Source organism: Bacillus sp. WMMC1349 (assembly GCF_013155385.1).
Lineage (GTDB): Bacteria > Bacillota > Bacilli > Bacillales > Bacillaceae > Bacillus.
The window spans coordinates 1,369,044-1,599,729 of sequence record NZ_JABJUQ010000007.1; the positions used below are offsets into that span (position 1 = coordinate 1,369,044).

Consider the following 230,686-nt stretch of genomic DNA (forward strand, 5'->3'; position numbering starts at 1 on the left):
AGCATCATAATAAGTAACTTCCCGTTCAATATGATCATCATCAGAAAAAAACAGGAGCCTAATGTTCTGTTGATTGGTATCTTTGCTATTTTGTTCTGTCATGGAACAGCCGCTCATTAGAAAAAAGATACAACTGACGGTGAAAATAGCACGGAATAACATGAAAACTCTTCACCTCTCTATAAAAATGCAACTCCTGTGGCATAAAAAGTGTCTTCATTTAGTAAGCTATTCCTATTTTATCATGAGAAAAGTAAAAACTTTCGTTTGTTACCCATTTGTTACATAAATGATAACATTCGTCAAATTTCTCAATATTTTATAGGGTTATAGGTAAGTATTTTTAGAAACGTTCCCCAGTTGCTCTCCTTATTTGTTCAAATCTTTAGTACAAAATAAAAAACTAAACTGAAAAGTAGGAGCTGTACGCTCCCCTCATTTACACAGTTTAGTTTTACACTTCCAAAAGATGTGGACAAATGGTACAGGTTAACTCTGTACTGAATACAAAGGTGCACCATTCTAAGCCTCATTAAAGCCCCCTGCGGGGAGTTTGTTGTAAATCAAATGTAATGAAATAGAACATGTAAAGTGACTTCGGCCATAAGTAAATAAATCATATACCTGCCATACTTTAAATCTGTACCTTCATGTTCTTTGCCAGTAAAAGTCCATGCAAATAAACCGAGTATAGTTAATAAAGTGATGACTTCAATGATTGTTAATAAAGACATCCTCACCAGCCCCTCTGTTATAATATGATAACTCAATCGCATAAACCATTTTACATTTGCTCTATTCCGAAAACTCATATCAGAAAAAGAATTCTTAGAGTCATAAGGTCCTAAACAGGGTTTAAAGTTTCACGTTAATTATGTATTTAACAATTAATAGATTACCATAAATGATAAGTGAAATGACCTAATGTGTAAAAAAGATTCAACTCGTTTTTTCTCTGCAATTGAGACTGTTTACATGATGAGCAGCGGAAAAACTATGCCAGTAAAATTTTTTACGATAGTTGTTGATTAATGAATGAACCCAACTCTTGTCATCTATTCCAGCGGCAAGTTGTCTTTTTGAGACCTGAGAATTTTCTGATCTGCTTAATCAAGCAAGAAATATTCAGTTTTACATTTGTCATCATCACTTTTATTATTTTAATGATTCAGTCAATCATTCATATAAAAAAATAATTGTGTCATACAATTTGCCGTTGACAACACAAATGTGACATCATATTATAATAGTAGTTAAATAAAACGCTTCCATTTTGAAAAGAAAAGGGGAATGTGAGATGGGAACGATTGTTTGCCAAGATTGTAACGAACCAATTCATCATTTTGAAGATGAAAAAGTGACAATCCTTTATGGTACATGTGGGCAATGTCAATGTGAGCTCGAGGATGAAGCATAATAGTGAAAAAAGCATGCGGTCGTTTTACAGACCGCATGCTTTTTTACTGAATCGCCTGCTGTTCTTTGATGACCCTGATCATGTGAAGTGTATCATCTTCAGGACCCTTAACTGGCAGACCAGCTTCCAGATTTTTTTCAATGTAATGAATGTTATCTTCGGTAATAATCTCACCGGGGATAAAGATTGGAATACCTGGTGGATAGACCATAACAAATTCAGCAATGATTCGCCCGGCTGCCTTTTTAAATGGAATGATTTCTGTATTTGCATAAAATGCATCACGCGGTGTCATCGCAAGTGCCGGTATATTTGGAAGCAACACCTCAGTTTTGTCCTGATCTATATCAGATAAAACGACCTGGTGGGCGATGTCTGCTAAGGCTTCGACCAAGATCTCGGCATCTTCTTTACGATCTCCTGGTGTAAAAATACAAAGGATGTTATATAAGTCAGAAAGCTCTACTTCAATTTGATAAGACTCACGAAGCCATTTTTCAACATCATGTCCTGTTAACCCAAGATTTTTCACAGAAATAATTAATTTAGTTGGATCATAATCAAAGGCGGCTTTTGACCCAAGTATATCTACACCAGCACAGGAAAGCCCATTGATTTCGTTAATACGTTCCCGTGTTTGATTGGCGAGTCGTATCGTTCCTTCAATTAAATCATGTCCTTTTGTTGCCAAGTGTTTTCTGGCGACATCAAGGGAAGCGAGCAGTAAGTATGAAGTTGATGTTGTCGTTAGCATACTAAAAATCGATTGAACTCTCTCTTTAGAAACGAGGCCTTCTTTCATATTAAGGACTGAGCTTTGTGTTAGCGAGCTGCCAAGTTTGTGTACACTCGTTGCTGCCAAATCTGCTCCAGCTTGCATAGCTGAAAGAGGTAACTCTTCGTGAAAATGAATATGAACACCGTGCGCCTCATCGACCAATACAGGGACATCAAATGAATGGGCAAGCTCAACAATACTTTTTAAGTCAGCTGCAATGCCGAAGTAAGTTGGATTAATGACGAGCAGCCCTTTTGCATCAGGGTGTTTTTCCAGTGCTTTTTTAACTGACTCAGGTGTAATACCATGGGAAATTCCCAATTCATTGTCGATCTCCGGATGAATAAAAACGGGAACAGCTCCAGAAAAAACAATCGCTGTCATGACTGATTTATGTACATTTCTCGGCACCAGAATCTTGTCTCCAGGTCCACAAACAGCCATCACCATCGTCATAATGGCGCCGCTTGTTCCTTGTACAGAAAAAAATGTATGATCGGCTCCAAATGCTTTTGCCGCCAAGTCTTGTGCTTCTTTAATCATTCCTTTTGGTGCATGTAAATCATCGAGCGGTTCAATGTTAATTAAATCAATACTTAAGGCATTCTCACCAATAAATGTTCTAAATTCTTCTTCCATTCCAGATCCTTTCTTATGACCAGGGATATGAAATTGAATCGGGTTTTTAGCGGCGTGTTTTTTTAGTCCAGTAAATAAGGGTGTTTCGTGCTGCTGCAATTGATTTCCCACCTTCATGAAATGGTTTTTTCTTTACTCTATTGTTTATCAAAAATCATCTCGTTATTTGACGTTTTTCTTGATGGCATAAAACAAATGAATTATATTATGTTCTAGAAGGAATGTAAAGAAAATCGGTTCGGATAGATGCTTAGTCAAACACAAATACTAACAAAACGAATGACAGAAGGAGTTGTCTGAATGGAAGAATATCAATATCCGATGAATGAAGATTGGAGTACAGAAGAAGCGATAGAGGTTATCGCATTTTTCCAAACGATTGAACGTGCCTATGAAAAAGGAGTAGAACGTGATGTGCTGATGAGTGCGTACCGTCGCTTTAAAGAGATCGTTCCTGGTAAGGCAGAGGAAAAAAAACTTTGCAACCAGTTTGAAGAAGCGAGTGAATATTCTCCTTATCAAGCAGTAAAAAAAGCGAAAGAACAAACTGAAGACGATAAAATTAAATTATAAAAAGGGATGGTTTTTTCATCCCTTTTTTATATCAGCCGTTTTGATTAATTGATAAAGGTAAGAGAGTTTTTCGAAAGCTGCCTCGATCTGAGAAAGAAAATCGTCTGAACTCATTTGCAATACTTGATCTCTTGAAAGCTGAATCCCGCAAAGCACCTCCGCTTTTTTTACCTTTTCAAGTCGTTCAAATAATTGTATCAGTTCCTCTGGCTTCATATCGGACTGCTTGTGTGCTTCCGGTTTTGTGTGGTCGGCTGACCAGACAAATGTATCTGGAATCAAGTTTTTAATATCTTGTAAATGTTCTTGCAACCGTTTCCCATATTCTTCTTTAAGTGGAGCTTCATAAATAAGTGCAAACCAAACAAACACATGAGTTTTCCAAAGCCCGATTTGAAAATGCGGAAGCTTTTTATAGCCTCTCTTATTGTTTGCAAAAGCAACCCAACTATCATCAGGCGGGTTGACAGAACGCCGTGCATGTTTTGCAACATGAACGAACATTTCGTCTCCAGTAAGGACGGAAAGAACAGGGGCAAAATGTTCGCCTAATGCTTGGAGCTTTGGGCGAACGGTTTCTTTTAAAACACTCATCCGCGCATCCAGACCTTCTATTGTAAATGTATGGAAATCGTCTTCGGTGAAACGCAAATTGTTCATTTTTTTCCTCCTTGTCCCATCAATCTTCATCATTTTATCATAGCACCATAACAAATTAAAAAATAATGTTTCTTTTTCACTTTTCTGAGGTAAACAATAGGTAAATCACACAATTTTTATAATGGTGTTGCGAATGTTTTTATGATTCATACGATATGAATAAGAAATAATGAAGGATATGCCGGAGGGAATTATGATCTGTTAAATATCAATTTCTCTGGAAGGGGCTAGATGTAATGAGACCACTTGTCAAACAAGGGATAAAGGCAGAAAAAAATAATCGTGTGGCAGTTTTAAGGCTTGAGGTTGATTATGAATTAGCAATCCTTTTCGAAGCTTTGAAACAAAATGATGAAACCAAAATTGAATTAAGTAAACGCAAACTGGAACAACTCAGAAAAGAATGGATCAGATTTCTAGAGAAAAACCATACTAAAAACGAACCTGGCTGATGGTTCGTTTTTATCTAAGTGCCAGACTTTTTTCATTTCTCTTGCTTTTTTTCGGCCAATATCATTATGCTATCAATAAATCAGTATACATAGAAAAGAGGTTGTATGATGACAAACTGGAAGGAAATTGACCGACTTGCAAAAACATGGGTGAAAGAAGCTGGGCAAAAAATAAAAGAAGCGATGAGAGAAGAAGTGACGATCGAAACAAAATCAAATCCTAATGATCTAGTCACAAATATTGATAAGGAAACCGAGCGATATTTGATTGATAACATTCAGTCGGTTTTTCCCGATCATCACATTCTTGGTGAAGAAGGACAAGGGGACAAGCTCACTTCATTAGATGGAATCGTCTGGATGATTGATCCAATCGATGGAACGATGAATTTCGTTCATCAAAAACGTAATTTTGCAATTTCAATTGGTATTTTTGAAAATGGCATCGGTAAAATCGGTCTTATTTATGATGTCATCCATGATGAATTGTATCACGCGTTTCAGGGAGAGGGCGCATATATGAATGATACAGAGCTGGGGAAAATGAAAAGGGTACCACTTGAAAAAGCAATTCTTGGGATTAATGCAACTTGGATAACAGAAAATAGTCGAATTGATCAAAATGTTTTGTCTCCGCTTGTTAAACGGGTCAGGGGGACGCGTTCTTACGGATCAGCAGCTTTAGAACTCGCTTATGTTGCAGCAGGAAGACTTGATGTTTATGTAACGATGCGACTTGCTCCCTGGGATTATGCTGCGGGATGTATCCTTCTGAATGAAGTCGGTGGAATATATACAGCCATAGATGGGAAATCGGTAAATTTCTTGGAAAACACCAGTGTTTTGGCGGGTAATCCTAACTGTCATCAAACGATTTTAAGCAATTACCTATCTGAGCAATAATCTCGCGAGAAATTGAATATTTAAATGCTCAAAAACGAAAAATAGGGTCAAAAAGACTGTCCAACTCACTCGTTTATGACTTTGTTGGAGGTCTTTTATTATATGTCTCCAGTCTTCTAACCAAAGAAGAACTATGATATCATAGCTTTAAAATAGCATTGGTGGGGGATGTTGGTGGAGATTGTTTTCATTGCTGTTATCATTTACATCGTTATATTTGTCATGATGAGTAAAAGAATTGAGAACAAACTTGATTTTTCATTGATATCTATAGGGGCATTAGCCATCTTATTAATTGATCAGCCATATATTTGGATTCTAATATGGGGACTTATCGTTTTATATTTTTGGTTAAAAGATTAGTCAATCTGAAACAAACCTATATGGAGATGGTCAGCCCCTTTATTTGTAAAGGAGCTTTTTTCTAATCCAGTAAACCTTTATCACGCATTCGTTTTTTTAAGCTGAAACCGATCCCCATCATGATGATGAACATCATCACGGCTCCGATCACACCGGGAAGATTTTTCTCAGCAATGGCAACTCCAATTAGCATCATGCTGATTGCTGCTGCTAAAGCCACTAGTAAGAAGATCCATTTAATTTGTTTCATTGTCTTTCCAACCCCTTTTTCACATCCTACTGTAAGTTTACAGAAGATCATGCAAAATGGAAAGGCGGCACTAAATATTTTTGTCAAATTGAAATCACTTCAATTCTCAGTTATAATATGAAAGATTATCTAAATTTTTAGGAGATGAAAATGTGAAACTTCGAGAAGATCTTCGCAATATCGCTATTATCGCCCACGTTGACCACGGAAAAACAACGCTTGTTGATCAACTTCTTCATCAGGCTGGTACATTCCGTGCGAATGAACATGTGGCTGAGCGTGCCATGGATTCCAATGATTTGGAAAGAGAGCGCGGAATTACGATTTTGGCGAAAAATACGGCGATTCAGTATAAAGATACACGTATTAATATTTTGGATACACCAGGACACGCCGATTTTGGCGGTGAAGTTGAGCGGATTATGAAAATGGTTGATGGTGTTCTGCTTGTCGTTGACGCGTATGAAGGTTGTATGCCGCAAACTCGTTTTGTTTTGAAAAAAGCGCTAGAGCAAAACTTAACGCCGATTGTTGTCGTCAATAAAATTGACCGTGATTTTGCTCGTCCGGAGGAAGTTATTGATGAAGTACTTGATTTATTCATTGAGCTTGATGCTTCTGAGGACCAGCTTGAATTCCCTGTTGTCTACGCTTCAGCAATTAATGGTACTGCATCAACAGATCCAGAACACCAGGATGAGAACATGGAAGCTTTATTTGAGGCGATTGTCGGTCATATTCCAAGCCCGGTTGATAACCATGAAGACCCACTTCAATTTCAGGTAGCACTTTTGGATTACAACGATTATGTCGGCCGGATTGGGATTGGTCGTGTCTTTAGAGGAACGATGAAAGTTGGCCAACAGGTTGCATTAATGAAACTGGATGGTTCTGTTAAACCGTTCCGTGTTACAAAAATCTTTGGGTTCCAAGGACTGAAACGGGTTGAAATTGAAGAAGCCAAAGCCGGTGATCTTGTTGCGGTCTCAGGGATGGAAGACATCAATGTTGGTGAAACGGTCTGTCCGATCGAGCATCAGGAACCACTGCCAGTTCTTCGGATTGATGAGCCGACACTGCAGATGACATTTGTCGTCAATAATAGTCCTTTTGCTGGTCGAGAAGGCAAATATGTCACAGCTCGTAAAATTGAAGAACGTCTTGAACAACAGTTGCAAACAGACGTCAGTCTTCGAGTTGATCCGACACCATCACCAGATGCATGGGTCGTATCAGGACGCGGTGAGCTTCATTTATCAATTTTAATTGAAAACATGCGCCGTGAAGGTTTTGAATTACAAGTATCAAAACCTGAGGTCATTATTAAAGAAATTGATGGTGTTCGCTGTGAACCAGTTGAGCGTGTTCAAATTGATATTCCTGAAGAACATACTGGTTCTGTTATGGAATCAATGGGTGCCCGTAAAGGTGAAATGATCGATATGATTAATAATGGAAACGCGCAAGTTCGTTTGATTTTTAATGTACCTTCACGCGGTCTAATTGGTTATTCAACAGAGTTCCTTTCGTTGACAAGAGGTTTCGGAATTTTAAACCATACCTTTGACAGCTATCAGCCGATCGAGCCAGGTCAAGTGGGTGGCCGCAGACAAGGTGTTCTCGTTTCGATGGATACGGGCAAAGCTTCGGCTTATGGAATTCAGGGCGTTGAAGAACGCGGTGTTATTTTTGTTGAGCCGGGTACAGAAGTGTATGAAGGTATGATTGTTGGTGAGCATAACCGCGAAAATGATTTAGTAGTCAACATTAATAAAATGAAGCAGCAAACAAACGTACGTTCAGCAACGAAAGATCAAACAGTAAGCATGAAAAAACCGCGAACTATGTCTCTTGAAGAATCACTGGAATATTTGAATGATGATGAATACTGTGAAGTAACACCTGAGTCTATCAGATTAAGAAAGAAAATTCTTGATAAAAATGAACGCGAAAAAGCTGCGAAGAAGAAAAAGCTAGCAGGATTGTCTTAAACTTTGCAGAAATTGAAAAAAGAACGACCCATCTAGCAAAGGGGAGGGGGATTCTTTTTGAATGATGTAAGTGAACAGCTGTCATTTTTTGCCGCGCTTTATCAAGTTGATCAAAATCCTGGAGCAGGCATGTGGCAGCTTTACGTGACGATCTTCATCCTGTCAGCCATTGTCTATAAACTAGGGTTTGCCAAACGGCTGCCGTTGTTGAAAAATGTGATCATTTATTTTTTTCTAGCTCTAGGATGTACATTGTTAACGTTTTTCGGCGTCTTTTTACCAGTTGGAGAAGGGCTGGTTGTGGCTATCCTCATCTTAGCGATTTATAAAATTCGCCTGTGGCGCTCGAAAAAGGCGCAACAAATCAAAAAAGCATAGACTCTAAGTCTGTGCTTTTTTATTTCTTAATAAATCCTTTATCAACATGAATAGAGCGGATTGGGAGACTCCTGCGGGAATAGCCAACCAGGAGAGACTCCACAGGAGTAAGGAACGAGCTCTGGCTCGCGGAAGCGCGCAAATTCTCGGAATCCATCCTATTATGATTTTACCCGTTCCTTTTCTTTTCTGTGTGGATATAATTGAAAACGGCCGGTTTTCATCCTGTTCTCCGTTTTGATTTTGATCCGTTCGTGACATTCATTGCACAAATAGGTGTGAATGGGGCGGTTACGAAGACGTTTAGCAATTTGTGTGTCATCATCAAGTTGATCAATTTTGTCACACAATGAACACTTGACCCTCACTTTTTTCACCTCGCTTCAATTATTTCAGTATACCATATCAGTGAAAAGCGGGAAAAGAAAAGCTTATGCTGTCGCACAAGCTTTTCTAGTTAGGGCTGTCTGTTTTTCATATGTTTATTTGACTGTTTATTTTGTTGTTTTTCAAGCTTTTTTTGTCGATTATGATTCAACTGGTCATTGTTTGTTTTTGATGGTGTCGTGTTTTGATTATCTGTCATGTCAGTAGGGACTTCCGGAATGACGCGACCGACAATCGCAGCCAATTCATCAAGAATACCTTTTACAGGTCTGCCCTGCTGAATTTGTCTGCCCATCCCTCTCAACCGATTAAATGTGTCTGGATCGGCTACAACGGCGGCATTTGCTCCGTAACGATCTTCTTGAAGCGCTTCTGCAACGGAATATTTAATTGATTCCACTTTACTCCTTTCTAAATTGTCCTTTACATCGATCCCAACGACAGCAAGTCTTCCAAGCACAACTGCCGTAGCATCATTTACACCAGGGACTCTTTCGGTTATTTTGACGAGCCGTTTTGAAATGGTTTGCCCATTTTCTCGGTTTACAGGGTCTTGAGCAACGTTTTTCACATGAATGGGTCTGTTCCCCGGTAATTCGTTTGCTTCATTTTCAATACCGCAAGCTGTAAGCAACACAAGGGAATAAATGAGAAATAGAGAGATGATTCGCACTTAATGTGACCTCCTTAAAAATGCATTCGATATTTTTTATTGTTGAATTAACCTTCTATCTTTATTCAGAAAAACATATATTTTAGCGGGCGCTCCATCAGCTTTTACCAAAGGCTAAAAATCCTGATCAGGAGGCGAAGGATTGAGTAAAATTTATGTGTTAGATACCAATGTGTTGTTGCAGGACCCGAATTCAATCTTTTCTTTCGAGGATAATGAAGTTGTCATCCCGGCTGTTGTATTAGAGGAAGTTGATTCGAAAAAACGCAATTTAGATGAGGTGGGAAGAAATGCCAGATTGGTATCGAAATTAATAGATGATTTACGTTTAAAAGGGAAATTATATGAAAGTGTTCCTCTCTGTAATGGGGGAAAGATCAGAATTGAACTGAATCACCGCTCATTTCATCAACTTCAAGAAATTTTTGTGGAAAAAACAAATGACAACCGGATTTTAGCAGTTGCAAAAAATTTAAGTCTTGAAGAAGACACAAAAAACGGGGGTCGTCCAGTCATACTTGTCAGTAAAGATATGCTTGTTAGGGTCAAAGCGGATGCGATCGGATTAATGTCTGAAGATTTTTTGCATGACCGAGTGATTGACAATCATGATATATATAGTGGTTTTTCCGACATGTATATTGATACTGAGCAGATGAACTCATTTTATGAAGTTCACAAATTACCGATTGAAGGCAAGATGAGTGAACCATATCACCCAAATCAGTTTGTTGTGATGAGGGATGCACTTAATAGTTCATCATCAGCGATTGGGATAGTCAATCAAACTGGGACAGCTATTCAAAAACTGATTTTTGATCAGGAACAGGTTTGGGGGATTCGCTCGCGAAATGTTCAGCAAACGATGGCGATTGAGCTTTTATTAAGACAAGATATACCACTTGTTACATTGATCGGGAAGGCCGGAACAGGAAAAACGCTGCTTGCATTAGCTGCCGGTTTATTGCAAACGGAAGATATGGGATGCTATCAGAAGCTTGTTGTCACAAGACCAATTGTTCCGGTTGGGAAGGATATTGGTTATCTTCCTGGGGAAAAAGAAGAAAAATTAAGGCCGTGGATTCAGCCGATTTTTGATAACCTTGAATATTTGTTTAATACAAAAAAGCCTGGAGAACTCGATGATATTTTGGCGGGGATGGGATCGATTCAAGTAGAAGCACTCACATATATACGTGGCAGAAGCATTCCTGATCAATTTATTATTATTGATGAAGCTCAAAATCTGACCAAGCATGAGGTGAAGACACTTTTAACACGAGTAGGAGAAGGTAGTAAAATCGTCTTGATGGGGGATACCGAACAGATTGATCATCCATATTTGGATGCCATGAATAATGGCCTAGCATATGTTGTTGAACGTTTCAAAGAACAAAAAATTTCCGGAAATGTAAAACTTTTAAAAGGGGAGCGTTCAGGGCTTGCCAGACTTGCTGCCGATTTGTTATAGAAAATCTATTCGGCTCACCGGGCAAGCCGTCACTGCTTAAGTTTTAGCGATGCTGGTTGAATGTCCCCGTTCTTTTTTAAATCACTTCAATCTCTTTAAGGTGTTTGATCGGATTGTTTCGGTTGGAGCCGTCTGTAAAATAAACATGTACAGGTCCATCCTCTGTCAGCGGTTTTCCGTTTTTACTAAAACAGAGGATCGCATCTTTAGCTTTTGAAAATGGAACAGTCAATATTTCATCTTTCATTTTAAAAAGGCATTTTACAGCTGAATCAGCTACTTCTGCATTTTTTAAAAATGGCTCAAGTCTAATAGCGAATGTTCCATCAAGTAATTTTTGTTTTTCATATTGTTTTTCTGATCTTAAGGTCGGAGGCGATACTGTACCTTCTCTAATCAGCCGCTCCCGATCTATCTCAAGATCACTAGGCTTGTTTTGCACATCTCTGATATTTGAAAAGAAATGATCCAACTCAAATTTTCGATCATCAAAAATCCACACGCTTGGATCAAGTGTAATCACATGTTTTACATTTCCCGTAATGGTTATAATCTTCATTTTTATCCACTCCCTCACAAAAATTATAAGCGCTTTCTTTCGAGTTGTCACTTCTCATAACATTGGTTACAATGGGGAAGATAACGGAAATGACGTTTATGATGGAGGGGACATCGTGAATTGCCGCTGTAATGAAGAACTCGAATATTTTGTCAAGGAAGCGAAAAAGGTCACCAAAAAGGGAAAAGTGGCTTCTTACATACCGGCTTTAGCGGAAGCATCAGGAGATGATTTATCAGCTGCAGTCTACTATGGAGATGGGACATGTCTGTATGCTGGAGATGTTAAGAAGGTTTTTACACTTCAAAGTATATCAAAAGTGCTTTCACTTGCACTTGTACTCATGGATCATGGACCAAATAAAGTGTTTCAATATGTAGGAAAAGAACCGACCGGTGATCCGTTCAATTCCATCATCAAACTTGAAACCGATAATCCGGGAAAACCGCTTAATCCAATGATTAATGCCGGTGCATTAGTCGTCACCAGTATGATCAAGGGAACATCATCAGCTGATAAAATTGAATATTTATTAAATTTCGTTAGAACGCTGGCTAATAACCAAAGTATTTCTATATGTCAAAGGGTTTCACAATCTGAATATGAAACATCTATGATCAATCGGTCCATGTGCTATTACATGAAAGAGTACGAAATTTTTCGCGGTGAAGTGGAAGAAGTTATCGATATTTACACAAAACAGTGTGCTATTCAAATGAATAGTCTGGATCTGGCGAAAATCGGCTCAGTTTTTGCACTAAATGGCAAACACCCAGAAACAGGAAAGCAAATCATCCCAACAGACATTGCAAGAATATGCAAAACATTCATGGTTACTTGCGGTATGTACAATGCCAGTGGTGAATTTGCGATTAAAATTGGAATTCCCGCAAAGAGCGGGGTTTCAGGTGGAATTATGGGGCTATCTCCAAACCAGTTTGGTATCGGGATATTCGGTCCTGCTCTGAATGAAAAAGGAAACAGTATAGCCGGAATCCGCCTCTTGGAACTCTTATCTGCAAACTATAATCTGAGTATTTTTTAGCGGTTTAATCAGTAGAAATAACTTGCAATTTTAGCGGTTAGGCTTTATTATGAATAGAAGAATTAGGTACTCGCTTGGGGAACGGAGGGATATTTTTGGTGTCTGAAACTGTAGTCGATCATCGTGAAAAAGCACTTAGTTTGTTAAAACGTGATGCTGATAAAATTTTAAAGCTGATTCAAGTGCAAATGGACAACTTAACGATGCCTCAATGTCCTCTTTATGAAGAGGTTTTAGATACACAAATGTTCGGACTTTCTAGGGAAATTGACTTTGCAGTCCGCCTTGGATTAATAGAAGAACACGAGGGGAAAGAATTGCTCTATACGCTCGAATGTGAATTGTCTGCATTGCATGATGCATTTACAAAAAAATAAAAGAATACTCAGGGACTCCTTTATAGTCTGAGTCAGCTTGTCGGGCGACGTGTATAAGTACACAGACTGCCGGCAGGCTTTTTTGTTATTGAAGGAACAGACGGTAGGAGTGACGAATAAAACGAATAAACGATGGATGAATTCCGCCGATAAAAAGAGCAATCAAGACGGCTAATGATATTCTTCGTTCTTTTGGTAAAAGTGTAGTAAAATAACGAAAAGCTCATATAAAAAATGTTCAAGGGCAAAGTAAGGAAGAGGATAAATATGATAAAAAGAATGCTCAAATCGTATGATTATTCACTCATCTTTGCTGTATTTCTCATCTGCGGGTTCGGGCTCGTGATGGTGTACAGTTCAAGTGTAATCACAGCGGTTACAAAATATGGAAAAGACAGTGACTATTTTTTTAACAAACAGACTACGGCTTTAATGGTTGGTTTACTGATATTTTTATTTACGGCATTTTTTCCGTATAAAGCATTTGCCAATCGGAAATTTCAAAAGCTGCTGTTGCTCGGCTCGCTCTTTGCTTTAATTGCTTTATTTGGTGTTGGCCATATAGCTGGAAACGCTCAAAGCTGGTATAAGATTTCGAATTACAGCATTCAGCCTGGTGAATTTGTCAAGCTGACAGTCATCTTGTATCTTTCTTCTGTTTATGCTAAAAAGCAAAGTTATATTAATAATCTAGGAACGGGAATTGCTCCACCAGCTCTCCTTACTGTGGTAATCTGTGTGTTAGTTGCTGTTCAGCCTGATTTTGGGACAGCATTCATCATTGGATTGATCGCTTTGTGCATCATTCTCTGCTCAGGGTTCAGCGGAAAGACATTGCTAAAGTTGTTAACGTTGGTTGGCATCGTTTTTGTCCTTATCAGTCCACTTATCCTTTTCAATGCGGACGATATTTTAACGAAGGAGCGTTTGAGTCGTTTTGAAAGTTATCAAAACCCATTTGAAGATCAGACAGGTAAAGGTTTTCAAGTGTCAAACTCCTTGATTGCAATTGGTACAGGTGGAATTTTTGGTCTTGGCCTTGGTGAAAGTATTCAAAAATACAATTATCTTCCTGAAGCCCATACGGATTTTATTATGTCCGTTATTGCAGAAGAACTTGGTGTTTTCGGTGTTTTATTTGTGATCCTGTTACTCAGCTTTATTGTTATAAAAGGTTTTTATATTGCAAGAAAATGTGAGGATCCATTCGGTAGTCTGCTTGCTATTGGAATCTCAAGTATGATCGCTCTCCAAACATTTATTAATTTAGGGGGTATTTCAGGGTTGATTCCTTTAACAGGTGTAACTCTTCCATTTATTAGTTATGGGGGATCCTCACTTGTTGTCCTTTTAGCGAGCGTGGGAATTTTAGTGAATATTAGTATGTTCAACGAATATTTCAATCGTTATAAACGAAAACAGTCTATTAATACTACAAAATTCAAAGAAAATCAATATCAAAAAAGTATTAATTATTAAAAAACTTAGCGTGTACAGGTGTTTTAGATTGATTTAGAATAGATACATACTAAGATTTGGTTAGGGGGAACGACATTGTTACTGCAGTCTATCCAAAAAGTTCTTGTTGCAAACAGGGGGGAAATCGCAATCCGTGTTTTTCGTGCTTGTGCAGAGCTGCATATTCGCACGGTAGCGATTTACTCAAAAGAAGACAGCAAATCTTATCACAGATATAAAGCTGATGAAGCTTACTTGGTAGGTGAAGGAAAAAAACCGATCGATGCTTACCTTGATATTGAAGGAATCATAGAGATAGCGAAGCGGAATCATGTTGACGCAATTCATCCGGGCTATGGTTTTTTATCAGAAAATATCCAATTTGCCAAACGTTGTGAAGAGGAAGGGATTATTTTCATCGGTCCGACATCAGAACATTTAGATATGTTCGGTGATAAAGTAAAAGCGCGTGAGCAGGCAGAAAAAGCAGGGATTCCTGTTATTCCGGGGAGTAATGGTTCGGTTGACAGTTTGCATGATGTTGAACACTTTGTTAAACAACACGGCTATCCAATTATCATTAAGGCATCCCTTGGCGGGGGAGGCCGTGGCATGCGGATCGTCAGGGAAGCTTCAGAACTTGCGGAGGCATATAATCGAGCAAAATCAGAAGCGAAAGCTGCATTTGGAAATGATGAAGTATATGTTGAAAAGCTGATCGAAAAACCGAAACATATTGAAGTTCAGATATTCGGAGATAAAGACGGAAATATGGTTCATCTGTTTGATCGTGATTGCTCTGTGCAAAGAAGACATCAAAAAGTGATTGAAATTGCGCCAAGTGTCGGACTATCTGATTCGCTTAGAAATAGAATTTGTGATGCGGCAGTGGCTCTGGCGAAAAACGTTCATTATATAAATGCTGGAACAGTTGAATTTTTAGTTGCTGATGAAGAGTTTTACTTTATTGAAGTCAATCCTCGCGTTCAAGTTGAGCACACCATTACAGAAATGGTAACGGGTATTGATATAGTTCAGACGCAAATTATGATTGCCGGCGGGCTCAGCCTGAAGAGTAAAGAAATCAATATACCTCATCAGGAAGCCGTCATTCTTCATGGCTATGCGATTCAATCAAGGGTAACGACAGAGGACCCTGCAAACAATTTTATGCCTGATACAGGTAAAATTATGGCATATAGATCAGGTGGAGGGTTTGGTGTTCGTCTCGATACAGGAAATAGTTTTCAAGGTGCGGTTATTACACCTTATTACGATTCTCTGCTTGTCAAACTTTCAACATGGGCACTGACATTTGAACAGGCTGCTGCGAAAATGGTGCGAAACCTTCGCGAATTCCGGGTAAGAGGGATTAAAACAAACATTCCGTTTCTCGAGAATGTAGCAAAGCATGAGAAATTTTTAACAGGGCAATATGACACATCTTTTATCGATTCAACACCAGAGCTGTTTGTATTTCCGAAACAAAGAGACCGCGGCACAAAAATGTTAACATATATCGGGAATGTTACAGTCAATGGTTTTCCTGGTATACAACAAAAGAAAAAACCGGAATTTGATCATCCGCCGATCATTAAAACAGATATTGATCAGCCAATTGCGAACGGAACGAAACAGATCCTTGATGAACGGGGAGCGGACGGACTTGTCAAGTGGGTGAAAGATCAAAAAAATGTTTTGCTGACTGACACAACATTTCGCGATGCTCACCAATCATTGCTTGCAACAAGATTCCGCACTCGTGATTTGAAGAAGATTGCGGCTCCGACAGCTGCTGTTTGGTCTGAACTGTTCAGTCTTGAAATGTGGGGGGGAGCTACCTTTGATGTAGCATACCGTTTCTTAAAAGAGGACCCTTGGAAAAGACTTGAAGAATTGCGGAAAGAGATTCCAAATACGATGTTTCAAATGCTGTTAAGATCGTCAAATGCTGTTGGTTATAAAAACTATCCTGACAACTTGATCGAAAAGTTTGTTAGCGAGTCTGCGGCAGCCGGAATTGATGTGTTCCGCATTTTTGATAGCTTAAACTGGGTCAAGGGGATGACGCTTGCTATCGATGCGGTCCGCTCTTCAGGAAAAATTGCAGAGGCAGCGATTTGCTATACCGGTGACATTCTTGATCCGGCAAGAACGAAGTATAATCTTGACTACTATACATCAATGGCCAAAGAGCTTGAGGCTGCAGGAGCCCATATTCTTGGGATCAAAGATATGGCAGGGCTGTTAAGACCGCAAGCTGCATATGAATTAGTGTCTGCTTTGAAAGAGACAATCGATATCCCGATCCACCTTCATACCCATGATACAAGCGGTAATGGTATATTTATGTATGCCAAAGCAATCGAAGCTGGGGTTGATATTGTTGATGTAGCAGTCAGCTCAATGGCGGGGTTAACATCCCAGCCGAGTGCCAGCTCGCTTTATCATGCTCTTGAAGGAAATAAACGCCGTCCGCAATTAAATGTTGATGCCGTTGACTCGCTTTCGCAATATTGGGAATCTGCGAGAAAATATTACAGTGAATTTGAAAGTGGGATGAATGCGCCCCATACTGAAATTTATAATCATGAGATGCCTGGCGGTCAGTACAGTAACTTGCAGCAACAGGCGAAAGGCGTCGGACTTGGTGACCGCTGGAATGAGGTCAAGGACATGTATCGGCGAGTCAATGATATGTTTGGTGATATTGTAAAGGTAACACCATCTTCTAAAGTTGTTGGAGATATGGCGCTCTATATGGTGCAAAATCAATTGACAGAAGAGGATATTTATGAAAGAGGAGAATCGCTTGACTTCCCGGATTCGGTTGTTGAGCTCTTTAAAGGATACCTTGGTCAACCGCATGGCGGCTTCCCTGAAAAGCTGCAAAAGTTGATTTTAAAAGGAGAAAAACCGATTACCGTCCGTCCTGGGGAGTTGCTTGAGAAAGTCTGTTTTGATGAAATCAAAGCCGAATTTTTAGAAGCGCATGACATGGTGTTAACCGATCAGGATGCTGTCTCATATGCTCTTTATCCAAAAGTGTTTACCGAGTATGTCAAAACCGCAGAGACGTATGGAAATATTTCTGTTTTAGACACACCGACCTTTTTCTATGGTATGACACTTGGGGAAGAAATCGAAGTTGAAATTGAAAGAGGAAAAACGCTTTTCGTCAAACTAGTCTCAATTGGTGAACCTCGTGCCGATGCGACAAGAGTTGTTTATTTTGAATTGAACGGACAGCCTCGTGAAGTGATCATCAGAGATGAAAGCATTAAATCTTCCATTCACCAAAATATGAAGGCAGATCGTTCAAACCCGAATCATATCGCAGCTTCTATGCCAGGCACAGTCATGAAGTTGTTGGTTGAAAAAGGTGATCAAGTGAAAAAAGGTGATCATTTGATGGTCAATGAAGCGATGAAAATGGAAACAACAGTTCAAGCTCCGTTTTCAGGAACGATTGAAAACATTTATGTTAAAAACGGGGAAGCAATTGAAACAGGCGACTTACTCATTGAAATGAAAAAATAAACGATGAAGACCTGCCGACGATGTCGGCAGTCTTTTTTTGTGAAAAAGAAAGGGGTGTGGATGAATAAAAATTGGGGAATTTGCTCGCTTTCCGCGGGCGATCCGCGAGCCTCCTCGGAGCTCGTTCCTTGCTCCTCTTGGGTCTCGCCATTCCCCCTGATTCAAGTTGATAAAGGACTTTTTAGACAGCTCCTCTTAATAAGCTTTCAGCGTTGTATTAAAAGAACTCCCCAGAGAGGTGCATTCGCCAACCAAAATATCAACAGACATGTCAAAAGACAGCACACAACATGGAGATGTCCGAAGTATAGAACATTTATGGGAAAATCAAAAAAGATATTTGAGAAATTATGTGAAAGGAAAGGCGTCGAAATGATCGAAGCAACAGCGTGTGAAGATCATATGCATATGTTAGTGAGCATACTGCCAAAGATAAGTGTATCAGCATTTGATTGTCACGCAAATTTGGAAAACGGAAATTTTGGTGTACTGGATATGACGTAGACACAGTAGGAAGAAACAAAAAGGTAGTAGAAAATATATACGAAATCAGATACAGTGCGGAACAATTAACGATGATGGAATATATCGATCCATTCACAGGTGAAGAGGTCAAGAAAAAGAAACGAAAATAAGGAGAAGACCTTTGAGGGCTGGCCAGAAGAAGTAGTACATAAGGTGAACCATTGAGAAGCCTTTTAGGGTTTGGTTAGTAACAACGGCTTTCAACCGCAGAGCAAACCGCCAATTCATACGGGATATGATGGCCGGTTGCCGCAACCAAAAATAAAACCCGCCAGTGCAAGCTGGTGGGTTTGGTTTTTGATTTGCCTAATTTAGAATCTATTGTCGATAACGGACCATCAATAATAAGAAATAACTGAGAATCCCGAATAGACAAGAAATAAATAAGGCATGGGCAAGTGCGAAGCCCAGATCTAATCTAGTCAAGACAACGAGAATTCCTGAAACTGCTTGAAGAACAATCAAGATTAGGGAAATGATCCAGCCCCAATACATTCTCTTCTGATGTTGGTAATGTCTCACGGCATGAAGGGTAGCAATCACAATCCATAAGAAAAGCAAGGTGGCAGCGATTCTGTGACCCATCTGGACCCATTCGTGAAACTGAGCCGGAATTCCGCTATTTAGTCTGCTGCAGAGCGGAAAATCTGGACAAGCTAGACTTGAATTTGTGTGGCGTACATAGGCTCCTGTATAAACAACGATATAGGTATATATCATAAGACCTACAATATGAAACCGCATGGTTTTTCCTATAGAAAATGAGTCCACTTTCTTTTGAGAAACAGCTTCAAAAATGAGAAGTGTTAAAAGTAAAACCGATGCGAATGAGACTAAAGAAATTCCAAAATGAAGAGCCATCACTAGTGCAGATGATCCAAATACAACCGCAGCTGCTCCTAACAGAGCTTGGAGAATGAGAAAAACAACCGACATAATCGCGAGAAATTTTGTTTCCCTTATATGACCGATTTTTTTCCAGCTCCAAATGGCAAGAGCTAACACTAAAATTCCGCAAGTGCCGCTTACAAATCGGTGACTCCATTCGATGATCGATTCCAATGTTAATGCCGGAAATATGCTGCCATTACAAAGCGGCCATGATCTCCCACACCCCATCCCAGACCCTGTTTTTGTAACGAGTGCCCCGCCGATGAGTACGAATAACATGGCGATTGTTGTGATGATACCCAAACCTTTTAATGCTTTATTCATAAATTCAATTCCCCTTTTTATGAAAGAAAATAAGTACTAGTCCTTTACAAGTTTAAGCAAATTGAGGTTCTGGTGCAATTCATTAGCATTGGTGTTCACAAAAATGCAATACAATATGTTCACATTTTTCTTTCGTTTAGAGACTTGATAAATCCGGTTTCGTTTGATAGAACTATATTAGAATGACGTTGCTCTCTATGGTTGTTCACGACTTTTCCTGCATTTGTATCAGAAGTCATAAAAAGTTCACAAATAATAAGCGGTTTGTCGATTAATATTTAATAGGATGTTTTTTTCCATTCGGTAATCTAGTATGATAGAGTTGTAGGTTTTTATGAATATATCATTTCTCTTCAAGTCATAGAGGTTTGGGTAAGGGGGGTTTTATGTTATGGCTGAATCAAGAATGACAGCTGATCCAACAATGAATGCACAAATAGAAGAAACAACACCATGGAAAGATTTCCTCGCTCTTATTAAAGTCGGGATTGTATACTCAAACCTGATCACAACGTTTACAGGGATGTGGCTCGCTTTTTATTTATCAAATATGAGCTTTTTAGGAAATCTCGATATTGTCTTGTATACTTTAGCCGGATCTTCGCTCATTATAGCGGGATCATGTGTGATCAACAATTATTATGATCGTGATATTGACCAGCTGATGCAACGGACAAAAACAAGACCAACTGTGACAGGCAAAATTCAACCTTCACATGCATTATGGTTTGGTATTTTGTTGATTGCATTCGGCTTTATGCTGTTGCTTATGACAACAATGACAGCTGTTGCTGTCGGTTTTGTCGGTGTTTTCACATATGTTTTTCTATATACAATGTGGACGAAACGCCGTTACACCATCAATACGATTATCGGCAGTATCTCAGGAGCCGTTCCTCCTCTGATCGGATGGACTGCTGTTCAAAGTACGATTAGTGTTGAAGCATGGATATTGTTTTTGATTATGTTTATCTGGCAGATTCCACACTTTTTGGCACTTGCGATTAAAAAAACGGAGGAATATCGGGCTGCCGACATCCCAATGTTACCGGTTGTCCACGGTTTTGAGATTACGAAAAGACAGATTATGGTCTGGATTGTCTGTTTAATGCCGCTGCCTTTTTTTCTTAGTGAGCTTGGCTTACCGATCGTTATTCTCGGTACACTGCTGAATATTGGCTGGCTCATTTGTGGCCTTGTTGGATACAAAAACAACAATATCATGAAGTGGGCAACACTTATGTTTGTATATTCATTGAATTACTTGACGATTTTCTTTGTTGCTGTTGTTGTCTTTACACTTTTTAAAATTGGATAAAGTACATCTTGAAGGCTGTCACTTAAACTAGGGACAACAATCATGTAAAAGCCGCCTTATCGATTTTTTTCGATCATGTTTATAAAGGCGGCTTTACATTTATACATAGATGGTATTTTGAGTAAAAAACATCATGATTTAAGAAAAAAGGAAATGTAAGTGCTTTAATTAACGAAGGGTTAGATGTGTGAAGAGGTGTTTATATAGTTTTTGTCGTGCAAGTTCCAAAAGGATTGATTAAAAAGGGGTTGGGATGAAATGTTTAAAAAATGGCGTCTGATGTCATTGTTCGCTATTTTGGCGCTCGTTCTAACAGGGTGCGGAGGAAAACCGTTTTTGTCAACGCTTAAACCGGCGGGAGAAGTGGCTGAGAAGCAATATTATTTAATGATTCTCAGTACGCTGATCATGGTGGTTGTTGTCTTGGTCGTGAGTTTTATTTTTATCTTTGTCATTTTGAAATACAGAAGGTCTAGACTCGGTGATGATCACATGCCGAAACAGATTGAAGGAAGTCATAAATTGGAGATCTTATGGACTGTTATTCCGATTATTTTGCTTCTGATCTTAGCTGTTCCTGTTGTTTCAGATACGTTTGATTTAGGGAAAACAAAAGCGATGGATAAGAAAAACAGAGACCCTGAGAAAACGCTTGTCGTCAATGTCAGAGCGAGCCTTTATTGGTGGGAATTCGAATACCCTGATTATGGTATTGTTACAAGTCAAGAATTAATTGTTCCTACCGATAAACGCGTTTATTTTAAGTTGAAAGCTTCTGATATTAAACACTCCTTCTGGATACCTGCGGTTGGTGGAAAAATCGATACAAATACAGAAAACGAAAATAAATTTTATTTAACATTCGATGATGAGAAGAGCAAGGATGCCGGCGGCTATTTTTACGGGAAATGTGCTGAACTTTGCGGACCTTCCCATGCGTTAATGGACTTTAAAGTTAAAACTGTTTCTAAAGATCAATTTCAAAAATGGGTAAATGATATGAAACATTATAAATCTAAACCGAAGACAGATTTGGCGGTGCAAGGAGAAAAGCTTTTTAAAGAAAAGAACTGTTTAAGCTGCCATGCGACAGACCCTAAGGATAAGAGGGCAGAAGCGGCACGGACAGCGCCAAATTTAGCTACTTTCGGGGAACGAACTAGAGTAGCAGGGGTAAAGGATTTTAGTGATCAAAATATTAAAGATTGGTTAAAAGACCCTGAAAGCATCAAACCGGGTAATAAAATGACGGGAACCTATCCAGCTTTAAATGAACAGGAAATTGATGCATTAACAGAATATTTAAAGGGGTTAAAAACCAAAAAATAACGCTTCAAAGGGACAATGAGGGAGGTTTGCATTGTGAGTACGCTTACAAAAAAGCAAAGTTTTGGGGCTGTTTTATGGGACTATTTGACAACGGTTGATCATAAGAAAATTGCCGTACTGTATTTGATCGGAGGGGGCATCTTCTTTGTACTTGGCGGGCTTGAAGCGATGCTGGTCAGGATTCAGCTGGCAATACCTGAGAATAATATCGTCAGTGCAGGAATCTACAATGAAGTCATGACGATGCATGGGACAACAATGATCTTCCTAGCAGCGATGCCGCTTTTGTTTGCGCTGATGAATGCCGTTGTTCCTCTTCAAATCGGAGCAAGGGATGTGGCATTTCCATTTCTCAATTCTTTAGGATTTTGGTTGTTTCTTTTCGGTGGACTGTTTCTCAATTTAAGTTGGTTCTTAGGTGGGGCTCCAGATGCTGGTTGGACGTCATATGCTTCGCTTTCACTGAATTCGGAAGGCCATGGAATTGACTTCTTTGTTCTTGGTCTGCAAATATCCGGACTTGGTACATTGATTGCGGGAATTAATTTTCTGGCTACAATTATCAACATGAGAGCTCCGGGAATGACTTATATGAGAATGCCTCTTTTTACATGGACGACATTTGTTTCTTCTGCACTGATATTATTCGCTTTTCCTCCATTAACAATTGGTTTGGCACTTTTGATGTTTGACCGACTGTTTGGTACTAGTTTCTTTAACAATGAACTGGGTGGAAATACGATTATTTATGAACATTTATTTTGGATTTTCGGTCACCCGGAAGTTTATCTCTTAATATTGCCTGCTTTCGGAATTTTTTCTGAAATCATTCCTGTTTTTTCACGGAAAAGGTTATTTGGTTATTCTTCAATGGTATTTGCTACGGTATTAATCGGGTTCTTAGGTTATATGGTATGGGCTCACCATATGTTTACAACTGGACTAGGACCTGTGGCAAACGCTATTTTTGCGGTAGCAACTATGGCGATCGCGGTTCCGACCGGAATTAAAATCTTCAATTGGTTGTTCACCATTTGGGGCGGCAGCATCAAATTTACAACACCGATGCTTTATGCTGTATCATTTATCCCGTCATTTGTATTGGGTGGGGTAACAGGAGTGATGCTTGCAGCTGCTCCGGCGGATTATCAGTTCCATGATACTTATTTTGTTGTTGCACATTTCCATTACGTTATTATCGGCGGGGTCGTATTTGGTATATTGGCAGGGGCTCATTATTGGTGGCCAAAAATGTTTGGAAAAATGCTCAGTGAGTCTTTAGGAAAAGTTTCTTTTGTGCTATTTTTTATCGGTTTCCACCTGACGTTTTTTATCCAGCACTGGCTTGGATTGTGGGGGATGCCGCGGCGTGTGTTTACGTATTTGCCTAATCAAGGGCTTGATACAGCGAATTTGGTCAGTACGATTGGCACGTTTTTAATGGGAGCGGGAGTTATTATTTTACTGATTAATGTCATTGTAACGACAGCAAAAGGCAAAAAAGTTGGCAGTGATCCTTGGCAAGATGGCAGAACATTGGAATGGGCGGTGTCATCTCCACCTCCTGAATATAATTTTAAACAGCTGCCACTTGTCAGAGGACTTGATGCTCTATGGATTGAAAAAAGCGCAGGCAAACGGGAAATGACTGCTGCAGAACCAGTTCAAGATATTCACATGCCGAACAGTTCCATTTTACCTTTCTTCATTTCATTGGGTCTGTTTGTAGCGGCATTCGGTCTCATGTATCGTACAGATTCTGCTTGGGGATTACCGGTCATTTTTATCGGCTTCGGAATTACTTTCTTTTCGATGCTTCTACGGTCAGTTATCGATGACCATGGCTACCATATTCATAAAGAAGAACTTCCGGATGACGATGACAAAGGGGTGAAAGCTTAATGCATACAGAAGAGAAATTAACAGCAGAAACTTTTCCGGCTGCTCCTGAACGGGCAACTTTGGAAGGGAAAAATAAGTTTCTTGGGTTTTGGCTGTTTTTAGCAGGTGAAACGATTCTTTTTGCATCGCTTTTCGCAACGTTTTTAGCTCTTCGGGATTCAACTGCCGGAGGTCCGAAGACCAGTGAGATATTTGGTATGGGTCTTGTCTTTTTTGCAACAATGCTCCTTTTGACAAGCAGTTTGACAAGTGTTTATGCCATGTACCATATGAGAAACTTCGCTTTTAAAAAAATGCAGCTTTGGCTCTTGATCACCGTATTGCTCGGTGCCGGATTCCTTGTGCTCGAAATTTATGAATTTAATCACTATGTTCATGAGTTTGGATTTACAATTAAAAGCTCTGCTCTTGGTTCGGCTTTTTATACACTTGTCGGTACACACGGTGCCCATGTCACTTTTGGATTATTCTGGATTTTAACATTGATGATCAGGAACTCTAGACGTGGATTAAACCTTTATAATGCTCCGAAATTTTATGTAGCTAGTCTATATTGGCATTTTATCGATGTTGTTTGGGTGTTTATCTTTACGGTCGTATATTTGATGGGGATGGTGGAATAACATGGTGAATAATGGGAACGGAAAAAACCCAAAAACTGACCTCGTCTACCGGAGAAAGAAAAATAAGGAAGAAATGAAGCATCAGCTTGTTTCTTTCGGTTTGATGATCGGATTGACCATTGTTGCATTCGTAACAGTTGCTACAGATGCAGGTATTTGGTTTACGATTCCATTTATTCTTTTGCTTGCGATCATACAGGTAGTCTTTCAATTGTATTATTTTATGCATATGAGCCAAAGAGGCCATGAGGCACCATCACTATTCCTGTATTCGGGAATTTTCACAGCATTTATCACGGTCTTAGCTTTAATGACGCTTGTTTGGCTCTAGTTTAGATGATCGAAAAAGGAGGTGGTCTTTTTGGGGAATCTCATCATTTTTGGATTTCGGGCACTTTGGAGCCCTTACTTTTTCGGAGGTGTCCTCTTGATCATTGGCTTGTATTTTTTGTTGATCAAGCGTTTACGATCTGAGGGTGATCAGACATCTATTAAACAAATCAGTTTGTTTTTAACAGCGATGGTTCTGCTTTATGTGTCAAAAGGAAGCCCGTTGGATCTCGCCGGACATATTTTTTTCAGCGCACATATGGCACAGATGGCCATTTTGTACTTGGTTGTACCGCCGCTTCTCATCCTAGGGGTGCCAGCTTGGCTTTGGAAGAAAATCTTTTTACGTCCTGTTATTCAACCGCTTTTCCGGTGTTTATCAAAGCCATTAATCGCAATTATTGTGTTTAATGGTTTGTTTTCAATGTATCATGTTCCACTCATTTTTGATTTTGTGAAAACAGATCCTGTTTACCATGCGATGACAACGATTGTTATTTTTATCGCTGCGTTTTTGATGTGGTGGCCGCTTCTTCATTCGGTTAACGAGCTCCCGCAAATGAGCAGTCTTTTGAAGATGGGCTATATTATGGCTAACGGAATGCTTTTGACACCTGCATGTGCTTTAATTATGTTCAGTAAAGCCACTTTATATTTAACATATTCAGATCCGGGCGCATGGGTGGATGCCATGAAATTGTGTGTACCTCTTGATATGCTGAGTGGTATGTCCTTAACAGGACCAGAAATGTTTAGCTCGATGCCTGTCTTACAAGATCAACAATTAGGGGCAATTGTTATGAAAATCATTCAAGAAATTGTCTATGGAACGTGTTTAGCGTTTATTTTCTTTAAATGGGCGAAAAATGAAAGAGCCAAAGATCAAGCAGAGCTGGAACAACATTGTTCTCCTTCGACCGTCCATTAATAAAAAAATGGTACAGTGCTTCTCTGCACTGTGCCATTTTTATGTAAAAGACTATACTTCAAGCGTTGCTAATTTCTCTTTTACCTTTTTTAACACCGATTCACATGATTGAAGGAGCTGAGTGGGAAAATGCTCATCTTCTCCGTATTCCACCCCGTGGGGATAATAATATTTTCCTAAAAGTGGTGTCATCAATTTAATAACGGCATGTCTTGCGCCAACATCACCTTCGATTGCATAGCCGAACACTCGCAGATAGTATCTGCCTTCAACCATATCGAATTTTCGGTCATATGTAACCCTTTCATAGTCCCATTGTCCAGCTCTGACAAAACCTTCACTTTCCATACAATAGTCTAACCGATTAAGCTCAGCATTCAGTCCTTCAATTCCGGATTCTTCAAATCGCATTTATCAGGAACCCCCTTTGTTTTAAAATATTACCTTTACTGACAATCATAGTATGAAAGTGTTGAACTTTCAATGCTGCTTTTATCCATTTGTGAATGTTTTCATGAAAAGTATGAATCAAGGAAGGCTTGACGACAATATGAACAAAGTTTGAATATATGATAGGGAGGTATTCGTTTGACAAGAGTGAAAGATATCATGACAAAAGATTTGTTATATTGCACAGTTCTCGATAATGTTTACGAAACCGCGGTAAAAATGAAGGACGGCAATGTCGGTGCAATTCCAGTTGTAACCGATGACCGTCTTGAGCTTGTCGGTATCGTAACAGATCGTGATTTGGTTTTACGAGGGATAGCCGCCAAAAAACCAAATTCTCAGAAAGTAACAAATGTCATGACAACAAATGTTGTGACAGTGCATGAAGAAGAGCCGTTTGAAAAAGCGATTGATCTGATGGGGGAACATCAAATCAGGAGAATCGTGGTGACAAACGGACCTATATTAACGGGAATCATCACCCTTAAAGATATATCAATTTATGAACAATCAAACCGCCGAGTGCGGGATCTATTAACATTTATATCAGAAAATGAATCAGAGGATTTCCTTCATTAAAAACATATTTGATAATAAAGGCAAATAGGCTGTATTGTAATTGAAAATTTGTGAGTGTTCTGTTTAAATGTCACTAAGGCGTTTGTGATAACCAAGCCATTTGCTGGAGGTGGAAGTTTGAAAAGCATATTAAGAGCATTGATGATCCTTCTGATTGTTGCAGTATCATACACTCTTTTTATTCAATATGGATCAACACCTGAGAAAATTGCCAATGATGATAAACCACAAGTATCTAACAATGAGACGAAACAGAATAAGCCTTTGAATATCCCATCATCAGGATTGCTTTCATTTATCGGAAAATCTCCTGAAACACTTGTAAAAAAGCTAGGAAAACCTGATAGAATCGATTCTTCAGCTTATGATTACAAATGGTGGGTTTACAATAAGGGGAAACAACAATATGTCCAAATCGGTGTTCTTGACGATAAAATCGTCACCCTTTTTGCAACAGGCGACAAGGTTAACACGAAACCATTTAAAATTGGACAACCGGCTAGAGAAGTTTTTAAAACAGCAAAAATTGCACCACATGTTAATGTGGAATACGGTGGTAATTCATATCGCTTTGAGTTTTCAGAGGATGATATGAATACAAGGCCGACTGTTAAGGTTGGCGATTTCTATGTGCAGCTGTATATTGATAAATTTGAAGGGGAATTATCAAGTATTAGAGTAATTGATGCGGAAACTTTGATTAAGCAAAGACCCTATGAGGTTGTATACAGAGGGAAACTCATCGAACCAAAAGCATTAAAAGAGGCTGAGTGGCAACAAGTTGAAAAAGCAAATGAAAATCAAATTTTCGATTTAACAAATGTCATACGTGAAAGATATGGACTATCAAAGCTAGAATGGGATGAGACCGTTTCAAAAGTAGCTGAAGGGCACAGCCGCGATATGAAAGATCATGATTATTTCTCGCATGTTTCAGAGCATGAGGGAACATTAAAGGATCGTCTTGAAAAAGGGAAAGTAAATTATGAACAAGCTGGAGAAAATATTGCTTTAAACTATGTAGATGGACCGGCAGCGATTGAAGGTTGGCTCAATAGTGAAGGGCACAGAAAAGCTCTGCTTAACAAAGATTATACGAACTTGGGAGTTGGTGTTGATCAGAAATATTATACACAAAATTTTATCAAAAAATGGAATTAAGGTTTGTAGAGATGAATAATTAGGCGAACACATTTTACATCATCGGATACATTATAAGTAGGCACTGGTTTTTCGGAGGGGGTGTAGACGTTGACGACCAAAAAAAATGCACACTCATCAATTGATGAGTTTAAGTGGTTTATTAAACGGCATCCTAAGCTCATATCAGAGGTTCGAAAAGGAGAAAACAGCTGGCAGGAAGTGTATGAAAACTGGGTTTTGCTTGGAGAAGATGATGCCATATGGAAACCTTACAAAGAACAAGTAGAAACAAAAGAAACGTCATCTGATGAAAACGGGAAAAACGATTTTATCTCTAAAATGGTCATGGCATTCAGAAAAATGGACGTCGACCAAATGAATGAACAAATGAATAAAATGAGCCAGTCCATTTCTTCATTACAAAGCCTACTCAACCAGTTTTCAAGCGGCGGCACTAAGCAAGGCAACCATCAGAACGGTCAGCAGCCACCATTTTCATTCCGAAAAGATTGATAAAGGAGTTTAACATGCGACAAGAAGTGCAGGAATATGTGTTTAGTGATGAGGAGCGCCGCCGTTTCATCCGTCAGCAACCAGTCTGGTATCGTAAGCTTTCACGTAGTCCACGTGATTTGTCCGCTTTTCAGCTCGACATGATGAATTTTTACGAAAAAACGATTCCTCACCGTGTAAACCAGTTTTCAAACAGTATTCAGATGGCCCAGATGATGATGCAAATGTTCCAAGCGATGCGCACTCAGGATTAAAACCTGGGTGTTTTTTGTATTGATAAAAACTTAGAATTTGTAAAAACTATTGCTTGAGGGAGTTGATCGAGATGAAGAAAAGCTGTTTAATCATCTGCTTATGTTTTTTACTAGCGGGGTGTACAACGTATAAACCGAAACCTAAAGGTGTAATAAGTGATTCTGTCGATAAATTCCAGCAAATAAGCTATGCCTAAAACTTAAAATACATAGACATTTTGAAAAAGATTATTTTATGATACACTATTGTTGGAGGTGCATGTCTATGTATGCCACACTAGAATCTGTAAAGCTTCAGAATGAAGCTTATCAATTGGCCAACATGATCCTTCAATCAGAGGCGGCAGAATATTACCGGCAATCCCGGAAGCGTCTCCAAGAAGATAAAGAGGCCGAACGAATTATCGCTTCGTTTACCAAAATAAAGCAACAATATGAGGACGTACAGCGTTTTGGAAAGTACCATCCTGATCATAAAGAGATTTCAAAAAAAATGAGGGATATTAAAAGACAACTTGACCTTCATGAGACTGTGGCGGAGTTTAGAAAGGCCGAAACAGATCTTCAAACCATCCTAGATGAGGTCAGTGTGGAAATCGGTCAAGCGGTGTCAAAACATATTAAAGTTCCGACTGGAAACCCTTACTTTGATCATCTTTCATCATGCAGTGGTGGCTGCGGATCAGGTGGTAGTTGTGGATGTAAAGTTTCCTGACGAGACGTTTTGTCTCGTCTTTTTCATAGATTGAAGCAGATAAACGACAGGCAGGTGAAAAGCTTGAAAGAAAGACGTCAAGGATTGATCGTTTGGCTTCATTCCTTAAAACATGCAAAAGCACTGAGAAAATTTGGGAATGTTCACTATGTTTCAAAACGGTTAAAATATGCGGTTGTCTATTGTAATATGGATGAGGTTGAAAAAATCATGGCCAAAATACGTTCGTATTCTTATGTCAAAAAGGTTGCTCCCTCGTATAAGCCTTTTTTAAAAATAGAATTTGAATCAAAGCTTGATAAAGCCAAAGAATACGATTATAAAACAGACATATAATCGCTTAAAAAATCCCCGCAAGAATACCCTGCGGGGTCCTTCTATACCTTAAATTAAGGAGAAGGCAAAGGGAGAGGAGAAACCGGAGGAAGAACTTATGGGGAAACGTAAGTCTTCTCCGCGGTTGGCAACAACATCAATTGATGCTGTTACTCTTATTATCACCAAGCATGTTGGTCACTATACATAAAAATTTAGGTTGGTGGTTTGTGCCAAAAAACACTTTATGTTAAGATAATGATGATTTTTTTGAGTTTAAGAAAAAGTGGTGGAAATATGAGAGTAATATCTGGAGTGTACAAAGGGCGCGCCATCAAAGCAGTACCTGGCACATCGACAAGACCAACAACAGATAAAGTAAAAGAGTCGATCTTTAATATGGTCGGTCCATATTTTGAAGGGGGAATCGGTCTTGATTTATTTGCGGGAAGTGGGGGATTAGGTATTGAAGCACTTTCCAGAGGCTTTGACCGCCTCGTTTTTGTGGACCGAGATTTTAAAGCCATTCAAACCGTGAAAGCCAATTTGAAAACTTTAGGTTTGGAAAAGTGTGCAGAAGTCTACAGAAATGACGCTGAAAGGGCACTCTATGCGGTAAGTAAAAGGGGACTTCGTTTTGATGCCATCTTTTTAGATCCTCCATATCAAGAACAAAAACTGAAAGCGCTTTTAATTATGATTGAAAAAACAAACTTGTTGAATGATAATGGATTTATCCTTGCTGAGCATGCGAAAGAAGTGGTACTTCCTCAAGAAACGGGGGAGCTCCGCATTTCGAGACAAGAAATATACGGCTTAACAGGGGTAAGCATTTATAGAAAGAGGGGAAATAGGGATGGCTAGCATTGCCGTTTGTCCCGGAAGTTTTGATCCGGTGACATTTGGACATTTGGATATTATTAAAAGAGGGGCAAAAATATTTGATCAAGTATATGTATGCGTTCTAAACAATTCTTCAAAACAACCGTTGTTTACGGTTGAGGAGCGCTGTGAATTACTAAAAGAAGTAACGAAAGAGATTGATAATGTCCATGTTGAATCTTTTCAGGGTCTGTTGATTCATTATGCTAAAAACAAACAAGCGAACGTTATTTTACGCGGGCTCCGAGCTGTCTCTGATTTTGAATATGAGATGCAAGGGACCTCGATGAATAAAGTGCTTGATGAAAACATTGAGACATTTTTTATGATGACGAATAATCAATACTCATTTTTAAGTTCGAGCATTGTAAAAGAGGTGGCTAAATATAATGGATCTGTAGCAGAACTTGTCCCTGAATTAGTTGAAGCTGCACTTCAACATAAGTTTGCAAAAAAATGAGCGCCCGAATATGGCTGCTCATTTTTTTTCTAGTGATAATGTCTTTGTATAAAGGATCAGATAAATAAAAAGTGTCCCAATCGTAACAAGAGGTCCTATTTGCACTAAAGAATTCCATACTTGTACAACAAGTGATTCGGTTTTTCCATCGCGAAAAAATAAAAAAACTGGTTCATTTAGTTGAGTGAAAGATGTGTAAAGAGGTTTCCAAAGGATCGGTACAAATAGAGCCGCATAAATACCTTGTAAAAACCGAGCGATAAAAAATGGTTTGAAACGAATATCTGTTTCTGCAAGTATTCCGGCGACCTGAGCTTGGACACAGAAACCGCTAAATCCTAATATAAAACTTACGATAATCGCTTTTGCTAATAAAGGAGCATTCGCAGCGCTGACAAGTTGACTACCTAGTGTTATTTCAAAAACACCGGATAGTAATGGTTTATCAAGATGAATAGGGAAATGGAGTACACTCAACATCATGCGCATACCTTGTGAGAGAATATCTGTTATGTGAACAACAGACAGAATATTGTTAAAGACAGAAAAAAGGATGATAAAACCGCCTACCATAAGCAGTGTTTGCACGGAAGAGATGACGGCATCACTTAACAATTTTCCCAACGGTCTTTTTTCTTCAAGTCTTGCCTGATGGAGCGCTTTTAAAGCTTCTTTAATCGAAGGGATGCGACGCGTTCTTTTGTTTCGATCTGGATCGACTTCTTCTTTTTTTCCGTAAGAACGCATCGTCACTCCTACGGCTACATTACCTAAATAATGTGCTGCTGCAAGAACAATACCGAGAGCAGGATTATGAAAAAAGCCAACCGCTACAGCTCCGAAGATAAACAACGGGTTAGATGAATTGGTGAATGATGCAAGCCGTTCAGCTTCTACTCGGGATATTTGTCGTTCTTGTCTAAGTCTTGAAGTAAGTTTGGCCCCTGATGGAAATCCGGAAGCCATGCCCATAGCAAGCACAAATCCTCCGACACCTGGGACGCGGAAGACTGGTCTCATAAAAGGTTCGAGGAGTAGTCCAACAAATGTGACGATGCCAAAACCGATCAATAGTTCTGATAAAATAAAAAAAGGCAGTAAGGAAGGGAATACCACCTCCCACCACATCGCTAGTCCATTTTTGGACGCATCAAATGATGCCTGTGGGTGGGTTATAATGGCGGCTGTAAACAGAAGAAGCAAAACGGTTATGATAAAAGTATTTACTTTTTTCATATCGATTCCAAATCCCCCTTAAGACTGTAAATACACATTGTCAGCTGGAACATGATAAAATAAATTGGAGTTGATTTCCACCCGATGCTTCTTTATCATTATACGAAGCTTGGTCCACATTTTAGACCAATAGAATGTCAATTGTCATCAACATCATTCTGCTAGTTAAATTAAAGATGGAGGGTTATATTTTCATGCAAAAAAGAAGATTTGTCCGCATTGCACTCTTGATCGCCATCATCGGAGTCGTTCTATCATTTGTGAGACTCCCTGTTTATATTACTGAGCCGGGGGAGGCGACAGAGCTGAATCCCTTAATTAAGGTAAGGGATGGATACAAGGAAAAAGGCAGTTTTTCTTTAATGACCGTTAAGGTAGGGCCTGCGAATCCTTATACATACATATGGGCAAAGCTTCGTCCTTATCATGAAGTCCTTCCTGAAGAGAACTTTAAACAAGAAGGAGAAACGGATGAGGAATATATGAAAAGGCAGTTGCAAATGATGAGAGACTCCCAAGAAAATGCCATGATAGCAGCTTACAAAAAAGCTGGAAAAAAGGTCAGCTATACGTTTAACGGAGTTTATGTCATGTCTGTTGTTCCCGGTATGCCAGCGGAAGGGAAACTAAAAGTTGGTGACAAAGTCAAAAAAGTGGATGGAAAGACATTTCAATCAGCGGAAAGTTTAGTTCGTTATATTGAAACAAAGGAAGCTAACGATATTGTAAAAGTGTTGATAGAAAGGGATAAAAAACAACAGACCATCACATTGAAGCTGAAAACGTTTAAGGAAGAACCGAACAGAGCAGGGCTAGGCATATCTCTGATAACAGACCGGAATGTGAAGGTGAAGCCAACTGTAAAAGTAAATATTGAAGACATTGGCGGTCCATCAGCAGGTCTGATGATGTCGATGGAAATCTATAATCAATTGACGAAAGCGGATGAAACAAAAGGCCACCATATCGCTGGAACAGGAACAATTGATGAAAAAGGTAGAGTTGGACCAATTGGGGGAATCAGTCAAAAAATTGTTGCAGCAGACAGGGCAGGAGCTGATGTCTTTTTCGCTCCAAATGAAGGGGGTAAAAAAGGCTCGAATTATGAGGAAGCTGTCAAAACAGCGAAAGATATCAAGACCAACATGAAAATTGTCCCTGTTGATGATATGGATGATGCGATCAATTACTTGGAAAAAAAAGTTAAATGATTTTGAGATGGTCATATGAACCGCACTTCTGGCTTAGAGGTGCGGTTTTTTGACTGAAAGGTATTTTAATGTCGTAAAAATAAGCCGTTGTCTTCATCATACCTAAGTGGTGAAAGTGAATACTCCGCTTCAGTCAGTCTTGTTCGTGCAGGTTCATGAAGTGGTGCGCTATAAACTTGTCCAGCTTTTATATCCAGATGAAGAGACGGATTAGAGAGAGACCCAATTTTCGTGATCAGCGGAATCCCCAACTCTTTTTTCTTTTTTGCCAAATATGCCTGGCCTTTTTTGGTCATTCCGAGAAGCCTGATGTAACGAGGGTGTGTTTCCGTAAGAATCTGATGAACAACGGCTTTTTTTGTTCGTGTCAAGATGTGTGTATTCATTCTTTGTAACCTTGTCCATGTATAACGTTTTGTTTTTAGCAATTCCATATATTCTAAGAAAGAACCGGCTTTCTGAATCACTTTCTTGACGCGGTGTTCAAGCCCTTCTTCAACCTCGTAGATTTGCTGAAGTTCTTCTAAATCCATCGTCTGAAGATTGTACTTTAAAAAAGAGAAATAATGTTCTGGAGAATGCCAAAGACCAAAAGTCCTCATATAGTCATTTAATTCCTTAACAGAGCTTTCAGGTAGAAAAAAGCTGCTATCCGATAAAACTCCTTTTTCAATCATCGATTTGCGAATACTTGTCGCACTTGCGATGTTTCCTGACATTTCTGGCAGAAGAGCATCGTGATATTCAGAAGATAAGCGTTTAACAGTCACAGGTTTCATCTGAAAATCGTTCTCTAAAATGGCTTTGACATAGTGGAAACCGAGGATGTTGTTCGGTTTAGAAAGGTCTAAGGTATGTTCACCATTTGTGATCACAGAAAACGCTTTTGTCATAGCGGACGGATAACTCATCCCTGAGGAGACCTGTTTTTTCACTTCCTGATGAAGTGCCTGTTGATGTTCAAGCATATATGTGGCTGTTTGAACAAATGCGTCAGGATCACCATTTTCACTGCCAAAGAATATAGAACTGCAACCTAATTCGTTCAAAAGCGCCACAGCACCTGTAGCAAATATTTCGGCTTTTTGCACGGCGAATACATATGGTAGCTCGACAATGATATCAACATGAGATGTAAGCGCCATTTTCGTTCTTGACCATTTAGAAACGATCGCAGGTTCACCACGTTGCAAAAAAAAGCCACTCATGACAGCGATCGCCACATCACTTCTCGTTTGTGACAATGCTTGTTTGATATGGAACAAGTGACCGTTATGGAAAGGATTATATTCGACAACCACACCTACTGCTTTCATTTTTCCACCTCTCTTGCATCTCTTGAAATAATTATGATACATTTACACAAGGAATCTGTTGGTTTTAAGTGTATGAATTGTAATGTAAGATGTCAACGAATGAAAGATTCAAACATTGATCTGTAAAGAAAAAATATTGACAAAAAACATGATGAAAGCTATAATCATGTTTGTTGCTCTCTTAGAGGTGATACAATGAAATGGACGATACATCAGCTGAATCAAATGGCGAAGAAGAGCTTTGAATTTGATGAAACAGTTGATCTAAACGAACTATCTCAAAACTCAGATATACGTAGTATTTCACCAGTCAATGTCAAAGGAAAAGCGATGATTGAGTCAAAGCAGGTTGCATTTGACATTTCTATTTCAGGTGAAATGATCTTGCCTTGTTCAAGAACACTTGTTGATGTTCGTTATCCATTTAGTATTTCAACAAAAGAACTGTTTTTATTTCATAAGATGGATGAAATCGAAGATGAAGATGTCCATATTGTTGAGGATGATCTGATCGACTTGACTCCGATTGTCAAAGAAGAGATCCTTCTCGAAATACCTATGCAAATCTTTTGTGAATCAGTTCAAAAAGAAGAAGGTGCTCCCCAAGAAGGCAAGGATTGGCAGGTCATTACAGAAGATGACCGGAAACATCAAATTGATCCAAGGCTTGCTGGTCTTGAGAAGCTCTTAAAACAAGAAGATGAATCTTAACACTCTTTAAGGAGGTGGGAATAATGGCTGTACCTTTTAGAAGAACTTCTAAAATGAAAAAAAGACTTCGTCGTACACACTTTAAATTGCAAGTGCCTGGTATGGTAGAATGCCCAAACTGTGGTGAGATGAAACTTTCACACCGCGTCTGCAAAGCATGTGGATCATACAAAGGAAAAGACGTAAAAAGCAACTAATAAAAAAACACAAGACACTCAGTCTTGTGTTTTTTTATTCTTTAAAACAGGAAAATAGTCTATCTACTCTATTAGCTGCATATGTATGAGATAAATTCATAAAGCTATGGAGGCGAATTCATGTGACTATTACAAGGCAAGATGCCTGGACACAGGATGAAGATGTGTTGCTTGCTGAGGTTGTTTTAAGGCATATTAGAGAGGGGGGGACACAGCTATCAGCGTTTGAAGAAGTTGGTAAAGCTTTAAGCAGGACAGCGGCAGCTTGTGGTTTCCGTTGGAATTCATGTGTGAGAAAACAGTACCAATCAGGAATCGAATTAGCCAAAAAACAGCGTAAACAATTGCGAAAAAAGATTGGTGTTCACGCAGCCGCTTTGCCAAACTCAGTCAAAACCCTTTCTGAAGACAGAAATGATAACTTGACACTTGAAGATGTTATTTGCTTTTTGGAAAACTTAAAAGATACTATGTCTCACAAAGTTGATCATGACGAAAAAAGTCGATTATACGAAGAGGTCAATCAATTAAAAAGTGAGATTGAAAAATTGCAAAATGAAAATGAATCACTTAAAAAACAGCTTAAATTGACAGAGGGCGATTATAAAGCGTTAATTGAGATTATGGAACGGGCAAGAAAGATGGTCGTTCTTCAAGAAGATGAAAGAAGTAAAAATGTAAAATTTCAAATGGAGACAAATGGTAATCTGGAAAGAATGGAAAAATAGTTAACCGGCCTGACAGTTTCGGCCGGTTTTTGTCTAAGCTGATTCTGAATTTTGATTGTCTTCACTTTCAGGAAGCCAGATGAGTGGATTTTCTCCCTTATCACGGGCCAAATCATATTTAACTGGCTTAAACCCCATTTTTCCCCAAAAATCGGATGATTTTACACGAGGGCTGGTGCGGATCGGCAATCCGAATGATTTAGCAAACTCAACAAGCATTGTCCCATAACCTTTGCGCTGATATCCCGGTAGCACTTCGAGCTTCCACAGCTCAAGATATTCTCTGTCTTCCTCAAAATATTGATTAAATTTACGATCCACTTTATATAGACTCATTCTTGCTATTAGCCGATGTCCATAATATATACCGTAAAATGGTGAGTTGCTGTCATTTTCAATCATATTACTCTCAAGATCTTCCAACATGGAAAGTTCTTGAATCCCATATTCCCTGAATTTTTTAAATTCTTCCAGTGTTTTATAATTGATCAACAAACGCTCCACTTTGACCATCTTGTTACCCCCTTTGATTGTGTTATATCTATATTGTAAACGCTTTTTTATAAAAATCCAAATGATAAAAATATTCATAAAACGGTTAACAAGTCAATGGACGTTATTTCTGCTATGATATACAGTATATAAAAAAATCAGGATGTGAGAATTTGAGAATCGGAGTGATTGGTGGAGGCTCAATCGGCCTTTTATTTGCATACTATTTTTCATTTCATCATCATGTAACTGTAGTGGTCAGAAGAGAAGAACAGGCAAAGTCCATCAGGCAAAACGGAATTTCTCTTTTAGTAGATGGAAAGCAATATTCGGCTAAACCTGAGGTGAGTGTTGGGCTTGAATCGGATTTTGATCTTCTGTTTGTTGCAGTCAAACAACATCAGATAGCCACAGTTCTGTCTGAACTGGAAAATAAGGCACCTGTTCAGATCATGTTCTTGCAAAATGGGATGGCACATACCTCTCTTCTTGAAGATTGGAATGTTAACCATCATCTATATGTCGGAGCTGTAGAACATGGTGCTATCAAAGAAAACGACTATACAGTTCAGCACACAGGGAAAGGCATCGTAAAATGGAGCGCATTCCGTGCAGACCGAGCCGAGAGGTTGAAAAAAGATCTGGAGGCGGTACATCAGTCCTTTCCTTTCTTATGGCAGGACGACTGGTATCAAATGTTAGCTGGCAAATTGATCATTAATGCATGCATCAATCCGTTGACAGCTCTTCTAAAGGTGAAAAACGGAAAGCTTATTGAAGAGCCGATGTATTTAGCGTTTATGAAGTTTGTGTTTGCAGAAACGAGCCGAATTTTAGCAATTGAAAACCCGCAAAAGGCATGGGAAAATGTTTTGTCCGTGTGCCGAAAAACAAGAAGCAACACATCTTCAATGTTAGTGGATATACAGGCTGAAAGAACAACGGAAGCTGATGCGATTATGGGTTATTTGTTAAACCAGGCAAAAAAATCGGGGCATTCTACTCCGCATCTCACTTTTCTATACGACAGTATTAAGTCGCTAGAAAAGGTGTCAAGCTAAATCATTTGACCATCACGCTGAACGTGCTATACTCATTTCGGGAAACTAACTATTTACTGGAGAAAGGAAGTTCGAAAGATGCAGCTTAATGAACTTTCCATTGAAAGTCAAAACCCTTTTGTACGAGACTACATAGAAGAGAGAAAGGAATTGAAGCTGTTTTTTGATTACGGCTTAAACAAAGAAGATTGGGAAGCGCGGTTGCACGACCTTTCCTCCCGGACATATGATCGTGATGCCTTAGCCGACTATTTACTTAAGTATCACCGTAAGTTTAAATCAAAAAAGATCAATGAGGTCATTGAGCTTCTGCGTGATCCAACTAGTGTTGCAGTCGTTGGCGGACAACAGGCCGGTCTTTTGACAGGACCGCTATATACGATCCATAAAATCCTCTCAATTCTTCTGCTAGCAAAACAAAAGCAGCAAGAGTTAAATGTTCCGGTCATTCCAGTGTTTTGGGTGGCAGGTGAAGATCATGATATAGAAGAAATTAATCATCTTTATATATCAGATAACGGGAAAGTGAAGAAATATAAGCTGACCCAGTCTTATTGGAAGAAAAGTGCGGCTGCTAAAACGCCTCTTGAACTTGATAAAGCCGAAAAATGGCTGAAAGGCGTTTTTGCTTCTTTCGAAGAAACAGAATATACGAATGAGCTTCTGGCTAATGTACAACGATGTTTGCGGCAGTCAGAGTCTTTCACTGATTTTTTTGAATATATCATTGTTGAATTGTTCGAAAAAGATGGGCTTGTCCTGCTTAATTCAGGAGATCCTGAATTAAGAGCGTTAGAGTCTGGCTTTTTACAAGCGCTCATCAAGAAAAATGATCAACTCGGCGAATCTGTTACACGTCAGCAGGCGTTCATGAAGGAGATGAATTATTCTCCAATTATTGAAACAACTACCCGTCATGCACATCTTTTTTATGAATATGACGGAGAACGCTTTTTAATTGAAAAAGAGGATACGAATTTTTTTGTAAAAGAACTTCGTCTGAAATGGTCTGAGGCAGAGCTTTATAACTTGATCCAAGAAAAACCGCAAGCTTTTAGCAACAATGTTGTGACAAGACCATTAATGCAGGAATTTCTTCTCCCGACATTGGCATTTATTGCAGGACCGGGGGAAATCAATTATTGGGGAGAGTTAAAAAGCGCTTTTCATATGATGGGTTTCAACATGCCGCCAGTCGTGCCGAGACTCAATATCACCTTTTTGGAACGGCATATTGAAAAGAAGCTAGCTGAACGAGGTGTGGGTCTCAAAGAGTCTCTTGAAAAAGGGAGTTTGACCAAGAAGGAGCAGTTTTTTGCAAATCAAGTGCCAAGCACTTTCACAAATGTAATCGAACAGGCAAAACAAGAGATTGAAACGATTCATTCTTCCGTCCGAGCTGAAGCGCTTGAAGTTGATCAAAGTCTGATGCCATTTCTGGAAAAAAACGCTCGCTTTATTCAAGATCAGCTATCACTTTTGGAAAAAACAGTCATTAAACGAATTGAAGACAAAGAAAACAATATTTTAAATGATTTCGACAAAATTCAAACGAGTATCAGACCTTTACATGCTCCACAAGAAAGAATTTGGAATATCATGTATTATTTAAATAAATACGGTCCAAATTTCTTGGAAAAATACAAGGATTTGCCATATTCTTTTCGAAATCAGCATCAAGTTGTCAAACTTTGAAATATTTTTTTAAAAAACCCTTGATAGTTCAGGGTTTTTTTTTATTCTAAAACAGTGTAAAATATAATTGTGGAGAGAAGTGGTGGATAGTGGTGAGTTAAGGAAGGAAAGTGGGGTCCAAGATCATGTTTATGGGTGAATACCAGCATACGATTGATACAAAAGGCCGCATGATCGTTCCGGCAAAGTTCAGAGAGGGTCTTGGTGAACAGTTTGTACTGACAAGAGGACTTGACCAATGCCTTTTTGGATACCCGATGTCCGAATGGAAACTCATCGAGGAAAAACTGAAAGCTCTTCCTCTTACAAAGAAAGATGCACGCGCATTTACCCGCTTTTTTTTCTCCGGTGCCACAGAGTGTGAATTGGACAAACAAGGGAGAATTAACATCGCATCTTCACTCTTAAGTTATGCAAAGCTTGAGAAGGAGTGTGTGGTTATTGGAGTTTCAAATCGAATTGAATTGTGGAGTAAAGAGATTTGGGAACAATATGTAGATGAGCAGGAAGATTCATTTGCTGAAATAGCGGAAAACATGATTGGGTTTGATATTTAATGAATCTTTGCGCGAAACAAGCATTCTGCAATCAGTTCATTTGGAATAAGGTGGGATAAAAAGGAAATGTTTCAACATCAAACAGTATTGCTAAAAGAAACAGTCGATGGTTTAAATGTAAAAAAAGACGGTACATATGTAGACTGCACATTAGGTGGTGCAGGTCACAGTTCATATTTACTTACACAGCTCTCAAAAGAAGGCAAATTAATTGCATTTGATCAGGATGATACGGCACTTCGTCATGCAAAAGAAACACTAGCAGATTTTGAAGGACAAGTTATTTTGGTGAAAAGTAATTTTCGTTATTTAAAAGATCGTCTAAATGAAATTGGAATTTCTAAAGTGGACGGTGTTTTATTTGACTTAGGTGTGTCATCTCCTCAGCTTGATACACCTGAACGGGGTTTCAGTTATCATCATGATGCCCCGCTTGATATGCGGATGGATCAATCGGCAAATCTTTCAGCGAAAGAGATTGTCAATGAATGGCGTTATGAAGAACTAGTCCGTATTTTCTTTAAGTATGGCGAAGAGAAGTTTAGTAAACAAATCGCCAGAAAAATTGAAGAAGCACGAGAAAAAGCAGCTATTGAAACAACAGGTCAACTTGTCGATATCATCAAAGAAGCCATCCCCGCTCCAGCAAGACGAAGCGGCGGGCATCCTGCTAAACGGATCTTTCAAGCGATCCGAATTGCAGTAAATGATGAATTGAAAGTATTTGAAGAAGCGCTCTTACAGGCGATTGATGTGCTGAAGCCGGGGGGAAGAGTATCTGTTATTACCTTTCATTCATTGGAAGACAGAATCTGCAAATCAACATTTAAAGAGTTGGCTTCATTACCTGAATTACCTCACGGATTACCTGTCATCCCTAAGGAATTTGAACCAAAATTAAAGCTCGTTCATAAAAAGCCAATCACAGCTTCAAAAGAGGAGCTTGAAAACAATAACCGAGCGCGTTCAGCGAAACTGCGGATTGCGGAAAAGGCACGAGAGTAAGCTGTGCAAATTAAAAAGGAGGTCATCAGTCTATGAGCAATTTAGCCTATAAAGTGGAAAGACAACAAAGACAAACTGCAAAAACGGAGCCTTCCGTTATCATCAGAAGAAGAGCATCCATTACATTAGGGGAAAAGGTGCTGATCGTCCTCTTAGCCGTTGCTCTATTCAGTGCTTCACTTTTTCTGATTTCACAGATTTATGTCTCTTATCAGAAAAATATTGAAATTCAACAGCTGAACAACAAGTATGAAGCAGAAAAAAATAGAGTTAGTGATCTTGAAAAGAGGGCGAATGAGCTAAAAGCACCTGATCGAATTATCAGAACAGCTAAAGGAAAAGGGCTTAAATTTGGTGACAAAAAAGTGAAGAATGTACAGGAATGATGAAAATGCCGAAAAAGAATAAATTTATGAACAGAGGAGCGGCAATACTTAGTATTTGTTTTGCTCTCTTTTTCTTTGTGATCTTAGGAAGATTTTTGTTTATTCAAGTGACAGGAAGAGCCAGTGGAGAAGTGTTAGCAGTTAAAGCAAATGAACAATTTGAAAAAAAACGGTCCATTAAAGCGCACAGAGGAGCGATTCTTGATCAAAATGGTAAAGTGCTTGCAGAGGATACTTCAACCTATAAACTAGTCGCCATATTGGATAAAAAAATGAAGCCTAAATATGTTTCAAATAAGGATTTTACTGCAAGACAACTTGCACCAATTATTGGAATGAAAAAAGAGAAAATTCTTGAAATTCTTAATAAAAACAAAGATCAAGTTGAGTTCGGTGCTGTTGGTCATCTCACTTATGATCAAAAAGAAAAAATTGAACAACTCAATTTGACTGGTATCGGTTTTATTCGTGATACAAAGCGCTTCTATCCTAATGGTGTCTTTGCCTCTAATTTGATCGGCTATTCCCGGTTAAATGAAAAAACCGGTGAAATGCATGGTGCAATGGGGCTAGAGCAAAGCATGAATCAATATTTGAAAGAAACAGACGGATATATGACGTATGATACTGATAAAACAGGATGGCGTCTCCTTCATGACAATGAACAAATAAAAGCCCCTAATAATGGTGATAACGTCTATTTAACAATCGATCAAAAAATTCAAACATTTTTGGAAGACAGTATGACAACAGTCCAAAAGAAATACAAACCGAAAAAGATTATGGCTGCGGTCGTTGATCCGAAAACAGGGAAAGTACTCGCCATGGCGCAAAGACCAAGCTTTAATCCAAATAAACGGACAAATGTTGCAAACTATTATAATGATTTAATCTCTTACAGGTTTGAACCGGGTTCAACGATGAAGATCTTTACCTTGTCAGCTGCCATAGAAGAGGGGGTCTTCAATGGAGAGGAAGCTTACCGATCAGGGACTTATTCTGTATCCAAAAGAGATAAACCGATTAAAGACCATAACAATGGAAACGGTTGGGGACCGATTTCCTTTAGAGAAGGTGTTGTGCGTTCATCTAACGTTGCATTTGCGATTCTTGCCAACGAAAAGCTAGGGACAGACCGTTTCAATCAGTATTTAAGAAAATTTCATTTCTATGAGAAAACGGGTATTGATCTCCCAGATGAGGCAAATAGTAAAATGAACTTTAAATATCTTCGTGATAAAGTATCAACAGCGTTTGGACAGAGTTCAGCGATTACCCCGATTCAACAGCTTCAAGCTGCAACGGCGATTGCTAATGATGGGAAGATGATGAAACCTTATGTGATCGATCATATCGTCGATCCAGATGACAAAAAAACCGTTTTGCAAAATCAACCGAAAATTGTCGATCAACCAATTTCAGAAAACACAGCAAAGAAAGTACGCGAGCTTTTGGGAGAAGTTGTGACTTCAGAAAAAGGTACAGGTCGTGCATATCAGATCGAAGGATACGATATTGCCGGAAAAACCGGAACGGCTCAAATTACTGGTAAAAATGGAAAAATTTTAAGTGGTCGAGAGAACTATGTATTTTCTTTCATGGGTATGGCGCCGAAAGATGATCCAAAGCTTCTCATCTATGTAGCTGTTCAACAACCGAAATTAGAAGGTAGTCAGACTGGTGCTATGCCGGTTTCGGAAGTTTTCAATCCGGTCATGAAAACAAGTCTCCACTATTTGGGTATTGAACCGAGTCAAAGTCAAAAAGAAGCTGAAAAAACGGAAGAAAAACAAATGGAAATGCCTGACTTTATTGAGAAACGTACAGAAGATGCCATTAAAGAAGCGGAGGAAAATCATCTTGTCGCAGTGCCTACTGGTGATGGGGAAACCATTCAAGACCAGTATCCCAAAGCTGGTGAAGAAGTACTGCCAAATGAACGGGTCTTTCTGAAAACAGAAGGGAAAATCGTGATGCCTGATATGACAGGCTGGTCGAAACGAGATGTCTTCCGTTTTGGTTCAATGGTCGGTATTCATATTGAGACAAGCGGTCAAGGTTTTGTAACAAGCCAAACGATCCAAAAAGGTACAGAACTCAAAACGAAAACCGTTCTTAAAGTAAGATTAAAAGGGTCTTGAAATGATAGAAGGTTGTCGGTGCATCCGATAACCTTCTATTTTAAATGAATAGCAACAAACGAAAACCGTTCTACCCAATCATTCTAAGACATAAAATGAAACAAGCTTAAATAAGGAGTGAACGGTCTCTTGCGTGTTTCTAATGTAACAGTCAGAAAACGTTTAATTTTAGTTCTACTTTTCGGCGTTTCGATCTTTTTGATTATTGATACAAGACTTGGATATGTTCAGTTTGTCTTGGGTGATCAATTGACATCATTAGCAAAAGATTCATGGAGCAGAAACCTTCCCTTTGAACCGGAAAGAGGTGAAATCCTTGACCGAAATGGAGTCAAGCTTGCGACAAATCAAAGCGCACCATCTGTTTTAGTCGTGCCAAAACAAATTGAAAACCCAGTTGAAACGAGCGAAAAATTGGCCAATGTGCTCAATATGTCGAAAGAAAAAGCCTACAAACACGTGACCAAAAAAACGTCCATTGAAAGAATAAATCCAGAAGGTCGAAAAATTTCTCACCAGAAAGCAAAAGAAGTGAGAGACCTCAATTTGAAAGGTGTCTATATCGCAGAAGATAGCATTCGTCATTATCCGTTCGGCAGCTATCTATCTCATGTACTTGGATTTGCTGGAATTGATAATCAAGGTCTACTAGGGCTTGAAGCTTTTTATAATGAAGAGCTCAAAGGTGAAAAAGGATATGTTAAATTTTACTCTGATGCAAAAGGGAAGAGAATGCCTGAAGAGGCTGATGATTATACACCCCCAAAAGATGGCTTAGATATGAAACTGACCATTGACTCCAGAGTGCAAACGATCATGGAGCGAGAGTTTGATATTGCGGAATCGAAATACCAACCTGATGGAATGGTTGGGGTGGCAATGAATCCGAAAACCGGTGAAGTCCTTGCGATGGTCAGCAGACCAGACTTTGATCCGGCAAACTACCAATCAATCGATCCAAAAGTCTATAACCGCAATTTACCGGTGTGGAGTACGTATGAGCCGGGATCAACATTTAAAATCATTACACTTGCAGCTGCATTAGAAGAGAAACAAGTTCATTTACAAAAAGACCGGTTTCATGATAAAGGATCTGTTGAAGTTGATGGCGCACGACTAAAATGCTGGAAACGTGGCGGACATGGCTCCCAGTCTTTTCTTGAAGTTGTCCAAAATTCCTGTAACCCTGGTTTTGTTGAACTCGGTCAGCGACTCGGGAAAGAGAAGTTGTTCAGTTATATTAAAGACTTCGGGTTTGGAAAGAAAACAGGAATCGATCTTCAAGGAGAGGGAACGGGTATCTTGTTTCCGCTTGATCGAGTTGGTCCTGTAGAGCAAGCGACAACCGCTTTTGGACAGGGTGTATCAGTGACTCCGATTCAACAAGTAGCAGCTGTTTCCGCAGCGGTTAATGGCGGAACACTATATACACCTTATATTGCAAAAGAGTGGATAGATCCTGTTACAAAACAAGTCGTTAAAAAAAATGGGCCGATCGCCAAGAAGAAAGTGATTTCTGAAGAAACATCGAAAAAGATCCGCTATGCACTTGAAAGTGTAGTTGCCCAAGGAACGGGCCGGAATGCATTTGTTGATGGGTACCGGGTAGGCGGGAAAACAGGAACAGCACAAAAAGTGCAAGACGGAAAATATTTAAAAAACAACCATATTGTCTCATTTATTGGAACCGCTCCTTCTGATGACCCAAGCATTGTTGTTTATGTCGCTATTGACAATCCAAAGGGAACGATTCAGTTTGGAGGGACTGTTGCTGCACCAATTGTCGGCAACATTATGAGAGATAGTCTTCCACAGCTCGGGGTTGACAAAAGAAAGAACCAAATTAAGCGTGAATACAAATGGATGGACAAAAAATTGATTGAGGTCCCGAATCTTATTGGGTTGTCTGTAACAGAACTTGAACCTTTGCTCGTCAATTTGAAACTGAAAGCTTCAGGGGAGGGCAATGTCGTTGTTCAGCAATCCCCAAAAGCAGGAGAAAAGGTCAAAGAAGGTTCAACAATTCGTATTTATCTTGATGACCCAGAAGATGATCAGGAAGATTGACTTGATCATAACGGCAGCCAATTGTATCGGCAAGCTTATTTCTGCTAGTTTTTTTAAGTTTTTCAGGTGATTAGCTGGAAGTATCCTCTTTTTTACGCTAAAATATGAACTGTATGTCTAACAACTACTAATATTCATTTAAAGAAACTGATTTTGAACTCGGAGAGGTTTGATATGATGAAATTAACTAAGCTTCTTACATACTTAAGAAATGAACCTTCCTTTACCGGCCAAGAAGACCCTGATATAACCTCAATCGAGATGGACTCCAGGGAAGTCAAAACAGGGAGTCTTTTTGTTTGTATAAAAGGTTATACAGTCGATGGTCACAAATACGCTCGACAGGCTGTTGATCAAGGAGCGGTAGCCATTATAGCGGAAAAGCAAGTTGATGCAGACGTTCCCGTTATCATTGTCAAACATTCCAAGCGTGCGCTTGCTGTTTTATCAGATGCTTTCTATGGTCAGCCCACAAAACAATTAAGACTAATTGGCATTACCGGCACAAATGGCAAGACCTCAACTTCTCATATAGCGGAGGAGATTTTTAAGCATGCCGGCAGCCGAACAGGTTTAATCGGCACGATGTATATGAAAATCAATGACCAGATACTTGATGTGAAAAATACGACACCAGAAAGTGTGACACTTCAAAAAACGTTTCGAAAAATGGTTGATCAACAAGTAGATACAGCGATAATGGAAGTTTCTTCACACGCTCTTCATATGGGCAGAGTCCATGGTTGTGATTACGATATCGCTGTATTTACTAATCTGACGCAGGATCATCTTGATTATCACGAGACGATGCAGGAATATCAGCATGCCAAAAGTCTGCTTTTTTCTCAGCTTGGCGGAGCATTTCACCATGAAAAACCGAAGTGGGCTGTTTTAAATGCGGATGATCCCGTTTCTGAATCTTTTGCCCAAGTGACTGCCGCACATCTTCTCACATATGGCATCACAAATGAAGCTGATATCAAGGCGGTACAGATCAAGATCACACCAAGAGGAACAAGCTTTGATCTTGTCACACCAAAGGGAACAAAACAAGTGACAATCCCGCTTGTTGGCGAATTTAATGTTTATAATGTGTTAGCAGCGGTAGCAATCGCTATTGCGGCGGATCTTCCGTTTGAGACCATCACAAAAGCAATTGAAGGGTTAAGTGGTGTCAAAGGGAGATTTGAATTGGTCAATGCCGGTCAGAATTTTCCAGTGGTCATTGATTATGCGCATACACCTGACAGCCTTAAAAATGTTCTTAATACGTCTCGAGCGATGACAGAAGGCAAGCTATTTGTAGTGATCGGCTGTGGAGGGGACCGTGATAAGACGAAGCGACCGCAAATGGCGAAGATCGCTACTGAGTTGGCAGATGAGCCGATTTTCACGTCAGATAACCCAAGAAGTGAAGAGCCTCTTGCCATTATAAAAGATATGGAAGAAGGTGTAAGAGGGGCTTATTATCACAGTATTGTCAATCGAGAACAGGCCATCTTTTTTGCCATTACCAATGCCAAAAAAGGTGATGTCGTCCTGATCGCTGGCAAAGGCCATGAAACATATCAGCAAATCGGTGATCAAATATTTGATTTTGATGATGCTGAAGTAGCGAAAAAAGCCATTCTAGAGTTGAAATAAATTGAAAAAGAAATACAGGAAAGAGTTGTTAATGTAATGGATGTGTTCAAAATAAATCAACATATGAAAAAAAACAGTGAATATGATAAATGCGTATGCTGTTTTCTAAAAAATTACCAAACGGGAAGGGGGGAGAACAATGATTGAACAAGTCATTTTGTTTACGATTTTAATGGGCTTTTTAATCAGTGTTCTGTTATCTCCGGTATTTATCCCGTTCCTAAGAAAACTGAAATTTGGGCAAAGCATTCGTGAAGAAGGTCCAAAATCCCATCAGAAAAAGTCGGGTACACCAACAATGGGTGGTGTCATGATTATATTATCGATTATTGTCACGACGATCGTGATGACAATAAAATTTTCCGAAGTCAGTACCAACATGTTCCTCCTGTTGTTTGTCACTGTTGGCTACGGTCTGCTCGGCTTTTTAGATGACTATATCAAAGTCGTCATGAAGCGGAACCTTGGACTTACCTCAAAGCAAAAGCTGATCGGTCAGATTGTGATCGCTGTGGCATTCTATATCGTATATTGTATTCAAGGCAAACCAACTGATATTAGTATCCCAGGGACAACGATATCACTTGAACTTAGTTGGGCTTATTTGATCGTTGTTATATTTATGCTTGTTGGCGGTTCTAATGCTGTTAATTTGACTGATGGGCTTGATGGGCTTTTATCTGGGACAGCCGCGATCGCATTTGGTGCATTTGCTATTTTGGCATGGAATCAATCACAGCAGGATGTTGCGATTTTTTCGGTAGCCATAGTTGGAGCGGTTTTAGGGTTTTTAGTCTTTAATGCTCATCCAGCAAAGGTTTTTATGGGTGATACGGGATCGCTCGCTCTTGGTGGCGCGATTGTGACGATTGCGATTTTAACAAAGTTAGAAATTCTCCTAGTCATAATCGGCGGGGTTTTTGTGATTGAAACCCTTTCTGTTATTTTGCAAGTCATTTCTTTTAAAACAACAGGTAAGCGAATCTTTAAAATGAGCCCGCTCCATCATCATTATGAGCTTGTAGGCTGGTCGGAGTGGAGAGTTGTTGTTACATTTTGGACAGCAGGACTTCTGTTTGCCGTCTTAGGAATATACATCGAGGTGTGGTTATAGTGGGTACTGAAGGTTTATTACAAAATCAAAACGTCCTTGTACTAGGACTGGCAAAAAGCGGATATGCAGCTGCTTCCATTTTACATGAGAAAGGCGTATATGTTGTGGTCAATGATCAATTGCCTTTTGAAAAAAACGAATCTGCGCAAATTCTAGCCAAAAAAGGGGTCGAAGTCATCTGTGGATCACATCCGGTTGAGCTGTTCGATCTTCATTCAATTGATATTTTGATTAAGAACCCGGGCATTCGCTATGAAAATGTAATGGTTAAAGAAGCGCTTAAAAGAGGCATTCCTGTCTGGACGGAGGTAGAACTAGCCTATCATCTGACAGATGCGCCGTTTATCGGTATTACAGGTTCAAATGGAAAAACGACAACGACAACGCTTGTTTATGAAATGATGAAAGCAGATGCTAAAAAAGCGCTTGTTGCTGGAAATATTGGAACAGCAGCAAGTGAAGTAGCATATCAAGCCACCGAAGACGAATGGATCGTCACAGAGCTTTCTTCTTTTCAGCTCATGGGGACATATGCATTTAGACCGAAAATCGGTTTACTATTAAACGTATTTGATGCCCATCTTGATTATCACCATACTCGAGAAAATTATGAGCTAGCAAAACAACAAATCTACCGAAATCAATCGGAAACAGACGTTGCTGTTGTCAATTTGGATGATGATGTCGTCACTCGGCTCGCGACATGTTCAAAAGCAGAGAAAGTTTATTTTTCGGTTAAACAAGAGCTAGAACATGGAGCATGTATAAAAGACGGGATGATCTTGTTTCATAATGAACCAGTCATGCCGCTCAAAGATGTTGTGTTACCAGGGGAACATAATTTGGAGAACATTTTGGCAACGATTTGTATTGTGAAAACCGCTGGGGTTGCCAATCAGGCTATCCAAAAGGTGCTGTCAAGTTTTAAAGGTGTAAGACACAGAATGCAATATGTAACAACGATTAAAGACAGAATGTTCTACAATGACAGTAAAGCAACAAATATCCTCGCAACGAAAAAAGCCCTATCATCCTTCGATAAACCGGTGATTCTACTTGCCGGAGGACTTGACCGTGGCAATGGATTTGATGAATTAAAGCCACACATGAATTCAGTCAAAGCGATCATTACTTTCGGAGAAACAGCCCCGAAATTTGAGAAGTTGGGCAAAGAGGTGGGAATACAACAAGTCAAACGTGTCGATAATGTTGAACAAGCAGCATCTGCGGCTTTCAACTTGTCAGATATGGGAGATGTCATTCTCTTGTCACCAGCTTGTGCAAGCTGGGATCAGTACAAAACATTTGAAGAACGTGGTGACATGTTTGTAAATGCCGTGCATATGCTTAAATAGGGGCTTGTCTGCTTGAGAAAGCCCTAAGAAAAGAAGCTTGGGGTGTTCGGCCTTTGCATACTAAAAAAACGTCACCAGACTTTTTATTGGTTATCATTACGTTATTATTGTTAACAATCGGACTGATCATGGTCTACAGTGCCAGTGCGGTATGGGCAACATACAAATATGACGATTCGTTTTTCTTTGCTAAACGGCAGCTCTTATTTGCCGGAGTCGGAGTTATCGCAATGTTTTTCATCATGAATGTTGATTATTGGACATGGAGAACTTGGGCAAAAATGCTAATGATTATCTGCTTTTTTCTCTTGGTCATTGTTCTGATTCCCGGTATTGGGATGGAACGGAACGGCTCAAGAAGCTGGATCGGTGTAGGAGCTTTTAGTATTCAGCCTTCTGAATTTATGAAACTCGCGATGATTGCATTTTTAGCAAAATTTTTGTCTGAAAAACAAAAAAATATTACCTCATTTAGAAAAGGGTTTATACCCGCCCTAGGTATCGTTTTTTCTGCTTTTTTGATCATCATGATGCAGCCCGACCTTGGGACTGGGACGGTGATGGTCACAACATGTATTATCATGATATTTGTGGCTGGGGCGAGAATTTCACACTTTGTGTTTCTCGGTCTGATCGGGCTTAGTGGATTTATCGGTCTTGTCCTGTCAGCACCATATCGAATAAAAAGAATTACGTCTTATTTAAACCCTTGGGAAGACCCTTTAGGAAGCGGATTTCAAATCATTCAATCACTCTATGCAGTCGGACCAGGCGGACTATTTGGACTGGGACTCGGTCAGAGCAGACAGAAGTTTTTTTATTTGCCTGAGCCGCAAACAGATTTTATTTTTGCTATTTTATCAGAAGAGCTTGGATTTATTGGCGGGTCACTGATTTTATTGCTTTTCTGTGTCTTATTATGGAGAGGTGTTAGAATAGCCTTAGGTGCACCTGACTTATACGGCAGTTTTATTGCTGTCGGTGTTATTTCAATGATCGCCATTCAGGTGATGATTAATATTGGTGTTGTGACCGGTTTAATTCCAGTCACCGGCATTACATTACCGTTTTTAAGTTATGGAGGTTCATCATTAACATTAATGCTGATGGCAGTTGGTGTACTTCTCAATGTCAGTCGGTATTCAAGATATTAATGTGATCAGAGATAACCCTGTTCAAAAGCAGGGTTATCGTCATGTGCAAAAGAGATAAGGGGGAAAACAGATGCGGATCGTGGTAAGTGGAGGCGGAACGGGAGGTCATATTTATCCCGCCCTAGCATTTATTAAAGAAGTGAAACAACACCACCCAGATGTAAGTTTTTTATATATCGGGACAGATAAAGGTCTTGAGAAAAAAATCGTCGAACGAGAAAATATTCCTTTTAAAGCCATTGATATTACCGGTTTTAAAAGAAAACTATCATTTGAAAATGTCAAAACGGTTATCCGATTTTTAAAAGGTGTCAGCGAATGCAAAAAAGAGTTAAAGAAATTTCAACCGGATGCGGTGATTGGAACGGGTGGTTATGTGTGCGGACCAGTAGTTTATGCTGCCTCAAAATTAGGAATTCCGACGATTATCCACGAACAAAACAGCCTTCCTGGACTCACAAATAAATTTTTATCCAAATATGTTGACAAAGTAGCGATTTGTTTTGAAGAAGCTCAAACACATTTTCCTGCAGAAAAAGTTGTTTTTACCGGAAACCCAAGGGCATCTGAAGTCGTATCTATAAAAGAGGTGAAATCTTTAAGCGCTCTAGGGCTACAGGAGAACAAGAAAACAGTCTTGATTTTCGGAGGAAGCCGCGGTGCCGCTCCAATAAATGAGGCTGTAATTGCGATGCAACAATCTTTAAAAACTAGAGACTATCAAGTTCTTTATGTGACAGGAGAAGTTCATTATGAAAAAGTAATGGCAGCACTCACTCATGAAGGTGTCGCTGAGAATATGGTTGTTATTCCATTTTTACATCAAATGCCTGAATACTTGAAGGCATTCGATTGTATCGTCGCACGGGCAGGTGCGACAACAATTGCGGAAATCACCGCACTTGGCATTCCCAGTGTTTTGATCCCGAGTCCATACGTTACGGCGAATCATCAGGAAGTCAATGCAAATTCGCTTGGCAAGCATAACGCCGCAGTCGTTTTAAAAGAATCAGAGCTTGATGGCGGTCGTTTAGTTCAAGCAGTCGATCATATTTTACAAGATGAAAAAACGTTACATGAGATGAGTGAGCGCGCAAAATCTCTTGGTGTTCCTGATGCAGCCCAGCGGCTGTATCATGTATTAAGTGAATTGCAACAACTAAAAAAAAGATAAGACATAAGGATTTTGGAGGTTTTCGATGGATAAAGTCATACAGGAATTAAAAGAACTTGAAGTTGGTAAAGTGCTTGAGAAAGAACCGTTGGCAAACCACACAACAATAAAAATTGGCGGTCCCGCTGATATTTTGGTGATTCCAAAAAACATTCAGGCGATTCGCGACACAATGAAGGTCATCAAAAAACATCATGTCAAATGGACTGCGATTGGCAGAGGCTCAAATTTACTTGTCCTTGATGAAGGGATAAGGGGTGTCGTGATTAAGTTAGGTACAGGTATTGACCATATCGAAATCGATGGTGAGACTGTAAGAGCAGGTGGTGGGTGCTCTGTTGTTCGGCTCGCTACCGGTATCAGCAAAAAAGGACTTTCCGGCTTAGAGTTTGCCGCTGGTATTCCGGGATCAGTCGGTGGGGCAGTTTATATGAATGCAGGAGCTCATGGCTCTGATATAAGCCGAATTTTAGTGAAGGCTTTGATTCTATTTGAAGATGGATCGTTTGAGTGGCTATCAAATGAAGAAATGATGTTTAGTTACCGTACATCTATTTTACAAAACAAGCGACCAGGAATTTGTCTTGAAGCTGTTTTCCAACTGGAACAAAAAGAGCGCGATATCATCATTGAACAAATGCAAAAAAATAAAGATTATCGCAAAGAAACGCAGCCGATTTCAAACCCATGTGCAGGTAGCATCTTTAGGAATCCTCTGCCAGACCATGCAGGTAAGCTTATTGAACAGGCTGGATTGAAAGGTTATCAAATCGGAGGCGCAAAGGTTTCCGAGATGCATGGAAATTTTATTATTAATGCTGGGGGAGCTACAGCCAAAGATGTTTTAGATCTCATCACATTTATTCAAAAAACGATTAAAGAAAAGTATGGTGTTGATATGCATACTGAGGTTGAAATGATCGGTGAAAAACGATAAATCTTTTCAGAAATCATACTACCTTATGGTATAATGTACGAGAAATCAAACGGCATCTTTGTATGTCGTTTGTTTCGCTAACGGCAGTTTTTTCTTTTGAATAAACACCGTGGTTCCATTTTAGGAGGCGCGTTTTTTCAAATAAAATAAGCAATTGTCGTCATCTTTAACCTTGAGGTGAACCATCCCGTGAAACCCGATCAAGATAAAATCGTCGATATAGAAGAACGGATTCCGAAAATTAAAGAACAGAGAAAACAAAAGACAAACCGCAGGCTGATTACATTTATTATTTTGTTTTTTTTCATGATGCTTGTCATTATTTACTTACAGACACCGATCAGCAAAGTGTCAACAGTAGAAATTACAGGTAATCAAAACGTATCTAAGGATAAAATTATTTCACTGTCTTCGATTGAAACAGGAGAGACAGAATACTGGAGTCTAAATGAGCGACAAACCGAGCAAATAATTGAAAAACACAATTTAATAAAAAAAGCGCAAGTTTTTAAAAGTTTGCCTAACAAAGTGTCGATTTCCGTTGAAGAATACAAAAACATTGCTTTTTTACAAAAACATAATGCGTATTATTCTGTGCTAGAAAATGGGCAGGTTCTCTCTAATGAAGTGACACCGACTGATCAAGCTCCCATCTTAAATGGCTGGAAGAAAGATGATAAACTCGTTCAAATGGCTAAACAATTAGACACACTTCCTGAGACAGTCAAAAAAATGATTTCAGAAATTAATTATTCACCTCAGAAGTCGAAATCTTGGAATATCAAGTTATATATGAATGATGGACATATTGTGACAGCTTCAATTAAAACGTTTGCCAAGAAAATGTCTAAATACCCTAAAATTGTAAAAGAGTTGCCGGAAAATCAAAAAGGAATTGTTCATTTGGAAGTCGGGACTTATTTTGAACCATTGCAAAAAAAGTCTAAGAAGGAAGAAAAACGTTGAAAAAACATACGGCCATTCTTTCGCTAGTCATGCTTGTATTAGGGTTTCTCTTGTCTTTTTCATATCAATTCACAAAAGAGATGAAAGATAAGAAGGGAACTTCGAAAAGCTGGGAAGAGGAATATTCACTGAGAGATCGGCTGATATCACAAGAAAAACAAACCAATGCACTGAAAAATGAATTAATGAGCAAACAGAAAGAAGTGCAGCAAACAGAAGAATCTCTCAAAGGTGAGAAAGAAGAATATGATAACATTCTCGAAGATGTTGAGAGATACAGAATGTTTGTCGGTGAAATTGGAGTTCAAGGTCAAGGAATTCAAGTCACATTAAAAGATGCATCTTATATACCTGAAGGGGAGAATGTTAATCAGTATATCATACATGAAAGCCACATCTTCCGTTTATTGAACGAACTATGGATCTCCGGTGCTGCCGCTGTATCGATCAATGGCCAGCGTGTAACACATCATTCCTATATTTCCTGTAATGGACCTGTCATTACTGTTGATGGAAACCAGTATCCAGCCCCATTTGTTGTTTCCGCTATTGGGAAAGTGGATGTACTGTTACCAGCACTAAATATTGCGGGAGGTCTAGTTGACCAATTGACCCGTGATCACATCTCAGTCCATATTGAAGAACAAGCTAAAGTTATGATGAATCCTCTTTTAAAACAAGGGGAATGAAAGAGTTGATGACAGACGTGAAGAAAAACAATCGTTTTCTTAGTATCGCTGTGCTGATGCTTATATTCGGTTTCATGCTCTCTGTGCAGTTTAATTCACTAAAGAAGCCCAAAGTTCGCGATACAAGAGATATTTGGGAGTTAAGGGAAGACTTAAAAGCAGAACAAACAAAGCAACTTCATCTTTTAGCTGAAATCGATAAATATGAAAAGATGCTGGTAACATACCGGAAAACAGAAGGGAATTCGAAAACGAAAGGATTGAATGAAACACTTCAGAGTTTAAAGAAACAAGCAGGTTTGACTGATATCACTGACCATGGAATAAAGATTAAAATATCACAGCTGTTTTCGGAGGAATTAACTGGACAATCACTTGAAAATCCGCCGCCAGATCTTCTGAAAAAATTAATCAATGAGTTAAATAAGTATGAAGCAACGGAAATGTCGATTAATGATAGAAGAGTGATCCATACGACTGTGATTAGGGATATTAATGGAATAACCAAAATAGACGGATTTCCTTTGGATGACTATCCGATAACAGTAAAAGTTATCGGGGAAAATGCCGATAAACTATATAGTGGGATGATTGCTTCAAACATGCAAGACCTCTTTGCTGGAGAAAATCTCGATTTACATATAGAGAGACCTAAAAAACAAATCAAGATCAAAGCATATGATGGTTCAATACAAGTCAATCCATTGAAACCGCTCGAAAAATCAAAAGGAGAAAATTCCTAATGTGGCTTCCAGTTCTAGGGCTTTTGCTTGGAATTGCAATCGGTTTTAGCACAAACTTTACAATACCAAGTGAGTACTCGAGTTACTTGTCTTTAGCAATCCTTGCAGCACTCGATACGATGATTGGAGGAATAAGGGCCCATTTACAAAGTGTGTATGATGAACTGGTTTTTGTGACAGGTTTTTTTTTCAATATTGTCATTGCAATAGGTTTGGCTTTTCTGGGCGTTCATCTTGGTGTAGACTTGTATTTAGTCGGCATGTTTGCATTTGGCATCAGACTGTTTCAAAACATTGCGGTTATTAGAAGAATATTGCTTGTCAAATGGACAGCATTGCGTAGAAAAAATAAAAAAAATGAGATTTAAAAGAGGATATACATAGGATGTAACGAATATTCACAGTAATCCTAAAACTAAAGAAACGTGATAACTGTGTCTTTTTGTTACACACTTGTAACCCTTCATTCATTGTATTGTTGTTCGGCAAATAATAGAATAGAATTGACTGAAATGTGAGGAGGTGCCTTTAGAATGAACAACAATGAACTTTACGTCAGTCTAGACATCGGTACGTCCAATATTAAAGTGATCGTCGGTGAAATCTCAGATGATTCTCTCAACATTATCGGAGTCGGAAATGTTCCTTCAAGGGGACTGAAAAAAGGGTCAATCGTTGATATAGATGAAACTGTTCATTCTATAAAAAAAGCGTTTGAACAAGCGGAAAGGATGATAGGATTTCCGCTGACTCATGCTATTGTTGGCGTGAATGGGAATTACATCCATATTCAAGATACGAGCGGTGTGGTCGCAGTTTCAAATGAAAATAAAGAAATTCAAGTAGAAGATGTACGGCGAGTGATGGAGGCAGCTGAAGTTGTATCGATTCCTCCGGAACAGCTAATCGTTGATGTTATTCCGAGGCAATTTATCGTTGATGGACGTGGAGATATAACAGATCCGAAAAAGATGCTCGGGGTTCGCCTTGAGGTGGAAGGATCGCTTATTACCGGTTCAAAAACAATTATTCATAATTTGCTTCGCTGTGTTGAACGGGCGGGAATTGAGATTACAGATATATGTTTGCAGCCTTTGGCTGCCGGCTCTGTCGCTCTTTCTAAAGATGAAAAGAATCTCGGTGTGGCTTTAATCGATATTGGAGGCGGCTCGACAACCGTTGCGGTCTTTGAAAATGGCCAGCTTCTCTCGACAAGTGTCGTCCCTTTAGGCGGAGAAAACATTACCAAAGATTTATCAATCGGTCTTCGCACTTCTACAGAGGAAGCTGAAAGAGTGAAAAAGCAGTTTGGACATGCCTTCTATGAAGAAGCATCAGAAGAGGAAGTATTTGATGTTGCCGTCATTGGAACGGATCAACAACAAACTTTCACTCAGCGGGAAGTGGCCAATATCATTGAAGCCAGGTTAGAGGAAATCTTTTTGTTTGTGGTGGAGGAACTCCATAACATGAACATTAAAGAATTGCCGGGAGGATTTGTACTCACCGGAGGACAGGTAGGAATGCCAGGAGTCCTCAGCCTTGCACAAGATGTTCTTCGAAATAATGTCAGAGTGGCTAGCCCGAATTATATCGGTGTCAGAGAACCCCAGTACATGACGGGAGTCGGTCTCATTCAATTCGCCTATCAAAACGCCAAAATTCAAGGCAGGAAAATAGGATTTCAAATGCCGGCAGAAGCGGTTCAGGAAGTCGCAGCTTCCCATCAGAAACAAATACAGCATCGTTCAAAATCAAAGTCTAAGCAACAAGCTGAGCAGAGAAAACCAAGCAAAATGAAAAAACTATTTAACATCTTTTGGGAATAGACATTAGTCATTCGACGATTAGGAGGATTTAGCATGTTAGAGTTTGAAACAAATATAGATGGCTTAGCATCGATTAAGGTAATAGGAGTAGGTGGCGGTGGAAACAATGCTGTCAATCGAATGATTGAAAATGGAGTTCAGGGTGTCGAGTTTATTGCCGTTAACACAGATGCTCAGGCTCTTAATCTTTCAAAAGCAGAAACGAAGATGCAAATTGGTGCAAAGTTGACGCGCGGACTTGGTGCAGGGGCCAATCCAGAAGTCGGCAAAAAAGCGGCTGAGGAAAGCAAGGAACAAATTGAAGAAGCACTAAGAGGCGCTGACATGGTATTTGTTACGGCAGGAATGGGTGGAGGAACTGGTACGGGGGCTGCACCTGTTATTGCTCAAATTGCCAAAGACTTAGGAGCATTAACAGTCGGTGTTGTCACAAGACCATTTACCTTTGAAGGCAGAAAAAGACAGCTTCAAGCAGCCGGTGGAATTTCAGCGATGAAGGATTCTGTTGATACTTTAATCGTGATTCCAAATGATCGTCTTCTTGAAATCGTTGATAAAAACACCCCAATGCTTGAAGCATTCCGTGAAGCGGATAATGTTCTCCGTCAAGGTGTTCAAGGAATTTCAGATCTAATTGCTACACCTGGTCTGATTAACCTTGATTTTGCTGATGTGAAAACAATTATGTCAAATAAAGGATCTGCATTAATGGGAATCGGTGTTGCAACAGGTGAAAACCGTGCAGCTGAAGCAGCTAAAAAAGCTGTCTCAAGTCCGCTACTTGAAACGGCGATCGATGGTGCCCAAGGTGTTCTTATGAACATTACAGGCGGTACAAATTTAAGCTTGTATGAAGTTCAGGAAGCGGCTGATATTGTCGCTGCTGCATCAGATCAAGATGTCAACATGATCTTCGGTTCTGTTATTAATGAAAGTTTAAAAGACGAAATTGTTGTGACAGTCATTGCAACTGGTTTTATTGAACAGGATCAAGATCCGACAAAACCGCAAAGACCTTTAAATCAAGGCTTAAAACAGCATCAGCACGTTCAGCAAAAACGTGAGCCGAAGCGAGAAGAACAGCCAAATATGTCTCAGCGCAATTTATCACAACCTGCTGAAGATACACTTGATATTCCAACTTTCTTAAGAAACCGTAATAAACGCTAATCAAGTCACAGAGAGCTGCCGTTAACAAAGACGGCAGCTCTTTTTTAAATGATGTGGAAAGGAGCTGTTTAAAAAGTCCTTTATCAACATAAACCAGCAAGCAAATTCCCTAATTTTTATTCATCGATACTACTTCACGACACCCCCGATGATTTCATCTACCTTAACTCCTAAAATTTATTTAATGAAAATTTACAAATAACGACAAAAAAATAAACTTTTTTTTACTATATTTAATATAACACCATGGTTTGACAGGAAAAACAATAACAAGGAGGTGACGAAAAAACACTAGCTTTTCTCAATTGAAAAAGGGGGACTTTCTTTGAAACGAATGCTGAAAACGAAAGCACTATGCTCCATTTTAAGCGGACTTCTCATTGGATTGTTAATGATGCCTGTTGCATCTGTTGGAGAGTCGACACCGCTATTGTCTTCTAGCAAAGATCAGGTGAAACACCACATTTCAAGCAAAGCAAAAATCTCGAAATCACTTGTGAAACGATTCAAAAAAGCAGATAAAGTCACTTTTTTGATTAAATTAAAAGATCAGATTAATCCTCAAAAAGTTGCAAAACAAGCAGAAAAGAAAGCAAAAAAGCAATCTTTAAGCCCAGCTAAATTAGAATATCAAAAGCACTCGGCAGTGGTTTCTTCTTTAAGAATCCAAGCGGATAACACACAAAGCAATCTAAAAAACTATCTTAAAAAACAAGCGAAAAAGGGAAATGCTAATCAAATTCGCTCATTTTATATTGTCAACGGTATGGCGGTCCATGCGACAAAAGAAGTGATGGAACAAGTAGCTACCTTTCCTGAAGTAGAAAAGGTGTTACCAAATGAAACAAGACAACTTATCAAATCCTCCAAAAAATTGAACAAACAAAAATCAGTCCCGGCTCAAGAAGGGATTGAATGGAACATCTCCAAAATTAACGCACCAGAAGCATGGAAAATAGGGTATGACGGTGCTGGTACAGTTGTAGCCACAATTGACACTGGTGTGCAGTGGGATCATCCTGCACTCAAAGAAAAATATCGCGGATATAATCCTAAGCATCCTGATCAATCAAATCATGAGTTCAACTGGTTTGATGCGACTGCTGGACAACCTGAACCATATGATGACCTTGAACATGGAACACATGTGACAGGTACAATGGTCGGATCAGAGCCTAATAAGAAAAATCAAATTGGAGTTGCACCGGGCGCAAAATGGATTGCGGTCAAAGCTTTTACAAATGACGGAGCTACAGATGTTGACTTACTGGAAGCAGGTGAATGGATCTTAGCGCCTAAAGACAAAGAAGGAAATCCTCATCCAGAAATGGCGCCGGATGTTGTCAATAATTCTTGGACAGGCAAAGCCGGTCTTGATGAATGGTATCGTGATATGGTGAAGGCTTGGCGGGCTGCTGGTATTTTTCCTGAATTTTCAGCAGGGAATGTTGATGAAACAACCCCGGGTGGTCCAGCTTCAATTGCAATTCCAGCAAATTATCCTGAAAGCTTTGCAACAGGTGCGACAGATACTAACAATCATTTGGCTGATTTTTCTTTACTTGGTCCATCACCATATGATGAAGTAAAACCCGAGATTACCGCACCTGGTGTTAATATTCGCTCTTCTGTCCCAGGAGGTGGATATCAAGATGGGTGGAATGGTACATCAATGGCGGGACCGCATGTTGCCGGAGTAGCCGCCCTGCTTAAACAAGCAAATTCATCGCTTTCAGTTGATGAAATCGAAAAAATACTAATAAATACAGCAACACCTCTTACTGATCACAAATTTAGTGATATACCTAACAACGGGTTTGGACATGGACTTGTTAATGCATTTGATGCCGTATCATCTGTCACAAAAGGACTGGGGACAGTAGAAGGCAAAGTTGGAAAAGAAGGTGAAGATCGTCAAGCGCCGACGTTAACCCATGAAGGGGTGAAAGAAGTATTTTCTGGTGCCGATCTACCGCTTGTCGCTGAAGTTGAAGATGATATTAGCATTTCATCAGTCAAATTGAGCTATAAAACAGATTCTTCCGATTGGCAAACAATAGCTGCCAAACAAACAGAGGGAGACTACAAAAAAGGAACATTTGAAGCGACCATTCCTTCTGTTAAAGGAAAAGCACTTTCCTATAAATGGATTGTTACAGATTATGGTGGAAATCAAATAGAATCAAAAGTTTATGAACTCTCAGTGTCTCCGGCAATTACAACAGGTTATAAAACAGATTTTGAAACACCTGTTAAAGGATGGATCAGCTCAGGAGTGAAAAATTCATGGGAACAGGGTGTTCCACAATCAGGGCCGAAATCAGCCGCATCTGGAAAACAAGTATATGGGACAAATCTGACTGGACCATATGATGATGGAGCAAATATGAACTTGATCATGCCTCCTATAAAAGTGCCTGAGAAAGAAAAACTCTTTCTACAATTTAAATATTGGCATCAAATAGAGGCGGACTTTGACTACGGATTCGTTTATATCCAACCTGAAGATAAAGAAGAGTGGGTAAAAGCCGCTGAGTACAATGGTTTGACTTCAAAATGGATGGACGAAAAAATTGATTTGTCAGCCTATCAAGGTCAAAAAATTAAGGTCATGTTTAACCTTCAGTCTGATGACAGTCTTCCAGAAGACGGTTTTTATATTGATGATGTCGAGCTTGTCAAAGATTCAAAAATGACTGGAAAGAAAAACCGGCTTGGTGTAGAAAAACGTTCAGTAAAAAGGAAACATTCACCAAAAAAACAAACGATTGATCCGAAAAAAACAAAACCAGCAAAGATGATACAGCAAAAAGTTCAAACAGAAAAAGCATTACCAACAATGCTCCCATTGAAAGCTAAAGTCAGCGTTCTTGAAACTGGAAAATCAACTTATTCAAGTGCGGCAACTGGAAAATATAACCTCTCTCATTTGGCTGGTACTTATACAATGCAAGCCGAAACATACGGGTATGAATCTGAGAAGCAAACTGTCAAAATTGAGGCTGATCAAACAACGAACATTCATTTTGTAATGAAAGAACTTGAGAAAGGGACACTGTCAGGAATCGTTAAAAATAAAAAAACAGGTGAACCTATAGAAAATGCTAAACTATATCTGATTGAAGATGCCGCCGTAAAACCAGTGGCGACTGATAAACATGGACGATATTCATTGACTGCCTATCAAAACTCATATACAGTCAAAGTCATCGCAAAAGGCTATTACAGCAGTGAATTTACAGTTAATTTAAAAGGCGATATGACCAAGAATGTTGAGCTTGAACCATTTATCGGCTATCCTGGAGAAATTGGTTATGATGATGGAACAAGTGAAAATGGTTGGGTTTTTGATCAAACAGGCAACGCATCCGCTGTAAAAATGTCTTTAGATAAAGGTAAGGAAAAAGCGATGTTAAAAGGTGGTTTATTTAAATTCTGGGATGAAGTATTTCCAAATCCGGGCGGAACGAAATTTGCAGTTGAGGTTTATGATGCCTCAGGAGAAAAAGGGGCTCCGGGCAAAAAAATTGCTGGCCCGTTTACTGGGGAAGCGATTCGCGATGGTTCAGTATGGACCAACATTGATTTGAGTGATAAAGGAATCATGGTTGGAAAAGATTTTTACCTTGTCTGTGTTCAAACACAAGATGCAGATCATTCTCCAGCTCTTGGTGCAGATGAAGATGGCGTTTATTCTGGTCGAAGCTGGGAATATACTAATGGATCTTGGTCAAAAGTATCATCAGAACAAGGGAATATGATGATTCGTGCTTTAGTTGATTATGAGGTTGCTGTACCGGTTATTACATCACCAAAAGACGGGTTGATCACAAACAAGAAGAAAACGATGATCAAAGGGACATCATCACCAACAACAACCGTACATCTATTTAATGGCAACAAAGAAATTGGTAGAACAGAAACTGACAAAGACGGTAAATTTACAAAAGAGATTCAATTAAATAAAGAAGAAAACATCATCACTGCTAAGGCATCTGTCGCTTCGGGAACAACCGATGCTTCAGCTCCTGTTCGGATTGTACTTGATCAAACAAAACCAAAGCTTACCATCACTTCACCACATCACGGAGCAAAATTCAATAAAGAGGCAGTGACAGTAAGAGGTACTGTCTCGGATAAACATTTAAAATCGGTTAAAGTAAACGGCAAAAAAGCAACCGTTAAAAATGGTAAATATTCAGTTCGGATTCTGCTTGATCATGGTAAAAATGATATTGGTGTTACAGCGGCTGATGCTGCAGGTAATCAAACAACTAAAAAAGTGATGCTTGATGTTAACTTTAAAACACCACAAATTAAACATTTAAAACCGACTAAAAATAAAAGATTAAAAACAGGTGAAACTGTCAAAATAGAGTTTGAAAGTGATCCGCATTTAGATGCTGTTTTTGTCATTAGAATGCCGCTGACAAACTTTAATATCACCTCGAAGAACGTGACTGAACTGCCAATGAGAGAGGTTTCTAAAGGCAAGTATGAAGGATACTGGACTGCCACTAAAGGCTCAAAAGCAAAAGGTGCGCAAATTGAAGTCATTGTCCGCGACAACTATGGTAATATCGCAAGAAAAACGGCAAAAGGAAAATTGTATATTCATTAAACAGAAAACGCTGTCTGAATTCAGGCAGCGTTTTTTTAAATCGACAAATTCAGTATGAATTTCCTAAAAAATGTACCTCTTGTGCAACACTAACTGACAGACTTTACCTTTGGGCTTGATTTATACTTATGAAAAACAGTCTACAGGTGCGAGATCATGAGAGGGGACGGATGTGGAAATATATTTAGATGTCATTTGGTTATTAAACTTTTGTTTTGATTTGCTTCTACTAATGATGACCGCCTTTATTTTGAAACGAAGGGTAAAAAAGTCGAGATTTATCCTGGGGGCGTTTGTCGCATCGAGCATCATTTTGTTCATGTTTACCCCTTTCTCACCATATGTCCTTCATCCAGTGGGTAAGCTTTCTTTTTCTGTTTTAATTGTGATTGTAACATTTGGCTTTAAACGGTTCCGTTTTTTTCTGCAAAACTTATTTGCTTTCTATTTCGCTACCTTTCTTATCGGAGGAGGGATCATTGGAGCACATTCATTGCTTGAAACAAACTCAATCATGAACAACGGTGTCATCATGACAAGTTGGTCCGGTTTTGGTGATCCTGTCAGTTGGTTGTTTGTCGCTGTTGGATTCCCCGCAATATGGCTGTTTTCAAAAAAGCGTTTTGAGGATGTTGAGATGAAAAAACTTCAATATGAAGAACGGGTGCGTCTGCAAGTGGAGTTTGCTGACCAAACACTATTTTTCACGGGACTGATTGATTCAGGAAACCAGCTTTATGATCCGATTACAAAAACACCTGTGATGATTGTCAATATTGAAAAGTTAAACAATATTCTTGGGGAAGAGGGGATTTCCGTTATCAAGGAAAACAGTCCTCTTGATGCAATTGAACAGCTTGATCATATCAAGCGGGTTCGGTTAATTCCGTATCGGGGGGTCGGTCATCAACACCAATTTTTAATCTGCTTAAAACCGGATCATGTGCAGATTTTTACGAAAAAGGAGGCGCTTGAATCGCCTAGTTGTTTGGTTGGTATTAGTCCATCACCGTTATCTGTTGATGGTGAGTTTGATGCGATTGTTCATCCAAAGATGGTGTCAGCGGGAACTGTTGTTCAACACGTGTCATAAAATACTTTCAGTTTAATAGGGGGAGGAAGATGAAAAAACTAAAACTAAGATTTACCTATCTCTGGTACAAACTATTGACAAAACTAGGCTTGAAAAGTGATGAGATTTACTATATTGGAGGAAGTGAGGCACTACCGCCTCCATTATCCAAAGATGAAGAACAGGTACTTCTTCACAAACTTCCAAATGGGGATCAGGCTGCACGAGCTATTTTAATTGAAAGAAATTTAAGGCTTGTTGTGTATATCGCGAGAAAGTTTGAGAATACAGGCATCAATATCGAAGATTTAATCAGCATTGGGACGATCGGTCTGATTAAGGCAGTCAACACATTTAATCCTGAGAAAAAAATCAAACTCGCTACATATGCATCTAGATGTATTGAAAATGAAATTTTGATGTATTTAAGACGTAACAATAAAATCCGCTCAGAAGTATCTTTTGATGAGCCGCTTAATATTGATTGGGATGGAAATGAGCTTCTCCTATCAGATGTACTTGGAACAGAAAATGACATTATTACAAAAGATATAGAAGCAAGTGTTGATAAAAAACTATTAAAAAAAGCACTTGAACAGCTGAATGCTAGAGAAAAACAAATCATGGAACTCCGATTCGGGCTCGTAGGAGAAGAAGAAAAAACGCAAAAAGACGTTGCGGATATGCTCGGGATTTCTCAATCATACATATCCCGGCTTGAAAAAAGAATTATCAAAAGGCTGAGAAAAGAATTCAATAAAATGGTGTAATTTTTTTAGCGAAATTGAAGCGTTGCTAGCCTAGGGTTTTAGCATCTGCTTTCTTATTTTTGGAAATCGGCAATGCATATTTTTCCTACCCAAGGAGATACTGTTCCTTGTACAGCAGCTCCTGTAGGGAGGGAAAAAGATGTCGAGAAATAAAGTGGAAATCTGCGGAGTTGATACATCAAAGTTACCCGTACTCAAGAATGAAGAGATGAGAAAGTTATTCAAGCAAATGCAGGATGAAGGAGACCGCTCAGCAAGAGAAAAGCTTGTTAACGGCAATTTACGCCTTGTCTTAAGTGTCATTCAAAGATTTAACAACAGAGGAGAATATGTTGATGACTTATTCCAAGTTGGCTGTATCGGACTAATGAAATCAATTGATAATTTTGACCTGAGCCACAATGTTAAGTTTTCAACATATGCTGTACCAATGATCATCGGAGAAATTCGTCGATACTTGCGAGATAATAATCCCATCCGGGTATCGCGGTCATTGCGAGATACTGCGTACAAAGCGTTGCAAGTAAGAGAGCGTCTTATTAGTGAGACAAGCAGGGAGCCGACAGCAGAAGAAATTGCCAAAGTCCTTGAAGTGTCCCATGAAGAAATTGTCTTTGCTCTTGATGCCATCCAAGATCCTGTATCATTGTTTGAACCTATTTACAACGACGGAGGAGACCCAATCTATGTCATGGACCAAATCAGCGATGAGCGCAACAAAGATTCACAATGGATAGAAGAACTTGCTTTAAAAGAAGGAATGAGACGATTAAACGAACGGGAAAAGATGATTCTACGCAAACGTTTCTTCCAAGGAAAGACACAAATGGAAGTGGCTGATGAAATTGGTATTTCCCAAGCGCAAGTATCACGTCTAGAAAAAGCCGCTATTAAACAAATGAATAAGAATATCCATTAAAACCGCAGATCAACTGCGGTTTTAATTATGGCCAAATCCATCATATCTCTACATATTATAACCCTGCAAAGACTCGCTAGAAAAACAGTCTAAATAAGGGACTGCCATTCATATAATCATACAAGGATAAGAAACATAGGGGGCTAACTAAATATGATGACCATTTCCACTTTTCAGTTGAAAGATGTTGTGAATGTATCAAATGGAAAAAAACTCGGCTCTATCGGTGATATTGACATCAATGTCACATCAGGAAAAATTCAGGCAGTTGTCATCGGGGGAACAGGAAAAGTTTTCGGATTTTTTGGAAAAGAAGAGGAAATTGTTATTCCGTGGCGAAATATAGTTAAAATTGGTGAAGATGTCATTTTAGTACGTTTGAATTGAAAAATAAAACCAATCATCGCAATGTTAAGCCTCAATATTCCGCCTTAAATATGACTAAACGTCATATATTAACAAAAATTATTTCAAAAAATACATTTCGTTTAGTTTTTTGAGACGAAACTAAACGAAACCAAGAAGATGTGTTAAAATAGGAGCGATATCATGAAAAAAATTGTGTCGAAAGGTTGATCAGCATGAGTACATATAAACCCTTTCGTCTTCAGGCTCCGTCTATGCTTGTTATTGAGGATTGGAAGGAAATCGGAAGAGCGGACGGAGAACTTATTGCCGGATTTACTACAAAAAACGGCGGTGAAAGCGAACCGCCTTTTCAATCATTAAATACAGGGCTGCACGTACTCGATCATCAGCAGCATGTCACAAATAACAGACAAAAGATTGCGGGCATTCTTCAAACCGATTTAAATGATTGGGTTTTTGCCGATCAAACTCATGAAAACCACATTCATAAAGTGATTTCAGAGGATCGCGGGAAAGGTGCTTTCCGATATGAAACAGCGTTACAAGCGACAGATGGGCTTTATACGAGTGAAAAGAATCTTTTTTTGGCCCTCTGTTTTGCGGATTGTGTTCCTGTTTATTTTTACGACTCTGTTCGCTCGTTAATAGGGATTGCACATGCCGGATGGAAAGGAACAACCATGGAGATTGTCAGCAAAATGGTTGAAACATGGGTCAGCAGGGAAGGCTCAAACCCTCAGGATATTCATGTTATCATCGGCCCTGCAATCGGTGAATGTTGTTATACAGTTGACGATCATGTCATATCAAAACTAAGAAATCTTCCGTTTCTGCATGAAAAAAAAGCTTTTTTGCCGATAAAAGAAGGGAAGTACCGTTTAAACCTGAAAGAGGTGAATCGACAGCTTCTTTTACATACGGGAATCCCGAATGGGCAGATTCAAGTGAGTTCATTATGTACGAGCTGTGAACATACTTTGTTTTTCTCCCACCGCAGAGACCAGGGGAAAACGGGACGAATGATGTCTTTCATCGGACTAAAGGAGGTTTAGCTACAGGTGGATGTGAAAACTAATTTACAATATATACATGACAGAATAACCGAAGCCTGTAAAAAAACGGACAGAACTGCTAAGGATGTATCTGTCATCGCTGTGACAAAGTATGTCTCACCTGAAAGAGCGCGGGAAGCGCTCGATGCTGGGATCAAGCATTTAGGAGAAAATCGGGAGACAGGATTGCTTCACAAGTTGGAGATATTAAAAGATAAACAACCTGTGTGGCATTTTATCGGTACACTGCAAACAAGAAAGGTAAAAACGATCATTGATCATGTTTCATATATCCATTCTTTAGACAGACTCTCATTAGCTGATGAAATACAAAAAAGAGCCAAAAAACCGGTCAGCTGTTTTGTACAGGTCAATACATCTTTAGAAACTTCAAAACACGGTATGACAAAAGAAGAAGTTCTTCCTTTTGTTAAAGCACTGACTGCTCATGAAAATATTCGAATCATTGGATTAATGACCATGGCTCCTTTTACAGATAACGAGACAGAGCTTAGAAATTGTTTTCGTTTATTAAGGGAGCTGCGTGATGATGTTCAACAACTGGAACAATGGAATGCTCCATGTCGTGAATTGTCAATGGGGATGTCAAATGACTTTACAATCGCGGTTGAGGAAGGTGCGACATTTATCAGAATCGGATCTTCCCTAGTCGGTAATGAAATTGGAGGTGGACAAAGATGAGTATTAAAAATAAGTTTAAAAACTTTTTTTCCTTAGAAGATGAGGAATATGAATACGAATATATTGAAACAGACAGGGAAGACATTCCTGAAGAGCACGAATATAAAGACAACACCGCCCACCAGTCAAAAGCTTCCGGGAAGCAGAATGTCGTCAGTTTGCAAAGTGTGCAAAAATCTTCTAAAGTAGTATTATGTGAGCCTCGGGTGTATGCGGAAGCTCAAGAGATTGCTGATCACCTGAAAAATCGTCGCGCTGTTGTCGTCAATTTGCAGCGAATTCAGCATGACCAGGCGAAAAGGATCGTTGATTTCTTAAGCGGTACGGTTTATGCCATCGGCGGAGATATTCAGCGGATCGGCGCTGATATCTTTTTATGCACACCTGATAATGTTGATGTCTCAGGCACGATATCCGAGCTTATGGAAGAAGAACACCAGAGGTGGTAAATGACAAATGGATCTAATATTTCTAATTTTAAGCAAGCTGTTAAACATTTACTTTTTCGCCCTTATCATTTACATTTTCATGTCTTGGGTCCCAAATGCGAGAGAATCATCGATCGGAAGGTTGCTGGAAGCAGTTTGTGAGCCATATCTGGAACCATTCAGAAAGATTATTCCCCCGCTTGGAATGTTTGATATCTCCCCGGTTGTCGCCATTTTCCTGCTAAGATTTGCAGATCAGGGTTTATGGATGGTGCACAATTTGTTAACTTCGATGTAAAGTAGGAGATAATCTTCGTTGGCGGCGATTTTGAACATTTGTGTGCTTTTCATGATCGCCCCCCAATGATCCTTTACATAGAAAGGACAGATGATGAACGATATTTATCAGCATTTTAGAAAAGATGAAGAGCCCTTTATCGATCAAGCTCTCGAATGGAAACGAGTTGTAACGGAACAATATAGAATAAAACTGACCGATTTTTTGGATCCGCGGGAACAGGTGATACTAACTTCTGTTATCGGTCATTCTGATGAAGTGAAGCTCGGCTTGTTCGGTGGTTTTCAAGAATCTGAAAGAAAGCGGGCCATTCTTTATCCTGAATATGCCGAACCATTGATAAATGACTATCAAATTCAAGCTTTTCAGGTCATTTATCCGCATAAGTTTGCTTCGATCGAACACCGCGAACTTCTTGGTTCTTTAATGGGAATTGGACTCAAACGGAAAAAATTTGGAGATTTTATATTTGCGGGGGATATACGGCAATTCGTTTGTTCTGAAGAAATTGCTGATTATGTTTCTTCCCACCTCACTCATATCGGAAGGATGAAAATCGGACTTGAAAAAATTCCGCTTTCAGAGCTCCATATCGCTGAACAACATGTCGAAATAAGGGAAGACACGGTCTCATCTTTAAGGCTTGATACAGTTTGTTCACAAGTAACTAGACAATCCCGGCAAAAAGCACAGGCTTTAGTGAAAAACGGACTTGTAAAAGTGAACTGGAAGGTTGTCGAAGACACTTCTTACTTACTGCTTGAAGGGGATATGCTGTCTGTTCGAGGATTTGGTCGCTTTAAACTGACAAATATTGACGGAAAAACAAAAAAAGGAAGATGGAGATTGACAATTGCAAAACAAAAATAAATCGTTTTGCCGATTCTTCTTGTTCATTTGTACATAAAAGAAAATAATGGAGGTGGCTGGTATGCCTTTGACCCCAAATGATATTCATAATAAAACATTTACAAAAGCGTTTCGCGGCTATGAAGAAGATGAAGTAAATGAATTTCTCGCTCAAGTCAGGAAGGATTATGAGATTGTTCTTCGTAAAAAAAGTGAGCTTGAAGAGAAAGTAAATGAATTGGACGAGCGTCTTGGTCATTTTTCAACAATTGAAGAAACATTAAATAAGTCGATTCTTATCGCGCAGGAAGCGGCAGAAGATGTAAAACGAAACTCTGAAAAAGAAGCGAAACTGATTGTCCGTGAAGCGGAGAAAAATGCCGATCGAATCATCAATGAAGCTCTCTCCAAGTCAAGAAAGATTGCCATGGAAATTGAAGAGCTAAAGAAACAGTCTAAAGTGTTTAGAACTCGCTTCCAAATGTTGATTGAAGCACAGCTTGATTTGCTGAAAAACGATGATTGGGATCATTTACTTGAGTATGAAGTGGATGCCGTTTTTGATGAAAGAGACTAACATTTCTTTTCAATGTTGACAATCTTACATCTGTTCGCATATAATACGTTCATAAATTGAGATGAAAAACGTTTGAGAGGGACAGACTTTGATTCGCCAAGACAATGAAAGCGACCCGGGGATGGTGTAAGCCCGGGATTGTTGAATTCATGTCGATCAACCCTCAAGTTTTCTTTCTGAAACATGCAGTAGGAGAGAACGTTACATCACGTTACGATGGTTGAGTGGATAAGCATGCTTATAGCTTATCTAAAAGGGTGGTACCGCGAGAGCAAAGCCTTCTCGTCCCTTATGGGATGAGAAGGTTTTTTTATTTTATAAAAAGTTCTGGAGGAATGAAGATGGATTACAAAGATACACTCTTAATGCCGAAAACTGATTTTCCAATGAGAGGTAACCTGCCGAAGCGAGAACCTGAAATTCAGCAGAAATGGGAAGACATGGACATTTACCGTCTTGTTCAGGAACGGACAAAAGGTAGACCGATGTATGTATTGCATGACGGACCGCCATATGCAAATGGGGATATTCATATGGGGCATGCGCTGAACAAAATTTTAAAAGACTTTATTGTCCGTTGGAAATCAATGAACGGCTATCACGCACCATATGTTCCTGGCTGGGATACTCATGGCTTACCAATTGAAACCGCCTTAACGAAAAATAAAAAGGTAAAACGCAAAGAAATGACAGTTGCCGAATTCCGCAAGCTTTGTGAAAAATATGCATGGGAACAAATTGAAGGTCAAAAAGGGCAGTTTAAACGGCTTGGTGTAAGAGGAGACTGGAAAAATCCATATGTTACTTTAAAACCTGAATTTGAAGCGGAACAAATTAAAGTGTTTGGGGAAATGGCGAAAAAAGGCTATATTTACAAAGGTTTAAAACCAGTTTACTGGTCACCTTCTAGTGAGTCCGCTTTAGCCGAAGCGGAAATCGAGTACCATGATAAACGCTCGCCATCTATTTATGTAGCGTTTGATGTTAAAGACGGAAAAGGCGTTTTAACAAATGGCGATAAAATTGTGATTTGGACAACAACACCATGGACGATCCCTGCCAACTTGGGGATTTGTGTTCACCCTGAGCTTGAATATAGCATTGTTGCTGTAGGTAGTTCACGCTATGTGATCGCCAGTGCACTTGTTGAAGCCGTTTCAAAAACAATCGGTTTTGAAAATCCGCAAGTTGCTCAGACTGTCAAAGGGAAAGATTTAGAACATATTTTAGCGGCACATCCGTTATATGATCGAGATTCACTCGTTATGCTTGGAGAACACGTAACAACTGACGCAGGTACAGGCTGTGTACATACAGCTCCTGGTCATGGTGAAGATGATTTTAGAGTCGGTCAACAATACGGACTTGATGTTCTTTGCCCAGTAGATGAAAAAGGAAATATGACTAGTGAAGCACCTGGTTTTGAAGGGCTGTTTTACGATGAGGCCAACAAACCGATTACAGAAAAACTTGAACAAAAAGGCACTCTCCTGAAATTGGAGTTCATTACCCACTCATATCCACATGACTGGAGAACGAAAAAACCAACGATTTTTCGAGCAACTGCCCAGTGGTTTGCATCTATTAAAGACTTTAGAGGAGATTTGCTTAAGGCAGTTACAGAAACAAATTGGGTACCTGAATGGGGAGAAACTCGTCTTCATAACATGATTCGCGACCGCGGTGACTGGTGTATTTCAAGACAGCGCGCTTGGGGTGTGCCAATTCCGGTATTTTATGCGGAAAACGGTGAACCAATCATTACGGATGGAACGATTGAACATGTGTCAAAACTATTTAGAGAACATGGATCAAACATTTGGTTTGAAAAGGAAGCAAACGAATTACTTCCTGAAGGTTTCACACATCATGGAAGTCCGAACGGACACTTTACAAAAGAGCAGGATATTATGGATGTATGGTTTGATTCAGGTTCATCACATCAAGCAGTCTTAGAAGAGCGTGAAGATTTGCAAAGACCGGCAGATTTATATCTTGAAGGATCTGATCAATATCGGGGCTGGTTTAACTCGTCGTTATCAACAGCTGTAGCTGTCACAGGAAAAGCCCCATATAAAAGTGTCTTGAGCCATGGTTTTACACTTGATGCGAACGGGCGTAAAATGAGTAAATCTCTTGGGAATACGATAGATCCGACGAAAGTAGCTCAACAGCTAGGGGCTGAAATTTTACGGTTATGGGTTTCATCAGTCAATTATCAAGCTGATCACCCGGTATCAGATGATATTTTAAAGCAAGTTGCAGAAGTTTATCGTAAAATCCGGAACACGTTCCGTTTCCTTCATGGAAACATTGCTGATTTTAACCCAACAAAAGATGCGGTCGCAATCACAGAACTTCGTGAAGTTGATCAGTATATTTTAATCAAACTGAACAACATCATTGAAAAAGTAAAAAAAGCTTATGATGATTATGATTTCTCAACTGTCTATCATACCATTCATAATTTTTGTGCGATCGAACTCAGCTCATTTTATATGGATTTTGCAAAAGATGTTGTCTATATTGAACATGCTGATCATAAAGATCGCCGCAGCATGCAGACTGTTTTTTACCGTACATTGCTTGCACTCGTTAAGTTAGTTGCACCGATCTTGCCGCATACAGCAGATGAAATGTGGAGCCACTTCACATTTGTTACAGAAAAAAGCGTGCAGCTTAGCGATATGCCAGAAACTGAAGACATTCCAAATGTAAAAGAAACAGAAGAAAAATTTGATCGCTTTATGCAGGTTCGCGATGATGTCTTAAAGGCACTGGAAACGGCTCGAAACGAAAAGATCATCGGAAAATCTTCAGTTGCTAGCTTGACGCTTTATCCAAACGAGCAATCAAAAACATTGCTGTCTTCCATCAAAGAAGATATCAAACAGCTTTTCATTGTTTCTGAAGTGAAAATCGGTGGATCTGACACAGAAGCTCCGGAAGATGCTCAATCATTTGAAACGGGCAAAGTGATCGTTGCTCAGGCTGAAGGAGAGACTTGTGAAAGATGCCGGATGGTTTCTAAAGAAGTCGGCCAAGATTCAGATCACCCTGACTTGTGTCCTCGCTGTGCAGGGATTGTAAAAACATATTATTAAAATGAAAGGGAAAGCGGTTCGGATATCCGAACCGCTTTTTTGATATGCTGACATCGTTTTGAACGTCAGGAAAAATCTTTTGTGCTTGGAGATCAAATTGTCGGTAACACTAAAAGGACAAAAGATCAGAGAGCAGGAGTTGATGTTAATAATGAATGAACAACTGGCAAACATTCAAATCGAACTCCTTCAAATGAAGGAAGAACTGGAATTAAGATTATTTGAGTATTCCTTTTTCCAACAAGATTGTCAGGCAACAAATTCAAATCAGCAGACGACTCTAATATACCATGTGAAAAAAGAACTTCAGGATGTACTTTTAGCTCTTTCTAAAATTGAGAATGGAACATATGGCATTTGCGAAGAAACAGGACAGATCATTCCGATCTCAAAGCTTGCTGTTTTGCCGACCGCAAGAACAGTAGATGATTTTTTATATCCAACCCAATTCGAAAAAAAGACTTTGCCTATTTGGGCTGAAACCGATGAGACATATCATGAGGCGCTTTATTAATGTACCTTAAGAAGGCAGTATCCTGCCTTCTTAAGGGATGTCAACGAATATTCCTTTACTCTGCTTCTTTTTCTTGTTAAAATGCTTTAATGAAGAGAAACAGATACTGGAGGAACGGTTTGTGCCTTATTACATAATTGCCCTGTTTATCATTGGAATTGATCAATTAACGAAATGGCTTGTTGTCAGTAAGATGGAATATGGAGAAAGCATTCCGGTTTTAGATCACTTTTTCTTTATTACTTCCCATCGAAATACGGGTGCTGCATGGGGAATTCTTGCCGGACAGATGTGGTTTTTTTATATCATTACAACAGCAGTGGTCATCGGTCTCATGTACTACATCCAAAAGCATGTCAAAGGACAAATTCTTCTTGGAATAGCTCTTGGTCTTATGCTCGGCGGAGCTCTTGGTAATTTTATCGACCGGATTTTCAGACATGAAGTTGTTGATTTTATCCATGTTGTGATCGTTGATTATCATTACCCGATCTTTAATATCGCTGATTCTTCTTTATGTGTCGGCGTGTTGCTTTTGTTTATCCATATGATATTAGACGGAAAGAAAAAGAAGGAGCTGTAAAATGGAGCATTATGAAATGACGGTTCATGAAGAACATCGAAGTGAACGCATTGATAAATACTTAACCAGTATAGAATTAAATTGGTCAAGAACACAGGTTCAACAGTGGATTAAAGAAGATCTCGTGCATGTAAACAAAAAAGTTGTAAAAGCTAATTATAAAGTACAGCCGGGGGATGTCGTGACTGTTGATGTTCCCGAACCAGAACCGCTCGATGTTGTGGCAGAACAGATGAATCTTGATATTTATTATGAGGATCAGGATGTTCTCGTTGTCAATAAACCGCGCGGAATGGTTGTCCATCCCGCTCCAGGTCATTTGACAGGAACGCTTGTCAATGGTTTGATGGCACATTGTGATGATCTCTCAGGCATTAATGGTGTCATGCGACCTGGAATTGTGCATCGGATTGATAAAGACACGTCAGGCCTTTTAATGGTGGCGAAAAATGATCTGGCTCATGAATCGCTTGTTACACAGCTTGTCAATAAAACGGTAACAAGAAAATATACTGCACTTGTCCATGGCACGATTTCTCATGATCATGGGACGATTGACGCACCGATCGGAAGAGATAAAAAAGATCGGCAAAGTATGACTGTTACAAGAGATGGAAAGCATGCGGTGACACACTTTGAAGTGAAAGAGCGATTTGATGAGTTTACAGTTGTTGAGTGCCGGCTTGAAACAGGGAGAACCCATCAAATTCGCGTACATATGAAATATATCGGTTTCCCGCTTGCTGGCGATCCGAAATACGGACCGAAAAAAACGATTGATTTTAATGGACAAGCTCTTCATGCGGGTATATTAGGTTTTGATCATCCACGCTCAGGTGAATATATTGAATTTGAAGCACCATTGCCAAAAGATATGGACATTTTGCTTGATAAACTTCGAAAATAAGCATTGACAGATGATTTCTTTTTTGAAATAATAAATGAAGTTAAAACAGATTCTTTAACGCAGTCCAGAGAGGCTGGGAAGGATATCGGACAGGTGAATGATTCATTCGCTTTAAAGAGAACCCCTCTCTGCCTTTTGCAGAAGGGGTTTTTGTTTGATCCTGATAGAGATATGAGGGGGTCTTTAAACCATGGTGGAGAAGGAAAAAGCAGTTATACTCGACGAACAGGCGATCAGAAGGGCGCTGACACGAATCGCTCATGAGATGATTGAGCGAAACAAGGGAATGAACAATTGCATCCTTGTCGGAATCAAGACGAGAGGCATTTATTTAGCTAAACGTCTTGCTGAGCGGATTGAGCAAATTGAAGGAAATCAGGTGATTGTAGGAGAACTCGACATTACACTGTACAGAGACGATCTTACTAAAAAAACACCGAATGAAGAACCGCTTGTCAAAGGTGCAGATATCCCGACTGACATCACAGATCAAAAAGTAATTGTTATCGATGATGTTCTTTATACTGGGCGCACAGTGAGAGCGGCAATGGATGCACTTGTTGATGTTGGCCGGCCTTCTTCAATTCAGCTTGCTGTACTGGTTGATCGCGGTCATAGAGAGCTGCCGATCAGGGCTGATTATATCGGCAAAAACATTCCAACTTCAAAGGCTGAAAAAGTTATGGTACAGTTGGAAGAAGTTGATGACCTTGACCTCGTAGCCATTTATGAAAAATGAATGACATGATCCTTTTTTAAATGCATTCCAGAGAGTTTGCAAAGAGGGAGAAAGCGACTGCTCGTCACCAGTAGTGTGACAGTCTTTGTCTGCCTCTTTGCATAAACAGCAAAGGGGTTTTTTTAATGGGACGTTTTCTTTTTAAATAATAAGACATCATAACAGTTGAGGTTGATCACCAGGAGGAAAAAAGATGAGTCAGAAAAAATTTCATTTAGGTGTCAGAGATGTACCAAAACCATTAAATTGGATTTCCTTTAGTCTACAGCATTTGTTTGCCATGTTTGGAGCAACCATCCTCGTTCCGAAACTTGTAGGATTAAGCCCGGGTGTGGCGCTGATTACAAGCGGCCTTGGGACACTTGCATATCTATTCATTACAAAAGGACAAATCCCGGCTTACTTAGGTTCATCCTTCGCTTTTATTGCCCCGATTATTGCGGCTAAAGCTTCTGGAGGTCCTGGAGCAGCTATGATCGGTGCTTTTATGGCGGGGATTGCTTACGGATTGATTGCTCTCTTCATTCAGCAGCTTGGCACAGGTTGGCTGATGAAAGTCCTTCCACCGATTGTTGTCGGGCCGGTGATTATTGTCATCGGACTTGGACTTGCAAACACAGCAGTTAAAATGGCGATGTATGAAAATTCAGGTGCAACACAACTTGTATACAGTGCAAAACACTTTGGTGTTGCAGGATTTACACTTGCTCTCACGGTCATCTGTGCGATTTTTTTAAGAGGGTTTTTCAGTCTGATTCCTGTCTTAATCGGGATCATTGGCGGATATTTGTTCGCTCTCAGTCAAGGAATAGTAGATTATCAAATGGTGGTTGATGCAAAGTGGTTCGCAGTTCCTGATTTCGTTCTCCCATTTGTGGATTACACGCCATCACAGGCAGCAATGGGAATCGGAATTGCCATGGTGCCTGTTGCCTTTGTGACCATGTCCGAACATATTGGGCACCAGATGGTGTTAAGCAAAGTTGTCGGTCAAGATTTCATCAAAAAACCGGGACTTCACCGCTCGATTTTGGGCGACAGTATCGCGACAATGATGGCGGCATGTCTAGGTGGACCGCCAACGACAACTTATGGTGAAAATATTGGCGTTCTGGCGATCACAAGAGTATTCAGCGTATTTGTGATCGGAGGAGCTGCCGTTATCGCCTTATGTTTTGGATTCATCGGCAAAATTTCAGCGCTCATTAGCTCAGTTCCGTCCGCAGTGATGGGCGGTGTTTCCATCCTCTTGTTTGGAATCATCGCTTCAAGCGGACTGAGGATGCTGATTGATAATAAAATTGATCTCGAAAATAAACGAAACTTAATTATCTCATCTGTCATTCTTGTCATTGGAGTCGGCGGTGCATTTATTAAAGTTGGAAATTTTGAATTATCCAGTATGGCGCTTGCCGCAATTGTTGGTGTGATTTTGAACCTTGTCCTGCCAGAATCAAAAGAAGAGCAGGATGGGATTGAAATAGAAGAACATATATAAAAACCTTTTAACTAAAGTCCAGAGAGGCTTGAAAGGGTTGCTGAAAGAGAATGCAAAACACATTCTCTGATTCACTCTATCCTCCAAGCCATCCGTGTCTTGGAGGATTTTTTTGGGGAAATTTAAAACTTAAGGGGGAAATAAAATGAAACATTTAACTGCAATGAATAAACTAAGCCTTGAGGAGATTCACGAGCTCATTAAAGAAGCAAAGACATTAAAATATAATGGTTCTCAACACATACTAGCAGGAAAGTTCGCCGCTAATTTGTTTTTCGAGCCGAGCACAAGAACCCGCTTCAGCTTTGAAGTAGCGGAAAGAAAACTGGGCATGAACGTCTTAAATCTTGATGATGTAAGCTCAAGTGTCCAAAAAGGGGAATCTTTGTACGATACAGTAAGAACGCTGGAATCCATTGGTGCAGATGTTTGTATCATCAGACATTCACAAGATGATTATTATCATGAACTAGTCGGTCATGTCGGTATTCCGGTCATCAATGCCGGTGACGGTTGTGGCCAGCATCCAACCCAATCATTATTGGATTTAATGACGATACATGAAGAGTTTGGCAAATTTGAGGGACTGACGATATCAATTTACGGCGACATTAAACACAGCAGGGTGGCAAGGTCAAATGCTGAAGTCTTGTCAAGGCTTGGTGCAACTATCCTTTTCGCTGGTCCTGAAGAGTGGCGGGATCAAGATAATCAATACGGCACTTATGTTTCACCAAATGAAGCCGCCGCTATTTCCGATGTTGTCATGCTGCTGAGGATTCAGCATGAACGACATCAAGAAAAAATGACAGCAGACGATTATTTGCAAACATATGGATTATCAATTGAACGGGCAAAGCAGATGAAAAAGGATGCCATCATTATGCACCCAGCTCCAATTAACCGAGATGTAGAAATTGATAGCAACCTAGTAGAATCACCTCAATCAAGAATTTTTAAACAAATGGAAAATGGCGTATATATGAGAATGGCGATTTTAAAAAGAGCGCTTGAAGTAAGTAATACTATTAAAAAGGGAGATGGATTATATGTCTTATCTCATTAAAAACGGGATCACCTTCGATGAAAATGGAAACCAAAAGCAGTGTGATATTCGGGTGACTGGAGACAAGATCAGTGAAATGGGACATCTGGAAGCTGGGCTAGACGAAACAGTTATTGATGCGGAAGGGCTTTTCATCTCACCTGGATTTGTTGATCTCCATGTTCACTTAAGAGAGCCTGGCGGAGAGAGTAAAGAAACGATTGAAACAGGGACAAAAGCAGCGGCTAGAGGGGGATTTACTACGGTTGCAGCGATGCCGAATACACGTCCTGTTCCAGATACGAAAGAACAACTGGAGCAGCTCACAAAACGAATTCATGAAACAGCGTCTGTCAGAGTCCTTCCTTATGCTGCAATTACCATCAGACAAACTGGTCAAGACATGACGGATTTTGAAGAACTCACAAAAGCGGGTGCATTCGCTTTCACTGACGACGGAGTGGGTGTTCAGACTGCTGGGATGATGTTTGAAGCCATGAAAAAAGCAGCGGCTTTCAACAAAGCAATTGTTGCCCATTGTGAAGATAATAGCTTAATTTATGGAGGGAGCGTCCACGACGGTGACTTTGCTAAAATTCACGGCTTAAAGGGGATTCCTTCTATATGTGAATCAGTCCATATCGCGAGAGATGTGCTCCTAGCTGAAGCAGCAGGCTGTCATTATCATGTCTGCCATATTAGCACAAAGGAATCAGTCCGTGTTGTCCGCGATGCCAAAAAAGCGGGAATTCGCGTTACTGCAGAAGTGACTCCACATCATCTGCTACTTTCTGATTCCGATATACCCGGACTGGATACAAATTATAAAATGAATCCGCCGCTTAGAAGTAAAGAAGACAGGGAAGCACTTTTGGAAGGATTGGCAGATGGAACAATTGACTTTATTGCAACAGATCATGCTCCACATACAGAAGCAGAAAAACAACAAAATATGAGCCTTGCACCATTTGGAATTGTTGGTTTAGAAACAGCTTTTCCACTTCTATATACACACTTTGTTAAAAACGGCAGTTGGACTTTAAAACAGCTTATCGATTATGTAACTGTCAAACCTTGTGAAGCATTTGAATTACCTTATGGAAAACTAGAAATAGGCCAATCAGCCGATCTTACGCTAATTGACCTTGACCATCAAGAAAAGATCGCGAAAGAGACTTTTCTTTCTAAAGGAAAAAATACACCATTTAACGGTATCGACTGTTTTGGATGGCCGGTCATGACAATGGTCCAGGGAAAACTGGTTTACCAAAAAGGGGAGGCTTGAAGAATGATCAGACGTCTGGTTCTTGAAAATGGGGCAGTTTTCCAAGGTGAAGCTTTTGGTAGTATAGAAAACGGTATGGGAGAAGTCGTCTTTAACACTGGAATGACAGGCTATCAAGAAATTCTTTCAGATCCGTCCTACTGTGGACAGATTGTCACTCTAACCTATCCATTGATCGGAAACTACGGGATCAACAGAGATGATTTTGAATCTATCACACCTTATGTACGGGGCTTTATTGTCAAAGAGTTATGCCAACTTCCTTCAAATTGGCGTTCTACTTATACACTTGATGAATACTTAAAAATAAAAAATATCCCTGGTTTGTCAGGGATTGATACGAGAAAATTAACCCGCATGATCCGTACAGCTGGAACTTTAAAAGGGATATTTGCCGGTGCTGATGAGGATACGGATGTTCTTGTTCAAAAATTAAAAGAAACAACCCTGCCAAAAGATCAAGTCAGCCAAGTTTCAACGAAAACCGCATATCCAAGTCCTGGAAGAGGGAAGCGGATTGTGTTGGTAGATTTCGGAATGAAACACGGTATTTTACGAGAACTCAATAAACGTCATTGTGATGTGATTGTTGTACCTCACCATATAACAGGTGAAGAAGTGATGCAGCTGAAACCTGATGGTGTCATGCTTTCAAACGGACCGGGAGATCCAGAAGATGTACCTGAAGCGATCGAAATGATTCAAACGATTATTGGGAAGGTTCCTCTTTTCGGCATCTGTCTCGGACATCAGTTGTTTGCGCTTGCTTGCGGCGCAAAGACAGAGAAAATGAAATTCGGTCATCGTGGATCAAACCATCCTGTTAAAGAACTCAAGACTGGTAAAGTATCAATTACATCGCAAAATCATAGTTATACAGTTTCATCTGTTGACGACACACCACTTGAAGTGACACACTTGGCAGTGAATGATCATACAATCGAAGGTCTAAAACACAAATATGAACCGGCATTTACTGTTCAGTATCATCCAGAGGCTTCACCAGGACCAGAGGATGCCAACCATTTATTTGATCAATTTCTAGAAATGATTGAAAGCATTGAGAAAGAAGGGGTAGCAGTATGCCGAAGCGTCTAGATATCAACAAGATTTTGGTCATTGGTTCAGGTCCGATCATTATTGGACAGGCTGCTGAATTTGATTATGCAGGGACCCAAGCGTGTCTAGCTTTAAAAGAAGAAGGCTATGAAGTTATTCTTGTCAATTCAAATCCAGCAACGATCATGACCGATACAGAAATGGCTGATCGTGTCTATATCGAACCACTGACACTTGAATTTTTAACGCGAATTATCCGCAAGGAGCGTCCAGACGCGATTTTGCCAACCTTGGGAGGACAGACAGGTCTCAATTTGGCAGTCGAATTATCAGAGAGTGGTATTTTGGCAGAGTGCGGTGTCGAAGTCCTCGGTACAAAGTTGTCAGCGATTCAAAAAGCTGAAGACCGCGATTTGTTTAGAAATTTAATGAATGAACTTCATGAACCAGTCCCTGAGAGTGAAATTATCCATTCATTAGAAGAAGCCCGTAAGTTTACGCAGAAGATCGGATTTCCAGTGATCGTTAGACCTGCTTATACACTTGGTGGAACTGGTGGAGGCATTTGTTCAGATGAAGAGGAACTGAAAGAAATTGTTGAAAGCGGATTGAAGATGAGTCCAGTTCATCAATGCCTGCTTGAAAAGAGCATTGCCGGATATAAAGAAATAGAATATGAAGTGATGAGAGATGCAAACGATCATGCGATTGTCGTCTGTAATATGGAAAATATCGATCCGGTCGGGATCCATACCGGTGATAGCATCGTCGTTGCTCCAAGCCAGACGTTGAGTGACCGTGAATATCAAATGCTTCGTAATGTGTCCTTGAAAATTATTCGTGCTCTTGAAATCGAAGGTGGCTGTAATGTGCAGCTTGCGCTTGATCCAAACAGTTTTCACTATTATATTATTGAGGTCAACCCAAGGGTCAGCCGTTCATCTGCCCTTGCCTCAAAAGCAACAGGCTATCCGATTGCCAAGCTGGCTGCTAAAATTGCCGTCGGACTGTCTCTTGACGAAATGATGAACCCTGTAACTGGGAAAACATATGCGTCGTTTGAACCAGCACTTGACTATGTCGTCTCAAAAATACCGCGTTGGCCATTTGATAAGTTTGAATCAGCTAACCGCAAACTCGGCACACAGATGAAAGCAACGGGTGAGGTCATGGCGATTGGTCGAACTTTTGAGGAATCATTGCTCAAAGCTATCCGTTCACTTGAAGCAGATGTATATCATCTTGAATTAAAAAATGCAGCAGATATTACAAATGATACCTTGGTCAAACGGATTCAAAAAGCGGGAGATGAACGGCTCTTTTATTTGGTTGAAGCCTTGAGAAGAGGCTACACAGTTCAAGAACTCCATCAGTTTTCTGCAATTGATTTGTTCTTTCTCCATAAGCTTGCAGGAATCATTCGCTTTGAAGAGACATTGGAAAAAGCACGCGGTGACTTCAGTTTATTAAAAAAAGCAAAAGAACTTGGTTTCTCAGATCGCGCAATCAGCCAATTATGGGGAATGCCGGAACGAAAGGTATATGACCTTAGAAAAGAAGCTGGGATTGTACCTGTTTATAAAATGGTTGATACATGTGCAGCAGAGTTTGAGTCTGAAACACCTTATTTTTATAGTACGTATGAAGATGAGAATGAATCTGAAAGAACGGAGAAAAACAGCGTCATTGTGCTCGGATCAGGACCGATCCGAATCGGTCAAGGGGTCGAGTTTGATTATGCGACCGTTCACTCCGTTTGGGCGATTAAAGAAGCAGGATATGAAGCGATTATTATTAATAACAACCCTGAGACGGTGTCGACAGACTTTAGTATTTCTGACAAACTTTATTTTGAACCGCTGACTGTTGAAGATGTCATGCAGATTATCGATTTGGAACAGCCTGAAGGTGTAATCGTCCAGTTTGGAGGACAGACCGCGATCAATCTTGCCGATGCCCTAGAAGACAGAGGAGTAAAGATTCTTGGAACATCTCTTGAAGATCTTGATCGTGCTGAAGACAGAGATAAATTCGAACAGACGCTCGAAATGCTCCATGTTCCACAACCATTAGGAAAGACAGCAATATCTGTAGAAGAAGCTGTTAAAATTGCTGATCACATCGGTTATCCGGTCCTTGTTCGCCCATCATATGTACTTGGTGGAAGAGCAATGGAAATCGTTTATCATCAATCAGAACTTCTTCACTATATGGAACATGCGGTAAAAATCAATCCCCAGCACCCTGTGTTAATCGATAAATATTTGATTGGGAAAGAGATTGAGGTAGATGCCATTTCTGACGGGGAAACAGTTGTCATCCCAGGGATTATGGAACATATCGAACGAGCCGGTGTCCACTCTGGTGATTCGATTGCTGTCTATCCGCCTCAATCGCTTTCAGCAGAGATTAAGAAAAAGATTGAACAATACACGATAAAGCTAGCAAGAGGCTTAAACATTGTCGGACTCTTAAACATTCAGTTTGTCCTTTCAAAAGATGAAGTGTATGTCCTTGAGGTGAATCCGCGATCAAGCCGCACAGTGCCATTTCTCAGCAAAATTACCGGCATCCCAATGGCGAACCTTGCAACAAAAGTGATTCTTGGTCAAAAGCTTTCAGATGTCGGATTTACAGAAGGGCTGCAACAAGAACAAGCAGGTGTTTATGTAAAAGTTCCTGTCTTCTCTTTTGCAAAGTTGAGAAGAGTGGATATCACGCTTGGTCCAGAAATGAAATCAACGGGCGAAGTCATGGGAAAAGATTTGACATTGGAAAAGGCGCTTTACAAAGGACTAATTGCCTCAGGTATACAAATTCCAAAAGATGGATCAGTACTGTTGACAGTTGCAGATAAAGATAAACAAGAAGGGCTCTCGATCGCCAAGCGGTTTCATGCAATCGGTTATCAAATTTTAGCGACAGAAGGTACGGCTGACTCCTTACGGCAAGCGGCAATTCCCGTTAAAACCGTTGGGAAAATCGGTCAGGAAGGCAGAAATTTACTTGATGTGATCCGTAATGGAGAAGCTCAATTTGTCGTAAATACATTAACAAAAGGAAAACAGCCGCAAAGAGACGGTTTCCGAATCAGACGTGAATCTGTCGAAAACGGTGTGGCCTGTCTGACATCACTTGATACAGCTGAAGCGATCTTGCGGGTTCTTGAAAGTATGAGTTTTCTGACTGACCATATGGCTGAAATTAAACTAGTACAAGAGGCGGCGGTACACGAATGAATAAAGGGTATATGACGGTTTGTTCTAATGAGCGTATTGCTGATGATATTTATCAAATGATCCTGAAAGGGGAGCTTGCCAAAACTTGCAGCGCCCCGGGTCAGTTCCTTCATTTGAAAGTCAGCGAATCTATGACTCCATTGTTAAGACGACCGATCAGTATTGCACATATTGATCAAGACAAACAAGAAGTGACGATTATTTTCCGCAAAGATGGTGAAGGGACAAGCCTGCTTGCTGCAAAAACAAAAGGGGATTTGCTTGATGTGTTAGGACCGCTCGGCAATGGATTTCCAGTTGAAACGATTGATTCTGGAAAAACGGCGCTTTTAGTCGGAGGGGGGATTGGTGTTCCCCCTCTTTATGAACATGCTAAACAGCTGACAAATAAAAAGATCAATATTATTTCAGTGTTAGGATTTCAATCGGTAAAAGATGTGTTTTATGAGCAGAAATTTAGTCAATATGGTTCCGTACACATCGCAACCGTGGATGGTACTCATGGCACAAAAGGATTTGTCACAGATGTGATCGAAGCTGAGAAGCTTCAGTTTGACTATTTGTTTGCCTGTGGACCGACTCCGATGTTAAAAGCGTTAAAAGATCGTTATCCAGATAAAGAAGCTTACCTTTCACTGGAAGAACGGATGGGCTGTGGAATTGGAGCTTGTTTAGCTTGTGTATGTCATACAGATGAAAGTGATCAATCATATATGAAAGTTTGTGTGGATGGTCCTGTTTTTCGGGCACGGGAGGTGCTTTTATAATGCTTCATGTCAATTTACCCGGTCTTAAGCTAAAAAATCCCATTATTCCAGCATCAGGATGTTTTGGGTTTGGAAAGGAATTTGCTCAACTGTATGATCTATCCTGTCTTGGAGCGATAATGATTAAAGCAACAACAAGTGAGCCGCGTTTTGGAAACCCAACTCCGCGTGTTGCTGAGACACATGCGGGTATGCTTAATGCAATCGGATTGCAAAATCCCGGCTTACAGGCTGTGATGGAACACGAACTTCCATGGCTTAGGCAATTTGATGTACCGATTATTGCGAATGTAGCGGGTTCACTGCTTGAAGATTATGTTGAGGTTGCCGCAGAAATCAGCAAAGCGCCAAATGTTGCTGCACTTGAGCTCAATATTTCTTGTCCTAATGTCAAAACAGGCGGAATTGCGTTTGGCACATCGCCTAAAACGGCAGCAGACTTAACAAAAGCAGTGAAAGAGGTTTCAAGTGTTCCTGTTTATGTGAAGCTTTCTCCAAATGTTGCCAATATCGTTGATATAGCTGTTGCGATTGAAGAAGCCGGGGCAGATGGTCTGACGATGATTAATACATTAATTGGTATGAGGCTTGATTTGAAAACAGGTAAACCGATTTTAGCCAATAAAACCGGTGGTTTATCAGGTCCTGCTATTAAGCCGGTTGCGATCCGGATGATCTATGAAGTCAGCCAAGCAGTTGATATACCAATTATCGGCATGGGCGGTGTTCAATCTGCGGAGGACGCACTTGAATTTTTATTAGCAGGAGCGAGCGCAGTTGCTGTCGGAACAGCAAACTTTGTCAATCCTTTCGTTTGTCCAGAGATCATTGAACAATTGCCGACTGTCTTAAAAAAGTACGGATATTCGTCATTGACGGACTGTGTGGGAAGGAGCTGGAAAGATGAAACAAACATCGCCCATCATCGCGCTTGATTTTGCTTCAAGAGAAGAGACATATTCGTTTTTAAATCGGTTTCATGGAAAGAAACTTTTTGTAAAAGTCGGCATGGAGCTCTTTTATCAAGAAGGTCCTGCTATTCTTGAACAATTAATGGAGCGGGACTGTCAGATTTTCTTAGATTTAAAGTGTCATGATATTCCAACAACTGTATACAAGGCCATGAAAAGGCTGGCAAGATGCGGTGTCAGCTTAGTTAATGTCCATGCAGCAGGAGGGAAACAGATGATGGAAGCCGCACTTGAAGGTCTTGAAGCGGGTACGTCCCCTGGGCAAAAACGCCCATCTTTAATCGCAGTCACACAGCTGACAAGTACATCAGCAGAAATGCTTAAAGATGAATTGCTCATCGAAGAAACACTGCTTCATACTGTTCTTCACTATAGCAAACTGGCAAAGCATGCTGGGCTTGATGGTGTTGTTTGTTCAGTACATGAAGCAGAGCAAATCCGTCAGGCTGTTTCTCCTGATTTTTTAACTGTAACCCCGGGCATTCGCTTAGCTGATGATGACAAGAATGATCAAATGAGAGTGGCGACACCGAGCTATGCCAAGGAAAAAGGTGTTTCAGCCATTGTTGTTGGTCGTTCGATTACACAAGCAATCGATCCGGTTCAAGCATATCAGAAAATAGCGCGTGAGTGGGGAGGAATACGGAATGAGTAGAAGTATTGCCAATCATCTTTTAACGATCAAAGCCGTTTTTCTGCGGCCGAATCAGCCGTTTACATGGGCGAGTGGGATCCTGTCACCCATTTACTGTGATAACCGTCTGACCCTTTCATATCCTGAAGTGAGAAATGAGATTGCGGGAGGTCTGGCAGAGCTGATTCAAGCTCAATTCCCTCAAACAGAAATGATTGCTGGGACAGCCACAGCGGGTATTCCCCATGCCGCACTTACTGCCGATCGGCTCGGTCTGCCAATGAGTTATGTGAGAAGTAAACCGAAGACCCATGGAAAAGGAAATCAAATAGAAGGACAAATAAAAGCAGGTCAGAAAGTCGTTGTCATTGAAGATTTAATTTCAACAGGTGGAAGTGTTCTCGATGCTGTCACTGCTTTAAAAGAAGCTGGCTGTGATGTGTTAGGAGTTGCCGCCATCTTCACATATGGGCTTTCAAAGGCAGACACTGCTTTTCATAAAGCAGGTATTGAGTATCACACTTTAACCGATTATGACACTTTAATCGAAACCGCAGTCAGCGGTGGCTATATCAGTGAAGCAGATGTCACCAAACTAAAAGAATGGAGAGTAAATCCAGAGTCGAAAAAATGGATGGAACAATAAGAAGCCGTCATCCCTCAAACGGGAGGCGGTTTTTTTAGTAAAAAAGAATCATTTTTTAATTTTAATTAATCCTATCGAAAAAGTCGGGTTGACTTTTGTTTGAATTGTGCTAAAATTTTAAAATAACAATTAAGGGGCTAATCTAGTACTGCTTTTCGTTTGTAAGATGGGGCAGAGGAGGAGCTAGAGTGGGAAGAGATGAGCAATTCGAAAACGTGATCATCAAGATGAAAGATATGTTGAAAGACATGAACTTCGGATCGATTACATTCATTGTTCAAGATGGGAAAGTCATTCAAATTGAAAAACACGAAAAAATAAGATTGAAATAGCTGACTAGACAAACTAGAGGCGGTTTTCACAGTTTTTCTGCTGGAAGCCGTTTTTTTGTTGGCGAAAAAAAGGAGGGGATAGCGATTCTTACTTATCGTTCATGGAAGGAACCAGCCATTACGTTTCAAGATGATGACTCTTATAAAGGGGCATTATCGGTACTTAAATGGGCCTATGGTCATTATGGTGATCAACTTGTATATGCTTGTAGCTTTGGTATTGAAGGAATCGTTTTAATGGATTTAATTAATAAGGTGAAAAAGGATGCCATCATTGTTTTTCTTGATACAGGGCTTCATTTTAAAGAAACATATGAAACAATTGAAGCTGTCAAAGAACGTTATCCAGGCTTTCAGATTATGATGAAAAAACCGGAGCTTACCGTTGAACAGCAAGCTGAAAAATACGGAGATAACCTTTGGAAAACCGCTCCAAACTTTTGCTGTGAACTAAGGAAAGTGACTCCGCTTCGTGAGACACTTTCAGCTTATTCGGCCTGGCTGTCAGGACTTCGTCGTGAACAATCAGAAGGGCGGCGCAACACGGAATTTATTAATAAAGATGAAAAGTTCAAGTCAATTAAAGTTTGTCCGCTTATCCATTGGACATGGAAGGATATTTGGCGTTATGCAACAAAGCATGATCTGCCATATCATCCCCTTCATGACCAAGGCTATCCAAGTATTGGCTGCAAACCGTGCACCTCTCCGGCCTTTACAATGGATGATCTCCGCTCTGGCCGCTGGAACGGATTAAGCAAAACAGAATGCGGATTACATGAGTAAGGAGATCTGATCATGGAACTTGCCGCCATTTTATTCAGTATCTTTTTTGCCATGAATATTGGCGCGAGCGGTGCAGCGGCTTCTCTAGGGATTGCCTATGGAGCAGGAGCGGTGAAAAGTAAATTTTATGCTTTACTGATCTGTGCACTAGGTGTTCTCCTAGGGGCAGTTTGCGGTGGCGGGGAAGTCGTCAAAACAATTAGTTCAGGCATTATTCCCGAACAAGTCATTTCCCTGGAAATTGTCTGTATTATCATTGGTTCCGCTGCATTATCGTTATTTATCGCCAATCTTCTCGGTATCCCACTTTCCACAAGTGAAGTGACAGTTGGATCTGTTATAGGAGTCGGTGTCGCATATCAAGTTTTATTTGTCAAATCGTTATTTGTGATTATTTCATTTTGGGTGGTTGTTCCGATCGTTGCTTTTTCTTTTACCTTTTTCATCGTCAAAGCGTTTAAAAAGCGGATGATCAAAAAGAAGAAGACCAAGATCTTAACGGTCCTTCTGTTAATAACAGGGTTTTTTGAGGCTTTTTCAGCGGGAATGAATAATGTGGCAAATGCTGTAGGTCCTTTAGTGGCTGCGCATGTTTTGTCAATTAAGGAAGGAACACTGCTGGGCGGATTATTTGTTGCTCTTGGTACCCTTTTATTGGGACGGCGTGTTCTTGAAACAAATGGTAAAAAAATCACCAAATTTTCAATCGGTGAAGGAATTCTCCTGTCGGGAACTGGAGCCGGACTTGTGACAATTAGTTCAATTTTAGGTCTTCCTGTTCCGCTTGCACAGGTCACATCATCTTCTATTATAGGGATGGGTATGGCGAAAAATGGTGGTCATGTCTTTCATAAACAGGTCGTGAAAACGATGCTGAAAGTGTGGATCGTTTCACCGTTCCTTTCTTTAAGCTTATCTTATCTGTTGGTCAGCCTTTTATTAAAAGGAGATTATTATGCTCTGATTGTCATTGCGAGTGTATTGTTATCATCAGTCGGAACGATTAGCTTGCTGAAAGCGGTAAGAAATGAGCAAAACTCCGTTCATGAACAAGGCGGAGGAATTTAAACGGTTAAGTAGGGGGAACAAATCATGAGTTTAGAGCCACATGGCGGTGTGTTAGTGAACCGTGTCAATGAAGAATACGATGTGCAAAACATTTCACAAGAAATCGAATTGGATTCCATTGCTTTTTCTGATTTGGAACTGATTGGTATTGGCGGGTACAGTCCTATTCAAGGGTTTTTAACAGAAAAAGACTATCTGTCAGTTTTAAACAATATGAGGCTTGCGAGTGGTGAAGTGTGGACACTGCCCATCACACTTCCGGTTGATGAGGCAAAAGCTGTTCAATTACAAACAGGCGAAACGGTCCGTCTCATGTATCAAGGAGAAACTTACGGCATCATCGACATAGAAGATATGTATCAACCTGACAAGAAAATAGAAGCAGAAAAAGTATATAAAACAAGTGACTTGAACCACCCGGGTGTCAAAAAAATGTTTGAGCGGGGAAACATCTATGTCGGTGGCTTGATTACACTGATCAAACGGAGTAAAAAACAATTTCCAGCATACACATTTGAACCGAAGGAGACAAGACAGAAATTTGCTGCTCTCGGATGGAAAACGATCGTTGGTTTTCAAACGAGAAATCCTGTACACAGAGCGCATGAATACATTCAAAAAACCGCTTTGGAAACCGTTGATGGGCTGTTTTTGAATCCATTAGTTGGTGAAACCAAATCAGATGATATACCGGCAGATATCCGGATGGAGAGCTACCGTGTACTACTTGATCAGTATTATCCAAAAGACCGTGTTATTTTAGGGGTTTTCCCAGCAGCTATGCGCTATGCCGGTCCGAAAGAAGCCGTGTTTCATGCACTAGTCAGAAAAAATTATGGTTGTACACATTTTATTGTTGGAAGAGATCATGCTGGAGTCGGTGATTATTACGGAACATTTGAAGCACAAGAGCTATTTGATCAGTTTACAGCGAAAGACATAGGGATTATACCGCTGAAATTCGAACATAGCTTTTACTGTCAGGCATGTAATTCAATGGCGACGATAAAAACGTGTCCACATGATCATGAACATCATGTCATATTGTCAGGTACGAAGGTGAGAAGCATGTTAAGAAACGGTGAATGTCCACCACATACATTTAGCCGTCCTGAAGTCATCCAAACTTTAATCAAAGGTTTAGCTACTTCTAAGGAGGGAACTGTTGGTGAATGAAGATATTGTGTGGCATCAGCAATCGATTAAAAAACAAGAATACCACGAAAAAAATCACCATAAAAGCTTGCTGATTTGGCTGACGGGTTTAAGCGGTTCTGGCAAGTCGACACTTGCCAACGCTGTGGCTCGTGAATTGTTTGAAAAAAATTATCAAGTCATCGTGCTTGACGGTGATAATATAAGACATGGCTTAAACAAAGATCTCGGTTTTTCAGATGAAGACCGTAAAGAAAATATCCGTCGGATTGGTGAAGTTGCCAAGTTATTTATCGAACAAGGGACAATCGTGATCACCGCATTTATTTCTCCCTTTCAAGAAGATCGGGACCTTGTTAGACAACTGATGGAAGAAGGAGAATTCCACGAAGTCTATGTCAAATGCGATTTGCAAACATGTGAAAAAAGAGATCCAAAAGGTTTGTACAAAAAAGCTAGAAACGGGGACATTTCGTTTTTTACAGGAATCAGTTCACCATATGAAGAACCAAAAACACCAGAACTTGTCCTTGATACCAGCAGTCATAACCAGAATGAGTGCAAAAATCAGCTGCTCAAATATGTAATAGCAAACGCGAGATAAAGATGATCAATAGGAAAGTACAGTTCATGTACTTTCCTCATTTCATATATAATGATATGGGGGAAATCGAAGATGGGAAAAGTGTATATCGTTGGGGCAGGTCCTGGAGACCCTGACTTAATAACAATCAAAGCTTTAAAAGCGATCCAAAAAGCGGATTGTATTTTATATGACCGACTAATTAATCCTCGGATTTTACAACATGCAAAACGAGAAGCAGATCTGATTTATTGCGGAAAGCTCCCCGATCATCACACAATGAAGCAGGAAACAATCAATCATTTCCTTGTCAAATATGCGAAAAAAGGGAAAAACGTAGTCAGACTAAAAGGAGGAGACCCATTTGTATTTGGTAGAGGGGCCGAAGAAGCGGAAAGCCTTGCCGAACATGGGATTTCATTTGAAGTGATTCCCGGTATTACATCAGGAATAGCGGCCGCTGCATATGCAGGTATTCCTGTTACCCATCGGGAAGTTAGTTCAAGTGTCGCTTTCGTAACAGGGCATTATAAACAAGACGAAAACCTTGAAGGAAAATGGAAAACGTTGGCTGCTGGGATTGATACACTCGTGATTTATATGGGGATTAAAAACATTCAACAAATTGAAAAACTTCTCCTTCAAAATGGCAGAGATCCACAAACACCGGCTGCTTTTATCCACTGGGGAACGACAGAGCAACAAACAACCGTGGTTTGTACCGTGGATTCACTTGCTGAAACAGTCAAAGCCGCAAAGATTACAAATCCAAGCTTAATTGTCATTGGAGATGTTGTCAATTTCCGCTCAAACATCAATTGGTTTGAAACAGAGCTCAAAAATAAGCTATTAAGGGAGGCGCTATTATAATGAAACAAGCGATTTTATATATTGGTCATGGCAGTCGTTTAAAAAAGGCCCAGCAAGAAGCGACAGCTTTTTTAGAAAGTTGTCAAGCAGATCTAGCCGCCCCCATTCAGGAAGTGGCTTTTTTGGAGTTAGCTGTACCTAATATTGAAGCAGGCTTTACAGCTTGTGTTGAAAAAGGTGCGACACATATTGCAGCTGTGCCACTTTTATTGTTAACCGCCGCACATGCCAAAAAAGATATTCCCGAAGAAATCGCCCATCTTTCTGAACGTTATCCGTCAGTCCATGTCACTTACGGCAGGCCGATTGGCGTTGATCAGGAAGTCATGAAAGCCGTTTTGGGTCGAATAGAGGAAACAGGAAGACAGGCTGAACATGCGAGGATCATATTGGTTGCCCGCGGGAGCTCAGACCCGGATGTCAAACGAGATGTTAAGGAGATCGCTGCCCGTCTGCAAACACTTGCTCCGGTTGAAGAGGTGATTCCCTGTTTTATGACTGCTTGTGAACCTCATTATCAAGAAGTGTTATCACGGTATAAAGAAAGTGATGGGAAAACAACATTTATCGTCCCATATCTGTTATTTACAGGGATACTGATGAATCAAATTGAGCGGGAAACTGAAACATTACAAGGAACCAATCCTGATATCGTACTGACAAAATATCTCGGTTTTCATCCCCATGTAAAAAAAGCATTTTTACAGCGGGTTGAGGAAACAATTTTTGATTTTAGGGGGAAAGACTGATGTTACCGCTACATATTAACATGAACGGAAAAGCGATTGTCATTGCAGGAGGAGGACGAATTGCGACAAGGCGGTTGAAAACGGTGCTTAATCAAGGTGCAGTGATTACAGTCGTAAGTCCAGAAATATCAGGGGACATGCTCGAACTGATGACATCACATTCGATTGACTGGAAGCGAAAAAAAGTTGAACCAGAAGATGTAAAAGGCGCTTTTTTGATCATTTTAGCAACCGATCATCCTGAGACAAACAAACGAATTGCTGCATCAGCTAATCCTTATCAGCTCGTCAATGTTGCCAGTGAAGCGAAGCTAGGAGATGTTTATGTCCCTAAAATTATTAACAAAGGAAAAATCACAGTTTCCGTCTCGACAAATGGGGCAAGCCCAAGCCATACGATAAAGCTCGCCGATCAAATTGATGGACTGATTGATGACCAGTTTGTTAAAGAAGTTGATGGACTATATCAGAAAAGAAGAGGGAACAGTAAATGATCCAAGAGATTTTCGTATGAACGATGGATCAAGGGGATAGCTATCTTTTCTGTAATATCATCGTCTTACCAAGGTGAGCAAAACGTTTTGCACTGACAAATTACCACATAAAAAAAGACCAAGTTTACTAATTGGCTCTGTTAAAGTCTGTTGTTGATATTTTGGTTTGTGGGAACATATGTTTTGTAATGGGTTTAACTATATAAAAATTGGTGATGAACGTGTTCTTAAAGCCATTCAAAAACTAAATTTAGTAGAAAAACACTGACTACGAAATATTTAATGGATGCACTTACTGCATCCTCTTCGATAGGATCTGTTCTCCAAGAAATATCTGAACGCAAAAATAAGAGCGGTTATCATTATCCTGACTGCGAATCAGAACATATTGTTCGGTATGGCACATCCTCAACGATTGTTGATGACGATGAAGTAGAAAAGCAACGTTATCGCTGTAAAGCGTATAAAAAGACTTTACTGACCTAACAAATACTGCTCTATAACGAACACGCATCTCAAATTCGTTGAATGTATGATAGAGGGATATTCTCTACGTAATTAGTTGGTAACATTACTCACGTTACATTGTTCTACTGGAGGCACAAACTCTTATTATCATTAAAACAAATGGAAATATCTCATTTTGAAGGTATCGTTGAAATGGACGAGACCTATTTCCTATACTCAGAAAAAAGGACGGATATTTATCAAAACTCAAGTCTGATGGTAAGGTTCGAACAAACGGACTATACCATATCCAGAACGTTAACAATTATCACCGAAGGCTTAAAGGATGGATACAACGATTTTATGGGTTGCAACTAAATATCTGAATAATTACTTTGCTTGGTTTCAAGTATTAGAATCCATTCAACATCAAAGAAATTCTGTTACTATGAATGACTTGATGATGAAAGGGAATTTAATACAAAATACGGTAACATATGATACACTTAGGTTATCTTGATTCACGATATAAACATAACTGCTTGTTCAACTAACGGAGCAGTGTAATAGAACAAGGAATAATTAAAATTTGATAGGTATCTTATTAATGGAATAAAATTTATTAGAAGATAAAGGAAGTATCTAGATGGATATTGATAAAGATTTTAATCGAGATATTGAGATGACTAAAAAACGAACAAAATGGGGGTGTCTTATTTGGGCAGTTATATTGTTATTCGGACCAATTATTATATTAGTTGGTGTGTTTTCCTTTGAAATGTTTTTTAAAGAGAAAACTCTTTTCATTAGTCGCTCTCCAAACGATACTAATGCTATTGAAGTTGTTGAGAAAGGACAACCAGCTTTTTTTGGCCCATCCTCAGTAAGAATTAAGTACGGTTGGAAACATATTGACCGAAGTGTTAGTAATGATGGGAAAATACTTCAGGATACAAATTTCGCAATCCATTGGAATAATGATAATGAAGCTACGATTACCATATATGGAGAGGAACAACAACCAGAAGTAATTAAATTTAACGCTAAAGATTCTTCTACCCCTTTCGAAGAGAATGTGGAAATCGAGCTAGGTTCTTTTACGTTTAAGACAAGTGAATCACCAAATCATATAAATATTATTGAATTCAGAGAGGTAAGCAAATCTAAAGGAACATCTCAATACTCAACGGTTCAAATTTTTTATGGAGAACGAGGAAGTATTTTAAAAAGATATAAGGAATATATCCCAAAAGATATGTATACCCCTGATAACTTTGTGGTTTATTGGAAAAACAACGAACAAGTAAAAATAGAAGTCATAAGGGAAAATGATAGAGGAGAAACCTATATAGAAGATACCATTGAGATTGATTTATCACAGAAATCTTAAACTTTTTTAACTAAAGGGTGTGTTAGTTTAACAAGCGAATATGATAAAAATAGAACAGCAACGGTATTTCTGTAAGTGTTGTGGTAAAACCTTTACTGACACAATAAACACCATCGTGTACCGTGTCTGAAAAGGAAAGTTCAAAGGGGACTCTTTCCGAAAATGGTGCTGAAATGGTAGTTTTTTATTGGATACACAACCTTTTACAAGGTATTTTCGAAATGGACGAGACCTATTTCCTGTATTCTACAGAACTAAACCTCGTAAACGTGGCGGAAAGTCTAAACATCGGGGAATAAGCAACAACAGGTTAGTGTTCTTATTGCCAAAGACCGAACAAAATCTACCGTCTCCAAAGTTTGTTTGTATGTATGGAGCGTATTGTAAAAACAAAAGTCGATAACTATCCAATGAAAACGTGGTTGTAATGTATGCTTGCATTATCGTATTAAATCAAATGATGGTAAACACGTTATTAAGGGCTTATACCAAATCCCGAAAATGTCAACGGTCTCCCTTCTCGTTTGAAAAAATGGATATATCACTTTAAAGGCGTGGCTATGAAATATCTTAATTCTTATTTGTCGATAATCGCAGTAAAAAGGCACGAAACAGCATATAAAAGAATTTCTATTAACATGATTTGTATTAGAAATGAAGAACACATATGACAGTTTACGACGGTCAAAGTTCTTCAACAACCAGGTAGTTAAAGAAGGATGAAGTGAAACTCATAACATAATATAGGTAATAATATATATTTGGTTTTAATGGAGAGATTGATATGATAAATCAATTTAATATGAAGGATTTTAATAAACCAAACGACAGTTTCGTTGTTTCAGGAAGAATCATACCTATATTTAAAAACAACGTTTGGAAATACACAGTGGAAAAGTTTTCTGAACCATATTTTTAAGAAGTACGAAGATGATGAAGTTGACATTAGTTATATTGAAGAAGAAGAGACGTATCACATCCGTATCCTTGACTGGATACTTCGAGATTTCAAGAATCGCCTTTTGTTCTTCCATTGCTTCACGAACTTCTTTTTCAATCGCTTTCGCATCAATGTTCTTTTTTTCTTTAACCCTCTGCATGTGCACAATCGGTGTATAATCCAATTTCATTGCACGCTTTCAACGGCTTGTCCATTCCGACTGTTTAATATAACTTTTCCCTGTGAAATCGCTTTTCCTTACAGGAACAAGAACATGAAAATGTGGATGATATGTATTTTCTTCATGATTTTTCGTGGTCTCTAAAGCTCTGAAATATCCAAGTATCGAAGAATTTACCTTTTTATATTTCATCAATCTATTAAAACCTTTCATCATATCAGAAATGGTCTGTTTCAGATCATCGCCCTCAACATTTCTGACTGTTAACGTGAGGAATATCCATGCAGGCTTTATACTGCCTGTTTGCTTCTTCTACAATCAATTGTGATAGGCAATTTTTAACGACCTTCGCCAAACTGATTAAGAACAGGATGTTGTTTAAAAAACACTTTTAAAAGTAAAAAATATTATCAACGTAATTGCGACCTGACTCATAATAAACATTGCATAGATTTTTCCTGTTTTTAAATTATTTTTATTCTTATTTTAAAAATAACGTATAACTAAATATTCTGTTGAAAAACAAGTAAAGTTAGACAGGAATAAGAATAATAATGTAATATACAATCCATTTTCATGATCACTAAACGATGCCGAAAAAAGTATGATTGTTATTCCTAAAAAAACATAAGAAAAATGGAATTTTTTTATAAAAAACATTATTCTCACCCCTTACTTCAGTTTAGCAAAGCAAGCTTCCTAAATAATAAGCTGTCGAGATAATAAAGGGGAATACCCACAGAAAGTCCACCTGTAATACCTAGCAAAGCTGATGCAGCTGAATAAGAACCTGCATGAATTAATTACATGTTATCCCTCTAAGTTGTACCTGTTCCTCAGCAATTTTTTCATATTGGGCTGTAACTTCATCATTAAACTTAGTAAGCTCTCCTGTACCATTTTCTTCTACAATCACTTTATTAAAATTACTAATCGCATCTTTAAAGCTTGTTATATGTTTTATAGCTATTCTAGCAGTTTCAAAATCTTTTTCACTCCATAAATCTTTTAATGTTTCAGCTTGTCATCTTTATGCCAATAGGTGCAGTTGATACGATGCTTTATTCAAACTTTCCAACAGCAAATGAAATACTGATTTTTTTGGTACTATAAATTTTAAGATATTTCTTGTTGAACTCTTATTCAACTAAGCTATTTTATAGTGCAAATAGAGGAACCCCTATTCATTTAGGTTTCCTCTATTTTTCACGCAATGATCAATACTAAAAATTAACAGAGGCTTTTTCAACAAATGGAATAGAGCGGCTCATAATAAAAGCACTGAAAGCAGTCATACTTAGAAAGAAGAAATCTTTAGTCTGAAAATAATACAAACTGAATGTGTGCACAAATACGGTTAATAGAGAGATGAAGATGATATTAAAAGAGGCTCGGAAATGAAAAAATTTTTTAACAATAAAATCAAAAAATAAGTATTCAATTAACGCAAGTGCTGAAAGGTATGAGAAAACAAAGAATGCATAACTCAATAATTCACCTGCGTATTTAAGGTCTCCCATACGATATAGGTTTAAATAGAGAAGGACCAAAAAAGTAATATGACAAATCATAAAGCCAAACACAATCTTTTTAATGATTACCATAAATTCCAGCTTCATACCTTTTTTAATCATTATATATAATATATTAATATTTTGGAATGATTCTGACCTGCCATTTCATGATAAACAGTTTAACTTGATTTTAAATCAACATGAATCTTACTCACCTAAAGAAGTAAGAAGAATCATCCAAGAAAATGGCACGTTATTAACACAGCAAGTTGGAGGATTAGATTGTATTGAAATCAATTAATTGTTAAATGAATCAGTGAATAAAATTTGAAAATTGGAATCTGACAACAGCATTACAGGAACTAAAAATGAATAAGGTTGAAGTATTATATAGCAATGAAGAATTCCCAATTCAAAGATTTTATGATGTTGGAGCATTAGTATATTACTTAAAAGCAATTCCTTGGCAAGTTCCAGACTTCAGTATTGAAAAATATGAAGAAAACTTATATAAAATACACAAATATATTCAATCTAAGGGCTTTTATGATGTGAAGCAACATCGTTTCGTAATTAAAGCTAGGACGATATAAACAAAACGAGGTCTATGGTTATGTTTAACAGCACAGATATATTCAGACTGAAGCCAGAATGAAAAAGGGGAGCCAGTTCAAAAGGTTCCCCTACCATCAACAACACCTATTTGCTAGCACCTTTTTTTAGTTTAATCACGAGGTCTTCATCAGGTGTGACATATAAGGTTTGCTGATGGTCATATGTGACAAAGCCTGGTTTTGCCCCATTTGGTTTTTTCACATGGCGTATTTTCGTGTAATCAACAGGAACTGAAGAAGACTGTTTCGCTTTACTGTAATAAGCAGCGATTTGGGCTGCTTCAAGTATCGTTTTTTCATCGGGTTCACTCGTTTTAATCACAACATGTGAGCCGGGAATATCTTTCGTATGAAGCCAAATATGGTCACGCGCGGCAAGCTTCATCGTCAAATACTCATTTTGTTTATTATTTTTTCCAACAAGAATGCTTTCCCCTGTTGTAGATTCATATAATTCAAGTGACGGTGCTTGTTTTTTTTGCTTTTTTTGCCCTTGCCGTTGTTTGCTTCGCAAGTATTTTCCTTCTGCAAGTTCTTCGCGAATTTCTTCTAAATCCCTTGGAGAAGCACTTGACAGCTGTTGAGTAAGCTGATCGAAATAAGCGATTTCCGCTTCGGCTAGCCTGATTTGTTCTTTGACAACATCAACGGAGTTTTTGGCCTTCTGATATTTTGTAAAATAGCTTTGGGCATTTTCCGATGGTGTTTGATTCGTGTTAAGCGGAATCTTCATTTCCGCGCCATTTTCATCATAGTAGTTGACGACGTTCGCGGTTTTGTCACCTTTTTTCAATTGATAAAGGTTTGCTGTTAAAAGCTCTCCATAAAGCTGATATACTTGTGCTTTTTCTGAATGTTCAAGTGTTTTTTCAAGTTTGCTGATTTTCTTTTCGTTTTTTTTCTTTTCATTGAAGACAAATCGTTCTAAATCATGGGCCTGTTGTTTCACGCGATCTCTTTCTGCTTTTCCAAAATAATAGCGATCAAGGAGTTCACTTAAAGTCGTGAAGGTTCGCTTATTTCCGTTTACATGAGTCAAATCAAGCAGATAGAAATATTCTTTTCCATTGTTGTTGACCAATTGAGGTGTAAACTTGTGTTCTTTCACATCGCTAAACATCTTCATCAGCGCGTTTGGCAGTGTTGTCCGGTTTGCAAGCCCCGCACGACATACAGCTTCTTTTGCAAACAGCGGTGAAACACCGGAAAAGGTTTCAACAATTTGTCTATCCAATTTTCCTTCCTGGAAATTCAAGTAGCGAAGGATGTGCTCCACATCTGTTTCAAGTGGTAATAACTTGTTTTGAGCTGGAGGGAGGATGTATGTGTGACCGGGAAGAACGGTCCGATAACTGTTGATTGAAGGTGACAGGTGTTTTAAGCTGTCAATGATCACATCTTTTTCTCCTTCTCCGTCAGTTACCACGATATTACTATGCCTACCCATGATTTCCACGTAAAGCTTTCTGATGAGCATATCGCCAATTTCATTGCGGGTTCTGATATGAAAAACGATCAGACGATCAATTCCAATCTGCTCGATCTTCTCTATAAACCCACCTTCCAAATGTTTGCGGAGTAGCATGCAAAACATGGGTGGTGTACTGGGATTATCATATGTTTCGGCCGTCAAATGAACCCGCGCATAGCTGGGATGCGCAGATAGCAGCAGTTTTTGGTTTTTCCCATTTGCTCTGACATGAAAAACAAGTTCATGTTTATATGGCTGGTGAATTTTTGAAATCCGGCCGCCCTCAATGGTTTTGTTTAATTCTTCTATCATTCCATATGTAAAAATGCCATCAAACGACATACGAATACACCCTTTTCTCGTTCATTTATTCATCTCATTATTATAGCATGATTTTGGACGAGTCTGAATAAATTGACTTGTAGAGATGTAACCTTAAAAGTTCCTAAGGTAGGAGGAGTGGACGATTCGATGAAATGGCATGAAATGGGACAAGGCGAATTGTTAAAGATAACAAAAACGTCCATGAACGAAGGATTAACAGAAAAAGAGGCGGATAAACGGCGCGGAAAATATGGTGTTAATGAACTTTCAGAAGGAGAAAGAACCTCGGCACTCGCTTTGTTTTTTTCACAATTTAAAGATTTTATGGTGTTGGTGTTGCTTGCAGCAACGTTAATTTCTGGTTTTCTCGGTGAATACATTGATGCAATTGCGATTATTGCCATCATTTTTGTCAATGGGGTACTCGGGTTTTTTCAAGAAAGACGGGCAGAGCGGTCACTTGAAGCATTAAAGGAACTGTCAGCACCTCAAGTGACGGTGCTTCGTGACGGAAGCTGGATCAAAGTAGCTTCTAGAGAACTTGTACCAGGGGATGTTGTCCGTTTTATGAGCGGTGATCGGATCGGTGCCGACCTGAGGCTGTTGGAAACAAAAAGTCTTGAAATTGAAGAGTCTGCACTTACTGGTGAATCATTGCCGGTTTCTAAGCATTCAGAAGCGATTCGAGCTGATGAGGTTTCTTTAGGTGATTTGGAGAACATGGCTTTTACGGGAACGCTTGTCACAAGGGGAAGCGGCAGCGGAATTGTGATAGGTACTGGTATGAATACAGCAATGGGGAAAATTGCCGATATGCTTGAATCAGCGGGAAAGACAGTAACACCATTGCAGCGCAGGCTTGAAGAACTCGGTAAAATCCTGATTGTCGCCGCCTTATTTTTAACCATATTAGTAGTGGGAACCGGAGTTTTTCAAGGACATGACCTGTACAACATGTTTTTAGCAGGTGTTTCACTTGCTGTTGCTGCGATACCCGAAGGATTGCCAGCTATCGTCACAGTTGCTCTTTCTCTTGGTGTCCAGCGAATGATCAAACAAAAATCGATCGTTAGAAAGCTTCCTGCTGTTGAAACCTTAGGGTGTGCCTCAATTATTTGTTCTGATAAAACGGGAACAATGACACAAAACAAAATGACAGTGACTCATGTTTGGTCAGCAGGAGAAACATGGAATGTTACAGGTGTCGGGTATAATCCTGAAGGATCATTCACCATGAACGATAGGGACATTCAAGTGAAAAATCATAAGTCTTTACAGCAAGTGTTATTGTTTGGCGCATTATGCAATTCATCCTCAATTACAGAGGAAGATGGTGAGTTCCGTTTAGATGGAGATCCAACTGAAGGTGCTTTACTGATCGCAGCTAAAAAAGCCGGGTTTACAGATCGATATCTTGATGGACATTTTAAGATTGTTGAAGAGTTTTCATTTGATTCTTCAAGAAAGATGATGTCTGTCATTGTTGAGGATACAAACGGTAACCGTTTTGTCATTACAAAAGGAGCACCTGATGTTTTAATGAAGCGATCTGTGCACACATTAAAACAAGGGAAACGAGAACCGTTTACAAAAGACCGAATCAAAGAAACAAGCAGTGTCCTTGAGAAACTGGCTTCCCAAGCGCTAAGAACGATTGCGGTTGCTTTCAAACCTTTGAAAAACGGTGAGAATCCCACTATTGAAAAAGCAGAATCCAATTTGACATTTGTTGGACTTTTGGGCATGATTGATCCACCTCGGCCAGAGGTGAAACAAGCAATTAAAGAATGCCGAGAAGCCGGGATTAAAACCGTCATGATTACAGGTGATCATGTTATGACAGCTACTGCAATTGCAAAAGATCTAAGTCTATTACCGCGTCATGGAAAAGTCATTGATGGACAGCAATTGAATGAACTTTCTCAGGAAGAACTGACAAACATTGTTGAAGATGTTTACGTGTTTGCCAGAGTGTCACCTGAACACAAATTGAAAATTGTCAACGCATATCAGGAAAATGGCCATATTGTCGCCATGACAGGGGATGGAGTGAATGATGCCCCAGCTATAAAGCAGGCTGATATTGGCATCTCAATGGGGATCACAGGTACAGATGTCGCCAAAGAAGCTTCATCACTTATTCTTGTCGATGATAATTTTGCCACCATTAAAGCGGCAATTAAGGAAGGACGGAATATTTACGAGAATATTCGCAAGTTCATTAGGTATCTATTAGCTTCAAATGTCGGTGAAATCCTTGTGATGCTATTTGCGATGCTACTTGCACTGCCATTGCCGTTGGTTCCGATTCAGATTCTATGGGTAAACCTTGTCACAGACGGACTGCCAGCGATGGCGCTTGGGATGGACCAGCCTGAAGGTGATGTCATGCGCCGAAAACCGCGGCATCCGCAAGAAGGCGTATTTGCGAGAGGACTTGGCTGGAAAGTTGTTTCACGCGGTTTTTTAATTGGTATTGCGACACTTGCCGCATTTATGTTCATTTATCACCGCAATCCAGAAGCGCTTGCTTATGCGCAGACTGTAGCTTTTGCGACATTGGTGCTTGCCCAGTTGATTCATGTTTTTGATTGTCGCAGTGAACGGTCCATTTTTGACCGTAACCCGTTTGAAAACATCTATTTGCTTGGTGCTGTTCTGTCATCCATTTTATTGATGCTTGTAGTCATTTATTATCCGCCGCTGCAGCCGATTTTCCACACGGTGCCAATTTTAATGACGGACTGGCTCCTCATTATCGGGATGTCAGCTATTCCAACTTTTTTACTTGCCGGCTCACTTTTGACAAGAAAAAAATAGGCTTGTATGATATAATCTTAAAGGTAATAGAGGTTTCTATTACCTTTTTGAGTGTTACATATGGTAGGGTGGAAGTAAAATAGTTAACAGTTTACTCACTTAAACAGAATTGGGTGTGTTATATGATTCGGAGTATGACTGGTTTCGGCAGCGCCAGCAAAACAAAGGATGGTTTGACAGCAGCTGTTGAGCTGAAATCTGTCAACTATCGGTTTAAAGAAGTGAATGCTCGTATGCCAAGGCCATTGCTCTATTTAGAAGAGACAATCAAGCAAAAGATTTTTAAACATATACAAAGAGGCCGGCTTGAGCTGTTCGTGTCGGTTGATGGTGATGCTTTAGTCAGCCGAAAAATAAAAGTTGATTGGCCGCTGCTCGAAGAATATATCACGGTTGCCGGAGAGATGAAAGAGCGTTATCAGCTGTCAGGAGAAGTTACACTTCATGACGTTTTTCAATTTGAAAACGTTGTTCAGGTCGAAGAGGAGCCTGTTCAACTTCAACACCTTGAACAGGTACTGCTTGAGGCTGTTGAAGCGGCTGTCCTTGAATTGTGCGGGATGCGTGAAGCTGAAGGCTTGCGACTTAAAGAGGATTGCCTTCTCCATATTGCTAAACTTGAAAAGCTGACAGAAGAAATCGAAATACATGCTCCAAGGGTGGTTGATCATTACCGAGAACGTCTCAAAGCACGGCTTGAAGAATGGTCATCAGACAGTATGGATGAAAGCCGACTTTTGACAGAAGTGGCTTTATTTGCTGACCGTTCTGATATTACAGAAGAATTGACAAGGTTGAAAAGTCACTTTAGCCAATTCCGTGACATTTGTGAAACAGGCGGAGCGATTGGACGCAAGCTCGATTTTCTTGTCCAAGAATTAAACCGGGAAGCCAATACGATTGGTTCAAAAGCAAATGATCACCAAATCACAAAACATGTCGTTGAAATGAAAAGCTCTATTGAAAAAATAAAAGAACAAGTGCAGAATATAGAATAGTGGATTGTGCTTATTGTTTACGGACGATCTCAACAGGCTACACTAGAAGAGACGTTCAAATACAGGGGGAACGTATAAGATGACGATTAAACTGATTAATATCGGCTTTGGCAATATTATATCCGCAAATCGGCTTATTTCGATTGTGAGTCCGGAATCAGCGCCTATCAAACGGATGATCCAAGATGCAAGAGATCGAGGTATGCTTATCGATGCTACATATGGAAGAAGAACCCGTGCGGTTGTTATTATGGATAGCGACCATATCATCTTATCGGCTGTTCAACCTGAGACAGTAGCACAAAGGCTATCAGCCAAAGAAGAAATGATCGAAGAAGGGCAGGGATAAAAAGCCGTATGAAAGAAAGAGGATTATTAATCGTTCTCTCTGGTCCTTCCGGTGTTGGCAAAGGAACAGTTAGACAGGCGCTGTTTGCTCAAGAGGACACAGCATTTGAGTATTCGATTTCAGTCACAACACGTAAACCAAGACAAGGCGAAAGAGATGGTATTGATTACTTTTTTAAAACACGCGAACAATTTGAAGACATGATCGAGAACAATCAGTTACTTGAATGGGCCGAATATGTAGGCAATTATTACGGAACACCAGTCGATTATGTTGAAAAAACACTTCAGGAAGGAAAAGACGTTTTTTTAGAAATTGAGGTTCAAGGCGCGCTTCAAGTGAAGAAAGCCTTTCCTGAAGGTCTGTTTATTTTTTTGGCGCCACCAAGTCTAGAAGAACTGAAAAATCGGATTGTGACGAGAGGTACAGAATCTGAAGCTCTGATCAAAAACCGGATGAGGGCTGCCAAAGAAGAAATCGAATTGATGGATGCGTATGATTATGTTGTGGAAAATGACAGTATTGAGCATGCATGCGAAAAAATTAAAGCAATCGTACTCGCTGAACATTTAAAGCGTGTCCGTGTTGCTCCTAGGTATAAGAAAATGTTGGAGGTTGAATAAAAATATGTTAGATCCGTCAATTGACTCTTTAATGGGTAAACTTGATTCAAAATATACGCTTGTGACTGTATCAGCAAAGCGCGCTCGTGAAATGCAGATCAATAAAGATCAGCGAATACAAAATCCAAAGTCCCACAAGTATGTCGGCAAAGCGCTTGAAGAAATTGATGCAGGACTGCTTACGTTTGAAAAGGAAAATCGCTAATAATTGTAAAAATAGCAACCTATCCAGTAGGTTGTTATTTTTTTAAAGAACTATCAACAAGGCATAGGGGGAGAAAACGATGCTGAAAAATCGAAACATCTTGTTAGGTGTGAGCGGGGGGATTGCGGTCTACAAAGCGGCCGCATTAACGAGTAAACTTGTGCAGGCTGGTGCTAATGTAAAAGTCGTGATGACCAATTCAGCCTGTCAATTTGTTTCTCCGCTTACTTTTCAGGCGCTCTCGCGTCATGAAGTATACACAGATACATTTGAAGAACGGGATCCCCATGTGATTGCCCACATTGATGTGGCTGATTGGGCTGATTTAGTCATCATTGCACCAGCAACGGCAAATATCATTGGTAAACTTGCTTCAGGAATTGCTGATGATATGCTGACAACAACACTTTTGGCCACATGTGCTCCTGTTTGGATTGCGCCAGCCATGAATGTTCATATGTATGACCATCCAGCGGTTCAACGTAATATCGGCACTCTCTACAAAGATGGCTATCGTTTTATTGAACCTAGTGAAGGATATCTTGCCTGCGGTTATGTGGGGAAAGGTAGGATGGAGGAACCGGAACAGATCATCCAGCTTATTCAAGAACATTTTTCTGTTAAGCAAGACAGCCCATTAAAAGGAAAAAATGTTGTTGTTACAGCAGGTCCAACAAGGGAACAAATCGATCCAGTTCGTTTTTTCTCAAACCATTCAACAGGGAAAATGGGCTATGCGCTCGCTGAAGAAGCTCACAAGCTCGGGGCTCATGTCACGTTGATTACCGGTCCAACCTCACTTCAAGCACCAACAGATGTTGATGTTGTTCCAGTCACCTCTGCTGCTGATATGTTTGATGCGGTCATGTCTCGATTTGCAGGGAGCGATATCGTCATTAAAACGGCTGCTGTCGCAGATTACAAACCAAAACATGTCCATGATCACAAACTGAAAAAGAAAGATGGCGCACTGGTGATTGAGCTTGAACGAACAAAAGATATTTTAAAAGAACTAGGAGAGCGGAAAACAAACCAAATCATAGTCGGTTTTGCTGCAGAAACACAACATGTCGAAGATTATGCGCAACAAAAACTGGCGGTGAAAAATCTCGACATGATTGTTGCTAATAATATTGCTGAAGATGGTGCTGGTTTTGGAACAGACACCAATATTGTGACTGTTTATCATCGTGATGGTAAACATCATGCATATCCGCTCATGTCAAAACAAGCAGCTGCAGCAGAGATTTTACGAGAGGTCGCCGGGCTAGTGGAACGGAGCGGGAAACTTACATGAATTTTGCTGAAGTGATCGTTGATGTCACCACAAAAAATCTCGATAGACCATTTGATTACCGAATCCCTGACAAATGGAAAGGGATGATCCAAAAAGGGATGCGGGTCATTGTACCCTTTGGTCCCCGAAAAGTTCAAGGGTTTGTCATCAATGTGAAAGACGACTCTCATCTCCCTGAGAAGTCAGTCAAATATATTGCTGAAATGATTGATTTGACACCTGTTTTAACTGAGGAGTTGCTTGAACTATCTGATTGGCTGACAGAAAAAACACTTTCTTATAAAACGACGGCTTTACAAGTGATGCTTCCGGCAGCAATGAAAGCCAAATACGCGAAAGAAATCAAAGTGATCAAAAATAAACCGCTCACAGAGCCATTGAAAAGCTTATTTTCCGGCAAAACAACACTTTCCTACACAGATATTAATGATCATGATGTGTTAAAGCTTATCCAGCAACAAGTTCAGGCAGGGAATCTTGAAGTAGCATACAAAGTTTCTCAAAAAACAAACAAAAAGATGCGCAAAACGGTGGCTCTGCTTGGTTCAAAAGCGGAGTTGCAAAAAGCGCTTGATGAACTATCGCCGCAAGCTGTTAAACAAAAAGCGCTTCTCAAGTTTTTCCTTGAGAACGAAATAAGTCAATCAGTCCCTGTTAAGGATCTGTTCGAAAAAACAGGGAGCTCGTCTACATCATTAAAAGCACTTTTGCAAAAAGGTCTTTTACAAGAAAAGGAAGAGGAAGTTTATCGAGATCCTTTTCAGGATAAAAGCTTCAAAAAAACCGAGCCACTCTCGTTAACAGAAGAGCAAACTCAAGCTTATCAAGCGATCTCTGAAGCGCTTGAAAAAAGCCGGCATGATGTATTTCTCCTACATGGTGTCACAGGAAGTGGTAAAACAGAAATTTATCTTCAGTCGATTGAGAAAGTATTAAAGGCTGGTAAAGAAGCCATCGTTCTTGTTCCTGAAATTTCACTGACACCGCAGATGGTCAAACGTTTTAAAGGTCGTTTCGGATCACAGGTGGCAGTTTTGCACAGCGGTCTTTCAACAGGTGAGAAATATGATGAATGGCGAAAAATTCACCGCAAGGAAGTCCGACTAGTTGTAGGCGCACGCTCGGCGATTTTTGCCCCGTTTGAAAATCTAGGCATGATGATTATTGATGAAGAACATGAAACATCGTATAAACAAGAAGAGATGCCACGATATCATGCGAAAGAAGCGGCAATCAAACGAGCTCAGTATCATAAATGTCCAGTCATTCTTGGCAGTGCCACACCGACACTTGAATCATTTGCAAGGGCAAAAAAAGGGGTCTACAAGCTACTTTCTTTAAAATATCGCGTCAATCATCAAGCGATGCCAGAAGTTTCGATTATTGATATGAGAAATGAGCTGAGAAACGGAAATCGGTCTATGTTTTCAAGGGAATTAATGGAAGATCTTGAACAAATGCTTGAAAAAGGTGAACAAGCTGTCCTTTTTTTAAATAAAAGGGGCTATTCATCGTTTGTCATGTGCAGAGATTGCGGTTATGTGATCCAATGTCCGCACTGTGAAATTTCCTTAACATATCATCGGGCAGGACAGCGTCTTAAATGCCATTACTGCGGCTTTGAAACAGGAATGCCGGCAACCTGTCCAGAGTGCACGAGTGAGCATATCCGTTATTTTGGAACAGGTACACAGCGGGTTGAAGAAGAATTAAACAAAGTTCTACCGCAAGCTAGAGTGATTCGAATGGATGTAGATACAACATCTAGAAAAGGAGCCCATGAAAAACTGCTATCCTCATTTGGACAAGGGAAAGCCGATATTTTGTTGGGAACACAAATGATTGCCAAAGGCTTGGATTTTGAAAATGTGACACTAGTTGGTGTGCTTAGTGCGGATACAATGCTGCATATCCCTGATTTTAGAGCAGCAGAAAAAACATTTCAGTTGATGACACAGGTCAGCGGCAGAGCAGGACGTCATCAAAAACCGGGTCGGGTCATTATTCAAACTTATACACCTTCACATTACAGCATTCAATTAACAAAAACACATGATTATGAGGCATTTTTTCAGCAGGAGATGTTCAACAGAAAATATCAGGCTTATCCGCCATATTATTATTTGGCACTCATTACGGTTTCCCACGAAGAAGTCACAAAAGCGGCTCTCGTTACGGAAAAAATCGCCCAATATTTAAAAAAGAATATTTCTGGCGATGCCAAAATTCTTGGACCTGCCGCTTCGCCTATTGTCAAGATCAAAGATAGATATCGCTATCAATGCGTGATAAAATACAAACAGGAAAACGAGCTTACATCTTTACTAAAAAATATGATGGATCATTACAACCGCGATATGGAAGAAAAACAGTTAGTCATTTCGATCGATATGAATCCTTATATGATGATGTAAGAAAAAATATTGTGATGGAGGGCTTTTTAGATTGGCAGTAAAACCGATTGTCATGTATCCAGCGGATGTTCTGGAAACATCTGCTGAGCCTGTAACGGCATTTGATAAATCTTTAAAAAAACTACTGGGTGATATGTATGATACGATGCTCGAATTTGATGGAGTCGGACTTGCCGCCCCGCAAATCGGTGTCTTAAAAAGAGTCGCTGTTGTTGATATTGGTGATGAAACGGGGAAAATTGAGCTGATCAATCCGAAGGTGATGGCACAACGTGGTGAGCAAATAGGACCTGAAGGTTGTTTAAGCTTTCCTGGTTTATACGGAGAAGTCAAACGATCTAATTATGTTAAAGTGAGGGCATTAAACCGCCACGGAAAACCATTTACAATTGAGGCGGACGGCTTTTTAGCGAGAGCGCTTCTCCATGAGATTGACCATTTAGATGGGATTTTATTTACGTCCAAAGTGATACGGTATTATGATGAGGAAGAACTTGAGGAAATGGAAGGATGATTGGATGACAAGGATTGTATTTATGGGAACCCCGGATTTTTCAGTTCCAGTTCTCAATACGCTGATTAACGACGGCTATGAAGTAGTAGGAGTTGTCACACAGCCAGACCGTCCGAAAGGCAGAAAAAAGGTGATGACACCACCTCCTGTAAAGGAAGAAGCAATGAAGCACGGGATTCCTGTGCTTCAACCTGAGAAAGTGAGAGAGGAGCAAGAAACAGACAAAATCCTTGACTTAAAGCCAGATTTAATCGTTACGGCAGCATTCGGTCAAATATTACCGAGTAAACTGTTAGATTATCCTAAATATGGTTGTATCAATGTCCATGCCTCACTTTTGCCTGAACTTCGCGGGGGAGCACCTATCCATTACTCCATTCTTGAAGGTAAACAAACAACAGGTGTTACGATCATGTATATGGTGGAAAGACTAGATGCTGGGGATATGCTTGCCAAAGTTGAAGTTAATATCGAAGAAGATGATAATGTGGGAACGCTTCATGATAAACTTAGCAAAGCAGGAGCAGCACTTCTCTCTCAAACAGTTCCGAAGGTCATTGAGGGCTCTGTAACACCAGAAAAGCAGGACGAAGAAAGAGCGACATATGCACCGAACATTAAAAGAGAGCAAGAACGGATGGATTGGTCAAGGTCTGGTGAGGATTTGTATAATCAAGTCCGCGGCTTAAATCCTTGGCCTGTCGCCTACACGCTCCTCTCTGGTCAAACATTGAAAATTTGGGAAGCGCAAAAAGTATCTGCTGAAAAGAACGCTTCACCTGGAGAAGTGATCAGCATCGAAAAAGACGGAATTATTGTAGCAACAGGCAATAGGACCTATTTAAAAGTAACAGAACTGCAGCCTGCAGGGAAAAAAAGAATGAAGGGCGAAGATTTTGTCAGAGGAGCTAGTCTTCAAGTCGGAACGAAATTAGGTCATCATAATGAAGAAAAGTAATGTGAGAGAAGTTGCACTTGACGCATTGATTAAACTTGATCAAAATCAGGCATATAGTAACCTTTTACTCCAATCTGTCATGAAAACACACGACTTAAATGATAAAGACAAAGGATTATTGACAGAACTTGTTTATGGAACCCTTCAACATCAACTTGCACTGGATTATATGTTAAAACCGTTTATTAAAAAGCCGGAAAAGGTGAAACTATGGGTGGTTCACCTTTTAAGAATGTCACTATATCAAATGGAGTATCTTGAGAAAATCCCAGACCGAGCCGCATTGTTTGAAGCTGTTGAAATTGCTAAGAAACGAGGTCATAAAGGAATTTCTTCATTTGTGAATGGAGTCCTGCGTTCGATTCAAAGAGAGGGTGTACCTTCATTTGCGGAAATCACCGATCCGATTGAACGTTTAGCCATCGAAACGAGCCATCCAGAGTGGCTTGTCAAAAATTGGGTTGATACATATGGATTTGCTGCGGCTGAACAAATTTGTCGGATTCATATGATACCGCCTAAACAGACGATTCGTGTCAACAAACTGAAGTATGACAGGAGCACTTTACTAAACCTTTTGCAAGAAGAGGGAATTAAGGCTGAAAAAGGTGACTTGTCTGAGGATGCACTCAAACTGTTAAAAGGAACCATTGCGGGAAGCTCCTTTTTTAAAGAAGGCACTGTGACCATTCAGGATGAAAGCTCCATGTTGGTTGCCAGAGCACTAGGTGTAAAGTCTGGAGAAACAATCCTTGATGCTTGTGCTGCACCGGGAGGAAAATCAACCCATATCGGTGAGCTTCTAAAAAGTACTGGAAAAGTGATCTCGCTCGATCTTCACCAGCATAAAGTAAAATTGATAAAACAGGCAGCCGAACGGCTCGGGCTTTCTAATATTGAAACCGCAACGATGGATGCTAGAAAAGCTGGGGAAGCCTTCAAAATAGAACAATTTGATCGGATTTTAGTTGATGCTCCATGTTCAGGTTTTGGTGTCATTCGCAGAAAGCCTGATGTGAAATATAGTAAGACACCTGCTGACAACGCAAGGCTTGCTGGAATTCAACTGGCGATATTAAGGGAAGTTGCCCCTTTATTAAAAAAAGGCGGTACACTTGTATACAGTACATGCACGATGGACAAAACGGAAAATGACCAGGTGGTCCAAGCTTTTTTAGGAGAACATCATGAATTTGAAGCGGATCTTACACTGAAAGAGAGGCTTCCAGAAAAGACGGTACCTTATGTAGAAGACGGTAGAATTCAAATTCTGCCCCACTATTTCGGCACCGACGGCTTCTTTATTTGCAGCATGAGAAAGAAGGGATCATAAATGACTGAATCAAAACAAAAGGTTAGAAAAGAGTTACGAACTAGTAAACCATCCATTTATTCTTTTGAAATGGCTGAGCTTAAAAAATGGCTAAAAGAGTACAATGAAAAACCGTTCCGCGCTTCACAAATTTTTGAATGGCTTTATGAAAAAAGGGTGGCATCTTTTGCTGAGATGACAAACCTTTCAAAAGAACTTCGTGCCAAACTGGAAGAGCATTTCGTCTTGACAACTTTAAAAACAGCTGTCAAACAGACATCTCAGGATGGAACGATGAAATTTTTATTTGAACTTCATGACGGTTATACAATCGAAACCGTTTTAATGAGACACGAATATGGCAACTCTGTTTGTGTAACGACCCAAGTTGGCTGCCGAATCGGCTGTACATTTTGTGCCTCTACGCTCGGAGGACTGAAGAGAAACCTTGAAGCGGGCGAGATCGTGGCACAGGTTGTCAAAGTTCAGCAAGCGCTTGATGAAACAGATGAGCGCGTCAGTTCGATTGTTATTATGGGAATTGGTGAGCCATTTGACAATTTTGAAGAAATGCTCGCATTTTTAAAAATTGTCAACCATGATCAAGGGCTGAACATCGGTGCGCGTCACATCACAGTATCGACAAGTGGGATTGTTCCGAAAATTTATCAGTTCGCAGATGAAAAATTACAGATTAACTTTGCGATTTCCCTGCATGCACCGAACACCGAGATCAGAAGCCGCTTAATGCCGATCAACAGAGCGTACAAATTACCTGAGTTAATGAAGGCGGTTGACTATTATATTGAGAAAACTGGCAGAAGAGTAACCTTTGAATACGGGCTTTTTGGCGGTGTCAATGATCAGGTTGAACATGCTGAAGAACTGGCCCGCTTATTAAAAGGAATCAAATGTCATGTTAATTTAATTCCCGTCAATTATGTACCTGAACGAGACTATGTCAGAACACCAAAAGAGCAGATTTTTGCCTTTGAAAAAACATTAAAGACACATGGAGTGAATGTGACGATCAGAAGAGAGCAAGGCCATGATATTGACGCTGCTTGTGGACAGTTGCGAGCAAAGGAGCGTCAAGAAGAGACGAGGTGAATCAAGGTTGAAAACAGCCTTAATAACGGATAGGGGGAAAATACGGCAGCATAATGAAGATGATGCCGGCATTTTTACAAAAACAGGGGAGCTTGTATTGGCAGTTGTTTGTGATGGAATGGGAGGTCATCTTGCTGGTGATGTAGCAAGCAAGATGGCGGTTTCAACCCTTCGAGACATTTGGGAGCAAGCGGAAATGATTCCGTCTACCCCTGCTGATAGCGAAGCCTGGTTGATCGAACAAATTGCTGCTGTTAATCAAAAATTACACGACCATTCGAGAACATATCAAGAATGCCAAGGAATGGGGACAACGGTTGTCAGTGCATTATATACAGGAAAATCTTTAACGGTGGCCCATATTGGAGATAGCCGTTGTTATCTGTTGCATGAAAACAGTTTTACGCAGCTTACAGAGGATCATTCGCTCGTTAATGAGTTGGTGAAGACGGGAAGCATTTCGAAAGAAGATGCTCAACACCATCCGCGAAAAAACGTGTTGACAAAAGCCCTTGGTACAGAACCAACAGTAACTGTTGAGGCGCGTTCTTTTGAAGTCGAACCAGGTGATCAAATTCTATTATGTTCTGACGGTTTAACAAACAAGATAGATGATCTAAAGCTAAAAGACGTTTTACAATCTTCAATATCTATAGAAAATACGGCAGAACAGCTTGTCCAGATGGCAAATGATAATGGTGGTGATGATAACATCACTGTTGTGTTATTAGAGCTTCCTCCCCAAACTAAAGTAGGTGAAGACAAGTGTTGATCGGCAAAAGAATTAGCGGACGTTACCAAATCCTGCGCGTCATTGGCGGAGGAGGTATGGCAAATGTCTATTTAGCTGAAGACATCATACTTGATCGGGAAGTTGCCATTAAGGTTCTGCGATTTGACTTCGTTCATGATGCCGATTTTATCAGAAGGTTCAGAAGGGAAGCACAGTCTGCCGCCAGTCTTGATCATCCGAATATCGTCAGCATTTATGATGTTGGAGAAGAAGATAACATCTATTATATCGTCATGGAGTATGTTGAGGGGATGACGCTCAAAGAATACATAAATCAAAATGGTGCTCTTCATCCGAAAGAAACAGTCAGTATTATGGAACAGATTGTTTCTGCAATTGCCCATGCCCATGAAAATCAAATCGTTCACAGAGATATCAAACCCCACAATATCTTAATCAATCATATGGGACATATTAAAGTAACCGATTTTGGGATTGCCATGGCATTAAGTTCAACAACCATTACTCACAACAATTCGGTTTTGGGTTCTGTCCATTATCTTTCACCTGAACAGGCAAAAGGCGGATTATCAACGGAAAAATCCGACATTTATTCACTTGGTATTGTCATGTTTGAGCTTTTGACAGCCCAGACCCCATTTGTAGGAGAATCAGCGGTCAGCATAGCACTTAAACATCTGCAGGCAGAAACCCCTTCAGTAAAAAGGTGGAATGCATCTGTGCCGCAAAGCGTCGAAAATATTGTTTTGAAGGCAACGACAAAAGATCCGTTTCATCGTTATGATACGGCAGAAGATATGGAAAAAGATCTAAAGACGGCTTTTGATCCTAATAGAATAAATGAAAACAAATTTGTCATTCCTACAGATGAAATGACAAAAGCGATTCCGATTATTAAAGATCAGCAGAAAACCTCTGAGCCAGCAAACATAAATCAGTCCGAAGAAACCTCTCATATATCGAAACAAGGCAAAAGAAAGAAAAAAAGAAAAGTTTGGCTGCTCGTTTTATTAACACTATTTTTTGTTTTAGCGACATCAGCTGTTTTAGCCGTTACAGTGTTTCCATCATTGTTTATGCCTAAAGATGTCGAAGTTCCGAATGTGAATGGACTTGAATATAAAAAGGCTGTCACAAAGCTTGAGAAGCAGGGGTTTGATATTGATCCAAATACTGAAAATATAGCAGATGAAAAGGTGAAAAAAGGTTTGATTGTAAAGTCAGACCCAGAAGCTGGCGATGTTGTCAAAGAGGGTTCAACAATCAAACTTTATAAAAGTTCTGGCAAAGAGAAAAAAGAAGTCAATGATGTGACAGGCCAAAACATTGATGCAGGTAAAAAAATCCTTAAAGAAAATGGTTTTAAACATGTAGTTACTGAAGAGATAAATGATGACGAAGCGGCTGGCACCATTGTTAGTCAACAGCCTTTAGCAGGATCTGAGATTGTTCCCAGTGACGATGAAGTCAAATTAACGGTTAGTATAGGACCAAAAGCAACATCCTTAAGGGATTTAACAACTTACAGCAAACAAGCGGCTTCAGGCTATTTAGATGATCATCAACTTGTCCTTGTTGAAAAAGAAGCGCATTCTAAAGATGTTCCTAAGGGGCAAGTCATGAAGCAGAAACCTGCAGCAGGGACAGCTGTGAAACCAGGTGAAAAGATTGAGATCACATTTTCTCTTGGACCTAAAGAAAAACCAATTAAATCAGTAACTGAAAAAATTGACATACCTTATGAACCGGAATCAGAGGGAGAAAAACTAGACGTCAAGATTGCAATAGATGATGAAGATCATAGCATTTCTGACACTTATGAACACTTCAAGATTACAGAGGCAACGAAGCGAACAATCAAATTTAAAATTAGTCCTGAGAAGAAAGGTTATTACCAAGTCATGATCAATGATAAAGTAGTCAAATCAAAAACCATTGAGTATCCAGAGGATGACTAAGGAGGTGCGCTATGCCTGAGGGCAAAATTATAAAAGCGTTAAGCGGCTTTTATTATGTATTGGATGGAGATCAAATCATTCAATGTAGAGGGAGAGGGAATTTCAGGAAAAATAAAGTCACTCCTCTTGTTGGCGATCATGTTGTTTATCAGGCTGACAATGATAAAGAAGGTTATTTGTTGGAGATCAAAGAGAGAGACAATCAGCTTGTCAGGCCTCCTATTAGCAATGTTGATCAGGCTGTTCTTGTGTTTTCTGCAAAAGAACCCGATTTTAGCACTTCACTATTGGATCGGTTTTTAGTACTTGTTGAAGCAAATCAGATTAAACCGATCATTTGCATTACAAAGACCGATTTACTATCAGAGGATGGTCTAAAAGAGATTCATCAATATGCAGAAGACTATCGGAAGATCGGTTATCACGTTTGTTTAGTTTCAACTAAAAATGAGAGTGGTTTAAACGATCTCATTCCGCATTTTAAAGACACTATCACTGTATTTGCCGGCCAGTCAGGTGTGGGGAAATCTTCGCTTTTAAATGCAATCAGCCCTGATCTTCAGCTGAAAACCGATACAATTTCAAGCCATTTAGGCAGGGGAAAACATACAACCCGGCATGTCGAGCTTATTTATACAAGTAATGGACTTGTTGCCGATACACCCGGTTTCAGTTCACTTGAATTTTCCAGTATTGAAGCAGAAGAACTAGGGGATACGTTTTTGGAAATTGCTGAAAAAAGCGCTGAGTGCAAATTTCGCGGATGTTTGCATATAAAAGAGCCGAATTGCGCTGTTAAAAGATCTGTGGAAACAGGAGAAATTACATCTTATCGGTATGACCATTATGTTGAGTTTTTAACCGAAATAAAAGATAGAAAGCCGAGGTATTAAATATGGTATATATTGCGCCATCCATTCTGTCAGCTGATTTTTCCCGTCTTGGTGAAGAGATTAAAGATGTGGAACAAGGTGGAGCCGACTTTATTCATATCGATGTGATGGACGGGCATTTTGTTCCCAACCTGACGATCGGTCCGCTTGTGGTTGAGGCTGTCCGTCCCATCACAGAACTTCCACTTGATGTTCATTTAATGATAGAGAATCCAGATCAATATATTCCTGCATTTAAAAAAGCGGGAGCGGACATTCTATCCGTTCATGCCGAAGCATGCCCACACCTGCATAGAACGATCCAGCTCATCAAGGAGCAAGGAATCAAAGCCGGTGTCGTTTTAAATCCGCATACTCCTGTTCAGCAGATCGAGCATGTTATCGAAGATCTTGACCTTGTATTATTAATGACGGTAAATCCAGGTTTTGGCGGGCAGTCATTTATTTCTTCTGTTGTTCCGAAAATCAAGCAGGTCAAGGAACTTGCTGATCAAAAAGGGCTTACTGAACTATTGATTGAAGTTGATGGAGGAGTTAATCGACAGACGGCAGTACAATGTATAAACGCCGGAGCAAACTTGCTAGTCGCTGGTTCGGCAATTTATAATGAAAAAGATCGTCAAAAAGCGATTTCTGATCTAAAAAAAGCGACTGAATAATATCTATTCCATGTACACTAAAATAAGAGCCAGCTGACAGCTGTGCTCTTTTTTAAGATAGAAAGGACAGAGCAATGAAAAAAATTAATATTATGGCAGGAGGTCCCAGTTGTCTCATCCCGGATTTGTCAGCATATCATGATAGCAGCACACATTGGATTGGTGTTGACCGAGGGGCGGCGACACTTCTCGAGGCAGGGATCATCCCGCATGAAGTATTTGGCGATTTTGATAGTATCACAAATGAACAAAAGATAGCGTTGGAAGGTGTGGCGCCGCATTTTCATATCTATCAAGCTGAAAAAGATCAGACTGATCTTGACCTTGCTCTTAGTTGGGCTGTTGAACAAGAGCCTCTCTCAATCAAACTCTTTGGGATATCAGGAGGAAGAGCAGATCATTTTCTTGGGAATATCCAGCTTCTTTATCAAACACTGAAAAAGAAGGTCGACACAGTCATGATTGATAGGCAAAACACCATTAGCATGTTTTCCCCTGGTTCCTATACAGTGAGCCATGATCCATCAAAGCCATATGTTTCATTTCTACCGTTTACAGAATTGGTCAAAAACCTGTCTCTAACCGGTTTTAAGTATTCTTTAAATAATTGTCATATTACACTTGGATCTACACTATGTATTAGTAATGAACTCATCCATTCAAAAGGTGCGTTTTCTTTTACGGAAGGCATATTAATCATGATAAGAAGCAATGATTAAAAATAACCTAGTGATACATGCGGTTATGGGACTCTTGAGGAGGGAACAAAATGAAATTTTATACCATTAAGTTGCCGAAGTTTTTAGGGGGAATTGTTCGGGCGATGTTAGGCTCGTTTCGCAAAAATTAAGAAAGCGCCTCGTGCGCTTTGTGTTCCCAAACTGAAAAACATGTAAAAACGCCTGCTCTCTAGGCAGGCGTTTATTTCTTATACACGCTCAACTTTTCCGGATTTCAAAGCTCGAGCTGATACATATACTTTTTTAGGCTTACCATTCACAAGGATGCGCACTTTTTGAACGTTTGCTCCCCATGTGCGTTTAGAAGCGTTCATCGCGTGAGAACGAGAATTTCCAGAACGTGATTTTCTGCCTGTAATTACGCATTTACGTGCCATTTCTTTCCCTCCTAACTCTCAAAAAAACATCATCATTCTCTATGAATTGATTACATTATGATGCTTAAGGTACTTTAATAATTTACCACAGCCGAAAATCGTTTGCAACTATTGTTTGTTCTCCTTTCAAGAATATTCACTTGACATCTTGAAAAAATAGGCGGCCTGTAGTATAAGTAGGATTGGGTCTGTACCTGTTCTTTAAAAAAGAAGATCCTTATAGTAAAATGGTGTTAACTCGGTCAAGATAACCTAAAAAGGAGGAACCGATGTGTCCATTGAATTTCGAACAAAATACGGACAAATTGATATATCAAATGAAGTCATTGCCATGGTTGCCGGAGGCGCGGCGATTGACTGTTACGGGATCGTAGGTATGGCATCTAAGAACCAAATTAAAGACGGATTGACTGAGATCCTTCGAAAAGAAAATTTCAGCCGTGGAGTGATTGTGCGTCAGGAAGATGACCGTATACATATTGACATGTATATCATTGTTAGCTATGGAACAAAAATTTCAGAAGTAGCGCACAATGTCCAAACAAAAGTCAAATACACGCTGGATCATACAGTAGGTCTCGCAGTTGATTCCGTAAACATTTACGTTCAAGGAGTACGAGTGACGAACCCGTAGTTAGGAGGAAAACAAGAGTGTCTAAACGAATTTTAGATGGGAAAGCATTTGCAGACATGGTTCTGTATGGCGCGCACCATCTGTCTCAAAACGCAAAAGTAGTTGATGCGTTAAACGTATTTCCAGTTCCGGACGGAGATACGGGTACAAACATGAACTTATCGATGACATCTGGTGCAAAAGAAGTAAAACAGCTTCATACTGAAAAAATAGGGGAAGTGGCAGCAGGTCTTTCAAAAGGACTTTTAATGGGAGCCCGGGGAAACTCAGGCGTCATTTTATCACAGTTGTTTAGAGGTTTTGGAAAATCGATTGAGCAGAAAAGCGAAATCGATGCAAAGGAATTTGCAGCCGCTTTTCAGGCAGGTGTTGACACTGCCTATAAAGCCGTTATGAAACCGATTGAAGGCACAATTTTGACTGTCGCCAAAGATGCAGCCCAAAAAGCAGTTGCTACTGCTCAGACCGAAAGCGATATCATCGCGGTTATGGAAGCTGTAGTCAGTGAAGCTGCAGCTTCATTAGAACGGACACCTGAATTGTTGCCGGTGTTAAAAGAAGTCGGTGTTGTTGACAGTGGAGGTAAAGGGCTTTTATGTGTTTATCAAGGGTTTTTGGCCTCTTTGAAAGGAGAAAAACTTTCAAATCAGGTCACATCACTTCCAGCATTGGACGACCTTGTCAGCGCTGAACATCATAAAAATGCGCAAAGTCAAATGAGCACAGAAGATATTGAATTCGGTTATTGCACAGAATTTATGGTCAAGCTCGGTCAAGACCAACAAGCGTTTGATGAAGAGAATTTCCGCCAAGATTTAAGTCGTTTCGGCGATTCGCTGCTTGTCGTATCTGATGAAAACCTTGCGAAAGTTCATATTCATGCGGAATATCCGGGAGAAGTCTTAAGTTATGCGCAAAAATACGGTAGCTTAGTCAATATGAAAATTGAAAATATGCGAGAACAGCACAGTGCGATTATCAATCAAAATCAAACTGAAACAGCTACACAAAAGGTAACTGCTGAAAAGCAACCATATGGTATTGTGACGGTGGCAATGGGCAAAGGAATTGCAGAACTTTTCCAAAGTATTGGTGCAACAGCTGTAATAGAAGGCGGCCAGACGATGAATCCGAGCACAGAAGACATCGTTGCAGCGATTCAAAACACTCATGCAGACAACGTCGTGATATTGCCGAATAACTCAAATATTGTGATGGCGGCAAACCAAGCAGCAACTGTTGTTGAACAAAATGTGATCGTGATTCCGACAAAAACTGTTCCACAGGGAATGGCTGCATTGCTAGCCTTCAATCCTCAGCTTGAGATAAAAGAAAATGAGGCTACTATGCTTGAGGCGATCGAAGATGTCAAAAGCGGTCAGATCACATATGCGGTTAGAGACACGAACATTGATGGGATTGACATTAAAAAAGGCGATTTTATGAGCATCTTAAATGGAAAAATCGTTGACACCGCTACAGAACAATTGTCAGCAGCCAAAAAGCTGGTCTCTAAGATGATTGATGAAGACAGTGAAATTGTCACAATTATTAAAGGGGAAGATGCTTCACAAGAAGATGCCGAAGACCTTGCTCACTTTATTAGGGAAACGCATGATGAAGTCGAAGTCGAAGTTCATAACGGAAAACAACCGTTATACGCTTATATTTTATCTGTAGAATAATCATGTTTAAAAGGGTGCCCAACAGTCAATTTTGTGACTATTGGACGCCCTTTTCACATTTAAAAAACGCTCCTTCTTCCATTTTCAATGTATTGATGATTTTCTAAAATCCCGCTATAATAAGGCGGGAACAAATATTCGGAATTTATATATGGTAACAGTGACTGATTGTTGACATAACCCATCAGTGAAAATAAAAATTCAAGCAGTAATTTGATAGTTTCAACCAGATCACACAAAGTCAATCAAGCTGCATATTGATAAAAAACAATACGATGGATGTTCATTTCAAAGGCTGGGAGTATACAGAGTGTATCATTAACTAAAAGTCCCATCCAAATAAAAAAACGCTTTCATAAAGATGCATCATCTTTCTTGCCAATTGAGATATGATCGATTAGTCTAAAAAAAACGGCTTTTGGAGAATGGCGGACAATTTGTATGATTAAAGGGGGATATTGATGAAGTACAGAAGTGTGTTTGATATTATCGGACCGGTTATGATCGGACCATCAAGCTCCCACACCGCAGGCGCTGCGAGAATCGGGAGAGTGGCTAGAAGCCTGTTTGCGAGAGAGCCGCAAAAAATTATAGTATCTTTTTACGGCTCTTTTGCGGAAACCTATAAAGGACATGGGACAGATGTTGCGGTCATTGGCGGTCTCTTAGACTTTGACACATTTGATGAAAGAATAAAAGACGCCATTCGACTTGCCGAAGAAAAAGGAATTGAGATTGAGTTTCGCGAAGAAGAAGCGGTGCCAAAACATCCGAATACAGCCCGCATTCTTATCTCCGATCATCAAGGAACTCTTGAACTTGTGGGGATATCAATTGGCGGAGGTAAAATCGAAATTATCGAACTGAACGGCTTTGAACTTAGACTATCAGGAAATCACCCGGCTATTTTAGTGATTCATAATGACCGGTATGGGACAATTGCTGGTGTTGCTAATGTTCTGGCTAAATTCGCCATTAACATCGGTCATATGGAAGTTGCCAGAAAAGATGTCGGTCAAGAAGCACTCATGACGATTGAAGTGGACCAATTCATCGATCCGGTTGTCTTTGAAGAACTGAGAGCACTGCCGAATATCATTGATGTTACACAAATTGCTGACTAACAGGTAAGAAAAGAGGGGGATGACATGTTTCGAAATGTGAAAGAACTCATTGAGCTGACAAAAGAGAAAAATGCCTCCATATCAGAAATGATGATTAGGCAGGAAATCGAAGTTTCAGGGCGGACCCGGGAAACTATTTTTGAACAAATGGAAGAAAATTTAGCGGTTATGGAAGCTGCTGTTGAAAAAGGGATCACCGGGGTTAAGTCTCATTCTGGGCTAACCGGTGGAGATGCCGTTAAACTTCAAGCATATCTCCAAGCTGGAAAAGGAATATCAGGAGATGTGATTTTAGATGCTGTCAGTAAAGCGGTTGCGACAAACGAAGTCAATGCGGCAATGGGAACCATTTGTGCGACACCGACTGCAGGATCTGCCGGTGTTGTCCCAGGTACATTATTCGCAGTTAAACATAAGCTTAATCCGACGAAGGAACAGATGATCCGTTTTCTATTTACTTCAGGGGCATTTGGCTTTGTCGTAGCCAATAACGCTAGCATTTCCGGAGCAGCAGGCGGTTGCCAGGCTGAAGTTGGTTCAGCTTCGGGAATGGCAGCAGCAGCAATTGTAGAAATGGCTGGGGGAAACCCTGAACAATGTGCAGAAGCGATGGCGATCGCCTTGAAAAATGTACTCGGTCTTGTTTGTGATCCTGTTGCAGGGCTTGTCGAAGTTCCATGTGTGAAACGAAATGCAATGGGTGCTGCAAATGCAATGGTTGCAGCAGATATGGCACTTGCCGGTATTACAAGCCGAATTCCGTATGATGAAGTGATTGATGCAATGTATAAAATCGGGCAAACGATGCCGACAGCATTGAGAGAGACGGGGCGAGGGGGCTTGGCCGCAACACCGACAGGAAAGGAACTTGAGAAAAAAATATTTGGAGGGGCATCAGTGACACGTGGAAAATCATTTACAAACTAGTATATCTGCCATCAAAGGAGTCGGAGCGGAAACGGAGAAAACGTTAAATGAGCTCGGGATATACAACATTTCCGATCTGTTAAACTATTTTCCGTACAGATATGATGATTATGAGTTGCGTGATTTGGAAGACGTTGCACACGAGGAAAGAGTAACAATAGAAGGGAAGGTTCACAGTGAACCTTCTCTTACCTATTACGGAAAAAAACGGAGCCGCCTTACATTCCGGCTACTTGTAGGAAATTATTTAATTACAGCGGTTTGTTTTAACCGTCCATATTTGAAAAAGAAACTTACGCTTGGCTCTGTCATGACCATTTTAGGAAAATGGGACAAGCATAGGCAATCGATCATGGTTCAAGAATTAAAAAATGGACCACATCAGAATACTCAAACGATTGAGCCTATTTACTCAGTAAAAGAAAAGCTAACTGTTAAGATGATGCGGAAGCTGATTCAGGAAGCGATCAACAACCATTTACAATTTGCTCAGGACCTCTTGCCTGAAAAACTTCGGATCACATACAAACTCCTTCCTTATCAAGACGCGGTAAGAGCGATCCATCAACCAAAGACACGGGAAGCATTGAAACAGGCACGGCGCCGCTTTGTTTATGAAGAATTTTTACTATTTCAACTAAAGATGCAAGCGTTACGCAAGTTTGAAAGGGAACATTCTGACGGGCTCAAACATACCTTTAACATCGAGGCTGTCGATGCATTTGTTAACAGTCTTCCCTATACCTTGACAAATGCCCAGGCTAAAGCCCTAGATGATATTTTAAAAGATATGGTTTCTGATTTTAGAATGAATCGTTTACTGCAAGGTGATGTAGGATCGGGTAAAACGGCTGTCGCTGCCATTGCTTTGTACGCTTGTCTTCTTTCTGGTTATCAGGGAGCATTAATGGTTCCTACCGAAATCTTAGCGGAACAGCATGCTGATTCATTGGTTTCTTTATTTGCCCGGGAGGATGTTCGTATTGCGCTCTTAACTAGTTCTGTCAAAGGCAAGCGAAGGCGGGAGCTTCTAGAAAGATTAATAAACGGAGACATCGATATTTTAGTGGGGACACATGCCTTAATTCAGGAGGATGTTCATTTTAAACAGCTTGGGCTTGTCATCACTGATGAACAACATCGTTTTGGTGTAGAGCAGAGAAAAAAGTTGAGAAGTAAAGGCAAAGACCCTGATGTTCTCTTTATGACAGCGACACCGATTCCCCGGACACTTTCAATCACAGTTTTCGGTGAAATGGATGTCTCTGTTATTGATGAAATGCCGGCAGGGCGCAAACAAATTGAAACGTACTGGGTTAAACATGATATGTTGGAACGCATTATGGCTTTTATCGAAAAAGAGCTGAAAAAAAGTAGGCAGGCCTATGTGATCTGTCCGCTGATTGAAGAATCAGACAAGCTTGATGTCCAAAATGCGATCGATGTACACAGCATGTTGACTCATGCTTTTCAAGGAAGGTGGCAGATCGGACTCATGCACGGTAAATTGCCTAATGATGAGAAAGAACAAGTGATGAGACAGTTCAGTCAAAATGAATGTCAAATTCTTGTCTCAACGACTGTCGTTGAAGTCGGGGTGAACGTTCCAAACGCAACGATCATGGTCATTTATGATGCTGACCGTTTCGGACTCTCACAGCTACATCAGCTTCGCGGTCGGGTCGGGCGCGGTGATCACCAATCATATTGCATTCTAATGGCAGATCCAAAATCTGAAACGGGCAAAGAACGTATGGTGATCATGTCTGAAACAACAGACGGCTTTGAACTTTCAGAAAAAGATTTGGAATTAAGAGGACCGGGTGATTTTTTCGGAAAAAAACAAAGTGGAGTGCCTGAATTTAAAGTTGCAGATTTGGTTCATGACTATCGCGCTCTTGAGACAGCAAGACAAGATGCGACAGAGCTTATTTCATCAAAAGCGTTCTGGTCAGAAGACAAGTATGCCGGATTAAGAGAGTATTTACAGAACAGTGGAATAATGGATGGGGAAAAATTAAGTTGATCATCATAGACAAAGAATATTGCATTCTAATCTATGAAATTATATACTACTATTAGTACCTAGTCATAATTCCCGCGGATGGTGTTTATAAATATGAGAAAAAGTAAAAGAGAACGCCAAGAATTGCTGCAGCAGACCATTAATAGGACCCCATTTATAACTGATGAAGAGTTGGCGGAACAGTTTAATGTCAGCATTCAGACGATTCGTTTAGACCGTTTGGAACTTTCTATCCCTGAACTGAGGGAAAGAATTAAAAGTGTCGCAGAAAAGTCCCTTGAAGACGAAGTGAAATCACTTCCACTTGATGAAGTAATCGGGGAAATCATTGATCTTGAGCTGGATGATCAAGCGATTTCGATTCTTGAAATTAAAAAGGAACATGTTTTCAGTCGCAATCAAATTGCAAGAGGACATCATTTATTTGCTCAGGCTAACTCACTTGCTGTTGCAGTGATCAATGATGACCTTGCATTAACCGCTAAAGCGGATATTCGCTTCACCCGGCAAGTCAAACAAGGTGAACGGGTTGTGGCAAAAGCAAAAGTCGTTAAACTTGATAAAGAAAAAGGTAGAACGATTGTCAATGTTAACAGCTATGTTGCAGAGGACCCTGTGTTTTCAGGCGAATTTGTCATGTATCGTTCAAAACAATCTTAGAAGGTGGCGCATATGTCATGAGAATTGCTGTTGATGCTATGGGTGGCGACCATGCTCCTAAAGCCGTTATCGATGGTGTAATGAAAGCCATTGCGGATTTTAAAGATCTAGACATCACACTTGTTGGTGATCAAGAAAAAATTGCTGCTCATTTAACAGACCATGAGCGGATTCATATTAAACATGCAGAAGAAGTGATTGAAGCGACAGATGAGCCTGTTCGTGCTGTAAGAAGAAAGAAAAACTCGTCAATGGTTCTGATGGCTACAGAAGTTGCTGAGGGAAGAGCAGATGCCTGTATTTCTGCCGGGAATACAGGAGCCTTGATGACAGCTGGATTATTTGTCGTCGGCAGGATTGAAGGAATCGAAAGACCTGCCTTAGCACCGACTTTACCAACGGTATCTGGAGACGGTTTTCTCCTCCTTGATGTTGGTGCAAATGTAGATGCTAAACCTGAACACCTTGTTCAATATGCGATTATGGGGGCTGTTTACAGTGAACACGTTTTAGGTGTAAAGAACCCGAGAATTGGTCTATTGAATGTAGGGACAGAGGAAAAAAAAGGAAATGATCTAGCTAAACAGGCCTTTCAAAACCTAAAAAAATTAGACCTTAACTTTATTGGTAATGTTGAAGCGCGCGACATGCTAGATGGTGTTGCAGATGTCATTGTGACAGATGGCTTTACTGGAAACATTGCCTTAAAGACGGTCGAAGGTGCCGCACTATCGATTTTTAAAATGCTGAAAAGCACGCTCACCTCAAGTTTTGCGACGAAATTGGCTGCTTCTGTGCTAAAACCGAAGCTAAAAGAAATGAAAGCAAAAATGGACTACTCTGAATATGGAGGAGCCGGACTGTTTGGCTTGAAAGCGCCTGTCATTAAAGCGCATGGTTCTTCTGATGAATCAGCTATTTATCATGCCATCCGTCAGGCGAGAGGAATGGTCACTCAAAATGTTGCGTCATGTATTGAACAAAAGATTAAACAAAAAACAGATGAATAGTCTGGAGGTTTTTTGAAAATGGGTAAGATTGCTTTTTTATTCCCTGGTCAGGGATCCCAGCATATTGGCATGGGACTTGAACTGTATCAAAAAGAGCCGAAAGCAAGACAGATATTCGAGGAAGCAGATCAAACGTTGGAAACAAACTTAAGCTCTCTTATGTTTGAAGGAGATGCAAAAGAATTAACACTTACATACAATGCCCAACCTAGCCTGCTAACGGCAAGCATCGCCGCGCTTGAAAAACTAAAGGAATTCGGTATAACAGCCGATTTCATGGCTGGACATAGTCTAGGTGAATATTCGGCATTAGTAGCTTCTGGCGCAATGTCCTTTAAGGATGCTGTTTATGCTGTTAGAAAACGGGGCGAATTTATGAATGAAGCTGTCCCGGCTGGAGAAGGAGCGATGGCCGCGATTCTGGGCATGGATCGTGAAGCACTAAAAAATGTAACAGATCAAGTGTCCAAAGAAGGGAATCTTGTTCAACTGGCAAACTTAAACTGTCCCGGACAAATTGTCATTTCAGGAACTGCAAAAGGGGTTGAACACGCCTCAGAACTTGCGAAAGAACATGGCGCAAAGCGAGCAATTCCACTTGAAGTCAGCGGGCCGTTTCATTCTGAGCTCATGAAACCTGCTGCCGAAAAATTGCAGGAAGTCCTTGATCATTGCCAGATCGAAAATGCATCCACACCTGTTATTTCTAATGTAACGGCTGATGTTGTGACAGATAAAGAAGACATTAAACAAAAACTGATTGAACAGTTGTATTCACCTGTTCGCTTCGAGGAATCGATTAGCAGATTGATTGACGAAGGTGTTACAACTTTCATTGAGATCGGTCCGGGCAAAGTTTTATCTGGACTTGTTAAAAAAGTGAATCGTAGAGTTCAAACAATTGCTGTATCAGACCCGAATACAATTGAGCTTGCTGTTCAAACTTTGAAGGAGGAACATGGACATGCTGGAGAATAAAACCGCAGTTGTCACCGGTGCTTCAAGAGGAATTGGCCGGGCAATCGCACTGGATTTGGCTAAACATGGAGCAAATGTCACGGTCAATTATGCAGGAAATGAAGCGAAGGCAAACGAAGTTGTTGATGAGATTAAAGCGCTCGGCCGAGATGCGGTTGCGATCAAAGCTGATGTTTCAAAAGCTGATGATGTTCAAGCGATGATGAAACAAACAATTGAACGTTTTGGTTCCCTCGATATTCTTGTCAACAATGCCGGTATTACGAAAGACAATCTGTTGATGAGAATGAAAGAGAATGAATGGGATGATGTCATCAACATAAACTTAAAAGGTGTGTTCAACTGTTCAAAAGCGGTGACAAGACAGATGATGAAACAAAGAAGCGGTCGAATTATCAATGTCGCCTCAGTTGTGGGAGTGATCGGAAACGCCGGACAAGCTAATTATGTCGCTGCAAAATCAGGTGTCATTGGTTTAACAAAAACCTTGGCAAAAGAGCTCGCTTCAAGACATATTACTGTGAACGCGATTGCACCAGGGTTTATCTCAACAGAAATGACAGATAAACTGACAAAAGAGCTTCAAGATGAGATGTTAAAGCAGATTCCGCTTGCCCGTTTTGGCGAGCCTTCAGACATTAGCAATGTCGTTGTTTTCCTTGCCTCTGAACAATCTCGTTACATGACCGGTCAGACATTAAATATTGATGGCGGAATGGTCATGATTTAAATTTCTCTGGTTTTTTAAAAATGAATCAACTATAATACTTGAGGGGAGGTGAATAGCTATGGCAGACGCATTAGAGCGTGTAACAAAAATCATCGTAGACCGCCTTGGTGTAGATGAGGCTGACGTCACTCTTGAAGCCTCATTTAAAGAGGACTTAGGAGCTGACTCCCTGGATGTAGTTGAGCTGGTCATGGAACTTGAAGACGAGTTTGACATGGAGATTTCTGACGAAGATGCTGAAAAGATTGCAACAGTCGGTGACGCTGTGAACTACATAAATAGTAAGCAGTAAGCTCTAACTTAAAGTCCCGTTTAAAGACGGGGCTTTATCCCTTTATTATGCTTAGAAAAGCCGAACCAAGACCAAGCCTACCTGATTTTATAGGAGGCCAGGTATACTTGAGGTACCTAGATGGAGGTTGCTATGTCAAAACATTCTCATTTCAAAGACAGAAAAGTGTTTCATAAAAAAGTGGAACAGTTTAAACAGTTTCAAGAACGAATTTCGGTTCAATTTCAAAATGAGAAGCTTTTATACCAAGCGTTTACACATTCATCTTATGTGAATGAGCATCGAAAGAAGCCTTATGAAGATAATGAAAGGCTTGAATTTTTAGGAGATGCTGTTTTGGAACTGACAATTTCTCAATTTTTATACGCTAAATACCCGGCAATGAGCGAGGGTGATTTGACAAAATTGAGAGCGGCGATTGTATGTGAGCCTTCATTGGTTTCTCTGGCCCATGAGCTTTCTTTTGGAGAGCTTGTTCTTTTGGGGAAAGGAGAAGAAATGACAGGTGGAAGAAAGCGGCCGGCACTGTTAGCTGACGTGTTTGAAGCTTTTATCGGTGCGCTTTATCTTGATCAAGGGCTTGAATCTGTCGTAACCTTTCTGAAAGCTTATGTCTTCCCAAAAATCGATGAAGGTGCTTTTTCTCATGTGATGGATTTTAAAAGTCAACTTCAGGAATTTGTACAGCGTGATGGACGAGGTTCTTTAGAGTACAAGATTCTTCAGGAGAAAGGTCCAGCACATAACCGTGAATTTGAAGCCAATGTATCGCTTAAAGGGGAAGTACTGGGAATAGGAAGCGGCCGATCCAAAAAAGAAGCTGAACAGCATGCTGCCCAAGAAGCGTTGGAAAAGTTACAAAAACACCATATTGAACAATGAATCCCCCTTGCCAAAAACAGGGGGATTTCAGTATATTAGCGCCTTTTATGAAAAGGTATGATAGAATTGTAATACTTTAATACAGAGGAGGATCAGGATGTTCCTCAAACGTTTAGATGTCATTGGATTTAAATCGTTTGCAGAACGAATTTCTGTAGATTTTGTAAAAGGTGTAACAGCTGTTGTCGGACCTAATGGCAGCGGAAAAAGCAATATTACAGACGCGATTCGCTGGGTATTGGGGGAACAGTCCGCCAAATCACTCAGAGGTGGCAAAATGGAAGACATTATTTTTGCTGGAAGTGATTCGCGAAAAAAGCTGAATCTTGCTGAAGTGACGCTGACGCTTGATAATGAAGAGCATTTTCTCCCGATTGACTTTCACGAAGTCAGTGTGACAAGGAGAGTTTACAGATCAGGCGAAAGTGAGTTTCTTATCAACAATCAATCTTGCCGCTTAAAAGATATCATCGATCTTTTTATGGATTCAGGGCTTGGTAAAGAAGCGTTTTCAATTATCAGTCAAGGGAAAGTCGAAGAAATTTTAAGCAGCAAAGCAGAGGAACGAAGAAGCATTTTTGAAGAGGCAGCCGGTGTACTAAAATATAAATCAAGAAAGAAAAAAGCTGAAAACAAACTGTTTGAAACGCAAGACAATTTGAACCGTGTCGAAGATATTCTTCATGAACTTGAGGGACAAGTCGAACCTTTAAAAGTACAAGCATCAATCGCTAAAGATTATCTTGAAAAAAAGGAAGAGCTTGAAAAAATCGAGATTGCTTTGACAGCATTTGATATAGAAGAACTTCATAAAAAATGGGAGGCTCTTGGAGAAAAAGTCGAGAAGGCAAAAGATGAGGAAATGTCGGCATCTGCCTCTATCCAAGGAAAAGAAGCTAAAATCGAACAAGCGCGAGATAAAATGCAGGCGCTTGACGAATCGATTGACGAACTTCAACAAGTGCTCCTTCTAACAAGTGAAGAACTTGAAAAACTAGAAGGCAGAAAAGAAGTTTTAAAAGAACGAAAAAAGAATGCATCCAAAAACAGAGCACAACTCGAAGAAACGATTGTTAAGCGTGGAGAAAAAGAAAAAGACTTAAATGAAAAAATAACCAAACAAAAAATGGTTTATGAAAAGCTCCAAGCTGAAGTGAAAGAGATCAAAAAGCAAGTCAAAGATAAAAATCAAGCACTCTCAATGTACAGTGAAAATGTCGAAGAAGAAATCGAACAGCTGAAAAGCGATTATTTTGAACTTTTAAATGAACAGGCTTCGATTCGAAATGAGTTGCAATTTATTGAAGATCAGATGTCTCAATCTACTCACCAACAAAAACGTCTTGCAGATCATAACGAAAAGTATTTGGATGAACGACAGGAACTCACAGAACAAAAAACAAAAACAGAACAAGAGTTCACCCTGCTTGATGAACAGCTTTATACCCAAATTCAGGCTTATCGGGACACACAAAAAAGCTATGAACAAAAGAAAAGCCAGTATGAAAAGAAAGAGTCAGCTCTTTATCAAGCTTATCAGTATGTCCAGCAAGCTCGTTCAAAAAAAGAAATGCTTGAGACCATGCAAGAAGACTTTTCTGGATTTTATCAAGGTGTTAAAGAGGTACTGAAAGCTAGAAACGAACTGCCGGGTATCCATGGGGCGATTGCTGAGCTCATTCAAACAGACCAAAAGTATGAAACAGCAATCGAAATTGCCTTGGGTGCTTCAGCACAGCATGTTGTGACAGAACATGAAGATGCAGCAAGACAAGCGATTCAGTATTTGAAAAAACATTCATTTGGACGAGCAACATTTCTCCCGCTTTCTGTGATGAAAGAGAAGTATATCCAGTCTCATGACATTGCACTTGCCAAAGAAAACCCGTCATTTATCGGAACTGCCAGTGAACTTGTTTCATATGACTCATCATACAGGACGGTTGTCCAATATCTACTTGGCAATGTGCTGATTACAGAGCATTTAAAAGGTGCTAACGAGCTTGCCAAACGGCTTGGACATAGATACCGGATTGTTACGCTTGAAGGGGATGTCGTCAATCCAGGCGGCTCCATGACGGGTGGAGCTGTGAAGAAAAAAACCAGTTCACTTTTAGGGCGTACAAGAGAGCTGGAAGCGATGACAGAACGTCTTCAGGAAATGGAAAGGAAATCCCAACTGCTTGAAGATGAAGTGAAAACCTTAAAAATAGAGATCCAAGCTCTTGAAAAACAGCTTCAAACATTGCGTGAAGATGGTGAACGTTTAAGAAGTGAACAACAGCAATTGAAAGGCCGACTTTATGAACTAGAAGTTGCCGAAAAAAATGTCAACAGTCATTTGGAACTGTATGACAGAGAAAAAGCGGAGCTTCTTGAAGAAGATAGCACAAAAAAACAGCGAACATTAGAACTTGAAGAAAAACTTAAAGTCGTTGCTGAAAGCTTGAAGAAACTTGATGGAGAAATCGAGCATCTGACGGAAAGAAAGCAGACGCAAACATCAACAAAAGAAACACTACAAAGCGAGTTGACTGATTTAAAAGTTGTGCTAGCGAAAACGGAACAGTCTTGTGCACATGAACGAGAAAAACTCACTAGGTTAGAAGAAGAATTTTCTGAAAATGAGCAAGCTTTGAAAGTTGTCGAAGAAGACCTCTCATTTCTGACCACAGAAATGTCATCAAGTTCAAATGGTGAGGAAAAGCTTGAGGACGCAGCGAAAAAGAAATTGAATGATAAAAATAAAACTGTGGAACTTATCGCCTCAAGAAGAGATCAGCGAGCAAAACTGCAAAAAGGGCTTGAAACAGAAGAGCTTGAACTAAAAGAAATGAAACGTCAATATAAACAAATGGCAGGTCTTTTGAAAGATGAAGAAATTAAGCTCGGGCGTATGGAAGTGGAATTGGATAATTTGATTGCTTTTCTGCGTGAAGAGTATGGTTTATCATTTGAAGCGGCGAAGGAAAAATATTCTTTGGAACTAGCGGCTGAAGAGGCGAGAAAGCGCGTAAAGCTCATCAAACTAGCGATCGAAGAACTTGGCACAGTCAATCTTGGAAGCATTGAAGAGTACGAACGAGTGAATGAACGCTACGTCTTTCTCACGGAACAAAAGGATGATCTGCTTGAAGCGAAAAATACGCTCTTTCAAGTGATTGAAGAAATGGATGATGAAATGACGAAGCGGTTTGCGGAAACCTTTACCCAGATTCGTTCCCATTTCGAAGAAGTATTCCGCGCGTTATTCGGGGGTGGAAGAGCTGAATTAAAGCTGACAGATCCCGAAGATTTACTTCATTCAGGTGTAGAGATTATCGCTCAACCTCCTGGTAAAAAGCTGCAAAATTTAAGTCTCCTTTCCGGAGGAGAACGGGCTCTGACAGCGATTGCTCTCTTGTTCTCGATTCTTAAAGTCAGACCTGTTCCATTCTGTGTGCTGGATGAAGTAGAAGCAGCACTTGATGAAGCAAATGTGTTCCGCTTTGCACAATATTTGAAAAAATATAGCTGTGAAACCCAATTTATTGTCATTACTCATCGAAAAGGTACGATGGAAGAAGCCGATGTTCTTTATGGTGTGACAATGCAGGAATCAGGTGTTTCTAAGCTTGTTTCCGTTAAACTGGAAGATACAAAAGAATTAGTTTAAGTAAAGCGAGGTTACGATGATGAGTTTTTTTAAGAAACTGAAAGAGAAGATCACAAAGCAAACCGATTCTGTCTCGGGAAAGTTTAAAGAAGGCTTGACCAAAACAAGACATTCGTTTCAGGAGCGAGTCAATGAACTCGTTTCCCGCTACCGAAAAGTAGATGAAGACTTTTTCGAAGAGCTTGAAGAAGTACTGATCGGAGCGGATGTTGGCGTATCAACTGTGATGGAGTTGATTGATGAACTGAAGAGTGAAGTCAAACGAAAAAACATCCAAGATCCGAAAGAGGTGCGGGCTGTTATTTCTGAAAAGCTGGTTGAGATTTATGAAGGCGGAGAGGAAGAAGTCTCAGAGCTTAACGTAGAGGATGACCGTTTAAACATTATCTTGTTTGTCGGTGTTAATGGTGTTGGAAAAACAACAACGATCGGTAAACTAGCTCACCAATTTGTGAAGGAAGGAAAAAATGTCGTCCTTGCTGCTGGAGACACGTTCCGTGCAGGAGCGATCGATCAGCTTGAAGTGTGGGGAGAACGAGTTGGCGCACATGTTGTTAAACAGGCTGAAGGTTCAGATCCGGCAGCTGTAATCTATGATGCTGTTCAGGCGGCGAAAGCAAGAGGTGCTGATGTCCTTCTTTGTGATACAGCAGGACGACTGCAAAACAAGGTGAACTTGATGAATGAACTTGAAAAGGTGAAACGCGTCATTCAGCGTGAAGTGCCTGAAGCGCCTCATGAAGTGCTGCTTGTCTTAGATGCGACAACAGGTCAAAATGCCATGACACAGGCGAAAGAGTTCTCAAAAGCGACAGATGTATCAGGAATTGTGCTAACAAAACTTGATGGAACGGCAAAAGGCGGAATTGTTTTGGCGATTCGTCATGAACTGAACATTCCCGTTAAATTTGTCGGACTTGGAGAAAAAATGGATGACTTACAGCCATTTAATGCAGAGTCTTATGTTTACGGCTTGTTTTCAGATTTGATCGACACAGAAAACTAGTTCTTGATAAATGACAAGGTAAAAACTTGACACTTAAAACAAATCACAGTAAACTAATGTATTGTAAAGGGATTTGACTTAACAAAGGGGAGAGTCTCATGACGCTTGAAAAAACAACGAGAATGAATTACCTATTTGATTTCTATCAGTCGTTGTTGACATCTAAACAAAAAAGCTACATGTCGCTTTACTACTTAGACGATTTCTCCCTTGGCGAAATAGCTGAAGAATATCATGTCTCAAGGCAAGCTGTCTATGATAACATTAAACGGACTGAAGCCATGCTTGAGCAATATGAAGAAAAGCTACTTTTGTTTAAAAAATTTCAAGAGCGCAAAAAAATATTTGAACAGTTAAGAAAATTGACTGCTGATCAGACTGAAACGGTCAGACTGATTGATGCGCTTGAGGAATTAGATTAGGAGGCGGCAATTAAAATGGCATTCGAAGGATTAGCCGACCGACTGCAGAAAACGATTTCTAAAATCCGTGGCAAAGGAAAAGTAACAGAACAGGACGTTAAAGAAATGATGCGTGAAGTTCGTTTAGCACTCCTTGAAGCGGATGTCAACTTTAAAGTCGTTAAAGATTTTGTGAAAAAGGTAAGTGAACGAGCTGTCGGTCAGGACGTCATGAAAAGTCTGACACCAGGACAACAAGTCATTAAAGTTGTCAAAGAGGAACTGACAGTGCTGATGGGCGGAGAAGAAAGTAAAATTGCCACAGCAAAACGTCCACCAACTGTGATTATGATGGTTGGTTTACAAGGAGCCGGTAAAACGACAACAACCGGAAAACTTGCCAATCTGCTTCGTAAAAAGCATAATCGCAATCCGCTCTTAGTAGCAGCTGATATTTACCGACCAGCAGCAATTAAGCAATTGGAAACACTCGGAAAACAGCTAAGTATGCCCGTCTTTTCACTTGGTGATCAAGTCAGCCCGATCGATATTGCTAAACAGGCGATTGAAAAGGCGAAAGAAGACCATCATGATTATGTACTTATCGATACAGCCGGACGTCTTCATATTGATGAAGAACTGATGGATGAATTGCACAAAGTAAAAGAAATCGCTCAGCCGGAAGAAATATTCCTTGTTGTTGATTCGATGACAGGGCAGGATGCGGTTAATGTTGCGAAAAGTTTTAACGACCAGCTTGGTGTAACAGGGGTTATCCTGACCAAACTTGATGGTGATACAAGAGGTGGTGCGGCTTTATCAATTCGCGCTGTCACAAATACGCCGATCAAATTTGCCGGACTCGGTGAAAAACTTGATGCACTCGAACCGTTTCATCCTGAACGAATGGCTTCACGAATTCTTGGTATGGGTGATGTGCTGACCTTGATCGAAAAAGCCCAAGCAAATGTTGATGAAGAAAAAGCAAAAGAGCTTGAGCAAAAAATGAAAAATATGAGCTTTACGCTTGATGACTTTTTAGAACAGCTTGGCCAGGTTCGCAATATGGGTCCGCTTGATGAGCTTATTCAAATGATGCCTGGTGCAGGTAAAATGAAAGGCTTAAAAAATGTCAAAGTTGATGAAAAACAGCTCAACCATGTTGAAGCGATCATTAAATCGATGACAGGAAAAGAAAAAGAACAACCTGAAATCATAAATGCTAGTAGACGCAAACGAATTGCGAAAGGTAGCGGAACATCAGTTCAGGAAGTCAACCGTCTTTTAAAACAATTTGAAGACATGAAAAAAATGATGAAGCAAATGACAAACATGACAAAAGGGAAGAAAAAAGGTTTTAAATTACCCTTTATGTAAACTCGTTTTCTGATGATCAAAACGTTGTTAAGAAAAAATACTTTACAAACACTTTTATCATTGTTAATATACTATCTTGTTGAAATATTTTCGGAGGTGCTAGTAAAATGGCAGTAAAAATTCGTTTAAAACGTATGGGAGCAAAAAAATCTCCTTTCTATCGTATTGTTGTAGCAGATTCTCGTTCACCACGTGACGGTCGTTTCATTGAAACAGTCGGAACTTACAACCCGGTAGCGAAACCAGCAGAGGTAAAAATCGATGAAGAGCTTGCTCTTAAATGGCTTCAAACAGGAGCTAAACCGTCTGACACGGTGCGCAACCTTTTCTCAAAAGAAGGTATTATGGAAAAATTCCACAATGCTAAACAAAGTAAGTAATGAGTGATCTACACTTGGAAGAGCTGATTGTATCTCTAGTCAAACCGCTTGTGGATCATCCTGATGATATTCGGGTAACCAAAGAGGAACAACATCAACAGATCATTCTCCGTCTTTCTGTCAATCAAGAAGACACCGGTAAAATCATCGGGAAAAAAGGACGGACTGCAAGAGCGATACGTTCTGTGTTGTTTGCGGCTGGCGCACAGTCTTCTAAGAAAGTTCAACTTGAGATTGCAGACTAAGGGAGAGGGTTTAAAACCTCCCCCTTTTTTATCATGAGAGAAAAAATCACTTGGATGAGTAGGTGATGTATCATGCAAATTATTCAGCGTGTAACCGTCATGCAAATCTTAACTGAAAATAGTAAGAAAAAACTGCTCGCCTTCTTTGAAGAAAAAAAAGAAATGCTAGAACGTGAATGCAGCCAACTTTACTTTCAACTTAGAAAACATGAAAAAGAACATCACAATGCAGCAGCAGCCGAATCATTCAAAAAAGAAATTGAAAAGCGCCACGATAAAATGAAAATGATCGACTTTCAAATTCATCAAATTCATACGCTCCCATTAGGCAGTGAAGTGAAAGAAAAAGAAGTTGATGCTTTGTTAAATATTGAAGTCGGTGATCATTGGAATGAGATGACTTCAGGAAAAACAATCGTAATTGAAGACGGAATCGTCAATGAAATTCGTCCGAGGTGAAGTGAAAACATGCAGAAACGATGGTTTAATGTAGGGAAAATTGTCAATACTCATGGAGTGAAAGGTGAAATACGTGTCATTTCAAAAACTGATTTTCCTGAAGAACGATATCAACCTGGAAACACGCTTTACATATTTACAGAACAACAGGAAGAACCCATTCAAGCAACGGTAAGTTCGCATCGGCTTCATAAACAATTTCATCTTTTGCAATTTAAAGAGATATCAACATTAACTGAAGCTGAAAAATTAAAAAATGCTTTGATTAAAGTTCCAGAAGACCAGTTAGGTCAATTGGCAGCAGATGAATACTACTTTCATGAAATTATCGGCTGTGATGTTTTCTCAGAAGAAGGAGATCAAATCGGTAAGGTGAAAGAAATTTTAACTCCCGGTGCAAATGATGTTTGGGTCATAGCACGCCCTGGTCAAAAAGATGTGCTGATCCCTTATATCGAATCTGTCGTAAAAAGCATTAACGTCAAAGAAAAAATGATTAAGATTCATATGATGGAAGGATTACTTGACGAATGAGAATTGATTTTTTAACACTTTTTCCAGAAATGTTTGAAGGTGTACTAGGTTCTTCAATTCTTCAGAAAGCCCAAGAGAAACACGCTGTCAATTTTCATGTCGTTAATTTCCGGGCTTATTCTGATAATAAGCATCAAACTGTTGATGATTATCCATACGGCGGTGGCGCAGGTATGGTTTTAAAACCGCAGCCTGTCTTTGATGCAGTCAAAAACTTGAGTAGTGAAGCAGAGAAAGATCCCCGCATTATCATTGTTTGTCCTCAAGGTGAGCGCTACACTCAAAAAAAAGCGGAAGAGCTTGCCAAAGAAGAACACTTAATGTTTATTTGCGGCCATTATGAAGGGTATGATGAGCGAATCAGAGAACACCTGGCAACAGACGAGATTTCTATTGGTGACTTTGTGCTGACAGGTGGCGAACTGCCGGCGATGATGATTGCTGATAGTGTTGTCAGACTGTTACCGGGGGTCCTCGGCAAAGAAGAATCACACCTTGAAGATTCTTTTAGTACGGGTCTACTCGAACATCCGCATTACACACGCCCTGCAGATTATAAAGGCTTAAAAGTTCCCGATGTTCTCATCTCTGGAAACCATGCCAAGATTAACGAATGGAGACGAAAAGAGTCGCTCAAACGGACATTTTTAAGACGACCTGATCTTCTCGAACATTATTCTTTATCAGATGAAGAAAGAAAATGGATGTCAGAATGGGAAAACCGCTAGATTCTATTGCGTCTTGTAGAAAGGTATGATATGATACTACTTGTGACTTGAACGGGACTCTCGTTTAAGTTTGAAAACGATGTTCCGCTGTGGTCGTTATTCGCCCATGAGCATCTGTTGGAAGGAGTTGAAGACGATGCAAAAATTGATTCAAGAAATCACAAAAGAACAACTACGCACTGATTTGCCTGCGTTCCGTCCTGGTGACACTTTACGTGTACACGTTAAAGTTGTTGAGGGTAACCGTGAACGTATTCAGGTTTTTGAAGGTGTTGTGATCAAGCGTCGTGGTGGTGGAATCAGCGAAACTTTCACAGTTCGTAAAATTTCTTACGGTGTTGGAGTTGAGCGTACATTCCCATTGCACACACCAAAAATCGCGAAAATCGAAGTTGTCCGTCATGGTAAAGTACGCCGTGCGAAACTTTATTACTTACGTGAACTTCGTGGAAAAGCGGCTCGTATTAAAGAAATTAGACGATAATGATAATGAACGAAAAGAGCTTGTTAACCATAACAGGCTCTTTTTTTATAGATGATCTACATAAACAGAAAGAAGGTGGTCTTTGTGGTCATTCAATGGTTTCCTGGACATATGGCGAAAGCAAGGCGGGAAGTAACGGAAAAATTAAAGTTGATCGATATTGTATATGAACTTGTTGATGCGAGAATCCCCATGTCCTCAAGAAATCCGATGATCGAAGATATTTTGAAGCACAAACCGCGGATCATGCTGCTCAACAAAGCGGATAAAGCTGATTCACTGGTGACGAATAAGTGGAAACAGCATTTTGAAGCAGATGGTATTCCCTCACTTGCAATCAATTCTGTCAATGGGCAGGGATTAAATCAAATTTTACCTGCTTCAAAAGAGTTGCTAAAAGAAAAATTTGACAAAATGAAAGCGAAAGGTGTCAAGCCGCGAGCGATTAGGGCGTTAATTGTCGGTATTCCTAATGTGGGAAAATCGACTTTGATTAATCGGCTTGCCAAAAAAAATATTGCCAAAACCGGTGATAGACCTGGAGTGACAACAGCACAGCAATGGGTAAAAGTCGGCAAAGAATTAGAGCTTCTCGATACGCCGGGGATTTTATGGCCGAAGTTTGAAGATGAGCTCGTTGGCTTAAAGCTTGCGGCGACAGGAGCCATTAAAGATTCAATTATCAATTTACAGGATGTTGCAGTATTCGGTTTACGCTTTTTAGAAGAGCGCTATCCTGAGCGTTTAAAGAACCGCTATGATTTGGTAGAGATCCCTGAAGAGATCGCACAACTGTTTGATGAGATCGGTAAAAAACGCGGGTGTCTAATGGCTGGTGGTGCGATTGATTATGATAAAACAACAGAGGTCATTATTCGAGATATCAGGACAGAAAAATTTGGGCCACTCTCATTTGAAAAGCCTGAAGAAATTGAAAAAGGCACGCTTTAAAAAGAGGCGGGTCTTTATTTTTTATTAAGATCTACCGATAAAAAAAATAGGGGAGAAACGAGTTGAAAACATTAACTGTAAAAGAAGTGAAAGAATGTCTTCAGTCAGTGAAGGTAAAGGATGATCCGTTTATTAAGCAATGCTTGAAAGATGGGCGCAAAAGCGTTCAAGCGCTCGTTACAGCCTGGCTGAAGCAAAATGAAAGACTATTGGCTATGCAGGAAGATTGGTGGACGATGACCTCCTATGAACGGTCACTAACAGAGCATGGCTATCAATATATCGCTGGAATTGATGAAGCTGGCCGGGGTCCTTTAGCAGGACCTGTTGTTGCCGCTGCAGTCATCTTAACTAAAGATTGTGAAATATTAGGTCTGACTGATTCGAAAAAACTTTCCAAACAAAAACGAGAAGATTACTATTCTTTCATTATGGAAGAAGCACGAGCTGTTGGAGTGGGGATTGTTGCTGCAGATGTTATTGATGATATCAATATTTATGAAGCGTCTAAGCAGGCGATGACAAAAGCGGTTCAGTCACTGTCTATTGCTCCCGATCACCTGCTGATTGATGCCATGTCACTCCCGTTAGTGACCAAGCAGACATCATTGATTAAAGGTGATGCCAAAAGCGCATCAATCGCTGCTGGCGCGTGCATTGCAAAGGTAACAAGAGATAAGTTGATGGACGAATATGCCGACAAATATCCAATGTACGGTTTTGAAAAGCACAAAGGTTATGGAACGAAAGAACATTTGGATGCTTTAGCTAAGTATGGACCGTCACCTATTCATCGCAGATCGTTTGCACCTGTACTAGCCCACTTAAACAAATAGCGGAGGGAGAAGGATTTTGATGATGCTAAATGAATTACATAAAAGCCTGATTACCCAATTTGAAAATTCCGATTCTCTCCAACGGATGAGCGGGGCTGAGACGGACCAAAAAAAGCTGTTAATCGGCAAAGTGCTCAAGTTTATCAGTGAACAGTATGCTGAAATTCAAGTTGGTAACACAAAATGGCAGGGGCGACTTGAAACACCGCTCACAACAAATACGTATTATTGGTTTTCTTATGAAAAGAAAGCGGATGAACCACAAGGTCGCCTTCAAGTCGTTGAAGCATTTGACAAAAATCCGAAGACAGTACAGGATGCCGCTGTAAAGCTTTTGGATGGCCTCTCACTGAAAAGCACAAAGGAGGCCGTGTTTTTAGTCGGAGCACTGCTGAAAGAGCAGCAACCGATCAAGGAAAATGATCTGAAAGCAGCAATCAAATGGCTTGAAAACTTACCGAAGTCACAAATTCAAAAAGGTATGGACGCTGTTATCTTTGCATTGAAACGGCAACTTCCTGTTCATCCGGGCGTCCTTGATTCAATTTTAGCTGTGAAAGATCCAGTTTCAATGAGCAGTCAAATTGGTAAGCTGTATGAAGCAATTAGCCATGAGCCACAACACACGGCAGGCTTGGAAAAGCTGAAAAGTGCGCTTCTTCCAATTTTGAACGTTGAGACGGAAATTCAGGCAGAAAACCTACTGCAAATTCTTTCTGACAAAGCGAGACCAGCAGGCAAAGAAACACAGCCGACTTCACTGTTACAGACCGCACAAGGGGGGGAGCTTGCAAATGAACAAGACAATAAAATGACTCATCCAAAGCTTCATGAACCTGCACTGGCAAAAGAAATTTTGGCGAAATTAACAACACTGGCTGAACAGAAAGGGACAACATTAGTTGAAGAAGCTATCACTTGGATGAAATCACTGCAATCCCATAAACCGATGACATTTGCTATGTTAACAGAAAGTGAAACAGAGTTGTTGCAGCACATCATCAAGGAGTCCGCGCCTTCCTTAACAAATAAAACAGATGTACTTACTGCCTTGTTTAAAATGAAAAACCTGTTAGGTGTAAAAGATGAACTGTCTTTTGTAAAAGCGCTCGAAAGCGGTGGTGTGACTAAAGAGCAAAGCCTGCAGTCATTAAAGCTTGTCCTTAATGAAATGCGCCATTCTCAGGATCTTTCACCTTCTGTTAAACAGGAAGTAAACGAAGTGTTTAATCGATTAAACGGTCAGTTGTTTTTGCAGCATGACCAATCAACACAAAGCCAGCTTTTTCTTTCATACCCATTGTTCTCTAAGCACAGTGTTCAGGATTTAACGGTTTTCTTTAATGGTCAAAAAAAAGAAGATGGTAAAATTGATCCTTCCCAGTGTCGTCTCATGTTTTATCTGCAGTTGGACGCACTTAAAGAAACAGTTGTTGATTGTTTTATTCAACAAAAAGTCATGACAGTTACGGTTGAGACGGGCTTTGATTTGCAGAGGCTCATTGACCCATTGTTCCCCTCTTTAAAAGAAAAATTGAAAGAGCTTGGTTATAGCTTGTCAAGTGTTACGGCAAAAAAGCGGGAACATCTTCAAATGACGTCCTGTATGGAAAGTCAGTTTGAACAGATGACACAGTACACTTTGGATGTGAAAATATGAAAGACATGGTGCCATTAAGAAAGGCTGTTGCTCTACATTATGATGAAATGAAAGATAAAGCACCGAAAGTAGTTGCTAAAGGATCGGGATACACGGCTGAAAAAATCATTCTAGAGGCAAAAAAAGCAGGAGTTCCCATACAAGAGGATCCAACTCTTGTCGAATTAATGCGCCACCTTGAGCTTGATGATCATATTCCAGAAGCACTCTATGAAATTGTAGCAGAAATTTTTTCATTTATCTATTCATTGGACGATGAAATGAAAAAGGGGGAATAACCTTTAAAAAAGGCGATTCCCTCTTTTAATTTTATATTTTTAATAAAGTAAAAGTTTGAATGTTTAGAAGGATTTTACGATTTTGTAGCGAATTCTGGACAATCTTTCTATGATTATATAAAATGAAAGCGCAGTCTATTATTATTTTTGCTACATAAGTTAGGAGGATGGGAAATGAATATCCATGAGTGCCAAGGGAAAGAGGTCCTCAAGCAGTATGGGGTGACCGTTCCGGAAGGTAAAGTGGCATTTACAGCAGATGAAGCGGTAAAAGCAGCAGAAGGATTGTCAAGCCCGATTTATGTCGTGAAAGCACAGATTCACGCAGGCGGGCGCGGTAAAGCAGGAGGGGTAAAAATTGCAAAATCAAAAGATGAAGTGAGAACGTATGCGGAAGAATTGTTGGGGAGAACGCTTGTCACTCACCAAACAGGTGCTGACGGGCAAACAATAAAACGCTTACTTATTGAAGAAGGCTGCGATATTAAAAAGGAATACTATGTTGGGCTCGTTCTTGACAGAGCGGCGTCACGAATCGTCCTGATGGCTTCTGAAGAAGGCGGGACAGAAATTGAAGAAGTCGCCGCAAAAACGCCGGAAAAAATCGTTAAAGTTGTGATTGATCCAGCGGTTGGACTGCAAAGCTATCAAGCGAGAAAAGTCGCTTTCGCCATTCATATTCCAAATGAACTGATCGGTCAGGCTGTTCAATTCATGATGGGGCTGTACAGGGCATTTGTTGAAAAAGATTGTTCGATTGCCGAAATAAACCCGCTTGTCGTGACAGGCGATGGGGAAGTCATGGCGCTTGATGCCAAGCTCAACTTTGATAGTAATGCATTATATAGACAAAAAGATATCTTGGCATACCGGGATCTTGATGAAGAAGATCCGAAGGAGATCGAAGCATCCAAATATGATCTAAGTTACATTTCGCTTGATGGTAATATCGGCTGCATGGTAAACGGGGCAGGACTTGCGATGTCGACGATGGATATTATTAAGCATTACGGTGGAGAACCGGCAAACTTTCTTGATGTCGGTGGCGGTGCAACGGCTGAAAAAGTGACGGAAGCTTTCAAAATTATTTTGTCTGACCAAAATGTGAAAGGAATCTTTGTCAACATTTTTGGCGGTATCATGAAATGCGATGTCATCGCTCTAGGGGTTGTCGAGGCAACAAAACAAGTTGGATTAACCTTACCTCTTGTCGTACGCTTAGAAGGAACAAATGTAGATCTCGGCAAAAAAATCCTTCATGAATCAGGACTTAATATCACGTCTGCTGAATCAATGGCTGACGGCGCGCAGAAAATTGTATCCTTAGTGAAGTAAGAAGGGCAGGGGAGTAAAAAATGAGTGTATTTATCAATAAAGATACAAGAGTCATTGTTCAAGGGATTACAGGTTCGACGGCACTATTTCATACAAAGCAGATGCTAGAATACGGCACAAAGATTGTCGGCGGCGTAACACCTAAAAAAGGTGGAACAGAAGTTGAAGGGGTACCTGTATTCAACACAGTTGAAGAAGCTGTCAAAGAAACTGGAGCAACTGCTTCTGTTATTTATGTGCCGGCAGCATTCGCGGCTGATGCGATTATGGAAGCTGTCGATGCGGAACTCGATCTTACCGTCTGTATTACTGAGCATATACCAGTGCTTGACATGGTAAAAGTAAAAAGATATATGGAAGGTAAAAAAACGAGATTGATTGGACCGAACTGTCCGGGAGTGATTACACCTGACGAATGTAAAATCGGGATTATGCCGGGCTATATTCATAAGAAGGGTCATGTTGGGGTTGTCTCCCGGTCCGGTACCCTTACATATGAAGCTGTACATCAGCTTTCAGAAGCAGGGGTTGGTCAATCAACAGCTGTTGGTATCGGCGGAGATCCTGTAAACGGGACGAATTTTATTGACGTCTTAAAAGCCTTTCAAGAAGATCCTGATACACATGCTGTCATTATGATCGGTGAAATTGGTGGTACAGCAGAAGAAGAAGCGGCCGAATGGGTGAAAGCTCATATGACTAAACCTGTCGTCGGTTTTATCGGCGGAAAAACAGCTCCTCCGGGAAAACGGATGGGGCATGCCGGTGCGATTATTTCTGGAGGAAAAGGCACAGCTGATGAAAAAATTAAAACGATGAATGCCTGCGGAATTGAAGTTGCAGAAACTCCTTCAGTAATGGGAGAAACATTGATTCAAGTATTGAAGGAAAAAGGCCTTTACGAACCATGTAAGACACATTAATAAACATAAGGCAGGAATAGTCTAAATGATCTATTCCTGCTTTTTAAATCTTCAAAACTAGTTCTTTTGAATTGCGTGCTAGAAAAATGATGGAGGTTTTTGAATGAATGATAGTAGCGACCTTTTGATCTTTCTTCGCTTAAATGGTGTCTTGTCGCCTTCACTTTTGTATAAATGGTGGAAAAAAGATCCTTCTTTATCACTTACAGACGAAAAAAACCATCCTTTAACAGAACTTACGAAAAAAAAAGTAAACTTATATTCTATCAGAAAACTGACCCATAATGGACTCTCTACAGTAAAAGATCTTTACCAAAATTATCATGAAAACGGAGTGGACATGATCGCAATCTCATCCCCTGATTATCCAGATTGTCTGAAAATGATTCACGATCCGCCCCCTGTATTATTTATAAAAGGAAAGAAGACTCTTTTTTATGAAAAAAGACGGATCGGTGTTGTTGGGACACGTCATCCTTCTTCATATGGCGAAATGGTTACAACTTATCTTGTGAGGGAACTTAGTAAAAATAATTGGTCGATTGTTAGCGGATTGGCAAAAGGGATTGATGGTCATGCCCATCGAGAAAGCATCCGTGCAAAAGGTAGCACAATTGGAGTCATTGCAGGAGGATTCAACCACTTTTATCCCCGTGAAAACCGCGAGCTTGCCGAACAGATGGCAAGAAACCATCTTCTGGTGTCAGAACACCCGCCGCATATAAAACCTCAAAAATGGCATTTTCCGTTGCGAAATCGACTGATAAGCGGATTAACTGAAGGAATTGTTGTTATTCAAGGTAAGGAAAAAAGCGGTTCACTTATCACAGCATATCAAGCACTTGAACAAGGAAGAGAAGTGTTTGCAGTACCAGGTTCAATTTTTGAACAAAACTCATTTGGACCAGCGAGGCTTATTCAGGAAGGGGCTAAACTAGTCACTAATATTGATGATATACTTAGTGAACTTCCTTCTTTTCATGCTCAAAATTTGGAACTTCTTTAAAAATATCGTTTGACAAATCGCATTCGAATATTTAATAATAGTGAGGATTTCAAGTTTAAACGAGCGAATTGGCGTTTATCATAAGAATGGATAAATTTAAATGAAATCAATGATAATGTTGAATATCATAAAAAGGCTAAATTGAAAAGAGAGAGAACACCTCTTGAGGGGGATAATGTGATGTCCGAATACTTAGTTATCGTGGAATCGCCTGCTAAGGCAAAAACGATTGAGCGATACTTAGGAAAAAAATACAAAGTTAAAGCGTCAATGGGGCATGTCAGAGATCTGCCAAAAAGCCAAATGGGAGTTGACTTCGAGCAGAACTTTGAACCGAGATATATTACGATTCGCGGGAAAGGACCTGTCCTGAAAGAACTAAAAACAGCAGCCAAAAAAGCAAAAAAAGTTTATCTTGCAGCTGACCCCGACAGAGAAGGGGAGGCTATTGCATGGCATCTTGCTCACAGTCTTGATTTGGACTTACATTCAGACTGTCGTGTTGTTTTTAACGAAATTACAAAAGATGCAATTAAAGACTCATTTAAGCACCCGCGTATGATTAATATGGATCTTGTTGATGCTCAGCAAGCAAGAAGAGTTCTTGATCGTCTAGTCGGCTATAAAATCAGTCCAATTTTATGGAAAAAGGTGAAAAAGGGCTTAAGTGCCGGTCGAGTTCAATCTGTCGCATTGCGTCTTATTATTGATCGTGAAAAAGAAATAAACGAATTCAAACCGGAAGAATACTGGACGATTGAAGGTTCTTTCCTAAAAGGAAAGGAAACCTTTGAAGCCAGCTTTTTTGGGATTCGCGGTGAAAAGCATCCGCTTAAAAGTGAAGATGATGTAAAACAAATCCTTTCACAGATCAAAGGCAACCAATTTGACATTCAAAAGGTAACAAAAAAAGAACGTAAACGAAATCCGGCTCTTCCGTTTACGACTTCAACACTTCAACAGGAAGCAGCGCGAAAATTAAATTTCCGAGCAAAGAAAACGATGATGATCGCCCAGCAATTGTATGAAGGAATCGATCTTGGCAAAGAAGGAACCGTTGGGTTAATCACATATATGAGAACGGATTCAACCCGAATTTCTAACACAGCCCAAGAAGAAGCATCTTCTTTTATCGAACAGCAATATGGTAAAGAGTTTTTAGGAAACAAACGAAAACCTGCAAAAAAGAATGAAAATGCACAGGACGCCCATGAAGCAATTCGCCCAACATCTGTGCTCAGAAAACCTTCTGATCTTAAGGCTGTATTGGGCAGAGATCAACTTAGGCTTTACAAACTCATTTGGGAACGGTTTGTCGCTAGTCAAATGGCATCAGCTATATTAGACACGATGAGTGTTGATCTGGAAAATAACGGCATGACGTTTCGGGCAACAGGAAGTAAAGTGAAGTTTTCCGGTTTTATGAAAGTGTATGTTGAAGGCAAAGATGACCAAGCAGAAGAAAAAAATAAAATGCTTCCCGATTTAGTTGAAGGCGATGCTGTTCTTGCAAAAGATATTGAACCTGCTCAACATTTTACACAGCCGCCTCCACGTTATACGGAAGCCAGACTCGTCAAAACGCTTGAAGAGTTGGGAATTGGACGCCCATCTACTTATGCGCCTACATTGGACACTATTCAAAAGCGCGGGTATGTGACGCTTGATAATAAACGGTTTGTACCGACTGAACTCGGGGGAATTGTACTTGAAGCGATAATTGAATTTTTCCCTGAAATCATCAATGTTGAATTTACCGCAAAAATGGAAAAAGAACTTGATGATGTTGAAGATGGAAACATCCAGTGGATCCAAATTATTGATTCCTTTTACAAAGAATTTAAGAAGCGTGTTGAAAAGGCAGAAGCTGAGATGAAAGAAGTTGAAATCGAACCTGAGTATGCGGGTGTCGATTGTGAGGAGTGCGGCCACCCAATGGTATATAAGCTGGGACGATACGGGAAATTTATGGCTTGCTCCAATTTTCCCGACTGCCGCAATACAAAACCGATTGTAAAAGAGATTGGTGTCAAATGTCCATCATGCAAAACTGGAAATATCGTTGAGCGCAAATCGAAAAAACGCCGCATCTTTTACGGCTGTGACCGCTATCCTGAGTGTGAATTCGTATCTTGGGATAAACCTCTTGAGCGAAAATGTCCAAAATGTGAGGACATGCTCGTTGAGAAAAAGCTGAAAAAAGGCGTTCAAGTACAATGTGTGAACTGTGATTATAAGGAAGAACAACAAAAGTAGCGGTGAGCAGAACTTTGCTCACCTTCTTTGTTGTGTGAAAAGAACATGAATAAGGAGAGATATCAATATGAATCAAACAATCAATGTTATTGGGGCCGGCCTAGCTGGAAGTGAAGCGGCATGGCAACTCGCTAAACGAGGTATCGATGTCCGACTATATGAAATGAGACCTGTTAAACAAACACCGGCACACCATACAGACAAATTTGCAGAACTTGTTTGCAGCAACTCACTTCGTGCCAACACTTTAACAAACGCTGTAGGTGTATTAAAGGAAGAAATGCGATTACTAGATTCAGTCATCATTGCTGCTGCTGATCACTGTTCTGTGCCAGCTGGAGGAGCACTTGCTGTTGATCGACATGAATTTGCTGCACATGTAACCGAAAAAGTGAAACAACATCCAAATGTCACAGTAATAAACGAAGAAGTGAAAGAAATACCGGAAGGACCGACGATTATTGCCACTGGACCGCTTACCTCTAAGGTACTTTCTGAGCAATTGCAGCAGTTAACAGGTGAAGATTATTTATACTTTTATGATGCTGCTGCACCGATCGTTGAAAAAGACAGTCTTGACATGGATAAAGTCTATTTGAAATCCCGTTATGATAAAGGAGAAGCTGCATATTTAAATTGCCCAATGACAGAAGTAGAGTTTGACCGTTTCTATGAAGCGCTTATATCTGCGGAGACCGTGCCGCTCAAAGAATTTGAAAAAGAGATTTTCTTTGAAGGTTGTATGCCGATCGAAGTAATGGCCAAACGGGGCAAAAAAACGATGCTTTTCGGACCAATGAAACCTGTTGGGCTTGAAGACCCAAAAACAGGGAAACGTCCATATGCAGTTGTTCAGCTTAGACAAGATGATGCTGCTGGTACCCTTTATAATATTGTCGGTTTTCAGACTCATCTCAAATGGGGTGATCAAAAAGAAATGCTTCGACTTATTCCAGGCTTGGAACAAGCTGAAATTGTTCGTTATGGTGTTATGCATAGAAATACATTCATTAACTCGCCAAGTCTTTTAAAAGCAACCTACCAGTTTAAAAAAAGGGATGATCTCTTTTTTGCCGGACAAATGACAGGTGTTGAAGGTTATGTAGAATCAGCAGCATCAGGACTTGTGGCAGGTATTAATGCTTCCCGCCTTATGTTAGGAAAGGAACCCATCACTTTTTCTAATGAGACGGCGATTGGCAGCATGGCTCATTATATTACGGAAACAAATCAGAAAAACTTCCAACCGATGAATGCAAATTTTGGGCTCTTTAAAGAACTTAACGTTAAAATTAAAAATAAGCAGGAGCGCAATGAACAATATGCATTACGTGCATTAGATACTATTCGAAATATTTCGAAAACATTATAGTTATTCATTGCCATACCAACTTGTTATGTGATAATATTTAAAAGCCCTTTTCAAAGAGGTGGAGTCATGGTAAATGTTAAGAATTTTTTAACTTTGTTCATTGAATATTTACAAATAGAAAAGAGTTATTCAAAATATACAATTGTGGGTTACATTTCATCTATTGAAGAGTTTGAACGCTTTTTAAAAATTCAAGGAATAAAGGGCTTTCAAGACGTGACTTATCCGGATGTGAGGATTTATTTGACGGAGGCTCATGAAAAAGGGCTTACACGCAGAACGATCAGCAAAAAAATCTCAGCACTGCGAAGCTTTTATAAGTTTTTAGTGAGGGAGAAGTTAGTAAAAGATAACCCATTTTCAGTCGTCAGTCTTCCAAAACAAGATAAACGAATTCCGAAGTTTTTGTATGAAAGAGAGCTTGAAGAATTATTTGCAATTTCAGATCTAGATACCCCGCAGGGACAACGAAATCAAGCGCTCTTAGAGCTTCTTTACGCCACTGGTATGCGGGTAAGTGAACTTTGCGGATTAACCGAAACTGATGTAGATTTAAGTTTTGATACGGTGTTAGTTCATGGAAAAGGAAAGAAGCAAAGATATATTCCATTTGGTTCCTTTGCACACGAGTCTTTGGATCTATATTTTCAAAATGGTAGACGTATCCTTCTGTCGAGAGCAAAGGAACCTAGTTCTTTTGTATTTTTAAATCAAAGAGGAGGACCCCTAACTCAAAGGGGAGTTCGATATATTTTGGATGAAATTGTAAGAAGCGCTTCGGGGACATTACATATACATCCTCATATGCTTCGTCATACATTTGCCACCCATTTATTAAATAAGGGAGCTGATTTGCGGAGCGTTCAGGAATTGCTTGGGCATTCAAATCTTTCTTCAACTCAAGTGTATACACATGTATCTAAAGACATGCTCAGAAAAACGTACATGTCTCACCATCCTCGGGCTCATAAAGGGAAATAAAGGAGGCTCTTTTATGTCATCTTTTCACGCGACAACAATATTCGCCATTCAGCATAACGGAAAGTGTGCGATGGCGGGAGACGGCCAAGTCACATTCGGGCAGGCTGTTGTGATGAAGCATACGGCAAGAAAGGTGAGAAAGCTATTTAATGGAAAGGTGATCGCTGGTTTTGCCGGTTCTGTTGCAGATGCTTTCACACTTTTTGAAATGTTTGAAGCGAGGCTTGAAGAGTACAATGGCAATCTGCAGCGAGCGGCTGTTGAACTTGCAAAAGAGTGGCGAAGCGACAAAATTCTTAGAAAACTTGAAGCGATGCTAATTGTCATGAATACAGATAGTCTCTTGCTCGTTTCAGGAACCGGTGAAGTGATTGAACCGGATGACGGTATATTGGCAATTGGTTCTGGAGGGAACTATGCCCTTGCTGCTGGAAGGGCTCTCAAACAATATGCTGGTGGTCAGCTTGAGGCGAAAGAAATTGCAAGAGCTTCACTTGCAACTGCTGGCGAAATTTGTGTGTATACGAACGATCAAATCATTGTAGAAGAACTTGAATAGAAAGGATTTGAGGCATATGGAAAAAAAGCCGCTAACTCCGAGAGAGATTGTTGATCGGCTTGACCAGTATATCATCGGCCAGGTCGATGCAAAAAAAGCAGTTGCCGTCGCTTTAAGAAACCGCTATAGAAGAAGTCTTCTTGATGAAAAGTTGCGCGAAGAAATCGTTCCAAAAAATATATTGATGATGGGACCGACAGGCGTTGGTAAAACGGAAATTGCCAGACGAATCGCAAAGCTTGTCGGTGCGCCGTTTGTCAAAATCGAAGCGACAAAATTTACAGAAGTCGGCTATGTTGGTAGAGATGTAGAATCTATGGTTCGAGATCTTGTAGAAACATCTGTCCGTCTCGTTAAAGAAGAAAAAATGAGTGAAGTAAAAGTAATTGCCGAAGAAACTGCGAATAAACGCCTTGTGAAGCTGCTTGTTCCGGGAAGAAAAAAGCAGACAGGGAGCAAAAATCCTTTTGAAATGTTGTTTGGAGGAAATCAGGATCAACAGCAAGACGATCATGATACAAAAGAAGAATCTGATATCCAAACGAAACGGAAGCAGATTGAGCATCAGCTTGCTCTCGGTGAACTTGAAGACCATTATGTCACAGTCGAAGTTGAAGAGCAGCAACCATCGATGTTTGATATGCTTCAAGGTTCAGGAATGGAACAGATGGGGATGAATATGCAGGACGCGCTCAGCAATTTGATGCCGAAAAAGAAAAAGCGTCGCAAACTCATGGTGAAAGAAGCGCGAAAAGTGCTGACAAATGAAGAGGCGGCAAAGCTGATCGATATGGATGAAGCAGCACAGGAAGCCGTCTTGAGAGCAGAGCAATCAGGGATTATTTTCATCGATGAAATTGATAAAATCGCCAAAAAAAGCGGGGCATCTTCTTCAGCTGACGTATCTAGAGAGGGTGTGCAACGCGATATTTTACCGATTGTTGAAGGCTCAACCGTGATGACAAAATACGGGGCTGTGAAAACAGATCATGTCCTATTTATTGCAGCTGGTGCCTTTCATATGGCAAAACCAAGCGATTTAATCCCTGAGCTGCAGGGACGTTTTCCGATTCGGGTAGAATTGAAGAAACTGAGCATTGAGGACTTTGTGAAAATCTTAATTGAACCAAGTAATGCACTTCTCAAGCAATACGAGGCTTTGTTAAAGACGGAGGGTATATCTCTTGAATTTTCTGACGATGCTATTCGTAAGATTGCAGAGGTCGCTTATCATGTCAATCAAGACACAGATAATATTGGAGCAAGACGGCTTCACACCATTTTGGAACGGCTGTTGGAAGAATTATCATTTGAGGCTCCTGATGTGACGATGGAAAACGTTGTCATTACACCACAGTATGTGGAAGAAAAATTAGGTTCAATTGCTAAAAATAAAGACTTAAGTCAGTTTATTTTATAAACAATTCAATATGAGTAATTTTAGGAGGATCATTAATTATGGCTTTATTACAAAAAACAAGAAAGATTAATGCAATGCTGCAAAATGCGGCAGGGAAACCGGTTAATTTTAAAGAAATGGCGGAAACGCTTCGCGATGTGATTGATTCCAACATTTTCGTTGTTAGTCGGAGAGGAAAACTTCTCGGTTTCTCCATTAACCAGCAAATCGAAAATGACCGAATGAAAAAAATGTTAGAGGAACGTCAGTTTCCTGAAGATTATACGAAAAACCTGTTCAATATTCGAGAAACATCATCTAACTTGGATATTAGCAGTGAATACACTGCTTTTCCTATTGAAAATAGCGATCTCTTCCAAGCTGGGCTGACAACCATTGTACCAATTGTTGGTGGAGGAGAAAGACTGGGTACTTTAATCCTTTCCCGTCTTCAGGCAAAATTTGAAGATGATGACCTCATCCTTGCTGAATATGGAGCTACAGTTGTTGGAATGGAGATTCTAAGGGAAAAAGCAGAGGAAATAGAAGAAGAAGCCCGCAGTAAGGCAGTTGTTCAAATGGCGATCAGTTCATTGTCATACAGTGAACTTGAAGCAATTGAGCATATTTTTGAGGAACTTGATGGAAACGAAGGGCTACTTGTTGCAAGTAAAATTGCTGATCGAGTAGGGATTACACGTTCGGTTATTGTGAATGCATTGCGCAAACTTGAAAGTGCAGGTGTAATAGAATCTAGATCTTTAGGGATGAAAGGCACATATATTAAAGTATTAAATAATAAATTTTTGGTTGAATTAGAAAAACTAAAGTCTCATTAAAAGAAAAAGCAAAAAAGCCGCAGAACATTGCGGCTTTTTTTATTTCACCATTTAAATTATATGATGATAATTTAAATGGTGAAATAATGATTAAATAATGGTTAAACAACCATAATAATACTATATAAATATAATAATATCTAAATGTAACACCTGTAACACTACGTAGTTCTTATAATCTAGGACTAAAGTCCTATTTGTAAAATAGATATATATTCCGAGTTTTTTTTATTCAAATATCATGGACTTTATGACTATTTTTTCATACAATGGTCTTATGGATTTTACAAATCTCGACAAGATTCTTAGAGAGTTGGAAAAAGATTGGGGGTAATTGGTGTTGGATATATTTGCTGGAACGATAAAAACATTGGAAGGATCCTTGCAGCGAGCGAATATTAAGCAAAAAGTCATATCCAATAATATTGCCAATGTAGATACACCGAACTACAAGGCGAAAGAAGTATCATTTAAAAATGTGCTGAATGAAGAATCTTCTCGGCTGAATGCTGTAAAAACAAACTATAGACACATTGACTTTAAAGGTAATCAGTCTAATTATTCAGTTGTATCAAGTAAAAATACGTCTTATCAAAAAAATGGAAACAATGTCGATATCGATCGGGAAATGAGTGAAATGGCAAAGAATCAAATTCAATATCAAGCGTTAGTTGAAAGAATTAGCGGGAAATTTAACTCATTAAGGACCGCAATTACAGGAGGTAAATAATGGGTATCTTTAACGGCATTAATATTTCAGCTTCAGCTCTGACTGCGCAAAGGGTTCGAATGGACACAGTCTCCTCTAACCTTGCGAACATGGATACGACGAGAGCTAAACAAGTAAATGGTGAATGGCAACCTTATCGGAGAAAGCTTGTCTCAACTGCTCCAAAGGGCGAATCCTTTTCATCTGTACTTCATTCATCGATGAATGGATCATCAAGAGTTGGAGAAGGTGTAAAAGTGACAAAAATCAGTGAAGACCAAACACCATTTAAACTCGTTTATGATCCGACACATCCTGATGCAAATCAAGAAGGTTATGTGCAAATGCCAAATGTCGATCCTCTCAAGGAAATGGTCGATTTAATGAGTAGCACAAGATCTTATGAGGCCAATGTCACAGCAATGAATGCAACAAAAGGAATGCTTATGAAAGCATTAGAAATTGGAAAGTAGGTGAGAAATGATGATCAGTGCAATCTCTCCGTTTCAAACTCAACCTGTACAAGCAGCAGGTACAGAATTAATAAAACCAATTAGCAACAAACAAGCAGGCTCTGAAAACCAGGTCAGCTTTTCAAATATGTTAAAAAACTCTATCAGTGCTTTGAATCATTCTCAAAACCAATCTGATAAACTGACAAACGCATTGGCTATTGGCCAGGATGTCAATCTAGATGAAGTCATGATCGCGGCTCAGAAGGCTAATGTATCATTAACTGCTGCAATAGAGTTTCGTAACAAAGCAGTTGAAGCTTATCAAGAAATCATGAGAATGCAAGTGTAAGAAAGGAGTAGAAAATCGAAGAGAATTAGTGTATATACCGGGGGAGTAAGATGAATCGTATTTTAACGCAAATAAAAACTAAGGTAACCGAGTTTTGGAAGAATCGATCAAAACTGCAAAAAATACTAATGATCAGTGGTATTGTCACTGTGGTGATACTGTCTATCGTCATTGGTGTTTTTGCCTCATCTGAAAAGATGGTTCCGCTCTATAAAGATTTGACAGCAGAAGAAACCGGCCAAATCAAACAAGTTCTTGATGAAAAAGGAATTCCATCAGAAATAGATACTGATGGATCTGTCATTAAAGTCCCTGAAGAACAAGTTGATAGCTTGAAGGTTGATTTGGCAGCAGAAGGTCTTCCGAAAAGCGGAAGTATCGATTATTCGTTTTTTGGTGAGAATGCTGGATTTGGTATGACAGATAACGAGTTTGATGTTTTAAAAGTAAAAGCAACACAAACTGAACTTTCAAATCTGATGAAAGGGATGGAAGGTATTAAAGACTCCAAAGTCATGATCAACCTTCCAAAGGATTCCGTCTTTATTGGAGAGGAGAAGCCGCAAGCATCAGCTTCGATTGTCTTGCAAATAAAGCCTGGCTATACGCTTGATCAAAGTGAAGTGAATGGTCTTTATCATCTTGTTTCCAAAAGTATTCCCAATCTTGATGAGAAAAACATCGTAATCATGGATCAAAATTCTACCTATTACGATCTAACTGGCAAAGAGTCCGGATCTTATGCAGACAGTTACTCTTCCCAACGTGAAGTCAAAGCTCAAATCGAGAAGGATCTTCAAAGACAAATTCAACAGATGTTGGGCACAATGATGGGACAAAATAAGGTCGTTGTATCTGTTACATCTGATATCGATTTCACAAAAGAGAACAGAACAGAAGATCTCGTTGAACCTGTTGATAAAGAAAATATGGAAGGCATCACAGTGAGCGCTGAACGAGTCAATGAAACATATGCTGGTGAAGGCGCACAAGCTGGAGGTGTCAACGGAACAGGCGAAAATGATGTGACAAACTATGCGGAAGCAGGTGAAGGTGGAGGAGCTGGAGACTACGAAAAAAGTGAAGAACGAATTAATACTGAAGTCAACAGAATCCACAAAGAAATTGCTGAAAGTCCTTATAAAATCAGGGATTTAGGTGTACAGGTTATGGTAGAGCCGCCGAAAGCGAATGACCCGCAATCACTTCCAGCTGAGAGGGTAGATGATATTAAGAAAATCCTCTCAACCATTGTCAAAACATCGATAGACAAAAATTATTCGGAAGAACCTTTAAATGACGAAGAAGTCGAAGGTAAAATCGTTGTCTCAGTTTCGCCGTTTGATGGCAAACAGGCTATTGATGAAGAAGCAGAGACAGGCGGTATTCCGCTTTGGGTTTATATCACAGGCGGTGTGGTACTAGTTGCACTTGCCGGTTTGATCATCTGGCTTGTCAAACGACGTAAGACAGAAGATGAGGAAGAAGACGAATGGTTTGAAGCACCACAAGAACCGATCAGAGTATCTGATGTTAATAATGAAAAAGAAACAGAAGAATCTGTCAGAAGAAAGCAGCTTGAAAAAATGGCGAAAGATAAGCCTGATGAATTTGCAAAATTACTGCGCAGCTGGCTGACTGAGGAATAGGAGGGAGTTTGAAATGGCAAAAGTAAAACAAGATAAGCTTACAGGCAAACAAAAAGCGGCCATTCTTATGATTTCCTTAGGCCTTGATGTGTCAGCTAATGTTTACAAACATTTAACAGATGAAGAAATTGAAAGGCTCACACTTGAAATATCAAATGTCAGAGCTGTCTCACCTGAGAAAAAGGATGACATTATCGAAGAATTTCATGAAACAGCACTTGCTCAAGAATATATTTCCCAAGGGGGAATTCACTATGCTAAGCAAGTGTTAGACAAGGCACTTGGTGAGGATAAAGCAGCCAATATTATTACGCGGCTCACATCTTCACTACAAGTTAGACCGTTTGATTTTGCTAGAAAAGCAGAACCAGCTCAAATTTTGAACTTTATCCAACATGAGCATCCACAGACAATTGCTTTAATCTTATCCTATCTCGATCCAGTGCAATCAGGGCAGATTTTGTCCGAACTTGATCAGGAAGTACAGGCTGAGGTGGCAAGACGGATTGCTGTTATGGATAGAACTTCTCCGGAAATTATCAATAAAGTCGAACAAATATTAGAGCAAAAACTTTCATCGACCTTTACTCAGGATTACACGCAGACCGGCGGTATTGAAGCTGTTGTCGAAGTGTTAAATGGAGTTGACAGAGGAACAGAGAAAACCATTCTCGATGCCCTTGAAATACAGGACCCTGAACTTGCAGACGAAATTAAGAAACGGATGTTTGTCTTTGAAGATATCGTTACACTTGATAACCGTGCGATTCAAAGAGTTATCCGCGATGTTGAAAACGAAGACCTGCTTCTATCTTTAAAAGTGGCAAGCGAAGAAGTCAAAGATATTGTCTTTGGCAACATGTCACAGCGTATGGTTGAATCGTTTAAAGAGGAAATGGAATTCATGGGACCTGTGCGACTGCGTGATGTTGAAGAAGCTCAATCTAGAATTGTTAGCGTGATTCGCAGACTTGAAGAAGCAGGTGAAATTGTAATCGCCAGAGGTGGAGGGGATGATATCATTGTCTAACATCATTAAACAGCGATTATCATCTATTCCAGAAATAAAAAGGCGGACAATTTCAATAAAGGAAGTGAAGACTTCCAAAGAAGAGGAAGAATTGTTGGGAGAGCCTGATCCGCAACTGCTTCTACATCAGGCCAAGCAAGAAGCGAATCAACTACTCGAGAAGGCGAACCTTGAACTTGAACAAACAAGGCGTCAAATTGATGAAGAAAAAACAAATTGGGATACAGAACGTCAAGCTTTGATTGAACAAGCGAAAGAGGAAGGTTTTGAAGCGGGTTTTGAACATGGAAAAGCTGATGCTCATAAAACCTACCAATCTTATATAGAAAATGCAAATGCCATTGTCAGTTCAGCTAGACAAGATTATGAAGAAAAAATTGAACAATCCGCTGAAGAAATCATCACACTTGCCGTTTCCTTGGCGAAAAAAGTGTGGCATCAAAAAACGGATGACAAAGAAGCTTTCATTGAGCTTGTGAAACAAGTACTAGCTGAAATAAAAGAGTTTGACGATATTTCGATCTATGTTGATCCCGAATACTACGAAATGGTTCGGAGTCAGAAAAGTGAGCTTCAACAGTTGCTTCAATATGGCACTCACCTCGCCATTTATGCTGATGAAAAAGCAGCAAAAGGTACTTGTTATATCGAAACGGCTTTTGGGAGAATTGATGCAAGTATTGACACTCAATTAGAGCAATTGAAACAGAAATTGTTAGCCTTGCTTGAAACGGCGGGTGAAAGTTGATGATGCTTGAGCAGCTACTTGAATGTATTGAGGCAGTTGATGCTTATAAACGATTTGGAAAAGTGAAACAGGCTGTCGGTCTCATGATTGAGTCAAAAGGACCGGAATGTTCAATCGGAGATGTTTGTAAGATTTACACAAAAGGCAACACACGAAAAGTAATTAAAGCGGAAGTTGTCGGCTTTAAAGATCAAAATATTCTACTGATGCCTTATCTTGAAGCGGCCAACATCGCACCTGGTAGCATTGTCGAAGCGACGGGAGAGTCATTACGAATTAAAGTCGGTCCGGGTTTAATCGGACAGGTTGTTGATGCATTTGGCAACCCGCTTGACGGAAGCATACTACCGAAAGGTTTGGCACCAGTTTCGACTGAACAGGCACCGCCAAATCCGATGCAAAGGCCTCCTATCAGAGAAAAAATGGCAGTTGGTGTCAGATCAATTGACAGCCTTTTAACTGTCGGAAAAGGGCAACGCGTTGGTATCTTCGCCGGAAGTGGTGTTGGAAAAAGTACACTGATGGGGATGATTGCAAGAGAAACAGCTGCAGATTTAAATGTCATTGCCCTTGTTGGTGAACGTGGCCGCGAAGTGAGAGAATTTATTGAAAAAGACCTTGGTGAAGAGGGACTAAGGCGCACGATTGTTGTTGTCGCAACATCAGATCAACCAGCTTTAATGAGATTGAAGGCAGCTTATACAGCAACAGCAATTGCCGAATACTTTCGTGATAAGGGCCAAAATGTGATGTTTATGATGGATTCGGTGACAAGAATCGCCATGGCTCAACGTGAAATTGGTTTAGCGGCAGGAGAACCGCCGACAACGAAAGGTTATACGCCTTCGGTGTTCGCTATTTTACCAAGACTTCTAGAACGAACAGGGACAAATGAACATGGTTCAATTACAGCTTTTTATACAGTTCTTGTCGATGGTGATGATATGAACGAACCGATTGCTGATACAGTACGAGGGATTTTGGATGGTCATATTGTACTAGACCGGAATCTTGCTAATAAAGGTCAATTTCCTGCAGTGAATATTTTAAAAAGTATCAGTCGGGTCATGAGCAATATTGCTGAGAAGGATCATATAACAGCCGCAAACCGATTCAGAGAATTGTTGTCAACCTATCAAAATTCAGAAGATCTTATCAATATCGGTGCATACAAAAAAGGGTCTTCCCGGGAAATTGATGAGGCGATACAAATTCATCCGGAACTGATTCGCTTTCTGAAACAGGAAGTGGATGAAGGAGCATCTCTAGAAGACAGCATTTCGTTACTAAAGAGTCTTATAGGAAGAGGGGAATAGCAAGAATGGCCTATTCATTTAGATTTCAAAAGCTTTTAGAGCTTAAAGAAAATGAAAAAGACCAATCATTTGTTGCATACCAGTACTCAGTTTCAGAATTTGAAAATGTTGCAGAAAAGTTATATGAAAGCATGAACCAAAAAGAAACGCTTGAGAAAAGTAAAGAAATGAAGATGCAAACTGGTATGAGCGTTCAGGAAATGAGACATTACCAGCAATTTGTCACAAATCTTGAAAACACAATTCATCATTATCAAAAGCTTGTCATCATGAAAAGAAATGAAATGAATGAAAAGCAAAGCGATTTGACTGAAAAAAATATTGAACTAAAAAAATTCGAGAAAATGAAGGAAAAACAGCTTGAAAAATTAACAACCGAAAGCAAAGCAAATGAAATGAAAGAAATGGATGATATCTCCATTACTCAGTTCATGGCACAAGGAAATTAGGAGAACAAAATGGCTGAAGAAAAAAAACCTAGTAGATTTCTCAAGTTTTTGTTTTTGATTGTCACTCCACTTCTATTCATAGGGGTGGCAGGATTCGTCGTAATGTGGCTTTTAGGAATTCAGGTTCAAGATGTTGCTTCTAAAATTCCTGTTGTTAAAGAGTTTGTCCAAGACAGTGATCAAAATCAAGGGAAAGATAGCGCAGCTAATCAGCAAGACAACAAAGCAGAAAAGCTACAAAAAACAATTGATGAACAAAAAAGTGAGATCGAAACGCTCACAAGTGACTTGAAAACGAGTAATGAGGAAATTAAAACACTCAAACAAAAAATCAACTCATTAAAGAAAACAGAAGATCAAGATAGTGAAAAAGGCAAGACGAAAGAAGCAGAAAAAGGCAGTAAAATCGTTAAAATTTATCAAAGTATGCCAAGTAACAAATCTGCAAAGATTTTAAGTGAACTCAACGAGCAAGAGGCAGAGAAAATTTTAAACGCCTTAAACAAAAAGAAAGTGGCAGAGATCCTTTCGAAAATGCCTCCTGAAAAAGCGGCTATCTTTACAGAAAAGCTTGCAAAACTTGAGGAGAAGCCTGAAGAAAAACCTGAAGGGGGGGAATAGCTTGCGACTTCTTGACACGATCTCTTTTGGTGCTAAATCTTCGCTGGGAACAGTCTCAGCAAAAACAAGCGGGACAACCCCTGGCACTGTCTTTCAGGATGTACTTCAAAAAGAAAACAACTTGGTCTCTTTTCGTGAAAAAAATGGAGAAGGTTCAAGTGGAGACAATCAAATAAATCAGCTGATAAAAGAACTTGAAAATTGGCTTGCTGGTAAAGGTAGCAACCCTTTAACTGAAGAGAATTTGAATGCTCTTCAATCACTTGAAGATTTAACCGCTACACCTGAAACACTTTCACTGGTTGACCAGCTGTTAAGCAAAATAAAAATGTTGTTAGAGTCTGACACTGAAACGAACAAGAACAGTGCGATTGCCGATTCTGAAGTGGTACTCACTGATGAAGACATGGAAACCGATGATCTGAAAATGCCTGATGTTGCGACTCTCAGTCAGCTGCAACACCTGTTGTTTGCCATCATGCAAGAAAATCAACCGACTCAAAAATCGTCTCAAATTGCTGAACTATACGAACAAGCGCCGGAATTTCTTTCGATGTTGGTTAAAACAGGTTCAGAACCATTGGCAAATGAATTAAAACGTCAGCTCTTTACGAAAGACCCGAATCAATCACAGTTGCTGTCCATGTCAAATGCCGAGTTGAAAAGCTTGAAAAGCTTAATTGAGCAAATGATGAAAGACAGCTCTCAGCCAGGTCAGAAAGAGTGGAAAATGGTTGAAAGTCAGCTTAAGGCGTTCCTGATGAGCAACAAATCAGATGTTTCAGTAACAGAGACACCATTTTCACTTCTTTTTAAAGGCAAAGAGATTCAGGTGGAGAGAAAATCAGAGCCGATTCATTCCCTAGGGATGATTCAGCAGCAACGAACTGGGGACACTCTCCTTCAAGGTCTAAAGTTGACGTCAGAAGTGCCGGCTGCTCCGCAAAAAGACTTGGCAGATCAAATTCTAGGTTCTTGGAAACAAATGAAGTTTACACCGTTTGGCAAATCAACAGGCAGTTTTACGATTCGTTTGAATCCTGAGAACCTCGGGTTTATCACGATTAAATTGGTCAAACAGCACGGGATGTTCTCAAGTAAAATCATTGCCTCGACTGAGTCGGCAAAGGAGTTGTTAGAACATAATTTGTCACAACTCAAACAGGCACTGCCAAATATGTCTGTGCAAATCGATCGTTTTAGTGCTTCACATCAAAACGGTGATCAGCCGTTTAGTCAGTTTGCAGATCAGCAAAAAAATCAACAGCAGGCAAAACACGATCAGCCACACCACCAGGAAAATGAAGATTTTCGTGAGTTTTTAGATGAACTGATCGAGACTCGACTGCAGGATACAGAGGAGGAAAGTTAATGGCTGAAACTTCGATCGGTGCAAGAACACAAACTCCAAGTACGCAGACAAGTTCAACAACGTCTTACTATTTGTCAGATAAGCAAAAGACGGAGAAGAGCGGTTCTAATTTGGGAAAAGATGATTTTCTGAAATTGCTCATGAAACAATTGCAACATCAAGATCCTTTAAAACCGATGGAAGACCGCGAGTTCATTGCGCAGATGGCGACTTTTTCAAGCATGGAACAATTAACAAATTTAAATAAAACGATGTCGACCTTTGTTGGTCTACAAGATCCAATGTCAATGTATGTCGGTTGGATTGGTAAACAAGTCACCTATTCAGCTGAGGATCATAGCGAAAAAACCGCACTTGTCAAATCAGTAAAAAGTTCAGATGGTCAATACTTGCTCGTTCTTGATGACGGAACAAAAGTGAATCCGTGGGATGTAACGGCAGTAAGCACAGCTGATCAGAAATAAGAAGAGAAATTTAGGGAGGAATACATTAATGTTACGTTCACTATACTCAGGAATTAGCGGAATGAAAAACTTTCAGACAAAACTTGATGTCATTGCCAACAATATTTCAAACGTCAATACTGCTGGTTATAAAAAAAGCAGAGTGACTTTTAAAGATATTGTCAGCCAACAGATTGCAGGTGCCGCTGCTACAACTCCTGACAGAGGTTCAGTAAATGGTAAACAAATCGGACTTGGTTCAACACTGGGAACGATTGATGTGATTCACACCAATGCAGCACCTTCAACAACGGGCAGAGACTTAGACATTGCGATTGCTGGAGACGGCTACTTCCGAGTTGGCTCAGGTGCTGAAACTTACTTTACACGTGCTGGAAGCTTTTATTTGTCAGATAATGGCGATTTGGTCAATGGAGACGGACTGTTTGTTTTAACGGCTGCCAACGGTAAAATCAATATTCCTAATACAGCACAAAGTGTGAAAATCGGACCTGACGGCACAGTGACATATGTTGATGCAACGAACAACAATGTTACCGCTGGACAAATTTCGCTTGCAACTTTCAGCAATACAGGCGGGTTGGAGAAGAAGGGTGACAACCTTTACCGCGAGTCATTAAGTTCAGGAGCAGAGCAAGTTGTTGCACCTGGAGGCGGTTCATCAGGTGTATTACAAACTGGTGCACTAGAAATGTCAAACGTTGACCTTTCCGAAGAGTTTTCTGACATGATTATCGCACAGCGTGGTTTCCAGTCTAATGCAAAAATCATTACAACCTCTGATGAAATCCTTCAGGAACTCGTCAATCTGAAACGATAGGGGTATAAACAGTGATTAAAGTAACGCGTTTAAACGGACAGCCATTTACTCTTAATGCGATTTTCATTGAGCAAATTGAATGTTTTCCCGACACGACGATTACATTGTCAAATGGTAAAAAGTTTGTTGTCAAGGAGAATGAAGATGCTGTTGTGGAACGAATTGTGGCATTTTATAAAAAAATTCAAATTATTTCTTGTGACCAGAGAATTGAGGAGTCTGAATGAATAAAAAACTTCTAGGTATTATGCTGATTATTGTTTTGCTCATCATTGTACTGGGAGCAGTTATTGTTTTTATGTTAAAAGGAAACGCAAGTGAAGATGGAAACAAGGAACGATCTATTGATGAAGTCTTGGAATCCGTTGTTGAAATACAAGAAATCATTACGAACTTAAAATCAGACAATGTCGTTCGTTTATCGCTTAAACTGGAAACAGATTCACCAGAAGCGAAAGAAGAGCTTGAAAAACGTGATTTTCAAATTAAAGATACAGTGATTTCTATTTTAGCCAATACCACGGCTGAGGATATTAGTGGGACCGAAGGAAAAGATAAATTCAGAGAAGCATTAAAAGAAAAACTGAACTCGAACTACATGAAAGAAGGCAAAGTAAAAGAAATCTACCTTACCTCCTTTAATAGCCAGTAGGAAAGGATTCGATAGAATAACGGAGGTGAGAAAATAGATGGCAGGAGAAGTACTCTCCCAAAATGAAATTGATGCATTACTTTCGGCGATATCGACCGGAGAAATGGATGCTGATGAACTGAAAAAAGAGGAGACCGAGAAAAAGGTAAAAGTCTATGATTTTAAACGGGCGCTCCGCTTTTCAAAAGATCAGATCCGCAGTTTAACGAGAATTCATGACAATTTCGCGCGGCACTTAACGACCTACTTCTCTGCGCAGTTGAGAACTTATATTCAGATCTCAGTCAGCTCAGTTGATCAAGTCCCGTACGAGGAATTTATTAGATCGATTCCAAACATGACCATTCTCAATCTCTTTGAGGTTCATCCTCTCGAAGGCAAGATCATGATGGAGATCAACCCTACGATTGCCTATACGATGATGGACCGGGTCATGGGTGGAATCGGATCAAGTCATAATAAGATCGAGAACATGACAGAAATTGAGACAAAAATCATGTCTAATCTATTTGAAAACTGTCTTGCGAATTACAAAGAAGCTTGGGAATCGATCACCGAAATTGAGCCGGAAATGACCGATTTTGAAATCAATCCGCAGTTTGTGCAAATGGTCTCACCCAATGAGACAGTTGTCGTCATTTCATTGAACACACAAATAGGAGATATTAGCGGCGTCATTAATCTTTGTATTCCACATGTCGTTCTCGAGCCGATTATCCCTAAACTTTCTGTCCATTACTGGATGCAGTCCGACAGAATTGAAGCAAAACCAGAGGAAACAAAGTCGCTAGAAAAGCGGATTATGACGGCACGAATTCCCATTGTTGTAGAACTCGGAACATCAGAATTAACGATTGAAGAGTTTTTACATTTAGAAATTGGCGATTGTATCACTTTGGACAAATCAGTAGCAGAACCTCTTACTGTTTTGGTCGGAGATAAACCGAAATTTCTAGGACAAGCCGGCCGAATGAATCGGAAAACAGCGATTCAAATTCTAGAACACGACATAAGAGGTGAAGAAGATGGAGAATAACAGCAGGTTATCACAGGATGAAATTGATGCGCTACTTAAAGGTGGCGATGACAATAATCAAGAACAGCCAGAGTCAAGCTTATCCCCGATAGAGCAAGATGCAATCGGGGAAATCGGAAATATTTCCTTTGGGAGCTCTGCGACAGCTTTGTCCACTTTGTTAAATCAAAAAGTTGATATTACAACACCAACTGTTTCAGTGATTAATAAGAGTCAGTTGATTAATGAATTTCCTCGCCCATATGTTTCAATCGGTGTGAGTTATACAGAAGGCTTTTTAGGAAACAACCTGCTTGTCATCGAACAAACTGATGCTGCGATCATCGCTGACTTGATGATGGGTGGAGACGGAACAAATGCTGATCCATCCTTAAGCGAAATTCATTTAAGTGCCGTTCAAGAAGCGATGAACCAAATGATGGGATCAGCAGCAACATCGATGTCAACCGTCTTTAGCAAGAAGGTTGATATTTCGCCGCCGGAAGTTGATCTGCTTGATATGAGTGAAGGAGAGGGAACAGACCAAATTCCGAAGGAAGATCCACTTGTTAAAGTATCCTTCAGAATAAAAGTTGGAGAATTAATTGATTCACATATTATGCAGCTTTATCCGCTGACATTTGCGAAAGATTTGATCAACGAATTAATGGATCATGGAAATGAAGAATCACCAGCACAAGCTGAAGAGCCAACGGTCGCTCCGGAAACACCGGCACCGGCTGCTGCACCTACTGCACCTGTCGCGCCTGCTGCAAGCCCGAAACCAAATCCAACACCAAAACAGCAAGCGGCACCGGTTGAAGTGGCACCAGCTGAGTTTGTCTCATTTGATAATCAGCCACAAGCTCAGTCTCATCATCATAACCTTGGTATGTTGATGGATATTCCTTTATCTGTGACAGTCGAATTGGGTCGAACAAACCGCAGTGTCAAAGAAGTTCTTGAGTTATCAACCGGCAGTATCATTGAACTTGACAAATTAGCGGGTGAGCCTGTCGAAATTCTTGTGAACCAACGGGTTGTTGCAAAAGGAGAAGTAGTCGTTATTGATGAAAACTTCGGTGTTAGAGTAACAGATATTTTGAGTCAAGCAGAACGAATTAATAAATTAAGATAACAACAGATTGATTAAGGAGAGGTTAAAATGGCTTATAGAATTTTAGTAGTTGATGATGCAGCATTTATGAGAATGATGATTAAAGACATCTTAGTGAAAAACGGATTTGAAGTAGTTGCTGAAGCTCAAGATGGAGCACAGGCAGTAGAAAAATATAAAGAGCATTCTCCTGATCTGGTGACAATGGATATTACAATGCCAGAAAAAGACGGAATTACCGCTTTGAAAGAAATCAAAGCGATGGATCCGCAAGCAAAAATCATTATGTGTTCTGCAATGGGTCAGCAGTCCATGGTTATTGACGCTATCCAAGCTGGAGCGAAAGACTTCATCGTCAAGCCGTTCCAAGCTGATCGTGTAATGGAAGCAATCAATAAAACACTAAGTTAAAGGGTGTTCAACTTGTTTAAGAAACCTTTCATTTTCATCGTCAGCATTTGTGCGCTTCTTTTTCTCATGATACCGGACTCTTCCGCTTTTGCGGAGGAATCTGGGAATCAGAACCAGACAGTTGATCAGTTGTTTAATAAAGATGCTGGCAAAGAAAAAGAAAAAGAACAAACGAAAACGGAGAAAAAAAATAGTCAGTCTGTTAAGGAAGAGACGGAAACAGAAACCCCGTCTTCTTCCGTTACTATATTTGATTTTGTCAAAATGATCGGCGCTTTGCTATTTGTGATTTTTCTCATTTACGCTTTGGTCAAATTTATGAATAAACGAAACCGCCTGTTGAAACCTTTTCAATCTGTTGAAAACATTGGCGGTACATCACTGGGACAGAACAAATCTGTACAGTTGATTAAAGTAGGGAAGAGAGTACTGGTTGTCGGAGTCGGTGACAATATCCAGCTTTTAAAAGAGATTGAAGATCAACAAGAATGTGAAGAGCTCCTCACTCAGCATGAAACGGCTGTAAGCAGTAAGGTAGAGTGGTCAAAATGGGCAGAGCAAGTCAAAATTCCGGGAAGACAAAAGCAAAGCGGAACACCGAGTTTTGCTGAATCATTAAAAGTTCAGCTTTCAGAACTAAAACAAAATCATGCAAAAGGCAAAAAGAAAGGCCGAAATCAACATGAATGAGTTTATCGATTTATTTAATTCAAGTGATGCGGCAAATGTAAGTGCCAGTGTCCGGCTCCTCTTGCTTTTAACAGTATTTTCAGTTGCGCCGGGAATTTTAATTTTGATGACTGCTTTCACAAGGGTTGTCATCGTCTTGTCTTTTGTCAGGACATCATTAGCAACGCAATCTATGCCGCCAAACCAGGTGCTGATTGGGCTCGCATTATTTTTAACATTTTTCATTATGGGACCGACATTTTCTGAGATTAATAAAGAGGCGTTGACCCCTTTAATGAATAACAAGATTAGTATAGATGAGGCATACACAAAGGCTGAAGTTCCGATCAAAGAGTTTATGAGTAAGCATACGAGACAGAAAGATTTAGCGTTATTTATGAATTACGCCAAGATGAAAACGCCTGAGTCTATTAAGGATATCCCGCTTACGACAATGGTTCCAGCGTTTGTCATCTCAGAATTGAAAACAGCATTTCAAATGGGATTTATGATCTTTATTCCGTTTTTGATCATCGATATGGTTGTAGCCAGTGTTCTGATGTCGATGGGGATGATGATGCTTCCGCCAGTCATGATTTCATTACCGTTTAAGATTTTGCTGTTTGTCCTTGTAGACGGCTGGTATTTAATTGTTAAATCATTGCTGCAAAGCTTTTAGAGTAGGTGGTCAAACATGAATTCAGAATTTGTTATATCGATGGCTGAAAAGGCGGTATATGTCACACTGCTTATCAGTGGGCCTTTATTGGCACTCGCTTTACTAGTGGGACTGATCGTTAGTGTTTTTCAGGCAACGACTCAAATCCAGGAACAGACGCTTGCATTTATTCCTAAAATTGTTGCTGTACTTGTCGGGCTGGTTATTTTTGGCCCGTGGATGCTATCAACGATTTTATCTTTTGCAACTGAGCTGTTCTCAAATTTAAATCGTTTTGCAGGGTAGTTGAAAAATGCTATCTATTATTGAACTATTTCCAGCCTTTTTACTAGTGTTTGTGAGGATCACAGCTTTTTATGTAACGGTGCCTCTATTTTCTTATCGGACAATTCCTGCCGTTCATAAGATAGGTTTTGCATTTTTTCTAGCCATTATCAGTTTTAGTACAATTAAAAACCCTCCTCATCTTGATGTAGATGGTATGTACATGATGTTGATCATGAAGGAGGCGCTTGTTGGACTTCTACTCGGACTTATTGCTTATATAATGATTTCAGCTATCCAAATTGCCGGATCATTTATCGATTTTCAGATGGGTTTTGCTGTGGCCAATGTCATCGACCCTCAGACAGGGGCACAAACTCCGCTGGTCGGTCAGTTTTTGCACACGATGGCTCTCCTGCTTATGTTGAGCTTGAATGCCCACCATCTTTTACTTGATGGGATTTATTACAGTTATCAATACATTCCGATTGACCATCTGGGGCTTTCATTTGGGAATGAACAATTTGGTGATTTTATTGCCAAAAGTTTCAATTCGATGTTTATTACTGCTTTTCAATTGTCGGCACCTGTTGTCGCAAGCTTATTTTTAGTCGATTTAGCATTGGGAATTGTCGCGAGAACCGTGCCGCAGCTGAATGTGTTCGTTGTCGGACTTCCTTTGAAAATCGCGGTCACCTTTATCATGCTCGTCATCTGTATGGCCGTTATGTTCAGCATGATGCAAAACGTATTTGAATTCGCCATTCGGACAATGAGAGATTTATTAAGTTTACTTGGGGTGGCATGATGAAGCTGACATTGGACTTGCAATTTTTTGCAGGTGAAAAAACTGAAAAAGCAACACCAAAAAAACGCCAGGAAACGAGAAAAAAAGGGCAGGTTGCCAAAAGCGCAGATATCAATACAGCAATTACACTTCTCATCGTGTTTCTATCATTTTTGTTCATTGGACCATTTATGAGAGACCGTTTAACCGGTTTAATCGAAAGGTTCTTTAAAGAATCACTGACAATGGAAATAACGGTAGCTAACATTCCCGGGTTATTTCGTGACCTGGCTCTGGAAAGCGGATTGCTGATGGCACCGATTTTGCTAGCAGCCCTTGTCTCAGGTGTTTTAAGTAACTATATGCAAGTGGGATTTTTATTTGCACCTGAAGCGATCAAAGCCGATTTAAAAAAATTGGATCCCATTCAAGGGTTTAAACGAATTTACAGTATGAGAGCGATCGTCGAACTTTTGAAGTCCATTTTGAAGATTGCACTTGTCGGTACTGTCACATTTGCAGTCTTATGGATGAACTTTGATAAGATCATGAGAATTTCTCATTTAAACCCTGGTAAGGTTTTATCATCTGTTGGCTGGCTGACCTTTTTAATGGGGGTATCGGCAGCGGTCGCATTGATATTTCTTGCAACACTTGATTACCTTTATCAAAAATTTGATTATGAAAAAAACATTCGAATGTCAAAACAGGACATTAAAGATGAATACAAAAAAACAGAGGGCGATCCTTTAATTAAATCCAAGATTAAACAAAAGCAAAAAGAAATGGCGATGCGCCGTATGATGCAAGAAGTTCCGAAAGCCGATGTCATCATAACAAACCCGACGCATTATGCGATCGCCCTGAAATATGATGAAAACAAGATGGATGCACCATTTGTGCTGGCAAAAGGGGTCGATTTGATGGCCTTGAAGATTAGGCAGATTGCCAAAGAGCATAATGTGATGACGGTTGAAAACAGACCTCTGGCAAGAGCGCTCTATGATCAGGTTGAGATTGATCAGGCTGTTCCAGAAGAATTTTTTAAGGCCGTTGCTGAAATCTTGGCTTATGTATATAAAACAAAGCAAAAAATCTAGTGAATTTTTCGTTTTAAAAGGAGAGAAACAGCATGTCAGCAAGAGACTTATCAATTTTATCCGGGGTTATCCTGATTGTGGCAATGCTCATTATCCCTTTTCCTACATGGTTGTTGAGCGTCTTTATCATCGTTAATATTTCTCTTGCGTTGATCGTGCTTCTCACCACAATGAATATGCAAGAACCGTTGCAGTTTTCGATTTTTCCTTCTTTATTGCTGTTGCTGACGCTGTTCCGCTTGGGGCTGAATGTATCAACAACACGTTCCATTCTGTCAAACGGTGATGCGGGAAAAGTCGTTGAAACTTTTGGATCTTTCGTTGTCGGCGGTAATGTGCTGGTCGGTCTTGTTGTTTTTATCATCCTGGTCATTATCCAATTTGTCGTCATTACAAAAGGGGCAGAACGGGTTTCAGAAGTTGCAGCAAGATTTACGCTTGATGCTATGCCCGGTAAACAGATGAGTATCGATGCAGATTTAAACGCCGGAATGATTACTGAACAAGATGCGAAAGTTCGTCGTGAAAAAGTGGCTCGTGAAGCAGATTTCTATGGAGCGATGGACGGAGCGAGTAAATTTGTCAAAGGGGATGCAATCGCTGGTATTATCATCGTTCTCATTAACGTTCTGTTTGGAATGGTGATCGGTATGCTGCAAAAGCAGATGAGTATTCAGGAAGCGGCAGCACACTTCACATTAATGTCTGTAGGTGACGGTATTGTTTCACAGTTGCCTGCTCTCTTAATATCGACGGCAACAGGGATTGTTGTGACAAGGGCTGCATCAGACGGCAACCTCAGTCAAGATATTACCGGTCAGCTATTTGCTTATCCAAAGCTCTTGTATGTCACAGCTGGAACGATTTTTTTACTCGGAATCTTCACACCGATCGGGATTCTTTTGACCGGTCCGGTAGCTGCCCTTTTGGCGATAGGAGCTTATACACTTTCTAAAGCTGGGGAAGAAAAAGATCAAATCGAAGAGATTCTTGAGGAAGAAGCGGAAGTCGATGAGTTAAAAAGTCCGGAAAGTGTTGTCCATCTGCTTGATATCGATCCGATCGAATTTGAATTCGGCTACGGATTGATTCCGCTCGCTGATGCTAACCAAGGCGGAGATCTATTAGACAGAATTGTGATGATCAGACGCCAGCTTGCGATTGAGTTGGGTCTTGTTATCCCAGTGGTCAGAATTAGAGATAACATCGCACTGCAACCGAATGAGTACAAGCTAAAAATTAAAGGAAATGAAGCTGCAAAAGGGGAGCTTCTTCTTGATCACTTTTTAGCGATGGCCCCGACTGGTGAAGACGATCAGATTGAAGGAATTGACACGATCGAGCCGTCATTTGGTCTTCCGGCAAAATGGATTGCTGAACCGCAAAAAGATCAAGCTGAAATGCTCGGATATACAGTCGTTGATCCAGCTTCGGTTGTTTCAACACATATTACAGAACAAGTGAAAAGACATGCTCACGAATTAATCGGTAGACAGGAAACAAAACAACTGATCGACCATTTAAAGGAATCGTATCCGGTCTTGGTCGAGGAAGTAACACCAAATCCGTTGTCTGTTGGTGATATTCAAAAAGTACTTGCGAAGCTTCTCAAAGAAAAAGTATCAATCCGGAATTTGGTGACCATCTTTGAAACTTTAGCAGACTACGGAAAACTGACGACAGATTCAGATATGCTGACAGAATATACGAGGCAGGCACTTGCTAAGCAGATTACAAGCCAATATGCAAAAGAAAATGAAACATTGAAAGTGGTAACCTGCTCAGGACGTGTTGAAAAATCGATTGCTGAAGGGATTCAGCAAACCGAACACGGCAATTATTTATCTCTTGAACCAGCAATATCTGAAAATATCATTCAGTCTGTAGCTAGAGAAATTGAGCAGCTCTCATTAAGACAAGAATTGCCGATTCTCCTCTGCTCGCCGCCCGTCAGAATGTATGTTAAACAGCTTTTGGAACGCTATTTTCCAGATCTTCCAGTACTGTCATATAACGAACTGGAGGCTAATGTGGAAGTTCAAAGTATCGGAGTGGTGGATATTCAATGAAAATTAAAAAATTTGTAGCTGGTTCTATGCAAGAAGCCACAATGCAAATCAGGCAGGAGCTTGGAAATGACGCCGTCATTTTAAACTCTAAAAAGATTCAAACACGTAAGTTTCTTGGATTGGTCAAAAAACAAGGTGTAGAAGTCATCGCTGTTCTCGATCAAGATTTTCCCGAGATAAAAAAACCAAAACAGCAAACACCTACTATTTTTCAACAGACACTTTCACCTGAAAAACCGGAGCAACTTGATTTAGCTCACCAGGTAAAAGAACTGAAAGAAATGTTAGTAAATCAGCATCAAGAACATGCTGTTGATGTGTTGCCAAAACCGTTAAAAAAAGCTGATCGGCTTTTAGAAAAACATGGGGTTTCTACAGCGATTCGCACAAAAGCATTAAGTCGACTGGTGAATACCCCTTTAGACGGAGAGAAATGGACTGAAAAAAAAGCTCTTTCTCTTTTAACAGAAGTTTTAGGAGAGATCCTTCCGAAAAATTCGGAAGAAAACTTAACAATTCACTCGCAATATGTTGTGCTATTCGGATCAACTGGAGTCGGCAAAACGACAACACTAGCCAAACTTGCTGCAACTTCTGTACTAGAAAAGCAAAAAAGAATTGCTTTTATCACGACAGATACGTATCGAATTGCCGCGGTTGAGCAGTTAAAAACATATGCTGAGCTTCTCAATGCTCCTCTTGAAGTGTGTTATTCAAAAGAGGAATTTAAAGCGGCGCAGGAGAAGTTCGCTGATTTTGATCATGTCTTTATTGATACAGCTGGCCGCAATTTTAAAGATGGTCAGTACGTTGAGGAACTGAAAGGAATCATTCCGTTTGACCGGAATATCCAAGCATTTCTTGTTATGTCGGCAACAAGCAAATATGAAGACATGAAAGAGCTTCTCAAACAGTTTTCTAGCATTCCGATCGATCAGCTCATTTTTACAAAGTTGGATGAAACCGATTCGATGGGAAGTATGATGAATCTTTTAGCTGAATCAAAAATTGGCCTTGGTTATATTACAAACGGCCAAAATGTTCCGGAAGATATTCGCAGTTTATCAAATGAATCATTTGTTAAACTGCTGACGGGGTGTTGATCATGGATCAAGCGGCAACTTTACGAAAACGAATGGAACAACGATTTTCCCAAACGCTCCCACTTTCTCATAAAAAAGCAAAAACAATTGCAGTCATGAGTGGAAAAGGAGGCGTCGGAAAATCGAATTTGTCGCTAAACATGGCACTTGCGCTTATAGAAAAAGGGAAGAAAGTCCTTTTAATAGATCTAGATGTCGGAATGGGTAATATTGATATTTTGATTGGGCATCAGTCGATTTATACAATGATGGATGTGCTGAATCAAAAAATGCCTTTTCATCGAGTTTTATCAACTGGACCAAAAGGTATCCAATATATTTCTGGGGGAACAGGACTGAATACGATGTTCGAGCTGAGCAAGGAGAAATGGAGATTCTTTCTGGAAGAATTATCAGCTGTACTCAAAGATTATGACTTTGTGATCCTTGATATGGGAGCAGGACTTTCTAAAGATCAGCTACCATTTGCTCTTTCTGCTGATGAAATTCTGATTGTTACTACCCCTGAGCCGACATCGATTATGGATGCCTACAGTGCGATTAAGCACTTAGCATTAAACGGACAGGAACTCAAACTGAAGGTGATTGTGAACCGCTGTACAAACCAAAAAGACGGCATATCTACATTTTCTCGTCTTTCTCATACGGTAAATTCCTTTTTACAGCAAGAGCTGGTATATGCCGGCCCAATCCCTGAAGATTCTTCAGTTTCAAAAGCAGTTGTTGAACAGCAACCGTTCTTGCTGAAGAACCCTCGTTCCAAACTAAGTAGGTCGGTCTACCTTTTGGCAGATTCACTTCTTAAAACAAACAAACAGAAAGTAGAAGATAAACCTACGTTTATCGAAAAATTATCTTCATTCTTGAGAAGGGGTAATCCAACATGATACGTGTTCTTGTCGTTGATGATTCTGCTTTTATGAGAAAAATGATCACCAAGTTTTTAACATCCAATCACCAGATTGCTGTAGTAGGAACGGCAAGAAATGGAGAGGAAGCACTCCAAAAAATAACCGAACTTCGTCCGGATGTCGTGACATTGGATATTGAGATGCCTGTGATGAATGGTAAGGAAACACTAGAAAAAATAATGGCTGACGATCCTCTTCCCGTCATCATTGTTTCTAGCCAGACACGTAAAGGAGCAGATATTACGATTGAATGCTTGGAACTTGGTGCATTCGACTTTATCGCTAAACCGTCAGGATCAGTTTCAATCGATTTATATAAAGTAAAACAAGAGTTGATTGAAAAGGTATTGGCAGCTGGACAATCAAAGAACAAAGAGCAAACTCACCCAGCACCAAAACCACCATCCCAGTTGAAACCGGGTTTCAAAAACGCTCGTTCTACTATCCCGCCGACTGGAACTGTTAAACAGCTCATCTGTATTGGGACATCAACCGGAGGACCTAGAGCTTTGCAAAAAGTGTTACCCAAGCTTCCTAAAAATCTAAAGGCGCCTGTTTTTGTCGTTCAGCATATGCCTCCAGGGTTTACGGCTTCTTTAGCAAACAGGTTGAACCACCTCTCAGAAGTAACCGTAAAGGAGGCTGAAAACGGTGAGAGAGCAAAGGAAGGTTGGGTTTACATTGCACCAGGTGGAAAAAACATGGCGATCAGACCTGAGCGGGGAGAACTGGTGATCACACTTGATGATCGTGACACTGCCAGTCTTCATAAACCTTCAGTCGATTACTTATTTCATTCCCTCACATCTGTCAATGAATTTGAAAAAGTTGCCGTGATCATGACGGGGATGGGGAGTGACGGAACTGAAGGTGTCAAAGGCTTGATCAAGAACGGTGGTGGGAAAGTCATCGTTGAATCTGCAGAATCTTCCGTCGTATTTGGAATGCCAAAGGCAGTCTTAAACACCGGATTAGCAGATGAGGTCAAACATGTTGATGAAATTGCTGCATCTATTATGACGTATATGAAAAAAGAGAGGGCGTGACTTAGATGGATATGAATCAATATTTAGACGTCTTTATTGAAGAAAGTAAGGAACATTTACAAACTTGTAACGAAAAATTGCTTGAACTTGAAAAAAATCCATCAGATTTGCAGCTTGTCCATGATATCTTCAGAGCAGCTCACACTTTAAAAGGAATGAGTGCAACAATGGGCTACGAGGATATGGCTCATTTAACACATAGCTTAGAGAATGTGTTAGATGCCATCCGAAATGAGGAAATGACGATAACTTCAGATTGGATGGATATCATGTTTGAAGCGCTCGATGATCTCGATGCGATTGTTCAATCCATCATTGATGGAGGGGATGGAAAAAGAGACGTCTCCGAAGTCTGCGCCAAACTTGATGTAACAGGTGCAAACAAAGAAACAGCAGCTGCTGAAGCATCCGTTGAAAAAGCGTCTGAAACGAAATGGTCTTATGACGAGTATCAAAGAACAGTCATCAAACAAGCTGAAGAACAAGGTTTTAAATGCTATGAGGTCGTTGTTTCTCTTAAAGAAGATTGTCTATTAAAAGGTGTTCGGGTATACATGGTATTTGAACAACTAAACGAAGTCGGTGAGGTTGTCCAAACGATTCCTGAAACAGAAGTTCTTGAAGCTGAAGAATTCGATTCTGAGTTTATGATTTGCTATTTGAGCAAGCTTGGAAAAGAAGAGATTTACAATAAAATCAACGGTGTTTCAGAAATTGAGAAAATTGAAGTGACCGAACTGAAACATGAGACTGCTCCGGAATCCGAAAAAACAGTCCCTGCTAAAAAAGAGGACAAAAAACCGGAGAAAGCTGTTAAAGAGACAAAAGCTAAAAATGAACCGGCCAAAACAAGCCAAAATGGTGGAACAAAAACGATCCGCGTGAATATTGACCGACTCGATTCTTTAATGAACCTATTTGAGGAACTTGTCATTGATAGAGGGCGCCTAGAGCAAATTGCCAAAGAACTTGAACATGGTGAATTAACGGAAACAGTTGAAAGAATGACGCGAATTTCCGGTGATCTGCAATCAATCATCCTTAACATGAGAATGGTACCTGTGGAAACAGTATTCAACCGTTTTCCAAGAATGGTCCGCCAGTTAACGAAAGAACTGAATAAAAAAATTGAACTTACGATTTTCGGTGCAGAAACAGAACTCGACCGGACAGTTATTGATGAAATCGGTGACCCGCTTGTCCATCTATTAAGAAACAGCCTCGATCACGGAGTTGAAATGCCTGATGTCAGGGTGAAAAATGGTAAGCCGGAAACAGGTCAAGTTCGTCTGAAAGCATATCATAGCGGAAACCACGTCTTTATTGAGGTAGAGGATGATGGAGCGGGTATTAACCGCAAAAAGGTACTTGAAAAAGCAATTGAACGCGGTGTTATTTCTGAACGTGATGCAGAGACAATCGAAGATTCAGAAATAGATGCGCTGATCTTTGCACCAGGTTTCTCCACAGCCGATCAAATTTCGGACATTTCCGGACGCGGTGTCGGTCTTGATGTTGTCAGAAACAAACTTGAATCATTGGGAGGATCGGTCAGTATTAAATCGAGTGAAGGTGAAGGATCACTCTTTTCAATTCAGTTACCGCTGACACTGTCGATCATCTCTGTTCTTCTTGTCAAACTGGAAAAAGAGACGTTCGCGATTCCGATTTCTTCTATTATTGAAACAGCTGTCATTGATAAGAAGGATATCCTTCAAACGCATGACCGAGAAGTTATTGATTTCAGGGGCCATATCGTACCTGTCGTTTACCTGAAAGAGCAGTTTAAAGTTGAAGATTCTTCAGATGGCCTAGAGCAGCTCCATGTCATCATTGTGAAAAAAGGAGACAAGCTAACTGCATTTGTTGTAGATTCCTTTATCGGTCAGCAAGAAGTCGTCTTAAAATCTTTGGGTGATTATTTAACAAACGTGTTTGCGATTTCTGGAGCAACGATTTTAGGAGACGGACAAGTCGCTTTAATCATCGATTGCAATGCCCTTATTAAATAGAAAGTGAAAGGAGAGCGATCCTCTTGACCACACAGACTACCACCGGTGAAAAAATGATTGTATTTAAAGTAAATCATAAGGAATATGCCATCTCTGTTTCAGAAGTCATGTCAATTGAAAAATGGCAACAACCGACAAGGGTTCCTGGAGTAGAATCATATATTTGCGGTGTTATAAATTTAAGAGGTGTTGTCACACCTGTGATTGATTTAAGAAAGCGAATTGAAGCACCAGGAGACAACATTACCGATGAAACGAGAATTATCATCATCAATCATCAAGACATTGAAGTGGGCTGGATCGTTGATGAGGCGAATGATGTGATCTCTGTCAATGAAGAAGAACTTGAGTCTGCTCCTGAAACAGCTAAACGAGATGGTAAACAATGGATAAAAGGGATTGTCAAACAAGGTTCAAGATTACTCAATCTCATCGACTCTGAAGCCGTCTTAAACAGAAAATCCAGTCTTGTCGGAACTTCCGAGAATGTCAAGAAATAAGGAGTAAGCTGATGAGCATTTTTAAAGGAATTAGAGAAGAGCATCTTGATATTTTAAAAGAAGTCGGCAATATAGGAGCGGGTCACTCCGCTTCAGCTTTGGCTCTTTTGTTGAACAGAAAAATTGAGATGGAAGTGCCATTTGTCAAGCTCCTATCGTTTGATGAACTGATGAATCTTTTCGGGGGAGCAGACCTTCCCGTTGCCAGTATCTTTTTACGCATGGATGGCGATTTTCCGGGTTCGATGTTCGTTATTATGCCTATTTCAGAGGCTGAACAGCTCATTAGGGAGCTGATCGGCAATCCTGAATATGAGATTGAGAATATGACCTCTGAAGATATTGGAGCATCTGCTTTGCATGAGCTAGGGAACATTATGGCGGGATCTTATTTGACCGCTCTTGCTGATTTAACCCAAAGGCAAATGTATCCGAGTGTTCCTGAGCTGACCCTTGATATGTTCGGGGCTGTCATTAGTGAAGGACTGATTGAGCTTAGTCAAATTGGTGATCAAGTCATTGTAATTGATAACTCAATCTTTGATGAAGAAAACAATAAGAAGGTAAAAGCTCATTTATTCCTGTTACCTGATTATGATTCATTTGAAAAGCTGTTTAGTGCATTAGGTGCAGCATTATGAACATGATGGACAAAGAAAATATTGTGATCAGAGTGGGTATTGCTGATATGAATATCGCACGTGCACCCGAACGAATCCGAACATCAGGTCTTGGTTCATGTGTTGGACTTGTCCTTTATGATTTGGAAGCAAAGACAGCAGGGCTTGTCCATGTCATGCTTCCAGATTCCACCCTATCCAAGACAACGGATATTAACCTAGCAAAATATGCTGACACTGGTGTCAAGGCAACGGTTGATATGTTGCTTAAGGCGGGTTGTCGTAAATCTGCATTGAAAGCGAAGATGGCCGGTGGAGCCGAAATGTTTAAATTTAAAATGACGAATGATCTAATGAAAGTCGGACCAAGGAATGTTTTAGCTATTAAAAACCACCTGTCTCTCTTGAACATTCCGATTGTAAGTGAGGATACAGGAGGAACAAGCGGAAGGACAATCGAGTTTGATCCGCAGTCAGCAACACTTGAGATTCGCACAGTTAAGCAAGGTATAACGACGATTTAATATGTCATTTAGGGGGAAAAAAATGCAATCCTTGAACTACGAAGATCAGATGCTTTGGTCACGTTGGAAAGAATGGAAAGATCCTCAGGCTGGCGATGATTTAATTCGCCGCTATATGCCGCTAGTCACATATCATGTTGGTCGGATAGCTGTCGGTTTGCCAAAATCTGTTCATAAAGATGACTTGGTGAGTCTGGGAATGTTGGGTTTGTATGATGCCCTTGAAAAATTTGATCCAGGAAGAGATTTAAAGTTTGACACATATGCATCATTTAGAATTAGAGGAGCGATTATTGATGGACTTCGAAAAGAAGACTGGCTCCCAAGAACGTCTCGCGAAAAAACCAAAAAAGTTGAGGCTGCAATTGAAAGGCTTGAACAGCGCTATTTAAGAAATGTATCACCAAGTGAAATTGCTTCGGAACTGGGAATCACCGAACAGGAAGTAGTGACAACAATCAATGAAGGTTTTTTTGCAAATCTTCTTTCAATTGATGAAAAGCTGCATGATCATGAGGACGGAGAAAATGTTCAGGTGATGATCAGAGATGATAAAACCATCACACCGGAAGAAAAAATGTTAAAAGACGAGTTAATCTCCCAACTTTCGGAAAAAATAAACGAACTTTCCGAAAAAGAGCAGATTGTCATTAGTTTGTTCTATAAAGAAGAATTAACTTTAACTGAAATCGGACAAGTTCTTGATTTGTCAACATCACGCATTTCACAGATTCATTCAAAAGCGCTATATAAATTGAAGCATCTACTTGAAAAAGTGGTACAATAGCTGCCGGCTTTGCCGGCAGTGTTTTTTAGGAAAACTAAAAAACGGTCACGTTTAAAATTTCATGGTTAGCGAGTGAAAAATATGTCAACAATATTATGGCTTATTAGCTTTATGCTTCATGGTACATTGATCTATTTTGTCATCATTCTTTACACAAGGCTTGGTGCGTTTAAAGAAGCGGAAAAAAATCAAAAACAGATGTTAGAAGAAACGGAGAATACGTTAACTGCATTTTTGATGGAACTAAAAGATGAGAATGATAAACTTGTTCAAGAGCTTCAAAAAGACCGGACAAATGAAATCAACCAAAAGCCGGAAAAGTTCGAAGAAGAACCTGCCCTTTCTCTCCCTGAATCAAAAGAAAAAGACGCTGATCTTCCACTCTATATTGAATCGATGATTCATGAAGTTGAAAGGGAAGAAGATGAACTGAATCAGGAAGAGGACGAAGAGGCTGAGGCTGTCACGTTTGAAGAAAAAGCTGTCTTGTTATATGAGCAAGGTCTTTCCATTGAAGAGGTTGCCAAACAGTTAAAAAGCGGAAAAACAGAGGTCGAACTTCTCTTGAAATTTCGCGGAAAGCTAAAAAACGATTCTTGATTGTCGAGTCTGCTTATGGTATATTAAATTTTGGTGTTAATTACACACGCTTATCGATTTATGCAAGCGGTGCTGTACATTTGTGCAGTCCTGCATAAAGATGACTTAAGCGGAGGAAAAAAACCAATATATTAGGAGGAAATTTCATGTCAGTCATTTCTATGAAGCAATTGCTTGAAGCTGGTGTTCACTTCGGTCACCAAACACGCCGTTGGAACCCAAAAATGAAGCGTTACATCTTCACGGAGCGTAACGGAATCTACATTATCGACCTTCAAAAAACAGTAAAAAAAGTTGAAGAAGCTTACAACTTTACAAAAAATCTTGCAGCAGACGGAGGAAAAATTCTTTTCGTCGGTACAAAAAAACAAGCTCAAGACTCTGTTAAAGAAGAAGCGGAACGTTCTGGAATGTATTTTGTTAACCAACGTTGGTTAGGCGGTACATTAACAAACTTTGAAACGATTCAAAAGCGTATTAAACGCCTCAAAGATATTGAAAAAATGCAAGAAAACGGCACATTTGAAGTGCTTCCTAAAAAAGAAGTTGTCCAGCTGAAAAAAGAATTAGAGCGTCTTGAAAAATTCCTCGGTGGAATTAAAGAAATGAAGGAACTTCCTGACGCGCTGTTTATCATCGACCCTCGCAAAGAGCGCATCGCAGTTGCTGAAGCACGCAAACTGAACATTCCAATTATCGGAATTGTTGATACAAACTGTGATCCTGATGAAATCGATGTTGTCATCCCTGCAAACGATGATGCAATTCGCGCTGTTAAACTGTTAACTTCTAAAATGGCGGATGCGATTTTAGAAGCTAAACAAGGTGAGGAAACAGCTGAAACAGAAGAAAAAGTAGCAGAAACGACAGAAACAACTACTGCTTAACCTATTCAAAAGGTGATAAGGGGGAACTGCCTTTTATCACCTTTTTTTACAGCAAAAACAATACATAAATTTGTTGAAATTTAAGGAGGAAAACAAAATGGCAATTAATGCACAAATGGTAAAAGAACTTCGCCAAAAAACCGGTGCAGGTATGATGGACTGCAAGAAAGCATTAACAGAAACAGACGGCAACATGGACAAAGCAATCGACCTTCTTAGAGAAAAAGGAATTGCAAAAGCAGCTAAAAAAGCGGATCGCATTGCAGCTGAAGGTTTAACATTAATCAAAACAAACGGTAACACAGGAGTTATTTTAGAAGTGAACTCTGAAACGGATTTCGTTGCGAAAAACGAAGGTTTTAAAGACCTTTTAAATGCCCTTGCTGACCACCTTCTTGCAGAAAAACCGGAAAATTTGGAAGCTGCACTTGAACAAAAAATGGCAAACGGTACAACTGTTGAAGAATATATCACAAATGCGGTTGCTAAAATCGGAGAAAAAATTACCCTTCGTCGCTTCAGCCTTTTGACAAAGGGTGATAACGATGCTTTTGGTTCATACTTGCATATGGGTGGACGCATTGGAGTTCTAACAGTTCTTAGCGGCACAACTGATGAAGAAACAGCAAGAGACATTGCGATGCACGTTGCTGCTGTAAATCCTCGCTACATTTCTCGTGACCAAGTGTCTGAAGAAGAAGCAAACCATGAACGTGAAATTTTAACACAACAGGCTCTTCAAGAAGGTAAACCTGAGAATATCGTGGCAAAAATGGTTGAAGGCCGTCTAAACAAATACTTCGAGGAAATCTGTTTGCTTGACCAAGCATTTGTTAAAAATCCGGATGAAAAAGTGAAACAAGTGGTTGCTGCGAAAAATGCAACAATTAAAACATTTGTCCGTTATGAAGTTGGAGAAGGTATTGAAAAACGCCAAGAAAACTTCGCTGAAGAAGTGATGAACCAAGTGAAAAAATAAGGCTTGGAATCCGCTTGCCGAAACAACTTTGGCAGGACATTTCAAAAAATAAGGGGCACAGTGTTGTGTCCCTATTTTTAAAATAGTTTACAAACCTTTTTTTCTCTTGCATAATAAAAAACGGCAAGCATGCAACTTGGAGGTTATTATGGAAAAACCAAAATATCATCGTATCGTTTTAAAGCTTAGCGGTGAAGCTCTTGCAGGTGAACATGGAAACGGCATTAATCCGACCGTGATTCAATCCATCGCCAAACAAGTGAAAGAAATTGCCGAGCTTGATGTTGAAGTGGCTGTTGTTGTCGGGGGCGGCAATCTATGGCGCGGAAAAACCGGAAGTGATCTTGGAATGGATCGTGCCACAGCAGATTATATGGGAATGCTCGCAACAGTTATGAATTCTCTTGCTCTTCAAGACAGCCTAGAAACATTGGGAATCCAATCGAGAGTTCAAACATCAATAGAAATGCGGCAAGTCGCAGAACCTTACATAAGAAGAAAAGCGATTCGTCATCTTGAAAAGAAACGAGTCGTCATCTTTGCTGCTGGTACAGGCAATCCCTATTTTTCGACAGATACAACAGCTGCACTCAGGGCAGCTGAAATTGAGGCAGATGTGATTTTAATGGCCAAAAATAATGTTGATGGTGTGTATAATGCAGATCCTAGAACTGATGATACGGCTGTAAAATATGAAGAATTATCATACCTTGATGTCTTAAAAAACGGCTTGGCTGTCATGGATTCAACTGCTTCTTCATTATGTATGGATAACGATATTCCGTTGATCGTTTTTTCCATTATGGAAGAAGGTAATATTAAAAAAGCTGTACTCGGCGAATCAATCGGAACTATAGTGAGGGGGAAATAACGTGTTAGATCAAGTAATGAATGAAACAAAAGAACGGATGGAAAAAGCCATTCATGCATATCAGCGTGAACTAGCAACTGTCCGCGCAGGCCGTGCAAATCCGTCATTGTTTGATAAAGTAACAGTTGAGTATTACGGAGCACAAACACCTTTAAATCAAATTGCTTCTATTAATGTGCCTGAAGCGCGTATGTTGATCATTACACCGTATGACAAAACGGCACTAGGAGACATTGAAAAAGCGATTCAAAAAGCTGATTTAGGCGTAACTCCGACGAATGACGGCAATATCATCCGGATTACCATTCCCGCTTTAACTGAAGAACGTAGAAAAGAGCTTGTGAAGCTTGTGAAGAAGTATTCTGAAGAAGCAAAAGTTGCTGTCCGCAACATTCGCCGCGATGCAAACGATGATCTGAAAAAAATAGAGAAAAACGGTGAGATGACTGAAGATGAATTGCGTTCTTCAACGGAAGACGTACAAAAATTGACAGATGAATATGTGTCAAAAATTGACGAGATCACAAAAGACAAAGAGAAAGAAATCATGGAAGTTTGATCAAAAACTCTGTACAATGGTAATAGTGAAAAGACCCTCTCATGTTTACAGGGGGTTTTTTTGTTAATACTGTTGTTAACTAGATGATATAACAGGAAAGCAACCTTTTGGGTGATGGAGGAATCTCATGCTCAATATACTCAAAAACTGGAAGAATCAGCATTCAGCGGCTTCCAATATGGAATGGTATACAAAAGAAAATATTTTAAAAGGAGAAATTCCTGAACATATTGCCATTATTATGGACGGAAACGGCCGTTGGGCAAGAAAACGGGCAATGCCTCGTATTGCCGGACATCATGAAGGCATGAAAGTGGTTAGAGAAACAACAAAGCTAGCAAGCGGGCTTGGTGTAAAAGCCTTAACTTTGTATGCTTTTTCCACTGAAAATTGGAAAAGACCAAAATTAGAGGTCGATTTTCTGATGAAGCTACCTGAAGAATTTCTTAACACATACCTTCCAGAACTCGTTGAAGAGGATGTTCAGGTGCGCATTACCGGTGATAGGGAAGGACTGCCCCCGCATACCATTCGTGCGGTAGAAAAAGCCGTCAGCGATACGAAAAACAATCAAGGACTTATTCTTAATTTTGCCTTAAATTACGGGGGGCGGGCTGAAATCGCCAATGCAGCAAAAAAAATTGCCGAAGATGCAAAAAAAGGTGTCATCAAAGTTGAAGAAATCGATGAAAATCTGTTTTCTGATTATTTAATGACTGAAACTTTGCAAGATCCCGATTTGTTGATAAGAACAAGCGGCGAAATCAGACTGAGCAATTTTATGCTTTGGCAACTTGCATACAGTGAGTTTTTATTTACTGATGTTTTATGGCCTGACTTTAAAGAAGCTCACTTTCTTCAGGCCATCGGTGAGTATCAGCGTCGGGGAAGAAGGTTCGGCGGAATTTAGAGGATGGTGCAGATGAAACAGAGAATTTTGACAGCTGTTATAGCAGCGGCGGTTTTTTTGCCGCTTGTTATAATTGGAGGGTTGCCGTTCACAATACTGGTCTATGCCATGAGTATACTGGCTCTTTTCGAACTATTGCGAATGAAAGGCCTGCAGCTTTTAAGCGTTCCTGGTATGATCACTTTGATGCTTTTGGGAATTTTATTATACCCAAGCCGGTATCGTGAATTGGTCACCTTTGGGGTTTCAAAAGGTGAAGTGTTATTTTTGGCTGTTCTTTTGCTTTTAACTTATACAGTACTAAGCAAAAATATCATATCTTTTGATGGAGTTGCTTTTGCGGTTTTAACGGCTATTTATATTGGATTTGGCTTTTATTATTTTATTGAAATTAGAGACATGGGTCTTAGCTATGTTTTTTTCGCAATCGGAGTTGTCTGGTCAACAGATTCCGGCGCTTACTTTATCGGCAAAGCGTTTGGAAAGCGAAAGCTCTGGCCTGAAATCAGCCCTAATAAAACAATTGAAGGTTTTTGGGGCGGTATATCCATGGCGGTGATATTTGCTCTCATCTATCAGATGGCTACAGACTTTTTGCATTCCTATCTATTTGTGTTCATAATTACAATACTTCTATCGATCGTTGGTCAAATCGGTGATTTGGCGGAATCTGCATTTAAGCGTCACTACCATGTGAAAGATTCAGGACGAATTCTTCCCGGACATGGCGGTGTTTTGGACCGTTTTGACAGTTTATTATTTGTCGTGCCATTTTTATACTTCCTGCTTGTTCTTTTTTAGTCGTTCAGGCTATCATAAAGAGGTATATCAATGCATTTAAAAGAAATAGAGGTGCAGCATTTTGAAGAACATATGTCTTCTAGGAGCAACTGGCTCTATCGGGGAGCAAACGCTTGATGTTATCAAAACACATGGGGATAAATTCCGGCTGACAGCCATGACATTCGGGAAAAATATAGAAAAAGCTGTCGGGATTATTGAAACATTCAAGCCTCGATATGTAGCTGTCGGTAATGAACAGACCTATAAAAAATTGAAACAATTTTCTTTTACTTACACATTTGAAACGGGGATTGGGGAGGAAGGTTTAATTGAAGCAGCCGTTTATCAAGAAACGGACATTGTTGTTAATGCTCTCCTAGGTAGCGTTGGTCTTCTCCCAACTTTAAAAGCAATTGAACATAAAAAAACAATTGCTTTAGCAAATAAAGAAACACTTGTGACTGCTGGACATATAGTAAAACAACATGCAAAAAAATATGATGTCCCATTATTACCTGTTGACAGTGAACATTCCGCCATTTTTCAATGTCTTCAGGGAGAGAACCCAAAATATATCAAACGGCTTATCCTCACAGCTTCAGGCGGTAGTTTTAGAGATAGAACGAGACAGGAACTTGAAGGCGTTACAGTCGAGCAGGCTCTTCATCACCCTAATTGGTCGATGGGGGCAAAAATTACAATCGATTCAGCGACATTGATGAATAAAGGGCTCGAGGTCATTGAAGCACACTGGCTTTTTGATATTCCTTATGAACAGATTGATGTGGTGGTACATAAAGAAAGCATCATCCATTCAATGGTTGAATTTCATGACAACAGTGTAATGGCACAGCTTGGCATCCCTGATATGAGAGTGCCGATTGGGTATGCGCTTAGCTATCCAGAACGCCTATCGTTTGCAGAAGAAAAATCTCTCGATCTGTGGGAAATCGGGCAATTGCATTTTGCCCAAGCTGATTTTGAACGGTTCCGTTGTTTGCGATTCGCTTATGAATCGGGCAAAATAGGTGGGACAATGCCGACGGTCTTAAATGCTGCAAATGAAGTTGCTGTGGCTGCATTTTTATCAGGCCAAATAACGTTTCTAGAGATTGAAAACATTGTTGAGAAAGCTTTAGAGCGTCATCAGGTCGTTTTAAAACCTTCACTTCAGGACATTTGTGAAGTGGACAAAGAGGTCAGAACGTTTGTCCAAACATTACTCACATAAGGTGGTATGTTCGTGAATACTGTGATCGCGTTTATTATTATTTTTGGAACACTCGTTTTTTTTCATGAACTGGGTCATTTAATCCTAGCACAGAGAGCGGGAATATTATGCCGAGAGTTTGCTATCGGATTCGGACCGAAAATTTTCTCATTTAAGAAAAACGAGACAGTTTATACAATCAGGCTCCTCCCAATCGGTGGTTTTGTCAGAATGGCTGGAGAAGACCCTGAAATGATCGAGGTCAAGCCTGGCTATACGGTTGGGCTTTTGTTTAACAAAGAAGAGAAAGTCGAAAAAATCATTTTAAATCAAAAAGAAAAATATCCAGATGCACTTGTTATCGAAGTGGAACAGGCTGATTTAGAACATCAGATGAGAATTAGCGGTTATGAGCAGGGGAATGAAGATCAACTCGTTTCTTTCTCTGTCAGTGAGACATCATTTTTCATTGTAGATGGAGAAGAAGTCCAGATCGCCCCTTACAATCGACAATTTCATTCGAAAAGTGTTTGGAAGCGTATCAAAGCGATTGCAGCCGGACCGATTATGAACTTTATTTTGGCTTATGTCATCCTCGTGTTCCTCGGTATCGTACAGGGTGTACCATCAGACGAGCCTGTGCTTGGAAAGCTGGTTGATAACGGACGGGCTGCCGAAGCTGGACTGCATGAGGGTGACCGTATCCAAACCATCAATGGGAAGAAGATGGAATCATGGACCGATGTTGTCAGCACCGTCAGAGAACACCCTGAAAAGAAAATGAAGATCGTTTTGACGCGTGACAATGATAAGATGACAAAATATGTGACCCCAGAATCTGTTAAAACGGGCGATGAAACTGTCGGTCGATTTGGTGCCTATAATCCTGCAGAAAAAGGGCTCTTTTCAGCGATCTCCTATGGTGCAACTGAAACTGTAACAGTGGCTCAGAACATTATAACAACACTTGGAAAAATGGTGACTGGGCAGTTTTCAGTTGACATGTTAGCTGGACCTGTTGGAATTTACGATATGACAGATCAAATAGCCAAAACAGGACTGATTAATCTGATGAAATTGGCTGCCTTTTTAAGTATAAATCTGGGAATTGTCAACCTTTTGCCAATACCTGCTTTGGATGGGGGCAGACTTTTGTTTCTATTTATTGAAGCAATCCGTGGAAAGCCGATCAACCGTGAAAAAGAAGCAGTGGTCGTCTTTATCGGTGTTGCCTTTCTGATGCTTATCATGCTTGTCGTGACATGGAATGATATCCAGCGCTTATTTTTATAAAACTAAATGACCATTGGAACAAATGAGGTGTGAAAGAAATGAGACAGAGCAGGACGCTAATCCCGACACTTCGGGAAGTGCCGGCTGATGCTGAAGCAAAAAGTCATCAGCTTCTTCTTAGAGCGGGGTTTATTAGACAAAATACGAGCGGTATATACAGTTATATGCCACTTGCCAATAAAGTGATTCAAAACATTCAGGCGATTATCCGTGATGAAATGGAAAATATCAATGCCGTTGAAATGCTGATGCCAGCGCTGCAACAGGCGGAAACATGGCAGGAATCTGGAAGATGGTATTCGTACGGACCTGAACTGATGAGACTAAAAGACCGCCATGGTCGTGAATTTGCTCTTGGTCCGACACATGAAGAGGTTGTGACGAGCATCGTTAGAGACGAAATCAAATCGTACAAGCGTCTCCCATTAACCCTTTATCAAATTCAATCGAAATTCCGTGATGAAAAACGTCCGCGTTTCGGGTTGTTGAGAGGTCGCGAGTTTATTATGAAGGATGCTTACTCTTTTCACTCTTCTGCAGAAAGCCTTGATGATACATATCAAGATATGTATCACGCCTATACGAATGTCTTTACACGCTGCGGTCTAAATTTCAGACCGGTTATCGCAGATTCGGGTGCGATCGGTGGAAAAGACACCCATGAGTTTATGGCACTTTCTGCTATCGGTGAAGATACGATTGCTTACTCTGATGAATCTTCATATGCTGCCAACATTGAAATGGCTGAAGTAGCAGAAATAGTTGAGTCGGAAACAGTCGAAATGAAGGACATGCAGGAAATTCATACACCTGGTGTGAAAACGATAGAAGAGCTTGCCGCATTTTTAAATATATCTCCTTCAAACTGCATGAAATCCATGCTTCTCAAGGCAGATGGCCGTTTCGTACTTGTGTTGACAAGAGGAGATCATGAAGTCAACGAAATTAAAGTGAAACATCTGCTTGATGCAGAAACGATTGAATTTGCAAGTGCTGAAGAGGTTGTCGAAAATATCGGTACAACGCCAGGGTTTGTTGGACCTATTGGCTTAAACCCTGAAATTGAAATATATGCTGATTTCGCTGTAAAAGTCATGATAAATGCGGTTGCCGGAGCCAATAAATCAGATTATCATTTACAAAATGTCAACCTCAGCCGTGATACCGATCATATCCGATTTGCAGATCTCCGTTTTATCAAGGAGGGTGATCCTTCACCTGATGGCAAAGGAACGATCCGTTTTGCAAGAGGGATTGAAGTCGGACAGGTCTTTAAGTTAGGGACCCGCTATTCAGAGGCTATGAATGCAACATACTTGGATGAAAATGGGCGAGCAAAACCAATGCTGATGGGCTGTTACGGAATTGGAGTTTCACGAACGCTTTCCGCTATTGTCGAGCAGCATCATGATGATAAGGGCTTGGTTTGGCCGCTTTCTGTCAGTCCGTATGATCTTCACATTCTCGCACTCAATATGAAAAATGAAGGACAGGTTCAGCTTGCTGAGACATTATATCAAGATTTACAAGCAAAAGGCTATGATATTTTATTTGATGACAGGGCTGAACGAGCCGGTGTTAAATTTGCTGACTCCGATTTAATTGGTCTGCCGATTCGTATTACAGCCGGTAAGCGAGCGGATGAAGGTGTAGTAGAAGTGAAAATCCGGAAAACAGGGGAATCCTTTGAAATCACCACAGAGGAACTGTCAGGTTTTATTGAAAAACAAATGAAGAACTTATCAACTCATTCGTAAACATGTTAAACTAGGATATATGAAGGTACCTCAGAATGATCTCTTGAGGTGCCTTCAATTATGATTTTTTAGGGAGGAATCTGTCTTGGAAGACCAGCTTTCTGTCAACAGAAGACAGTTTCAAATTCTTCTGCAGCAGCTCAATTTAACAGATGATTCAATGATCCGCCATTTTGAAGGTGGACAAATCACTAAACTTATCGTTCATAAACAGAAGAAAACTTGGCATTTTCACTTTATATTTAAAGCTGTGCTACCTTATCAGATTTTCGAGCGCTTTTATCATCAGCTGACACGCACTTTTTCCCATATCGCACAAGTAACCTGTTCTATTGATGCTGAAGATAAGTCTGTCAATGAACAGTTAGTTCAGGACTATTGGGTGCGCTCGATTCAAGAATTAGACGGTATTTCTCCGCCAATTTTGACGCTTTTGAATGAGCAAAAACCAAGATTAGTTGGAAATAAAATTCTACTTAAAACGAAAACAGATACAGAAGCTTCTGCATTAAAAAGAAAGTACAGTTCGCTTATTCAGTCAAGCTACCGAGCATTCGGTTTTCCAGAACTGCAGCTTGATACAGAAATTTTTGTTTCAGATCAAGAGATTCAGAAATTTAGAGAACAAAAACAAGCTGAAGATCAAGAAAAAGCATTACAAGCTTTAATTGAGATGGAGAAGCAGGATAAAGAAAGAGCAGATGAGGAAGTACCATCAGGACCGTTGCAAATCGGATACCCCATTAAAGATACCGAAGAAATTAGAACGCTTGATAGTATTATGGATGAAGAACGAAGAATTACAGTTCAAGGGTATGTGTTTGATGCCGAAACAAGAGAATTGAAAAGTGGCAGAACGCTTTGCATCTTTAAAATAACGGATTATACGAACAGTATCCTGATCAAGATGTTTGCTCGGGAAAAAGAGGATGCAGCCTTGATGAAGACTTTGAAAAAAGGCATGTGGGTTAAGGCGAGAGGCAGTATTCAAAACGATACATTTGTCCGTGATTTAGTGATGATTGCTAATGATGTCAATGAAATCAGGGCGAAAACGCGCGAAGACACGGCTCCTAAAGACGAAAAGCGAGTTGAATTGCACCTCCATTCACCGATGAGTCAAATGGATGCTGTTTCAAGTTTAGGGAAGCTTGTTGAACAGGCGAAAAAATGGAATCATTCTGCGATTGCCATTACAGATCATGCTGTTGTTCAATCCTTTCCAGAGGCATTTTCAGCCAGTAAAAAACATGGTGTGAAAATGATATATGGGTTGGAAGCTAACCTTGTTGATGATGGTGTGCCAATCGCCTACAATCCCGTTCACCGTCTCCTTGAAGAAGAAACATATGTCGTATTTGATGTGGAAACAACAGGGCTATCGGCTGTCTATGATACGATTATCGAATTGGCCGCAGTGAAAATAAAAGGCGGTGAGATCATTGAACGCTTTGAACGGTTTGCTAATCCACACCGTCCTTTATCAGCAACAATTATTGAACTGACAGGGATTACCGATGATATGCTTAAAGATGCACCTGATGTTGAAGAAGTGATTAGAGAATTTAAGGAATGGTCTGGTGACCATACATTAGTTGCTCACAATGCAAGCTTTGACATCGGGTTCATCAATGTTGCCTATAAACGTCTGTTGAAAACCGAGAAAGTGCAAAATCCTGTGATAGACACACTCGAACTGGGCCGGTTTCTTTATCCGCAGTTTAAAAACCACAGGCTCAATACGCTCTGTAAAAAGTTCGATATTGAACTTACTCAGCATCATAGAGCAATATATGATACAGAAGCAACAGGTTATTTGCTTGTGAAAATGCTCAAAGATGCAGCTGAAAAAGAGATTTTGTATCATGATGAGCTCAATGAAAATATGGGACAATCCAATGCATATCAACGTTCTAGACCTTATCACGCGACACTTTTAGCCGTAAATGAAACAGGTTTGAAAAATCTCTTTAAACTTGTTTCATTGTCACATATTCATTACTTTTATAGAGTGCCGCGAATTCCGAGATCCCAGCTTGAAAAGCATAGGGAAGGCATTTTAATTGGTTCAGCCTGTGACAAAGGTGAAGTGTTCGAAGGCATGATGCAAAAGTCACCAGAAGAAGTAGAAGAGATTGCAGCATTTTATGACTATTTGGAAGTGATGCCGCCGGAAGTGTATCGCCACCTCCTTCAGCTTGAACTCGTGAGAGATGAGCATTCATTAAAAGAAATTATTACAAATATCACAAAGCTTGGTGACAAATTGAACATACCTGTGGTGGCAACGGGAAATGTCCATTACTTAAATCCTGAAGATAAAATCTACAGAAAGATTTTAGTTTCTTCACAAGGTGGGGCAAATCCTTTGAACAGACATGAACTGCCAAATGTTCACTTTCGGACCACAGATGAAATGCTTGCAGCTTTTTCGTTTTTGGAGAAAGAAAAAGCAAGGGAAATTGTGATCACCAACACCCAAAAGATCAGTAATATGATCGAAGAGATAAAACCGATCAAAGATGATCTTTATACACCGAAAATTGATGGAGCAGATGAAGAAATTAGGCGAATGAGCTATGAGAAAGCGAAGAGTATTTATGGCGATGAACTGCCTGAAATCGTTAAAGAGCGGATTGAAAAAGAACTAAAAAGTATTATTGGTCATGGATTTGCTGTTATCTACCTCATTTCTCATAAGCTCGTGAAACGCTCGCTTGATGATGGCTACCTCGTTGGATCTAGGGGATCTGTTGGCTCTTCATTGGTAGCAACATTGACAGAAATTACAGAGGTGAATCCATTGCCTCCGCATTATGTCTGTCCAGATTGTCGTCATTCGGAATTTTTCAATGACGGGTCTGTCGGCTCAGGCTATGATTTACCTGATAAAGATTGTCCGAACTGTGGGGCAGCTTATAAAAAAGATGGTCATGACATTCCGTTTGAAACATTCCTAGGTTTTAAAGGGGACAAGGTTCCGGATATTGACTTAAACTTTTCAGGAGAATATCAGCCCCATGCCCATAATTACACAAAAGTACTATTTGGAGAAGATAACGTCTACCGTGCGGGAACGATTGGTACTGTCGCTGAAAAAACGGCATATGGATATGTGAAAGGGTATGCGAATGACAATAATCTGCATATGCGCGGAGCAGAAATCGATCGGCTAGTACAGGGGTGTACTGGTGTGAAACGAACAACAGGTCAGCATCCAGGTGGAATCATCGTTGTTCCCGATTACATGGATATATACGATTTTTCACCGATTCAGTTTCCAGCGGATGCCACCGGTTCAGAATGGAAAACAACTCATTTTGACTTTCACTCCATTCACGACAATCTCTTGAAACTCGACATCCTTGGTCATGATGATCCGACGGTAATCCGCATGCTTCAAGATTTGAGTGGAGTTGATCCAAAAACAATTCCGACAGATGACCCTGAAGTCATGAAAATATTTCAAGGGACAGAATCTTTAGGGGTTACTGAAGAGCAGATTGGCTGTAAAACAGGTACGCTTGGCATCCCTGAATTCGGAACCCGTTTTGTCCGACAGATGCTTGAGGATACAAAACCGACAACATTTTCCGAACTCGTTCAAATTTCTGGTCTATCACACGGAACAGATGTCTGGCTTGGAAATGCTCAAGAATTGATTCATAATAATATTTGTGAACTGAGCGAAGTTATCGGTTGCCGTGACGACATAATGGTGTATTTAATTTATCAAGGACTTGAACCGTCCCTTGCTTTTAAGATTATGGAATTTGTCCGTAAAGGGAAAGGCTTAACACCTGAGTGGGAAGAAGAAATGAAGAACAATCAAGTACCAGATTGGTATATTGATTCTTGTAAAAAAATTAAATATATGTTCCCGAAAGCCCACGCTACCGCATATGTTTTAATGGCAGTCAGGATTGCCTACTTTAAAGTCCATCATCCATTACTTTATTATGCAGCATACTTTACAGTACGTGCTGATGACTTTGATATCGATACAATGATTAAGGGCTCGACAGCGATCAGAGCGGTTATGGATGATATCAATACAAAAGGGCTTGATGCTTCTCCGAAAGAGAAAAGTTTGTTGACTGTGCTCGAGATTGCACTAGAAATGTGTGAAAGAGGATTTTCTTTTCAAAAAATTGATCTTTATCGTTCCGGTGCCTCTGAATTTATGATTGACGGTAACAGTCTGATTCCGCCTTTTAACTCGATTCCTGGTCTTGGTACAAGTGTTGCTTTAAATATTGTCAAAGCAAGAAAAGAAGGCGAATTTCTTTCTAAAGAAGATTTGCAAAAGCGAGGAAAAGTTTCGAAAACCATTATGGAATATTTGGATGGACACGGCTGTCTTGAATCTCTTCCTGATCAAAATCAGCTGTCTTTATTTTAGAACTGTCGGCATTGCCGGCAGTTTTTTATATTTGAAATTAAATATGAGTTTTCAATGAAAGCGAATCTATTGTGATAGCCTTAGTCATTTAAAAGGTTAGTCTGTCTGTTACTAGAAGTGCCGTTTTACATGAAATAATGAGTCTAAAACCACGCTAGGAGCTGTCTAAAAAATCCTTTATCAGGGAGGATTTGTGCGACTCCTGTGGGAACAGCGAGCCAGGAGAACAAAGGAGCAAGCTCCGAGGAGGCTCGCGGATTGTCCGCGGGAAGCGAGCTATTCCCCATTATTTTCATGCACACTACTTTCAGGATATCCCGTTTTAAAGAGGTTTTGATTAACGAAGTAATACTAGCACTCGGTATGTTAAGTGAAGCAGTATGGTTAGGGACAAGTAGGACAAGTAAAGATCAAAAGACCTTGTGTAATACCATGCTTGATGCCGTGATTACGGGATTACCTATTGGAGCTGGAACCGGACCAGTTGTTTATTTGCAAAAACATGGCGATTTACAGTGATATACTTCATTTTAGGGAACCTATCGATATTTAAATAACCACTTTTCCAGAAGTTTTTATGGATAAAGTAGGTATTTCTTTTAAAAGAGTGCATATATCTTTGAAGATTATGTTGGTGGGAAAGTCTCTATTTCTTCTAATACAGTCATATTTCTAATCGATGATTTGAAACATAAATCTTGGTTGAACAACTCATCGTCGGATGTCTTTCAAAAAACCATCGGCAAAAAATGTTTAAATATGTTAACGATTTTAAGGAGCTGTCTAAAAAGTCCTTTTTCAACATAAATCAGGGGGAATTGCCAGACTCCTGCGGAAAGCGAGAAAATTCCCCAATTTTTATTCATCCACACGACTTTCAGGACACCCCCTTGAATTGATAAAGGAGGTGAGTAAAATGTAAACGCTTTCTATTCATGTCCCTTTAATTCCTTTGTAATCATCTGAATGATAAAAACTGAACAACTACCATATCCACATTTCACAGACTCAACACAATTGATCTCCACCATGTCTATCCCTTAAATGTTCTCTTCAAAACTACTTATTTAAACCATAGCCCAAGACTCGTAGCATGATATGCCATGCCTGCTGATAATAAAGATCGGTTTAAAAGAATCGTGACAAAAAAACAAGGTTTATGAGATTGAGCAAACGGTTAATGAAAAGTCATTATTGGTGAATACGGTACACTCAAGGCCAACCAGAAACATTCGAAGTGGCTGTATCATGATACTTTTGTCCAACTCGCCCACAAATACCAAATGATCGCGATGTGGTGGGATAACGGGAATGACCAGTTTGACAGAATAGAAAGAAAGTGGCGTGATCCTATTGTAAAAGATATCATCGTTCAGGCGGGGCGAGGTATCAAAGATGGGATCATGAAACCTGTAGATCTTTATATCAAAAAGGGGCAACAGTTGAGCGATCAACCGGTTGATATCCAGCTTAATGGACGTACGCTTACATTAATCTTCCGTCAAGCAACACCATTGAAAGAAGATCGCGACTACACTGTTGATCATGCTAGGAAAACAGTTAAAATTACAGAGACTTATATCACAAAGTTGATCGCTGAATCAGCTGGGATACGAACAAAAGAACAACTTACTTTTACATTTGATAAAGGTGCAAATCAAGTTATGGATGTGATTCTTTATGATCATCCAAAACTAGAAAAAAGTGAATTTACAGTCCTAAAGTCACGAATTAATGGCGACCCTCAAATACCTGAGTCTTTAAACGGCACAACACTAAAAACGGTGAAAGGAGTCGTTGATTCTACCGGAAAACCTGTTCTTGAGGAGGTATGGTCGTTGATGCCGTACTTAAACAGTGATGAGGATTTTTATGAAAAAGATGGTGATCTCTATTTGCGAGAACGTGTTTTCCGCTACCTTTACATTTGAAATGTGGTCCAAAGGAGTGGAACTAGTTGTCAAAGTAAAAGTCGTACCGTAAACAATATAAAAATTTCTTGAGAAAGAGAGGTAAAAAATGAAAACACTGAAAATTCTGTCGTTTTGTTTTGTCATGATTTCTTTCAGTTTGTTTGGTTTTTCCCGTCCGGCTAATGCTGCATCTCCTTTTGTTTCAACATCTGGAACAAAATTCATGTTAAATGGCAAGCCTTTTTATTTTGCCGGAACCAATAACTATTATTTTCATTATAAGTCTAAAAAAATGGTTGATGATGTCTTTCACGATATGAAAGCGATGAACTTGAAAGTGATTCGCATTTGGGGATTTCTTGATGGAAAAGCACATGATCAGTCTGTTATGCAGCCTGCCCCTGGTGTTTATGATGAATCAGGCTTTTCTAAACTTGATTATGCGATTTATAAAGCGGGTCAAATGGGAGTTAAATTGGTCATTCCATTTGTAAACAACTGGGATGAGTTTGGCGGAATGAATCAATATGTTCGCTGGTTTGAAGCAGACGGGCATGATGCGTTTTATACAGACCCGCGGATTAAGCAAGCTTATAAACATTATGTTTCATATATGTTGAATCGAGTGAACACATATACAGGTGTAAAATATAAAGACGATCCCGCCATTATGACATGGGAACTGGCAAATGAGCCGAGAGTCCGGTCAGACAAGAGCGGAAACATTCTAGTTGAATGGGCGGATGAAATGAGCTCATACATCAAATCAATTGATCAGAAGCATCTTGTCGCAGTAGGTGATGAAGGGTTTTACCGGATAGTTGGTCATCATGATTGGATTTTTAACGGTGGTGAAGGAGTTGACTGGATGAGGCTCACCGCTCTTCCCAACATTGATTACGGAACATACCATTTGTATCCAGATCATTGGGGGAAGACAGCGGAATGGGGAAATCAGTGGATTACAGACCATATCCGTGATGGGAAAAAAATCGGTAAACCGGTTGTGCTGGAAGAGTACGGTTTTAAAGATCAAACAAGGAGAGATCATGTGTACAAATCATGGCTTGATTTGATTGAAAAACATCATGGGGCAGGAAGCCAATTTTGGATTTTGACTGGTATTCAAGATGATGGTACACTCTATCCTGATTATGATGGATTTCGGATTGTTTATCCAAGTTCTTCAGCAGCAATTATTTCAGAACATGCCAAACGAATGAATGAAAAATGATATCTAAAAAGGTACACATACATCATAACCAGATGATACAAATACTTGAAGCAAACTGATTTGCATTAAAAATATGGTTATGGTATAGTTTTATTGGAAATGCTAACGATAGCCGAGGCGAAGAGTGGGGAAACCCGCTCTTTTGTATTGACAAGGTAATTTTGTCTCGACATGTTCATCGTTTTTTCTATGATCCCTGCTTAACAAGCAGGGTTTTTACGAGAGAGCTGATGAATGGGAGCCTGCACAAGGAGGAAGAGAATTGAGTAACAAAGTGATCGATACCGTCAGCGAAATGGTCCAGCCTATTTTAGACAGTCTTCAGCTTGAACTTGTCGACATCGAATTTGTCAAGGAAGGTCAAAACTGGTTCCTTCGGGTGTTTGTTGATTCGGATTCAGGGGTCGATATTGAAGAGTGTGCCAAAGTTAGCGAAGCTCTTAGTGAAAAGCTGGATGAGTCCGATCCAATCAAGCAGAACTATTTTCTCGAAGTATCATCTCCAGGAGCTGAACGGCCGCTCAAGAAAGAAGCCGATTTCATGAAAGCGCTCGGAAAAAACGTATTTATTAAGACCTATGAACCAATTGAAGGATATAAAGAGTTCGAAGGCATTCTTTCTGAGTTTGACGGTGAGTTCGTCGAAGTAACGATGACAATCAAAACAAGGCAGAAAAAAATCAATATTCCTTACGAAAAAATAGGAAAAGCAAGGCTAGCAGTTTCGTTCAATTAATTTTTGACTGTTTAAGGGGGAAACCATAAACATGAGTAGTGAGTTGTTAGATGCCCTGACGGTTCTTGAAAGAGAAAAGGGAATCAGTAAAGACATTATTATCGAAGCAATTGAGGCTGCGCTTATCTCCGCTTATAAACGGAACTTTAATCAGGCGCAAAATGTCAGGGTCGACTTAAACCGCGACACGGGTACAATTCGTGTATTTGCTAGAAAGGATGTCGTGGATGAAGTCTATGACCCACGGCTAGAAATCTCGATTGATAACGCGAGAAATATCAATCCAAACTATATTGTCGGCGATGTTGTTGAGATCGAAGTGACTCCGAAAGATTTCGGTCGTATTGCTGCCCAGACGGCAAAACAGGTGGTTACACAGCGTGTCCGTGAGGCGGAGCGAGGTGTCATCTATTCAGAATTTATTGATCGTGAAGAAGATATTATGACCGGTATCGTTCAGCGAATTGACAATAAATTTATCTATGTTTCATTAGGGAAAATTGAAGCGCTTCTGCCGACTGGTGAACAAATGCCGAATGAAGTCTATAAACCTCATGATCGCATTAAGGTGTTTATCACAAAAGTTGAAAAAACAACGAAGGGTCCACAAATTTACGTTTCAAGAACTCACCCTGGCTTACTAAAACGTCTTTTTGAAATTGAAGTGCCAGAAATTTATGATGGAACAGTTGAGCTCAAGTCTGTAGCAAGAGAGGCGGGAGATCGCTCTAAAATTTCCGTCCGGACAGAAGATCCTGATATCGATCCGGTCGGTGCTTGTGTAGGTCCTAAAGGACAGCGTGTTCAGGCAATCGTTAATGAACTGAAAGGCGAGAAAATAGATATTGTCCACTGGTCAAATGATCCTGTCGAATTTGTTGCCAATGCATTAAGTCCATCTAAAGTGCTAGATGTCATCGTGAATGAAGAAGAGAAGTCGACAACGGTAATCGTTCCAGATTACCAACTATCACTTGCGATTGGCAAAAGAGGACAAAATGCTCGCTTGGCAGCAAAGTTAACCAACTGGAAAATAGATATTAAAAGTGAAACAGATGCAAGAGAACTAGGGATTTACCCTAGAGAGTTCGAAGAAGAGCAGGAAGCGCTTTTCTTAGAAGACGAAATGCCAGAATCGGATGAATAAGAGGTGACCTTTGGTGAAAAGCCGAAAGAAGATCCCGCTTAGAAAATGCGTTGTAACAGGGGAAATGAAGCCGAAAAAAGAGCTCATTCGTGTCGTCCGTTCTAAAGAAGGAGAGGTTTCCGTTGATCCGACTGGAAAAAAGAACGGGCGGGGAGCTTATCTTACACTTGATAAAGAAGTTATTTTAACTGCAAAAAAGAAAAATAGTTTAGCTAATCAGCTTCAAGCACAAATTGATGGTCAGATTTTTGATGAACTGTTGGAACTAGCAGAAAAGGAGAACAGATAAATGTCAGATTCGGAGTGGTTTTCCTTGCTAGGCCTAGCGAATCGAGCTCGAAAAGTCGTGTCCGGTGAAGACCTGGTCGTAAAAGAAATCAGACATTCACGCGCAAAACTTGTGTTACTGGCAAAAGATGTCTCTTTTAACACGGAGAAAAAAGTCACAGATAAATGCAAATACTACAATGTTCCATTCAAAACAGTCGGTGATCGTCTCCTTTTAGGTCGTTCAATCGGCAAAGAGTCCCGTGTTGTTGTAGCCGTAACTGACCAAGGTTTTGCGAATACGTTGCTCCGAAAGCTCGATTAATTTTTTTGGGGGTGAACGAATGGCTAAAATGAGAGTTTATGAATATGCAAAAACCATAAATGTTTCAAGTAAGGACATCTTAGCGGTATTGAAAGATCTGAATATGGAAGTCAATAATCATATGGCAATGATTGGGGAAGATGCGATCAAACAGCTTGATAAAAAGTTCAAAAAAAGCAGCGGACAGCCTGCTGAGAAAAAGCAAGCGGCAAAACCTGCTGATTCAAGCGGTCAAAAGCAGCATTCTACAACAAAACCAAATAAAAATCGAGATGGAAAGAAGAATAACGTGCAAAATACTCAATTTAACAATAACAATAAGAAGAAAAACAACAAAAAAAATAAACGAAATAAAAATCAACATACACAATCACAACAAGAGAGACAAATCAAACCGAAAAAAGAACTTCCAGAAAAAATTACATTTACGAATTCTCTTACAGTCGGTGCGTTAGCAGAGGCACTTGGAAAAGAACCATCAGAGATTATTAAAAAGCTGATGCTGCTCGGTGTCATGGCAACAATCAACCAGGATCTTGATAAAGATACCGTTGAACTTATTGCTTCTGAATATGGTGTAGAAGTAGAAGAAGTGATCGTCCATGAAGAAACCGAATTTGAAAAATATGAAGAGCATGATCAAGAAGAAGATCTTGAAATCCGTCCTCCTGTTGTGACGATCATGGGACACGTAGACCATGGAAAAACAACCCTTCTCGACAGCATTCGTAAAACGAAAGTTGTTGAAGGAGAAGCAGGCGGAATTACACAACATATCGGCGCTTATCAAATTGAAGAAAACGGTAAAAAGATTACATTTCTTGATACACCGGGACACGCCGCATTTACAACGATGCGCGCGCGCGGGGCTGAAGTGACTGACATTACGATTCTTGTTGTAGCTGCAGATGATGGTGTAATGCCTCAAACAATTGAAGCGATTAACCATGCAAAAGCAGCAGAAGTTCCCATTATTGTAGCTGTCAATAAAATTGATAAACCAGCGGCCAATCCTGATCGTGTGATGCAGGAGTTGACAGAGCATGGCCTTGTCCCAGAAGCATGGGGAGGCGAAACGATTTTTGTACCTCTGTCTGCTCTTTCAGGTGAAGGGATCGACGAGTTGATTGAAATGATTCTGCTCGTTAGTGAAGTTGAAGAATTGAAAGCGAACCCGAACCGCCGATCAAAAGGTACAGTTATTGAAGCTGAACTTGATAAAGGAAAAGGTTCTGTGGCAACATTACTTGTTCAGAATGGAACTCTCCATGTCGGTGATCCAATCGTTGTCGGCAACACATTTGGTCGGGTACGTGCGATGGTCAATGATATCGGTAGACGTGTCAAATCAGCTGGTCCATCTACACCGGTTGAAATTACTGGTTTGAACGAAGTTCCACATGCAGGGGATCAGTTCCTTGTCTTTAAAGATGAGAAAACAGCCCGTTCAGTTGGTGAATCGCGTGCTTCAAAACAACTTGAAGAACAACGCAGTGATAAAGCAAAACTCAGTCTTGATGATCTATTCGAACAGATTAAACAAGGTGATGTTAAAGAAATCAACCTTGTCGTTAAAGCTGATGTTCAAGGTTCTGTGGAAGCTTTAGCCGCTGCATTGCAAAAAATTGAAGTCGAAGGCGTCAGAGTGAAGATTATTCACACCGGTGTTGGGGCAATTACTGAATCAGATATTATTTTAGCATCTGCTTCAAATGCGATTGTCATTGGGTTTAATGTAAGACCAGACGGAAATGCTAGGAGTACGGCTGATGTCGAAAATGTTGATATCAGGCTGCACCGTATCATTTATAAAGTCATCGATGAAATTGAAGCGGCTATGAAAGGTATGCTTGATCCTGAATATGAAGAAAAAGTGATCGGCATGGTCGAAGTTCGCCAAACATTCAAAGTTTCAAAAATCGGTACGATTGCCGGTGGCTATGTAACAGAAGGAACGATTACGAGAGATAGCGGAATCCGCTTAATTCGCGATGGTGTCGTCATTTTTGAAGGAGAAGTAGATGTACTGAAACGCTTTAAAGATGATGTAAAAGAAGTTGCACAAGGTTATGAATGTGGTATTACGATTAAGAAATATAACGACATACGTGAAGGTGATGTCATTGAAGCGTATGTCATGCAGGAAATCGAAAGACAGTGATCGGTTTTGTTGAATGTGAATGTATCATTTATGATGCATTATCACTTAAGGAAAAACGTGCAGTTCTAAAGCGGGTGTTGACAAGAATCCGGGGAAGGTTTAATGTCTCTATAGCAGAAATAGCCTACCAAGATACATGGCAGCACACTAGCTTTGGAATTGCCGCTGTTTCTTCTTCCCGTGTTCATACGGAAAAAGAGCTGCAGCGCGTTCTAGCCTTTATCGACTCTTTTCCGGAAATTGAACGGACGATCACGAGAACAGAGTGGTTTTAATATAGAGGTGGTATGGTCATGAGTATGAGAGCGACCCGTGTAGGTGAGCAGATGAAAAAAGAACTTGGAGACATCATCGGACGAAAGATAAAAGATCCGAGAATCGGATTTCTAACGGTCACAGATGTCAGAGTCTCTGGTGATCTGCAAATTGCTAAAGTGTATATTTCCGTTCTTGGTGATCACAAGAAAAGAGAAGAGACACTAGCAGGCTTAGCAAAAGCAAAAGGCTTTATTCGATCTGAACTTGGGAATCGAATCAGGCTCCGCAAAACACCTGAAATTCAATTTGAATTCGATGAATCCATCGATTACGGAAACCGGATCGAAACATTGATTCATGAGCTGAATTCAAACAAAGACGAATAAAACACAAAAAGGATAGGCGGAATCCAACTGCCTGTCCTTTTTAACTAATGGAAAGGAGTGAAACAACCTACATGTTTAACGGAGTCCTGCTTTTACATAAACCGGCTGGAATGACTTCTCATGACTGTGTCATGAAAATTCGTAAGCTGCTAAAGACAAAAAAGGTTGGTCACACAGGGACACTCGATCCTGAAGTGTCAGGTGTTCTTCCAATTTGTATTGGAAGAGCAACCAAGATCGTTGAATATTTAACAGAAAAAGCAAAGACATATGATGCTGAAATCACGCTCGGTTTTTCAACGACGACAGAAGATCAGACGGGAGAGGTGATTGAAAAAAAACCGATTAAGACCCCGCCTGATGAAAAAACGGTTAAGAGTGTACTTAAAAGTCTTGAAGGACCACTTGAACAAGTACCTCCAATGTATTCGGCAGTCAAAGTCAATGGGAAAAAATTATATGAATACGCTAGAGCGGGACTTGAAGTCGAAAGGCCAAGTCGAACAATTACGATTCATCAGATTGACTTGGCATCTGCAATCAGCTATGAACACGATACGGTACGCTTTCGGTTCCATGTGACATGTTCAAAGGGTACGTATGTCAGAACCTTGGCAGTTACCATTGGCGAAAAGCTTGGATATCCTGCTCATATGTCTCATTTAAGGAGAACCGCCTCCGGTGATTTTACACTTGATCAATGTTTGACCTTTGAAGATATAGAAAAACTTCTTGATACCGGCAGCTTAGCTGAACAGATGGTACCCGTTGAACGTGCACTTGATCATTTGCCGAAATGGAACATTAATGATACATTAGCTAAGAAAGTGGAAAATGGAGCAGTGCTTGAAACGCCCGTTTGTTTTTTACATCTAACGAGCGAAGACCGTTTGGCGGTCTTTACAGAAGAAGGCTTGTGTACAGCTATCTATTACCCGCATCCAACAAAATCCGGATTGTTAAAACCGGCAAAAGTATTCGCGCGAAATAAGTGAACAAGAAGAAAAGGTGACCGTTTTGAAGACGATACATATTTCTCATCCTCACAATTTAAAACGTGAGGACTTCCCAAAATCAGTGATGGCACTAGGTTTTTTTGACGGGATTCATCTGGGGCACCAGGAAGTGATTCGCACCGCGAAAAAAACGGCAGACCAAGCAGGCGTCAAAACGTCTGTAATGACCTTCTACCCTCATCCGTCAGCTATTCTCAACAAAGGTTGTGAGCCTAAAGAGTGGATTACGCCTTTAGATGACAAAATGAAAATCATCGAAAGTTTAGAAGCCGACTTTTTATATATCGTGGAATTCAGTCCTCAGTTTGCTTCCCTTTCACCAGAGGAATTTATTGATCAATATATTATCGAATTTAATGTCTGTCATATTGTAGCAGGCTTTGACTTTACTTTTGGTAAATTTGGAAAAGGTACAATCGAAAACTTCCAAGAGTATGCAAAAGGACGTGTAAACAGTACAGCAGTTGCTAAATTATCCAAGCAGGATGAGAAGGTGAGCTCGACTAGAATAAGAGGTCTTCTTCGAGAAGGTGATGTAGCATATGTCGCTCAATTGTTAGGAAGACCGTATGATGTCAAAGGCATTGTCATCGAGGGGGATAAACGGGGGCGAAGAATGGGTTTTCCAACAGCCAATATTGGACTTTCAGACTTGTATATTGTACCTCCAACAGGTGTATATGCTGTCAAAGCCGAGATAGAAGGGCAATCTTTCAACGGGATCTGTAATGTTGGATATCGACCCACTTTTTATCAAAAACGTCCTGATCAGCCTTCAATTGAAGTGAATTTATTTGATTTTGATGAAGAAATATATGGAAAACAAATTCGGGTTGAATGGCATAAAAGGCTGAGAAATGAAAAAAAGTTTGACAATATGAACGATCTTATTAAACAAATTACAAAAGATAAACACGCGGCGATTCGCTTTTTTAAAGAACGGAAGCTATACGTATACAAATATTAATAATCGTCAATCATGTTGATGAAAAAGTTTATTGTAAGTAGTTGCATAACAGCTGTCTTTCTAGTATCATAGTTTCTGTAGCTTTAAAACCGCTCACTTGGCAAATCGAATCACCGGCGTTTGCTAGGTCATCGGGGCTAATATTATTTGGAGGTGAAACAGGATGGCAATTACTCAAGAGCGTAAAAATCAACTCATTAGTGAGTTCAAAACACACGAATCTGACACGGGTTCACCGGAAGTTCAGATCGCTATCCTAACAGATTCAATCAACAATCTGAACGAGCATTTACGCACTCATAAGAAAGACCATCACTCACGTCGCGGTCTTCTTAAAATGGTAGGTAAACGTCGTAATCTTCTTACGTATCTTCGTAATAAAGACGTCACTCGTTACCGTGAGTTGATCAACAAACTAGGATTACGTCGATAATCGTAAAAAGCGGGAGGATTCCCGCTTTTTTATCGTATAAAAACGAATATCTGGAAACTCCAAACATGTTGCTCATATAAATCATTTTATAACAAGTTTACATAGGATTTTGCCATTGATATGTTCAATTCATTTCGTTCATAATAGGAGTAATCTAAAAACTATCCAAAGAGAGGAGTTCATATTAAATGGGACAAGAGAAACACGTCTTTTCCATAGATTGGGCCGGCCGAAAATTAATTGTTGAAACAGGTCAGCTTGCTAAACAAGCAAACGGAGCTGTTATGATCCGTTATGGAGATACTGCCGTTCTCAGTACTGCAACAGCTTCAAAAGAACCGAAAACTGTAGATTTCTTTCCTCTAACTGTTAACTATGAAGAAAGACTTTATGCAGTTGGGAAAATTCCAGGCGGATTTATTAAAAGAGAGGGAAGACCGAGCGAAAAAGCGATTCTTGCTAGCCGCTTAATTGATCGGCCAATCCGCCCGCTGTTTGCTGATGGATTCCGTAATGAAGTTCAGGTCGTTAGCATTGTCATGAGTGTGGACCAAAATTGTTCCTCAGAAATGGCAGCAATGTTTGGTTCATCACTTGCACTTTCAGTGTCAGATATTCCGTTTGAAGGACCGATTGCTGGTGTGACAGTGGGAAGGATTGATAACGAATTTATTATTAATCCGACACTTGAACAGCTTGAGAAAAGCGATATCCATTTAGTAGTAGCAGGAACAAAAGATGCGATTAACATGGTTGAAGCAGGTGCTGAAGAAGTACCGGAAGAGACCATGCTTGAAGCGATCATGTTCGGTCATGAAGAAATTAAGCGTCTGATTGCTTTTCAAGAAGAAATTGTTGCAGTTGTCGGAAAAGAAAAATCAGACATTTCATTGTATGAGATCGATTCCGATCTAAAAGCAAAAGTTCAAGCCATGGCTGAAACCGATTTACTAAAGGCGATTCAGGTTCATGAAAAGCATGCACGCGAAAAAGCGATTAGCGAAGTGAAAAATACAGTTGTCGCTAAGTTTGAAGAAGAAGAACATGATGAAGAAACACTTAAACAGGTGAAAAATATTTTAGGACAGCTTGTGAAAAATGAAGTGCGCCGTCTGATCACCGAAGAAAAAATCCGTCCTGATGGCAGAGGTGTTGCTGAAATCCGTCCGCTTTCTTCAGAAGTAGGTCTACTTCCGAGGACACATGGTTCAGGACTATTTACAAGAGGACAAACTCAGGCACTTAGCATTTGTACACTTGGTGCACTTGGAGATGTTCAAATTTTGGATGGTCTCGGTGTTGAAGAATCTAAACGATTTATGCACCATTATAACTTTCCGCAGTTTAGCGTTGGGGAAACAGGACCGATGCGCGGACCAGGCCGACGCGAAATTGGTCATGGAGCACTTGGTGAACGGGCACTTGAACCGATTATCCCATCTGAAAAAGATTTTCCATACACAGTTCGTCTTGTTTCAGAAGTACTTGAATCAAATGGCTCAACTTCACAAGCAAGCATTTGTGCAAGCACACTTGCGATGATGGATGCTGGGGTACCAATTAAAGCACCAGTTGCCGGGATTGCGATGGGGCTTGTCAAATCCGGTGATCATTACACGGTATTAACAGATATTCAGGGAATGGAAGATGCCCTTGGGGACATGGACTTTAAAGTAGCAGGAACAGCGAAAGGTGTCACTGCTCTGCAAATGGATATTAAAATTGCAGGTTTGTCACGAGAGATTTTGCAAGAAGCTCTACACCAGGCGAAAAAAGGCAGAATGGAGATTCTTGAAAGTATGCTCTCTACAATTAGAGAAGCAAGAAAAGAGCTGTCTCCATATGCGCCGAAGATCTTGACAATGGCGATCAATCCGGATAAAATCCGCGATGTCATCGGTCCAAGCGGAAAGCAAATTAATAAAATTATTGAAGACACTGGTGTTAAAATTGATATTGAACAAGATGGAACAATCTTTATTTCTTCGACAGATGAAAGTATGAATCAAAAAGCGAAGAAAATCATTGAAGACCTTGTCAGAGAGGTTGAAGTTGGACAGCTTTACTTAGGTAAAGTGAAACGAATTGAGAAATTTGGCGCTTTTGTTGAACTATTTAGTGGCAAAGATGGTTTAGTCCATATTTCAGAGCTTGCACTTGAACGTGTCGGTAAAGTTGAAGATGTTGTTAAAATCGGTGATGAACTTCTTGTGAAAGTAACGGAAATTGACAAGCAAGGACGGGTTAATCTATCGAGAAAGGCTGTACTGCGTGAACAGAAGGAAAATGAGGAACAAAAATCGTAAATCGGTGTCTATCTTGCTTCTGTCAGGTGTGTTAAGCTTGAGAAGGAGCCTGGGAGACCCGGCTTCTTTTATTTTGAGCGGACTGATTTGCTCAGTTCTATCTTGTCCTTTTCTCACATAATTTGTGGGGAAGGGAGGAATCCAATTGAAGAGGACCGCTGTTCGATGTTTCGTCTTTTTCTTTCTTTTCATCATGTCATATCAGATGATCAAAACTCCATATAAGCTAAATTACATAGATGCTATAAAAAAAGATGCCGCTACAGTCAGTACCCAACACGACAGTATTTATCAGGAGCTGATTGAAAAAGCGCCTCAATATGAAATAAAAGCACAGAATGCGAAAATTGATCAGATTTGGAAAGCGACCCCTGGCTATAACGGTTTAAAAGTGAATCTTGAAAAATCTTATCGGAAAATGAAAAAGGCCGGTTTATTTGATGAGAAGTTACTTGTTTATGATCAGGTCAAACCGGAAGTCCACCTCCAATCATTAAAACCTGAGCCGATTTACCACGGACATCCCGATAAACCGATGGTCTCATTCATTATTAATGTTGCTTGGGGAAATGAGTATTTAACAAAAATGCTCCCTATTTTGAAAAAATATCAAGTGAAAGCGACTTTTTTTATAGAAGGGAAATGGGTAGAAAAACATCCAGATTTAGCAAAAACCATTTTCAATGATGGACATGAAATCGGAAACCATTCATACAATCACCCTGATATGAGCAAACTGACGAGTGAACGAATTTCTGAACAGCTGCAGCTGACAAATGAAATCATCAAGAAAACGCTTCAGGTGGAACCAAAATGGTTTGCACCTCCTAGTGGAAGTTTTCGCAAAGAAGTTGTTGATCAGGCACATCACTTAGGGATGGGAACGATCATGTGGACAGTTGATACAATCGATTGGCAAAAACCACAACCAGCTGTTTTGCAACACCGCGTTTTAAGCAAAGTGCATAATGGAGCGATCATATTAATGCATCCAACAGATGCCACTGCAAAAAGCCTCGCTATCCTCATTCAAAAACTAAGGGGAAAAGGCTTTCAAATTGGAACCGTCTCACAATTGTTGAACGAAACAAGGATCATGAAAGAATAGTGATATGCGTTCTTTGAATAGGAGGAACAAATTTGATAAAACGGTATACTTGTCAAAATGGAGTACGAATCGTACTTGAAAATAATCCTACAGTCCGATCTGTGGCAATCGGTGTTTGGATCGGAACTGGATCGAGACATGAAACACCGGACATTAATGGTATTTCACACTTTTTGGAACACATGTTTTTTAAGGGAACAAAAACACGGACAGCCAGAGATATCGCCGAGTCTTTTGATAGAATAGGCGGACAAGTCAATGCATTTACTTCAAAAGAGTATACATGCTATTATGCGAAAGTTCTTGATGAATACGCGAGTTATGCTTTAGATATTCTAGCTGATATGTTCTTTCATTCTTCATTTGATGAAGAAGAATTAAAAAAAGAAAAAAACGTTGTCTATGAAGAAATCAAAATGTATGAAGATACACCAGATGATATTGTCCATGATTTACTTAGTAAAGCCTCATTTGGAAACAACTCGCTTGGTTATCCTATTCTCGGCAGTGAAGAAACACTTGCTAAGTTTAATGGAGCCTCTTTGAGAAAATATATAGATGAACACTACACACCTGATCGCGTCGTCATATCGATTGCTGGAAACGTTTCTGAAAGTTTTATTAAGGAAGCTGAAAAACATTTTGGTTCTTATGAAGCAACTGGAAACAAAACAGGAATGACAGAACCCGATTTTTACAATGAAAAATTGGCACGTAAAAAGGAGACAGAACAAGCCCATCTTTGTCTCGGTTTCAAAGGCTTAAAAGCCGGACATTCAGAAATTTATGATTTGATTGTCATGAACAATATTTTGGGAGGAAGCATGAGCAGCCGCCTTTTTCAAGATGTCCGTGAAGATAAAGGGCTCGCATATTCAGTGTTTAGCTTCCACAGCTCATACGAAGACAGCGGAATGGTGACCATTTATGGTGGAACAGGCGCTAACCAGCTTCAGCTTCTTTCAGAAACGATTCATGAAACACTTCGGATTTTAAAAAACGAAGGCGTTACACCAAAAGAGCTCGAAAACAGCAAGGAACAAATGAAAGGCAGTCTGATGCTCGGTTTAGAAAGCACAAATAGCAAAATGAGCCGCAACGGAAAAAATGAACTTTTGCTTGGAAAACACCGGACCCTGGACGAAATGTTGGAAACATTAAACGCAGTCAATCTTGACCGTGTCAATCGATTGGTGAAACAAATATTTACAGATGATTATTCAATGGCACTTATCAGTCCAACTGGTGAATTGCCAAAATAAACTGCTTGCCGCTTAGGCAGGCATGTTTTTTTATATTGAGACATACACCATAACAAAAGGAGGGTTTTTTATGAGGCTTAGTGAACTTTCGGGAAAAGAAATCGTCGATGTCAAACGTGCTGAACGTCTCGGGGTTTTGGGGCAAACAGATCTTGAGATCAATGAAGAGGACGGCCGGATTACCGCACTTATCATTCCCTCACTTAAATGGTTTGGATTAAGGAAACAAGGGGATGAAATTAGAGTTCCTTGGACACAGATTCGTAAAATCGGATCGGATATGATTATTCTTGATGTCCCTGAAGAAATCGGAAGCGATGATAAATAACATATCCTTGACCTGGCAGCTTAGGAAAGCCAGGTTTTTTGTTTGCGTTAATAAAACAATTTTAATTCACCGCTATTTCCTTTTTGTCATATGATGAAATTAGCTTATGAATTAAGATCTTTGTCAAAAAGAAGGTGAATGTTAGAGCCATGTTAACCGGATTGACAATTGCACTCATCGGAGGAGATGCAAGGCAGCTAGAGATCATTCGCAAACTAACAGAACAAGAGGCAAAAGTTTTCTTGGTCGGTTTTGATCAGCTTGATCATGGGTTTACCGGTGCAACAAAATGCAAATTAAATGAACTGGATTTCGGTGTAATAGACAGTATCATTCTGCCTGTTTCAGGGACAGCAGCTGATGGTTCAGTTGCAACAGTGTTTTCAAACGAAAAAGTGATATTAACACAACATGATGTAGAAAAAACGAAGCCAAACTGTACGATTTATTCAGGAATTTCTAATGATTATTTAGATGGAATAGCCAAAGGGGCAAATCGCAGTCTTATTAAGCTTATGGAAAGAGACGATATTGCCATTTATAATTCGATACCTACAGTTGAAGGAACCATCATGATGGCAATACAGCATACCGACTACACCATCCATGGCTCAAATATTATGGTTCTTGGGCTTGGGCGAACCGGAATGAGTATTAGCAGGGCTTTTTCGGCTCTTGGAGCACATGTGAAAGTCGGTGCGCGAGACTCAGCCCATCTCGCTAGAATCACGGAAATGGGTCTTACCCCTTTCCACATCAGCCAGCTTGGCGAACATGTTGAAAATACCGATATTTGTATTAATACCATTCCAAGTCTTATTCTTAATCGAACGGTTCTTTCACGAATGACACCGAGAACATTGATTCTCGATCTAGCCACTCGGCCTGGTGGCACGGATTTTGATTATGCTGAAAAGCAAGGTATAAAAGCGCTGCTTGCTCCAGGACTTCCAGGTATTGTAGCGCCGAAAACCGCCGGTCAGATCATCGCTAATGTTTTGTGTCATCTTTTATCACAAGCAACAACTGATGGAAAGGAGTAGTCATTATGTCACTCAAAGGGAAACGAATCGGATTTGGTCTCACTGGTTCACATTGTACGTATGATGCAATATTTCCACAAATTGAAGATCTTGTAAATAGTGGGGCGGAAGTTAGACCGATCGTGACATCAACTGTAAAATCGTCCAATACACGCTTTGGTGAAGGAAAAGAATGGGTACGCAAAATCGAAGAACTAACAGGATTTGAAGTCATTGATACGATTCCCAAAGCGGAACCTTTAGGGCCAAAAACACCGCTTGACTGTATGGTGATTGCTCCACTGACAGGCAACTCAATGAGCAAGCTATCGAATGCAATGACAGACAATCCGGTCTTAATGGCAGCGAAGGCAACAATGCGAAACTCTCAACCAGTCGTTTTGGGTATTTCTACAAATGATGCCCTCGGTCTTAACGGTGTCAATTTGATGAGGCTCATGACAACAAAAAATATTTTCTTCATTCCATTTGGTCAGGATGATCCATATCAAAAACCTAATTCACTCGTTGCCAAAATGGAGTTTTTATGTCCAGCTATTGAGGAAGCCCTTTCCTATAAACAAATTCAACCCGTTCTTGTAAACAATTATGAATAAGATTTTGAAAAATATCAATCATCTGTTTCATTTCTATGTTAAAATATAGTGTAAAATCATAGTAAATCATCGTTATACATGATTGGTGGAAGGAGTTTTACATTTGGGCAGAGGATTACATGTAGCAGTAGTTGGTGCCACAGGTGCTGTAGGACAGCAAATGTTAAAAACGTTAGAAGAAAGAAATTTTGAGCTGGATAAACTAACTTTATTATCCTCGAAACGTTCGGCAGGTAAGCAACTCACATTCAAAGGTGAAGAATATACTGTGCAGGAAGCGGTTCCGGAAAGTTTTGAAGGCGTAGATATCGCCTTGTTCAGTGCGGGTGGAAGTGTCTCACAGGCACTTGCTCACGAGGCTGTCAAACGCGGAGCGATTGTGATTGACAACACAAGTGCATTTCGCATGGATCAAAACACACCGCTTATCGTCCCAGAAGTAAATGAAGCAGATTTACATCACCATAATGGAATCATTGCAAACCCGAATTGTTCAACAATTCAAATGGTTGTTGCACTTGAGCCAATCAGAAAGGCTTTCGGTTTAAATAAAATTATTGTTTCAACATACCAAGCTGTTTCAGGAGCTGGAAATGAAGCTGTAAAAGAACTGTATGACCAAACGGAAGCGATTCTGAATAACAAGCCGTTTGATGCGCAGATTATGCCAGTGAAAAGTGATGAAAAACACTATCAAATTGCTTTTAATGCGATTCCTCAGATCGATAAATTTCAGGAAAATGGGTTTACGTTTGAGGAAATGAAAATGATAAATGAAACGAAAAAAATAATGCATATGCCTGAACTTCAAGTTTCTGCAACATGTGTAAGACTTCCGATTGCAACTGGACATTCCGAGGCTGTCTACATTGAAATTGACCGTGATGATGTAACGGCAGAAGATATCAAAAACCTGTTAAAAGAAGCTCCAGGAGTAATCCTTCAGGATAATCCAGCTGAACAGCTCTATCCAATGCCTGCAGATGCAGTAGGGAAAAGAGATGTGTTTGTTGGAAGGGTGAGAAAAGACCTCGATCGCTCAAATGGTTTCCATCTTTGGGTTGTATCTGATAACCTTCTCAAGGGTGCAGCCTGGAATTCTGTTCAAATTGCAGAAAGTTTAAAAGCTTTAAATTTAGTTTAAATACTGATAAGATTTCTAGGGAGAGAGTGAGGCTAACACCCGCCTGCTCTCTTCTGTTACGTCCGAAATCAATGTGGAGTGAAATGAATTGAAAATCATCGTTCAAAAATTTGGCGGAACGTCTGTAAAAGATGATCACGGCCGAAAACTCGCCCTTAGTCATATTAAAGATGCAATTAATAAAGGATACAAAGCTGTTATTGTCGTTTCAGCGATGGGCCGAAAAGGTGACCCATATGCGACCGATTCATTACTGGATTTGCTTTATGGAAGACAGGATGCAATCACCGAACGTGAGCAGGATTTATTATTGTCATGCGGTGAAACGATTTCTGCTGTTGTCTTCTCAAGTATGCTGTTGGAAAATGGAATTAAAGCCGGGGCATTGACTGGCGCACAGGCTGGTTTTTTGACAGATAATCAGCACACAAATGCAAGAATTCTCGAAATGAAACCAGAACGCCTACTCAGCATGCTGGTCGACCATGATGCGGTTGTTGTTACCGGATTTCAGGGAGCGACAGCAAAAGGAGATATTACGACGATCGGCCGCGGTGGCAGTGATACATCAGCAGCTGCTCTTGGTGCGGCATTAGATGCTGAATTTATTGATATCTTCACAGATGTAGAAGGTGTCATGACCGCAGATCCTAGAATCGTAGAAAAAGCAAGACCTCTTCCTGTGATCACTTATACAGAAATATGTAATTTAGCATACCAGGGTGCAAAGGTGATTCATCCAAGAGCAGTCGAAATCGCCATGCAGGCAAAGGTACCTATTCGGGTTCGTGCGACATATTCAAAAGAAAAAGGGACACTGGTCACAAGTCATCACTCATCAAAAGCTGGAAGCGATGTGTTTGAACGGCTGATCACAGGTATTGCTCATGTGAAAAATGTCACTCAGTTTAAGGTTCCAGCTAAAGAAGGACAATATAATGTACAGACAGAAGTATTTAAAGCGATGGCAAACGCTGGTATTAGCGTAGATTTCTTTAATATTACACCAAGTGAAATTGTATATACGGTAGCTGGAAACATGACTGATCGAGCATTAGATATTTTAATAGAATTGGGGTATGACCCCGCTGTAACGAGAAATTGTGCAAAAGTGTCAGCGGTAGGAGCAGGGATTATGGGCGTCCCAGGTGTCACTTCAAAAATCGTCACTGCCTTATCGGAAAAGGGTATTGCCATTCTTCAATCCGCTGATAGCCACACAACGATTTGGGTGCTTGTTCATGAGGAACATCTGGCATCGGCTGTTAATGCTTTACATGAAGTGTTTGAACTATCAAAATAAAAGTGGAATCTTTAGAGGTGAAAAAAATGAATTTCGGAAATATTGCGACTGCAATGGTGACTCCTTTTGACAAAAATGAAAATGTTGATTTTCAAAAATTAAAAAAGCTGATTGGTTTTTTAATCGAAAACGGTACAGATTCGCTTGTTGTTGCTGGAACAACCGGTGAATCACCAACACTGTCTGAAGAAGAGAAACTGGCGCTGATTAAATATTGTGTAAAAGAAGTTAACGGTCGGATACCTGTTATTGCAGGTACGGGGAGCAACAATACAGCCGCGTCTATCAGATTGACTAAAAAAGCAGAGGAAGCTGGAGCGGACGCTGTTATGCTTGTGGTTCCTTATTACAACAAACCTTCTCAAGAAGGGATGTACCATCATTTCAAAGCAATCGCTGAAGAGACTTCTCTACCGGTTATGCTTTACAATGTACCGGGGCGGACAGTTGTTTCACTTGCGCCAGAAACGACGATCCGACTGGCAAAAATCCCGAATATCGTGGCGATTAAAGAAGCGAGTGGTGATTTAGACGGAATTGCGAAAATTGTTGCCGAAACACCTGAAGATTTTGCTGTTTATTCAGGTGATGATGGCCTAACACTGCCAGCTCTAGCTGTTGGCGGTAAAGGCGTTGTATCTGTTGCGTCCCATATCATTGGAACGGAAATGCAAGAGATGATCACACTTTATTTGAATGGAGATACAGCTCAGGCAGCATTGATCCATCAGAAATTGCTGCCTCTCATGAATGGTTTGTTTGCGGCTCCAAACCCGACACCAGTCAAGACAGCTCTTCAGCTAAAAGGTCTTGATGTCGGTTCTGTTCGCCTTCCTTTGCTTCCGCTAAATGAAGAAGAACGTCTCCATTTAAGCAGCTTGATTGACAATTTGTAAACACATATACGGACGAAACGGTCATCCCCTTTTCGGGGTATGGCCGTTTATATTATACATAATGGTTCTTGTTTTCTAAAATTAGATTCAGGTATAATAGGGACAAGTGATGATGGACGGGTAACTATGATTAGGAGGATTACAATTTGAAAAAAAAGACAGAGAATATCAAGATTATCGCCTTAGGCGGTGTCGGGGAGATTGGAAAAAACCTTTATGTTATCGAAATTGACTCAGACATATTTGTGGTTGATGCCGGGCTCATGCATCCAGAGAATGAGATGCTAGGAATCGATGTGGTCATCCCTGACATTTCTTACTTAATCGAAAGATCTGACCGTGTGAAAGCGATTTTCCTAACACATGGTCATGAAGAAAATATCGGCGGTGTTTTTTACTGCCTAAACAAACTTTCCGTGCCTGTGTACGGAACAAAGCTGACACTTGCCCTTTTAAAAGAATCTTTAAAGCAGTACGGTTCAAATAAAAAAGCCGATTTAAGAGAAATTCACTCCAAATCAGTTATTTCATTTGAGTCAACAAAAGTTTCATTTTTCAGCACTAACCACAGTATTCCAGATTCCGTTGGCATAAGCTTTAAAACATCACTTGGATCAATCGTATGCACTGGTGATTTTAAATTTGATCAGACACCAGTTTTTAACCAGAAAAGCGATATTGGCGAGATTGCCAAAATTGGCAACAGCGGTGTCCTTTGCTTGCTTTCAGACAGCACAAATGCAGAAAAGCCGGGTTATACGCCTTCAGAAGCTGTTGTTGGAGGAGAAATATCTGATGTGTTCTACAGCGCTGAAAATCGAGTCATCATTACCGTCTTAGCTTCTAACCTCAACCGGGTTCAACAAGTGATTGACGCAGCACTTCAAAACGGTAGGAAATTAGCCATATCAGGAAAAAATATATCAGCAATTATCAAACTTGCGATGAAACTCGGTTATGTTATAGCTGATGAGGACATGTTCATCCCAGTTCAAGATGCTAAAAAATATCCTAAACATGAAGTAGCTATTTTGACGGGAGACAACCATGGAGAACCACTTGCAGCCTTAACAAGAATCGCCAAACAAGGACATAAACAGATTGATATTGAAAAAGGGGATACCGTCTTGATCGCCTCAACCCCAATTCCAGGGCAGGAGTTAGTCTATTCAAAAGCCGTTGATCTGTTGACAAGGGAAGGTGCCCAAGTGGTGTTTGCACAAAAGCGTGTCCATGTTTCCGGTCACGGTTGTCAAGAAGAATTAAAACTGATGCTTAATCTGATGAAACCGAAATATTTAATTCCTGTAAATGGTGAATTCAGAATGCAAAAAGCTCATTCTAAAGTTGCAGAAGAAATCGGCATGAAGCGAAGTGACATTTTTCTAATTGAAAAAGGTGATGTCGTTGAGTTTCGCGGTCAAAATGTGAAAATAGGTGATAAAGTTCATTCAGGTAACATATTGATTGACGGTCTAGGAGTGGGTGATATCGGTAACATCGTCCTTAGAGATCGGCGTCTGCTTTCTCAAGACGGAATTTTAATCGTTGTCATTACACTCGATAAAAAGAAAAAAAATCTTGTTTCAGGACCCGAAATTATCACGAGAGGTTTTGTCTATGTTCGAGAATCTGAACAATTAATCATTGATGCAACAGAGCTTGTCAGAAATATTGTCAAAGAAAATACTGAAAATGCCGTTGTTGAATGGTCCGCCTTAAAACAAACAATGCGTGATGCTTTAAATCAATTCTTATATGAAAAAACAAAGCGAAAACCAATGATTATTCCAATCATCATGGAAGTATAAAAGGGCTTTCCAAAAGGTTAGTTTTTCTGACTTTTTGGGGCCCTTTTAGTCATTTTCTCGGGTTTCCTTTTTACACTGAATGAAAAAAACGCCATTGTTTATAATACAAAAGAAACTCGAGAAAGAGGTGAGTAATATGCGCTTAGACCGGACAGAAAATGGGGGAGAACAAGAGGAACAGCCCGCTAAACAAGATGTAAAAGATAACATTGTCAACAAAATTCAGCAGCTTGGGGAAACAACACTTCCCCAAATGGGACAAGATTCAAATATTCATTGTTTGACGATCATTGGTCAAATTGAAGGTCATATGCAGCTTCCACCGCAAAATAAAACGACAAAGTATGAGCATGTTATTCCGCAAATTGTCGCGATTGAGCAAAATCCAAAAATTGAAGGATTGTTAATCATTTTAAATACAGTTGGCGGTGATGTGGAAGCTGGACTTGCGATTGCTGAAATGCTGGCATCACTATCTAAACCAACGGTTTCCATCGTGCTTGGTGGCGGCCATTCTATAGGTGTACCAATTGCGGTTTCATGTAATTATAGCTATATTGCCGAAACCGCTACTATGACTATCCATCCCGTTCGATTGACAGGTCTTGTCATCGGTGTACCGCAAACATTTGAGTATCTTGATAAAATGCAGGAAAGGGTTATCAATTTTGTGATGAATCATTCCAATATTTCAGAAGAAAAGTTTAAGGAACTAATGTTTTCCAAAGGAAATCTAACAAGGGATATTGGGACAAATGTCGTTGGAAAAGATGCAGTGAAGTATGGCTTAATCAATGAAACAGGCGGAGTGGGGCAGGCTATTAAAAAGTTGAATGAACTAATCGAAGAAACCCGCAACAGTGATGAGAGGATGGTTCAATGATTTTATATACGATGATGCCGCATGAACTCGTTTTTGGTAGCCAGATGGAAGAAACAAACCGGCGGCAGGTTCATGTAAATGGTGTACCGCTTCTCATCGAAATGAATGGAGAAGAAGCTAAAGTGATTCAAGTGCTTAGTACAAATCCCATGGACTTTTTAAATCAAGAAACCGCACCAGGGCAAACATTGAAACTGACATTTTACAAATAGCTCAAGTATCAATGATAAATATGCTATAATAGTGAGATCAGGGAGAAAGGATTGCAGCCGCAACAGGCTGCTTTCTCTTTTCTCGGTTACTTTTTATATGTGTGGTAAGGTGATGGGCATGGCAAAAAGAAAAAGAAAATCGAAAAAGAAACAAAGACAAGTCAAAAAGACGAATCTTAAATTTGAATTGTACGGTTTAATTTGTATCACCATTTCAATTATTGCGGTATTACAACTTGGTATTGCCGGTCGGACATTTATTTACATGTTCCGCTTTTTCGCAGGTGAATGGTTTATTTTATGTCTCATTCCTCTCTTTTTGACAGGTATATCACTATTCTGGAAGAAAAAAATGCCCCGCTTTTTAACGAGACGAAAAGCCGGAATTTATTGTATTGTTGCAAGTGTTTTGCTTCTGTCTCATGTTCAGCTATTTCAACAATTAGCAGGCAGGTCAATGATTCAGTCTCCCAGTGTGATTCAAAATACGTGGAATCTATTTTTAATGGATATAAAAACTGAAATAGGCCCTCAAGATCTTGGTGGAGGAATGATCGGAGCTTTACTGTTTGCAGCATCCTATTTTCTCTTCGCTTCAACAGGCTCAAAAATTATTGCGATCTTTTTAATCTTGATTGGTCTAATCCTAATGACTGACCGTTCACTTCAAGAGACAATCATGAAGTGGCTGGGACCAACTGCATCTTTTATTAAAAATCAGTGGCGGGCGTTTCTCAATGATCTCAAACAACTTAGAACGCATTCTTCAAAAAAGGCACCAGGAAAAAAACAGAAGACACAGCGAAAATCGAAGTCACCTGAAATTCCGGTTCAAGATGTGGAAATGGATTCCGATCCAATTATCCAATCAGAGCCGATTATATCAAGTTTTGCAGATCGTGATGAACAGCTTGATGATCAAGTTGTTGAGTCCCCTGAACAAATGGACAAGACCGTTGAGTCAGAGGATATTAAAACAATCAAAACCTCTCCTGAGATGACTTTTACAGAGCTTGAAAATAAAGATTATCAGCTTCCGTCAATTCAGCTACTTGATGATCCTAAGCATTCGGGGCAGCAGACTGACAAAAAAAATATTTATGACAATGCTAGAAAACTTGAAAAAACGTTTCAAAGCTTCGGAGTGAGAGCAAAAGTTACTCAAGTTCACCTTGGTCCTGCAGTAACAAAATATGAGGTTTATCCTGATGTTGGTGTTAAAGTCAGCAAGATTGTCAATTTGAGTGACGATTTAGCGCTTGCACTTGCTGCTAAAGATATTCGTATGGAAGCTCCAATACCAGGAAAATCAGCGATTGGAATTGAAGTACCGAATGCCGAGGTTGCAATGGTTTCCTTAAAAGAAGTGCTAGAGTCCAAACTCAATGACCGTCCTGATGCAAAACTAATGATCGGACTTGGAAGAAACATTTCCGGTGAAGCGGTGTTAGCTGAATTGAATAAAATGCCGCATCTTCTTGTTGCAGGGGCAACCGGAAGCGGAAAAAGCGTCTGTGTCAACGGTATTATTACAAGCATTTTAATGAGAGCAAAACCGCATGAAGTCAAGATGATGATGATTGATCCAAAAATGGTTGAACTTAATGTTTATAACGGAATTCCTCATTTGCTTGCTCCTGTTGTCACAGATCCGAAAAAAGCATCGCAAGCTTTAAAAAAGGTTGTCAATGAAATGGAACGACGCTATGAGTTATTTTCCCATACTGGAACAAGAAATATTGAAGGATATAACGACCACATCAGAAGAACGAATTCAGCTGAAGAAGCAAAACAACCCGAACTTCCATATATCATCGTCATTGTTGATGAACTTGCTGATTTGATGATGGTTGCATCTTCTGATGTCGAAGATTCGATTACAAGACTCTCACAAATGGCACGAGCGGCTGGAATCCATTTGATTATTGCGACACAGCGTCCTTCTGTTGATGTTATTACAGGGGTGATTAAAGCCAATATTCCGTCAAGAATTGCTTTCAGTGTATCTTCACAGACTGATTCGAGAACAATTCTTGATATGGGGGGAGCAGAAAAACTTCTTGGAAGAGGGGACATGCTGTTTTTACCAGTCGGAGCAAATAAACCGCTTCGTGTTCAAGGCGCTTTTTTATCAGACGAAGAAGTAGAAAAAATCGTTGACCATGTCATCGAACAGCAAAAGGCTCAATATCAAGAGGAGATGATTCCAGAGGACACACCTGAAACGCTCAATGAAGTTACAGACGATCTTTATGATGAAGCAGTTGCACTTGTTGTCAGTATGCAGACAGCATCTGTTTCGATGCTGCAAAGACGGTTTCGCATCGGCTATACGAGGGCGGCTAGGCTCATCGATGCCATGGAGGAACGGGGCATTGTTGGTCCTTATGAAGGTTCAAAACCTCGGGAGGTTTTAATGTCAAAAGATCAATATGAAGGGCTCTCATCTTGAAGAAGGTCATTAAGTATAAGTTTTAACCAATCTATGGTTGTACATAAAAATATTATGTAAACCAAAAATCTCTTTATTTATATGACAAAACATGATATAGTTGTTCTCAAATAAAGGGATTTTTTTATCTGATTTTGTCAGACGGAGGGAAAACATGTCTATAAAAGCTGACAATCAACATTTATGCTTAAAAGTGATTGATCGGATCAAAAATGATATCCAAAAAGGAATCTATCGTGAAAATGAACAGCTCCCGTCTGAGTTTGAGCTGTCAAAAATATTGGGTGTCACAAGATCAGCTTTGCGTGAAGCGCTTCATATGTTGGAAGAGGAAAATGTGATTTGCAGAAGGTATGGTGTGGGTAGGTTTGTAAACTCAAAACCTTTATTTCTTTCAGGCATTGAGCAGCTAAACAGTGTCACAAAAACCATTGAACAGGCGAGCATGGAACCGGGAACGATTTTTCTGTCATCACGGGTAGCTGTCCCAACCGAAGAAGACTTGCTTCATTTTCAAAATGAAGCAGAGAGCGAGATATTTTTGCTTGAGCGGATAAGAACGGCAAATGGGAGACCTGTTGTTTACTGCTTGGATAAAATACCGATGACCATTCTGCCAAAAGGATTTTCACACGGGCAGGAATCAATGTTCGAATGGTTAAAAGAAGAAGCGGGGGCCGTTATTCATTATGCAGTTACAGATATTGTACCAATCGGCTATCATGATACAATTTCCCAAATTCTTGAATGTGACCCTGAAACAGCTCTTTTATTGCTAAAGCAAATCCACTATGATCAAAATGACAGACCTGTATTATTTTCTTTAAATTATTTTCGGGCTGATAAATTCAGGTTTCACGTTGTCAGAAAATGTTTTTCATAAATAAACAGGCGCCATTAGAGCGGCTGTTTTTTGGTTTGTACATAAACATGGTTTCACCAAGCCAAACTATTAGATGATAGACATATTCAATGAATTGGGTGAAACAGTTGAGTGAGAAAAAAAGTATGAAAAGCATTATCGCGTTGTCTTCCGTCCCGCTCGTGATGACGCTTGGCAACTCAATGCTGATTCCGGTGCTACCTGTTATTGAAAAAAAATTAAATATCTCTTCATTTCAAGTTTCGCTCATTATCACAGTTTACTCGATTGTAGCGATTCTCTGTATTCCGATCACCGGCTATTTATCCGATCGTTATGGAAGAAAAAAAATCATGTTACCATGTTTGCTCATTGCATCCGCAGGAGGGGCGGTAGCTGGGATTGCTGCAGTGATGTTCAAAGCCCCATATATCATGATTTTGGCAGGGCGAGTTCTTCAAGGAGTGGGCTCAGCAGGGGCAGCTCCAATCGTGATGCCATTTATCGGTGATTTATTTCAAAAAGATGAAGATATCAGCGCGGGACTTGGAGACATTGAAACAGCCAATACGGCTGGAAAAGTATTAAGCCCTATCCTAGGTGCTTTTTTAGCTTCATGGGTCTGGTTCATGCCATTTTGGTTTATTCCCGTTGTTTGTTTGATCAGCTTTTTCCTCGTCTTATTTTTTGTTCCTAAGCCAAAGGAAAAGGAAAACAGAGGTGATACGAAAACAGTCAAAGATTTTGCTAAATCTATCCATGGCATTTTAAAACGGGAAGGACGTTGGCTTGTTTCTATTTTTATGATTGGTGGCATCATTATGTTTCTATTGTTCGGTCTGCTTTTTTACCTGTCAGACAATCTTGAAAAAAAATATCAGATCGATGGAATCGTCAAGGGAGCGTTACTTAGCATCCCATTGCTTTTTTTGTCAGTCAGTTCATTCTTTGCTGGAAAGTTGATTGGCAACAATAAAATCAGAATGAAAATATATGTGATCATCGGGATGGTCTTACTTGTTTTAGCTTTTGCAGGACTGTGGTGGAAGCACACTTTTTATCTGTTATTTATATATATGAGTCTCGGCGGTGTTGGAATCGGTCTTGCTCTTCCTTCACTTGACGCACTGATTACAGAAGGGATAGAAAAAGAAGAGCGGGGGACGATCTCCTCTTTTTATAACAGTATGAGGTTTATTGGAGTGGCTCTTGGACCGCCCATTTTTGCTTATATGATGACAGGTGCTGAACGGCTCATTTTTATCGTATCGCTTTTATGCAGTTTGGTGGCTCTTGGTCTTGTGTTATTTTATATAGACCCAAAGAAAAATGAAAATGAAGCGGTGAAAACAGTATAAATCCCTCTTGTTCAAAGATCAAAGACGGATTGTAAATCAATGAGGCTGCGATATTGCGGTGACAAGACAATAGCCCATATTTGAACCGGGATTCTGCTTCTTCCCGTCAATTTTTCTGACGAAACTTGTCTGTGGCACCTAGTGACTCTTTTGGGAAATATACAATTCAAGAGAAGCATGCTGATAAAAAGTGTTTTGGTTTCCTTAATCATCCTCCAGTTGATATAATTACAACCAAACAGTTTTAGAGTAATACTCATATATGGTCATAATACATAATAAAAAACAATAAAGGAGGCTCTTTATGACATACCTGAGGGAAATAAAAGGAAAAAATCGAGGGTTGACATATCACATTGTCAAAACAGAAAAATTTAAAACGATTTCGATCATTTTTAAATTACTCTCCCCTTTAACAAACGAAGAGGTGACAAAAAGAGCGCTATTTCCGCATGTGCTTTTGCGGGGAACAAGTAAGTATCCTAGCACATCTGCATTCAGGACATACTTGGATGAGCTTTATGGAACTTCATTATCGGCGGATTTGTCCAAAAAGGGCGAACAGCATGTCATGACGTTTCGGCTCGATATTGCCAACGAAAAATATTTAAAACAACAAGCTCCTCTTTTAGAAAAAGGACTTGAACTTATGAGAGATGTCATTTTTTCACCTGCTCTTGAAGACGGTGTTTTTCATTCATTATACGTTTCACAAGAAAAGCGGACTTTAAAGCAAAGAATTCAAGCTGTTTATAACGATAAAATGCGTTATTCCAACTTAAGACTCATCCAAGAAATGTGCAAAGATGAACCTTATGCTTTACATGTCAATGGAGAGCTTGAAGATGTTGAAGATATTACCCCTGAAAGTCTTTATGAAACTTATCAAAAAGCGCTACGTGAAGACCAACTCGACTTATACATTGTTGGGGATGTTGATGAAAACCAAGTTGAACAATTGATTTCATCATATTTTAATGTAGAAGAAAGACAGGGTCAAAAAGCTGCCGACATACAACGCAATCACAAGCCTGAGCCCCGTGAAGTGATCGAAGATGCAGATGTCAAACAAGGGAAACTGAACATGGGCTTTCGGACAAATACGGTTTTTACAGATCAAGATTATCCAGCTTTACTATTGTTCAATGGACTATTCGGTGGTTTTTCTCATTCGAAATTGTTTATGAATGTTCGAGAAAAAGCGAGCCTTGCTTATTATGCCGCATCTCGAATTGAAAGTTTTAAGGGGCTCTTAATGGTGATGTCGGGAATTGAAGTGGGCAATTATCAAAAGGCAGTTGAGATTATCAATGAGCAGTTTCAAGAAATGAAAAAAGGCAATTTCACAGAAGATGTCATCGATCAGACGAAAGCAGTGATTAAAAATCAAATTCTTGAAACGCTTGACACACCATATGGCTTAGTTGAATTCCTTTATCAACAGACTGCAGCTCAAACTGAGTTTTCTTTGGAAAAATGGCTTGCCAACATTGGCAACGTTTCAAAAGAAGATATCATGAAAGTGGGAGAAAAAATCGAATTGGATACCACATACTTTTTGAAAGGGACGGAGGGAGCATCTTGACAAAAACAATCGAGTTTAAACAACTGAAAGAAACGTTATATTATGAAAAAATGCCAGGTGGGCTTGATGTTTATGTCCTTCCGAAAGCAGGCTTTAACAAAACATATGCTGTGTTCACCACAAAATATGGTTCGATAGACAACCAATTCGTCCCGCTTGGAAAAGAAAACATGGTGCGTGTACCAGATGGGATTGCCCATTTTTTGGAACATAAGTTATTTGAAAAAGAAGACGGCGATATTTTTCAGGATTTCAGCAAGCAAGGTGCAGCAGCAAACGCCTTTACATCGTTTACTAGAACGGCGTATCTCTTTTCAAGCACAGCAAATGTTGAAAAAAATTTAGAAACACTAATCAATTTTGTGCAAGATCCATATTTTACTGAGCAAACGGTTGAAAAAGAAAAAGGGATCATAGGTCAGGAGATCAACATGTATGCTGATAATCCGGATTGGCGTCTGTTTTTTGGTCTAATCGACAATATGTATAAAGAGCACCCTGTACAGATCGATATTGCCGGAACAATTGAAAGTATCTCCCATATTACCAAGGATCTTTTGTATGAATGCTATGAGACATTTTATCATCCAAGTAATATGTTGTTGTTTATCGTCGGTCCGGTAGATCCAGAAAAGATGATCCGCCAAGTTCGTGAAAATCAGCAGATTAAATCCTATAAAGATCAGCCGGAAATTGTTCGCCAACATATAGAAGAGCCAGCAGCTGTATATCAAAAAGAAAAAGAAATCAAAATGAATGTCCAAAACGCGAAATGTTTAGTCGGTTTAAAAAGCGTTAATCCTTCAAATACTGGTGAACAGCTCTTACGGCATGAGCTAACAATGAATCTAATTCTGGAGTGTTTGTTTGGCAAAAGCTCTGCTGACTATGAAAGGATCTATGAAAAAGGTTATATTGATGAAACATTCAGCTATGATTACACGGAAGAACACGGCTTTGGTTTTGTTGCTGTAGGTGGTGACACGACAGAACCGGATCATCTTGCAGATGAACTGAAACAAGTACTTTTCAAAGCAAAACCAACGATCACAGCCGAAAAACTAGAATTAGCAAGAAAGAAAAAAATCGGCGCGTATTTAAGGTCATTGAACTCACCGGATTATATTGCGAACCAATTTACACGCTACGCTTTTTTGGAAACGAGTTTATTTGATATTGTATCTGTGCTTGAGTCGATCACATTGGAAGATGTACAGCGAGTCATTGAAGAAGAAGTGAGAGAAGATTGTATCACTGTTTGCAAAGTTGTACCGAAATAAAAATTGAGAAGATATTCAGCGTGAGCAACATCCATCACGCTGGATTTTTCTTTTCTAAAAAGAAAGGTGGAACCAATGGCAAAATGGGCTCTTATTACTGGAGCAAGTGGCGGAATTGGGCAATGTATTAGCGAAAAGCTTGCCCAAAATCACTATCATCTGCTCCTTCATTACCACACAAATCAAACAGCGGCCAGTCATCTTGCTAAGCGGCTAGCCGATAGTTATGGGATTCAGACAGAGATCATGAATAGTGATCTTACTGATTCAAAAGGTGCGGCAGCTATTTCCGCTTTTGTTGGAGAGCGAGAGCTTGAAGCTATTGTTTTGAACAGCGGACAAAGCTATCATGGACTTGTCACTGACATGTCAGATCAAGATGTTCAAGAAATGGTACAGCTTCACATTTCAAGTCCGTTTCTGTTAACAAGAAACTTACTGCCAGCTATGATCAAAAGGAAAACCGGTGTCATCATCGCGATTACTTCGATTTGGGGCGAAACCGGGGCATCATGTGAAGTGTTATACAGTATGACAAAGGGGGCGCAAAATTTGTTTGTGAAAGCTCTTGCAAAAGAGCTTGCCCCAAGTGGTATCAGAGTAAATGCTGTTTCTCCGGGAGCGGTTAAAACAAACATGATGGGAGGTTTCTCAAAAGAGGAAATCACCATGCTAGCAGAAGACATTCCGATGGGGAGACTTGCTAAACCCGAAGAAATTGCGGATGCGGTTGAGTTTTTGCTTTCAGAAAAAGCATCATATATTACCGGCCAGATTTTATCGGTAAATGGTGGTTGGCACTGTTAAAAACATGTATAGTTTGTTCCCCCTCCGAGAATAATAAAGCTGTAACTTTAAGAGAATGGAGGGGCTTGATATGTCAGTACTGGATAACTGGGACCAGTGGAAAAACTTTTTGGGTGACCGTCTGAACGAAGCCCATGAAAAAGGAATGTCAAACGAAACGATCTCAGATCTAGCTTATGAGATAGGTGATTATTTAGCGACTGAAGTCGATTCTAAAAACCATCAAGAAAGAATACTTGCTGATTTGTGGAGTGTTGCTTCAGAAGAAGAGCAACGTGCCATTGCCAATGTGATGGTCAAGCTTGTCGAAAACAACACCTCACATTAAAATGGAGTATAAGAAAAAAGTGAGGGTTTTCAGGGCACAGTGTTGAATAACCCTCATTTTTTCATATCACCATGAACTTCCATGTTTATGATATAAAAAAGCTGTCTTGGATTTTCTAAGACAGTCCGGAGCTAATCAGGGGGAATGGCGAGACTCCTACGGGAACAGCGCGATCCGAGGATGCTCGCGGATTGCCCGCGGAAAGCAAGCAAATTATCTAATTTTTATTCATCCACACTACTTTCAGGACACCCTCCTTTTTTGTAGCCGGCACGGTTTGTTTTTCTTCCATTCTCTTAAAAAACTCCCCCGATTTTGGAAAACGAACGTTTTTCTTATTTAATATAACATTCTGCTTTCTAATTAGGGCAAAATGCTTTATGATAAAGGAAGGTAAATTTTTGTCAAGATGATGTGTAGGGAGGTTCTCATTTGGCAAAACTCGAATGGTATCTAGAATATGAGATCCAAGTCAACCGCCCCGGACTTCTGGGAGACATATCCTCTTTGTTGGGGATGCTTTCAATTAACATTATTACAATTAACGGTGTTGATACTTCAAGAAGAGGACTTTTGTTAAAATGCCGTCATATAGATCAGATTAAACGTCTAGAATCGATTTTGAATACAATGGAGACGATTACGGTGACAAAGCTGAGAGAACCAAGGCTGAGGGATCGTCTCGCTGTAAGGCATGGTCGCTATATTCAACGGGATGCCGATGATAAAAAAACATTTCGTTTTGAGCGTGCGGAGCTCGGTCTGCTCGTCGATTTTATGGCTGAGCTGTTTAAACAAGACGGACATAAGCTGATTGGAATTCGCGGAATGCCGCGGGTAGGTAAAACAGAGTCGATCGTCGCTTCCAGTGTTTGTGCCAGTAAAAGGTGGCTGTTTCTGTCTTCCACTCTTTTAAAACAAACGATTAGAAGTCAGCTAATTGCTGATGAGTATAGTACGGAAAATGTATTTATACTTGATGGCATTGTCTCCACAAGAAGAGGATCTGAACGCCACTTACAGCTCGTCAGTGAAATTATGCGGCTATCTGCGACAAAAGTTGTCGAACATCCAGATATTTTTGTGCAAAATACTGAATATACGATGGATGACTTTGATTATATTATTGAATTGCGTAACAAACCTGATGAGGTTATTACATATGAACATGCCGAAGAACCACAAATGTTCGACCATTCTGGTTTTTCTGGTTTTGATTTTTAGAATGGAAGGTGTTTTGTTGTGACTGAACTAGGAATTCGGCTGAAAGAAGCCAGAGAGGAAAAAGGAATGTCGTTAGCCGACCTTCAGGCGGTAACAAAAATCCAAAAGAGATATTTAACAGCGCTTGAGGAAGGAAACTACGAAATTATACCAGGAAAGTTTTATGTGAGAGCTTTTATCAAACAGTACGCAGAAGCTGTTGGTTTGGACTCAGAGCTCTTATTTGAAGAGTATAAAAAGGATATCCCGAATTCTTATAGTGACGATGTTTCTGAGCGGATTTCTTCTATTAAGCCGCAGAAGGAACTTCCAAAGTCAGCTTCCAAAGCGCTTGAGCTTTTGCCCACTTTGCTTGTTACCGCTGGGATTATTGTCGTGATCGCAATCATCTATGTGGTCATCCAAATGGTAAATGGCGGAGGAGACCAACATAAGGCTGACAATCCTAAAACTGAGGAGTCACAGAGCAAGTACGAAGTCCCTAAAGATTCACCATTAACAAAAGAAAAGAAAGAAAATGGTGGCGCAGACGAGGACAAAAAAGAAGAAGATCAGCAAAAAGCTGATAAAAAGGAAAAATTGAGCATCAAGGCGACTGACAGCAAGGGGAGCTCGACAACCTATGAAGTATCAGGAGCTGATAAGCTGGAGCTTGAAATGAAAGCAACAGAAAAATCTTGGGTTAGAGTTCAGGATGGAGAAGGACAGTCTCTTAAAGAAGGAATGATGGAAAAAGGAGAAACCTTTGAAAAAAATATAACCGATCAGAAACAGATTAATTTACGGATCGGAAATGCGCCTGGTATAGAAATAAAACTTAACGGAGAAGTTCTTTCTTATGAACTTGATCCAAAGAGTGTGATCACACAAAACATAACGATTCAAAATAAGAAGGAGGAAAAGTCATCTTAACCATAGGCGAGATGACTTTTTCTTGCGTTCATCGACACTAAAACGATACATATGGAGGAACCTTAATGTTTAATTTACCGAACAAAATTACACTCTCAAGAATTGCGCTCATTCCTATTTTCATGATCATTATGCTTGTTCCATTTCAGTGGGGAACCTTGTCTTTTGGAACCGAATCAATCCCTGTTACTCATTTGGTTGGAGCACTATTGTTTATTTTTGCTTCTGTTACCGATTGGATTGACGGGTACTACGCGAGAAAGCTCAACCTGGTGACGAATTTCGGGAAATTCCTTGATCCTCTTGCAGATAAATTACTCGTTTCATCAGCGTTGATTATTTTGGTTCAGTACGATCTTGCCCCTGCTTGGATGGTAATTGTCATTATTAGCCGAGAATTTGCTGTAACAGGACTTCGTCTTGTACTTGCTGGCACAGGAGAAGTTGTCGCAGCCAATATGTTAGGAAAAGTAAAAACATGGGCACAGATTATTGCGATTTCAGCTTTGTTACTTCATAATCTGCCTTTTGAACTCGTGTCTTTCCCATTTGGCTTGCTTGCTTTATGGGTAGCAGTCTTTTTCACGATCATCTCTGGTTGGGATTATTTCGTTAAAAACTGGGATGCTTTAAAAACATCGAACTAATATTGGGGAAGTGGAAACAATGAAACTGGAAAGAAAAGCTGAAATCATTGCCGTCGGTTCAGAGCTTCTGCTCGGGCAGATCGTGAACACTAATGCGCAATTTATTAGCAAACACTTGGCTGAAATCGGGATCAATGTTTTTTATCATACGGCTGTTGGAGACAATCCTGATCGTTTAAAGCAAGCGATCCAAACAGCACATGAAAGATCTGATTTTCTGATCTTTTCAGGCGGACTTGGACCGACGAAAGACGATTTGACAAAAGAAACGATCGCAGAAGCTGTTGGACGGTCTCTCCAGCTTGATACTGCAGCTTTTCAATCGATTGAAGATTATTTTAAAAAGACAAACCGTACAATGACTCCAAACAATCGGAAACAGGCGATGATTCTTGAAGGTTCGACGGTTTTGCCAAATCGTTTTGGCATGGCACCAGGGATGTTTTTCGAGCATGAATCTCAGTTTTATATGCTTCTTCCTGGTCCACCGAAAGAATTGGAGCCAATGTTTGAAAATGAAGCGAAGCCATTAATTTTAGAAAAACTCGGCTCAAAAGAAAAAATTGTTTCGAGAGTTCTCAAATTTTTTGGGATCGGAGAATCTCAGCTAGAAACGGATTTAGAAGATATCATTGATGCACAGACAAATCCGACAATTGCTCCTTTAGCGGCTGATGGAGAGGTCACACTCCGCCTAACGGCAAAACACACCAATATGTCTGAGACGAACCGGCTTTTAAATGAAATGGAAGACCGTATTTTAGAGCGGGTCGGTGAGTTTTTTTACGGGTATGGTCATACATCGCTTGTGGAAGAACTTGCAAAAGCTTGTGTCAAGAAAGGAATGACACTTTCTGCTGCAGAAAGCTTTACTGGTGGTCTGTTTTCTAGCTCGTTGACAGAGCTGAGCGGAGCATCTGCATACTTCAAAGGCGGTGTTGTCTGTTATACGAACGAACTGAAACGTGATGGTGTTGGAGTTGCAGAAGAAACCTTGAATCGTTTTGGTGCGGTCAGTGCTCAATGTGCGAAAGAACTTGCTGCAGGCATAAGAGACAAAACAGGTAGTGATATCGGAATTAGCTTTACAGGAGTAGCTGGCCCGAATCCACAGGAGGGACATCCTCCAGGGAAAGTGTTTATTGCCATTTCAATAAATGGAAAACTTGAAGAAGTGTTTGAATTCATGTTTGCCGGTTCTAGATCAAGTATTCAAAGACGTTCAGTTAAATATGCCTGTCATCTGCTATTAAAAATGCTAGAAGGTAAGTAATAATAAGCTTTTTCCTTTTCAAAAAGAATGTTTCTCTATAAGGGATCATTCTTTTATTATTTGTATTCGTTAAAAAAACGAATATGCGTTCGCTTTTTTCTTGGCAAATTCGTATAAACAAGGTATAGTAGATATAGCGGAAGTGATAAAGGAGGAAAAATAGAATGAGTGATCGTCAGGCGGCCTTAGATATGGCGCTTAAACAAATAGAAAAACAGTTTGGTAAGGGTTCAATTATGAAGCTCGGTGAACAAACTGAAACAAGAATTTCAACTGTTCCGAGCGGTTCTTTAGCCCTCGATGCAGCCCTTGGTGTGGGCGGATATCCACGCGGCCGGATTATTGAAGTGTACGGACCGGAAAGTTCCGGTAAAACCACGGTGGCGCTTCATGCGATTGCTGAAGTACAGCAACAGGGTGGTCAAGCGGCATTTATCGATGCTGAACATGCACTCGATCCAGTTTATGCGCAAAAATTAGGTGTTGATATTGATGAGCTTTTGCTATCACAACCTGATACAGGGGAACAAGCGCTTGAAATTGCGGAAGCGCTTGTCAGAAGCGGAGCTGTTGATATCGTTGTCATTGACTC

At 40.0% G+C, this 230,686-nt stretch carries 228 protein-coding genes, 7 pseudogenes and 1 other annotated feature (2 of these 236 only partly in view); of the genes and pseudogenes, 219 read left to right on the forward strand and 16 right to left on the reverse strand.

What is annotated here, in order from left to right; translation table 11 throughout:
• Positions 1–102, reverse strand: the 5' end (the start) of a protein-coding gene (locus HOO54_RS09315; protein WP_253907647.1) for a hypothetical protein. 201 nt of this gene lie to the left of the window's left edge; only the first 102 of its 303 coding nucleotides appear in the window; it begins with the start codon at positions 100–102; its stop codon lies off the left edge, out of view.
• 461 nt (positions 103–563) lie between these two features.
• Positions 564–734 carry a hypothetical protein gene (locus tag HOO54_RS09320; protein WP_172294568.1) on the reverse strand — a complete coding sequence of 57 codons (171 nt, stop codon included), beginning with the start codon at positions 732–734 and terminating at the stop codon, positions 564–566.
• Between the two features lie 563 nt (positions 735–1,297).
• Between HOO54_RS09320 and HOO54_RS09325 the strand changes: the two genes are divergently transcribed.
• On the forward strand, positions 1,298–1,417 hold the full coding sequence (locus HOO54_RS09325) for a GapA-binding peptide SR1P (protein ID WP_172294569.1): 120 nt from the start codon (positions 1,298–1,300) through the stop codon (positions 1,415–1,417).
• Between the two features lie 43 nt (positions 1,418–1,460).
• On the opposite strand, the gene HOO54_RS09330 is transcribed toward HOO54_RS09325, so the two are convergent.
• On the reverse strand, positions 1,461–2,933 hold the full coding sequence (locus HOO54_RS09330; protein ID WP_172294570.1) for an aminotransferase class I/II-fold pyridoxal phosphate-dependent enzyme: 1,473 nt from the start codon (positions 2,931–2,933) through the stop codon (positions 1,461–1,463).
• A 201-nt stretch (positions 2,934–3,134) separates the two neighbouring features.
• Between HOO54_RS09330 and HOO54_RS09335 the strand changes: the two genes are divergently transcribed.
• On the forward strand, positions 3,135–3,407 hold the full coding sequence (locus tag HOO54_RS09335; protein WP_172294571.1) for a UPF0223 family protein: 273 nt from the start codon (positions 3,135–3,137) through the stop codon (positions 3,405–3,407).
• Positions 3,408–3,422: 15 nt separating this feature from the next.
• On the opposite strand, the gene HOO54_RS09340 is transcribed toward HOO54_RS09335, so the two are convergent.
• The gene (locus HOO54_RS09340) at positions 3,423–4,067 is read right to left on the reverse strand and encodes a YktB family protein (RefSeq protein ID WP_172294572.1); all 645 of its coding nucleotides are present in this window, start codon (positions 4,065–4,067) and stop codon (positions 3,423–3,425) included.
• 236 nt (positions 4,068–4,303) lie between these two features.
• Between HOO54_RS09340 and HOO54_RS09345 the strand changes: the two genes are divergently transcribed.
• From HOO54_RS09345 to HOO54_RS09355, 3 genes are all read left to right on the forward strand, one after another.
• Complete coding sequence (locus HOO54_RS09345; RefSeq protein ID WP_172294573.1) at positions 4,304–4,519, forward strand: hypothetical protein; 216 nt, start codon at positions 4,304–4,306, stop codon at positions 4,517–4,519.
• A 108-nt stretch (positions 4,520–4,627) separates the two neighbouring features.
• A complete protein-coding gene (locus tag HOO54_RS09350; RefSeq protein ID WP_172294574.1) occupies positions 4,628–5,422 on the forward strand; it encodes an inositol monophosphatase family protein in 795 nt (264 codons plus the stop codon).
• 174 nt (positions 5,423–5,596) lie between these two features.
• Positions 5,597–5,785 (forward strand): hypothetical protein, encoded by a 189-nt coding sequence (locus tag HOO54_RS09355; protein WP_172294575.1) that lies wholly within the window; start codon positions 5,597–5,599, stop codon positions 5,783–5,785.
• A gap of 61 nt (positions 5,786–5,846) precedes the next feature.
• Here HOO54_RS09355 and HOO54_RS09360 read toward each other — a convergent pair whose 3' ends face one another.
• The gene (locus HOO54_RS09360) at positions 5,847–6,035 is read right to left on the reverse strand and encodes a YlaF family protein (protein WP_172294577.1); all 189 of its coding nucleotides are present in this window, start codon (positions 6,033–6,035) and stop codon (positions 5,847–5,849) included.
• Positions 6,036–6,187: 152 nt separating this feature from the next.
• Between HOO54_RS09360 and typA the strand changes: the two genes are divergently transcribed.
• Positions 6,188–8,026: a translational GTPase TypA gene (gene typA, locus HOO54_RS09365; protein WP_172294579.1), complete on the forward strand. Its 1,839-nt coding sequence runs from the start codon at positions 6,188–6,190 to the stop codon at positions 8,024–8,026.
• A 57-nt stretch (positions 8,027–8,083) separates the two neighbouring features.
• Positions 8,084–8,404: a YlaH-like family protein gene (locus tag HOO54_RS09370; protein ID WP_172294581.1), complete on the forward strand. Its 321-nt coding sequence runs from the start codon at positions 8,084–8,086 to the stop codon at positions 8,402–8,404.
• Positions 8,405–8,565: 161 nt separating this feature from the next.
• Here HOO54_RS09370 and HOO54_RS09375 read toward each other — a convergent pair whose 3' ends face one another.
• Together HOO54_RS09375 and HOO54_RS09380 are read right to left on the reverse strand one after the other, a co-directional pair.
• Positions 8,566–8,772: a YlaI family protein gene (locus tag HOO54_RS09375; protein ID WP_172294583.1), complete on the reverse strand. Its 207-nt coding sequence runs from the start codon at positions 8,770–8,772 to the stop codon at positions 8,566–8,568.
• Positions 8,773–8,861: 89 nt separating this feature from the next.
• Positions 8,862–9,464, reverse strand: coding sequence for a YhcN/YlaJ family sporulation lipoprotein (locus tag HOO54_RS09380; protein ID WP_172294585.1), 603 nt, complete (start codon positions 9,462–9,464; stop codon positions 8,862–8,864).
• Between the two features lie 142 nt (positions 9,465–9,606).
• On the opposite strand from HOO54_RS09380, the gene HOO54_RS09385 reads away from it, so the two are divergent.
• Positions 9,607–10,935: a PhoH family protein gene (locus tag HOO54_RS09385; RefSeq protein ID WP_172294587.1), complete on the forward strand. Its 1,329-nt coding sequence runs from the start codon at positions 9,607–9,609 to the stop codon at positions 10,933–10,935.
• Positions 10,936–11,011: 76 nt separating this feature from the next.
• Here HOO54_RS09385 and HOO54_RS09390 read toward each other — a convergent pair whose 3' ends face one another.
• Complete coding sequence (locus tag HOO54_RS09390; RefSeq protein WP_172294589.1) at positions 11,012–11,494, reverse strand: molybdopterin-binding protein; 483 nt, start codon at positions 11,492–11,494, stop codon at positions 11,012–11,014.
• A 115-nt stretch (positions 11,495–11,609) separates the two neighbouring features.
• Between HOO54_RS09390 and glsA the strand changes: the two genes are divergently transcribed.
• The 5 genes and pseudogenes from glsA to HOO54_RS09415 all read left to right on the forward strand — a co-directional run bounded on the left by glsA (position 11,610) and on the right by HOO54_RS09415 (position 18,549).
• Complete coding sequence (gene glsA / locus HOO54_RS09395) at positions 11,610–12,539, forward strand: glutaminase A (RefSeq protein ID WP_172294591.1); 930 nt, start codon at positions 11,610–11,612, stop codon at positions 12,537–12,539.
• Between the two features lie 95 nt (positions 12,540–12,634).
• The gene (locus HOO54_RS09400; RefSeq protein ID WP_172294593.1) at positions 12,635–12,916 is read left to right on the forward strand and encodes an Fpa/YlaN family protein; all 282 of its coding nucleotides are present in this window, start codon (positions 12,635–12,637) and stop codon (positions 12,914–12,916) included.
• 267 nt (positions 12,917–13,183) lie between these two features.
• A complete protein-coding gene (gene ftsW / locus HOO54_RS09405) occupies positions 13,184–14,395 on the forward strand; it encodes a putative lipid II flippase FtsW (RefSeq protein ID WP_172294595.1) in 1,212 nt (403 codons plus the stop codon).
• A 75-nt stretch (positions 14,396–14,470) separates the two neighbouring features.
• The gene (gene pyc / locus HOO54_RS09410) at positions 14,471–17,914 is read left to right on the forward strand and encodes a pyruvate carboxylase (RefSeq protein ID WP_172294597.1); all 3,444 of its coding nucleotides are present in this window, start codon (positions 14,471–14,473) and stop codon (positions 17,912–17,914) included.
• A gap of 318 nt (positions 17,915–18,232) precedes the next feature.
• Positions 18,233–18,549, forward strand: a pseudogene (locus tag HOO54_RS09415) (transposase).
• 208 nt (positions 18,550–18,757) lie between these two features.
• On the opposite strand, the gene HOO54_RS09420 reads toward HOO54_RS09415, so the two are convergent.
• Positions 18,758–19,654 carry a COX15/CtaA family protein gene (locus HOO54_RS09420; protein ID WP_172294599.1) on the reverse strand — a complete coding sequence of 299 codons (897 nt, stop codon included), beginning with the start codon at positions 19,652–19,654 and terminating at the stop codon, positions 18,758–18,760.
• A 391-nt stretch (positions 19,655–20,045) separates the two neighbouring features.
• On the opposite strand from HOO54_RS09420, the gene cyoE reads away from it, so the two are divergent.
• The 6 genes from cyoE to ctaG all read left to right on the forward strand — a co-directional run bounded on the left by cyoE (position 20,046) and on the right by ctaG (position 26,084).
• Positions 20,046–20,972: a heme o synthase gene (gene cyoE, locus HOO54_RS09425; protein WP_172294601.1), complete on the forward strand. Its 927-nt coding sequence runs from the start codon at positions 20,046–20,048 to the stop codon at positions 20,970–20,972.
• 258 nt (positions 20,973–21,230) lie between these two features.
• The gene (gene coxB / locus HOO54_RS09430) at positions 21,231–22,301 is read left to right on the forward strand and encodes a cytochrome c oxidase subunit II (protein ID WP_172294603.1); all 1,071 of its coding nucleotides are present in this window, start codon (positions 21,231–21,233) and stop codon (positions 22,299–22,301) included.
• Positions 22,302–22,316: 15 nt separating this feature from the next.
• A complete protein-coding gene (ctaD, locus tag HOO54_RS09435; RefSeq protein WP_216664746.1) occupies positions 22,317–24,203 on the forward strand; it encodes a cytochrome c oxidase subunit I in 1,887 nt (628 codons plus the stop codon).
• The gene (gene ctaE, locus HOO54_RS09440; RefSeq protein WP_172294605.1) at positions 24,203–24,826 is read left to right on the forward strand and encodes a cytochrome c oxidase subunit III; all 624 of its coding nucleotides are present in this window, start codon (positions 24,203–24,205) and stop codon (positions 24,824–24,826) included. Before ctaD ends, ctaE begins: the two co-directional genes overlap by 1 nt.
• Before the next feature lies 1 nt (position 24,827).
• A complete protein-coding gene (gene ctaF, locus HOO54_RS09445) occupies positions 24,828–25,157 on the forward strand; it encodes a cytochrome c oxidase subunit IVB (RefSeq protein ID WP_172294607.1) in 330 nt (109 codons plus the stop codon).
• Between the two features lie 30 nt (positions 25,158–25,187).
• Complete coding sequence (gene ctaG, locus HOO54_RS09450; protein ID WP_172294609.1) at positions 25,188–26,084, forward strand: cytochrome c oxidase assembly factor CtaG; 897 nt, start codon at positions 25,188–25,190, stop codon at positions 26,082–26,084.
• A 51-nt stretch (positions 26,085–26,135) separates the two neighbouring features.
• Here the strand turns inward: ctaG and HOO54_RS09455 are convergent, their stop codons facing one another.
• Positions 26,136–26,495 (reverse strand): YugN family protein, encoded by a 360-nt coding sequence (locus tag HOO54_RS09455; RefSeq protein ID WP_172294611.1) that lies wholly within the window; start codon positions 26,493–26,495, stop codon positions 26,136–26,138.
• Positions 26,496–26,672: 177 nt separating this feature from the next.
• Between HOO54_RS09455 and HOO54_RS09460 the strand changes: the two genes are divergently transcribed.
• The 8 genes from HOO54_RS09460 to coaD all read left to right on the forward strand — a co-directional run bounded on the left by HOO54_RS09460 (position 26,673) and on the right by coaD (position 31,395).
• Entirely contained in the window at positions 26,673–27,113 is a 441-nt protein-coding gene (locus HOO54_RS09460; RefSeq protein WP_172294613.1) for a CBS domain-containing protein, read from the forward strand.
• 117 nt (positions 27,114–27,230) lie between these two features.
• Positions 27,231–28,274, forward strand: coding sequence for a CAP domain-containing protein (locus HOO54_RS09465; protein ID WP_172294615.1), 1,044 nt, complete (start codon positions 27,231–27,233; stop codon positions 28,272–28,274).
• Positions 28,275–28,364: 90 nt separating this feature from the next.
• Complete coding sequence (gene ylbD / locus HOO54_RS09470; protein ID WP_172294617.1) at positions 28,365–28,769, forward strand: YlbD family protein; 405 nt, start codon at positions 28,365–28,367, stop codon at positions 28,767–28,769.
• A 14-nt stretch (positions 28,770–28,783) separates the two neighbouring features.
• Positions 28,784–29,023: a YlbE-like family protein gene (locus HOO54_RS09475; protein WP_172294619.1), complete on the forward strand. Its 240-nt coding sequence runs from the start codon at positions 28,784–28,786 to the stop codon at positions 29,021–29,023.
• Between the two features lie 265 nt (positions 29,024–29,288).
• Positions 29,289–29,738: a regulatory iron-sulfur-containing complex subunit RicF gene (gene ricF / locus HOO54_RS09480; RefSeq protein ID WP_172294621.1), complete on the forward strand. Its 450-nt coding sequence runs from the start codon at positions 29,289–29,291 to the stop codon at positions 29,736–29,738.
• A 63-nt stretch (positions 29,739–29,801) separates the two neighbouring features.
• The gene (locus HOO54_RS09485; RefSeq protein WP_172294623.1) at positions 29,802–30,074 is read left to right on the forward strand and encodes a YlbG family protein; all 273 of its coding nucleotides are present in this window, start codon (positions 29,802–29,804) and stop codon (positions 30,072–30,074) included.
• A gap of 276 nt (positions 30,075–30,350) precedes the next feature.
• Positions 30,351–30,917 (forward strand): 16S rRNA (guanine(966)-N(2))-methyltransferase RsmD, encoded by a 567-nt coding sequence (gene rsmD, locus HOO54_RS09490; RefSeq protein ID WP_253907648.1) that lies wholly within the window; start codon positions 30,351–30,353, stop codon positions 30,915–30,917.
• A complete protein-coding gene (gene coaD / locus HOO54_RS09495; RefSeq protein WP_172294625.1) occupies positions 30,910–31,395 on the forward strand; it encodes a pantetheine-phosphate adenylyltransferase in 486 nt (161 codons plus the stop codon). The genes rsmD and coaD overlap by 8 nt, the downstream gene beginning before the upstream one ends.
• An 18-nt stretch (positions 31,396–31,413) precedes the next feature.
• On the opposite strand, the gene ylbJ is transcribed toward coaD, so the two are convergent.
• Positions 31,414–32,637, reverse strand: coding sequence for a sporulation integral membrane protein YlbJ (ylbJ, locus tag HOO54_RS09500; RefSeq protein ID WP_172299455.1), 1,224 nt, complete (start codon positions 32,635–32,637; stop codon positions 31,414–31,416).
• Positions 32,638–32,825: 188 nt separating this feature from the next.
• Here ylbJ and HOO54_RS09505 point away from each other — a divergent pair, with 188 nt between their 5' ends.
• Positions 32,826–33,842, forward strand: coding sequence for a SepM family pheromone-processing serine protease (locus HOO54_RS09505; protein WP_172294627.1), 1,017 nt, complete (start codon positions 32,826–32,828; stop codon positions 33,840–33,842).
• A gap of 65 nt (positions 33,843–33,907) precedes the next feature.
• Here the strand turns inward: HOO54_RS09505 and HOO54_RS09510 are convergent, their stop codons facing one another.
• Positions 33,908–35,158 (reverse strand): nucleotidyltransferase, encoded by a 1,251-nt coding sequence (locus tag HOO54_RS09510; RefSeq protein WP_172294629.1) that lies wholly within the window; start codon positions 35,156–35,158, stop codon positions 33,908–33,910.
• Positions 35,159–35,353: 195 nt separating this feature from the next.
• Between HOO54_RS09510 and HOO54_RS09515 the strand changes: the two genes are divergently transcribed.
• The 3 genes from HOO54_RS09515 (at position 35,354) to gerR (ending at position 36,794) form a co-directional block, all read left to right on the forward strand.
• Positions 35,354–35,869: a YceD family protein gene (locus HOO54_RS09515; protein WP_172294631.1), complete on the forward strand. Its 516-nt coding sequence runs from the start codon at positions 35,354–35,356 to the stop codon at positions 35,867–35,869.
• 23 nt (positions 35,870–35,892) lie between these two features.
• The gene (gene rpmF / locus HOO54_RS09520) at positions 35,893–36,066 is read left to right on the forward strand and encodes a 50S ribosomal protein L32 (protein ID WP_046130742.1); all 174 of its coding nucleotides are present in this window, start codon (positions 35,893–35,895) and stop codon (positions 36,064–36,066) included.
• 122 nt (positions 36,067–36,188) lie between these two features.
• Positions 36,189–36,794, forward strand: a complete 606-nt coding sequence (gene gerR, locus HOO54_RS09525; protein WP_172294633.1) for a sporulation-specific transcriptional regulator GerR — start codon at positions 36,189–36,191, stop codon at positions 36,792–36,794.
• A 33-nt stretch (positions 36,795–36,827) separates the two neighbouring features.
• Here gerR and HOO54_RS09530 read toward each other — a convergent pair whose 3' ends face one another.
• Positions 36,828–37,307: an N-acetyltransferase gene (locus HOO54_RS09530; protein WP_172294635.1), complete on the reverse strand. Its 480-nt coding sequence runs from the start codon at positions 37,305–37,307 to the stop codon at positions 36,828–36,830.
• Between the two features lie 152 nt (positions 37,308–37,459).
• On the opposite strand from HOO54_RS09530, the gene HOO54_RS09535 reads away from it, so the two are divergent.
• The 56 genes and pseudogenes from HOO54_RS09535 to HOO54_RS24230 form a co-directional block, all read left to right on the forward strand.
• The gene (locus tag HOO54_RS09535; protein WP_172294637.1) at positions 37,460–38,347 is read left to right on the forward strand and encodes a 2-dehydropantoate 2-reductase; all 888 of its coding nucleotides are present in this window, start codon (positions 37,460–37,462) and stop codon (positions 38,345–38,347) included.
• A 78-nt stretch (positions 38,348–38,425) separates the two neighbouring features.
• On the forward strand, positions 38,426–40,042 hold the full coding sequence (gene bshC / locus HOO54_RS09540) for a bacillithiol biosynthesis cysteine-adding enzyme BshC (protein ID WP_172294639.1): 1,617 nt from the start codon (positions 38,426–38,428) through the stop codon (positions 40,040–40,042).
• Positions 40,043–40,167: 125 nt separating this feature from the next.
• Positions 40,168–40,599: a division/cell wall cluster transcriptional repressor MraZ gene (gene mraZ, locus HOO54_RS09545; RefSeq protein WP_172294641.1), complete on the forward strand. Its 432-nt coding sequence runs from the start codon at positions 40,168–40,170 to the stop codon at positions 40,597–40,599.
• A gap of 66 nt (positions 40,600–40,665) precedes the next feature.
• On the forward strand, positions 40,666–41,604 hold the full coding sequence (gene rsmH, locus HOO54_RS09550) for a 16S rRNA (cytosine(1402)-N(4))-methyltransferase RsmH (protein WP_172294643.1): 939 nt from the start codon (positions 40,666–40,668) through the stop codon (positions 41,602–41,604).
• A gap of 32 nt (positions 41,605–41,636) precedes the next feature.
• Positions 41,637–41,990, forward strand: a complete 354-nt coding sequence (gene ftsL / locus HOO54_RS09555; protein WP_172294645.1) for a cell division protein FtsL — start codon at positions 41,637–41,639, stop codon at positions 41,988–41,990.
• A 5-nt stretch (positions 41,991–41,995) separates the two neighbouring features.
• Positions 41,996–44,131, forward strand: a complete 2,136-nt coding sequence (locus HOO54_RS09560; protein ID WP_172294647.1) for a penicillin-binding protein — start codon at positions 41,996–41,998, stop codon at positions 44,129–44,131.
• 129 nt (positions 44,132–44,260) lie between these two features.
• Positions 44,261–46,198, forward strand: coding sequence for a stage V sporulation protein D (locus tag HOO54_RS09565; protein WP_172294649.1), 1,938 nt, complete (start codon positions 44,261–44,263; stop codon positions 46,196–46,198).
• Positions 46,199–46,375: 177 nt separating this feature from the next.
• Positions 46,376–47,842: a UDP-N-acetylmuramoyl-L-alanyl-D-glutamate--2,6-diaminopimelate ligase gene (locus HOO54_RS09570; RefSeq protein WP_172299457.1), complete on the forward strand. Its 1,467-nt coding sequence runs from the start codon at positions 46,376–46,378 to the stop codon at positions 47,840–47,842.
• A gap of 139 nt (positions 47,843–47,981) precedes the next feature.
• A complete protein-coding gene (gene mraY, locus HOO54_RS09575) occupies positions 47,982–48,956 on the forward strand; it encodes a phospho-N-acetylmuramoyl-pentapeptide-transferase (protein WP_172294651.1) in 975 nt (324 codons plus the stop codon).
• Positions 48,956–50,311: a UDP-N-acetylmuramoyl-L-alanine--D-glutamate ligase gene (gene murD, locus HOO54_RS09580; RefSeq protein WP_172294653.1), complete on the forward strand. Its 1,356-nt coding sequence runs from the start codon at positions 48,956–48,958 to the stop codon at positions 50,309–50,311. The genes mraY and murD overlap by 1 nt, the downstream gene beginning before the upstream one ends.
• A gap of 53 nt (positions 50,312–50,364) precedes the next feature.
• The gene (gene spoVE / locus HOO54_RS09585; protein WP_172294655.1) at positions 50,365–51,465 is read left to right on the forward strand and encodes a stage V sporulation protein E; all 1,101 of its coding nucleotides are present in this window, start codon (positions 50,365–50,367) and stop codon (positions 51,463–51,465) included.
• A gap of 70 nt (positions 51,466–51,535) precedes the next feature.
• Positions 51,536–52,639, forward strand: a complete 1,104-nt coding sequence (gene murG / locus HOO54_RS09590) for an undecaprenyldiphospho-muramoylpentapeptide beta-N-acetylglucosaminyltransferase (RefSeq protein WP_172294657.1) — start codon at positions 51,536–51,538, stop codon at positions 52,637–52,639.
• 25 nt (positions 52,640–52,664) lie between these two features.
• Positions 52,665–53,576 carry a UDP-N-acetylmuramate dehydrogenase gene (gene murB, locus HOO54_RS09595; protein ID WP_172294659.1) on the forward strand — a complete coding sequence of 304 codons (912 nt, stop codon included), beginning with the start codon at positions 52,665–52,667 and terminating at the stop codon, positions 53,574–53,576.
• A gap of 189 nt (positions 53,577–53,765) precedes the next feature.
• A complete protein-coding gene (locus HOO54_RS09600; RefSeq protein WP_172294661.1) occupies positions 53,766–54,542 on the forward strand; it encodes a cell division protein FtsQ/DivIB in 777 nt (258 codons plus the stop codon).
• Entirely contained in the window at positions 54,539–55,231 is a 693-nt protein-coding gene (locus HOO54_RS09605) for a DUF881 domain-containing protein (protein ID WP_172294663.1), read from the forward strand. Before HOO54_RS09600 ends, HOO54_RS09605 begins: the two co-directional genes overlap by 4 nt.
• Before the next feature lie 17 nt (positions 55,232–55,248).
• Positions 55,249–55,974, forward strand: coding sequence for a DUF881 domain-containing protein (locus HOO54_RS09610; RefSeq protein WP_172299459.1), 726 nt, complete (start codon positions 55,249–55,251; stop codon positions 55,972–55,974).
• On the forward strand, positions 55,974–56,342 hold the full coding sequence (locus HOO54_RS09615) for a small basic family protein (protein WP_172294665.1): 369 nt from the start codon (positions 55,974–55,976) through the stop codon (positions 56,340–56,342). Before HOO54_RS09610 ends, HOO54_RS09615 begins: the two co-directional genes overlap by 1 nt.
• A 165-nt stretch (positions 56,343–56,507) precedes the next feature.
• On the forward strand, positions 56,508–57,803 hold the full coding sequence (ftsA, locus tag HOO54_RS09620) for a cell division protein FtsA (protein ID WP_172294667.1): 1,296 nt from the start codon (positions 56,508–56,510) through the stop codon (positions 57,801–57,803).
• A gap of 33 nt (positions 57,804–57,836) precedes the next feature.
• Entirely contained in the window at positions 57,837–58,973 is a 1,137-nt protein-coding gene (gene ftsZ / locus HOO54_RS09625) for a cell division protein FtsZ (RefSeq protein WP_172294669.1), read from the forward strand.
• A 325-nt stretch (positions 58,974–59,298) separates the two neighbouring features.
• Positions 59,299–63,594, forward strand: a complete 4,296-nt coding sequence (locus tag HOO54_RS09630) for a S8 family peptidase (RefSeq protein ID WP_172294671.1) — start codon at positions 59,299–59,301, stop codon at positions 63,592–63,594.
• 172 nt (positions 63,595–63,766) lie between these two features.
• Entirely contained in the window at positions 63,767–64,687 is a 921-nt protein-coding gene (spoIIGA, locus tag HOO54_RS09635; RefSeq protein WP_172294673.1) for a sigma-E processing peptidase SpoIIGA, read from the forward strand.
• A 29-nt stretch (positions 64,688–64,716) separates the two neighbouring features.
• Entirely contained in the window at positions 64,717–65,436 is a 720-nt protein-coding gene (gene sigE, locus HOO54_RS09640; protein WP_172294675.1) for an RNA polymerase sporulation sigma factor SigE, read from the forward strand.
• 139 nt (positions 65,437–65,575) lie between these two features.
• Entirely contained in the window at positions 65,576–66,355 is a 780-nt protein-coding gene (sigG, locus tag HOO54_RS09645) for an RNA polymerase sporulation sigma factor SigG (RefSeq protein ID WP_172294677.1), read from the forward strand.
• Between the two features lie 153 nt (positions 66,356–66,508).
• Positions 66,509–66,742, forward strand: coding sequence for a YlmC/YmxH family sporulation protein (locus HOO54_RS09650; RefSeq protein WP_172294679.1), 234 nt, complete (start codon positions 66,509–66,511; stop codon positions 66,740–66,742).
• 194 nt (positions 66,743–66,936) lie between these two features.
• The gene (gene pgeF, locus HOO54_RS09655; protein ID WP_172294681.1) at positions 66,937–67,776 is read left to right on the forward strand and encodes a peptidoglycan editing factor PgeF; all 840 of its coding nucleotides are present in this window, start codon (positions 66,937–66,939) and stop codon (positions 67,774–67,776) included.
• Between the two features lie 6 nt (positions 67,777–67,782).
• Positions 67,783–68,478, forward strand: a complete 696-nt coding sequence (locus tag HOO54_RS09660) for a YggS family pyridoxal phosphate-dependent enzyme (RefSeq protein WP_172294684.1) — start codon at positions 67,783–67,785, stop codon at positions 68,476–68,478.
• Positions 68,475–68,927 (forward strand): cell division protein SepF, encoded by a 453-nt coding sequence (gene sepF / locus HOO54_RS09665; protein WP_172294686.1) that lies wholly within the window; start codon positions 68,475–68,477, stop codon positions 68,925–68,927. The genes HOO54_RS09660 and sepF overlap by 4 nt, the downstream gene beginning before the upstream one ends.
• 7 nt (positions 68,928–68,934) lie before the next feature.
• Positions 68,935–69,204, forward strand: coding sequence for a YggT family protein (locus HOO54_RS09670; protein WP_172294688.1), 270 nt, complete (start codon positions 68,935–68,937; stop codon positions 69,202–69,204).
• Positions 69,205–69,297: 93 nt separating this feature from the next.
• Positions 69,298–70,074: a YlmH family RNA-binding protein gene (locus HOO54_RS09675; protein ID WP_172294690.1), complete on the forward strand. Its 777-nt coding sequence runs from the start codon at positions 69,298–69,300 to the stop codon at positions 70,072–70,074.
• Positions 70,075–70,135: 61 nt separating this feature from the next.
• A complete protein-coding gene (locus tag HOO54_RS09680; RefSeq protein WP_172294692.1) occupies positions 70,136–70,630 on the forward strand; it encodes a DivIVA domain-containing protein in 495 nt (164 codons plus the stop codon).
• A gap of 62 nt (positions 70,631–70,692) precedes the next feature.
• Positions 70,693–70,923: a binding site (T-box leader), on the forward strand.
• A 48-nt stretch (positions 70,924–70,971) separates the two neighbouring features.
• Positions 70,972–73,734, forward strand: a complete 2,763-nt coding sequence (gene ileS, locus HOO54_RS09685; RefSeq protein WP_172294694.1) for an isoleucine--tRNA ligase — start codon at positions 70,972–70,974, stop codon at positions 73,732–73,734.
• 151 nt (positions 73,735–73,885) lie between these two features.
• A complete protein-coding gene (locus tag HOO54_RS09690) occupies positions 73,886–74,248 on the forward strand; it encodes a TraR/DksA family transcriptional regulator (RefSeq protein WP_172294696.1) in 363 nt (120 codons plus the stop codon).
• 37 nt (positions 74,249–74,285) lie between these two features.
• Entirely contained in the window at positions 74,286–74,831 is a 546-nt protein-coding gene (lspA, locus tag HOO54_RS09695; RefSeq protein ID WP_172294698.1) for a signal peptidase II, read from the forward strand.
• A 1-nt stretch (position 74,832) separates the two neighbouring features.
• On the forward strand, positions 74,833–75,738 hold the full coding sequence (locus tag HOO54_RS09700) for an RluA family pseudouridine synthase (protein ID WP_172294700.1): 906 nt from the start codon (positions 74,833–74,835) through the stop codon (positions 75,736–75,738).
• A 190-nt stretch (positions 75,739–75,928) separates the two neighbouring features.
• Positions 75,929–76,477, forward strand: coding sequence for a bifunctional pyr operon transcriptional regulator/uracil phosphoribosyltransferase PyrR (gene pyrR, locus HOO54_RS09705; protein ID WP_172294702.1), 549 nt, complete (start codon positions 75,929–75,931; stop codon positions 76,475–76,477).
• Positions 76,478–76,670: 193 nt separating this feature from the next.
• On the forward strand, positions 76,671–77,975 hold the full coding sequence (pyrP, locus tag HOO54_RS09710; RefSeq protein ID WP_172294704.1) for a uracil permease PyrP: 1,305 nt from the start codon (positions 76,671–76,673) through the stop codon (positions 77,973–77,975).
• 145 nt (positions 77,976–78,120) lie between these two features.
• The gene (locus HOO54_RS09715; RefSeq protein WP_172294706.1) at positions 78,121–79,041 is read left to right on the forward strand and encodes an aspartate carbamoyltransferase catalytic subunit; all 921 of its coding nucleotides are present in this window, start codon (positions 78,121–78,123) and stop codon (positions 79,039–79,041) included.
• Entirely contained in the window at positions 79,025–80,305 is a 1,281-nt protein-coding gene (locus HOO54_RS09720; protein ID WP_172294708.1) for a dihydroorotase, read from the forward strand. The genes HOO54_RS09715 and HOO54_RS09720 overlap by 17 nt, the downstream gene beginning before the upstream one ends.
• Positions 80,306–80,308: 3 nt before the next feature.
• A complete protein-coding gene (locus HOO54_RS09725) occupies positions 80,309–81,403 on the forward strand; it encodes a carbamoyl phosphate synthase small subunit (RefSeq protein ID WP_172294710.1) in 1,095 nt (364 codons plus the stop codon).
• Entirely contained in the window at positions 81,388–84,603 is a 3,216-nt protein-coding gene (carB, locus tag HOO54_RS09730) for a carbamoyl-phosphate synthase large subunit (RefSeq protein ID WP_172294712.1), read from the forward strand. Before HOO54_RS09725 ends, carB begins: the two co-directional genes overlap by 16 nt.
• The gene (locus HOO54_RS09735; RefSeq protein ID WP_172294714.1) at positions 84,600–85,370 is read left to right on the forward strand and encodes a dihydroorotate dehydrogenase electron transfer subunit; all 771 of its coding nucleotides are present in this window, start codon (positions 84,600–84,602) and stop codon (positions 85,368–85,370) included. Before carB ends, HOO54_RS09735 begins: the two co-directional genes overlap by 4 nt.
• Positions 85,370–86,305 (forward strand): dihydroorotate dehydrogenase, encoded by a 936-nt coding sequence (locus tag HOO54_RS09740; protein WP_172294716.1) that lies wholly within the window; start codon positions 85,370–85,372, stop codon positions 86,303–86,305. The genes HOO54_RS09735 and HOO54_RS09740 overlap by 1 nt, the downstream gene beginning before the upstream one ends.
• Positions 86,274–86,996 (forward strand): orotidine-5'-phosphate decarboxylase, encoded by a 723-nt coding sequence (gene pyrF, locus HOO54_RS09745; RefSeq protein WP_172294718.1) that lies wholly within the window; start codon positions 86,274–86,276, stop codon positions 86,994–86,996. Before HOO54_RS09740 ends, pyrF begins: the two co-directional genes overlap by 32 nt.
• Positions 86,989–87,621 (forward strand): orotate phosphoribosyltransferase, encoded by a 633-nt coding sequence (gene pyrE / locus HOO54_RS09750; protein ID WP_172294720.1) that lies wholly within the window; start codon positions 86,989–86,991, stop codon positions 87,619–87,621. Before pyrF ends, pyrE begins: the two co-directional genes overlap by 8 nt.
• A gap of 188 nt (positions 87,622–87,809) precedes the next feature.
• Positions 87,810–87,953 carry a YezD family protein gene (locus HOO54_RS09755; protein WP_172294722.1) on the forward strand — a complete coding sequence of 48 codons (144 nt, stop codon included), beginning with the start codon at positions 87,810–87,812 and terminating at the stop codon, positions 87,951–87,953.
• A gap of 84 nt (positions 87,954–88,037) precedes the next feature.
• A complete protein-coding gene (locus HOO54_RS09760; protein ID WP_172299461.1) occupies positions 88,038–88,739 on the forward strand; it encodes a phosphoadenylyl-sulfate reductase in 702 nt (233 codons plus the stop codon).
• A gap of 12 nt (positions 88,740–88,751) precedes the next feature.
• Positions 88,752–89,807: a sulfate permease gene (locus HOO54_RS09765; protein WP_172294724.1), complete on the forward strand. Its 1,056-nt coding sequence runs from the start codon at positions 88,752–88,754 to the stop codon at positions 89,805–89,807.
• Positions 89,808–89,831: 24 nt separating this feature from the next.
• The gene (sat, locus tag HOO54_RS09770) at positions 89,832–90,983 is read left to right on the forward strand and encodes a sulfate adenylyltransferase (protein WP_172294726.1); all 1,152 of its coding nucleotides are present in this window, start codon (positions 89,832–89,834) and stop codon (positions 90,981–90,983) included.
• Entirely contained in the window at positions 90,973–91,566 is a 594-nt protein-coding gene (cysC, locus tag HOO54_RS09775; RefSeq protein WP_172294728.1) for an adenylyl-sulfate kinase, read from the forward strand. Before sat ends, cysC begins: the two co-directional genes overlap by 11 nt.
• Before the next feature lie 72 nt (positions 91,567–91,638).
• On the forward strand, positions 91,639–92,415 hold the full coding sequence (gene cobA / locus HOO54_RS09780; RefSeq protein ID WP_172294730.1) for a uroporphyrinogen-III C-methyltransferase: 777 nt from the start codon (positions 91,639–91,641) through the stop codon (positions 92,413–92,415).
• Complete coding sequence (locus HOO54_RS09785) at positions 92,415–93,164, forward strand: sirohydrochlorin chelatase (protein ID WP_172294732.1); 750 nt, start codon at positions 92,415–92,417, stop codon at positions 93,162–93,164. The genes cobA and HOO54_RS09785 overlap by 1 nt, the downstream gene beginning before the upstream one ends.
• Positions 93,164–93,658, forward strand: coding sequence for an NAD(P)-dependent oxidoreductase (locus HOO54_RS09790; protein ID WP_172294734.1), 495 nt, complete (start codon positions 93,164–93,166; stop codon positions 93,656–93,658). Before HOO54_RS09785 ends, HOO54_RS09790 begins: the two co-directional genes overlap by 1 nt.
• A 178-nt stretch (positions 93,659–93,836) precedes the next feature.
• Positions 93,837–94,625: pseudogene (locus HOO54_RS09795) on the forward strand (IS1595 family transposase).
• 126 nt (positions 94,626–94,751) lie between these two features.
• Entirely contained in the window at positions 94,752–95,495 is a 744-nt protein-coding gene (locus tag HOO54_RS09800) for a hypothetical protein (RefSeq protein WP_172294736.1), read from the forward strand.
• Between the two features lie 55 nt (positions 95,496–95,550).
• Positions 95,551–96,137, forward strand: a pseudogene (locus HOO54_RS24225) (IS1595 family transposase); the annotation flags it as partial.
• A gap of 142 nt (positions 96,138–96,279) precedes the next feature.
• Positions 96,280–96,460: pseudogene (locus HOO54_RS24230) on the forward strand (GNAT family N-acetyltransferase); the annotation flags it as partial.
• 3 nt (positions 96,461–96,463) lie between these two features.
• Here HOO54_RS24230 and HOO54_RS09805 read toward each other — a convergent pair.
• Positions 96,464–96,970: pseudogene (locus HOO54_RS09805) on the reverse strand (protein rep); the annotation flags it as partial.
• Between the two features lie 647 nt (positions 96,971–97,617).
• On the opposite strand from HOO54_RS09805, the pseudogene HOO54_RS09810 reads away from it, so the two are divergent.
• Positions 97,618–97,736, forward strand: a pseudogene (locus tag HOO54_RS09810) (GNAT family N-acetyltransferase); the annotation flags it as partial.
• A gap of 539 nt (positions 97,737–98,275) precedes the next feature.
• Positions 98,276–98,723: pseudogene (locus tag HOO54_RS24235) on the forward strand (SAM-dependent methyltransferase); the annotation flags it as partial.
• Between the two features lie 106 nt (positions 98,724–98,829).
• On the opposite strand, the gene HOO54_RS09820 reads toward HOO54_RS24235, so the two are convergent.
• Positions 98,830–100,557, reverse strand: a complete 1,728-nt coding sequence (locus tag HOO54_RS09820; protein WP_172294738.1) for an Rqc2 family fibronectin-binding protein — start codon at positions 100,555–100,557, stop codon at positions 98,830–98,832.
• 129 nt (positions 100,558–100,686) lie between these two features.
• Here HOO54_RS09820 and HOO54_RS09825 point away from each other — a divergent pair, with 129 nt between their 5' ends.
• From HOO54_RS09825 to spoVM, 17 genes are all read left to right on the forward strand, one after another.
• A complete protein-coding gene (locus tag HOO54_RS09825; protein WP_172294740.1) occupies positions 100,687–103,359 on the forward strand; it encodes a calcium-translocating P-type ATPase, SERCA-type in 2,673 nt (890 codons plus the stop codon).
• A gap of 122 nt (positions 103,360–103,481) precedes the next feature.
• Positions 103,482–104,357, forward strand: coding sequence for a YicC/YloC family endoribonuclease (locus tag HOO54_RS09830; RefSeq protein WP_172294742.1), 876 nt, complete (start codon positions 103,482–103,484; stop codon positions 104,355–104,357).
• 79 nt (positions 104,358–104,436) lie between these two features.
• Complete coding sequence (gene remA, locus HOO54_RS09835) at positions 104,437–104,706, forward strand: extracellular matrix/biofilm regulator RemA (protein ID WP_172294744.1); 270 nt, start codon at positions 104,437–104,439, stop codon at positions 104,704–104,706.
• An 8-nt stretch (positions 104,707–104,714) separates the two neighbouring features.
• A complete protein-coding gene (gene gmk / locus HOO54_RS09840; RefSeq protein WP_172294746.1) occupies positions 104,715–105,329 on the forward strand; it encodes a guanylate kinase in 615 nt (204 codons plus the stop codon).
• A 4-nt stretch (positions 105,330–105,333) separates the two neighbouring features.
• Positions 105,334–105,534 carry a DNA-directed RNA polymerase subunit omega gene (gene rpoZ, locus HOO54_RS09845; protein WP_172299463.1) on the forward strand — a complete coding sequence of 67 codons (201 nt, stop codon included), beginning with the start codon at positions 105,334–105,336 and terminating at the stop codon, positions 105,532–105,534.
• A gap of 79 nt (positions 105,535–105,613) precedes the next feature.
• Positions 105,614–106,831, forward strand: coding sequence for a bifunctional phosphopantothenoylcysteine decarboxylase/phosphopantothenate--cysteine ligase CoaBC (coaBC, locus tag HOO54_RS09850; RefSeq protein ID WP_172294748.1), 1,218 nt, complete (start codon positions 105,614–105,616; stop codon positions 106,829–106,831).
• Complete coding sequence (priA, locus tag HOO54_RS09855) at positions 106,828–109,245, forward strand: primosomal protein N' (RefSeq protein ID WP_172294750.1); 2,418 nt, start codon at positions 106,828–106,830, stop codon at positions 109,243–109,245. Before coaBC ends, priA begins: the two co-directional genes overlap by 4 nt.
• Before the next feature lie 31 nt (positions 109,246–109,276).
• Positions 109,277–109,759, forward strand: a complete 483-nt coding sequence (gene def, locus HOO54_RS09860) for a peptide deformylase (protein WP_172294752.1) — start codon at positions 109,277–109,279, stop codon at positions 109,757–109,759.
• A 4-nt stretch (positions 109,760–109,763) separates the two neighbouring features.
• Entirely contained in the window at positions 109,764–110,717 is a 954-nt protein-coding gene (fmt, locus tag HOO54_RS09865) for a methionyl-tRNA formyltransferase (protein ID WP_172299465.1), read from the forward strand.
• Positions 110,704–112,050, forward strand: a complete 1,347-nt coding sequence (rsmB, locus tag HOO54_RS09870) for a 16S rRNA (cytosine(967)-C(5))-methyltransferase RsmB (RefSeq protein ID WP_172294754.1) — start codon at positions 110,704–110,706, stop codon at positions 112,048–112,050. Before fmt ends, rsmB begins: the two co-directional genes overlap by 14 nt.
• Positions 112,051–113,139 carry a dual-specificity RNA methyltransferase RlmN gene (rlmN, locus tag HOO54_RS09875; protein ID WP_172294756.1) on the forward strand — a complete coding sequence of 363 codons (1,089 nt, stop codon included), beginning with the start codon at positions 112,051–112,053 and terminating at the stop codon, positions 113,137–113,139.
• Positions 113,140–113,146: 7 nt separating this feature from the next.
• Positions 113,147–113,911 carry a Stp1/IreP family PP2C-type Ser/Thr phosphatase gene (locus HOO54_RS09880; protein WP_172294758.1) on the forward strand — a complete coding sequence of 255 codons (765 nt, stop codon included), beginning with the start codon at positions 113,147–113,149 and terminating at the stop codon, positions 113,909–113,911.
• A complete protein-coding gene (gene pknB, locus HOO54_RS09885; protein WP_172294760.1) occupies positions 113,905–115,851 on the forward strand; it encodes a Stk1 family PASTA domain-containing Ser/Thr kinase in 1,947 nt (648 codons plus the stop codon). Before HOO54_RS09880 ends, pknB begins: the two co-directional genes overlap by 7 nt.
• Before the next feature lie 11 nt (positions 115,852–115,862).
• A complete protein-coding gene (gene rsgA, locus HOO54_RS09890; RefSeq protein ID WP_172294762.1) occupies positions 115,863–116,744 on the forward strand; it encodes a ribosome small subunit-dependent GTPase A in 882 nt (293 codons plus the stop codon).
• Between the two features lie 2 nt (positions 116,745–116,746).
• Complete coding sequence (gene rpe, locus HOO54_RS09895; RefSeq protein ID WP_172294764.1) at positions 116,747–117,403, forward strand: ribulose-phosphate 3-epimerase; 657 nt, start codon at positions 116,747–116,749, stop codon at positions 117,401–117,403.
• A gap of 74 nt (positions 117,404–117,477) precedes the next feature.
• Positions 117,478–118,122: a thiamine diphosphokinase gene (locus tag HOO54_RS09900; RefSeq protein WP_172294766.1), complete on the forward strand. Its 645-nt coding sequence runs from the start codon at positions 117,478–117,480 to the stop codon at positions 118,120–118,122.
• A 50-nt stretch (positions 118,123–118,172) separates the two neighbouring features.
• Positions 118,173–118,253 carry a stage V sporulation protein SpoVM gene (gene spoVM, locus HOO54_RS09905; RefSeq protein ID WP_172299467.1) on the forward strand — a complete coding sequence of 27 codons (81 nt, stop codon included), beginning with the start codon at positions 118,173–118,175 and terminating at the stop codon, positions 118,251–118,253.
• A 78-nt stretch (positions 118,254–118,331) separates the two neighbouring features.
• Here the strand turns inward: spoVM and rpmB are convergent, their stop codons facing one another.
• Entirely contained in the window at positions 118,332–118,520 is a 189-nt protein-coding gene (gene rpmB / locus HOO54_RS09910) for a 50S ribosomal protein L28 (protein WP_003181685.1), read from the reverse strand.
• Positions 118,521–118,791: 271 nt separating this feature from the next.
• Between rpmB and HOO54_RS09915 the strand changes: the two genes are divergently transcribed.
• The 113 genes from HOO54_RS09915 to recA all read left to right on the forward strand — a co-directional run.
• The gene (locus HOO54_RS09915) at positions 118,792–119,154 is read left to right on the forward strand and encodes an Asp23/Gls24 family envelope stress response protein (RefSeq protein WP_172294768.1); all 363 of its coding nucleotides are present in this window, start codon (positions 118,792–118,794) and stop codon (positions 119,152–119,154) included.
• 17 nt (positions 119,155–119,171) lie between these two features.
• Positions 119,172–120,839: a DAK2 domain-containing protein gene (locus HOO54_RS09920; RefSeq protein WP_172294770.1), complete on the forward strand. Its 1,668-nt coding sequence runs from the start codon at positions 119,172–119,174 to the stop codon at positions 120,837–120,839.
• Positions 120,840–121,300: 461 nt separating this feature from the next.
• Positions 121,301–121,963, forward strand: coding sequence for an L-serine ammonia-lyase, iron-sulfur-dependent subunit beta (gene sdaAB / locus HOO54_RS09925; RefSeq protein ID WP_172294772.1), 663 nt, complete (start codon positions 121,301–121,303; stop codon positions 121,961–121,963).
• Between the two features lie 24 nt (positions 121,964–121,987).
• Positions 121,988–122,890, forward strand: a complete 903-nt coding sequence (gene sdaAA, locus HOO54_RS09930) for an L-serine ammonia-lyase, iron-sulfur-dependent, subunit alpha (RefSeq protein WP_172294774.1) — start codon at positions 121,988–121,990, stop codon at positions 122,888–122,890.
• A complete protein-coding gene (gene recG / locus HOO54_RS09935) occupies positions 122,868–124,916 on the forward strand; it encodes an ATP-dependent DNA helicase RecG (protein ID WP_172294776.1) in 2,049 nt (682 codons plus the stop codon). Before sdaAA ends, recG begins: the two co-directional genes overlap by 23 nt.
• Before the next feature lie 93 nt (positions 124,917–125,009).
• The gene (gene fapR / locus HOO54_RS09940) at positions 125,010–125,576 is read left to right on the forward strand and encodes a transcription factor FapR (RefSeq protein ID WP_172294778.1); all 567 of its coding nucleotides are present in this window, start codon (positions 125,010–125,012) and stop codon (positions 125,574–125,576) included.
• Between the two features lie 17 nt (positions 125,577–125,593).
• The gene (plsX, locus tag HOO54_RS09945) at positions 125,594–126,586 is read left to right on the forward strand and encodes a phosphate acyltransferase PlsX (protein ID WP_172294780.1); all 993 of its coding nucleotides are present in this window, start codon (positions 125,594–125,596) and stop codon (positions 126,584–126,586) included.
• Between the two features lie 18 nt (positions 126,587–126,604).
• Positions 126,605–127,564: an ACP S-malonyltransferase gene (fabD, locus tag HOO54_RS09950; RefSeq protein WP_172294782.1), complete on the forward strand. Its 960-nt coding sequence runs from the start codon at positions 126,605–126,607 to the stop codon at positions 127,562–127,564.
• Positions 127,551–128,294 (forward strand): 3-oxoacyl-[acyl-carrier-protein] reductase, encoded by a 744-nt coding sequence (gene fabG / locus HOO54_RS09955; RefSeq protein WP_172294784.1) that lies wholly within the window; start codon positions 127,551–127,553, stop codon positions 128,292–128,294. Before fabD ends, fabG begins: the two co-directional genes overlap by 14 nt.
• A 58-nt stretch (positions 128,295–128,352) precedes the next feature.
• Entirely contained in the window at positions 128,353–128,586 is a 234-nt protein-coding gene (gene acpP, locus HOO54_RS09960; protein ID WP_003181706.1) for an acyl carrier protein, read from the forward strand.
• A 132-nt stretch (positions 128,587–128,718) separates the two neighbouring features.
• Positions 128,719–129,468 carry a ribonuclease III gene (gene rnc / locus HOO54_RS09965; protein WP_172294786.1) on the forward strand — a complete coding sequence of 250 codons (750 nt, stop codon included), beginning with the start codon at positions 128,719–128,721 and terminating at the stop codon, positions 129,466–129,468.
• A gap of 97 nt (positions 129,469–129,565) precedes the next feature.
• Positions 129,566–133,123, forward strand: a complete 3,558-nt coding sequence (gene smc / locus HOO54_RS09970) for a chromosome segregation protein SMC (protein WP_172294788.1) — start codon at positions 129,566–129,568, stop codon at positions 133,121–133,123.
• Between the two features lie 19 nt (positions 133,124–133,142).
• Positions 133,143–134,129 carry a signal recognition particle-docking protein FtsY gene (gene ftsY, locus HOO54_RS09975; protein WP_172294790.1) on the forward strand — a complete coding sequence of 329 codons (987 nt, stop codon included), beginning with the start codon at positions 133,143–133,145 and terminating at the stop codon, positions 134,127–134,129.
• 98 nt (positions 134,130–134,227) lie between these two features.
• Positions 134,228–134,551, forward strand: a complete 324-nt coding sequence (locus HOO54_RS09980; RefSeq protein WP_172294792.1) for a putative DNA-binding protein — start codon at positions 134,228–134,230, stop codon at positions 134,549–134,551.
• Between the two features lie 15 nt (positions 134,552–134,566).
• A complete protein-coding gene (gene ffh / locus HOO54_RS09985; RefSeq protein WP_172294794.1) occupies positions 134,567–135,907 on the forward strand; it encodes a signal recognition particle protein in 1,341 nt (446 codons plus the stop codon).
• Positions 135,908–136,014: 107 nt separating this feature from the next.
• On the forward strand, positions 136,015–136,287 hold the full coding sequence (rpsP, locus tag HOO54_RS09990; RefSeq protein WP_006638197.1) for a 30S ribosomal protein S16: 273 nt from the start codon (positions 136,015–136,017) through the stop codon (positions 136,285–136,287).
• Positions 136,287–136,532 carry a KH domain-containing protein gene (locus HOO54_RS09995; protein ID WP_172294796.1) on the forward strand — a complete coding sequence of 82 codons (246 nt, stop codon included), beginning with the start codon at positions 136,287–136,289 and terminating at the stop codon, positions 136,530–136,532. The genes rpsP and HOO54_RS09995 overlap by 1 nt, the downstream gene beginning before the upstream one ends.
• Before the next feature lie 72 nt (positions 136,533–136,604).
• A complete protein-coding gene (locus HOO54_RS10000; protein WP_172294798.1) occupies positions 136,605–136,991 on the forward strand; it encodes a YlqD family protein in 387 nt (128 codons plus the stop codon).
• A gap of 9 nt (positions 136,992–137,000) precedes the next feature.
• Entirely contained in the window at positions 137,001–137,525 is a 525-nt protein-coding gene (gene rimM / locus HOO54_RS10005) for a ribosome maturation factor RimM (protein WP_172294800.1), read from the forward strand.
• A complete protein-coding gene (gene trmD / locus HOO54_RS10010; protein WP_172294802.1) occupies positions 137,522–138,253 on the forward strand; it encodes a tRNA (guanosine(37)-N1)-methyltransferase TrmD in 732 nt (243 codons plus the stop codon). Before rimM ends, trmD begins: the two co-directional genes overlap by 4 nt.
• A gap of 136 nt (positions 138,254–138,389) precedes the next feature.
• Entirely contained in the window at positions 138,390–138,737 is a 348-nt protein-coding gene (gene rplS / locus HOO54_RS10015) for a 50S ribosomal protein L19 (protein ID WP_172299469.1), read from the forward strand.
• Between the two features lie 84 nt (positions 138,738–138,821).
• The gene (ylqF, locus tag HOO54_RS10020) at positions 138,822–139,688 is read left to right on the forward strand and encodes a ribosome biogenesis GTPase YlqF (protein ID WP_172294804.1); all 867 of its coding nucleotides are present in this window, start codon (positions 138,822–138,824) and stop codon (positions 139,686–139,688) included.
• Positions 139,689–139,750: 62 nt separating this feature from the next.
• A complete protein-coding gene (locus HOO54_RS10025) occupies positions 139,751–140,524 on the forward strand; it encodes a ribonuclease HII (protein WP_172294806.1) in 774 nt (257 codons plus the stop codon).
• A gap of 22 nt (positions 140,525–140,546) precedes the next feature.
• Entirely contained in the window at positions 140,547–142,184 is a 1,638-nt protein-coding gene (locus HOO54_RS10030) for a hypothetical protein (protein ID WP_253907650.1), read from the forward strand.
• Positions 142,181–142,462, forward strand: coding sequence for a FlhB-like flagellar biosynthesis protein (locus HOO54_RS10035; protein ID WP_172294810.1), 282 nt, complete (start codon positions 142,181–142,183; stop codon positions 142,460–142,462). Before HOO54_RS10030 ends, HOO54_RS10035 begins: the two co-directional genes overlap by 4 nt.
• A gap of 174 nt (positions 142,463–142,636) precedes the next feature.
• Positions 142,637–143,797 carry an ADP-forming succinate--CoA ligase subunit beta gene (gene sucC, locus HOO54_RS10040; RefSeq protein WP_172294812.1) on the forward strand — a complete coding sequence of 387 codons (1,161 nt, stop codon included), beginning with the start codon at positions 142,637–142,639 and terminating at the stop codon, positions 143,795–143,797.
• Between the two features lie 20 nt (positions 143,798–143,817).
• Entirely contained in the window at positions 143,818–144,720 is a 903-nt protein-coding gene (sucD, locus tag HOO54_RS10045) for a succinate--CoA ligase subunit alpha (RefSeq protein WP_172294814.1), read from the forward strand.
• Positions 144,721–144,823: 103 nt separating this feature from the next.
• Positions 144,824–145,726, forward strand: coding sequence for a DNA-processing protein DprA (gene dprA / locus HOO54_RS10050; RefSeq protein WP_172294816.1), 903 nt, complete (start codon positions 144,824–144,826; stop codon positions 145,724–145,726).
• Positions 145,727–145,906: 180 nt separating this feature from the next.
• Positions 145,907–147,982 carry a type I DNA topoisomerase gene (gene topA, locus HOO54_RS10055; protein WP_172294818.1) on the forward strand — a complete coding sequence of 692 codons (2,076 nt, stop codon included), beginning with the start codon at positions 145,907–145,909 and terminating at the stop codon, positions 147,980–147,982.
• A gap of 67 nt (positions 147,983–148,049) precedes the next feature.
• Positions 148,050–149,354 carry an FADH(2)-oxidizing methylenetetrahydrofolate--tRNA-(uracil(54)-C(5))-methyltransferase TrmFO gene (gene trmFO, locus HOO54_RS10060; RefSeq protein ID WP_172294820.1) on the forward strand — a complete coding sequence of 435 codons (1,305 nt, stop codon included), beginning with the start codon at positions 148,050–148,052 and terminating at the stop codon, positions 149,352–149,354.
• A 66-nt stretch (positions 149,355–149,420) separates the two neighbouring features.
• Complete coding sequence (xerC, locus tag HOO54_RS10065) at positions 149,421–150,335, forward strand: tyrosine recombinase XerC (RefSeq protein ID WP_172294822.1); 915 nt, start codon at positions 149,421–149,423, stop codon at positions 150,333–150,335.
• A 13-nt stretch (positions 150,336–150,348) separates the two neighbouring features.
• Positions 150,349–150,894, forward strand: coding sequence for an ATP-dependent protease subunit HslV (gene hslV, locus HOO54_RS10070; protein ID WP_172294824.1), 546 nt, complete (start codon positions 150,349–150,351; stop codon positions 150,892–150,894).
• A gap of 16 nt (positions 150,895–150,910) precedes the next feature.
• Positions 150,911–152,314 carry an ATP-dependent protease ATPase subunit HslU gene (gene hslU / locus HOO54_RS10075; protein ID WP_172294826.1) on the forward strand — a complete coding sequence of 468 codons (1,404 nt, stop codon included), beginning with the start codon at positions 150,911–150,913 and terminating at the stop codon, positions 152,312–152,314.
• Positions 152,315–152,352: 38 nt separating this feature from the next.
• Positions 152,353–153,132, forward strand: coding sequence for a GTP-sensing pleiotropic transcriptional regulator CodY (codY, locus tag HOO54_RS10080; protein ID WP_172294828.1), 780 nt, complete (start codon positions 152,353–152,355; stop codon positions 153,130–153,132).
• 340 nt (positions 153,133–153,472) lie between these two features.
• A complete protein-coding gene (flgB, locus tag HOO54_RS10085) occupies positions 153,473–153,862 on the forward strand; it encodes a flagellar basal body rod protein FlgB (protein ID WP_172299471.1) in 390 nt (129 codons plus the stop codon).
• Positions 153,862–154,314 (forward strand): flagellar basal body rod protein FlgC, encoded by a 453-nt coding sequence (gene flgC / locus HOO54_RS10090; RefSeq protein ID WP_172294830.1) that lies wholly within the window; start codon positions 153,862–153,864, stop codon positions 154,312–154,314. The genes flgB and flgC overlap by 1 nt, the downstream gene beginning before the upstream one ends.
• A gap of 10 nt (positions 154,315–154,324) precedes the next feature.
• A complete protein-coding gene (fliE, locus tag HOO54_RS10095; RefSeq protein ID WP_172294832.1) occupies positions 154,325–154,645 on the forward strand; it encodes a flagellar hook-basal body complex protein FliE in 321 nt (106 codons plus the stop codon).
• Positions 154,646–154,695: 50 nt separating this feature from the next.
• The gene (gene fliF, locus HOO54_RS10100; RefSeq protein WP_172294834.1) at positions 154,696–156,294 is read left to right on the forward strand and encodes a flagellar basal-body MS-ring/collar protein FliF; all 1,599 of its coding nucleotides are present in this window, start codon (positions 154,696–154,698) and stop codon (positions 156,292–156,294) included.
• A 13-nt stretch (positions 156,295–156,307) separates the two neighbouring features.
• A complete protein-coding gene (gene fliG / locus HOO54_RS10105; protein ID WP_172294836.1) occupies positions 156,308–157,324 on the forward strand; it encodes a flagellar motor switch protein FliG in 1,017 nt (338 codons plus the stop codon).
• The gene (fliH, locus tag HOO54_RS10110; RefSeq protein ID WP_172294838.1) at positions 157,308–158,072 is read left to right on the forward strand and encodes a flagellar assembly protein FliH; all 765 of its coding nucleotides are present in this window, start codon (positions 157,308–157,310) and stop codon (positions 158,070–158,072) included. Before fliG ends, fliH begins: the two co-directional genes overlap by 17 nt.
• A 2-nt stretch (positions 158,073–158,074) precedes the next feature.
• The gene (gene fliI, locus HOO54_RS10115) at positions 158,075–159,388 is read left to right on the forward strand and encodes a flagellar protein export ATPase FliI (protein ID WP_375335830.1); all 1,314 of its coding nucleotides are present in this window, start codon (positions 158,075–158,077) and stop codon (positions 159,386–159,388) included.
• Between the two features lie 5 nt (positions 159,389–159,393).
• Entirely contained in the window at positions 159,394–159,837 is a 444-nt protein-coding gene (fliJ, locus tag HOO54_RS10120; protein WP_172294842.1) for a flagellar export protein FliJ, read from the forward strand.
• 9 nt (positions 159,838–159,846) lie between these two features.
• Positions 159,847–160,458, forward strand: a complete 612-nt coding sequence (locus tag HOO54_RS10125) for a MotE family protein (protein ID WP_172294844.1) — start codon at positions 159,847–159,849, stop codon at positions 160,456–160,458.
• Position 160,459: 1 nt separating this feature from the next.
• On the forward strand, positions 160,460–161,830 hold the full coding sequence (locus HOO54_RS10130; RefSeq protein WP_172294846.1) for a flagellar hook-length control protein FliK: 1,371 nt from the start codon (positions 160,460–160,462) through the stop codon (positions 161,828–161,830).
• Entirely contained in the window at positions 161,830–162,294 is a 465-nt protein-coding gene (gene flgD, locus HOO54_RS10135) for a flagellar hook assembly protein FlgD (RefSeq protein ID WP_172294848.1), read from the forward strand. The genes HOO54_RS10130 and flgD overlap by 1 nt, the downstream gene beginning before the upstream one ends.
• Before the next feature lie 28 nt (positions 162,295–162,322).
• On the forward strand, positions 162,323–163,114 hold the full coding sequence (gene flgG, locus HOO54_RS10140; protein WP_172294850.1) for a flagellar basal body rod protein FlgG: 792 nt from the start codon (positions 162,323–162,325) through the stop codon (positions 163,112–163,114).
• An 11-nt stretch (positions 163,115–163,125) separates the two neighbouring features.
• The gene (gene swrD / locus HOO54_RS10145) at positions 163,126–163,341 is read left to right on the forward strand and encodes a swarming motility protein SwrD (protein WP_172294852.1); all 216 of its coding nucleotides are present in this window, start codon (positions 163,126–163,128) and stop codon (positions 163,339–163,341) included.
• Positions 163,338–163,766 carry a flagellar basal body-associated protein FliL gene (gene fliL / locus HOO54_RS10150; protein ID WP_172294854.1) on the forward strand — a complete coding sequence of 143 codons (429 nt, stop codon included), beginning with the start codon at positions 163,338–163,340 and terminating at the stop codon, positions 163,764–163,766. The genes swrD and fliL overlap by 4 nt, the downstream gene beginning before the upstream one ends.
• A gap of 37 nt (positions 163,767–163,803) precedes the next feature.
• Positions 163,804–164,802, forward strand: coding sequence for a flagellar motor switch protein FliM (fliM, locus tag HOO54_RS10155; RefSeq protein WP_172294856.1), 999 nt, complete (start codon positions 163,804–163,806; stop codon positions 164,800–164,802).
• Positions 164,792–165,919, forward strand: coding sequence for a flagellar motor switch phosphatase FliY (gene fliY / locus HOO54_RS10160; RefSeq protein WP_172294858.1), 1,128 nt, complete (start codon positions 164,792–164,794; stop codon positions 165,917–165,919). Before fliM ends, fliY begins: the two co-directional genes overlap by 11 nt.
• Positions 165,920–165,946: 27 nt before the next feature.
• Positions 165,947–166,309 carry a chemotaxis protein CheY gene (cheY, locus tag HOO54_RS10165; RefSeq protein ID WP_172294860.1) on the forward strand — a complete coding sequence of 121 codons (363 nt, stop codon included), beginning with the start codon at positions 165,947–165,949 and terminating at the stop codon, positions 166,307–166,309.
• Between the two features lie 66 nt (positions 166,310–166,375).
• Positions 166,376–166,999 carry a flagella biosynthesis regulatory protein FliZ gene (gene fliZ, locus HOO54_RS10170; RefSeq protein WP_253907775.1) on the forward strand — a complete coding sequence of 208 codons (624 nt, stop codon included), beginning with the start codon at positions 166,376–166,378 and terminating at the stop codon, positions 166,997–166,999.
• Entirely contained in the window at positions 166,992–167,657 is a 666-nt protein-coding gene (gene fliP / locus HOO54_RS10175; RefSeq protein WP_172294864.1) for a flagellar type III secretion system pore protein FliP, read from the forward strand. Before fliZ ends, fliP begins: the two co-directional genes overlap by 8 nt.
• Before the next feature lie 15 nt (positions 167,658–167,672).
• Positions 167,673–167,942 carry a flagellar biosynthesis protein FliQ gene (fliQ, locus tag HOO54_RS10180; RefSeq protein ID WP_172294866.1) on the forward strand — a complete coding sequence of 90 codons (270 nt, stop codon included), beginning with the start codon at positions 167,673–167,675 and terminating at the stop codon, positions 167,940–167,942.
• A 7-nt stretch (positions 167,943–167,949) separates the two neighbouring features.
• The gene (gene fliR, locus HOO54_RS10185) at positions 167,950–168,729 is read left to right on the forward strand and encodes a flagellar biosynthetic protein FliR (protein ID WP_172294868.1); all 780 of its coding nucleotides are present in this window, start codon (positions 167,950–167,952) and stop codon (positions 168,727–168,729) included.
• Entirely contained in the window at positions 168,729–169,808 is a 1,080-nt protein-coding gene (gene flhB / locus HOO54_RS10190; RefSeq protein ID WP_172294870.1) for a flagellar biosynthesis protein FlhB, read from the forward strand. Before fliR ends, flhB begins: the two co-directional genes overlap by 1 nt.
• Positions 169,809–169,840: 32 nt before the next feature.
• Entirely contained in the window at positions 169,841–171,877 is a 2,037-nt protein-coding gene (gene flhA / locus HOO54_RS10195; RefSeq protein ID WP_172294872.1) for a flagellar biosynthesis protein FlhA, read from the forward strand.
• Positions 171,874–172,980 carry a flagellar biosynthesis GTPase FlhF gene (flhF, locus tag HOO54_RS10200; RefSeq protein WP_172294874.1) on the forward strand — a complete coding sequence of 369 codons (1,107 nt, stop codon included), beginning with the start codon at positions 171,874–171,876 and terminating at the stop codon, positions 172,978–172,980. Before flhA ends, flhF begins: the two co-directional genes overlap by 4 nt.
• A gap of 2 nt (positions 172,981–172,982) precedes the next feature.
• Entirely contained in the window at positions 172,983–173,867 is an 885-nt protein-coding gene (locus tag HOO54_RS10205) for a MinD/ParA family protein (protein ID WP_172294876.1), read from the forward strand.
• Positions 173,864–174,937: a protein-glutamate methylesterase/protein-glutamine glutaminase gene (locus tag HOO54_RS10210; RefSeq protein WP_172294878.1), complete on the forward strand. Its 1,074-nt coding sequence runs from the start codon at positions 173,864–173,866 to the stop codon at positions 174,935–174,937. The genes HOO54_RS10205 and HOO54_RS10210 overlap by 4 nt, the downstream gene beginning before the upstream one ends.
• A 5-nt stretch (positions 174,938–174,942) precedes the next feature.
• Positions 174,943–176,949 carry a chemotaxis protein CheA gene (locus HOO54_RS10215; protein ID WP_172294880.1) on the forward strand — a complete coding sequence of 669 codons (2,007 nt, stop codon included), beginning with the start codon at positions 174,943–174,945 and terminating at the stop codon, positions 176,947–176,949.
• A gap of 23 nt (positions 176,950–176,972) precedes the next feature.
• Positions 176,973–177,449: a chemotaxis protein CheW gene (locus HOO54_RS10220; protein WP_172294882.1), complete on the forward strand. Its 477-nt coding sequence runs from the start codon at positions 176,973–176,975 to the stop codon at positions 177,447–177,449.
• 11 nt (positions 177,450–177,460) lie between these two features.
• On the forward strand, positions 177,461–178,090 hold the full coding sequence (locus HOO54_RS10225) for a chemotaxis protein CheC (protein ID WP_172294884.1): 630 nt from the start codon (positions 177,461–177,463) through the stop codon (positions 178,088–178,090).
• Positions 178,091–178,092: 2 nt separating this feature from the next.
• Positions 178,093–178,593 carry a chemotaxis protein CheD gene (locus tag HOO54_RS10230; protein ID WP_375335831.1) on the forward strand — a complete coding sequence of 167 codons (501 nt, stop codon included), beginning with the start codon at positions 178,093–178,095 and terminating at the stop codon, positions 178,591–178,593.
• A 22-nt stretch (positions 178,594–178,615) separates the two neighbouring features.
• Positions 178,616–179,380: a FliA/WhiG family RNA polymerase sigma factor gene (locus HOO54_RS10235; protein ID WP_172294888.1), complete on the forward strand. Its 765-nt coding sequence runs from the start codon at positions 178,616–178,618 to the stop codon at positions 179,378–179,380.
• Between the two features lie 81 nt (positions 179,381–179,461).
• Positions 179,462–179,980, forward strand: coding sequence for a DUF6115 domain-containing protein (locus HOO54_RS10240; protein WP_172294890.1), 519 nt, complete (start codon positions 179,462–179,464; stop codon positions 179,978–179,980).
• Between the two features lie 146 nt (positions 179,981–180,126).
• Positions 180,127–180,867: a 30S ribosomal protein S2 gene (gene rpsB, locus HOO54_RS10245; RefSeq protein ID WP_172294892.1), complete on the forward strand. Its 741-nt coding sequence runs from the start codon at positions 180,127–180,129 to the stop codon at positions 180,865–180,867.
• Between the two features lie 97 nt (positions 180,868–180,964).
• Positions 180,965–181,846 (forward strand): translation elongation factor Ts, encoded by an 882-nt coding sequence (gene tsf, locus HOO54_RS10250; RefSeq protein WP_172294894.1) that lies wholly within the window; start codon positions 180,965–180,967, stop codon positions 181,844–181,846.
• 148 nt (positions 181,847–181,994) lie between these two features.
• A complete protein-coding gene (gene pyrH, locus HOO54_RS10255) occupies positions 181,995–182,717 on the forward strand; it encodes a UMP kinase (protein WP_172294896.1) in 723 nt (240 codons plus the stop codon).
• A 16-nt stretch (positions 182,718–182,733) separates the two neighbouring features.
• Positions 182,734–183,276 (forward strand): ribosome recycling factor, encoded by a 543-nt coding sequence (gene frr, locus HOO54_RS10260; protein ID WP_216664876.1) that lies wholly within the window; start codon positions 182,734–182,736, stop codon positions 183,274–183,276.
• Positions 183,277–183,403: 127 nt separating this feature from the next.
• A complete protein-coding gene (locus tag HOO54_RS10265; RefSeq protein WP_172294900.1) occupies positions 183,404–184,186 on the forward strand; it encodes an undecaprenyl pyrophosphate synthase in 783 nt (260 codons plus the stop codon).
• Between the two features lie 12 nt (positions 184,187–184,198).
• Entirely contained in the window at positions 184,199–184,987 is a 789-nt protein-coding gene (locus HOO54_RS10270) for a phosphatidate cytidylyltransferase (RefSeq protein WP_172294902.1), read from the forward strand.
• Positions 184,988–185,048: 61 nt separating this feature from the next.
• A complete protein-coding gene (gene dxr, locus HOO54_RS10275) occupies positions 185,049–186,200 on the forward strand; it encodes a 1-deoxy-D-xylulose-5-phosphate reductoisomerase (RefSeq protein ID WP_172294904.1) in 1,152 nt (383 codons plus the stop codon).
• A gap of 6 nt (positions 186,201–186,206) precedes the next feature.
• Entirely contained in the window at positions 186,207–187,472 is a 1,266-nt protein-coding gene (rseP, locus tag HOO54_RS10280; protein ID WP_172294906.1) for an RIP metalloprotease RseP, read from the forward strand.
• A 38-nt stretch (positions 187,473–187,510) separates the two neighbouring features.
• Complete coding sequence (locus HOO54_RS10285) at positions 187,511–189,229, forward strand: proline--tRNA ligase (protein WP_172294908.1); 1,719 nt, start codon at positions 187,511–187,513, stop codon at positions 189,227–189,229.
• A gap of 85 nt (positions 189,230–189,314) precedes the next feature.
• Positions 189,315–193,631 (forward strand): PolC-type DNA polymerase III, encoded by a 4,317-nt coding sequence (locus HOO54_RS10290; RefSeq protein ID WP_172294910.1) that lies wholly within the window; start codon positions 189,315–189,317, stop codon positions 193,629–193,631.
• A gap of 258 nt (positions 193,632–193,889) precedes the next feature.
• Positions 193,890–194,150, forward strand: a complete 261-nt coding sequence (locus HOO54_RS10295; protein WP_172294912.1) for a hypothetical protein — start codon at positions 193,890–193,892, stop codon at positions 194,148–194,150.
• An 884-nt stretch (positions 194,151–195,034) separates the two neighbouring features.
• Positions 195,035–195,562, forward strand: coding sequence for a X2-like carbohydrate binding domain-containing protein (locus tag HOO54_RS10300; RefSeq protein WP_253907651.1), 528 nt, complete (start codon positions 195,035–195,037; stop codon positions 195,560–195,562).
• A 124-nt stretch (positions 195,563–195,686) separates the two neighbouring features.
• The gene (locus tag HOO54_RS10305) at positions 195,687–196,778 is read left to right on the forward strand and encodes a glycoside hydrolase 5 family protein (protein WP_253907776.1); all 1,092 of its coding nucleotides are present in this window, start codon (positions 195,687–195,689) and stop codon (positions 196,776–196,778) included.
• A 262-nt stretch (positions 196,779–197,040) separates the two neighbouring features.
• Positions 197,041–197,514 (forward strand): ribosome maturation factor RimP, encoded by a 474-nt coding sequence (rimP, locus tag HOO54_RS10310; RefSeq protein WP_172294915.1) that lies wholly within the window; start codon positions 197,041–197,043, stop codon positions 197,512–197,514.
• 31 nt (positions 197,515–197,545) lie between these two features.
• The gene (gene nusA, locus HOO54_RS10315; protein ID WP_172294917.1) at positions 197,546–198,661 is read left to right on the forward strand and encodes a transcription termination factor NusA; all 1,116 of its coding nucleotides are present in this window, start codon (positions 197,546–197,548) and stop codon (positions 198,659–198,661) included.
• Positions 198,662–198,674: 13 nt separating this feature from the next.
• A complete protein-coding gene (rnpM, locus tag HOO54_RS10320) occupies positions 198,675–198,950 on the forward strand; it encodes an RNase P modulator RnpM (RefSeq protein ID WP_172294919.1) in 276 nt (91 codons plus the stop codon).
• Positions 198,951–199,253: a YlxQ family RNA-binding protein gene (locus HOO54_RS10325; RefSeq protein WP_172294921.1), complete on the forward strand. Its 303-nt coding sequence runs from the start codon at positions 198,951–198,953 to the stop codon at positions 199,251–199,253.
• A 19-nt stretch (positions 199,254–199,272) separates the two neighbouring features.
• A complete protein-coding gene (gene infB, locus HOO54_RS10330; protein ID WP_172294923.1) occupies positions 199,273–201,414 on the forward strand; it encodes a translation initiation factor IF-2 in 2,142 nt (713 codons plus the stop codon).
• A complete protein-coding gene (locus HOO54_RS10335) occupies positions 201,411–201,689 on the forward strand; it encodes a DUF503 domain-containing protein (RefSeq protein ID WP_172294925.1) in 279 nt (92 codons plus the stop codon). Before infB ends, HOO54_RS10335 begins: the two co-directional genes overlap by 4 nt.
• 18 nt (positions 201,690–201,707) lie before the next feature.
• On the forward strand, positions 201,708–202,058 hold the full coding sequence (gene rbfA, locus HOO54_RS10340) for a 30S ribosome-binding factor RbfA (RefSeq protein WP_172294927.1): 351 nt from the start codon (positions 201,708–201,710) through the stop codon (positions 202,056–202,058).
• Between the two features lie 71 nt (positions 202,059–202,129).
• Positions 202,130–203,053, forward strand: coding sequence for a tRNA pseudouridine(55) synthase TruB (truB, locus tag HOO54_RS10345; RefSeq protein WP_172294929.1), 924 nt, complete (start codon positions 202,130–202,132; stop codon positions 203,051–203,053).
• Between the two features lie 22 nt (positions 203,054–203,075).
• Entirely contained in the window at positions 203,076–204,041 is a 966-nt protein-coding gene (gene ribF, locus HOO54_RS10350) for a bifunctional riboflavin kinase/FAD synthetase (protein WP_172294931.1), read from the forward strand.
• A gap of 163 nt (positions 204,042–204,204) precedes the next feature.
• Entirely contained in the window at positions 204,205–204,474 is a 270-nt protein-coding gene (gene rpsO / locus HOO54_RS10355; RefSeq protein WP_003154182.1) for a 30S ribosomal protein S15, read from the forward strand.
• Between the two features lie 188 nt (positions 204,475–204,662).
• On the forward strand, positions 204,663–206,780 hold the full coding sequence (gene pnp, locus HOO54_RS10360; RefSeq protein ID WP_172294933.1) for a polyribonucleotide nucleotidyltransferase: 2,118 nt from the start codon (positions 204,663–204,665) through the stop codon (positions 206,778–206,780).
• 193 nt (positions 206,781–206,973) lie between these two features.
• Positions 206,974–207,888 (forward strand): polysaccharide deacetylase family protein, encoded by a 915-nt coding sequence (locus tag HOO54_RS10365; RefSeq protein WP_172299473.1) that lies wholly within the window; start codon positions 206,974–206,976, stop codon positions 207,886–207,888.
• Between the two features lie 32 nt (positions 207,889–207,920).
• Positions 207,921–209,150: a M16 family metallopeptidase gene (locus tag HOO54_RS10370; RefSeq protein ID WP_172294935.1), complete on the forward strand. Its 1,230-nt coding sequence runs from the start codon at positions 207,921–207,923 to the stop codon at positions 209,148–209,150.
• Positions 209,151–209,220: 70 nt separating this feature from the next.
• The gene (locus tag HOO54_RS10375) at positions 209,221–209,478 is read left to right on the forward strand and encodes a YlmC/YmxH family sporulation protein (protein ID WP_172294937.1); all 258 of its coding nucleotides are present in this window, start codon (positions 209,221–209,223) and stop codon (positions 209,476–209,478) included.
• A gap of 149 nt (positions 209,479–209,627) precedes the next feature.
• A complete protein-coding gene (gene dpaA / locus HOO54_RS10380; protein WP_172294939.1) occupies positions 209,628–210,521 on the forward strand; it encodes a dipicolinic acid synthetase subunit A in 894 nt (297 codons plus the stop codon).
• Between the two features lie 2 nt (positions 210,522–210,523).
• Positions 210,524–211,117 (forward strand): dipicolinate synthase subunit B, encoded by a 594-nt coding sequence (gene dpaB, locus HOO54_RS10385; protein ID WP_172299475.1) that lies wholly within the window; start codon positions 210,524–210,526, stop codon positions 211,115–211,117.
• A gap of 103 nt (positions 211,118–211,220) precedes the next feature.
• The gene (gene asd / locus HOO54_RS10390; RefSeq protein ID WP_172294941.1) at positions 211,221–212,261 is read left to right on the forward strand and encodes an aspartate-semialdehyde dehydrogenase; all 1,041 of its coding nucleotides are present in this window, start codon (positions 211,221–211,223) and stop codon (positions 212,259–212,261) included.
• Positions 212,262–212,349: 88 nt separating this feature from the next.
• On the forward strand, positions 212,350–213,564 hold the full coding sequence (dapG, locus tag HOO54_RS10395; protein WP_172294943.1) for an aspartate kinase: 1,215 nt from the start codon (positions 212,350–212,352) through the stop codon (positions 213,562–213,564).
• A 26-nt stretch (positions 213,565–213,590) separates the two neighbouring features.
• Positions 213,591–214,460 carry a 4-hydroxy-tetrahydrodipicolinate synthase gene (gene dapA, locus HOO54_RS10400; protein ID WP_172294945.1) on the forward strand — a complete coding sequence of 290 codons (870 nt, stop codon included), beginning with the start codon at positions 213,591–213,593 and terminating at the stop codon, positions 214,458–214,460.
• Positions 214,461–214,606: 146 nt separating this feature from the next.
• Positions 214,607–216,271 (forward strand): ribonuclease J2, encoded by a 1,665-nt coding sequence (gene rnjB / locus HOO54_RS10405; RefSeq protein WP_172294947.1) that lies wholly within the window; start codon positions 214,607–214,609, stop codon positions 216,269–216,271.
• A 136-nt stretch (positions 216,272–216,407) separates the two neighbouring features.
• Entirely contained in the window at positions 216,408–217,154 is a 747-nt protein-coding gene (locus HOO54_RS10410) for a ClpP family protease (protein ID WP_172294949.1), read from the forward strand.
• Positions 217,151–217,366 (forward strand): YlzJ-like family protein, encoded by a 216-nt coding sequence (locus HOO54_RS10415; RefSeq protein ID WP_172294951.1) that lies wholly within the window; start codon positions 217,151–217,153, stop codon positions 217,364–217,366. Before HOO54_RS10410 ends, HOO54_RS10415 begins: the two co-directional genes overlap by 4 nt.
• 118 nt (positions 217,367–217,484) lie before the next feature.
• Entirely contained in the window at positions 217,485–219,818 is a 2,334-nt protein-coding gene (locus HOO54_RS10420; RefSeq protein WP_172294953.1) for a DNA translocase FtsK, read from the forward strand.
• Positions 219,819–219,972: 154 nt separating this feature from the next.
• A complete protein-coding gene (locus HOO54_RS10425; RefSeq protein WP_172294955.1) occupies positions 219,973–220,701 on the forward strand; it encodes a GntR family transcriptional regulator in 729 nt (242 codons plus the stop codon).
• Positions 220,702–220,790: 89 nt separating this feature from the next.
• Positions 220,791–222,038, forward strand: coding sequence for a bacillibactin exporter BcbE (gene bcbE / locus HOO54_RS10430; protein ID WP_172294957.1), 1,248 nt, complete (start codon positions 220,791–220,793; stop codon positions 222,036–222,038).
• A gap of 304 nt (positions 222,039–222,342) precedes the next feature.
• Positions 222,343–223,623 (forward strand): EF-P 5-aminopentanol modification-associated protein YfmF, encoded by a 1,281-nt coding sequence (gene yfmF / locus HOO54_RS10435; RefSeq protein ID WP_172294959.1) that lies wholly within the window; start codon positions 222,343–222,345, stop codon positions 223,621–223,623.
• Positions 223,620–224,903, forward strand: coding sequence for an EF-P 5-aminopentanol modification-associated protein YfmH (yfmH, locus tag HOO54_RS10440; RefSeq protein ID WP_172294961.1), 1,284 nt, complete (start codon positions 223,620–223,622; stop codon positions 224,901–224,903). Before yfmF ends, yfmH begins: the two co-directional genes overlap by 4 nt.
• 75 nt (positions 224,904–224,978) lie before the next feature.
• Positions 224,979–225,710, forward strand: a complete 732-nt coding sequence (gene ymfI / locus HOO54_RS10445) for an elongation factor P 5-aminopentanone reductase (protein WP_172294963.1) — start codon at positions 224,979–224,981, stop codon at positions 225,708–225,710.
• Positions 225,711–225,780: 70 nt separating this feature from the next.
• Positions 225,781–226,038, forward strand: a complete 258-nt coding sequence (locus tag HOO54_RS10450) for a DUF3243 domain-containing protein (RefSeq protein ID WP_172294965.1) — start codon at positions 225,781–225,783, stop codon at positions 226,036–226,038.
• A 432-nt stretch (positions 226,039–226,470) separates the two neighbouring features.
• Positions 226,471–227,262 (forward strand): YmfK family protein, encoded by a 792-nt coding sequence (locus tag HOO54_RS10455; protein WP_172294967.1) that lies wholly within the window; start codon positions 226,471–226,473, stop codon positions 227,260–227,262.
• 18 nt (positions 227,263–227,280) lie between these two features.
• Positions 227,281–228,174, forward strand: a complete 894-nt coding sequence (locus HOO54_RS10460; RefSeq protein WP_172294969.1) for a helix-turn-helix domain-containing protein — start codon at positions 227,281–227,283, stop codon at positions 228,172–228,174.
• Between the two features lie 65 nt (positions 228,175–228,239).
• Positions 228,240–228,821 (forward strand): CDP-diacylglycerol--glycerol-3-phosphate 3-phosphatidyltransferase, encoded by a 582-nt coding sequence (gene pgsA / locus HOO54_RS10465; RefSeq protein WP_172294972.1) that lies wholly within the window; start codon positions 228,240–228,242, stop codon positions 228,819–228,821.
• Between the two features lie 19 nt (positions 228,822–228,840).
• The gene (locus HOO54_RS10470; RefSeq protein ID WP_172294974.1) at positions 228,841–230,094 is read left to right on the forward strand and encodes a competence/damage-inducible protein A; all 1,254 of its coding nucleotides are present in this window, start codon (positions 228,841–228,843) and stop codon (positions 230,092–230,094) included.
• A 164-nt stretch (positions 230,095–230,258) separates the two neighbouring features.
• Positions 230,259–230,686, forward strand: the 5' end (the start) of a protein-coding gene (gene recA, locus HOO54_RS10475) for a recombinase RecA (protein ID WP_172294977.1). The gene runs 607 nt beyond the window's last position; the window shows 428 of its 1,035 coding nt (coding positions 1–428); its start codon is at positions 230,259–230,261; its stop codon lies beyond the right edge, outside the window.

What these genes read in the sequence shown, in the direction of transcription:
- HOO54_RS09320 (WP_172294568.1), bottom strand. Translation starts at nt 734, where the DNA reads ATGTCTTTATTAACAATCATTGAAGTCATCACTTTATTAACTATACTC.
- HOO54_RS09325 (WP_172294569.1), top strand. Translation starts at nt 1,298, where the DNA reads ATGGGAACGATTGTTTGCCAAGATTGTAACGAACCAATTCATCATTTT.
- HOO54_RS09335 (WP_172294571.1), top strand. Translation starts at nt 3,135, where the DNA reads ATGGAAGAATATCAATATCCGATGAATGAAGATTGGAGTACAGAAGAA.
- HOO54_RS09340 (WP_172294572.1), bottom strand. Translation starts at nt 4,067, where the DNA reads ATGAACAATTTGCGTTTCACCGAAGACGATTTCCATACATTTACAATA.
- HOO54_RS09345 (WP_172294573.1), top strand. Translation starts at nt 4,304, where the DNA reads ATGAGACCACTTGTCAAACAAGGGATAAAGGCAGAAAAAAATAATCGT.
- HOO54_RS09350 (WP_172294574.1), top strand. Translation starts at nt 4,628, where the DNA reads ATGACAAACTGGAAGGAAATTGACCGACTTGCAAAAACATGGGTGAAA.
- HOO54_RS09360 (WP_172294577.1), bottom strand. Translation starts at nt 6,035, where the DNA reads ATGAAACAAATTAAATGGATCTTCTTACTAGTGGCTTTAGCAGCAGCA.
- HOO54_RS09390 (WP_172294589.1), bottom strand. Translation starts at nt 11,494, where the DNA reads ATGAAGATTATAACCATTACGGGAAATGTAAAACATGTGATTACACTT.
- ftsW (WP_172294595.1), top strand. Translation starts at nt 13,184, where the DNA reads ATGATAAAAAGAATGCTCAAATCGTATGATTATTCACTCATCTTTGCT.
- HOO54_RS09420 (WP_172294599.1), bottom strand. Translation starts at nt 19,654, where the DNA reads ATGAATAAAGCATTAAAAGGTTTGGGTATCATCACAACAATCGCCATG.
- cyoE (WP_172294601.1), top strand. Translation starts at nt 20,046, where the DNA reads ATGGCTGAATCAAGAATGACAGCTGATCCAACAATGAATGCACAAATA.
- coxB (WP_172294603.1), top strand. Translation starts at nt 21,231, where the DNA reads ATGTTTAAAAAATGGCGTCTGATGTCATTGTTCGCTATTTTGGCGCTC.
- ctaD (WP_216664746.1), top strand. Translation starts at nt 22,317, where the DNA reads ATGAGGGAGGTTTGCATTGTGAGTACGCTTACAAAAAAGCAAAGTTTT.
- ctaE (WP_172294605.1), top strand. Translation starts at nt 24,203, where the DNA reads ATGCATACAGAAGAGAAATTAACAGCAGAAACTTTTCCGGCTGCTCCT.
- ctaF (WP_172294607.1), top strand. Translation starts at nt 24,828, where the DNA reads ATGGTGAATAATGGGAACGGAAAAAACCCAAAAACTGACCTCGTCTAC.
- HOO54_RS09455 (WP_172294611.1), bottom strand. Translation starts at nt 26,495, where the DNA reads ATGCGATTTGAAGAATCCGGAATTGAAGGACTGAATGCTGAGCTTAAT.
- HOO54_RS09475 (WP_172294619.1), top strand. Translation starts at nt 28,784, where the DNA reads ATGCGACAAGAAGTGCAGGAATATGTGTTTAGTGATGAGGAGCGCCGC.
- ricF (WP_172294621.1), top strand. Translation starts at nt 29,289, where the DNA reads ATGTATGCCACACTAGAATCTGTAAAGCTTCAGAATGAAGCTTATCAA.
- rsmD (WP_253907648.1), top strand. Translation starts at nt 30,351, where the DNA reads ATGAGAGTAATATCTGGAGTGTACAAAGGGCGCGCCATCAAAGCAGTA.
- coaD (WP_172294625.1), top strand. Translation starts at nt 30,910, where the DNA reads ATGGCTAGCATTGCCGTTTGTCCCGGAAGTTTTGATCCGGTGACATTT.
- HOO54_RS09505 (WP_172294627.1), top strand. Translation starts at nt 32,826, where the DNA reads ATGCAAAAAAGAAGATTTGTCCGCATTGCACTCTTGATCGCCATCATC.
- HOO54_RS09510 (WP_172294629.1), bottom strand. Translation starts at nt 35,158, where the DNA reads ATGAAAGCAGTAGGTGTGGTTGTCGAATATAATCCTTTCCATAACGGT.
- HOO54_RS09515 (WP_172294631.1), top strand. Translation starts at nt 35,354, where the DNA reads ATGAAATGGACGATACATCAGCTGAATCAAATGGCGAAGAAGAGCTTT.
- rpmF (WP_046130742.1), top strand. Translation starts at nt 35,893, where the DNA reads ATGGCTGTACCTTTTAGAAGAACTTCTAAAATGAAAAAAAGACTTCGT.
- HOO54_RS09530 (WP_172294635.1), bottom strand. Translation starts at nt 37,307, where the DNA reads ATGGTCAAAGTGGAGCGTTTGTTGATCAATTATAAAACACTGGAAGAA.
- bshC (WP_172294639.1), top strand. Translation starts at nt 38,426, where the DNA reads ATGCAGCTTAATGAACTTTCCATTGAAAGTCAAAACCCTTTTGTACGA.
- mraZ (WP_172294641.1), top strand. Translation starts at nt 40,168, where the DNA reads ATGTTTATGGGTGAATACCAGCATACGATTGATACAAAAGGCCGCATG.
- rsmH (WP_172294643.1), top strand. Translation starts at nt 40,666, where the DNA reads ATGTTTCAACATCAAACAGTATTGCTAAAAGAAACAGTCGATGGTTTA.
- ftsL (WP_172294645.1), top strand. Translation starts at nt 41,637, where the DNA reads ATGAGCAATTTAGCCTATAAAGTGGAAAGACAACAAAGACAAACTGCA.
- HOO54_RS09560 (WP_172294647.1), top strand. Translation starts at nt 41,996, where the DNA reads ATGCCGAAAAAGAATAAATTTATGAACAGAGGAGCGGCAATACTTAGT.
- HOO54_RS09570 (WP_172299457.1), top strand. Translation starts at nt 46,376, where the DNA reads ATGAAATTAACTAAGCTTCTTACATACTTAAGAAATGAACCTTCCTTT.
- mraY (WP_172294651.1), top strand. Translation starts at nt 47,982, where the DNA reads ATGATTGAACAAGTCATTTTGTTTACGATTTTAATGGGCTTTTTAATC.
- murG (WP_172294657.1), top strand. Translation starts at nt 51,536, where the DNA reads ATGCGGATCGTGGTAAGTGGAGGCGGAACGGGAGGTCATATTTATCCC.
- murB (WP_172294659.1), top strand. Translation starts at nt 52,665, where the DNA reads ATGGATAAAGTCATACAGGAATTAAAAGAACTTGAAGTTGGTAAAGTG.
- HOO54_RS09615 (WP_172294665.1), top strand. Translation starts at nt 55,974, where the DNA reads ATGTGGCTTCCAGTTCTAGGGCTTTTGCTTGGAATTGCAATCGGTTTT.
- ftsA (WP_172294667.1), top strand. Translation starts at nt 56,508, where the DNA reads ATGAACAACAATGAACTTTACGTCAGTCTAGACATCGGTACGTCCAAT.
- ftsZ (WP_172294669.1), top strand. Translation starts at nt 57,837, where the DNA reads ATGTTAGAGTTTGAAACAAATATAGATGGCTTAGCATCGATTAAGGTA.
- sigE (WP_172294675.1), top strand. Translation starts at nt 64,717, where the DNA reads ATGAAAAAACTAAAACTAAGATTTACCTATCTCTGGTACAAACTATTG.
- sigG (WP_172294677.1), top strand. Translation starts at nt 65,576, where the DNA reads ATGTCGAGAAATAAAGTGGAAATCTGCGGAGTTGATACATCAAAGTTA.
- HOO54_RS09650 (WP_172294679.1), top strand. Translation starts at nt 66,509, where the DNA reads ATGATGACCATTTCCACTTTTCAGTTGAAAGATGTTGTGAATGTATCA.
- pgeF (WP_172294681.1), top strand. Translation starts at nt 66,937, where the DNA reads ATGAGTACATATAAACCCTTTCGTCTTCAGGCTCCGTCTATGCTTGTT.
- sepF (WP_172294686.1), top strand. Translation starts at nt 68,475, where the DNA reads ATGAGTATTAAAAATAAGTTTAAAAACTTTTTTTCCTTAGAAGATGAG.
- HOO54_RS09670 (WP_172294688.1), top strand. Translation starts at nt 68,935, where the DNA reads ATGGATCTAATATTTCTAATTTTAAGCAAGCTGTTAAACATTTACTTT.
- HOO54_RS09675 (WP_172294690.1), top strand. Translation starts at nt 69,298, where the DNA reads ATGAACGATATTTATCAGCATTTTAGAAAAGATGAAGAGCCCTTTATC.
- HOO54_RS09680 (WP_172294692.1), top strand. Translation starts at nt 70,136, where the DNA reads ATGCCTTTGACCCCAAATGATATTCATAATAAAACATTTACAAAAGCG.
- ileS (WP_172294694.1), top strand. Translation starts at nt 70,972, where the DNA reads ATGGATTACAAAGATACACTCTTAATGCCGAAAACTGATTTTCCAATG.
- HOO54_RS09690 (WP_172294696.1), top strand. Translation starts at nt 73,886, where the DNA reads ATGAATGAACAACTGGCAAACATTCAAATCGAACTCCTTCAAATGAAG.
- lspA (WP_172294698.1), top strand. Translation starts at nt 74,286, where the DNA reads ATGTCAACGAATATTCCTTTACTCTGCTTCTTTTTCTTGTTAAAATGC.
- HOO54_RS09700 (WP_172294700.1), top strand. Translation starts at nt 74,833, where the DNA reads ATGGAGCATTATGAAATGACGGTTCATGAAGAACATCGAAGTGAACGC.
- pyrR (WP_172294702.1), top strand. Translation starts at nt 75,929, where the DNA reads ATGGTGGAGAAGGAAAAAGCAGTTATACTCGACGAACAGGCGATCAGA.
- pyrP (WP_172294704.1), top strand. Translation starts at nt 76,671, where the DNA reads ATGAGTCAGAAAAAATTTCATTTAGGTGTCAGAGATGTACCAAAACCA.
- HOO54_RS09715 (WP_172294706.1), top strand. Translation starts at nt 78,121, where the DNA reads ATGAAACATTTAACTGCAATGAATAAACTAAGCCTTGAGGAGATTCAC.
- HOO54_RS09720 (WP_172294708.1), top strand. Translation starts at nt 79,025, where the DNA reads ATGTCTTATCTCATTAAAAACGGGATCACCTTCGATGAAAATGGAAAC.
- HOO54_RS09725 (WP_172294710.1), top strand. Translation starts at nt 80,309, where the DNA reads ATGATCAGACGTCTGGTTCTTGAAAATGGGGCAGTTTTCCAAGGTGAA.
- carB (WP_172294712.1), top strand. Translation starts at nt 81,388, where the DNA reads ATGCCGAAGCGTCTAGATATCAACAAGATTTTGGTCATTGGTTCAGGT.
- HOO54_RS09735 (WP_172294714.1), top strand. Translation starts at nt 84,600, where the DNA reads ATGAATAAAGGGTATATGACGGTTTGTTCTAATGAGCGTATTGCTGAT.
- HOO54_RS09740 (WP_172294716.1), top strand. Translation starts at nt 85,370, where the DNA reads ATGCTTCATGTCAATTTACCCGGTCTTAAGCTAAAAAATCCCATTATT.
- pyrF (WP_172294718.1), top strand. Translation starts at nt 86,274, where the DNA reads ATGAAACAAACATCGCCCATCATCGCGCTTGATTTTGCTTCAAGAGAA.
- pyrE (WP_172294720.1), top strand. Translation starts at nt 86,989, where the DNA reads ATGAGTAGAAGTATTGCCAATCATCTTTTAACGATCAAAGCCGTTTTT.
- HOO54_RS09765 (WP_172294724.1), top strand. Translation starts at nt 88,752, where the DNA reads ATGGAACTTGCCGCCATTTTATTCAGTATCTTTTTTGCCATGAATATT.
- sat (WP_172294726.1), top strand. Translation starts at nt 89,832, where the DNA reads ATGAGTTTAGAGCCACATGGCGGTGTGTTAGTGAACCGTGTCAATGAA.
- cobA (WP_172294730.1), top strand. Translation starts at nt 91,639, where the DNA reads ATGGGAAAAGTGTATATCGTTGGGGCAGGTCCTGGAGACCCTGACTTA.
- HOO54_RS09785 (WP_172294732.1), top strand. Translation starts at nt 92,415, where the DNA reads ATGAAACAAGCGATTTTATATATTGGTCATGGCAGTCGTTTAAAAAAG.
- HOO54_RS09790 (WP_172294734.1), top strand. Translation starts at nt 93,164, where the DNA reads ATGTTACCGCTACATATTAACATGAACGGAAAAGCGATTGTCATTGCA.
- HOO54_RS09800 (WP_172294736.1), top strand. Translation starts at nt 94,752, where the DNA reads ATGGATATTGATAAAGATTTTAATCGAGATATTGAGATGACTAAAAAA.
- HOO54_RS09820 (WP_172294738.1), bottom strand. Translation starts at nt 100,557, where the DNA reads ATGTCGTTTGATGGCATTTTTACATATGGAATGATAGAAGAATTAAAC.
- HOO54_RS09825 (WP_172294740.1), top strand. Translation starts at nt 100,687, where the DNA reads ATGAAATGGCATGAAATGGGACAAGGCGAATTGTTAAAGATAACAAAA.
- HOO54_RS09830 (WP_172294742.1), top strand. Translation starts at nt 103,482, where the DNA reads ATGATTCGGAGTATGACTGGTTTCGGCAGCGCCAGCAAAACAAAGGAT.
- remA (WP_172294744.1), top strand. Translation starts at nt 104,437, where the DNA reads ATGACGATTAAACTGATTAATATCGGCTTTGGCAATATTATATCCGCA.
- gmk (WP_172294746.1), top strand. Translation starts at nt 104,715, where the DNA reads ATGAAAGAAAGAGGATTATTAATCGTTCTCTCTGGTCCTTCCGGTGTT.
- rpoZ (WP_172299463.1), top strand. Translation starts at nt 105,334, where the DNA reads ATGTTAGATCCGTCAATTGACTCTTTAATGGGTAAACTTGATTCAAAA.
- coaBC (WP_172294748.1), top strand. Translation starts at nt 105,614, where the DNA reads ATGCTGAAAAATCGAAACATCTTGTTAGGTGTGAGCGGGGGGATTGCG.
- priA (WP_172294750.1), top strand. Translation starts at nt 106,828, where the DNA reads ATGAATTTTGCTGAAGTGATCGTTGATGTCACCACAAAAAATCTCGAT.
- fmt (WP_172299465.1), top strand. Translation starts at nt 109,764, where the DNA reads ATGACAAGGATTGTATTTATGGGAACCCCGGATTTTTCAGTTCCAGTT.
- rsmB (WP_172294754.1), top strand. Translation starts at nt 110,704, where the DNA reads ATGAAGAAAAGTAATGTGAGAGAAGTTGCACTTGACGCATTGATTAAA.
- rlmN (WP_172294756.1), top strand. Translation starts at nt 112,051, where the DNA reads ATGACTGAATCAAAACAAAAGGTTAGAAAAGAGTTACGAACTAGTAAA.
- rsgA (WP_172294762.1), top strand. Translation starts at nt 115,863, where the DNA reads ATGCCTGAGGGCAAAATTATAAAAGCGTTAAGCGGCTTTTATTATGTA.
- rpe (WP_172294764.1), top strand. Translation starts at nt 116,747, where the DNA reads ATGGTATATATTGCGCCATCCATTCTGTCAGCTGATTTTTCCCGTCTT.
- HOO54_RS09900 (WP_172294766.1), top strand. Translation starts at nt 117,478, where the DNA reads ATGAAAAAAATTAATATTATGGCAGGAGGTCCCAGTTGTCTCATCCCG.
- spoVM (WP_172299467.1), top strand. Translation starts at nt 118,173, where the DNA reads ATGAAATTTTATACCATTAAGTTGCCGAAGTTTTTAGGGGGAATTGTT.
- rpmB (WP_003181685.1), bottom strand. Translation starts at nt 118,520, where the DNA reads ATGGCACGTAAATGCGTAATTACAGGCAGAAAATCACGTTCTGGAAAT.
- sdaAB (WP_172294772.1), top strand. Translation starts at nt 121,301, where the DNA reads ATGAAGTACAGAAGTGTGTTTGATATTATCGGACCGGTTATGATCGGA.
- sdaAA (WP_172294774.1), top strand. Translation starts at nt 121,988, where the DNA reads ATGTTTCGAAATGTGAAAGAACTCATTGAGCTGACAAAAGAGAAAAAT.
- fapR (WP_172294778.1), top strand. Translation starts at nt 125,010, where the DNA reads ATGAGAAAAAGTAAAAGAGAACGCCAAGAATTGCTGCAGCAGACCATT.
- plsX (WP_172294780.1), top strand. Translation starts at nt 125,594, where the DNA reads ATGAGAATTGCTGTTGATGCTATGGGTGGCGACCATGCTCCTAAAGCC.
- fabD (WP_172294782.1), top strand. Translation starts at nt 126,605, where the DNA reads ATGGGTAAGATTGCTTTTTTATTCCCTGGTCAGGGATCCCAGCATATT.
- fabG (WP_172294784.1), top strand. Translation starts at nt 127,551, where the DNA reads ATGCTGGAGAATAAAACCGCAGTTGTCACCGGTGCTTCAAGAGGAATT.
- acpP (WP_003181706.1), top strand. Translation starts at nt 128,353, where the DNA reads ATGGCAGACGCATTAGAGCGTGTAACAAAAATCATCGTAGACCGCCTT.
- rnc (WP_172294786.1), top strand. Translation starts at nt 128,719, where the DNA reads ATGTCAAAACATTCTCATTTCAAAGACAGAAAAGTGTTTCATAAAAAA.
- smc (WP_172294788.1), top strand. Translation starts at nt 129,566, where the DNA reads ATGTTCCTCAAACGTTTAGATGTCATTGGATTTAAATCGTTTGCAGAA.
- ftsY (WP_172294790.1), top strand. Translation starts at nt 133,143, where the DNA reads ATGAGTTTTTTTAAGAAACTGAAAGAGAAGATCACAAAGCAAACCGAT.
- HOO54_RS09980 (WP_172294792.1), top strand. Translation starts at nt 134,228, where the DNA reads ATGACGCTTGAAAAAACAACGAGAATGAATTACCTATTTGATTTCTAT.
- ffh (WP_172294794.1), top strand. Translation starts at nt 134,567, where the DNA reads ATGGCATTCGAAGGATTAGCCGACCGACTGCAGAAAACGATTTCTAAA.
- rpsP (WP_006638197.1), top strand. Translation starts at nt 136,015, where the DNA reads ATGGCAGTAAAAATTCGTTTAAAACGTATGGGAGCAAAAAAATCTCCT.
- HOO54_RS09995 (WP_172294796.1), top strand. Translation starts at nt 136,287, where the DNA reads ATGAGTGATCTACACTTGGAAGAGCTGATTGTATCTCTAGTCAAACCG.
- HOO54_RS10000 (WP_172294798.1), top strand. Translation starts at nt 136,605, where the DNA reads ATGCAAATTATTCAGCGTGTAACCGTCATGCAAATCTTAACTGAAAAT.
- rimM (WP_172294800.1), top strand. Translation starts at nt 137,001, where the DNA reads ATGCAGAAACGATGGTTTAATGTAGGGAAAATTGTCAATACTCATGGA.
- trmD (WP_172294802.1), top strand. Translation starts at nt 137,522, where the DNA reads ATGAGAATTGATTTTTTAACACTTTTTCCAGAAATGTTTGAAGGTGTA.
- rplS (WP_172299469.1), top strand. Translation starts at nt 138,390, where the DNA reads ATGCAAAAATTGATTCAAGAAATCACAAAAGAACAACTACGCACTGAT.
- HOO54_RS10030 (WP_253907650.1), top strand. Translation starts at nt 140,547, where the DNA reads ATGCTAAATGAATTACATAAAAGCCTGATTACCCAATTTGAAAATTCC.
- HOO54_RS10035 (WP_172294810.1), top strand. Translation starts at nt 142,181, where the DNA reads ATGAAAGACATGGTGCCATTAAGAAAGGCTGTTGCTCTACATTATGAT.
- sucC (WP_172294812.1), top strand. Translation starts at nt 142,637, where the DNA reads ATGAATATCCATGAGTGCCAAGGGAAAGAGGTCCTCAAGCAGTATGGG.
- sucD (WP_172294814.1), top strand. Translation starts at nt 143,818, where the DNA reads ATGAGTGTATTTATCAATAAAGATACAAGAGTCATTGTTCAAGGGATT.
- dprA (WP_172294816.1), top strand. Translation starts at nt 144,824, where the DNA reads ATGAATGATAGTAGCGACCTTTTGATCTTTCTTCGCTTAAATGGTGTC.
- topA (WP_172294818.1), top strand. Translation starts at nt 145,907, where the DNA reads ATGTCCGAATACTTAGTTATCGTGGAATCGCCTGCTAAGGCAAAAACG.
- trmFO (WP_172294820.1), top strand. Translation starts at nt 148,050, where the DNA reads ATGAATCAAACAATCAATGTTATTGGGGCCGGCCTAGCTGGAAGTGAA.
- xerC (WP_172294822.1), top strand. Translation starts at nt 149,421, where the DNA reads ATGGTAAATGTTAAGAATTTTTTAACTTTGTTCATTGAATATTTACAA.
- hslV (WP_172294824.1), top strand. Translation starts at nt 150,349, where the DNA reads ATGTCATCTTTTCACGCGACAACAATATTCGCCATTCAGCATAACGGA.
- hslU (WP_172294826.1), top strand. Translation starts at nt 150,911, where the DNA reads ATGGAAAAAAAGCCGCTAACTCCGAGAGAGATTGTTGATCGGCTTGAC.
- codY (WP_172294828.1), top strand. Translation starts at nt 152,353, where the DNA reads ATGGCTTTATTACAAAAAACAAGAAAGATTAATGCAATGCTGCAAAAT.
- flgC (WP_172294830.1), top strand. Translation starts at nt 153,862, where the DNA reads ATGGGTATCTTTAACGGCATTAATATTTCAGCTTCAGCTCTGACTGCG.
- fliE (WP_172294832.1), top strand. Translation starts at nt 154,325, where the DNA reads ATGATCAGTGCAATCTCTCCGTTTCAAACTCAACCTGTACAAGCAGCA.
- fliF (WP_172294834.1), top strand. Translation starts at nt 154,696, where the DNA reads ATGAATCGTATTTTAACGCAAATAAAAACTAAGGTAACCGAGTTTTGG.
- fliG (WP_172294836.1), top strand. Translation starts at nt 156,308, where the DNA reads ATGGCAAAAGTAAAACAAGATAAGCTTACAGGCAAACAAAAAGCGGCC.
- fliH (WP_172294838.1), top strand. Translation starts at nt 157,308, where the DNA reads ATGATATCATTGTCTAACATCATTAAACAGCGATTATCATCTATTCCA.
- fliI (WP_375335830.1), top strand. Translation starts at nt 158,075, where the DNA reads ATGCTTGAGCAGCTACTTGAATGTATTGAGGCAGTTGATGCTTATAAA.
- fliJ (WP_172294842.1), top strand. Translation starts at nt 159,394, where the DNA reads ATGGCCTATTCATTTAGATTTCAAAAGCTTTTAGAGCTTAAAGAAAAT.
- HOO54_RS10125 (WP_172294844.1), top strand. Translation starts at nt 159,847, where the DNA reads ATGGCTGAAGAAAAAAAACCTAGTAGATTTCTCAAGTTTTTGTTTTTG.
- flgD (WP_172294848.1), top strand. Translation starts at nt 161,830, where the DNA reads ATGGCTGAAACTTCGATCGGTGCAAGAACACAAACTCCAAGTACGCAG.
- flgG (WP_172294850.1), top strand. Translation starts at nt 162,323, where the DNA reads ATGTTACGTTCACTATACTCAGGAATTAGCGGAATGAAAAACTTTCAG.
- fliL (WP_172294854.1), top strand. Translation starts at nt 163,338, where the DNA reads ATGAATAAAAAACTTCTAGGTATTATGCTGATTATTGTTTTGCTCATC.
- fliM (WP_172294856.1), top strand. Translation starts at nt 163,804, where the DNA reads ATGGCAGGAGAAGTACTCTCCCAAAATGAAATTGATGCATTACTTTCG.
- fliY (WP_172294858.1), top strand. Translation starts at nt 164,792, where the DNA reads ATGGAGAATAACAGCAGGTTATCACAGGATGAAATTGATGCGCTACTT.
- cheY (WP_172294860.1), top strand. Translation starts at nt 165,947, where the DNA reads ATGGCTTATAGAATTTTAGTAGTTGATGATGCAGCATTTATGAGAATG.
- fliZ (WP_253907775.1), top strand. Translation starts at nt 166,376, where the DNA reads ATGATACCGGACTCTTCCGCTTTTGCGGAGGAATCTGGGAATCAGAAC.
- fliP (WP_172294864.1), top strand. Translation starts at nt 166,992, where the DNA reads ATGAATGAGTTTATCGATTTATTTAATTCAAGTGATGCGGCAAATGTA.
- fliQ (WP_172294866.1), top strand. Translation starts at nt 167,673, where the DNA reads ATGAATTCAGAATTTGTTATATCGATGGCTGAAAAGGCGGTATATGTC.
- fliR (WP_172294868.1), top strand. Translation starts at nt 167,950, where the DNA reads ATGCTATCTATTATTGAACTATTTCCAGCCTTTTTACTAGTGTTTGTG.
- flhB (WP_172294870.1), top strand. Translation starts at nt 168,729, where the DNA reads ATGAAGCTGACATTGGACTTGCAATTTTTTGCAGGTGAAAAAACTGAA.
- flhA (WP_172294872.1), top strand. Translation starts at nt 169,841, where the DNA reads ATGTCAGCAAGAGACTTATCAATTTTATCCGGGGTTATCCTGATTGTG.
- flhF (WP_172294874.1), top strand. Translation starts at nt 171,874, where the DNA reads ATGAAAATTAAAAAATTTGTAGCTGGTTCTATGCAAGAAGCCACAATG.
- HOO54_RS10205 (WP_172294876.1), top strand. Translation starts at nt 172,983, where the DNA reads ATGGATCAAGCGGCAACTTTACGAAAACGAATGGAACAACGATTTTCC.
- HOO54_RS10210 (WP_172294878.1), top strand. Translation starts at nt 173,864, where the DNA reads ATGATACGTGTTCTTGTCGTTGATGATTCTGCTTTTATGAGAAAAATG.
- HOO54_RS10215 (WP_172294880.1), top strand. Translation starts at nt 174,943, where the DNA reads ATGGATATGAATCAATATTTAGACGTCTTTATTGAAGAAAGTAAGGAA.
- HOO54_RS10225 (WP_172294884.1), top strand. Translation starts at nt 177,461, where the DNA reads ATGAGCATTTTTAAAGGAATTAGAGAAGAGCATCTTGATATTTTAAAA.
- HOO54_RS10230 (WP_375335831.1), top strand. Translation starts at nt 178,093, where the DNA reads ATGATGGACAAAGAAAATATTGTGATCAGAGTGGGTATTGCTGATATG.
- HOO54_RS10235 (WP_172294888.1), top strand. Translation starts at nt 178,616, where the DNA reads ATGCAATCCTTGAACTACGAAGATCAGATGCTTTGGTCACGTTGGAAA.
- HOO54_RS10240 (WP_172294890.1), top strand. Translation starts at nt 179,462, where the DNA reads ATGTCAACAATATTATGGCTTATTAGCTTTATGCTTCATGGTACATTG.
- rpsB (WP_172294892.1), top strand. Translation starts at nt 180,127, where the DNA reads ATGTCAGTCATTTCTATGAAGCAATTGCTTGAAGCTGGTGTTCACTTC.
- tsf (WP_172294894.1), top strand. Translation starts at nt 180,965, where the DNA reads ATGGCAATTAATGCACAAATGGTAAAAGAACTTCGCCAAAAAACCGGT.
- pyrH (WP_172294896.1), top strand. Translation starts at nt 181,995, where the DNA reads ATGGAAAAACCAAAATATCATCGTATCGTTTTAAAGCTTAGCGGTGAA.
- frr (WP_216664876.1), top strand. Translation starts at nt 182,734, where the DNA reads ATGAATGAAACAAAAGAACGGATGGAAAAAGCCATTCATGCATATCAG.
- HOO54_RS10265 (WP_172294900.1), top strand. Translation starts at nt 183,404, where the DNA reads ATGCTCAATATACTCAAAAACTGGAAGAATCAGCATTCAGCGGCTTCC.
- HOO54_RS10270 (WP_172294902.1), top strand. Translation starts at nt 184,199, where the DNA reads ATGAAACAGAGAATTTTGACAGCTGTTATAGCAGCGGCGGTTTTTTTG.
- rseP (WP_172294906.1), top strand. Translation starts at nt 186,207, where the DNA reads ATGTTCGTGAATACTGTGATCGCGTTTATTATTATTTTTGGAACACTC.
- HOO54_RS10285 (WP_172294908.1), top strand. Translation starts at nt 187,511, where the DNA reads ATGAGACAGAGCAGGACGCTAATCCCGACACTTCGGGAAGTGCCGGCT.
- HOO54_RS10300 (WP_253907651.1), top strand. Translation starts at nt 195,035, where the DNA reads ATGAAACCTGTAGATCTTTATATCAAAAAGGGGCAACAGTTGAGCGAT.
- HOO54_RS10305 (WP_253907776.1), top strand. Translation starts at nt 195,687, where the DNA reads ATGATTTCTTTCAGTTTGTTTGGTTTTTCCCGTCCGGCTAATGCTGCA.
- nusA (WP_172294917.1), top strand. Translation starts at nt 197,546, where the DNA reads ATGAGTAGTGAGTTGTTAGATGCCCTGACGGTTCTTGAAAGAGAAAAG.
- HOO54_RS10325 (WP_172294921.1), top strand. Translation starts at nt 198,951, where the DNA reads ATGTCAGATTCGGAGTGGTTTTCCTTGCTAGGCCTAGCGAATCGAGCT.
- infB (WP_172294923.1), top strand. Translation starts at nt 199,273, where the DNA reads ATGGCTAAAATGAGAGTTTATGAATATGCAAAAACCATAAATGTTTCA.
- rbfA (WP_172294927.1), top strand. Translation starts at nt 201,708, where the DNA reads ATGAGTATGAGAGCGACCCGTGTAGGTGAGCAGATGAAAAAAGAACTT.
- truB (WP_172294929.1), top strand. Translation starts at nt 202,130, where the DNA reads ATGTTTAACGGAGTCCTGCTTTTACATAAACCGGCTGGAATGACTTCT.
- rpsO (WP_003154182.1), top strand. Translation starts at nt 204,205, where the DNA reads ATGGCAATTACTCAAGAGCGTAAAAATCAACTCATTAGTGAGTTCAAA.
- pnp (WP_172294933.1), top strand. Translation starts at nt 204,663, where the DNA reads ATGGGACAAGAGAAACACGTCTTTTCCATAGATTGGGCCGGCCGAAAA.
- HOO54_RS10365 (WP_172299473.1), top strand. Translation starts at nt 206,974, where the DNA reads ATGTCATATCAGATGATCAAAACTCCATATAAGCTAAATTACATAGAT.
- HOO54_RS10375 (WP_172294937.1), top strand. Translation starts at nt 209,221, where the DNA reads ATGAGGCTTAGTGAACTTTCGGGAAAAGAAATCGTCGATGTCAAACGT.
- dpaA (WP_172294939.1), top strand. Translation starts at nt 209,628, where the DNA reads ATGTTAACCGGATTGACAATTGCACTCATCGGAGGAGATGCAAGGCAG.
- dapA (WP_172294945.1), top strand. Translation starts at nt 213,591, where the DNA reads ATGAATTTCGGAAATATTGCGACTGCAATGGTGACTCCTTTTGACAAA.
- HOO54_RS10410 (WP_172294949.1), top strand. Translation starts at nt 216,408, where the DNA reads ATGCGCTTAGACCGGACAGAAAATGGGGGAGAACAAGAGGAACAGCCC.
- HOO54_RS10415 (WP_172294951.1), top strand. Translation starts at nt 217,151, where the DNA reads ATGATTTTATATACGATGATGCCGCATGAACTCGTTTTTGGTAGCCAG.
- HOO54_RS10420 (WP_172294953.1), top strand. Translation starts at nt 217,485, where the DNA reads ATGGCAAAAAGAAAAAGAAAATCGAAAAAGAAACAAAGACAAGTCAAA.
- HOO54_RS10425 (WP_172294955.1), top strand. Translation starts at nt 219,973, where the DNA reads ATGTCTATAAAAGCTGACAATCAACATTTATGCTTAAAAGTGATTGAT.
- bcbE (WP_172294957.1), top strand. Translation starts at nt 220,791, where the DNA reads ATGAATTGGGTGAAACAGTTGAGTGAGAAAAAAAGTATGAAAAGCATT.
- yfmF (WP_172294959.1), top strand. Translation starts at nt 222,343, where the DNA reads ATGACATACCTGAGGGAAATAAAAGGAAAAAATCGAGGGTTGACATAT.
- ymfI (WP_172294963.1), top strand. Translation starts at nt 224,979, where the DNA reads ATGGCAAAATGGGCTCTTATTACTGGAGCAAGTGGCGGAATTGGGCAA.
- HOO54_RS10450 (WP_172294965.1), top strand. Translation starts at nt 225,781, where the DNA reads ATGTCAGTACTGGATAACTGGGACCAGTGGAAAAACTTTTTGGGTGAC.
- pgsA (WP_172294972.1), top strand. Translation starts at nt 228,240, where the DNA reads ATGTTTAATTTACCGAACAAAATTACACTCTCAAGAATTGCGCTCATT.
- HOO54_RS10470 (WP_172294974.1), top strand. Translation starts at nt 228,841, where the DNA reads ATGAAACTGGAAAGAAAAGCTGAAATCATTGCCGTCGGTTCAGAGCTT.